This is a genomic window from Proteus sp. FZP2095, assembly GCF_023701425.1.
In the GTDB taxonomy this organism is placed as follows: domain Bacteria; phylum Pseudomonadota; class Gammaproteobacteria; order Enterobacterales; family Enterobacteriaceae; genus Proteus; species Proteus cibarius.
In genome coordinates this window covers 1,441,528-1,672,213 of sequence record NZ_JAMQBJ010000001.1, presented here as the reverse complement: position 1 = coordinate 1,672,213, position 230,686 = coordinate 1,441,528, and the positions used below count along the sequence as shown (strand labels likewise).

At 38.0% G+C, this 230,686-nt stretch carries 204 protein-coding genes, 15 tRNA genes and 2 pseudogenes (1 of these 221 cut by a window edge); 155 read left to right on the top strand and 66 right to left on the bottom strand.

Going from position 1 to position 230,686, the window contains the following annotated elements; translation table 11 throughout:
• The 3 genes from NBG71_RS08125 to NBG71_RS08115 form a co-directional block, all read left to right on the top strand.
• On the top strand, positions 1 to 994 hold the 3' portion of the coding sequence (locus NBG71_RS08125; protein WP_156733757.1) for an NAD+ synthase. The gene continues 623 nt to the left of window position 1, outside the view; only the last 994 of its 1,617 coding nucleotides appear in the window; its start codon lies beyond the left edge, outside the window; it ends in the stop codon at positions 992 to 994.
• A gap of 15 nt (positions 995 to 1,009) precedes the next feature.
• Positions 1,010 to 1,348, top strand: a complete 339-nt coding sequence (gene glnB / locus NBG71_RS08120) for a nitrogen regulatory protein P-II (protein ID WP_075670460.1) — start codon at positions 1,010 to 1,012, stop codon at positions 1,346 to 1,348.
• Between the two features lie 278 nt (positions 1,349 to 1,626).
• Positions 1,627 to 2,274 (top strand): hypothetical protein, encoded by a 648-nt coding sequence (locus NBG71_RS08115; RefSeq protein ID WP_075670462.1) that lies wholly within the window; start codon positions 1,627 to 1,629, stop codon positions 2,272 to 2,274.
• Between the two features lie 89 nt (positions 2,275 to 2,363).
• Here NBG71_RS08115 and hmpA read toward each other — a convergent pair whose 3' ends face one another.
• The gene (hmpA, locus tag NBG71_RS08110; RefSeq protein WP_099659375.1) at positions 2,364 to 3,563 is read right to left on the bottom strand and encodes an NO-inducible flavohemoprotein; all 1,200 of its coding nucleotides are present in this window, start codon (positions 3,561 to 3,563) and stop codon (positions 2,364 to 2,366) included.
• A gap of 366 nt (positions 3,564 to 3,929) precedes the next feature.
• Here hmpA and glyA point away from each other — a divergent pair, with 366 nt between their 5' ends.
• The 4 genes from glyA (at position 3,930) to NBG71_RS08090 (ending at position 8,576) form a co-directional block, all read left to right on the top strand.
• The gene (gene glyA, locus NBG71_RS08105) at positions 3,930 to 5,183 is read left to right on the top strand and encodes a serine hydroxymethyltransferase (protein WP_075670466.1); all 1,254 of its coding nucleotides are present in this window, start codon (positions 3,930 to 3,932) and stop codon (positions 5,181 to 5,183) included.
• Between the two features lie 92 nt (positions 5,184 to 5,275).
• Entirely contained in the window at positions 5,276 to 6,430 is a 1,155-nt protein-coding gene (locus tag NBG71_RS08100; RefSeq protein ID WP_164530599.1) for a 3-phenylpropionate MFS transporter, read from the top strand.
• 168 nt (positions 6,431 to 6,598) lie between these two features.
• Positions 6,599 to 7,867, top strand: a complete 1,269-nt coding sequence (locus tag NBG71_RS08095; protein ID WP_099659377.1) for a M24 family metallopeptidase — start codon at positions 6,599 to 6,601, stop codon at positions 7,865 to 7,867.
• Between the two features lie 37 nt (positions 7,868 to 7,904).
• Entirely contained in the window at positions 7,905 to 8,576 is a 672-nt protein-coding gene (locus NBG71_RS08090; protein WP_250916746.1) for a CerR family C-terminal domain-containing protein, read from the top strand.
• A 64-nt stretch (positions 8,577 to 8,640) separates the two neighbouring features.
• On the opposite strand, the gene suhB is transcribed toward NBG71_RS08090, so the two are convergent.
• On the bottom strand, positions 8,641 to 9,444 hold the full coding sequence (gene suhB, locus NBG71_RS08085) for an inositol-1-monophosphatase (RefSeq protein WP_023581619.1): 804 nt from the start codon (positions 9,442 to 9,444) through the stop codon (positions 8,641 to 8,643).
• Positions 9,445 to 9,568: 124 nt separating this feature from the next.
• On the opposite strand from suhB, the gene trmJ reads away from it, so the two are divergent.
• The 23 genes from trmJ (at position 9,569) to NBG71_RS07970 (ending at position 35,997) form a co-directional block, all read left to right on the top strand.
• Entirely contained in the window at positions 9,569 to 10,297 is a 729-nt protein-coding gene (gene trmJ, locus NBG71_RS08080; RefSeq protein ID WP_075670474.1) for a tRNA (cytosine(32)/uridine(32)-2'-O)-methyltransferase TrmJ, read from the top strand.
• 131 nt (positions 10,298 to 10,428) lie between these two features.
• The gene (iscR, locus tag NBG71_RS08075; protein ID WP_006533450.1) at positions 10,429 to 10,923 is read left to right on the top strand and encodes a Fe-S cluster assembly transcriptional regulator IscR; all 495 of its coding nucleotides are present in this window, start codon (positions 10,429 to 10,431) and stop codon (positions 10,921 to 10,923) included.
• A 68-nt stretch (positions 10,924 to 10,991) separates the two neighbouring features.
• Positions 10,992 to 12,206, top strand: a complete 1,215-nt coding sequence (locus NBG71_RS08070; protein WP_072063243.1) for an IscS subfamily cysteine desulfurase — start codon at positions 10,992 to 10,994, stop codon at positions 12,204 to 12,206.
• 24 nt (positions 12,207 to 12,230) lie between these two features.
• On the top strand, positions 12,231 to 12,617 hold the full coding sequence (iscU, locus tag NBG71_RS08065) for a Fe-S cluster assembly scaffold IscU (RefSeq protein WP_023581622.1): 387 nt from the start codon (positions 12,231 to 12,233) through the stop codon (positions 12,615 to 12,617).
• 89 nt (positions 12,618 to 12,706) lie between these two features.
• On the top strand, positions 12,707 to 13,030 hold the full coding sequence (gene iscA / locus NBG71_RS08060) for an iron-sulfur cluster assembly protein IscA (RefSeq protein WP_006533446.1): 324 nt from the start codon (positions 12,707 to 12,709) through the stop codon (positions 13,028 to 13,030).
• 49 nt (positions 13,031 to 13,079) lie between these two features.
• Positions 13,080 to 13,601, top strand: a complete 522-nt coding sequence (hscB, locus tag NBG71_RS08055; RefSeq protein ID WP_075670476.1) for a co-chaperone HscB — start codon at positions 13,080 to 13,082, stop codon at positions 13,599 to 13,601.
• 11 nt (positions 13,602 to 13,612) lie between these two features.
• Positions 13,613 to 15,463 (top strand): Fe-S protein assembly chaperone HscA, encoded by a 1,851-nt coding sequence (gene hscA / locus NBG71_RS08050; protein ID WP_075670478.1) that lies wholly within the window; start codon positions 13,613 to 13,615, stop codon positions 15,461 to 15,463.
• A 2-nt stretch (positions 15,464 to 15,465) separates the two neighbouring features.
• The gene (gene fdx / locus NBG71_RS08045) at positions 15,466 to 15,801 is read left to right on the top strand and encodes an ISC system 2Fe-2S type ferredoxin (protein ID WP_006533442.1); all 336 of its coding nucleotides are present in this window, start codon (positions 15,466 to 15,468) and stop codon (positions 15,799 to 15,801) included.
• Between the two features lie 15 nt (positions 15,802 to 15,816).
• Positions 15,817 to 16,011 carry a Fe-S cluster assembly protein IscX gene (gene iscX / locus NBG71_RS08040; protein ID WP_006533441.1) on the top strand — a complete coding sequence of 65 codons (195 nt, stop codon included), beginning with the start codon at positions 15,817 to 15,819 and terminating at the stop codon, positions 16,009 to 16,011.
• Between the two features lie 280 nt (positions 16,012 to 16,291).
• Positions 16,292 to 17,587, top strand: a complete 1,296-nt coding sequence (gene pepB, locus NBG71_RS08035; protein ID WP_075670480.1) for an aminopeptidase PepB — start codon at positions 16,292 to 16,294, stop codon at positions 17,585 to 17,587.
• A gap of 27 nt (positions 17,588 to 17,614) precedes the next feature.
• Positions 17,615 to 18,040 (top strand): enhanced serine sensitivity protein SseB C-terminal domain-containing protein, encoded by a 426-nt coding sequence (locus NBG71_RS08030; protein ID WP_075670482.1) that lies wholly within the window; start codon positions 17,615 to 17,617, stop codon positions 18,038 to 18,040.
• A 294-nt stretch (positions 18,041 to 18,334) separates the two neighbouring features.
• Complete coding sequence (locus NBG71_RS08025; protein WP_446030918.1) at positions 18,335 to 23,422, top strand: alpha-2-macroglobulin family protein; 5,088 nt, start codon at positions 18,335 to 18,337, stop codon at positions 23,420 to 23,422.
• Positions 23,423 to 23,470: 48 nt separating this feature from the next.
• The gene (pbpC, locus tag NBG71_RS08020; RefSeq protein WP_159242112.1) at positions 23,471 to 25,792 is read left to right on the top strand and encodes a peptidoglycan glycosyltransferase PbpC; all 2,322 of its coding nucleotides are present in this window, start codon (positions 23,471 to 23,473) and stop codon (positions 25,790 to 25,792) included.
• Positions 25,793 to 26,130: 338 nt separating this feature from the next.
• Positions 26,131 to 26,556 carry a nucleoside-diphosphate kinase gene (gene ndk / locus NBG71_RS08015; protein ID WP_023581630.1) on the top strand — a complete coding sequence of 142 codons (426 nt, stop codon included), beginning with the start codon at positions 26,131 to 26,133 and terminating at the stop codon, positions 26,554 to 26,556.
• A 157-nt stretch (positions 26,557 to 26,713) separates the two neighbouring features.
• A complete protein-coding gene (gene rlmN / locus NBG71_RS08010) occupies positions 26,714 to 27,895 on the top strand; it encodes a dual-specificity RNA methyltransferase RlmN (protein ID WP_023581631.1) in 1,182 nt (393 codons plus the stop codon).
• A gap of 88 nt (positions 27,896 to 27,983) precedes the next feature.
• Positions 27,984 to 28,418 carry a hypothetical protein gene (locus NBG71_RS08005; RefSeq protein WP_075670488.1) on the top strand — a complete coding sequence of 145 codons (435 nt, stop codon included), beginning with the start codon at positions 27,984 to 27,986 and terminating at the stop codon, positions 28,416 to 28,418.
• Positions 28,419 to 28,492: 74 nt separating this feature from the next.
• Entirely contained in the window at positions 28,493 to 29,464 is a 972-nt protein-coding gene (rodZ, locus tag NBG71_RS08000) for a cytoskeleton protein RodZ (RefSeq protein ID WP_075670490.1), read from the top strand.
• 46 nt (positions 29,465 to 29,510) lie between these two features.
• The gene (gene ispG, locus NBG71_RS07995; protein WP_075670492.1) at positions 29,511 to 30,632 is read left to right on the top strand and encodes a flavodoxin-dependent (E)-4-hydroxy-3-methylbut-2-enyl-diphosphate synthase; all 1,122 of its coding nucleotides are present in this window, start codon (positions 29,511 to 29,513) and stop codon (positions 30,630 to 30,632) included.
• Positions 30,633 to 30,754: 122 nt separating this feature from the next.
• Positions 30,755 to 32,038: a histidine--tRNA ligase gene (hisS, locus tag NBG71_RS07990; protein WP_075670494.1), complete on the top strand. Its 1,284-nt coding sequence runs from the start codon at positions 30,755 to 30,757 to the stop codon at positions 32,036 to 32,038.
• Positions 32,039 to 32,048: 10 nt separating this feature from the next.
• The gene (locus NBG71_RS07985; protein WP_223672348.1) at positions 32,049 to 32,669 is read left to right on the top strand and encodes a YfgM family protein; all 621 of its coding nucleotides are present in this window, start codon (positions 32,049 to 32,051) and stop codon (positions 32,667 to 32,669) included.
• Positions 32,670 to 32,683: 14 nt separating this feature from the next.
• Positions 32,684 to 33,856: an outer membrane protein assembly factor BamB gene (gene bamB / locus NBG71_RS07980; RefSeq protein WP_075670498.1), complete on the top strand. Its 1,173-nt coding sequence runs from the start codon at positions 32,684 to 32,686 to the stop codon at positions 33,854 to 33,856.
• Between the two features lie 119 nt (positions 33,857 to 33,975).
• Positions 33,976 to 35,466, top strand: a complete 1,491-nt coding sequence (der, locus tag NBG71_RS07975) for a ribosome biogenesis GTPase Der (protein ID WP_250916745.1) — start codon at positions 33,976 to 33,978, stop codon at positions 35,464 to 35,466.
• A 183-nt stretch (positions 35,467 to 35,649) separates the two neighbouring features.
• Positions 35,650 to 35,997, top strand: a complete 348-nt coding sequence (locus NBG71_RS07970; protein ID WP_223672346.1) for a hypothetical protein — start codon at positions 35,650 to 35,652, stop codon at positions 35,995 to 35,997.
• A gap of 89 nt (positions 35,998 to 36,086) precedes the next feature.
• Here NBG71_RS07970 and hemF read toward each other — a convergent pair whose 3' ends face one another.
• On the bottom strand, positions 36,087 to 36,995 hold the full coding sequence (gene hemF, locus NBG71_RS07965) for an oxygen-dependent coproporphyrinogen oxidase (RefSeq protein WP_250916744.1): 909 nt from the start codon (positions 36,993 to 36,995) through the stop codon (positions 36,087 to 36,089).
• A gap of 133 nt (positions 36,996 to 37,128) precedes the next feature.
• Between hemF and NBG71_RS07960 the strand changes: the two genes are divergently transcribed.
• The 8 genes from NBG71_RS07960 (at position 37,129) to cysM (ending at position 44,650) form a co-directional block, all read left to right on the top strand.
• Positions 37,129 to 37,566 carry a GNAT family acetyltransferase gene (locus tag NBG71_RS07960; RefSeq protein WP_075670504.1) on the top strand — a complete coding sequence of 146 codons (438 nt, stop codon included), beginning with the start codon at positions 37,129 to 37,131 and terminating at the stop codon, positions 37,564 to 37,566.
• Between the two features lie 335 nt (positions 37,567 to 37,901).
• Entirely contained in the window at positions 37,902 to 38,519 is a 618-nt protein-coding gene (locus NBG71_RS07955) for an RpoE-regulated lipoprotein (protein WP_223672344.1), read from the top strand.
• Between the two features lie 120 nt (positions 38,520 to 38,639).
• A complete protein-coding gene (locus NBG71_RS07950) occupies positions 38,640 to 39,536 on the top strand; it encodes a Dyp-type peroxidase (RefSeq protein ID WP_075670506.1) in 897 nt (298 codons plus the stop codon).
• Between the two features lie 237 nt (positions 39,537 to 39,773).
• On the top strand, positions 39,774 to 40,793 hold the full coding sequence (gene cysP, locus NBG71_RS07945; protein WP_109419096.1) for a thiosulfate ABC transporter substrate-binding protein CysP: 1,020 nt from the start codon (positions 39,774 to 39,776) through the stop codon (positions 40,791 to 40,793).
• Complete coding sequence (gene cysT / locus NBG71_RS07940) at positions 40,793 to 41,626, top strand: sulfate/thiosulfate ABC transporter permease CysT (RefSeq protein ID WP_075670510.1); 834 nt, start codon at positions 40,793 to 40,795, stop codon at positions 41,624 to 41,626. Before cysP ends, cysT begins: the two co-directional genes overlap by 1 nt.
• Positions 41,626 to 42,468, top strand: a complete 843-nt coding sequence (gene cysW, locus NBG71_RS07935; protein WP_088495069.1) for a sulfate/thiosulfate ABC transporter permease CysW — start codon at positions 41,626 to 41,628, stop codon at positions 42,466 to 42,468. The genes cysT and cysW overlap by 1 nt, the downstream gene beginning before the upstream one ends.
• Positions 42,469 to 42,498: 30 nt before the next feature.
• Complete coding sequence (gene cysA, locus NBG71_RS07930) at positions 42,499 to 43,587, top strand: sulfate/thiosulfate ABC transporter ATP-binding protein CysA (RefSeq protein ID WP_250916743.1); 1,089 nt, start codon at positions 42,499 to 42,501, stop codon at positions 43,585 to 43,587.
• A 178-nt stretch (positions 43,588 to 43,765) separates the two neighbouring features.
• On the top strand, positions 43,766 to 44,650 hold the full coding sequence (gene cysM, locus NBG71_RS07925) for a cysteine synthase CysM (RefSeq protein WP_075670514.1): 885 nt from the start codon (positions 43,766 to 43,768) through the stop codon (positions 44,648 to 44,650).
• Positions 44,651 to 44,837: 187 nt separating this feature from the next.
• Here cysM and crr read toward each other — a convergent pair whose 3' ends face one another.
• The 4 genes from crr to cysK all read right to left on the bottom strand — a co-directional run bounded on the left by crr (position 44,838) and on the right by cysK (position 48,807).
• Positions 44,838 to 45,347 (bottom strand): PTS glucose transporter subunit IIA, encoded by a 510-nt coding sequence (gene crr, locus NBG71_RS07920; RefSeq protein WP_036935451.1) that lies wholly within the window; start codon positions 45,345 to 45,347, stop codon positions 44,838 to 44,840.
• 49 nt (positions 45,348 to 45,396) lie between these two features.
• Positions 45,397 to 47,124 (bottom strand): phosphoenolpyruvate-protein phosphotransferase PtsI, encoded by a 1,728-nt coding sequence (gene ptsI, locus NBG71_RS07915; RefSeq protein ID WP_075670516.1) that lies wholly within the window; start codon positions 47,122 to 47,124, stop codon positions 45,397 to 45,399.
• A 140-nt stretch (positions 47,125 to 47,264) separates the two neighbouring features.
• A complete protein-coding gene (gene ptsH / locus NBG71_RS07910) occupies positions 47,265 to 47,522 on the bottom strand; it encodes a phosphocarrier protein Hpr (RefSeq protein ID WP_006533407.1) in 258 nt (85 codons plus the stop codon).
• Positions 47,523 to 47,853: 331 nt separating this feature from the next.
• The gene (cysK, locus tag NBG71_RS07905) at positions 47,854 to 48,807 is read right to left on the bottom strand and encodes a cysteine synthase A (protein ID WP_075670518.1); all 954 of its coding nucleotides are present in this window, start codon (positions 48,805 to 48,807) and stop codon (positions 47,854 to 47,856) included.
• A 235-nt stretch (positions 48,808 to 49,042) separates the two neighbouring features.
• Here cysK and NBG71_RS07900 point away from each other — a divergent pair, with 235 nt between their 5' ends.
• Positions 49,043 to 49,573: a hypothetical protein gene (locus NBG71_RS07900; RefSeq protein ID WP_075670520.1), complete on the top strand. Its 531-nt coding sequence runs from the start codon at positions 49,043 to 49,045 to the stop codon at positions 49,571 to 49,573.
• A 113-nt stretch (positions 49,574 to 49,686) separates the two neighbouring features.
• Here the strand turns inward: NBG71_RS07900 and cysZ are convergent, their stop codons facing one another.
• The gene (gene cysZ / locus NBG71_RS07895) at positions 49,687 to 50,457 is read right to left on the bottom strand and encodes a sulfate transporter CysZ (RefSeq protein ID WP_075670522.1); all 771 of its coding nucleotides are present in this window, start codon (positions 50,455 to 50,457) and stop codon (positions 49,687 to 49,689) included.
• 223 nt (positions 50,458 to 50,680) lie between these two features.
• Between cysZ and zipA the strand changes: the two genes are divergently transcribed.
• The 4 genes from zipA to NBG71_RS07875 all read left to right on the top strand — a co-directional run bounded on the left by zipA (position 50,681) and on the right by NBG71_RS07875 (position 55,587).
• Positions 50,681 to 51,709, top strand: a complete 1,029-nt coding sequence (zipA, locus tag NBG71_RS07890; protein WP_156733746.1) for a cell division protein ZipA — start codon at positions 50,681 to 50,683, stop codon at positions 51,707 to 51,709.
• A gap of 55 nt (positions 51,710 to 51,764) precedes the next feature.
• Positions 51,765 to 53,792: an NAD-dependent DNA ligase LigA gene (gene ligA, locus NBG71_RS07885; protein WP_075670526.1), complete on the top strand. Its 2,028-nt coding sequence runs from the start codon at positions 51,765 to 51,767 to the stop codon at positions 53,790 to 53,792.
• A 228-nt stretch (positions 53,793 to 54,020) separates the two neighbouring features.
• Positions 54,021 to 55,205: a NupC/NupG family nucleoside CNT transporter gene (locus NBG71_RS07880; protein ID WP_075670528.1), complete on the top strand. Its 1,185-nt coding sequence runs from the start codon at positions 54,021 to 54,023 to the stop codon at positions 55,203 to 55,205.
• Positions 55,206 to 55,371: 166 nt separating this feature from the next.
• Entirely contained in the window at positions 55,372 to 55,587 is a 216-nt protein-coding gene (locus NBG71_RS07875) for a DUF3820 family protein (RefSeq protein ID WP_023581656.1), read from the top strand.
• 2 nt (positions 55,588 to 55,589) lie between these two features.
• On the opposite strand, the gene NBG71_RS07870 is transcribed toward NBG71_RS07875, so the two are convergent.
• Entirely contained in the window at positions 55,590 to 56,030 is a 441-nt protein-coding gene (locus NBG71_RS07870) for a MarR family winged helix-turn-helix transcriptional regulator (protein WP_075670530.1), read from the bottom strand.
• Between the two features lie 183 nt (positions 56,031 to 56,213).
• Here NBG71_RS07870 and NBG71_RS07865 point away from each other — a divergent pair, with 183 nt between their 5' ends.
• Positions 56,214 to 56,966 carry an SDR family NAD(P)-dependent oxidoreductase gene (locus NBG71_RS07865; protein ID WP_075670694.1) on the top strand — a complete coding sequence of 251 codons (753 nt, stop codon included), beginning with the start codon at positions 56,214 to 56,216 and terminating at the stop codon, positions 56,964 to 56,966.
• A gap of 67 nt (positions 56,967 to 57,033) precedes the next feature.
• Here NBG71_RS07865 and NBG71_RS07860 read toward each other — a convergent pair.
• The 3 genes from NBG71_RS07860 to gltX form a co-directional block, all read right to left on the bottom strand.
• Positions 57,034 to 57,109: transfer RNA gene (locus NBG71_RS07860), tRNA-Ala, on the bottom strand.
• A gap of 27 nt (positions 57,110 to 57,136) precedes the next feature.
• Positions 57,137 to 57,212 (bottom strand) — tRNA-Ala (locus tag NBG71_RS07855).
• A gap of 157 nt (positions 57,213 to 57,369) precedes the next feature.
• Positions 57,370 to 58,788, bottom strand: a complete 1,419-nt coding sequence (gene gltX, locus NBG71_RS07850) for a glutamate--tRNA ligase (RefSeq protein WP_075670532.1) — start codon at positions 58,786 to 58,788, stop codon at positions 57,370 to 57,372.
• 321 nt (positions 58,789 to 59,109) lie between these two features.
• Between gltX and NBG71_RS07845 the strand changes: the two genes are divergently transcribed.
• The 8 genes from NBG71_RS07845 (at position 59,110) to NBG71_RS07810 (ending at position 62,350) form a co-directional block, all read left to right on the top strand.
• Positions 59,110 to 59,185: transfer RNA gene (locus tag NBG71_RS07845), tRNA-Val, on the top strand.
• A 41-nt stretch (positions 59,186 to 59,226) separates the two neighbouring features.
• Positions 59,227 to 59,302: transfer RNA gene (locus tag NBG71_RS07840), tRNA-Val, on the top strand.
• Between the two features lie 43 nt (positions 59,303 to 59,345).
• Positions 59,346 to 59,421, top strand: a tRNA-Val gene (locus NBG71_RS07835).
• Positions 59,422 to 59,462: 41 nt separating this feature from the next.
• Positions 59,463 to 59,538, top strand: a tRNA-Lys gene (locus NBG71_RS07830).
• Between the two features lie 38 nt (positions 59,539 to 59,576).
• Positions 59,577 to 59,652 (top strand) — tRNA-Lys (locus NBG71_RS07825).
• Between the two features lie 40 nt (positions 59,653 to 59,692).
• Positions 59,693 to 59,768, top strand: a tRNA-Lys gene (locus NBG71_RS07820).
• Between the two features lie 14 nt (positions 59,769 to 59,782).
• Positions 59,783 to 59,858 (top strand) — tRNA-Val (locus NBG71_RS07815).
• 2,189 nt (positions 59,859 to 62,047) lie between these two features.
• Positions 62,048 to 62,350: a helix-turn-helix domain-containing protein gene (locus tag NBG71_RS07810; RefSeq protein WP_075670534.1), complete on the top strand. Its 303-nt coding sequence runs from the start codon at positions 62,048 to 62,050 to the stop codon at positions 62,348 to 62,350.
• Between the two features lie 596 nt (positions 62,351 to 62,946).
• Here NBG71_RS07810 and NBG71_RS07805 read toward each other — a convergent pair.
• The 6 genes from NBG71_RS07805 to NBG71_RS07780 form a co-directional block, all read right to left on the bottom strand.
• Complete coding sequence (locus NBG71_RS07805) at positions 62,947 to 63,993, bottom strand: ABC transporter substrate-binding protein (protein ID WP_211838444.1); 1,047 nt, start codon at positions 63,991 to 63,993, stop codon at positions 62,947 to 62,949.
• 12 nt (positions 63,994 to 64,005) lie between these two features.
• Positions 64,006 to 66,147 carry a TonB-dependent receptor gene (locus NBG71_RS07800; protein ID WP_250916742.1) on the bottom strand — a complete coding sequence of 714 codons (2,142 nt, stop codon included), beginning with the start codon at positions 66,145 to 66,147 and terminating at the stop codon, positions 64,006 to 64,008.
• Between the two features lie 270 nt (positions 66,148 to 66,417).
• On the bottom strand, positions 66,418 to 67,197 hold the full coding sequence (gene phsC, locus NBG71_RS07795) for a thiosulfate reductase cytochrome B subunit (protein WP_075670540.1): 780 nt from the start codon (positions 67,195 to 67,197) through the stop codon (positions 66,418 to 66,420).
• Positions 67,194 to 67,772, bottom strand: a complete 579-nt coding sequence (locus NBG71_RS07790; RefSeq protein WP_023581663.1) for a 4Fe-4S dicluster domain-containing protein — start codon at positions 67,770 to 67,772, stop codon at positions 67,194 to 67,196. Before NBG71_RS07790 ends, phsC begins: the two co-directional genes overlap by 4 nt.
• Before the next feature lie 14 nt (positions 67,773 to 67,786).
• The gene (gene phsA / locus NBG71_RS07785) at positions 67,787 to 70,066 is read right to left on the bottom strand and encodes a thiosulfate reductase PhsA (RefSeq protein ID WP_159241928.1); all 2,280 of its coding nucleotides are present in this window, start codon (positions 70,064 to 70,066) and stop codon (positions 67,787 to 67,789) included.
• An 873-nt stretch (positions 70,067 to 70,939) separates the two neighbouring features.
• A complete protein-coding gene (locus tag NBG71_RS07780; protein WP_250916741.1) occupies positions 70,940 to 71,743 on the bottom strand; it encodes a sulfite exporter TauE/SafE family protein in 804 nt (267 codons plus the stop codon).
• 104 nt (positions 71,744 to 71,847) lie between these two features.
• On the opposite strand from NBG71_RS07780, the gene NBG71_RS07775 reads away from it, so the two are divergent.
• The 5 genes from NBG71_RS07775 to NBG71_RS07760 all read left to right on the top strand — a co-directional run bounded on the left by NBG71_RS07775 (position 71,848) and on the right by NBG71_RS07760 (position 75,507).
• The gene (locus NBG71_RS07775; protein ID WP_075670546.1) at positions 71,848 to 72,624 is read left to right on the top strand and encodes an AraC family transcriptional regulator; all 777 of its coding nucleotides are present in this window, start codon (positions 71,848 to 71,850) and stop codon (positions 72,622 to 72,624) included.
• A gap of 195 nt (positions 72,625 to 72,819) precedes the next feature.
• A tRNA-Arg gene (locus NBG71_RS07770) sits at positions 72,820 to 72,891 on the top strand.
• 353 nt (positions 72,892 to 73,244) lie between these two features.
• Positions 73,245 to 73,493, top strand: coding sequence for a phage antirepressor N-terminal domain-containing protein (locus NBG71_RS18850; protein WP_226891915.1), 249 nt, complete (start codon positions 73,245 to 73,247; stop codon positions 73,491 to 73,493).
• Positions 73,494 to 73,511: 18 nt separating this feature from the next.
• On the top strand, positions 73,512 to 75,242 hold the full coding sequence (locus tag NBG71_RS07765) for a colicin E3/pyocin S6 family cytotoxin (RefSeq protein WP_250916740.1): 1,731 nt from the start codon (positions 73,512 to 73,514) through the stop codon (positions 75,240 to 75,242).
• A 10-nt stretch (positions 75,243 to 75,252) separates the two neighbouring features.
• A complete protein-coding gene (locus NBG71_RS07760; protein WP_046335368.1) occupies positions 75,253 to 75,507 on the top strand; it encodes a colicin E3-like toxin immunity protein in 255 nt (84 codons plus the stop codon).
• A 359-nt stretch (positions 75,508 to 75,866) separates the two neighbouring features.
• On the opposite strand, the pseudogene NBG71_RS07755 reads toward NBG71_RS07760, so the two are convergent.
• Positions 75,867 to 76,095, bottom strand: a pseudogene (locus tag NBG71_RS07755) (DNA polymerase III subunit theta).
• Positions 76,096 to 76,417: 322 nt separating this feature from the next.
• Between NBG71_RS07755 and NBG71_RS07750 the strand changes: the two are divergent.
• The 4 genes from NBG71_RS07750 to mlaA all read left to right on the top strand — a co-directional run bounded on the left by NBG71_RS07750 (position 76,418) and on the right by mlaA (position 79,404).
• Positions 76,418 to 76,975, top strand: coding sequence for a fused DSP-PTPase phosphatase/NAD kinase-like protein (locus NBG71_RS07750; RefSeq protein WP_219495191.1), 558 nt, complete (start codon positions 76,418 to 76,420; stop codon positions 76,973 to 76,975).
• A 105-nt stretch (positions 76,976 to 77,080) separates the two neighbouring features.
• Positions 77,081 to 77,263 (top strand): GDCCVxC domain-containing (seleno)protein, encoded by a 183-nt coding sequence (locus NBG71_RS07745; protein ID WP_219495190.1) that lies wholly within the window; start codon positions 77,081 to 77,083, stop codon positions 77,261 to 77,263.
• 296 nt (positions 77,264 to 77,559) lie between these two features.
• Entirely contained in the window at positions 77,560 to 78,456 is an 897-nt protein-coding gene (locus tag NBG71_RS07740) for an AAA family ATPase (protein WP_250916739.1), read from the top strand.
• A 207-nt stretch (positions 78,457 to 78,663) separates the two neighbouring features.
• Positions 78,664 to 79,404, top strand: coding sequence for a phospholipid-binding lipoprotein MlaA (mlaA, locus tag NBG71_RS07735; RefSeq protein WP_075670556.1), 741 nt, complete (start codon positions 78,664 to 78,666; stop codon positions 79,402 to 79,404).
• An 83-nt stretch (positions 79,405 to 79,487) separates the two neighbouring features.
• On the opposite strand, the gene fadL is transcribed toward mlaA, so the two are convergent.
• A complete protein-coding gene (gene fadL, locus NBG71_RS07730) occupies positions 79,488 to 80,849 on the bottom strand; it encodes a long-chain fatty acid transporter FadL (protein WP_250916738.1) in 1,362 nt (453 codons plus the stop codon).
• Between the two features lie 345 nt (positions 80,850 to 81,194).
• Between fadL and NBG71_RS07725 the strand changes: the two genes are divergently transcribed.
• The 4 genes from NBG71_RS07725 (at position 81,195) to sixA (ending at position 86,048) form a co-directional block, all read left to right on the top strand.
• Entirely contained in the window at positions 81,195 to 81,491 is a 297-nt protein-coding gene (locus NBG71_RS07725) for a YfcZ/YiiS family protein (RefSeq protein WP_075670560.1), read from the top strand.
• Positions 81,492 to 81,725: 234 nt separating this feature from the next.
• Positions 81,726 to 83,030 carry an acetyl-CoA C-acyltransferase FadI gene (gene fadI, locus NBG71_RS07720; protein WP_075670562.1) on the top strand — a complete coding sequence of 435 codons (1,305 nt, stop codon included), beginning with the start codon at positions 81,726 to 81,728 and terminating at the stop codon, positions 83,028 to 83,030.
• Positions 83,030 to 85,186 (top strand): fatty acid oxidation complex subunit alpha FadJ, encoded by a 2,157-nt coding sequence (gene fadJ, locus NBG71_RS07715; protein ID WP_156733733.1) that lies wholly within the window; start codon positions 83,030 to 83,032, stop codon positions 85,184 to 85,186. Before fadI ends, fadJ begins: the two co-directional genes overlap by 1 nt.
• A gap of 388 nt (positions 85,187 to 85,574) precedes the next feature.
• Positions 85,575 to 86,048, top strand: a complete 474-nt coding sequence (gene sixA, locus NBG71_RS07710) for a phosphohistidine phosphatase SixA (RefSeq protein WP_250916737.1) — start codon at positions 85,575 to 85,577, stop codon at positions 86,046 to 86,048.
• Positions 86,049 to 86,137: 89 nt separating this feature from the next.
• On the opposite strand, the gene smrB is transcribed toward sixA, so the two are convergent.
• Positions 86,138 to 86,680 carry an endonuclease SmrB gene (smrB, locus tag NBG71_RS07705; protein ID WP_075670570.1) on the bottom strand — a complete coding sequence of 181 codons (543 nt, stop codon included), beginning with the start codon at positions 86,678 to 86,680 and terminating at the stop codon, positions 86,138 to 86,140.
• Between the two features lie 590 nt (positions 86,681 to 87,270).
• Between smrB and prmB the strand changes: the two genes are divergently transcribed.
• From prmB to NBG71_RS07670, 7 genes are all read left to right on the top strand, one after another.
• Positions 87,271 to 88,203: a 50S ribosomal protein L3 N(5)-glutamine methyltransferase gene (gene prmB / locus NBG71_RS07700; RefSeq protein ID WP_075670572.1), complete on the top strand. Its 933-nt coding sequence runs from the start codon at positions 87,271 to 87,273 to the stop codon at positions 88,201 to 88,203.
• An 84-nt stretch (positions 88,204 to 88,287) separates the two neighbouring features.
• A complete protein-coding gene (gene aroC / locus NBG71_RS07695; RefSeq protein WP_075670574.1) occupies positions 88,288 to 89,373 on the top strand; it encodes a chorismate synthase in 1,086 nt (361 codons plus the stop codon).
• A gap of 167 nt (positions 89,374 to 89,540) precedes the next feature.
• The gene (locus NBG71_RS07690; RefSeq protein WP_075670576.1) at positions 89,541 to 90,341 is read left to right on the top strand and encodes a sulfite exporter TauE/SafE family protein; all 801 of its coding nucleotides are present in this window, start codon (positions 89,541 to 89,543) and stop codon (positions 90,339 to 90,341) included.
• 17 nt (positions 90,342 to 90,358) lie between these two features.
• A complete protein-coding gene (locus NBG71_RS07685) occupies positions 90,359 to 90,913 on the top strand; it encodes an elongation factor P hydroxylase (protein ID WP_088495095.1) in 555 nt (184 codons plus the stop codon).
• A gap of 152 nt (positions 90,914 to 91,065) precedes the next feature.
• Positions 91,066 to 91,338 (top strand): YfcL family protein, encoded by a 273-nt coding sequence (locus tag NBG71_RS07680; protein WP_006533359.1) that lies wholly within the window; start codon positions 91,066 to 91,068, stop codon positions 91,336 to 91,338.
• A gap of 327 nt (positions 91,339 to 91,665) precedes the next feature.
• On the top strand, positions 91,666 to 92,562 hold the full coding sequence (locus NBG71_RS07675; RefSeq protein ID WP_075670580.1) for a cupin domain-containing protein: 897 nt from the start codon (positions 91,666 to 91,668) through the stop codon (positions 92,560 to 92,562).
• Between the two features lie 109 nt (positions 92,563 to 92,671).
• Positions 92,672 to 93,220, top strand: a complete 549-nt coding sequence (locus NBG71_RS07670; RefSeq protein WP_075670582.1) for a GNAT family N-acetyltransferase — start codon at positions 92,672 to 92,674, stop codon at positions 93,218 to 93,220.
• Positions 93,221 to 93,308: 88 nt separating this feature from the next.
• Here the strand turns inward: NBG71_RS07670 and mnmC are convergent, their stop codons facing one another.
• Positions 93,309 to 95,357, bottom strand: coding sequence for a bifunctional tRNA (5-methylaminomethyl-2-thiouridine)(34)-methyltransferase MnmC2/FAD-dependent 5-carboxymethylaminomethyl-2-thiouridine(34) oxidoreductase MnmC1 (mnmC, locus tag NBG71_RS07665; protein WP_250916736.1), 2,049 nt, complete (start codon positions 95,355 to 95,357; stop codon positions 93,309 to 93,311).
• Positions 95,358 to 95,562: 205 nt separating this feature from the next.
• On the opposite strand from mnmC, the gene fabB reads away from it, so the two are divergent.
• Positions 95,563 to 96,774, top strand: coding sequence for a beta-ketoacyl-ACP synthase I (gene fabB, locus NBG71_RS07660; protein ID WP_075670586.1), 1,212 nt, complete (start codon positions 95,563 to 95,565; stop codon positions 96,772 to 96,774).
• Between the two features lie 562 nt (positions 96,775 to 97,336).
• Here the strand turns inward: fabB and NBG71_RS07655 are convergent.
• The gene (locus NBG71_RS07655; protein ID WP_250916735.1) at positions 97,337 to 98,257 is read right to left on the bottom strand and encodes a DMT family transporter; all 921 of its coding nucleotides are present in this window, start codon (positions 98,255 to 98,257) and stop codon (positions 97,337 to 97,339) included.
• 121 nt (positions 98,258 to 98,378) lie between these two features.
• On the opposite strand from NBG71_RS07655, the gene NBG71_RS07650 reads away from it, so the two are divergent.
• From NBG71_RS07650 to NBG71_RS07600, 11 genes are all read left to right on the top strand, one after another.
• Positions 98,379 to 99,161 carry an AraC family transcriptional regulator gene (locus NBG71_RS07650; RefSeq protein ID WP_075670590.1) on the top strand — a complete coding sequence of 261 codons (783 nt, stop codon included), beginning with the start codon at positions 98,379 to 98,381 and terminating at the stop codon, positions 99,159 to 99,161.
• 149 nt (positions 99,162 to 99,310) lie between these two features.
• On the top strand, positions 99,311 to 100,438 hold the full coding sequence (gene pdxB / locus NBG71_RS07645; protein WP_250916734.1) for a 4-phosphoerythronate dehydrogenase PdxB: 1,128 nt from the start codon (positions 99,311 to 99,313) through the stop codon (positions 100,436 to 100,438).
• A 45-nt stretch (positions 100,439 to 100,483) separates the two neighbouring features.
• On the top strand, positions 100,484 to 101,494 hold the full coding sequence (locus NBG71_RS07640; protein ID WP_075670594.1) for an aspartate-semialdehyde dehydrogenase: 1,011 nt from the start codon (positions 100,484 to 100,486) through the stop codon (positions 101,492 to 101,494).
• Positions 101,494 to 102,378 carry a tRNA pseudouridine(38-40) synthase TruA gene (gene truA / locus NBG71_RS07635; RefSeq protein WP_075670596.1) on the top strand — a complete coding sequence of 295 codons (885 nt, stop codon included), beginning with the start codon at positions 101,494 to 101,496 and terminating at the stop codon, positions 102,376 to 102,378. Before NBG71_RS07640 ends, truA begins: the two co-directional genes overlap by 1 nt.
• Before the next feature lie 24 nt (positions 102,379 to 102,402).
• The gene (locus tag NBG71_RS07630; protein ID WP_099659398.1) at positions 102,403 to 103,104 is read left to right on the top strand and encodes a DedA family protein; all 702 of its coding nucleotides are present in this window, start codon (positions 102,403 to 102,405) and stop codon (positions 103,102 to 103,104) included.
• Positions 103,105 to 103,273: 169 nt separating this feature from the next.
• The gene (gene accD, locus NBG71_RS07625) at positions 103,274 to 104,242 is read left to right on the top strand and encodes an acetyl-CoA carboxylase, carboxyltransferase subunit beta (protein ID WP_099659399.1); all 969 of its coding nucleotides are present in this window, start codon (positions 103,274 to 103,276) and stop codon (positions 104,240 to 104,242) included.
• Positions 104,235 to 105,533 carry a bifunctional tetrahydrofolate synthase/dihydrofolate synthase gene (gene folC / locus NBG71_RS07620; protein WP_250916733.1) on the top strand — a complete coding sequence of 433 codons (1,299 nt, stop codon included), beginning with the start codon at positions 104,235 to 104,237 and terminating at the stop codon, positions 105,531 to 105,533. Before accD ends, folC begins: the two co-directional genes overlap by 8 nt.
• Complete coding sequence (gene dedD, locus NBG71_RS07615; protein WP_075670604.1) at positions 105,523 to 106,176, top strand: cell division protein DedD; 654 nt, start codon at positions 105,523 to 105,525, stop codon at positions 106,174 to 106,176. Before folC ends, dedD begins: the two co-directional genes overlap by 11 nt.
• A gap of 185 nt (positions 106,177 to 106,361) precedes the next feature.
• Positions 106,362 to 106,853, top strand: a complete 492-nt coding sequence (gene cvpA, locus NBG71_RS07610; RefSeq protein ID WP_023581692.1) for a colicin V production protein — start codon at positions 106,362 to 106,364, stop codon at positions 106,851 to 106,853.
• 30 nt (positions 106,854 to 106,883) lie between these two features.
• Positions 106,884 to 108,401, top strand: a complete 1,518-nt coding sequence (purF, locus tag NBG71_RS07605; protein ID WP_075670606.1) for an amidophosphoribosyltransferase — start codon at positions 106,884 to 106,886, stop codon at positions 108,399 to 108,401.
• A gap of 119 nt (positions 108,402 to 108,520) precedes the next feature.
• Entirely contained in the window at positions 108,521 to 109,102 is a 582-nt protein-coding gene (locus NBG71_RS07600; RefSeq protein WP_109419072.1) for a UbiX family flavin prenyltransferase, read from the top strand.
• 272 nt (positions 109,103 to 109,374) lie between these two features.
• Here NBG71_RS07600 and NBG71_RS07595 read toward each other — a convergent pair whose 3' ends face one another.
• Together NBG71_RS07595 and NBG71_RS07590 are read right to left on the bottom strand one after the other, a co-directional pair.
• Entirely contained in the window at positions 109,375 to 110,280 is a 906-nt protein-coding gene (locus NBG71_RS07595) for a TIGR01777 family oxidoreductase (RefSeq protein ID WP_223672334.1), read from the bottom strand.
• A 63-nt stretch (positions 110,281 to 110,343) separates the two neighbouring features.
• Complete coding sequence (locus NBG71_RS07590) at positions 110,344 to 110,961, bottom strand: glutathione binding-like protein (RefSeq protein ID WP_075670610.1); 618 nt, start codon at positions 110,959 to 110,961, stop codon at positions 110,344 to 110,346.
• A gap of 197 nt (positions 110,962 to 111,158) precedes the next feature.
• On the opposite strand from NBG71_RS07590, the gene yfcD reads away from it, so the two are divergent.
• A complete protein-coding gene (gene yfcD, locus NBG71_RS07585) occupies positions 111,159 to 111,701 on the top strand; it encodes an NUDIX hydrolase YfcD (protein ID WP_072063189.1) in 543 nt (180 codons plus the stop codon).
• Here the strand turns inward: yfcD and NBG71_RS07580 are convergent.
• Entirely contained in the window at positions 111,698 to 112,744 is a 1,047-nt protein-coding gene (locus NBG71_RS07580; protein ID WP_088495111.1) for a LacI family DNA-binding transcriptional regulator, read from the bottom strand. The genes yfcD and NBG71_RS07580 overlap by 4 nt on opposite strands.
• Positions 112,745 to 112,971: 227 nt before the next feature.
• Between NBG71_RS07580 and NBG71_RS07575 the strand changes: the two genes are divergently transcribed.
• From NBG71_RS07575 to alr, 4 genes are all read left to right on the top strand, one after another.
• Positions 112,972 to 113,415, top strand: coding sequence for a PTS sugar transporter subunit IIA (locus NBG71_RS07575; protein WP_250916732.1), 444 nt, complete (start codon positions 112,972 to 112,974; stop codon positions 113,413 to 113,415).
• A gap of 29 nt (positions 113,416 to 113,444) precedes the next feature.
• Positions 113,445 to 113,732 carry a PTS sugar transporter subunit IIB gene (locus NBG71_RS07570; RefSeq protein WP_075670616.1) on the top strand — a complete coding sequence of 96 codons (288 nt, stop codon included), beginning with the start codon at positions 113,445 to 113,447 and terminating at the stop codon, positions 113,730 to 113,732.
• A gap of 10 nt (positions 113,733 to 113,742) precedes the next feature.
• Positions 113,743 to 114,999, top strand: coding sequence for a PTS ascorbate transporter subunit IIC (gene ulaA / locus NBG71_RS07565; RefSeq protein ID WP_075670618.1), 1,257 nt, complete (start codon positions 113,743 to 113,745; stop codon positions 114,997 to 114,999).
• 353 nt (positions 115,000 to 115,352) lie between these two features.
• Entirely contained in the window at positions 115,353 to 116,576 is a 1,224-nt protein-coding gene (gene alr, locus NBG71_RS07560) for an alanine racemase (protein ID WP_156733723.1), read from the top strand.
• Between the two features lie 71 nt (positions 116,577 to 116,647).
• On the opposite strand, the gene NBG71_RS07555 is transcribed toward alr, so the two are convergent.
• The 3 genes from NBG71_RS07555 to ackA form a co-directional block, all read right to left on the bottom strand.
• Complete coding sequence (locus NBG71_RS07555; RefSeq protein WP_072063187.1) at positions 116,648 to 116,791, bottom strand: Hok/Gef family protein; 144 nt, start codon at positions 116,789 to 116,791, stop codon at positions 116,648 to 116,650.
• Between the two features lie 409 nt (positions 116,792 to 117,200).
• Positions 117,201 to 119,345: a phosphate acetyltransferase gene (gene pta / locus NBG71_RS07550; protein WP_156733721.1), complete on the bottom strand. Its 2,145-nt coding sequence runs from the start codon at positions 119,343 to 119,345 to the stop codon at positions 117,201 to 117,203.
• A gap of 77 nt (positions 119,346 to 119,422) precedes the next feature.
• Positions 119,423 to 120,625 (bottom strand): acetate kinase, encoded by a 1,203-nt coding sequence (ackA, locus tag NBG71_RS07545; protein ID WP_006533321.1) that lies wholly within the window; start codon positions 120,623 to 120,625, stop codon positions 119,423 to 119,425.
• 392 nt (positions 120,626 to 121,017) lie between these two features.
• Between ackA and yfbV the strand changes: the two genes are divergently transcribed.
• From yfbV to NBG71_RS07520, 5 genes are all read left to right on the top strand, one after another.
• Positions 121,018 to 121,473 carry a terminus macrodomain insulation protein YfbV gene (yfbV, locus tag NBG71_RS07540; RefSeq protein WP_069367978.1) on the top strand — a complete coding sequence of 152 codons (456 nt, stop codon included), beginning with the start codon at positions 121,018 to 121,020 and terminating at the stop codon, positions 121,471 to 121,473.
• A 138-nt stretch (positions 121,474 to 121,611) separates the two neighbouring features.
• A complete protein-coding gene (locus NBG71_RS07535; protein WP_075670700.1) occupies positions 121,612 to 122,106 on the top strand; it encodes a YfbU family protein in 495 nt (164 codons plus the stop codon).
• Positions 122,107 to 122,146: 40 nt separating this feature from the next.
• Positions 122,147 to 122,809, top strand: coding sequence for a sugar phosphatase (locus NBG71_RS07530; RefSeq protein WP_075670624.1), 663 nt, complete (start codon positions 122,147 to 122,149; stop codon positions 122,807 to 122,809).
• 109 nt (positions 122,810 to 122,918) lie between these two features.
• On the top strand, positions 122,919 to 124,748 hold the full coding sequence (locus NBG71_RS07525) for an SLC13 family permease (RefSeq protein ID WP_075670626.1): 1,830 nt from the start codon (positions 122,919 to 122,921) through the stop codon (positions 124,746 to 124,748).
• Positions 124,749 to 124,933: 185 nt separating this feature from the next.
• Positions 124,934 to 125,365: a hypothetical protein gene (locus NBG71_RS07520; protein ID WP_075670628.1), complete on the top strand. Its 432-nt coding sequence runs from the start codon at positions 124,934 to 124,936 to the stop codon at positions 125,363 to 125,365.
• A 42-nt stretch (positions 125,366 to 125,407) separates the two neighbouring features.
• Here the strand turns inward: NBG71_RS07520 and yfbR are convergent, their stop codons facing one another.
• Positions 125,408 to 125,989, bottom strand: coding sequence for a 5'-deoxynucleotidase (gene yfbR / locus NBG71_RS07515; RefSeq protein ID WP_075670630.1), 582 nt, complete (start codon positions 125,987 to 125,989; stop codon positions 125,408 to 125,410).
• A gap of 136 nt (positions 125,990 to 126,125) precedes the next feature.
• On the bottom strand, positions 126,126 to 127,340 hold the full coding sequence (locus tag NBG71_RS07510; RefSeq protein WP_075670632.1) for a pyridoxal phosphate-dependent aminotransferase: 1,215 nt from the start codon (positions 127,338 to 127,340) through the stop codon (positions 126,126 to 126,128).
• A gap of 861 nt (positions 127,341 to 128,201) precedes the next feature.
• Here NBG71_RS07510 and hexA point away from each other — a divergent pair.
• The 14 genes from hexA to nuoN all read left to right on the top strand — a co-directional run bounded on the left by hexA (position 128,202) and on the right by nuoN (position 144,868).
• Complete coding sequence (gene hexA, locus NBG71_RS07505; protein WP_075670634.1) at positions 128,202 to 129,119, top strand: transcriptional regulator HexA; 918 nt, start codon at positions 128,202 to 128,204, stop codon at positions 129,117 to 129,119.
• A gap of 800 nt (positions 129,120 to 129,919) precedes the next feature.
• Positions 129,920 to 130,372 carry an NADH-quinone oxidoreductase subunit A gene (locus NBG71_RS07500; RefSeq protein ID WP_036912633.1) on the top strand — a complete coding sequence of 151 codons (453 nt, stop codon included), beginning with the start codon at positions 129,920 to 129,922 and terminating at the stop codon, positions 130,370 to 130,372.
• Positions 130,373 to 130,389: 17 nt separating this feature from the next.
• Complete coding sequence (locus NBG71_RS07495) at positions 130,390 to 131,064, top strand: NuoB/complex I 20 kDa subunit family protein (protein WP_004243697.1); 675 nt, start codon at positions 130,390 to 130,392, stop codon at positions 131,062 to 131,064.
• A gap of 76 nt (positions 131,065 to 131,140) precedes the next feature.
• Positions 131,141 to 132,937 carry an NADH-quinone oxidoreductase subunit C/D gene (gene nuoC, locus NBG71_RS07490; protein ID WP_075670636.1) on the top strand — a complete coding sequence of 599 codons (1,797 nt, stop codon included), beginning with the start codon at positions 131,141 to 131,143 and terminating at the stop codon, positions 132,935 to 132,937.
• 2 nt (positions 132,938 to 132,939) lie between these two features.
• The gene (gene nuoE / locus NBG71_RS07485; protein ID WP_006533305.1) at positions 132,940 to 133,485 is read left to right on the top strand and encodes an NADH-quinone oxidoreductase subunit NuoE; all 546 of its coding nucleotides are present in this window, start codon (positions 132,940 to 132,942) and stop codon (positions 133,483 to 133,485) included.
• Positions 133,482 to 134,846, top strand: coding sequence for an NADH-quinone oxidoreductase subunit NuoF (gene nuoF, locus NBG71_RS07480; protein WP_088495125.1), 1,365 nt, complete (start codon positions 133,482 to 133,484; stop codon positions 134,844 to 134,846). The genes nuoE and nuoF overlap by 4 nt, the downstream gene beginning before the upstream one ends.
• A 53-nt stretch (positions 134,847 to 134,899) precedes the next feature.
• On the top strand, positions 134,900 to 137,632 hold the full coding sequence (nuoG, locus tag NBG71_RS07475) for an NADH-quinone oxidoreductase subunit NuoG (RefSeq protein ID WP_075670640.1): 2,733 nt from the start codon (positions 134,900 to 134,902) through the stop codon (positions 137,630 to 137,632).
• The gene (gene nuoH / locus NBG71_RS07470) at positions 137,632 to 138,609 is read left to right on the top strand and encodes an NADH-quinone oxidoreductase subunit NuoH (RefSeq protein ID WP_075670642.1); all 978 of its coding nucleotides are present in this window, start codon (positions 137,632 to 137,634) and stop codon (positions 138,607 to 138,609) included. Before nuoG ends, nuoH begins: the two co-directional genes overlap by 1 nt.
• A 14-nt stretch (positions 138,610 to 138,623) precedes the next feature.
• The gene (nuoI, locus tag NBG71_RS07465; RefSeq protein ID WP_006533299.1) at positions 138,624 to 139,166 is read left to right on the top strand and encodes an NADH-quinone oxidoreductase subunit NuoI; all 543 of its coding nucleotides are present in this window, start codon (positions 138,624 to 138,626) and stop codon (positions 139,164 to 139,166) included.
• Between the two features lie 12 nt (positions 139,167 to 139,178).
• Positions 139,179 to 139,712 (top strand): NADH-quinone oxidoreductase subunit J, encoded by a 534-nt coding sequence (gene nuoJ / locus NBG71_RS07460; protein WP_075670644.1) that lies wholly within the window; start codon positions 139,179 to 139,181, stop codon positions 139,710 to 139,712.
• Positions 139,709 to 140,011, top strand: coding sequence for an NADH-quinone oxidoreductase subunit NuoK (gene nuoK / locus NBG71_RS07455; RefSeq protein ID WP_023581731.1), 303 nt, complete (start codon positions 139,709 to 139,711; stop codon positions 140,009 to 140,011). Before nuoJ ends, nuoK begins: the two co-directional genes overlap by 4 nt.
• The gene (gene nuoL, locus NBG71_RS07450; RefSeq protein WP_191901371.1) at positions 140,008 to 141,843 is read left to right on the top strand and encodes an NADH-quinone oxidoreductase subunit L; all 1,836 of its coding nucleotides are present in this window, start codon (positions 140,008 to 140,010) and stop codon (positions 141,841 to 141,843) included. Before nuoK ends, nuoL begins: the two co-directional genes overlap by 4 nt.
• 19 nt (positions 141,844 to 141,862) lie before the next feature.
• Positions 141,863 to 143,392, top strand: a complete 1,530-nt coding sequence (nuoM, locus tag NBG71_RS07445) for an NADH-quinone oxidoreductase subunit M (RefSeq protein ID WP_099659409.1) — start codon at positions 141,863 to 141,865, stop codon at positions 143,390 to 143,392.
• A gap of 6 nt (positions 143,393 to 143,398) precedes the next feature.
• Positions 143,399 to 144,868 (top strand): NADH-quinone oxidoreductase subunit NuoN, encoded by a 1,470-nt coding sequence (nuoN, locus tag NBG71_RS07440; RefSeq protein WP_075670650.1) that lies wholly within the window; start codon positions 143,399 to 143,401, stop codon positions 144,866 to 144,868.
• Positions 144,869 to 144,929: 61 nt separating this feature from the next.
• Here the strand turns inward: nuoN and NBG71_RS07435 are convergent, their stop codons facing one another.
• Entirely contained in the window at positions 144,930 to 145,976 is a 1,047-nt protein-coding gene (locus NBG71_RS07435) for an alpha-xenorhabdolysin family binary toxin subunit B (RefSeq protein WP_250916731.1), read from the bottom strand.
• Positions 145,977 to 145,991: 15 nt separating this feature from the next.
• Positions 145,992 to 147,206 (bottom strand): alpha-xenorhabdolysin family binary toxin subunit A, encoded by a 1,215-nt coding sequence (locus NBG71_RS07430; RefSeq protein WP_250916730.1) that lies wholly within the window; start codon positions 147,204 to 147,206, stop codon positions 145,992 to 145,994.
• A 212-nt stretch (positions 147,207 to 147,418) separates the two neighbouring features.
• Here NBG71_RS07430 and menF point away from each other — a divergent pair, with 212 nt between their 5' ends.
• The 6 genes from menF to menE all read left to right on the top strand — a co-directional run bounded on the left by menF (position 147,419) and on the right by menE (position 154,797).
• The gene (gene menF / locus NBG71_RS07425; RefSeq protein ID WP_250916729.1) at positions 147,419 to 148,750 is read left to right on the top strand and encodes an isochorismate synthase MenF; all 1,332 of its coding nucleotides are present in this window, start codon (positions 147,419 to 147,421) and stop codon (positions 148,748 to 148,750) included.
• A 351-nt stretch (positions 148,751 to 149,101) separates the two neighbouring features.
• Positions 149,102 to 150,796, top strand: a complete 1,695-nt coding sequence (gene menD, locus NBG71_RS07420; protein WP_159241948.1) for a 2-succinyl-5-enolpyruvyl-6-hydroxy-3-cyclohexene-1-carboxylic-acid synthase — start codon at positions 149,102 to 149,104, stop codon at positions 150,794 to 150,796.
• Positions 150,771 to 151,538: a 2-succinyl-6-hydroxy-2,4-cyclohexadiene-1-carboxylate synthase gene (menH, locus tag NBG71_RS07415; protein ID WP_075670660.1), complete on the top strand. Its 768-nt coding sequence runs from the start codon at positions 150,771 to 150,773 to the stop codon at positions 151,536 to 151,538. Before menD ends, menH begins: the two co-directional genes overlap by 26 nt.
• A 12-nt stretch (positions 151,539 to 151,550) precedes the next feature.
• Positions 151,551 to 152,408, top strand: coding sequence for a 1,4-dihydroxy-2-naphthoyl-CoA synthase (gene menB, locus NBG71_RS07410; RefSeq protein ID WP_075670662.1), 858 nt, complete (start codon positions 151,551 to 151,553; stop codon positions 152,406 to 152,408).
• Complete coding sequence (gene menC, locus NBG71_RS07405; RefSeq protein ID WP_156733714.1) at positions 152,408 to 153,379, top strand: o-succinylbenzoate synthase; 972 nt, start codon at positions 152,408 to 152,410, stop codon at positions 153,377 to 153,379. Before menB ends, menC begins: the two co-directional genes overlap by 1 nt.
• On the top strand, positions 153,367 to 154,797 hold the full coding sequence (gene menE / locus NBG71_RS07400) for an o-succinylbenzoate--CoA ligase (RefSeq protein ID WP_156733713.1): 1,431 nt from the start codon (positions 153,367 to 153,369) through the stop codon (positions 154,795 to 154,797). Before menC ends, menE begins: the two co-directional genes overlap by 13 nt.
• 70 nt (positions 154,798 to 154,867) lie before the next feature.
• On the opposite strand, the gene NBG71_RS07395 is transcribed toward menE, so the two are convergent.
• On the bottom strand, positions 154,868 to 156,322 hold the full coding sequence (locus NBG71_RS07395) for a catalase (RefSeq protein WP_099659414.1): 1,455 nt from the start codon (positions 156,320 to 156,322) through the stop codon (positions 154,868 to 154,870).
• A 284-nt stretch (positions 156,323 to 156,606) separates the two neighbouring features.
• On the opposite strand from NBG71_RS07395, the gene NBG71_RS07390 reads away from it, so the two are divergent.
• On the top strand, positions 156,607 to 157,149 hold the full coding sequence (locus NBG71_RS07390) for a YfaZ family outer membrane protein (RefSeq protein ID WP_075670670.1): 543 nt from the start codon (positions 156,607 to 156,609) through the stop codon (positions 157,147 to 157,149).
• Between the two features lie 92 nt (positions 157,150 to 157,241).
• On the opposite strand, the gene tyrP is transcribed toward NBG71_RS07390, so the two are convergent.
• The 6 genes from tyrP to ubiG form a co-directional block, all read right to left on the bottom strand.
• Positions 157,242 to 158,453: a tyrosine transporter TyrP gene (gene tyrP / locus NBG71_RS07385; RefSeq protein WP_075670672.1), complete on the bottom strand. Its 1,212-nt coding sequence runs from the start codon at positions 158,451 to 158,453 to the stop codon at positions 157,242 to 157,244.
• Between the two features lie 181 nt (positions 158,454 to 158,634).
• Positions 158,635 to 158,868: a YgdI/YgdR family lipoprotein gene (locus NBG71_RS07380; protein WP_036935606.1), complete on the bottom strand. Its 234-nt coding sequence runs from the start codon at positions 158,866 to 158,868 to the stop codon at positions 158,635 to 158,637.
• A 90-nt stretch (positions 158,869 to 158,958) separates the two neighbouring features.
• Positions 158,959 to 159,237: a class I ribonucleotide reductase maintenance protein YfaE gene (yfaE, locus tag NBG71_RS07375; protein WP_075670674.1), complete on the bottom strand. Its 279-nt coding sequence runs from the start codon at positions 159,235 to 159,237 to the stop codon at positions 158,959 to 158,961.
• 25 nt (positions 159,238 to 159,262) lie between these two features.
• The gene (gene nrdB, locus NBG71_RS07370) at positions 159,263 to 160,393 is read right to left on the bottom strand and encodes a class Ia ribonucleoside-diphosphate reductase subunit beta (protein ID WP_075670676.1); all 1,131 of its coding nucleotides are present in this window, start codon (positions 160,391 to 160,393) and stop codon (positions 159,263 to 159,265) included.
• Between the two features lie 11 nt (positions 160,394 to 160,404).
• The gene (nrdA, locus tag NBG71_RS07365) at positions 160,405 to 162,696 is read right to left on the bottom strand and encodes a class 1a ribonucleoside-diphosphate reductase subunit alpha (RefSeq protein ID WP_250916728.1); all 2,292 of its coding nucleotides are present in this window, start codon (positions 162,694 to 162,696) and stop codon (positions 160,405 to 160,407) included.
• Between the two features lie 348 nt (positions 162,697 to 163,044).
• Positions 163,045 to 163,782 (bottom strand): bifunctional 2-polyprenyl-6-hydroxyphenol methylase/3-demethylubiquinol 3-O-methyltransferase UbiG, encoded by a 738-nt coding sequence (gene ubiG, locus NBG71_RS07360; RefSeq protein ID WP_075670682.1) that lies wholly within the window; start codon positions 163,780 to 163,782, stop codon positions 163,045 to 163,047.
• A 172-nt stretch (positions 163,783 to 163,954) separates the two neighbouring features.
• On the opposite strand from ubiG, the gene gyrA reads away from it, so the two are divergent.
• Complete coding sequence (gyrA, locus tag NBG71_RS07355) at positions 163,955 to 166,582, top strand: DNA topoisomerase (ATP-hydrolyzing) subunit A (protein ID WP_099659416.1); 2,628 nt, start codon at positions 163,955 to 163,957, stop codon at positions 166,580 to 166,582.
• Between the two features lie 192 nt (positions 166,583 to 166,774).
• Positions 166,775 to 169,609: a two-component system sensor histidine kinase RcsC gene (gene rcsC / locus NBG71_RS07350; RefSeq protein ID WP_075670686.1), complete on the top strand. Its 2,835-nt coding sequence runs from the start codon at positions 166,775 to 166,777 to the stop codon at positions 169,607 to 169,609.
• A 400-nt stretch (positions 169,610 to 170,009) separates the two neighbouring features.
• On the opposite strand, the gene rcsB is transcribed toward rcsC, so the two are convergent.
• Positions 170,010 to 170,666: a response regulator transcription factor RcsB gene (gene rcsB / locus NBG71_RS07345; RefSeq protein WP_006533269.1), complete on the bottom strand. Its 657-nt coding sequence runs from the start codon at positions 170,664 to 170,666 to the stop codon at positions 170,010 to 170,012.
• 2 nt (positions 170,667 to 170,668) lie between these two features.
• On the bottom strand, positions 170,669 to 173,377 hold the full coding sequence (gene rcsD, locus NBG71_RS07340; RefSeq protein ID WP_075670688.1) for a phosphotransferase RcsD: 2,709 nt from the start codon (positions 173,375 to 173,377) through the stop codon (positions 170,669 to 170,671).
• Between the two features lie 202 nt (positions 173,378 to 173,579).
• Between rcsD and NBG71_RS07335 the strand changes: the two genes are divergently transcribed.
• The 4 genes from NBG71_RS07335 (at position 173,580) to NBG71_RS07320 (ending at position 174,209) form a co-directional block, all read left to right on the top strand.
• Positions 173,580 to 173,667 (top strand) — tRNA-Ser (locus tag NBG71_RS07335).
• A gap of 6 nt (positions 173,668 to 173,673) precedes the next feature.
• Positions 173,674 to 173,749: transfer RNA gene (locus tag NBG71_RS07330), tRNA-Thr, on the top strand.
• A 290-nt stretch (positions 173,750 to 174,039) separates the two neighbouring features.
• Positions 174,040 to 174,127 (top strand) — tRNA-Ser (locus NBG71_RS07325).
• Between the two features lie 6 nt (positions 174,128 to 174,133).
• A tRNA-Thr gene (locus NBG71_RS07320) sits at positions 174,134 to 174,209 on the top strand.
• A 72-nt stretch (positions 174,210 to 174,281) separates the two neighbouring features.
• On the opposite strand, the gene NBG71_RS07315 is transcribed toward NBG71_RS07320, so the two are convergent.
• Positions 174,282 to 174,722, bottom strand: coding sequence for a hypothetical protein (locus NBG71_RS07315; RefSeq protein ID WP_075674219.1), 441 nt, complete (start codon positions 174,720 to 174,722; stop codon positions 174,282 to 174,284).
• A gap of 187 nt (positions 174,723 to 174,909) precedes the next feature.
• Positions 174,910 to 175,647: a LexA family transcriptional regulator gene (locus NBG71_RS07310; RefSeq protein ID WP_075674218.1), complete on the bottom strand. Its 738-nt coding sequence runs from the start codon at positions 175,645 to 175,647 to the stop codon at positions 174,910 to 174,912.
• Between the two features lie 238 nt (positions 175,648 to 175,885).
• On the opposite strand from NBG71_RS07310, the gene NBG71_RS07305 reads away from it, so the two are divergent.
• From NBG71_RS07305 to NBG71_RS07215, 20 genes and pseudogenes are all read left to right on the top strand, one after another.
• Positions 175,886 to 176,701 carry an antitermination protein Q gene (locus NBG71_RS07305; RefSeq protein WP_250916727.1) on the top strand — a complete coding sequence of 272 codons (816 nt, stop codon included), beginning with the start codon at positions 175,886 to 175,888 and terminating at the stop codon, positions 176,699 to 176,701.
• Between the two features lie 363 nt (positions 176,702 to 177,064).
• Positions 177,065 to 177,373, top strand: coding sequence for a phage holin, lambda family (locus tag NBG71_RS07300; protein ID WP_075674216.1), 309 nt, complete (start codon positions 177,065 to 177,067; stop codon positions 177,371 to 177,373).
• Positions 177,366 to 177,770, top strand: a complete 405-nt coding sequence (locus tag NBG71_RS07295) for a structural protein (RefSeq protein ID WP_075674215.1) — start codon at positions 177,366 to 177,368, stop codon at positions 177,768 to 177,770. Before NBG71_RS07300 ends, NBG71_RS07295 begins: the two co-directional genes overlap by 8 nt.
• Complete coding sequence (locus NBG71_RS07290; protein WP_075674214.1) at positions 177,767 to 178,216, top strand: lysis protein; 450 nt, start codon at positions 177,767 to 177,769, stop codon at positions 178,214 to 178,216. The genes NBG71_RS07295 and NBG71_RS07290 overlap by 4 nt, the downstream gene beginning before the upstream one ends.
• A gap of 95 nt (positions 178,217 to 178,311) precedes the next feature.
• On the top strand, positions 178,312 to 178,824 hold the full coding sequence (locus NBG71_RS07285) for a phage gateway protein (RefSeq protein ID WP_164530574.1): 513 nt from the start codon (positions 178,312 to 178,314) through the stop codon (positions 178,822 to 178,824).
• Between the two features lie 8 nt (positions 178,825 to 178,832).
• The gene (locus tag NBG71_RS07280) at positions 178,833 to 180,320 is read left to right on the top strand and encodes a DUF3383 domain-containing protein (RefSeq protein ID WP_075674212.1); all 1,488 of its coding nucleotides are present in this window, start codon (positions 178,833 to 178,835) and stop codon (positions 180,318 to 180,320) included.
• A gap of 10 nt (positions 180,321 to 180,330) precedes the next feature.
• Positions 180,331 to 180,783: a phage tail fiber protein gene (locus NBG71_RS07275; protein ID WP_075674211.1), complete on the top strand. Its 453-nt coding sequence runs from the start codon at positions 180,331 to 180,333 to the stop codon at positions 180,781 to 180,783.
• Between the two features lie 62 nt (positions 180,784 to 180,845).
• Positions 180,846 to 181,304: a hypothetical protein gene (locus NBG71_RS07270; protein WP_075674210.1), complete on the top strand. Its 459-nt coding sequence runs from the start codon at positions 180,846 to 180,848 to the stop codon at positions 181,302 to 181,304.
• 82 nt (positions 181,305 to 181,386) lie between these two features.
• On the top strand, positions 181,387 to 183,690 hold the full coding sequence (locus NBG71_RS07265; protein ID WP_250916726.1) for a phage tail family protein: 2,304 nt from the start codon (positions 181,387 to 181,389) through the stop codon (positions 183,688 to 183,690).
• Positions 183,691 to 183,692: 2 nt separating this feature from the next.
• Complete coding sequence (locus NBG71_RS07260) at positions 183,693 to 184,175, top strand: phage baseplate protein (RefSeq protein ID WP_075674208.1); 483 nt, start codon at positions 183,693 to 183,695, stop codon at positions 184,173 to 184,175.
• 18 nt (positions 184,176 to 184,193) lie between these two features.
• The gene (locus tag NBG71_RS07255; protein ID WP_075674207.1) at positions 184,194 to 184,514 is read left to right on the top strand and encodes a phage baseplate plug family protein; all 321 of its coding nucleotides are present in this window, start codon (positions 184,194 to 184,196) and stop codon (positions 184,512 to 184,514) included.
• Positions 184,483 to 185,295 carry a baseplate hub protein gene (locus NBG71_RS07250; RefSeq protein ID WP_075674206.1) on the top strand — a complete coding sequence of 271 codons (813 nt, stop codon included), beginning with the start codon at positions 184,483 to 184,485 and terminating at the stop codon, positions 185,293 to 185,295. Before NBG71_RS07255 ends, NBG71_RS07250 begins: the two co-directional genes overlap by 32 nt.
• A gap of 2 nt (positions 185,296 to 185,297) precedes the next feature.
• Positions 185,298 to 185,990, top strand: coding sequence for a Gp138 family membrane-puncturing spike protein (locus NBG71_RS07245; protein WP_075674205.1), 693 nt, complete (start codon positions 185,298 to 185,300; stop codon positions 185,988 to 185,990).
• Complete coding sequence (locus NBG71_RS07240) at positions 185,987 to 186,331, top strand: contractile injection system sheath initiator (RefSeq protein WP_075674204.1); 345 nt, start codon at positions 185,987 to 185,989, stop codon at positions 186,329 to 186,331. The genes NBG71_RS07245 and NBG71_RS07240 overlap by 4 nt, the downstream gene beginning before the upstream one ends.
• Positions 186,324 to 187,511: a baseplate J/gp47 family protein gene (locus NBG71_RS07235; RefSeq protein ID WP_075674203.1), complete on the top strand. Its 1,188-nt coding sequence runs from the start codon at positions 186,324 to 186,326 to the stop codon at positions 187,509 to 187,511. The genes NBG71_RS07240 and NBG71_RS07235 overlap by 8 nt, the downstream gene beginning before the upstream one ends.
• Positions 187,508 to 188,164, top strand: coding sequence for a DUF2612 domain-containing protein (locus NBG71_RS07230; protein WP_099660638.1), 657 nt, complete (start codon positions 187,508 to 187,510; stop codon positions 188,162 to 188,164). The genes NBG71_RS07235 and NBG71_RS07230 overlap by 4 nt, the downstream gene beginning before the upstream one ends.
• 5 nt (positions 188,165 to 188,169) lie before the next feature.
• Positions 188,170 to 188,550: pseudogene (locus tag NBG71_RS18845) on the top strand (hypothetical protein); the annotation flags it as partial.
• Positions 188,533 to 189,732, top strand: a complete 1,200-nt coding sequence (locus NBG71_RS07225) for a pyocin knob domain-containing protein (RefSeq protein ID WP_342601562.1) — start codon at positions 188,533 to 188,535, stop codon at positions 189,730 to 189,732. The pseudogene NBG71_RS18845 and the gene NBG71_RS07225, both read left to right, overlap by 18 nt.
• A 13-nt stretch (positions 189,733 to 189,745) precedes the next feature.
• A complete protein-coding gene (locus NBG71_RS07220) occupies positions 189,746 to 190,138 on the top strand; it encodes a tail fiber assembly protein (RefSeq protein ID WP_180273036.1) in 393 nt (130 codons plus the stop codon).
• Between the two features lie 176 nt (positions 190,139 to 190,314).
• A complete protein-coding gene (locus tag NBG71_RS07215) occupies positions 190,315 to 190,731 on the top strand; it encodes a GNAT family N-acetyltransferase (RefSeq protein WP_250916724.1) in 417 nt (138 codons plus the stop codon).
• A gap of 62 nt (positions 190,732 to 190,793) precedes the next feature.
• Here the strand turns inward: NBG71_RS07215 and NBG71_RS07210 are convergent, their stop codons facing one another.
• Together NBG71_RS07210 and NBG71_RS07205 are read right to left on the bottom strand one after the other, a co-directional pair.
• Positions 190,794 to 191,708 (bottom strand): helix-turn-helix domain-containing protein, encoded by a 915-nt coding sequence (locus tag NBG71_RS07210; RefSeq protein ID WP_099660635.1) that lies wholly within the window; start codon positions 191,706 to 191,708, stop codon positions 190,794 to 190,796.
• 376 nt (positions 191,709 to 192,084) lie between these two features.
• Complete coding sequence (locus NBG71_RS07205; protein WP_036912664.1) at positions 192,085 to 192,264, bottom strand: GhoT/OrtT family toxin; 180 nt, start codon at positions 192,262 to 192,264, stop codon at positions 192,085 to 192,087.
• 698 nt (positions 192,265 to 192,962) lie between these two features.
• Between NBG71_RS07205 and NBG71_RS07200 the strand changes: the two genes are divergently transcribed.
• Positions 192,963 to 193,505 (top strand): DUF924 family protein, encoded by a 543-nt coding sequence (locus NBG71_RS07200; protein ID WP_075674189.1) that lies wholly within the window; start codon positions 192,963 to 192,965, stop codon positions 193,503 to 193,505.
• A 74-nt stretch (positions 193,506 to 193,579) separates the two neighbouring features.
• Here NBG71_RS07200 and NBG71_RS07195 read toward each other — a convergent pair whose 3' ends face one another.
• The 4 genes from NBG71_RS07195 to NBG71_RS07180 form a co-directional block, all read right to left on the bottom strand.
• Positions 193,580 to 194,356, bottom strand: a complete 777-nt coding sequence (locus NBG71_RS07195) for a dimethyl sulfoxide reductase anchor subunit family protein (protein WP_075674188.1) — start codon at positions 194,354 to 194,356, stop codon at positions 193,580 to 193,582.
• Between the two features lie 3 nt (positions 194,357 to 194,359).
• Positions 194,360 to 194,977: a DMSO/selenate family reductase complex B subunit gene (locus tag NBG71_RS07190; RefSeq protein ID WP_250916723.1), complete on the bottom strand. Its 618-nt coding sequence runs from the start codon at positions 194,975 to 194,977 to the stop codon at positions 194,360 to 194,362.
• 11 nt (positions 194,978 to 194,988) lie between these two features.
• Positions 194,989 to 197,421 (bottom strand): DMSO/selenate family reductase complex A subunit, encoded by a 2,433-nt coding sequence (locus NBG71_RS07185; RefSeq protein ID WP_075674187.1) that lies wholly within the window; start codon positions 197,419 to 197,421, stop codon positions 194,989 to 194,991.
• A 358-nt stretch (positions 197,422 to 197,779) separates the two neighbouring features.
• A complete protein-coding gene (locus NBG71_RS07180; RefSeq protein ID WP_075674186.1) occupies positions 197,780 to 199,036 on the bottom strand; it encodes a mechanosensitive ion channel family protein in 1,257 nt (418 codons plus the stop codon).
• A 600-nt stretch (positions 199,037 to 199,636) separates the two neighbouring features.
• Here NBG71_RS07180 and NBG71_RS07175 point away from each other — a divergent pair.
• Positions 199,637 to 201,259: a hypothetical protein gene (locus NBG71_RS07175; protein ID WP_075674185.1), complete on the top strand. Its 1,623-nt coding sequence runs from the start codon at positions 199,637 to 199,639 to the stop codon at positions 201,257 to 201,259.
• Positions 201,260 to 201,350: 91 nt separating this feature from the next.
• Here NBG71_RS07175 and NBG71_RS07170 read toward each other — a convergent pair whose 3' ends face one another.
• Positions 201,351 to 201,929, bottom strand: a complete 579-nt coding sequence (locus tag NBG71_RS07170) for an HdeD family acid-resistance protein (RefSeq protein WP_075674184.1) — start codon at positions 201,927 to 201,929, stop codon at positions 201,351 to 201,353.
• Between the two features lie 193 nt (positions 201,930 to 202,122).
• Between NBG71_RS07170 and NBG71_RS07165 the strand changes: the two genes are divergently transcribed.
• Positions 202,123 to 202,977, top strand: coding sequence for a D-amino-acid transaminase (locus NBG71_RS07165; RefSeq protein WP_075674183.1), 855 nt, complete (start codon positions 202,123 to 202,125; stop codon positions 202,975 to 202,977).
• A 94-nt stretch (positions 202,978 to 203,071) separates the two neighbouring features.
• Here the strand turns inward: NBG71_RS07165 and NBG71_RS07160 are convergent, their stop codons facing one another.
• Positions 203,072 to 203,632, bottom strand: coding sequence for a helix-turn-helix domain-containing protein (locus NBG71_RS07160; RefSeq protein WP_159241956.1), 561 nt, complete (start codon positions 203,630 to 203,632; stop codon positions 203,072 to 203,074).
• Positions 203,633 to 203,717: 85 nt separating this feature from the next.
• Between NBG71_RS07160 and NBG71_RS07155 the strand changes: the two genes are divergently transcribed.
• Positions 203,718 to 204,380, top strand: a complete 663-nt coding sequence (locus tag NBG71_RS07155; RefSeq protein ID WP_075674181.1) for an AzlC family ABC transporter permease — start codon at positions 203,718 to 203,720, stop codon at positions 204,378 to 204,380.
• Positions 204,377 to 204,706 carry an AzlD domain-containing protein gene (locus NBG71_RS07150; RefSeq protein WP_083629136.1) on the top strand — a complete coding sequence of 110 codons (330 nt, stop codon included), beginning with the start codon at positions 204,377 to 204,379 and terminating at the stop codon, positions 204,704 to 204,706. Before NBG71_RS07155 ends, NBG71_RS07150 begins: the two co-directional genes overlap by 4 nt.
• Positions 204,707 to 204,788: 82 nt before the next feature.
• Here NBG71_RS07150 and NBG71_RS07145 read toward each other — a convergent pair whose 3' ends face one another.
• The 3 genes from NBG71_RS07145 to NBG71_RS07135 all read right to left on the bottom strand — a co-directional run bounded on the left by NBG71_RS07145 (position 204,789) and on the right by NBG71_RS07135 (position 208,182).
• A complete protein-coding gene (locus tag NBG71_RS07145) occupies positions 204,789 to 206,192 on the bottom strand; it encodes an ATP-binding protein (protein WP_250916722.1) in 1,404 nt (467 codons plus the stop codon).
• Positions 206,193 to 206,858 (bottom strand): response regulator, encoded by a 666-nt coding sequence (locus tag NBG71_RS07140; protein ID WP_075674178.1) that lies wholly within the window; start codon positions 206,856 to 206,858, stop codon positions 206,193 to 206,195.
• 682 nt (positions 206,859 to 207,540) lie between these two features.
• On the bottom strand, positions 207,541 to 208,182 hold the full coding sequence (locus tag NBG71_RS07135) for a hypothetical protein (protein WP_159241958.1): 642 nt from the start codon (positions 208,180 to 208,182) through the stop codon (positions 207,541 to 207,543).
• Between the two features lie 252 nt (positions 208,183 to 208,434).
• On the opposite strand from NBG71_RS07135, the gene NBG71_RS07130 reads away from it, so the two are divergent.
• From NBG71_RS07130 to NBG71_RS07105, 6 genes are all read left to right on the top strand, one after another.
• Complete coding sequence (locus tag NBG71_RS07130; RefSeq protein WP_109420335.1) at positions 208,435 to 208,773, top strand: DUF5713 family protein; 339 nt, start codon at positions 208,435 to 208,437, stop codon at positions 208,771 to 208,773.
• Positions 208,774 to 209,015: 242 nt separating this feature from the next.
• Positions 209,016 to 209,294, top strand: coding sequence for a DUF2798 domain-containing protein (locus tag NBG71_RS07125; protein ID WP_075674363.1), 279 nt, complete (start codon positions 209,016 to 209,018; stop codon positions 209,292 to 209,294).
• Positions 209,295 to 209,466: 172 nt separating this feature from the next.
• A complete protein-coding gene (locus NBG71_RS07120) occupies positions 209,467 to 210,558 on the top strand; it encodes an NADH:flavin oxidoreductase/NADH oxidase (RefSeq protein ID WP_075674362.1) in 1,092 nt (363 codons plus the stop codon).
• 256 nt (positions 210,559 to 210,814) lie between these two features.
• A complete protein-coding gene (locus NBG71_RS07115) occupies positions 210,815 to 211,444 on the top strand; it encodes a CatB-related O-acetyltransferase (RefSeq protein ID WP_099660631.1) in 630 nt (209 codons plus the stop codon).
• Between the two features lie 405 nt (positions 211,445 to 211,849).
• A complete protein-coding gene (locus NBG71_RS07110; protein WP_250916721.1) occupies positions 211,850 to 213,592 on the top strand; it encodes a YadA-like family protein in 1,743 nt (580 codons plus the stop codon).
• Between the two features lie 132 nt (positions 213,593 to 213,724).
• The gene (locus NBG71_RS07105) at positions 213,725 to 214,042 is read left to right on the top strand and encodes a hypothetical protein (protein WP_159364135.1); all 318 of its coding nucleotides are present in this window, start codon (positions 213,725 to 213,727) and stop codon (positions 214,040 to 214,042) included.
• 229 nt (positions 214,043 to 214,271) lie between these two features.
• Here the strand turns inward: NBG71_RS07105 and NBG71_RS07100 are convergent, their stop codons facing one another.
• From NBG71_RS07100 to ttrS, 7 genes are all read right to left on the bottom strand, one after another.
• Positions 214,272 to 214,682: an acyl-CoA thioesterase gene (locus NBG71_RS07100; protein ID WP_023581781.1), complete on the bottom strand. Its 411-nt coding sequence runs from the start codon at positions 214,680 to 214,682 to the stop codon at positions 214,272 to 214,274.
• Positions 214,683 to 214,788: 106 nt separating this feature from the next.
• On the bottom strand, positions 214,789 to 215,568 hold the full coding sequence (locus NBG71_RS07095; protein ID WP_219495180.1) for a PhzF family phenazine biosynthesis protein: 780 nt from the start codon (positions 215,566 to 215,568) through the stop codon (positions 214,789 to 214,791).
• 162 nt (positions 215,569 to 215,730) lie between these two features.
• Positions 215,731 to 217,266, bottom strand: a complete 1,536-nt coding sequence (locus NBG71_RS07090; RefSeq protein ID WP_075673839.1) for a peptide MFS transporter — start codon at positions 217,264 to 217,266, stop codon at positions 215,731 to 215,733.
• 420 nt (positions 217,267 to 217,686) lie between these two features.
• Complete coding sequence (gene mdtG / locus NBG71_RS07085) at positions 217,687 to 218,895, bottom strand: multidrug efflux MFS transporter MdtG (protein WP_099660629.1); 1,209 nt, start codon at positions 218,893 to 218,895, stop codon at positions 217,687 to 217,689.
• Positions 218,896 to 219,167: 272 nt separating this feature from the next.
• Positions 219,168 to 220,109: a Kdo(2)-lipid IV(A) acyltransferase gene (locus tag NBG71_RS07080; protein WP_099660628.1), complete on the bottom strand. Its 942-nt coding sequence runs from the start codon at positions 220,107 to 220,109 to the stop codon at positions 219,168 to 219,170.
• A gap of 74 nt (positions 220,110 to 220,183) precedes the next feature.
• On the bottom strand, positions 220,184 to 220,786 hold the full coding sequence (gene ttrR, locus NBG71_RS07075; protein ID WP_075673842.1) for a tetrathionate respiration response regulator TtrR: 603 nt from the start codon (positions 220,784 to 220,786) through the stop codon (positions 220,184 to 220,186).
• A gap of 10 nt (positions 220,787 to 220,796) precedes the next feature.
• On the bottom strand, positions 220,797 to 222,560 hold the full coding sequence (gene ttrS, locus NBG71_RS07070) for a tetrathionate respiration histidine kinase TtrS (protein WP_159364133.1): 1,764 nt from the start codon (positions 222,558 to 222,560) through the stop codon (positions 220,797 to 220,799).
• A gap of 177 nt (positions 222,561 to 222,737) precedes the next feature.
• Between ttrS and ttrB the strand changes: the two genes are divergently transcribed.
• From ttrB to ttrA, 3 genes are read left to right on the top strand one after another with little or no spacing between them, the layout of a single operon-like run.
• A complete protein-coding gene (gene ttrB, locus NBG71_RS07065) occupies positions 222,738 to 223,481 on the top strand; it encodes a tetrathionate reductase subunit TtrB (protein WP_342601486.1) in 744 nt (247 codons plus the stop codon).
• Positions 223,478 to 224,506 (top strand): tetrathionate reductase subunit TtrC, encoded by a 1,029-nt coding sequence (gene ttrC / locus NBG71_RS07060; RefSeq protein ID WP_250916840.1) that lies wholly within the window; start codon positions 223,478 to 223,480, stop codon positions 224,504 to 224,506. Before ttrB ends, ttrC begins: the two co-directional genes overlap by 4 nt.
• Positions 224,499 to 227,579, top strand: coding sequence for a tetrathionate reductase subunit TtrA (ttrA, locus tag NBG71_RS07055; protein ID WP_250916719.1), 3,081 nt, complete (start codon positions 224,499 to 224,501; stop codon positions 227,577 to 227,579). The genes ttrC and ttrA overlap by 8 nt, the downstream gene beginning before the upstream one ends.
• Positions 227,580 to 227,843: 264 nt before the next feature.
• Here the strand turns inward: ttrA and NBG71_RS07050 are convergent, their stop codons facing one another.
• The 4 genes from NBG71_RS07050 to NBG71_RS07035 form a co-directional block, all read right to left on the bottom strand.
• The gene (locus tag NBG71_RS07050; RefSeq protein ID WP_075673846.1) at positions 227,844 to 228,446 is read right to left on the bottom strand and encodes a response regulator transcription factor; all 603 of its coding nucleotides are present in this window, start codon (positions 228,444 to 228,446) and stop codon (positions 227,844 to 227,846) included.
• A 294-nt stretch (positions 228,447 to 228,740) separates the two neighbouring features.
• On the bottom strand, positions 228,741 to 228,995 hold the full coding sequence (bssS, locus tag NBG71_RS07045) for a biofilm formation regulator BssS (RefSeq protein ID WP_075673847.1): 255 nt from the start codon (positions 228,993 to 228,995) through the stop codon (positions 228,741 to 228,743).
• A 211-nt stretch (positions 228,996 to 229,206) separates the two neighbouring features.
• Complete coding sequence (gene pyrC / locus NBG71_RS07040; protein WP_075673848.1) at positions 229,207 to 230,259, bottom strand: dihydroorotase; 1,053 nt, start codon at positions 230,257 to 230,259, stop codon at positions 229,207 to 229,209.
• Between the two features lie 198 nt (positions 230,260 to 230,457).
• A tRNA-Asn gene (locus NBG71_RS07035) sits at positions 230,458 to 230,533 on the bottom strand.
• Positions 230,534 to 230,686: the final 153 nt, after the last annotated feature.

Sequence of the window (230,686 nt, the reverse complement as noted above, 5' to 3'; positions counted from 1 at the left end):
GTTGGTATTTGATGGCTGCTCAAAAGTATTTGATGAACGGGGTGCTATTACACATCGTTTAGCTGCATTTGATGAACAGACTACTATTGTTGAATTCGACGAATTAAACATTATTCCAATGGCAGATCCTGCTCCGGAACTTTCACCTTTAGCGCAAGTTTATCAAGCATTAGTGCTTGCAACGCGTGATTACGTCACTAAGAACGGTTTTAAAGGGGCAATTCTAGGGTTATCTGGTGGTATTGACTCTGGATTAACCGTTGCTATCGCAGCTGATGCCTTAGGCAAAGAGAGTGTTCAAGCTGTTATGATGCCATTTCGTTATACATCAGAAATGAGTATTCATGACGCTAAAGAACAAGCCGATTTATTAGGTGTTGAGTTTGATACGGTTTCTATTGAACCCATGTTTGATGCTTTTATGGCGCAGCTTGCACCTATGTTTAAAGATACTGCCGCAGATACTACAGAAGAAAATCTACAAGCACGTTGTCGCGCTGTTATTTTAATGGCAATGTCGAATAAACGCCGCCGTTTAGTGTTAACTACAAGCAATAAAAGTGAATCAGCCGTGGGTTATTCCACATTGTATGGTGATATGGCTGGTGGTTTTGATGTACTAAAAGATGTGCCTAAAACATTGGTTTTTGAGCTTTCTAAATATCGTAATACGCTTTCGCCTGCTATTCCTCAGCGTGTTATTGATAGACCGCCATCAGCAGAACTTGCACCGGGACAAACAGATCAAGATAATTTGCCTCCTTATGATATTTTGGATGCGATCCTTGAGGGTTATGTTGAGCAAGATAAATCTGTATCTGATTTAGTTGCGGCTGGATTTGATGAAGCGATAGTCCGTAAAGTGATAAAATTAGTCGATATTAATGAATACAAGCGACGTCAAGCCCCTGTTGGGCCACGTATTACAAGTCGTAATTTTGGTAAAGATCGCAGATACCCAATTACAAGCGGTTTTGGTCGCCACAACTGGTAATAGCAGGATAATACGATGAAAAAAATTGAAGCGATAATTAAGCCGTTTAAATTAGATGATGTAAGAGAAGCACTCGGCGAAGTGGGTATCACGGGAATGACCGTAACAGAAGTGAAAGGCTTTGGTCGCCAAAAAGGGCATACTGAGCTTTACCGCGGTGCTGAATACATGGTCGACTTTTTACCTAAAGTGAAGATTGAAATTATTGTCTCTGATGAAATTGTTGAAACTTGTGTAGATACAATTATGACAACGGCACAAACAGGTAAAATTGGTGATGGTAAGATTTTTGTATTCGATGTGAGTCGTGTTATTCGTATTCGCACTGGCGAACAAGACGAAGAGGCTATTTAGTTAAGTTATTAGTAATTAATTAAACTTAAGCTAAATATTTATATTATTCATTTTTATTAAAGCCCGATATTTTTAATCAAAATATCGGGCTTTTTCTTTTTCTTGCGCATAATTCATTTTTTAATGTTTTGCCTATAATGCTATTTATATCTTATAGAAGTCTATTGAAGATGCTGAGCAATTTATTTTACTGCTTTTTATAAATTTTAAGGCACAAAATGTTATTCAATAACTTTTAAGTAAAGTTATCATCATCGACATTAAAAAATTATTAAGGTATGGGCAAAATAATGTTTAATTATTTATTAAAGCGTCTCGCTTTATTTTTATGTGCAGCAGTGTTAATCGCCATCACTACGGGATTTATTTTTCTTGATATTTTGGTTCTTGATAATGGTATTTCTGAAACGTCAGTAACTGAATTAGGCCAAGAAATCATCGTCGCCATTATTTGCTTATTCTTTTTTATTAAAGCATGTCAAAACAGTGAACAACGGGGAGCGTTCACACTTATTATGGGCTTTTTCTTGTGTATTTTAATTCGTGAGTTAGATGGCGTTTTTGATCAGATAGCACACGGCTCTTGGGTTTGGTTTGCTCTAACGGTGACATTTATTTGTATTGCTATCGCAATTAGAGAAGGCAAGAGAACGTTGAAAGGCTTAATCCACTTTATTACTCATCCTAGCCATGGGATGTTAGTTGCTGGCCTGTTATGTATTTTACTGTTCTCTCGTCTATTTGGAATGGGAATACTTTGGCATAAATTATTGGGTGAAGATTATAACCGCGCCGTTAAAAATATGGTGGAAGAGGGTAGTGAACTATTTGGTTATACGCTCTGTTTAATTAGTGTTATTTGGTACGGTTTTTCTGCTAAAGATCATGTTATTCCTGCTGCGATTGAAAATAAATATCGACCATAAAAAGGCAGTAAAATAACCAAGAAAAGCGCTGATAAATATAACCAGCGCTTTTTTATTCAATTTAAAATTGAACGTTAATGAAGGTATTTTTATTGTAAGTCTTGTGTAATAACAGCATGAGGACCAAAACATTCATAATGAAGTTTTTCACTATTAATACCTAGTTCAATAAGTTGTTTAGCAACAGATTGCATAAAAGGTAATGGACCACAAAAATAGAAATGCATATCAGGAATAGTTAGCCAATCTTCAACTTGTTTTAATGTCATTAAGCCTTCGAATTGATAATCTTTATTTTGTACATCTTCAGTGCGTGGCGTGCGATACCATATCGCTTGTTGATAGTGTGAAAGTTGATTGCCAACTTGATTAACTTCATCTTTAAACGCATGGACACCACCATGCTCAGCCGCATGTAACCAATTAATATTAGCTTGATGAGCTGAAAGTGTGTGCAACATAGACAGCATTGGAGTTAAACCTACACCTGCTGAAATTAAGGTTACCGGTGTTGTTGGTGATATATCTAAATAGAAATCGCCCCCTGGTGCGGCAGCTTGTAAAGTGTCACCTTCTTGAATATGGTCATGAAGAAAATTCGATAAAATACCTTTCTCTTCGCGTTTTACTGCAATGCGATAGGTTTTATTATTTGATGATTGAGTTAATGAATATTGACGTATTTCTTGATTTTCAAGGCGCTCATTACGGATATAAAGGCTTAAATATTGCCCTGCTTGATAAGAAGTAACAGCAAGTCCATCTTCAGGCTCTAATTCAAAACTGGTAATGACATCACTTTGTTTTACTTTATGTTTAACTTTAAAGTTCCGTAATCCTCTCCAACCCCCGTTTGTTTGTTCTTTTTGCTGATAAATTTGTTCTTCACGATTGATAAAGACATCTGCCAATACTTGATAAGCGGCACCCCAAGCATCTAATACTTCTTGCCCAGGATTAAACATCTCATCAATTGTTGCTAATAAATTTTCGCCGACGATGGGATAGTGCTCAGGAAGAATATTTAAACTGGCATGTTTTTGTGCGATTTTCTCAACGGCAGGCAATATGGTGGCTAAATTTTCAATGTTCGCCGCATAAGCGCATATCGCATTAAATAAGGCTTCGCGTTGCGCACCACTGCTTTGATGGCTCATGGTGAAAATATCTTTCAATTCTGGATGGCGAGAGAACATTCGGTCATAAAAGTGGGCGGTTAATGCAGGGCCTGTTTTAGCAATGAGAGGGATGGTCGATTTAATTGTCGCGATAGTTTGTGCATCTAACATAATTGCTCCTGAAAAATTTTCAGTTTATTGTGAATTTTTATAAATTGTATTTAATATGCAACTTATCTCTTTTTGATTATTTTGTAAATCTCTGTTTTTATTTTTTAACAAAAAATCTCAATTCTTAGAGAATGATGCGGGGTGTTTGCAAAATAAGGCGAGATGTGCCTCAAAAAGGGGAATAAGTACAGGATAAAATGAGGTTATTAAAAAGTAATAATGTGCTGTTATAGTTGGATGGCAAACGATTGCGTATTTTTTCATTAGGGGCTATCTCAATGAAGAAAAAGAGTTTACACTGTATGCCATTCTTTCTCCCGCATGGGAGTTTGTCTTTAGTGAAGTTAGCTGAGTCAGGAGATGTGAATGTTAAAACGTGAAATGAATATTGCTGATTACGATCCAGAATTATGGAATGCAATGGAAGGTGAAGTGACTCGTCAAGAAGAGCACATCGAACTTATTGCTTCTGAAAACTATACCAGTCCTCGTGTTATGCAGGCGCAGGGATCTCAGCTGACAAATAAATATGCTGAAGGCTATCCGGGTAAACGTTACTACGGCGGTTGTGAGTATGTGGATGTTGTAGAGCAACTGGCTATCGATCGTGCAAAAGCATTATTTGGTGCAGATTATGCTAACGTACAGCCTCACTCAGGCTCTCAAGCGAATGCCGCTGTTTATATGGCATTGTTAAAACCAGGTGATACCGTTTTAGGTATGAACCTAGCACAAGGCGGTCACTTAACTCATGGTTCACCAGTTAACTTCTCTGGTAAACTGTATAACATCGTACCTTATGGTATTGATGAATCAGGTAAAATTGATTACGAAGACATCGCTGTTCAAGCTAAAAAACATCAACCAAAAATGATCATTGGCGGATTCTCTGCTTATTCTGGTATGGTCGATTGGGCTAAAATGCGCGAAATCGCAGACAGCATTGGAGCATTCTTATTTGTTGATATGGCACACGTTGCGGGTATGGTTGCAGCAGGTGTTTATCCTAACCCTGTTCCTCATGCACATGTTGTTACAACAACGACCCATAAAACCTTAGCAGGTCCACGCGGTGGTCTTATCCTTGCTAAAGGTGGCGATGAAGAGTTTTATAAAAAACTGAACTCTGCTGTATTCCCAGGCTCTCAAGGCGGCCCTTTAATGCATGTTATTGCAGGTAAAGCGGTTGCATTAAAAGAAGCTATGGAGCCAGAATTTAAAGTTTATCAGCAACAAGTTGCTAAAAACTCGAAAGCAATGGTAGAAGTTTTCTTAGATCGCGGTTATAAAGTAGTGTCTGGCGGAACTGAAAACCACCTGTTTTTATTAGATTTAGTTGATAAAGATATTACAGGTAAAGATGCAGATGCTGCACTGGGTCGTGCAAATATCACTGTTAACAAAAACAGCGTACCAAATGATCCTCGTAGCCCATTTGTAACTTCTGGTGTTCGTATCGGTTCTCCAGCGATTACACGTCGTGGTTTTAAAGAAGCGGAAGCTCGTGAATTAGCCGGTTGGATGTGTGATGTCCTTGATAATATCAATGATGAAGCGAACATTGAGAAAGTGAAACAAAAAGTCTTGGATATCTGCGCTAAATTTCCAGTTTACGCATAAGTTTGTAACGATATAATAAAACCCGTTGTACAAGCCCGCTTCGAGAACTTGTTCTTGGCGGGTTTTTTTGCATCTTAAAAATGGGGGATTGGATGGTTATTCCATCAACATTGTGGCTTGCCTTAGATTATTTTACCTATTTCTTTTCATACGGCATCTTTTTACCCTTTTGGTCCATATGGCTAAAAGGAGAGGGGGTCGATCCTGCAATGATAGGTCTGTTATTAGGTGTAGGTTTAACCGCACGTTTTGTTGGTAGCCTAATTTTAACGCCTGCGGTAAAGGATCCGTCAAAACTTATCACTGCATTAAGATTGTTTGCTTTTCTCTCATTACTTTTTACTGTTTCATTTATGATGGGTAGCCATTGGGCATGGTTATTCTTTGTGATGACAGGATTTAACGTTTTCTTTTCACCGATGGTGCCTTTAGGCGATTCTCTAGCTGGAACGTGGCAAAAACAGTTTCCTTTTGACTATGGAAAAATCCGTGTTTGGGGCTCAATTGCTTTTATTATTAGCTCATCATTGCTAGGTGTTTTAATTGATGTTTTTGGGCATCCCATTATTCTTTATGGGTTGATTGCCAGTACTCTTGCTCTATTCCTGACATCTATGCTCCGCCCTAAAGTTATGCCTCAGGGTAAAGTAAAAAAAGCAGAACACAGCAATGTGTCCTTTATGAAACTCATTTCAGATGGACCAGTTTGGCGTTTTCTGCTGTGTGTCTCTTTACTGCAAGGTGCGCACGCTGCTTATTATGGTTTTAGTGCACTTTATTGGGAAAAAGCAGGGTATGACACTGCAACAATCGGCTATCTTTGGTCATTAGGTGTGGTTTCAGAGGTGGTTGTTTTTATGTTGAGCCATCGTTTATTCCGTCGCTGGAGCGCAAGAAATCTACTCTTACTTTCCGCTTTTGCTGGGCTTCTACGTTGGGGATTAATGGGTAGTTTTACCGCATTACCCGCGCTTATTGTTGTTCAAATCTTGCATAGTGGTACGTTTACGGTGTGCCATTTAGCAGCAATGCGCTTTATTAGCGCACGTCAAGAGCACGAAATTATTCGTCTGCAAGCGGTGTATTCGGCTTTGGCGATGGGCGGAAGTATTGCGATCATGACCATTGTCTCTGGTTGGTTGTATGAAAAACTTCCTAATCAAGAGTCGTTGATCTTCTGGTTAATGGCAGCATTAACGATCCCTGCTATGTTTATCAGACCAAGAATACAACCTCAAAATACCTAATTCCTCTATTTTATAAAAATTAAGATCTGTAATGTCCCTTGATATTGCAGATCTTTTTCTTTTTGCCTTTAAAAAGCGCATTTTTTGATCAAGCGAATAATTGACCATTCTAAATATTAGATTTAGATTTAGTTCATTCAAATGAATGAATATAAAAAAGGTATTATTATGAACAATAAATCGGTGATCCCAGCCAGTTTTTCTTTACAAGAAAGAGACAGACGTTGGCAGTTAGCTAGAGATATTATGAAAGATAATCAGTTAGATACATTGATTGTCTATGGCGATAGAGAATCCGCCGCACCAGCGCCATTTTGTATTGACCACTACTTTACAAATGACCGGTTAGGGTCTGTTGTTATTTTTCATGAAGATAAAAAACCATTGATAGTCACTTTTGCACCAATGATGATCGCTGATCATATGCAGGCCAAACTACGTGGTGATTTGCAGTGGATTGATGAAGACAATCTTGTTGTAGGAAAGACAGGGTGTAATATTGCTCAATTACTGAAAGAAATGGGTGTGCAACAAAATGCACATATTGGTGTTATTGGGTTAGAGCCTTATCCTCCATTCTATTTTGATGGTGCAATGCCATTTAATACTCTAAACGGTATTAAGGATGCATTCCCTTATGCGAAATTTAGCTGTGTTTATCGTGATTTCTTTAAACGTGCATCCGTTAAAAGTGAAGAAGAACTGACACATGTAAGATATGCTGCAGCTATTGGTGAAGCAATGAGTGAAGCAATGCGCATCACAACCAGACCAGGGGCGACAGAAGCCGATCTTGCGGCCGCTATTACTGCAACTTGCCTATCCAGAGGTGGGTTTACGGCTGAAATTCTAATGGGATCAGGTTCTGAATATATCGGTTGGGGCCCTCCAGCTTGGCAATATCGCTCACAAGCTCCACGTGAAATTCAAATAGGCGACATTGTGCTATCAGAAATTTTCGCTTTATATGGAATGTATGAAACACAACACCAAGCTGCCGTTGCTGTGGGTAAAATTCATGAGAATTTAGAAAAAGCGGCTTTGGTTGCTCGTGAATGTTATGAAATAGGTGTTGAGCATTTAAAGGCTGGCATTACTTTTGGTGAAGTGGTTGATTTAATGGAAAAACCATTATTACAATCAGGGGGATGGCATGTGCATCCACTTATCCATAGCATCAATCCTTATGGACCTATTGGTTTTGGTACTGCTCCGGGTATCGAATCATTACCATTGGCGAGTCGTTATAAACAAATTGAACGATTACCAAATCCAGGTCGAGAGCTTGTATTACAAGAAGGTATGACGTTTGCGTTTGAGCCTAACTGTGGCTTTGGTCATCACTTATGTAACTTAGGTGGTACGGTTGTAGTTGGTAAAAGTAAAGGGATTGAGTTAAATTCAAACTCAACACAATTAATGCGGGCTGATTTATAAGCCTAATAATAAATATTTAATAAATATTTAATAAATAATGAAAAACACCAGTAAAACCGCAATGAGTACAGAACAGACTCAAGAAAAGTTAGTACAAGAAGGTATTAAGCTTTTTGCACTATACGGAATTAGTGGGTTGAGAACGAGACAACTTGCGCAGGATGCTGGTGTTAATCAATCAGCAATTCCTTATCATTTTGGTGGAAAACTAGGCGTTTATACCGCTGTTATTCAATATATTGCGACAGAATTAGCGTCAGAAATTCATTTTGACCAATTTGATAATAAGCTTCAGTTTTTATTAAAAGAGAATAAGTTAGATCGTGAATTACTTGCTTCTCTGATCCCTTTATTAGTCACGGGATTAACACGCGCTTTATTAGCACCTGAACGTCATTATTACAGTCAGCTGATTTTACGTGAGCAATTGGAACCGACTGAAAATTATGAGTTGATTTATCATAACTTAATTGAGCCTTTTCATTTACGGCTATCTCATCTCATCGAATTAATCGATAAAAAGAGTGATACATTGACTACTACTATTCGTGCTCATGCCGTTATTGGGCAAATACTTGGGTTTGTGATCGCGAGAAAAGCATTTTTATTACGTATTGATAAACAAGAAATGACATCGCAATTATTAGATAAAATAGCCAAAGAAATTAACCAATTATCAGTAAATGCACTATTAACGATAAATCCGTAGGCAATAAAAAAGACCATAATATTATGGTCTTTTTCTCTTATATTTTTTATTCGTATCAACGAAATTAACGTTTTAATGCGTCTGTTAATTCACTACGAATTTCAGCTAATAGTGCTCTGACAACGCGTGGGTTACCTGCAACAATATTACCTGTTTGTAGGTAGCCATGATTACCAGTAAAGTCAGAAACGATAGCACCTGCTTCACGAGCGATTAATTCGCCACCTAAGAAATCCCAAGGTTTTAAGCCAATCTCAAAGAAACCATCAACACGGCCTGCTGCAACATAAGCTAAATCTAATGCAGCTGAACCTGTGCGACGGAAATCAGCACAAGGTACAAACAGTTTGCCTAACATATTCATGTAAGCGGCCGAATGTTGTTTACTTTTGAATGGGAAACCAGTCGCAAGAACAGCACCGTCTAAATCGCGAGCATTAGAGCCACGTAGACGATAACCGTTTAATTGAGCGCCTTGACCACGAACGGCTGAGAATAATTCGTTACGCATAGGATCGTAAACAACAGCAACTTCAGTACGGCCTTTAATGCGTACAGCAATAGAAACAGAGAAGTGTGGAAGACGTTTAATGAAGTTAGTAGTGCCATCAAGTGGATCAATAACCCATTGTATGTCGTGATCTTCACCGAGTAACTCGCCACTTTCTTCCGTAATAATGGTGTGTTTTGGATAAGATTTACGGATGATTTCAATGATTGCTTGTTCTGCGTCACGGTCAACGTTAGTGACAAAATCATTGGTACCTTTCTGATTAGTTTCTACAGATTCAGGATTTTCGTAATTTTTGGCGATTAAATTACCAGCCTTACGTGCGGCACGTATGGCAATATTCAGCATCGGATGCATGGTTATCTTCCACAAGATGTTAAAGAACGGGGATAAAAAACGTGCGAGAGTATAACAGGCATTCGTGTTTCTGGCTACAATTGTGATAAAATAGATGGATCACAAAGCAATTAACAAGAAATCAATGTTAGAAAATATTCGCATCATCCTTGTAGAAACCTCGCATACAGGCAATATGGGCTCTACAGCTCGAGCTATGAAAACTATGGGATTAACCAATCTTTATTTTGTTAATCCAAAAGAAAAACCAGATTCACATTCTATTGCCCTATCAGCAGGTGCAAGTGATGTTATTGGCAATGCACATATTGTTAATAGTATCGATGAAGCGATTGAAGGCTGTGGTTTAGTCATAGGAACAAGTGCCCGTAGTCGTACACTTTCTTGGCCAATGCTTGCACCACGTGAATGTGGTGAACGTTGTGTTATGGAAGCTAAAAATAAACCTGTTGCTGTTATTTTTGGCCGTGAACGTACAGGTTTAACTAATGAAGAATTACAAAAATGTGATTTTCATCTGTATGTTCCGACTAATCCAGAATATGGTTCTTTAAATTTAGCGATGGCTGTTCAGCTTGTTAGTTATGAAATTCGTATGGCAGCACTTGCCCAAGAAGAAAAACAAGAGGAAAATAACCCATCAGAGATTGATTATCCACCAGCAGACGATATAGAACGTTTTTACGTTCACTTAGAGCAGGTGCTTAATGAATCTGGCTTTATTCGTCCTAAACATCCGGGACAAGTGATGAGCCGTTTACGCCGTCTATTTACGCGAGCACGTCCAGAAACACAAGAGCTTCATATCTTACGTGGTATCCTAACGTCAGTTGAGAAATGGGCTAAGAAATAGAGGGCAAAGTTGATTAACTTAAGTCAACTTTTGGCTGAGTATAATACTTGACTAAAACACTCGGATAAATAGTTGACTAAATTACTCGGGAATGACACAATTTGATTATTGTTCACCACGGAGTATTTGTTATGAGACTGACATCAAAAGGGCGTTACGCAGTTACTGCAATGCTTGATGTTGCATTGCATTCACAGCAAGGCCCAGTCCCCCTCGCTGATATTTCAGAGCGTCAAGGGATTTCCCTTTCTTATCTTGAGCAGCTTTTCTCACGTTTGCGCAAAAATGAATTAGTCGCAAGTGTTCGTGGTCCTGGAGGCGGTTATTTATTAGGCCGTGATGCAGGGCAAATTTTTGTTGCTCAAGTTATTTCTGCGGTTGATGAATCTGTCGATGCTACCCGTTGTCAGGGTAACAAAGAAGGTTGTCAAGGTGGCGATCGTTGCCTGACTCATACTTTGTGGCGTGATTTAAGTGATCGTATAACCAGTTTCCTAAGCAGTATCAGCCTTGAAGAGTTAGTAAATAACGAAGAGGTTATGGATGTCGCCGATCGTCAAGACAATGAAAAACGCCATGCTATTAATGGTCGTTTACAAGAAACCATTGTTAATATGCGAGTTTAACGGCGATCTCTAGGTAGGCAAAAACAAAATTATTAAAGAAGATCCGTCGTCTTTGGAGTTAGTGAGCAATGAAATTACCCATTTATCTAGATTATTCAGCAACCACTCCTGTTGATCCACGAGTTGCTGAAAAAATGATGCAATGCCTGACTATTGATGGCATTTTTGGTAACCCAGCCTCTCGTTCACACCGTTTTGGTTGGCAAGCAGAAGAAGCTATTGATATTGCACGTAATCAGATCGCTGATTTAATCGGTGCAGATCCTCGTGAGATCGTATTCACATCAGGCGCAACTGAAGCTGATAACCTCGCACTAAAAGGTGTTGCTAACTTTTACCAGAAAAAAGGTAAGCACATCATCACTTCAAAAACCGAACATAAAGCCATTTTAGACACTTGTCGTCAACTTGAGCGTGAAGGTTTTGAAGTCACTTATTTGGCACCAAAAAGTGATGGTCTGATTGACCTGAAAGAGCTTGAAGAAGCGATGCGTGAAGATACTATTTTAGTTTCTATCATGCATGTAAATAACGAAATTGGTGTTGTACAAGATATTGCTGCTATCGGTGAATTATGCCGTAGCAAAGGTATTATTTACCATGTAGACGCAACACAAAGCGTTGGTAAATTACCGATTGATCTTTCTAAGTTAAAAGTTGATTTACTTTCTCTTTCTGCGCATAAAGTTTACGGCCCTATGGGTATCGGTGCACTTTATGTTCGTCGTAAACCACGTATTCGTTTAGAAGCACAAATGCATGGTGGCGGACATGAGCGTGGTATGCGTTCAGGTACATTAGCCGTTCACCAAATTGTGGGTATGGGCGAAGCTTACCGTATTTTGAAAGAAGAAATGGCTGATGAAACTAAACGCTTAAACGAATTACGTTTACGTTTATGGAATGGCATTAAAGATATCGAAGAAGTTTATATCAACGGTTCTTTAGAACACACTGCGCCAAATATTCTTAATGTGAGCTTCAACTATGTTGAAGGTGAATCATTGATGATGGCACTGAAAGATCTTGCTGTTTCTTCAGGTTCAGCCTGTACCTCAGCAAGTTTAGAACCTTCTTATGTACTGCGTGCGTTAGGTTTAACTGATGAACTTGCACACAGTTCTATTCGCTTCTCTTTGGGTCGTTTCACCACAGAGGAAGAAATAGATTATGCAATTGAACAAATCCACAGTGCAATTGGTCGCTTACGTGATCTTTCTCCACTTTGGGATATGCATAAACAAGGTGTTGATATCAACAGTATCGAATGGTCTCACCATTAATCAGACGTTTTCAGGAGTTAAATCATGGCTTATAGCGATAAAGTAATTGATCATTATGAAAACCCTCGTAATGTGGGATCATTTGATAATAATGACCCTACTGTAGGGAGTGGTATGGTTGGCGCACCTGCTTGTGGTGACGTTATGAAACTGCAAATCAAAGTTGACGATAATGGCGTAATTGAAGATGCGCGTTTTAAAACTTATGGTTGTGGTTCAGCAATTGCATCAAGTTCACTGGTAACAGAATGGATGAAAGGCAAAACATTAGATGAAGCCGAATCTATTAAGAACACAGCAATTGCAGAAGAATTAGAATTACCACCAGTGAAAATTCACTGTTCAATTCTTGCAGAAGATGCAATAAAAGCAGCGATTGCAGACTATAAAAGCAAACGCCAAGGCAAGTAATTGTCTTTTATAATAAAAAAATAAAATATTGGCGGATGCTGAAACTTTTTTTCAGTATCCGCTTTCGTTCTTTATGAGTGAGGTGTGCCATGTCAATTTCCCTTACAGAATCCGCCGCTAATCGTGTTCGCTCTTTCCTATCTAATCGTGGAAAAGGTGAAGGTTTACGTTTAGGCGTAAGAACATCCGGTTGTTCTGGAATGGCTTATGTTCTTGAGTTTGCTGATGTCATCAATGACGAAGATACTGTTTTTGAAGACAAAGGTGTGAAAGTTATCGTTGATGGTAAAAGCATGGTCTATTTAGATGGAACAGAGCTTGATTTCGTCAAAGAAGGATTAAACGAAGGCTTTAAATTTAACAACCCAAATGTATCGAATGAGTGTGGTTGTGGTGAAAGCTTCACTGTGTAATTTGTGTTAAAAACGCAGTATTAACGTTAATTAATCCAAGAGTAGATGTATGGACTATTTCACACTATTAGGCATGCCTAATCGTTTTGATATTGATAAACAGCAACTTGCTACACGTTATCAAGATATGCAGCGTCAATATCACCCAGATCGTTTTGCAGGTCAGTCTGAAAAAGAACAGGCTCAAGCAATCTCGCTTGCTTCAACCATCAATCAGGCTTATCAGACCTTAAAAAATCCACTCTCAAGAGCTGAATACATGCTCTCATTACAGGGTATCGATATTGCTAATGAGCAACAAACGATGCACGATACTGCTTTTTTAATGGAGCAACTCACATTACGTGAAGAGCTGGATAACATCGAACACAGTGCTGAAGCCGAAAGTTTGTTAACCGACTTTTCTGCGCGTTTAGAAAAAATGTACACAGTACGCCATGATGAAATGGTCAAAACGCTAGAGGATCAAACTTGGGATGTTGCTGCAGATAATGTGAGAAAATTGCGTTTTCTCACGAAATTAAAAGAGCAAGTAGAACAACTTGAAGAACGCTTGTTTGATGGTTTTTAAGGGAAATAGTTATGTCATTATTACAAATTAGTGAACCAGGTCAAACGCCTGCACCGCATCAGCGCCGGCTCGCTGCGGGTATTGATTTAGGTACGACACACTCATTAGTTGCCACTGTACGTAGTGGGCAAGCCGAAGCGCTTTCTGACAGCGAAGGTCGCTATTTATTGCCATCTGTCGTGCAGTATCAAGTTGATAATATCAACGTTGGTTGGAATGCTAAAAAAAACGCAGAAAAAGATCCTGCTAACACGATAAGCTCAATTAAAAGAATGGTGGGTCGCTCACTGAGTGATGTGACAAGCCGTTACCCGAATCTTCCTTATCATTTTCATGAAAATGACAATGGGCTACCGCTGATCAAAACAGCGGCAGGTATTGTTGATCCTATTCAAGTCTCTTCTGATATCTTAAAAACATTAGCTGAACGTGCAACGCAATCATTAGGTGGAGAACTTGATGGTGTAGTTGTCACTGTACCTGCTTATTTCGATGATGCTCAACGTCAAGGCACAAAAGAAGCAGCCCGCCGCGCTGGTTTGCATGTTTTACGTTTATTAAACGAACCCACAGCAGCCGCTATTGCTTATGGCCTAGATTCAGGAAAAGAAGGCACCATCGTTGTTTATGACTTAGGTGGTGGTACTTTTGATATCTCCGTTCTTCGTTTAACTAAAGGTGTTTTTGAAGTCTTAGCGACTGGCGGTGATACTGCGTTAGGTGGCGATGACTTTGATATGATGCTGGTAGATTGGATAAGAGAACGTGCCGGTTTTGGACATCAGAAAGACGCTGTATTACAACGTCAATTATTGGATGTTGCATCAGAAACTAAAATTGCACTGAGTGATAACGATGTTGCAGATATCAACATTAATGGATGGAAAGGTGAGATCACTCGTGCTGAGTTTGAATCATTAATTCAATCATTAGTGAAGCGTACATTATTATCTGTTCGCCGCGCATTAAAAGACGCAGATGTCGAAATAGATGAAGTTTTAGAAGTGGTTATGGTTGGTGGTTCAACACGTGTACCATTGGTTCGTCAAATGGTTGGTGATTATTTCAAACGTGAACCTTTAACCTCTATCGATCCAGATAAAGTGGTTGCCATTGGTGCTTCAATCCAAGCTGATATTTTGGTGGGTAATAAACCTGATAGCGAAATGCTATTACTGGATGTTATTCCTCTTTCCCTTGGTCTTGAAACAATGGGGGGATTAGTTGAGAAAGTGATCCCTCGCAATACCACTATTCCTGTTGCTAGAGCACAGGAGTTTACGACATTCAAAGATGGTCAAACTGCAATGAGTGTTCACGTCGTTCAAGGTGAGCGTGAAATGGTGAGCGATTGCCGTTCTCTTGCTCGTTTTACACTGCGTGGAATTCCGCCAATGGCTGCTGGTGGCGCACATATTCGTGTCACATTCCAAGTTGATGCTGATGGCTTACTCAGTGTTAGTGCGATGGAAAAATCAACGGGTGTTGAAGCCTCAGTACAGGTCAAGCCTTCTTATGGTCTTAGTGATACTGAAATCGCTAAGATGATCCAATCTTCGATGGAAAATGCCCAAGAAGATTTACATGCTCGTCGTTTAGCTGAGCAAAAAGTCGAAGCAGCTCGTGTGTTAGAAAGTTTAACCGCAGCATTAGAAGAAGATGCTCATCTGTTAAATGAAGATGAGAAAACGGCTATCGACAAAGTTGTAGATACCTTAATAGAGAGCGTTGAAGGAACAGATCCTGTTGCTATTGAAAACGCGATTAAACTACTGGATAAGCAAACTCAGGATTTTGCAGCGCGTCGTATGGATTCATCTATTCGACAAGCGTTGGCAGGTCATTCTGTGGATGAGATATAACTATGCCTAAAATTGTATTTTTACCCCATAGCACACTGTGCCCTGAAGGTGCTGTTGTTGACGCAACAGAAGGTGAGTCTATTCTAGATGTCGCATTACGCAACGGTATCGAGATTGAACATGCTTGTGAAATGTCTTGTGCATGTACAACTTGTCACTGTGTAGTGCGCGAAGGTTTTGATTCACTCGAAGAGAGCTCTGAACTTGAAGATGACATGTTAGATAAAGCATGGGGTTTAGAGCCAGAAAGCCGCTTAAGCTGCCAAGCAAAAGTGACTGACGAAGATTTAGTTGTTGAGATCCCTAAATATTCGATTAACCACGCAAGAGAGCATTAATTTTAGGAGTAGAACATGAAATGGAGTGACACGCGTGAAATAGGGGAAGCATTATTTGATCTTTATCCTGACACTGATCCTAAAACGGTACGCTTTACTGATATGCATCAGTGGATTTGTGATTTAGAAGATTTTGATGATGATCCACAGAAATCCAATGAAAAAATTCTTGAGGCTATTTTACTTGTTTGGCTTGATGAATTTGAATAATTGACGACATCGTAAATTTAAAAGACTGGCTTATTGCCGGTCTTTTTGCATTATGACCTTTTACATTTTACCTTATCACTGATTTAAAAATAATCATAAAGTTGGTAGTAGAGATATTTTGTTATGCGATCTTCTTCGAGGAATATCATGTAAATACGAAAGATCACTGGATGATAATGGTGACCTCTTGTTTTTTGCAGTAAATTGATCACGCTAAACGCTAAATATCTGGTAGTCTGAATAGGTTAACTGCCACCAGTAATAATAAGTGAGACAATAAATGAATAAACAAATTATGCCTATCATGCTGTCAAATGAACCTGCTGCTGCATGTTGGGGTGAAAAAGCACTAATTAGCACTAGCGAAACCGGCATGACAATCCACTTAACGGAAGAAAACCGTTTAGGCGCTATTCAGCGTGGTGGACGTAAAGTTGATGGTCAAGGCATTCGTAATGTTGCACTTGTTGGCGACGGCTGGGATTTAGAACGTAGTTGGGCTTTCTGGTTAGGTTTCAGAGCACCTAAAGGCGCTCGTTCAATCGAATGGCCACAATTAAATGATGCAGATAAACACGAACTAGAATCACGTATTCGCATTGTTGATTGGGTTAGAGATACTATCAATACACCTGCTGAAGAATTAGGACCAGAACAACTAGCACAACGTACAGTGGATCTTTTCTGTGGTCTTGATAAAGAAGACATTAGCTATAAGATCACCAAAGGTGCTGATCTACGCGATCAAAACTATGCAGGGATCTATACAGTAGGTCGAGGCTCTTCCCGTGATCCTGTCTATTTAGCATTAGATTTCAATCCAACTAAAGATAGCGATGCCCCTGTATTTGCTTGTTTAGTCGGCAAAGGTATTACTTTTGACTCAGGTGGTTATAGCATCAAACCTTCATCATCCATGAACTCAATGAAAGCGGATATGGGGGGGGCAGCAACGTTAGCAGGCGCTTTAGCATTAGCGATTACTCGTGGTTTAAATAAACGTGTGAAGCTACTGCTGTGTATCGCAGATAACATGGTTAGCGGTAATGCCTTTAAATTAGGTGATATTATCCGTTACCGTAATGGTAAATCAGTTGAAATCATGAATACCGATGCTGAAGGTCGTTTAGTTTTAGCGGATGGTTTAATTGATGCAAGCAATATTGCACCAGAATTGATTATCGATGCAGCAACATTAACAGGTGCCGCTAAAGTTGCAGTAGGTAATGATTACCACTCTGTATTGAGCTTTGATGATAAATTAGCTGCAGAGTTACTGACTAGTGCTGAACAAGAAAATGAATTGTTTTGGCGTCTACCATTAGCGGATTTCCATCGTAGCCAATTACCTTCTAGCTTTGCTGATTTAAACAATATCGCTGCACCTTCTCATACAGCGGGGGCAAGTACAGCTGCTGCATTCTTATCGCACTTTGTAACTGACTACAAAAAAGGTTGGGTACATATCGATTGTTCTGCAACGTACAGAAAATCTTCTGTAGAGCAATGGGCAGCAGGCGCTACGGGTTACGGTGTACGTTCTATCGCGAATCTGTTATTAGCAAAAGCAAAATAATAAACGTTATTTGATTTGGAGTTTGTAATGGGTGTATCTGAACAATTTGAGACACAAGAAATTGTTTCTGTTGAAGGTTCTTCTTTAAAGTTAAGTGTTCTAGAGCCACAGCCTGAAAAATTAATAACCGCACTTAGCGAGTTTTTTGGTGAGCATAAACCGATCCGCCGTGCCTTTATTGTTAATGCTCAGGAGCAAGATAATGAAGAGTCGTTTTATCTTATTGGTTTAGAGATAACAGGTGAAGAAGAGGTGATCGCGCAGATACTCCCACAAGCGGCTGAATCAGCTTTTGAATATTTAGAAGAAGGGCAATCTCTAGATTTTTGCTTTGTGGATAAAGATGAAAAAGGTGTAAGTCATTTTATGATCCACCATGTATCACCTTTTTATCAACGTAAACTTGGGGGATTCTTAAGAAAAGGGATCCCGATAGTTAATCTGGATAGTTAATTCAGCCCTCTAAATTTAGGCGATATCTCATCAGATATCGCTTTTTTTTACCTTATAATAGAAAGTTGACTAAATTAGCAAATCGTTTGCATTTCTATATAAGGCTTTGTTTTAGATAAGCTTTGTTTTTAAAGTAAAAATAAGATGGTTTCGTGTTGTAAATTATTTTGTTTTACGCGATAAAAAATAGCTTATCTCGTTATTTTTTATCTTATTAGAATGAAGAAATACATATATTATCTCTGCCTGCATAAAACATCGCATTATTCAGGGGTTGAATTAAAGGAAATGGATATGAACCAAAACCAGTTTAGACAATATACAGAAAAGAGAGGTTATCGTTGGAGCTCTCTTGCTGTTGTATTGGCATCAGCATTAGCTCTTACAGGCTGTGATGATAAAGCGGATGAAAATGTATCATCTACTGATAAGACGCAAAATACACAAGTGACAGAGCAAAAAGATACCGCTCAGAGCACATCAGGCACCGCAACTCAAACAAGCGAAAAACCTGCAGTTACAACAAAAACGAATAACGAAACTGCATTAAAAAGCAAAGAAGTCCGTGATGAGTTGGCAATGCGTTTTGCAGGTAAAGAAGTCACTGTATTAGATGCATCAGAGTTACAACGTGATGGTGCGAGTACTATGGTTGTGACTTTCTCTGTACCGCTTGATCCTGACCAAAAGTTTGATGATGTTATTCATCTTGTTGATACCAAAAAAGGGAAGTTAGAAGGTGCGTGGGAATTATCTGATAACTTAATGGAACTGCGTTTTCGCCATTTACCTCCATCAACGGAATTAAACTTAACGATTGATGAAAAAATCAAAGGTATTAATGAACGTACATTAACGACACCTTTTAGCCAGAAATTAACGACAGAAGAAATTTTCCCATCTGTTGGTTTCACTAGTAAAGGATCGTTACTGCCACTTGAAGCAGCTGAAGGTCTACCGATTATTGCGCTAAATGTGGGGCAAGTTGATGTAAACTTTTTCCGGGTTAAAGATGATCAACTAGCTCAATTCTTAACGCAATGGGAAAGCCGTTCCAATATTAACTATTGGGAATCAGATGAGTTTCTATCCCAAGCTGATTTGGTTTATACCGGTCGTTTTGAATTAAACACAGAAACAAATACCCGTGAAAATGTATTGTTACCGCTAAAATCGATAGATGCCTTGAAAAAAGAAGGTGCCTACATTGCGGTTATGCAACAAGCGGGTAAATACTCATATACAGTGCCAGCAACGGTATTCACATTTAGTGATATCGGGCTGTCAATGCACAGTTATCTTGATACGTTAGATATCTTCACCCAATCACTTAAAAATGGTTCAGCGCTAGATAAAGTAGAAATTCGTCTGCTAGATGAAAAAGGTGGTTTGATTTCTAAAGCGCAAACCGATAGCCAAGGACATGCCACACTTGAGAAGAGTGATAAAGCACGTTTATTAATGGCTATTCGTGATGGGCAAACCAGTATGATTGATTTGCGTAAACCTGCGCTTGATCTTTCTGAGTTTGATATTGGTGGGCCACAAGGTTATAGCAAACAATTTTTTGCTTTTGGTCCCCGTGATCTCTATCGCCCCGGTGAAACATTAATCGTTAATGCATTGCTACGTGACGGTGATGGTAATCCTATTAAAGAGCAACCTGTTAAAGTCGATCTGCTTAAAACCGACGGACAAGTTTCTCGTAGTTTTGTTTGGCAACCAGAGAATGGTCTTTACCAATTAAAATTAGTTATTCCTGCGGATGAAAATACTGGTACACGTACCTTACGTTTTGATGTAGGAGATGGTACTCCTCGTTTCTACGAGTTTCAGGTCGAAGATTTTATGCCAGAACGTATGGCATTAGAAATCACGGGTAAGAAGGGAATTATACTAAGCGGTCATGACGCTTATTTTGACATTAAAGGTCGTTATCTTTATGGCGCACCAGCTGCCGATAATCGCTTACAAGGGCAAGTTTTCTTAAAAGCCTCTCGTGAAGCTGTTAGTAAATTACCGGGCTATGAATTTGGTGCTGTAAAAGATGAAAACTTCAGTCGCTTACTGGATGAGTTTGAACTTAATTTAGACTCTGATGGTGAAGGTGGCGTGAATGTTGATAGCGAACGCTATGAAGAGCTGAAATCACCTATCAATATTATTTTACAAGCTAGCTTACTTGAAGCTGGCGGACGCCCTGTTACTCGTCGCTATCAACAAGCTGTTTGGCCTGCCACTCATCTTGCTGGTATTCGCCCTGTCTTCCCTAAAAAAGAAGTCTATGACTATCGTACGGACAAATATAAATCAGGTTACAGTGTTGATGAAAATTCAATGGCTGAATTTGAAATTGTCTATACAGACCAAGATGGTAAGAAACTACCTGCTAATGATCTTAAAGTGAAATTTATCTATGAACGTCATGATTATTACTGGCGTTGGTCTAGTTCGAATGGTTGGGAATCTGGCTATAACGAAAAAGATCTGCAAATGGATGAGCAAACAATCAAGATTGCAAAAGATGGCACTGCAAAAGTGGCATTCCCTGTTGAATGGGGCTCTTATCGTATCGAAGTTGTCGATCCTAAAACAGAACTAGTCAGTAGCCTACGTTTCTGGGCGGGTTATTCTTGGATGGATAACACTGGTGGAACAGGTGCGGTAAGACCAGACCAAGTTAAGCTTAAACTGGATAAAGAAGGTTATTTACCGGGTGAAAAAGTTAAGTTAAACATTGTTGCACCTCATCCGGGTAAAGGTTATGTATTACTAGAATCAAGTAATGGGCCTTTATGGTGGCAGGAAATTGATGTGCCAGAAAAAGGGCTTGATGTTGAAGTGCCTATTAATAAAGAGTGGGCAAGACACGATCTCTATCTGACTTCTGTTGTCGTAAGACCGGGAGATACATCAAAACAAGCGACAGTAAAACGTGCTGTGGGTATTTTGCATTTACCATTGCAGGATAAAAACCGTCGTATTGATATCTCACTTGACGCACCTGAAAAAATTCGCCCTAACCAAGATTTAAAAATTCGAATTAAAGCGAATCCAGTTGCAGGTCAACCATTACCTGAAAATATTAATGTATTAGTTTCTGCGGTTGATACCGGTGTATTAAACATCACAGAGTATAAAACACCGGATCCTTACGATGCTTTCTTTGGTCGTAAACGTTACAGCATCGACCAATATGATGTTTACGGGCAGTTAATTGAAGGGCAAGGGCGTTTAGCTAATTTGCGCTTTGGTGGTGATGGTGGTGAAGCCGCAGCATTATCTCGTGGTGGTAAAAAACCATTAACTGATGTGCAAATCATTGCTCAACAAACGGCTCCGGTAAAATTAAATGCACAAGGTGAAGGTGAAGTTTCTTTACCTATTCCTGAGTTTAATGGTGAAGTTCGTTTAATGGCACAAGCTTGGACTGCAGATAAATTTGGTAGCCAAGAAGGTAAAGTTGTTATTGCAGCACCGTTAGTCACGCAGCTTTCATTACCTCGCTTTATGGCTGGTGGTGATAATGCACTTTTATCTTTAGATTTAACTAATCTAACAGATGATGCGCAATCTATTACCTTAAATTATACCGCTTCAGGTTTGGTGGGATTAGGTGGCGCTGAAAGCAAAACTGTCTCGCTAACGAAAGGTGAACGTACTCAAATTCAAATTCCAGTAAAAGCGAAACATGGCTTTGGGCAGGGTGAATTCTCACTGTCTATTTATGGTATTAAAGTACCAGGTGAAGAAATTAAACCTTACCACAATACATGGAATATTGGTGTTCGCCCAGCATTCCCAGCAGAAACTATTCACTATGCAAGCACATTGCAAGATGGTGATACTTGGCGTTTACCATCAGAAATTTTAAGTCGCTTTAATAACTCAACGCTTGAAGGTGAATTATTACTGACAAGTCGTCCACCGTTGCAGGTAGCGCGTTATATTAGAGAGCTGTTTGCTTATCCTTATGGTTGCTTAGAACAAACAGTCAGTGGGCTTTATCCTTCACTGTATTCAACAGAAAAAGAGCTGAAACAGTTGGGAATTAAAACGCAAACTGATGCTGATAGAAAAGCAGCTATCGAGAAAGGTATTGCTCATCTACTGACGATGCAAAAATCAGAAGGTGGATTCTCTTTATGGGATCAAGGTGGACGTGAAGAATATTGGTTAACTGCGTATGCAACCGACTTCTTATTCCGAGCATCACAACAAGGTTACTCAGTTCCTGCTGATTCATTAAAACGTGCAAACGATCGTTTATTACGTTATTTACAAGATAAAAACTTAGTTAACTATGAATATGCAGTTAACCAAGATGCAGCGCGATTCTCAGCAAGGGCTTATGCTGCGTTAGTATTAGCAAATCAGCAAAAAGCACCTTTGGGTGAATTACGTCGTCTCTATCTTGAGCGTAATCAAGCAGGAAGTGGCTTAGCTTTAGTTCAGTTAGGTATCGCATTAAAATTAATGGGTGATAGTAGCCGTGCTGAAAGCTTGATTGCTGAAGGTGTGACAACAACACGTAAATATAATTATGGATTGGGTGATTACGGTAGCACCATTCGTGACCAAGCATTAATTATCGCATTGTTAAGTGAAAATAACCTTGAAACACAATCTCGTGATGCAAGTGTAATTGCACTATCTGATAACTTAACAAGCCGTGAATGGTTCTCAACCCAAGAAAGTAACTCGTTATACCTTGCTGGACGTTTCTTTATTAATATGGCGGAACAGCCTTGGGAAGTTGCTGTTAATCGTCAAGTTCCTACAATCAGTAGCGATCGAGCAATCAATGAGACATTAACATCAGCACAATTACAAGAAGGCTTAGAGCTAAATAACCGTGGTGGTGCTGCGATTTATTCTCGCATGAATATCGTGGGTTATCCGAAAGTCGCTCCTGCTCCTTATAGTAATGTATTAAATGTTCATCGTAGTTATTATGATTTGAAGGGAAACCGCGTTCATCCTAATCGCTTACAAAGTGGTGAAATGCTGGTGGTTAAACTGGAAGTTTCTGCTGATAGAGACGTACCTGATGCATTAGTTGTTGATTTATTACCAGCAGGCTTGGAAATCGAAAACCAAAACTTAGCATCAAGTAGTGCAAGCTTAAGTGATAGTGCGGCAGACTTGCAGGAATTTATCGACGATATGGGACAAGCCAATATCAAACATCTCGAATATCGTGATGATAGATTTGTTGCCGCTATCTCTGTTGATAAATATCGCCCAACAACATTGCTCTATTTAGCAAGAGCCGTAACACCGGGTAGCTATCAAGTACCACCACCACAAGTTGAATCTATGTATGTGCCGTACTGGCGTGCAATAGGATCAACAGAAACCAAGATTGACGTTGTTCCTTAAGTCTTGTAGCCCTTTCTTCGGAAAGGGCTTTTTCCTTTGAGTGATTGAATGAAACTAGGATATAAACAGTTTATTGCTGTTATCATTATTTTTTTGCTAGCAATGCCTATTTTAGTCTGGATCGCAGATAAAATTTGGCCCCTCCCTGATCCTGAACCTCAAATTGCGACTATTGTTACAGCGCAAGATGGTACACCTCTTTGGCGTTTTGCAGATAAAGAAGGGGTATGGCGTTATCATGTTAAACTCACTGATGTCTCTCCTGAATATTTAGAAGCCTTAATTACTTATGAAGATCGCTGGTTTTATCAACATCCCGGTGTTAATCCGATGTCGATATTACGCGCAGCATGGCAAGACTTAAGTTCAGGAAGAATTGTGTCAGGCGGAAGTACGCTATCAATGCAAGTGGCTCGTCTTATTGATCCTCACTCTCGTACTTTAGGGGGGAAAATCAAACAGCTTTGGCGCACCTTGCAATTAGAGTGGTATTACTCAAAAGATGAAATTCTGGAGATTTACCTCAATAGAGCACCCTTTGGCGGCACGTTAGAAGGTATTGGTGCGGCAAGCTGGGCTTATTTAGGTAAGTCACCCGCTGATTTATCTGCGGGAGAAGCGACTTTGATGGCGGTATTACCACAAGCGCCAAGCCGTTTACGGCCAGATAGATACCCTGAACGTGCTCAAGCTGCTAGGGATAAAGTATTAGATAGACTGGCAGAATATCAAATATGGCCACAAGAAAAAGTTGATGAAATTAAGGAAGAACAGGTTTTATTAGCACCAAGGCAAACACCACAATTAGCACCATTACTGGCTCGTCGTATGTATAACGAAAAGCGAGAACCTGTTATTACAACAACGATTGATATCAATATTCAACGACAGCTCGAAGATATTGCGAACCAATGGAAGTATCAATTAGCGGATAAAACATCTTTAGCTATCTTAGTTGTTGATCATACAGATATGAGTGTGAAAGGGTATGTCGGCTCTGCTGATTTTAATGATAATTCGCGCTTTGGTCATGTCGATATGATTAGTGCATGGCGCTCACCAGGTTCAACATTAAAGCCATTTATTTATGCACTTGCATTAGATGAAGGACTTATTCACGCAGAATCGCTTTTACAAGATGTTCCTCGTCGATTTGATAATTATCGTCCTGGTAATTTTGACTCTGATTTTAATGGTGCAGTTAGTGCCAGTGAAGCATTAAGTCGTTCTTTGAATCTGCCAGCGGTACAACTTATTGAAGTGTATGGTGCAAAGAAATTTGCAGCAAAATTACGTCATAACCATCTTGAAATGCGCTTTCCTTATGGTTCAGAGCCAAATTTAGCACTGATCTTAGGAGGAACTGCGACGCGAATGGATGAGCTTGTTTCTGCCTTTAGTGCATTAGCAAGGCAAGGAAAAACAGCACCGTTACGTTTTAAACCGGAACAAATAATAGAAGATCGAGTATTGATGTCACCGGGCTCTGCTTGGATTATTAGACGTATCTTAGCCGGAGAAGCCAGACCTCGTCCAGATAGTGCAATTTCGCCTGTTGTCCCTTTGGCTTGGAAGACAGGTACAAGTTATGGATATCGTGATGCATGGTCTATTGGTGTGAATGCACGTTATACCATTGGCGTTTGGGTAGGTAGGCCTGATGGAACACCGGTTGCAGGGCAGTTTGGTTTTGCGACAGCAGTCCCTATTATGAATCAAGTCAATAACTTATTAACAGGCTACTTCTATCAAAATAAACAAAGACCACCAACAGATTTACGCCCTAACAGTGTAACGGCAGCCACTATCTGTTGGCCGACAGGTAAGGCATTACCTAAAGAAGATAGCAACTGTAGAGTCAGTCGTCGAAGTTGGATCTTAGATAACACCATTCCACCAACTTTGTTAAATGATAGCCAAGAAGGTATCTTGGGGATCAACGAAAAAATTTGGTTAGATAATGAAGGCAAACGTACAGGCCCTAATTGCCCTAATGCAGAGTTAAAAGATATCGCCTTGTGGCCGATAGCATTAGAAGCATGGTTGCCAGAAAAAGAGCGCAGAGCAAAACGACTGCCGCCGATTTCTGAAACTTGTCCACCAATTAAAGAAGATATTATTCCTCTGTTTATCTCGGGTATTCGTGCAGGCGATTTATTAAGACCATTACCCGGCGAAACTAATCTTGAAATAACTGTTTCTACGCAAGGTGGAAGTGGTATGCAATGGTGGTTTTTAAATGGTGAGCAAATAGGTAAGACAGGAAACGGGGAAACATTCTCTTATTTATTAGAGAAACGAGGTAAATACCAACTTTCAGTGCTTGATCTAAGTGGTCAAACGGATATGGTTAATTTTATATTTCGTTAAACTAAAACGATAAAATAAACAAGAACTGAGTGATCTTTCACTAAATTAGTTTTTTCGATAAAGAGACTATTTATCGTATTTCATTTCGGTTCTTTTTTATTCTTATTTTCAAGTTTGAACATGGAAACCGTCAAAAATGTGATTAGATCGATAATTTATAACTTTTTTGCCACAGTTTTTTAAAAAAAAAGGAAATTCAATCTGTGCAATTCATTTTTATCCTCCTATAATCGAGCACTATTTTTTGCAGGGAATGCGGTTTTTGATTCGTTTTTCCATGATCTGCGATAAAAGAGATAACAAAAGTTATCATTAATAAAATAATTTAGAGGTAAGACATGGCTATTCAGCGCACATTTTCTATTATCAAACCAAACGCAGTGAAAAAAAATGTTATCGGTGCTATCTATCACCGTTTTGAAAGTGCAGGCTTTAGCATCATTGGTGCTAAAATGTTGCATTTAACGCGCGAACAAGCTGAAGGCTTTTATGAAGAACACAAAGGCCGTCCTTTCTTTGACGGTTTAGTTGAATTTATGACTTCGGGCCCAATCATGGTTCAAGTGTTAGAAGGTGAAAACGCGATCCAACGTCACCGTGATCTAATGGGTGCAACCAATCCAGACAACGCATTAGCGGGCACATTACGTGCTGATTACGCTGATAGCTTTACTGAAAATGCGGTACATGGTTCAGATTCAGAAGCTTCTGCTGCTCGCGAAATTGCATACTTCTTCACTGAAAACGAAGTTTGCGCGCGCTAATTTATTAGCATCTCTACGCGAAAAACAGTACAATGCGACGCCCTGTTTGATAATTAACAGGGCGTTTTTTTATTATTGTTTAATTATACAAATATATAAGTATCCCATTAGCATCAATGCTAATGCAGGCCGCATAGTGTAACAACGAGGCAATGTCATGACCCAATCTACCACCCCAGCGCCAAGCGCTTCTGTCGCTGTTTCTAAAGAAAATACTGTGAATCAAAAAACTAAAATTAATCTGTTAGATTTAAATCGTAAACAGATGCGTGAGCTTTTTGTCTCTATGGGCGAAAAACCTTTCCGTGCTGACCAAATTATGAAGTGGATGTACCACTACTGTTATGACGATTTTGATCAAATGACAGATATCAACAAGGTGTTACGCAATAAATTAAAAGAAATTGCTGAAATTAAAGCACCTGAAGTTTCTGAAGAACAACGTTCAACAGATGGCACGATTAAATGGGCAATTAAAGTTGGCGATCAACAAGTAGAAACTGTGTATATCCCAGAAGATGATCGCGCAACATTATGTGTTTCTTCACAAGTTGGTTGTGCTTTAGAGTGCAAGTTTTGTTCAACTGCACAGCAAGGCTTTAACCGTAACTTGAAAGTGTCTGAAATTATTGGGCAAGTTTGGCGTGCAGCTAAAATTATTGGCTCATTAAAAGAGACAGGCCGTCGTCCTATTACTAACGTTGTTATGATGGGAATGGGTGAGCCATTACTGAATTTAAATAATGTTATTCCAGCACTTGAGATCATGATGGATGATTTCGGTTTTGGTCTATCTAAACGTCGTGTCACTGTTTCTACATCGGGTGTTGTACCTGCATTAGATAAACTAGGTGATGCAGTTGATGTGGCTTTAGCAATTTCATTACATGCACCAACTGATGAAATTCGTGATGAGATCGTTCCAATAAACAAGAAATATAATATTGAAATGTTTCTTGAAGGTGTTCGCCGTTATATTGCTAAATCAAACGCGAACCAAGGGCGAGTGACTATTGAGTACGTCATGCTTGATCATATTAATGACAGCACAGATCAAGCTCATCAATTAGCTGAACTTTTAAAAGACACGCCATGTAAAATTAACTTAATTCCATGGAACCCGTTCCCGGGTGCGCCATACGGACGTAGTTCTAATAGCCGAATTGACCGTTTCTCTAAAGTATTAATGGAATATGGTTTTACGACAATTGTACGTAAAACGCGTGGCGATGATATTGATGCGGCTTGTGGGCAATTAGCAGGTGATGTTATTGACCGTACAAAACGCACACTGAAAAAACGCCAACAAGGTGAACTAATTTCAGTAAAAGCAGTCTGATACAGTTGGATATCTCTTTCTTTGTGAAGTGTATTACACAATTTCAATGTAAAGAGAACAAGGATGAATTTATTTAAGGAATATAACGATGATAAGGATATCATCAGTAATTATAACTATTGGTTTGATGTTATTGACACTCGGTTGTCAATCATCAGCCAATCAAGGGCGTGTTGCAGTGTCTACACGTTTACAATTAGGTGATGCTTACTTAGCTGAAAGACAATATCAAATAGCGCAATATCATTTCCAAAAAGTGTTATCGGTGATGCCAAATCACTCCGATGCAAATTTAGGAATGGCGTTAACATCGCAGTTATTGGGAAATTCTATTCAAGCGTTAGATTATTACAAAATAGCGATGAACTCGAAGCCAGTAAATGTTAATGTATTAAGGCTTTATGGTAATTTCCTTTGTGAACAAAAACTATTAAACAATAATAGTGTGTTAATTGAGGATATACCGCCAGATTATTTGGTCTGTCAGCAAAGTGATAATAAAATATCAAAAAATTCGCGGTGATACGTTAAGGTACTTTGTGCTTTTGCGAGTTCATCAATGTTAAACATCCAATAGCCACAGTGCCTAGATTGCTAATGAATACTGAAAACAAAACCGAAGAAGTGAAATTAACAGCAGGTCAACTTTTACGCCAGGCACGAGAAAAGGTGGGGCTAACACAACAAACTGTTGCTGATCGACTTTGTTTGAAGTTATCGACAGTTCGCGATATTGAAACAGACTCCGTTTCTTCTGATATTGCACCAACATTTTTACGCGGATACATGCGTTCTTACGCTAAGTTAGTTGGCGTTCCTGAACAAGATATCCTTGGTTTTATCGACCAGCAAGCTCCTGTCAAACAAATTAGAATGACAACCACACAAAATTACTCATTAGGCAAACGTCATAAAAAACGTGAAGGTTGGTTGATGAAACTCACATGGGTGATTCTGATTGTTATGGTTGCTTTTGTGGGGGTTTGGTGGTGGCAAGGTCATCAGGCTGATCAACAAGAATTAGTCTCTATGGCTTCTCAAGACATAGGGCAAAATAGTACCCAAGAAAACACCAACACGATAGATTCTCCTTTAGCAACCACCTTAGATAATACGTCAACATCTGAAGGTGATAATTTACAAGTACCTGCGTCGCCATTAGTTGATAATCAGGCGAATAATGTTGCTATATCACCAACGACTGAAACGACGTCACCAGCATCAACAGAAGTGAGAACGGTTCCATTACCCGTCTCACCTCTAACAACATCAACAACTTCTCGTGCAAATTCAGCACAAGAAGCTACCTCATCAGAAGCAACTGCTATTGCGAATCAATTGGTTCTTATGTTTGATGGTGAATGTTGGTTAGAAATTCGTAATGCTCAAAATAAAGTCTTATTTAATGGTATTAAGAAAGCGGGTGATCGTTTGGAATTTGATGGTGAGCAACCTTATAAACTAAAAATAGGCGCCCCTTCTGTTACTCGCTTACAGTTTAATGGTGAATCAGTTGATTTAAGCCGTTTTACTGGAAAAATAGCAAAAATAACAGTACCGAGCGCTTAATCTGACACACATTTGAGCAAGCATGGAAGCATGGGAGAATTAATCAATGCATAAAGAATCACCTATTATTCGTCGCAAATCGACACGAATTTATGTGGGTAATGTACCTATTGGCGATGGGGCTCCTATCGCGGTACAGTCGATGACGAATACACGAACGACAGACGTAGAAGCGACTGTTCGCCAGATAAAATCACTGGAACGTGTTGGGGTTGATATTGTTCGTGTTTCTGTACCAACAATGGATGCTGCGGAAGCATTCAAGTTAATTAAGCAGCAAGTTAATGTACCTTTAGTTGCTGATATTCACTTTGATTACCGTATCGCATTAAAAGTCGCTGAATATGGTGTTGATTGTTTACGCATCAATCCAGGCAATATTGGTAGTGAAGAACGTATTCGCCAAGTTGTTGATTGTGCTCGTCACAACAATATTCCTATTCGTATTGGTGTAAACGGTGGTTCGCTTGAAAAAGATATTCAAGAGAAATACGGCGAGCCGACACCAGAAGCGTTAGTTGAATCAGCCATGCGTCATGTGGATATTCTTGATAGACTGAATTTCGAACAGTTTAAAATCAGTGTAAAAGCTTCTGATGTTTTTCTTGCCGTTGATTCATACCGCTTGTTAGCGAAAAAAATAGATCAACCACTGCACCTTGGGATCACCGAAGCTGGTGGTGCAAGAGCAGGATCGGTTAAATCTGCAATTGGTCTTGGGATCTTATTATCAGAAGGTATCGGCGATACATTAAGGATCTCATTAGCAGCAGATCCGGTTGAAGAAGTTAAAGTGGGTTTTGATATTCTCAAATCCTTACGTATTCGCTCTCGCGGAATTAACTTTATTGCTTGTCCAACGTGTTCACGTCAAGAATTTGATGTCATTGGAACAGTCAATGAATTAGAGCAACGTCTGGAAGATATCATCACACCTATGGATGTTTCTATTATTGGCTGTGTGGTTAATGGACCAGGTGAAGCTGAAGTCTCAACGTTAGGTGTAACGGGCGCTAAAACACGTAGTGGTTTTTATGAAGATGGCGTGAGACAAAAAGAGCGTCTTGATAACGTAAATATGATTGATTTATTAGAAGCGAAAATTCGCGCTAAGGCTTCAATGCTTGATGACAGTATGCGTATAAATATAAATCAATTGGACAAATAACACTCAAAAAACTGGCTCATTAATCAATGAGCCAGTTTTACTATTGATTTCACATTGAATACTGATTGATTTCGCTTCTATAATCAGCCTAACAATCAATTAATAACTATTAGAGAAGAAAAGTGGCACAAAAAATCCAAGCCATTCGTGGTATGAACGACTACCTACCTGCTGACACTCGTGTATGGCAGAAAATTGAAAATACGCTAAAACAAATTTTAGCGGGTTACGGTTTTAGTGAAATCAGAACACCTATCGTAGAGCATACCCCTCTATTTCAGCGAGCAATTGGTGAAGTGACCGATGTTGTTGAAAAAGAAATGTATACTTTTACCGATCGTGGTGAAGATGCCCAAAGCTTGACATTACGCCCAGAAAATACAGCGGGTTGTGTTCGTGCAGGTATTGAGCATGGTTTACTTTATAACCAAGAACAACGTTTATGGTATTTGGGACCAATGTTCCGCTATGAGCGTCCTCAAAAAGGTCGTTATCGTCAATTCCATCAGTTAGGTGCTGAAGTGTTTGGTCTACAAGGCCCAGATATTGATGCGGAATTAATTATGTTAACTGCACGCTGGTGGAAAGCATTAGGTATCGCAGAGCACGTAACATTAGAACTTAACTCTATTGGTTCATTAGAAGCGCGTGCTAATTACCGTGAAGCATTAGTGGCTTTCTTAGAGCAGCATGTTGATAAGTTAGATGAAGACTGCAAACGTCGTATGTATTCTAACCCATTACGCGTTTTAGACTCAAAAAATCCAGAAATTCAGACTTTATTGAATGATGCGCCTGAACTTTTCGATTATCTTGATGACGAATCAAGAGCGCACTTTGATGGTCTTTGTGCACTACTTGACGCTGTTGGTATTACATACCGTGTTAATCAGCGTTTAGTTCGAGGTTTAGATTATTATAACCGTACTGTTTTTGAGTGGGTTACTAGTGCATTAGGTTCGCAAGGAACAGTGTGTGCAGGTGGCCGTTATGATGGTCTTGTGAAGCAACTTGGTGGACATCCAACACCAGCTGTAGGTTTTGCAATGGGTATGGAGCGCATGATCTTATTGGTTCAAGCGGTTAACCCTGAATTTGTAGCAGATACCAATGTGGCTGATGTTTATCTTGCTTCATTTGGCGATAAGAGCCAAAGCGCAGCGTTAATGCTGGCTGAAGAAATTCGTGATCAATTACCAACATTACGTTTAATGACGAATCACGGTAATGGTAACTTTAAAAAGCAGTTAGGACGAGCTGATAAACAAGGCGCTAAAATTGCGCTGATTTTAGGCGAAGACGAAATTAATGCCGGTACTGTTGCAGTGAAAGATTTGCGTTCAGGGGAACAAACAATCGTTGCTCGTAATGAGCTCGCTCAGCAATTGACTCTGTTATTAGGTTAAGGAGAGACTTGTGGAAGTTTATAGCACCGAAAACGAACAAGTTGATGCAATTAAACAGTTCTTTAAAAACTACGGCTTAACTATCGTTTTAGCCGCTGTTATTGGTTTTGGTGGTGTGTTTGGTTGGAAATACTGGCAATCGCATCAAACTAATCGTCTGCAAGAAAGTGCGGGTGCTTTTGCAACTGTCAGTGAGGCACTTGCTAAGCCTACACCTGAAAATATTGCATTAGCTGAAAAATTTGTTACTGATACGAATGATATCTATGGCGCTTTAGCTTCATTAGAGCTTGCCCAAATCGCTATCGATGCTAATGATTTAGTCAACGGTGAACGTCATCTAACTAACGCTGTGGCAAAAGTAAAAAATGACGCATTTGCGGATATGCTTAATCTTCGTTTAGCTCGCGTACAATTAGCATTAAATAAAACAGATGTTGCTTTAGTTTCGTTAGAGCAAGTGAAAGGCAAAGCATGGAATGGAATGAAAAATTATATCCGTGGTGATGTCTTAGCGAAAAAAGGCGATAACGCAGGTGCAGCAACCGCTTATCGTAGCGCATTAACTGATGAAAATGCGGGTGCTATTCGCTCACTGGTTGAACTTAAACTTAATAATTTATCCAATTAAAGGGATCTTCAGACATGCAACTGCGTAAAACTCTCCTGGTTGGTCTACTAGCATCTGCTTTGTTGGCAGGATGTTCTAGTGAACAGGATAATGTGACAATGTCTCCATTGCCTGAGGTGCAGAGCCAATTTACACCTAAAGCCGTTTGGGACAAATCAGTTGGAAATGGTATTGGTAAATACTATTCTCACTTGTCACCAACATGGGATGGGGCAGTTGTTTATGTCGCTGATCGCCATGGTTTAGTTAAAGCATTAGAGGTAGAAACTGGTAAAGAGCTTTGGTCACAAGATCTCTCTATTAAAACAGGTTTTCTTTCATCCAATGAGTCTGCATTACTTTCTGGTGGATTAACCGTTTCAGGTACTCGCGTTTTTGTGGGAACTGAAAAAGCGAAAGTATATGCACTGAACATTGAGGATGGCTCCATTGATTGGGAAACCGATGTTGCTGGTGAAGCCATTTCAAAACCTGTTGTTAGTGATGGTTTAGTACTTATTCATACCAGTAATGGCATGTTGCAAGGACTCGACTTATTAACGGGTGAAATTTCGTGGACTATTAATTTAGATACTCCATCATTATCTCTGCGTGGCGAGTCTGCTCCTGCTGTCGCTTATGGTGCGGCTATCATTGGTGCAGATAATGGTCGCGTCAGTGCCGTTGTTCTTTCTCAAGGACAATTAATTTGGCAACAAAATATTTCACAAATTAAAGGCTCTACTGAAATTAGCCGATTAAATGATGTGGATATCACACCAATCATTGATGAAAATACCGTTTATGCAATGGCGTATAACGGTAATTTAGTTAGCCTTGATATGCGTTCGGGACAAATCCTTTGGAAACGCGATTTAGGCTCAGTGAATGATATGGTGCTGTTAGGTGATAATCTTTACCTTGTTGACCAAAATGACCGAGTTTTATCTGTTCGTAAATCTGATGGTGTGACATTATGGACACAAGAAGATTTATTGCATCGTAATTTAACTGCACCAGCTATTTTTGACGGCTATTTAGTGGTTGGCGATGCAGAAGGTTATCTCCATTGGATTGATACCAACACAGGTAAATTCATTGCACAAAACCAAGTGAACAGTTCAGGTTTGTTAAGTCGCCCTCAAGCGGTACAAGATAAACTGATGATCCAGGCTCGTGACGGTAAGCTTTATCTTTATAGTCGGTAATTAATTGCTGACAAATCTATTTATTTTACGGCTCCTTTAAAGGAGCCGTTTCGTCTTTTTAGTAATTACATGTAAAATACAATCAGGTTCGTGATTGTATTTTTATGAGGCATCAAAAAATGATACCCGTTATTGCCTTAGTAGGGCGCCCTAACGTGGGTAAATCCACGTTATTTAATCGACTAACACGCACAAGAGACGCATTAGTTGCTGATTTTCCAGGCCTCACCCGTGACCGTAAATATGGTCGAGCAGAGTTAGAAGGCGAAGAATTTATTATTATTGATACCGGTGGTATTGATGGTGCTGAAGAGGGTGTTGAAACCCATATGGCATCACAATCGCTACAGGCTATTCAAGAAGCCGACATCGTACTGTTTTTAGTTGATGCACGTACGGGTTTGATGCCAGCAGACCAAGGTATTGCAAAACACCTTCGTGGTGTTGAGAAAAAAACGTATTTAGTTGCGAATAAAACTGACGGTATCGATATTGATACTGCATTAGCTGATTTTTATTCTTTAGGTTTAGGTGAGATCTTCCCTATCGCGGCATCCCATGGTCGTGGTGTTGCTCAATTGATTGAACAAGCACTATTACCAATTACAGGTAAAGTGGTGGAAGAAGAGCTAGAGCTGACAGAAGAAGAAGAGAATGCAGCTTATTGGGCCGCCTTAGAAGCAGAACAAGAAGCACAAGCATTAGAAGAGGAAGAAGATGACTTCGATCCTTCTACATTACCAGTAAAATTAGCGATTGTTGGTCGTCCTAATGTTGGGAAATCAACACTGACAAACCGTATGCTTGGTGAAGATCGTGTGGTTGTTTACGATATGCCGGGTACTACGCGTGACAGTATCTATATCCCAATGGAACGTGATGAGAAAGAATATATCATCATTGATACTGCGGGGGTTCGTAAACGCGGTAAAGTAAAAGAAACAGTAGAAAAGTTCTCTGTTATCAAAACGCTACAAGCTATTGAAGATTCTAACGTTGCATTACTGGTTATTGATGCTCGTGAAGGTATTTCAGATCAGGATCTTTCATTATTAGGTTATATCCTGAATGCTGGTCGTTCATTAGTTATTGCTGTCAATAAATGGGATGGTATGACACAAGACGATCGCGAACAAGTTAAAGCAATGCTTGATCTTAAACTGGGCTTTGTTGATTTTGCGCGAGTTCACTTTATTTCTGCATTACATGGTAGTGGCGTGGGTAATCTTTTTGAATCTATTCAAGAGGCTTATGTCTGTGCAACGCGTCGTGTAGGGACTTCTATGCTGACTCGTATCATGAAGATGGCAGAAGATGATCATCAGCCACCGATTGTCCGTGGACGTCGCGTAAAAATGAAATATGCACACGCTGGTGGTTATAATCCACCAGTTGTGGTTATCCATGGTAATCAGGTAACTGATTTACCAGATAGCTATAAGCGTTATTTGATGAACTATTTTCGCCGTACTCTGCAAGTTATGGGGACGCCGATCCGTATTCAATTTAAAGAGGGTGAAAACCCTTATGCGGATAAGAAAAATAAATTAACCGTTTCTCAAATGCGTAAACGTAAGCGTTTAATGTCACACTTGAAGAAATCGAAATAAGATAATTAAATTTCTTATTTAAATGAAAAGCCACATTTTTATGTGGCTTTTTTATACCTATAATTCAATGGGTTGTTTCAATATCATAGTTATCAGTGGTTTTTTGCATTTCATAGAAACTTAATTTTTCAAGTAATCGTTTAAAATATAATTAATTCCTATTCGTATTAATGAGCTATTACTTTGAAAAAAACAATTATCATTGCATCAATTTTTATGCTTTCTGCTTGTGCAACACCTGAAAAATGGGAAGCAAATACCAGCACACCATCTCCTTTAGATATCGCTAAAAATATGTGTATGCAAGAAGCCAATACGCGATATCCTGCGAGATATGTAGCTTCAAGTCAGCCTTCTTTTGCTCCAATGAAAATAAATGGTAAAGATATTCCAAATTCAGGGGCAGGGACATCTTTTCCTTCAGATGCGAATGAATGGCAGCGTAGGGATTACTTTAATACCTGTATGAGAGGAGAAGGCTGGGAAAATAAAAATAAAGTTACAGGGTTATTGGCTTTTTTGTTTAATTAATTTTAGGAAATGTTTGTCATTAAACTTGTAGTTTTACTTCAGTAAAGCCACATTTATAATGTGGCTTTATCGTTAATGATTTATTTTCTCTACACCCACTCTTTTTGGATCAAAAAGTCACTGTATAACTTTGCTTCTGGAGTATTTGGTTCAGGGGAATAATTATATTCAAAACGGACTAATGGTGGCATAGACATTAAGATTGACTCTGTTCTACCGCCACTTTGCAAACCAAATAATGTACCTCTATCCCACACTAAATTAAATTCAACATAACGACCACGGCGGTAGAGTTGAAATTGGCGTTCACGTTCACTCCAAGGCATTGATTTGCGCTTTTCAACAATAGGTAGATAGGCATCAAGATAACCAAGTCCTACATGTTGGACAAACTCGAAACAGTGGTCAAAATCAGGGGTATTTAAATCATCAAAGAAAAGACCACCTACACCACGAGGTTCATTGCGGTGTTTAATATAAAAGTAATCATCACACCATTTTTTATAACGAGGGTAATAATCTTCACTAAAAGGCGCACAAACTGATTTAGCAACCTTATGCCAATGAATAACGTCCTCTTCAAATCCATAATAAGGGGTTAAGTCAAAACCACCACCAAACCACCATACAGGCTCCTCACCGTCTTTTTCAGCAATAAAAAAACGGACATTGGCATGAGAAGTCGGAATATAAGGATTAAGAGGATGAATAACTAATGAAACACCCATTGCTTGAAAACGGCGTCCCGCCAATTCAGGACGATGTGCCGTGGCAGATTTTGGTAATGTGTCACCATAAACATGTGAAAAATTAACACCAGCCTGCTCAAAAAGAGCACCATTGGTTAAAACGCGTGTACGACCGCCACCTCCTTCTTTTCTTTCCCAGTTATCTTGCTGAAAAGTGGCTTTTTGGTCTATGTTTTCAAGAGAGCGACAAATAGTATCTTGTAGTGATAAGAAAAACTCTTTAACGCGATGAATATCAGGTAAATTCATAATAACCTACAATTTTTATCATATTTATTAAAAATAGAACTCCATATTGTCTATGTTCTCATTTTCAAGTTGATTCATAAACCAAACAAGCGATAATAAATTCAGATTTATATGACCAATAATGGGCAAAACCATGGAAATACGTGTATTTCGCCAAGATGATTTTGAGGCAATTATTACACTTTGGGAGCGTTGCGATTTGATATCTCCTGATAACGATCCTGAAATTGATATTGAAAGAAAATTAAACCACTCACCTGATTTATTTTTGATAGCAGAAGTGGCTGGTGAGATTGTGGGTAGTGTGATGGGAGGCTACGATGGTCATCGTGGCTCTTTATACTATTTAGGCGTTCACCCAGATTTTCGAGGAAGAGGCATTGCGAATGCATTGATCTCTCGATTAGAGAAAAAGCTGATAGCGAAAGGGTGTCCTCAAATTACATTAGTTGTACCAGAAGAAAATGATGCAACAATTTGTATGTTTGAGAAGTTGTTGTATGAAGATCAAAACCAAGAAAGCACAACTTATACTAAGCGATTAATTGTTGATCAGGATTTTGATCTTTAATTGTATTTAAAACCCCTGATTCTCTAGGGGTTATTTCTCTTTCCTTTCTATTTATCTCTTTTTTCCTTGTTTCTATTTTTACGTTTGCATCGCTTATTTTGTGCGTAAAATCTGATATTACCTTTTCTGTGGAACAAAATGTTCTATTAATGGTCGTAACTAGGCTTTCTTTTCATGTGGTTATCTAAGATCAAATCAGTGGATATTTTGTTATGCTGACTTATCGCAACTGTTTTAGCCTGATGATTGAGGTGATACAAAGAGTAAGATAAGGTGTGCTTAATACCTTAGTATCTATTTTTAATGTGTGGCGAAGAAGTTTAACGGAGAAACAAATGATGCCTAAGTTTTGGTTACCCTTGTGTTTAAGCGCAAGTGTTTTGCTATTAAGTGGCTGTTCATCCATGGGAGGAATGTCTTTTTCTGCATTAAATCCGATGAATTGGTTTTCAAATAATACGCTAACTGTTTCTGCCAATGGATTAGGAAATATTACCAACTCGACAAAAATAACAGAAAGTGAAATAAAAAATGAGCTAGGTAGTAGCTTCAATTATCGTGAAGGTATGGAGATGCAAGGTAGTGATACTATTGTTGTCGTCCAAGCTCTCGAAGATAAGAACGTTCAAGTGGCTTTTTATGGCAAAGAGAAAGCCACTGTTGAAAAAATAGAAGTCTTTGATGCTAAAGCAACGACGGATTGGGGTATAACGATGGGTACACCATTTAAAGATATCTATAAAAAAGCATTTGGTGCATGTAGCAAAGGTCCTAAAGATGAAAAACAGAGAACTATTTTATGCCAATCCACAGAAGCTAAATCGGTGAGCTATGTCTTTAGTGGTCAATGGGACGGCCCTGACGGATTAATGCCACCTGATGAAGTTTTATCTAACTGGACATTAACGCAAATTATTTGGCAGAATAAATCGCCTTCACGCTATTCCTTATAAAATAAGGAAGATTTTATAATCAGACTGTCCGATTTTTGTTAAAAGGCAAATCTCCAGGAAAAAATATTCGATATAATTAACATCATTCTAGGTGTTTTGATTATTGATTAGGAAAGCAATATGTCTCATGCACAAAGTGGCATTTTAGTCGCACATAGTAAATTTGGTCTTTTTATCGAAGCAATGGTCGTAGGTGAATTAGAAGCTCTGCGTGAAGGATGCCAGAAATTCATGCAATCATTATCTGATTTACAAAAGCAATTTCCTGATGCATCACTAGGCGCAGTTGTTGCATTTGGCTCTGATCTTTGGAAAAAACTTTCCGATGAAAACAGCGCACCAGAGCTGAAACCTTTTCGCCCTTTAGGCAAAGGTTTAGCGCCTGCAACACAACGTGATCTTCTTATTCATATTCAATCTATGCGTCATGATGTCAATTTCTCATTAGCACAAGCGGCAATTGCAGCTTTTGGTGATGCAATCAAAGTTGAAGAAGAAATTCATGGTTTCCGTTGGATAGAAGAACGTGATTTAAGTGGTTTTATTGATGGTACAGAAAATCCACAAGATGATGAGCGTTATGGTGTTGCACTGATTAATGATGGTGTTGATGCTGGTGGTAGTTATGTTTTAGTTCAACGTTATGAGCACAACCTGAAAAAATGGGCTCGTTTTAGTGAATCAGACCAAGAAAAAATGATCGGTCGTACTAAAAAAGACAGTGTTGAACTTGATGAATCTGAACGTAATGTCACATCTCACGTTTCTCGTGTTGTGATTGAAGAAGATGGTGAAGAGTTAGCCATTTTACGTCACAGCCTACCTTACGGTACTGCAAGCGGTAAACATGGTTTATATTTCTTAGCTTACTGTGGTCGTTTATATAATATCGAACAACAACTATTGAGTATGTTTGGTGAATTAGACGGCAAACATGATGATCTCTTACGCATGAGTAAACCTGTAACAGGAAGTTATTACTTCGCACCTTCCTATGAGGTATTAAAGGCACTGTAATCATTATCTCGTGCTAAATACGTTTTTATTAATGAAATGCCCGCTTTAAATGCGGGCATTTTTGTCTGAATTTTTTTCACGTTAATGACAATCGATGTAAATTTAATTAATTAGCCTGAGTTTTATTCAGTTTTAATAGCTTGTAGTTATATCAAATAACAAAAGTTAACTACACTGTTATAAATAAAGTCGATAGAGTAACCATTAGAATAAAACTTACAATGATGGGTACTTTTGATGAAGAAAAACACAATCAGAACCTTTGCATTACAAGCAACCGCAGCATTGTCTTTGGTTGTTAGTAGTTATGCTGGGGCTGCTCAATTACTTAATAGCTCTTACGATATCGCAAGAGAGTTATTCACACAGTTAAATAGCGATTTTAAAACGCAATGGGATGCTCAACATCCTGATGATAAAGTCACCATAAAACAATCACATGCAGGTTCATCTAAGCAGGCACTTGCAATATTACAAGGTTTACCCGCAGATGTAGTGACCTATAATCAAGTTACAGATGTGCAAATTCTGCATGATAAAGGCAAATTAATTCCTACTGATTGGCAACAACGTCTTCCTAATAATAGCTCGCCTTATTATTCCACTATGGCGTATTTAGTACGCAAAGGAAATCCAAAGAACATTACTTCATGGGAAGATTTAACGCGTGAAGATGTCAAAGTGGTTTTCCCTAATCCTAAAACCTCTGGTAATGGTCGCTACACTTATTTAGCCGCGTGGGGGGCTTTCGAAAAAGCTTATGGTAATGATGAGAAGACGCAGGAAGCGATGAAGAAATTCCTCAAGAATGTTGAGGTATTTGATACAGGAGGACGTGGCGCCACAACCTCGTTTATCGAACGTGGACTTGGAGATGTTTTGATCAGTTTTGAATCGGAAGTTAATAATATTCGTCAACAATATGGCGAAGATGAATATCAAGTTATTGTACCACCTGTTGATATTTTAGCTGAATTTCCTGTCGCTTGGATTGATAAAAATATTCAACGGAATGACACTGAAGCACTGGCAAAAGCCTATCTAAATTATTTATATAGCCCTAGTGCACAAGAGATCATCACGCAATTTAATTATCGCGTAAATGATAAAGCGGTTATGGCGCAAAAATCAGCACAGTTTCCAGCAACGTCATTATTTACGATTGAAGAGGTATTTGGTGACTGGAATAACGTGATGAAAACACATTTCACGACAGATGGCATGCTTGATAAGTTGTTAGCGCAAGGACGTCAATAATGTTTACTACAGCCAGCAAACGGGTATTACCGGGATTTGGATTAAGTTTAGGTGGAACACTGTTTTACACTTGCTTGATCTTACTGTTACCAATGAGTGCGCTGGTTGTACAACTTTCAGATATGAGTTGGTCCCAGTATTGGGCGGTGATAACACACCCCCAAATTGTAGCTGCCTATAAAGTCACATTACTCGCAGCAGGCGTTGCCAGTATTTTTAATGCAATTTTCGGTATGTTGCTTGCGTGGATCATTACTCGTTACCGTTTTCCGGGTAGACAACTGCTTGATGGTTTAATGGATTTACCTTTTGCTTTGCCTACGGCTGTTGCTGGCCTCACGCTTGCGACGCTTTTTTCAACACAAGGCTGGTACGGTTTTGTATTGGATAAATTTGATATCAAAGTTATTAACACATGGATTGGTATCGCTGTTGCGATGGCTTTTACCAGTTTGCCTTTTGTTGTAAGAACTGTTCAGCCAGTTCTTGAAGAATTAGGTCCTGAGTATGAAGAAGCTGCTGAAACGCTAGGGGCAAGTCGTTGGCAGACTTTTCGTAAGGTTGTATTACCTGAGTTATCACCAGCACTAATAGCGGGAACAGCGCTCTCTTTTACGCGTAGTCTTGGTGAGTTTGGCGCTGTTATTTTTATTGCTGGCAATATTGCATGGCAAACAGAAGTTGTTTCCTTGATGATTTTTATTCGATTACAAGAATTTGATTATCCAGCGGCAAGCGCTGTTGCTTCTGTGATTTTACTTGTTTCATTAGTCTTACTGTTTTCAATTAATGGATTGCAAAGCCGATTTGGACAACGGCTGAGGGGGCATTGATGTCAGATATTATGCAACAACGCTCTGTTTATCGTCGTCAAATTGATTGGGTGAAGTGGGGATTAATCCTTACCGGTGTTGTGTTATCCATTTTATTTTTAGTTGTGCCTATTGCGTGGATCTTTATGACCGCGTTTTCAAAAGGTATTGAAATATTTACTGAGAACTTATTGGACAGCGATATGTTACACGCTGTCTGGTTAACCGTACTCATCGCGTTAATTACCGTACCTGTCAATATGTTGTTTGGTGTCAGCATGGCATGGCTCGTCACGCGTTTTCGTTTCCCGGGGCGCCAGCTATTAATGACATTGATTGATATTCCATTTGCAGTGTCTCCAGTGGTTGCTGGATTACTTTATCTGCTTTTTTACGGTAGCAATGGATGGGCAGGGCAGTGGTTATCTCAATTTGATATCCAACTGATGTTCTCATGGCCGGGAATGGTATTAGTTACGGTGTTTGTCACTTGTCCTTTTGTAGTGAGAGAACTGGTACCCGTGATGATGAGCCAAGGAAGTCAAGAAGATGAAGCCGCCGTGTTATTGGGAGCGAGTGGTTGGAAGATGTTTTGGCGAGTGACGTTACCAAATATTCGCTGGGCATTGTTATATGGTGTGGTATTAACCAACGCTAGGGCTATCGGTGAATTTGGTGCAGTTTCTGTGGTGTCTGGTGCTATTCGTGGCGAAACCTATTCCCTGCCGTTACAAGTTGAATTACTGCATCAAGATTACAATACTGTTGGGGCATTTACTGCTGCAGCATTACTCGCAATGATGGCAATTTTCACCTTAATGTTTAAAAGTGCATTGCAATGGCATTTAGCTCGTCAGCAATGACATCATATTTACACAAAGTAGAGGCAAAATATGAGTATTGAAATTAATAGTGTCACAAAATATTTTGATCGCACTGAAGTGTTGCATGATGTCAACCTTGATGTGGCTTCAGGTGAAATGGTGGCGCTGTTAGGGCCTTCAGGATCAGGTAAAACAACGCTTTTGCGTATTATTGCAGGCCTTGAACATCAAACCCAAGGAAGTATTTGTTTTGAGGGGCAAGATGTTAGTCGCTTACATGCTCGAGATCGCAAAGTTGGTTTTGTTTTTCAGCACTATGCGCTGTTTCGCCATATGACTGTATTTGAGAATATCGCTTTTGGTCTAACGGTATTGCCTCGACGAGAGCGTCCTAACAAAGAAGCTATCCATAAAAAAGTGCAACAGTTGTTAGAGATGATCCAATTGCCTCATTTAGCGCAACGTTATCCAGCACAATTATCTGGCGGGCAAAAACAGCGTGTCGCTTTAGCAAGAGCTTTGGCTGTTGAGCCTCAAATCTTATTGCTCGATGAGCCTTTTGGTGCTTTAGATACCAAAGTAAGAACGGAATTACGCCGTTGGTTACGAGAACTCCATGAAGAGCTTAAATTTACCAGTGTCTTTGTTACTCATGATCAACAAGAAGCGATGGAAGTGGCTGATCGTATTGTGATTATGGGGAATGGCAAAATAGAGCAAGTAGGTACACCACAAGAAGTATGGCAATCACCAAAAAGTCGCTTTGTTTTAGAATTTTTAGGTGATGTGAATCATCTACAAGGCGAAATTAATGGTGCTCAATTGCAGATTGGCGGATATCACTTGCCGTTATCAGTGACACCACTTTATCAAGGTTCGGTTGATGTGTTTTTACGTCCTTGGGAAATAGCATTAAGTGTACATGCCAACAGTGTTTGCCGATTGCCTGTTAAGGTTATTGAGGTATCACCAAAAGGGCATTATTGGCAGTTGATTTTACAGCCATTAGGATGGAGTGAAGTACCGATTACTGCGGTTTGGAATGATATTTCTTCGGCGCCAACAAAAGGAAATACCTATTATATGGGAGGTGCTCAAGCCCGTTTATATACGGGGGATACTCCCTTGAATACGGTGTCGTTAGCCTATACCGCTTAATTTTATTATTAATCTATCATTTCATTTCGCAATTTTTCACCCATGCTTATTTTTGGCATGGGTGTTTTAGTTTCTATGAAAATAAAGAGACTTGTCGAATCACGTTAATATTATTGCGTTAATAAGTTAAATGTGATTTCTTCATTAATACAGACAAACAAATGAGCAGGAACTTATTGTGGCAGGGTTAGAACAATTTATTGGTAATACACCATTAGTGAAACTACAACGACTTACACAAGAGGTAGACGCTGAAATCTGGGTTAAGCTTGAAGGCAATAATCCCGCAGGTTCAGTAAAAGACAGAGCTGCATTATCGATGATTGAACAAGCGGAATTACGCGGTGAGATAAAACCGGGTGATACGCTGATTGAAGCAACCAGTGGTAATACAGGTATTGCCTTGGCGATGATTGCAGCGGTAAAAGGTTACCGTTTAAAGCTGTTAATGCCTGAAAATATGAGTAAAGAGCGTCAAGCATCAATGCAAGCTTATGGCGCAGAGTTGATTTTAGTGAGTCGTGAAGTCGGTATGGAAGGTGCACGAGATCTCGCACAACAGATGGAACAACGAGGTGAGGGTAAGGTATTAGACCAATTTAATAACCCAGATAATCCAAGAGCGCATTTTATGTCCACTGGCCCTGAAATTTGGCAACAAACACAAGGTCGTATTACGCATTTTGTTTCGAGTATGGGAACAACGGGGACGATCACCGGTGTGGGTAGTTACTTAAAAACACAATCTGACAACGTGCAAATTATAGGTCTTCAACCTGAGGAAAAAAGTCAGATCCCAGGTATTCGCCGTTGGTCACCGGCTTATTTGCCTGGCATCTTTAAAAAAGAGCTGGTGGATAGTGTGATAGATATGTCACAAACAGAAGCAGAATCCACAATGCGCCTTTTAGCCAGACTAGAGGGTATCTTCTGTGGAGTAAGCTCTGGAGGAGCTGTTGCTGGCGCTCTGCGCGTTGCAAGAGAGAATCCTGGCGCAGTGATTGTTGCGATTGTTTGTGATAGAGGGGATCGTTATTTGTCGACAGGCGTTTACTCGTCATAATTCATGTTGTAGCGTTGTTGACTGCGCTCATTCGCACTAGTCACATACTTTGTCGCCTAGCTACATCTTGAATTATTTAGAGTAATAATATTGTCGAATTATTTAGAGAATTTTTAGTCTTGGTTTTTTGAATATAAAAAAACCGCCACATATGGGTGGCGGTTTAAGTAGAGAACTTCACAGAAGATTATTTTTTAATCTGAATAATAACGGTTTCACCAACAGTAACTGGGCCTGTCATTTTGGTTAAACCTTGGATTTCATCCATATTAGAGATAACAACTGGCGTTAGAACTGATTTTGCTTTTTCTTCTAAAACAGCCAAGTCAAATTCTAAAATAGTATCACCGACTTTTACTTGCTGACCTTCTTCAGCGATACGTTTAAACCCTTCACCTTTCAGTTCAACAGTGTCGATACCGAAGTGGACAAATAACTCGATACCGTTGTCAGACTCAATAGAGAAAGCATGGTTAGTCTCGAAAATTTTACCGATAGTACCATCGACTGGCGCAACAATTTTATTACCAGCAGGTTTGATAGCAATACCGTCACCTACGATTTTTTCAGCGAAAACAACATCAGGAACATCTTCGATATTGACGATTTCACCAGAAAGTGGTGCAACAATATCAATCGTGCCACTGCCTTTCTTTTCCTCTGAAACCAGTGATTTTAATTTATCAAACAGACCCATGAATCTTCTCCTAATTATTGTAGTTGGGACCGGGCTCTGGCTAATGTGATTAGCACAGTGTCTTTTCTTTAGTAAAAGTTTCTACTAAGTCCATCAATTCTTTTGCAGTTGGCTGAGCAAGTGCTTGTTCTGCCAGTGCTTTAGCATCATCGTAATTCGCATTACGGATCACTTTCTTGATGCGAGGAATTGAAATAGCACTCATACTAAACTCATCTAATCCCATGCCGAGAAGGAGCAATGTTGCTCGTTCATCTCCAGCAAGTTCACCACACATTCCAGTCCATTTACCTTCTGCATGTGATGCATCAATCACCTGTTTTATCAGGTTGAGTACTGCAGGTGACATTGGATTATATAGATGAGATATCAGCTCATTTCCACGGTCTACAGCCAGAGTATATTGTGTTAGATCGTTAGTCCCAATACTAAAAAAGTCAACTTCTTTTGCCATATGACGAGCCATTACTGCTGCGGCTGGGGTTTCTACCATCACACCGACTTCAATAGATTCATCAAAAGCTTTATTTTCTTCACGAAGCTGGCTTTTCAGTATTTCAAGTTCTGCTTTCAATGCTCGGATCTCTTCAACAGAGATAATCATTGGAAACATAATGCGTAGTTTACCAAAAGCAGATGCTCTTAAGATAGCACGTAATTGCGAATGAAGGATCTCTTTACGGTCAAGACAAATACGAATTGCACGCCAACCTAAGAATGGATTCTCTTCTTTTGGTAGGTTCATGTAAGGTAAGTCTTTATCACCGCCAATATCCATAGTACGAATAATGACCGCAGGACTTCCAACAGCTTCTGCTACCGCTTTATAGGCTTGGAATTGCTCATCTTCTGTTGGTAAAGAGTCTCTATCCATAAATAAGAATTCGGTACGATACAGACCAACACCTTCAGCACCGTTACGTTCAGCACCAGCAACATCTCGAACTGTACCAATATTAGCGCAAACTTCGACTTGATGCCCATCAAGTGTAATAGCAGGTAAATCTTTGAGTTTTGCTAATTCTTCTTTTTCGTGCAGGTACTCTTCTTTGATAGCTTTTAATGTTTCTAGTTCCTCATCTGATGGATTAATAATGATTTTGTTATTAATCGCATCAAGAACAAGATAATCGTCTTTTTTGATAGTTTCTGTCGCATTAGATGTTCCCACAATCGCTGGAATTTCTAATGAACGAGCCATGATAGAGGTGTGAGAGGTTCTACCGCCCAAGTCAGTGATAAAACCTAATACGTTGTCTAAGCTTAATTGTGCAGTTTCAGAAGGGGTAAGGTCAGTTGCAACTAAAATCACTTTTTCTGAGATAGCGCTTAAATCGATAATTGGCATATCTAAGATATTGCGCATTAAGCGTTTACCAATATCGCGAACGTCGGCAGCACGTTCTTTTAGGTATTCATCGTCTAATGCTTCTAATGCAGTTGCTTGATCTTCAATAACAGATTGAACTGCAGCTTCAGCGGTTTTTTTGTCGCTTTTGATGAGAGTAACAATTTCTTGTTCTAACTCTTCATCTTCTAGCAGCATGATATGACCTTCAAAGATTTCGGCTTTATCCGCACCAAGGTTCTTTTCTGCACGCTCTTTAATGATTTCTAGTTGTTGTGCAGATTTGTTACGGCCGTCTTTAAAGCGTTCGATTTGATTCTCAATCTCATCACTTTGGATCTTACGTTGGCTAATGATGATAGGTTCTTCTTTGAGGAGAAGGGTTTGACCAAAAGCGATACCGGGTGATGCTAAAATTCCTGAAATCATAATTTATCCTACGACTTGCTGGTGATAATCTTAAAAGAATAGGATTGCAAAATACTGTTGTTTTAAAATCATCATTGAGATTATTAACTCCCCTGAATAGTTTCAGGGGAATAAGTACTGTGTTAACGTTTAATCGCGAATTACTCTAATTCCGCCATTAATTTTACTAACGCTTCAACAGCTTGTTTTTCATCTTCGCCTTCAGCAGAGATAGTCACTACAGTACCTTGGGTTAAGCCTAAAGTTTGTAATTTGAAAAGGCTCTTAGCGCTGGCAGATTTACCGCTAGAGATAAGCGTGATATCAGAAGAGAATGTTTTGGCTTCTTTTACAAATTGTGCCGCAGGACGAGTATGTAAGCCGTTTGGTGCTGTAATAGTAACTTCTTGCTGGTACATAGGATTTTTTCCTTTTATAACTCAATTGTTCACATTAAGTCAGGACTTAGTAAGTGTAGATGAATTTGTCCTGCTTTGCGTAGCAATATCAGATAATATTAAGTCGTAAAGCGTCATCTGATAAAAATAGTGTTCAGAAAGATAAAAGAGTTTATTTTTGTCATCTCGGTTATTTTCTGATTAATTTCGACCTTCGAAATAATTAATTGATTAAATACTAAACTCGAAGAAATAAATCACCTGTCTGGATGACAAACTTTGATCTCTACCACAAAAAAAGCACCATTTAGGTGCTTTTTTAATAAATATTTTACAATTGAGATGACGCGATTTAGCTGTCAGAAATGTCAGCAAAAAGTGGGGTGCTTAAATAACGCTCACCTGATGAAGGTAAAATAACTACGATTTCTTTGTTTGCAAATTCTGGTTCTTTTGCGAGTTTTACTGCTGCAGCAATCGCTGCACCAGAAGAAATACCAGCGAGAATACCTTCTTTAGTCATTAGTTCACGAGCGGTATCAAAGGCTTCTTCGTTAGTGATTTGAATAACACGATCCAGTAACGATAAATCTAGGTTTTCAGGAATAAAACCGGCACCAATACCTTGGATTTTATGTGGGCCTGGTTTAATTTCTTCACCTGCTAAGGCTTGTGTAATAACAGGGGAGCCTGTAGGTTCAACCGCAACCATTGTCACCGCTTTACCTTGAGTCTTTTTCAAATAGCGACCAATACCCGTAATTGTACCACCCGTACCGACGCCAGCAATAACAGCAGCTACTTCACCATCTGTATCATTCCAGATCTCTGGGCCTGTGGTTTTTTCATGGATTTCAGGATTAGCTGGGTTGCTAAATTGTTGTAGTAAAAGGTAACGCTTAGGATCGCTCTCGCGAATTTCATTGGCTTTATCAATGGCACCTTTCATGCCTTTAGCGCCTTCAGTCAGCACTAAATTAGCACCCAATGCCTTGAGTAATTTACGACGTTCTACACTCATGGTATCAGGCATGGTCAGTGTTAATTTGTAGCCACGAGCCGCTGCAACGTAAGCAAGAGCAATCCCAGTATTACCACTGGTAGGCTCTACAAGCTCAACGCCTTCTTTGAGAATACCTTTCTTTTCTGCATCCCAAATCATGTTGGCACCGATACGGCATTTTACACTGAAGCTTGGGTTACGAGATTCCACTTTAGCCAGAATGTTACCATTTCCGAAATGCTTTAAGCGAATTAAGGGAGTGTGTCCAATAGTTTGCGAGTTGTCTTCGAAAATCTTGCTCATTTTTATCCTCGGTACATGATTTTTATAAGGTCAGATGAAATTACCATACGCCATCAAGCTAAAGATGGAAATAAGCTTTATGAATATACTTATAACTTTTTCATCTTTTTATTCCAAAAGGTTCTAATCAAGAGTCAGTGAGACGATTCACAAATTAATAAACCAAGAGATGTACAGTATATTGATGGCTGATAATCTATTTTTAACTACATTTATTGCAAATACAGGGGTCATAATGGAAACCATTGAAGAGTTGATTAGCGCACTTGAGCTCGCTGTGCCTGAATTAGATGCGCAAGTTTTACGTGAAAATTTACCCGAGTCTGATGCTCAAGAAGATGTCCTTAATTGGTTATATGAATCACTCTCAGCTCAAGGATTAATGGACTATGTGGAGTGGACAGAATATTTTGGTGATATTCCTGATCTAAAATCGTTAGAGCATATTTCTTTTCCTGAATCACCAAGTGCATTGATTTTATCTCAAGTTGAAAATATTGATTGGGATGAGGTGAGTGTAGACCCTTATATGTTGCCTTATGAATTACCTTATCTTGAATATATTAACCACTTTTTGACAGAGAAAGGGTTACGATTAGTGGATCTCACACCATTTGAAAATGCTTATATTTTCTGTATTCGAGATGATGAAGAGATTATGGAAAAATTAGATGGTGCATTAAATATTTTTGAAATGGGTATTAATGAGCGTGAGCCGATGGATAAGGAAGAAACGAAAGATTATATTCGCTCATTAATTGAGTAATGCACTCAATAACTCAATAAACCAAACTACGATTTAGACAAAAATGATAAAATAAAACCCCGTCTTAATAAAACGGGGTTTTTCTCATTTATCGATAAGTCGTTAAATTAAATCTACCACTGTCCATTTTGTACATGCTGTTTACGATAACGATCGCACCACATTGCGGTTGCTCCACAAATTGCAACCGGCATGATGACTAAATTTAGAATAGGGATCATAGTAAAAATATTAATAACCATACCAAATTGAAGATTATTCCATTTGTCTTGTTTCAGCGAAGATTTCATCGCTGCAAATGAAATTTTATGGTTATCAAATGGGAAGTCATTATATTGGATTGCCATCATCCAAGCACCAAAAGCAAACCATAAAATAGGGGCAACAGTTTGTCCTATAGCAGGAATAAAATAGAGCAATAACAAGACAATAGCACGAGGCAAATAATAAGCTATTTTAGTTAGCTCACGTTTTAAAATACGAGGAACATCCTTCAATATACCTGCAACACCTGTATCTGGTGGTGCTATGCCGGTTATTTGACCTTCTAACTTTTCAGCCAATAATCCATTAAACGGAGAAGCAATAATATTGGCTAAAGTACTAAAGAAATAAGTAAACACCAATAAAATAAAAATAACGGATAATGGCCAGATTAAATAACTCAACCACTGTAGCCAATCCGGGACTTTTTCCATCATCCAATTGACCATGCCACCTATTTGACCATATAACCACCAAAAGGCGCTTCCGAGAATAATAATATTGGCAAGTAGGGGTAAGATAACAAAACGTTTTAGCCCTTTGCGTGTAATTAAACGCCAACCAAGAGCAAAATAATGAAATCCATTTAAATTTTTATTCGTTTCTGTCAAATTTGTCATACTTCCTATTCTCTCCAATGAGGGCAAGCTAGTATCATATAGGGAGATAATCAGCCTTACTAGTCATGAATTGTCTAAAAAATGCGCATAAGAGATTGATGTGTGTATCTTTGTGACAAGAAAATTAAGTATTGGCTTGCACTTATGAGCATTGGCAAATACTCTTAGTAAAAAGTAATATTTGCCAACGTGGCTATTAAACCTCAAGACAACAGAGATAGAAATGATGCAGCAAAATTTGCGTCTGATATTAATCGTTGTTGGTGCGATTTTAATCATAGCTTTGTTATTACACGGCTTATGGATTGGTCGAAAAGAGCGTTCTAAGCTTTTCCGTAATCGCCCAGTAAAACGTCAGAAACAGAATTATCAGTCAGATGAGAACGATGACGAACCACAATATGCTGAGGCTAGTCATCAGACATCAACTTTATCCTCTACTGAAAAGCGGGAGAGTGAGCCACCGATAAAATCGGAGCCTCTACATGAACCTGAAATTTCAGTGGCAGATAGAGATCCATTAATGTCTGAAACCCAAACTAAAGGGAGCTCTCACGATACTTCATTACAGCAAGAGCCTAGTCTTGGTGTTTTTGATGTCATTGAAAAAGAGTCTGTACCAATTGTTAGGGATGAGCCAAAACAAGAACCAGTGGTTAATGTTGCGAGTGAAATAAAATCACACGTTAATACAGTGAGCCCATCTGCGAGTTTTGAGCCGTCAATTTCAGAGACAACGGCTCATGTGACTCCTGTTGAAACTGAGGCTTCACATCATGCTCTGGCTGAAGAACCGATAGCTGAATCTGCTCCACAAGCAACAGAAGCAGAGAAAGAGCTGGTTATTGTTTTAAACGTAAGTGCACATCATGGTCAAATGCTAGATGGTGAAGTATTGATGCAAAGTATCATTCAAGCAGGATTCCAGTTTGGCGAAATGAATATTTTCCATCGTCATCTTAATCCAACAGCGAATGGTCCTGTTTTGTTTAGTTTAGCGAATATGGTGAAACCGGGAACATTTAATATTGATACGATGGCTGAATTAACGACACCAGGTGTATCGATGTTTATGATGGTGCCATCTTATGGTGATGCTAACCAAAACTTTAAGTTGATGTTGCTTACGGCGCAACGTATCGCATCTGATGTAGGTGGTGTTGTGCTGGATGATGAACGTAAACTCTTAACGCCACAAAAAATTGAGCTTTATAAATCTAGGATCCGCAGGACGCTGGATTTAAATCAATAGCTTTTGTCTGTAAAAAGCCCCCGCTTGCGGGGGTTTTTCTTCTTTGGTGATAATCATGAATAAAAACACTCAACAAAAAATTGATAAACTTCGCGTTACTCTACGTCACCATGAATATCTCTATCATGTCATGGACGCACCTGAAATACCTGATGCTGAATACGATCGCTTAATGAATGAGCTAAAAGCATTAGAAGCTGAACACCCTGAATTAATTACTTCTGATTCGCCAACACAGCGGGTCGGCGCCTTACCTCTGACAGCATTTGAGCAAGTGAGACATGAAATTCCGATGCTCTCTTTAGATAATGCTTTTGATGAAACAAGCTATCTAGCTTTTGATAAGCGTTTACGTGATCGTTTAAAAAATAGTGAAGAGATCACTTTCTGTTGTGAATTAAAATTAGATGGATTAGCGGTGAGTTTACTTTATGAAAATGGAGTATTAGTACAAGCTGCAACGCGAGGTGACGGTACAACAGGGGAAAATATCACTGAGAATGTGAGAACAATTAAGGCTATTCCACTACGTTTATATGGCGAAGATATCCCTGCTCGCATTGAAATTCGTGGCGAAGTCTTTATGAATGAAAAAGGCTTTGAATATTTAAACGAGGAAGCGCGACGTACTGGTGGAAAAGTTTTTGCTAACCCTCGTAATGCCGCAGCTGGCTCATTAAGACAGCTCGATCCTCGTATTACAGCAAAACGTCCATTAACCTTTTTCTGTTATGGCGTTGGTGTACTAGAAGGTGGTGAATTACCAACAAGCCACTATGAGCGCCTACAACAATTTAAAAAATGGGGATTACCCGTTAGCGATGCTGTAAAACTTTGCTCAGGTAGCAAAGCAGTCCTTGATTTTTATCACCATGTAGAAGAAATTCGCCCTAATTTAGGTTTTGATATTGATGGTGTTGTTATCAAAGTTGATGATATTGCGCTGCAAGAAGAACTGGGTTTTGTATCAAGAGCACCACGTTGGGCTATTGCTTATAAATTCCAAGCTCAAGAGCAAATGACGATTATCAAAGATGTTGAATTCCAAGTAGGGCGTACTGGTGCGATTACACCTGTCGCACGTTTAGAGCCTGTTCAAGTAGCGGGTGTGGTTGTGAGTAACGCAACGTTACACAATGCTGATGAAATTGAACGCTTAGGGATACGCATTGGCGATACCGTGGTTATTCGCCGAGCTGGTGATGTTATTCCTCAGGTTGTCAGTGTGATTGAAGAAAAACGTCCTGATGATGCTCAAGAAATTATCTTTCCGACACATTGTCCTATTTGTGATTCTGATGTTGAGCGCATTGAAGGTGAAGCTGTTGCACGTTGTACTGGTGGTTTAATTTGTGGCGCGCAACGTAAAGAAGCACTTAAACATTTTGTTTCACGTCGAGCCATGGATGTGGATGGAATGGGTGATAAAATTATCGACCAACTGGTTGAGAAGGAATATGTCAAAACACCTGCTGATCTCTTCCGTTTAGATGAAAAAATCCTGTCTGGTTTAGAGCGAATGGGTGAAAAATCAGCTAAAAAATTGATCACGGCTTTAGATAAGGCTAAATCAACGACATTTGCACGTTTTATTTATGCACTGGGTATTCGAGAAGTTGGTGAAGCAACAGCAAGTGGATTAACAACACATTTCTCAACACTTGATGCATTACGAAATGCAGATGTTGAAGCACTAAAATCCGTTCCTGATGTGGGCGATGTTGTGGCTAAACATGTCGTTAATTTCTTCCAAGAAGAACACAATAGAACGGTTATTGAACAATTGATCAATGATGCCGGTATTACATGGCAAGCGCCTGTTATTGTGACTCATGAAGCAGGTGATAATCCATTTGCGGGCAAAACTGTTGTGTTAACTGGATCACTTTCACAATTAACGCGTGATGAAGCAAAAGACAGATTAGCTGCATTAGGCGCAAAAGTGAGCGGAAGTGTTTCTAAAAAAACAGATATGGTAATTGCAGGTGAAGCTGCTGGCTCTAAGTTAGTGAAAGCTAACGAATTGGGGATAGCCATTATCGATGAAGATGAAATGATACGACTACTTGATCAATCGAAATAATCATTCTACTATTTAATAAATGCTACTGGGAAAACCTTCTCAGTGGCATTTTTACTTAAGCTAAATTTACATTTAATGTTTCTTAAGTAACTTTCAAAGTGTGATCAACCTATCTTATTTAATAAATAGTGTGTATGCGGTTTCATGAGATTGTGACAATAGTCACATCCTAATGTTACGCGTTACATAAAATGCTCTACAAGATTTATTTTTATTTTTGGAGCATGCATGTCCTCTATCATTCACTTCGTTTTAGCACTCGCCGTTATTGGCGCATTAGCATTCGTTGCGAGTAACAATCGCAAAGGGATCCGTTTGCGTTATATCGTGCAGTTATTAGTTATTGAAATCGCATTAGCATGGTTCTTCCTCAACTCTGATGTTGGTGAAGGCTTTGTTCGTGGCTTCGCTGGATTATTTGATCACTTATTAGGTTATGCCGCACAAGGTACTGAATTCGTATTCGGTGGCATGATGAAAGGTGGTTTAGCATTCTTCTTCCTGAATGTCTTATGTCCAATTATCTTTATTTCTGCATTAATTGGTATTCTTCAACATATCAAAGTATTACCTTTCGTGATCCGCATTATCGGTACTGTGCTTTCTAAAGTGAACGGTATGGGGAAACTGGAATCATTCAACGCAGTGAGCTCACTAGTTCTTGGTCAGTCAGAGAACTTTATTGCTTATAAAGATGTATTAAGCAAAATGTCTCAGCGTCGTATGTACACCATGGCTGCAACAGCAATGTCGACAGTATCAATGTCGATTGTTGGTGCATACATGACAATGTTAGATCCAAAATACGTTGTTGCTGCTCTAGTACTGAATATGTTCAGTACTTTTATCGTCCTTTCTGTGATTAACCCATACTCTGTTGAAAATGAAGAAGAGATCCAAATGGGTAATCTGCATGAAGGTCAAAGCTTCTTTGAAATGTTAGGTGAATACATCTTAGCAGGTTTCAAAGTTGCATTAATCGTTGCTGCAATGCTGATTGGTTTCATTGCATTAATCGCTGCTGTGAATGCGATTTTCAGCATGATTTTCGGTATTAGCTTCCAAGATTGCTTAGGTTACGTTTTCTATCCATTAGCATGGGTAATTGGTGTACCAGAGCAAGATGCATTACGTGTTGGTAGTGTGATGGCAACTAAATTAGTATCTAATGAATTTGTTGCAATGGGTAGTTTACAAGATATCGCTGCTGAAATTTCACCGCGCTCTGTAGGTATCTTATCTGTATTCTTAGTTTCATTTGCTAACTTCTCTTCAATCGGGATTGTTGCAGGTGCGATTAAAGGTCTAAACGAAGTACAAGGTAACGTTGTTTCTCGTTTCGGTCTGAAATTACTATTCGGTTCTACATTAGTTAGCTTCTTATCAGCAGCTATCGCAGGTCTGTTTGTTTAATCTTTGAAGATAAAACAGATAGCATGTGAATAAAATAACAATGTAAATAGAGTCACTTGTTAATCAAGTAACAGAAAATCAAGCAGTACCTTCGGGTACTGCTTTTTTTATCTTTAATTTATCCTATAATCGGTTTTATCCCTTCAATGACGACGTGGTAGAGAACATGTTAGAGAAACAGCACCTTATCGATATAGCAAACACACAAATGCCATTTGGCAAGTACAAAGGACGTATGCTGGTTGATTTACCTGAAGAGTATCTATTGTGGTTTGCAAAGAAAGGTGAGTTTCCTGAGGGTAAGCTGGGTCAACTCATGGAGATGACCTTAGCAATTAAAATTGAAGGTTTAGAAGGACTATTAAAACCATTAAAGCGGTGATGTTAATTATTATCCATAGCTGATTTACCAGGTGTTAATGCATTAATGATTTTCTGACTTAATTCAATAAATAATGTTTGCTCTCCAAGCGTTAAGCATTCACTTATTTTCTCAGCATTTTGTTTTCGGCCTAACGCCGCTCTTGCCAGAAAAGCGTGACCCTCATCAGTTAAATGAGTAATAAGCTCACGCTTGTCTTTTTCAGAACGATACTGTGCAATAAATCCTAAGGATTTTAATCCCCGCATAAATTTCGATAAATTCTGTCTTGAAATTGCCAATGAATCACTTAATTGAGAAGGGGTTAAGTCACCTCGTAAGCGCAATAATTCTAAAATATCATATTGGCCCCAAGTGACTTGTTCTGGTGTATAACGAGTTCGTTGCGCGACTAATGTGCATTGTAATAATGACAATGCGTTTTCTAATTTACACTTCTCCATAAATACGCTATCTCATAAATTATGTTAACTAAAGTTAATATTATCAGGTGATTCATTACGAATAAACTTTATATTGATTAACTAAAGTTAATCAAATAAGATGGCGTATAGTTAACTTTGGTTAACTACCTTGTGGTTGCCCGATAAAACTTGATGCAGTTGATAAGAGGTGAAGTTGAAATGATGGACTATTTTAAAGATAAAGTGATTTTAGTCACAGGAGCAAGTACAGGTGTGGGTGAAGGCATTGCACAATTGCTATTCCAACGTGGTGCAACGGTCTTCATTACTGGTCGGCATTTAGAGGAAATAACAAAAACAGCACGTTCTATTGATATAACAGGCAAAAAGGTCATCGCTTTACAGGCGGATATGACCTCATTTTCTCAAGTTGAAAAAATGATTGAAACTATTATCGCTCAAGTTGGAGCATTACATGGCTTAGTTAATAATGCAGGGATCACAGGACCTCATAATACATCTATTGTCGATTATGAGATTGAAGATTGGAAGGCGGTTATTGATACGGACATTAATGGCGTATTTTATGGTATGAAATATGGCATACCTGCAATATTGAAAAGTGGGGGAGGGAGTATTGTGAATCTTTCTTCATCTAATGGCATTGTGGGGATTGCAGGTATTTCAGCATATACAGCAGCTAAACACGCCGTATTAGGGATCACGCGTTCAGCTGCACTTGAGTTTGCAGACAAAGGAATAAGGATCAATGCAATTGGGCCTGGTTATGTCGATACACCAAAAATGCAAATGCTACCCAATGAAGTACGTGAATGGATGGCAAATACACATCCAATGAAACGAATGGCAACCAGAGAGGAAGTCGCTAAAACGGTCGCATTTTTACTTTCAGATGAAAGCAGTTTCTCAACGGGAGCATTTTATGCCATTGATGGGGGTTACACTGCACAATAAAAATAAATAAAGAGGGGGAGTAGAAAACAAAAAATCCCGAAGATTTCTCTTCAGGATCTTAAAATTCTGGTGGAGCTAAACGGGATCGAACCGTTGACCTCTTGCATGCCATGCAAGCGCTCTCCCAACTGAGCTATAACCCCACATATTGGATTGTTCTAGAAGTATATTGGTGGAGCTAAGCGGGATCGAACCGCTGACCTCTTGCATGCCATGCAAGCGCTCTCCCAACTGAGCTATAGCCCCAACATACTGGAACGGGCTTGATAATAGGCAACAAGCACAATACTGTCAATCAGTTAATCTCACATTATTTATTGATTGCTGAAAAAGAGTACAAAAAAAAGATACATTCCCTATTTTAGGAATGTATCTTTCTTAATAAGCAAGATTAACGAGTAAATTAAGCTTGGTTTTCTCTTTCAGTAATAAAGTCTAATGCTTTATTAATGCGCGCAACGCTACGAGTTTTACCAATAGCGTGAACGGTAACATCTAAGCCAGGAGATTGACCTGCGCCTGTTACAGCAACACGTAATGGCATACCAACTTTACCCATACCCACTTCTAATTCATCAGCGGTATCTTGAATTGCTTGGTGAACATTTTCAGCTGTCCACTCTGTAATTGCTGATAATTTATCGCGAACGACTTCTAATGGTTGACGAGCAACTGGACGTAAATGTTTTTTCGCTGCTGTTTCTTCAAAGGTGTCAAAATCAACATAGAAGTAATGGCAACTTTCAGCCATCTCTTTTAATGTTTTGCAACGTTCGCCTAATAATTTGATCAGCTCAACTAATGATGGGCCATTACTGGTATCAATATTTTGTTGTTTAATATGCCAATCCAAATGAACAGCAACTTTCTCTGCTGGCAGTGTATTGATGTAGTGATGGTTTAACCAAAGCAGTTTATCAGTATTAAATGCGCTTGCGGATTTACTAATCGCTTCTAAAGTGAAATGCTCAATCATTTCATCAATAGTAAAGATCTCTTGGTCACCGTGAGACCAGCCTAAACGAACTAAGTAGTTTAATAATGCTTCTGGTAAATAGCCTTCATCACGATATTGCATTACGCTGACCGCGTTATAACGTTTAGAAAGTTTTTTACCATCATCACCTAAAATCATTGATACGTGAGCATATTCAGGCACAGGTGCGCCTAATGCTTTGAGAATATTGATTTGGCGAGGTGTGTTGTTGATGTGATCTTCACCACGAATAACGTGAGTGATTTCCATATCCCAGTCATCAATAACAACACAAAAGTTATAAGTTGGAGAACCATCAGTACGACGAATAATCAGATCGTCAAGCTCTTGGTTACTAAATTCAATTGGACCACGAATTTTGTCATCAAAAATGACAGAACCTTCTTGTGGGTTTAAGAAACGCACAACATGAGGTTCATCAGCGCTGTGATTATGGTTACCACCACGACAACAACCATCGTAACGAGGTTTTTCACCTTTCGCCATTTGATCTTCGCGCAGTTGCTCTAAACGCTCTTTAGTGCAATAGCAACGGTATGCAGTACCCGCAGATAGCATTTGATCAATCACTTGGTTATAGCGATCGAAGCGTTTAGTCTGATAATAAGGACCTTCATCCCAATTCAGATTTAACCAATTCATACCGTCCATGATTGCATCGATGGCTGGCTGTGTAGAACGTTCTAAGTCGGTATCTTCTATACGCAGTACAAATTCGCCCTTATTGTGACGGCTATATAACCAGGAATAAAGTGCGGTACGCGCACCACCAACATGTAGATAGCCAGTAGGACTTGGTGCAAAACGGGTTTTTATTTTACTCATTGGGATTGCCTTTGTACGTCTTACTTATATATAGATAAGTAATCGTGATTATCAAAAAAACGAAATGGTTGCCTTATTTTATCACTGGATGCTAATTCCTCAATGCCATTAAGCTTTTAACAGAGATAAAATTTTTAAATTGATGATTTTTTGTTTGACGAATACTACCTATAGGATTACTTTGGTTAATTGCTGTGTCACTTATGGTGCTAAAAAAAGCATCTTGACTAAAAATAAAACGAACGATCGTTTTCACGATAAAAAACTGATAAAAATCGTTGACTCATAGCGCAGTATCCCTATAATGCACCCCATCACGACGGGCGGTTAGCTCAGTTGGTAGAGCATCTCCCTTACAAGGAGGAGGTCGTTGGTTCGAGCCCAATACCGCCCACCATTATTTTTTCGTTGTGATAAGTTGTATGATTTAGTGTAATTGGGCGGTTAGCTCAGTTGGTAGAGCATCTCCCTTACAAGGAGGAGGTCGTTGGTTCGAGCCCAATACCGCCCACCAATTACATTAAAGCGTGGTAGTGAGAATTTAGTCATCATGAAGTGGGCGGTTAGCTCAGTTGGTAGAGCATCTCCCTTACAAGGAGGAGGTCGTTGGTTCGAGCCCAATACCGCCCACCACTTCATCCGGTTATTTCGCGCAATATCACACAGTTAGGTATGGGTCGTTAGCTCAGTCGGTAGAGCAGTTGACTTTTAATCAATTGGTCGGGCGTTCGAATCGCCCACGACCCACCATTCCTAAAAATACAACATAAAGTAGTGAACATTGTGACGGGTCGTTAGCTCAGTCGGTAGAGCAGTTGACTTTTAATCAATTGGTCGGGCGTTCGAATCGCCCACGACCCACCATTCACAAAGCTACTTACAGATTTACGCAAAATTATTAAATGGGTCGTTAGCTCAGTCGGTAGAGCAGTTGACTTTTAATCAATTGGTCGGGCGTTCGAATCGCCCACGACCCACCATTTAATAATAAAGCGGGCGGTTAGCTCAGTTGGTAGAGCATCTCCCTTACAAGGAGGAGGTCGTTGGTTCGAGCCCAATACCGCCCACCACTTCTTTATATCCTCGTTATCGCTTCTTATTTACTTCCCTAGAGTTTTTCTAAAAGAATTAATAATAGTTATTTGGTTTCTCATACCTGCTATCTGCGTTATTGCTGTTAGTTGCATCCTTTGAGCCTTAATCTTTTTCTCTGTGTGCACTGTTCTATTATGTTGCTCGTTGCTTCACTTATGGCTACATATCCCTATAGACATACTTTACTAGCCCTTTGTATTGGCATCATCTCTTTATCCTTACTTAGCTACTTATTTTGTTCCCTTGGAGCTCTTAGTTTCTAAGACTGTTTTAACTTGTTATTGCATTGTGCTTGTCGTGAAGAGTGCTCATAAGTCATTTTTTTTATTACACTTTTTTACATTCTGTCATGTTTTCATCATTTAAATGGAGCCACTTAAAAAAGAAAAGGTTCTTCTATTGTTAAGTGAATCATTTTTGATGAGGAATTGCGCTCAGTAGAAAATATGTATTTATTTTTGAGCGGGGTTCAAATGTCAATCTGAAAATATTAAAGAAATTACTCTAATTGAAAAAGAAAAACCTACTCCTTTTGGGGGGAGGTATAGGTATTTCCAATTTTTTAATAAAATTAAATAACCTTAGATGCACTGTGATAAATTATTTGCTCATTTCTTATGAGCAATATCTCTCATAAAATGAGCAAGTTAAAACATTTTGAGTCAGCATTGATAAATATGTGGTACTCATTTTTTAAGAAAAAAACAGAAGATTAAAAGATAAAAATTGGGCTTTATAGTTAATCTTTCTTACTTTTTATAAATCATTGGATTGTGCTAGTAATAATAAAGGTTAAATATAATGATGTTTTATCTTCTTTTTTGAAGGTGGGATATAGTAAGAAATCTTGCATAACTATTTGATTTAAAACGAACTAAGTTTAAGATTTGATATTTATCAACCTTTACACCATAATGAGCTGGATAGTAAATGATATAAAGCAAAAAGCACTTGTTTCATCAGTAATTGATTTGTCCTGAAGTGGTTAATTTCATTTTTTACGAAAAATGGAGAAATTTGTGCATTTGGCAGGAATATAAATTATATAAAAATATTAATGTTTATTTTCTCGTAAGAATAACTCTTATATGGAATACGTGTAATTACTTAGGATGTAAAAAGGTTAATTTTTATTTTTTTTAACAAAATTAGATCATGCCAAAGTTGATATTTAACAGTTCATTCCCTTGTGAATTTAACTTAAGATGTAATTATTACTCTATTTTTACAATGTGCCAAATGCGCGTATTTGAGTGAAAAAGAAAGAATAGTATTACATGGTCATAAAAAGAATGGTTTTTATAATAATACGCTTAGCTTTCAAATAACCTACTGATAAAACAAAAATATTTATATTAAGACTTACTTTTTTTCTATTTCATAAAGAAGATTTTTAATCTAATTGAAAATTAAAATAAGTTATTCATTAATAAAAATTCAAAAAAAATGAGTAATTAAATCTATTATTTATTTATTCTAGAGTAATAAAGAATTGTGGATCTTGAAATATATTTAGTTGAAAGAGTAAGGGTTTATGCTTATACAAATTAATTAACAAATGTTTAAAATGTGATTTATATCTATTTTTTTATGTAAGTTATGTAACGTATTGATATGGAAGAGTAATATCGGCTTGTTTGTAAAAAAAACAGATTTCATTGATATTGCTTAAGCTATTTAATAAAAATAAGAAAATCGTTACCTTTATGAGGTTAATTTATTATTTTAAATAAATTAGACTGATATAAGTTGATTTATTTTTGCACAACTCAAATAATAACACCTTAAATTAAGCTTGTACTAGATGATAATTCTAATTAGTGAGTAAAGTTTAAGAAAAAAAAAGTGTGATTTTATAAGTAAAATATTTTAACTGTATGAAAATAAAGGGGATATAGCATTATCCTAGGTATTATCAACTAGTATGAGTAAATCATTGTACTTGCACTGTCTTTTTTTGACTGGTTGAAAGTGTTTAAATGCGTAGTATATTATTTACATATGATAAGTCATGTTATGAATTGTAATATTTCTTATCTACTAAAAATAATATTTTATTAAAACAAAAAGGTGCTCTCGATAATATATAATTTTACATATTATTGCGCAGGAACACACCATTATAAATTAGATATCAATCAAAGTGAAAAGCGAGAACAATATTATGAGTAGCAAGTATCCAGTCGCTTATGCAGTTGGACAAAAAATTAAGTCATTAAGAAAATCTCAAGGTTATACTGTATTTCAGTTAGCAAAAGAGATTGATATTAGTGAACAACAGTTATTTCGTTATGAGCGTGGTGTAAACCGTATTGATATTGATTGCTTAGTTAGAGTACTTGAAGTACTAGGCGTTAATATAGGTAGCTTCTTTGAAGAAGTTACAGGCGGAATGGCTCAAGAATCTGAGCATAATGAACAACATATTCCAGCTCATTTCGATAGCAAGGCTCTTTCTATCTTCTAATAATATTCTTAAATTAAAAAGTAATTAATTTTAGAATAACTAAATTGAATAAGATAATTCTTATATATAGGTGTTTCTGTTTAGCTGATTAATAATAAGAATTTTCTTAATAGATGATATAAAGCCTTTATATGAAATCAATGCCCTTATTAGGGCATTTTACGTTTATAGGGAATGAGAATTTTTATTTTTTATAAGAAAAGAATAATTATATTGCAAATGAACCGAGACTTTCATGCTCGGAGAAATATATTCTTGTATTTATTTGTATGATAAAAAAACAGCTAATTAGTGCTTGTTTAGAATAAGCTATTCATAAAATCACCCCTTATATTACCTACCACGATTTTACCTCTTGATAACATTTTTGAAGCTATTAAACCTATGACCTTATGCGTTTTATACCAATAAATTTAAAAAGAGTGGCGTTTAATATGATAAATGCCCTAAATCCGTTTAGTGAAAAAAATGACATAGGATCAATATTTACGTATTTATCATTAAATGACTATATAGAGAACGAGTGGTAATATCAAAATAGAAGTAGTATGAGTTATTATTGCCTCTTCATCGTAAATATGAAGAGGCGGTAACAATTAGTCTTTGAGAGGTTTAAGAATGTGTTTGAGCTGCTGATCGGTGAGGGTGATATTAAAAAAAGTTTTATAGAATTGTTGAGTCTCTTTAGAGATATTAATATGCTTTGTTTGTTCTGGATATAAAACAGTCGCTAACCATAAAAATTGTAAGGCTTCCTCTGTGGTTTCACGGCACCACCAAAATAGGCCTTTAGGATTTGTGTAAACTCGGCCTTCACGTACGGCAGAGATGGATTGCCATTCAGGTGCATTCTTAATGATTTCAGTATCTCTTGCATACATAGTGACAATGACATCAGGATTGGCATGAATAACTTGTTCTAAGGAAACATCACCAGCTCGGCTTGGCACATTATCAAACCAATGTTCTGCAACGTTAATACCGCCTGCAAGTGTTATCCAATCATGATTTAACGAAGGTGCGCCAGATGTTCTTAATGGCGAACCAAAAGCATGATAGACCTTCATTGGTTTATTAGTGCTTATCTCGCTTACCGCACTTTTTACAAGAGCTTCATTACGCTGAAAGTAAGCTAAATAATCGTTTGCTAATTGGTGACTACTTGAACCTAAAATCTCACCTGTGATCAACGTTCTTTCTAACAATGCATCCATTGAACCTGATTTTAATAATGCAACACTGATCCCTGCATTTTTTAGCGCTGTCATTTGTGCATCAGATAGCTTTCCTGTTGCAAAAAAGATTTGAGGTTGGCTAACAATTAATGTTTCGATATTCAGTGTGTCATTATTCCCTTTACTAGAAATTGAAGCTGTTTTTATAGCGGGAACAATCTCGGTAAAAAAGGGAATAGTTTTGACTAAATCGGTTGTGGAAACAATTTTATCTCCAGCACCAAGCATAGCAAGTATCGCATTTTGAGCATTCCAACTCGTGGCGACTCTTTCGGGTGAGTTAGGAATAGTAATGGTTTGATTTTGATAATATTGAACAACTCGTTGTGCCTGTACATTAAAGGAGATACTGAGAGCCGAAGCTCCCAGTAACGCAATGCACAGGATTTTGAAAAAAACTTTATACATTTCGTTTTCCTCTTAGAGTTCAATGCTTACAGAAGCGGAAACTTGGCGAGGTGTGCCTAAGAAAGCATTTGCTCCCCCAATTGCGCCATTTTGGTTACCAGAGAAAATAGATGCCCAGTAATGCTCATTAGTCACGTTATCTAAATTGAGTCGGAAAGTGGTTTTCTTATCCCAATATTGTGTTTGATAACGCGCACCCAGATCGAGAGTGGTATAGGCTTTTGCCCACATCGTATTGGTGGTATTTGCTGCACGCTTACCTGTGTAGTGAACATTGGCGCTATAGATAACATTAGGCAAAGTAGGGTAATGGTATTCAGCTAATAAATTTGCTTGATATTTTGGTACGCCAACAACGTCTTTATCTTGTGTTTGAGCATTTCCTGTGTTGGTTAAAGTTGGATCTAACCAAGTCATGCTACTAAAAACGAAAAGCTCATCAGTGACTTTTCCGTTAGCGATAAGCTCTAGTCCACGGTTACGTTGTTTACCTTGTTCTTTAAAGATATTGTCGTTACCCACATAGGCAAAAGGACGCTCTAATTGGAAAATAGCTGCATTTAAATTAAGATCGCCAATTTGCGATTTAACCCCCATTTCCCATTGTTCGCTACGATAAGGTTTTAGTACTTCATTTTTGTTGTTGGCAGTGTTTGGTGCTGAATCCCCTTCTTCTAATGAATCTGCATAAGAAACATAAGTCATCACTTCAGGAATAGGTTTAAACATTAATGCGACAGTAGGGCTTAATCCATTTTCGGTGTGATTTCCACCACCAGCACGATAAGACGTTTCTTTGATCCAGTTTTGGCTTAGTGATCCCATTACTGACCATTGAGGATTAAAGGTAACGGTATCACCTAAAGTAAAAGATTGAACTTGTGAGCGACTATTTTTAGTGCGAGCTGCGCCTGTGTAGAAGCCTTCATGAGAAGGATCATCATAACGATGTGGATTATTAATATCTTGAGTTGGTAATGTGAATTTTTGATCATTACCATTTGCGCCATAAATATCCCAACGATAACCGCTAGTGGCGAGAATTAAATCATGAGATAGTGCGCCAGTCATCACATGACCATTAACATTGACAGAATGGCTTAAAATAGTAAAACGACCATAAGTTGTCGGTACTGATAACGTTGGTGTAAATTGCTTACCATCATGACTTAATTGGTTAGAAACAGAACGGAATCCGCGATCAGCCGTTTGATAGCCAATTGCTGCACTGATTTGCCAATCTTCGTTAAAATCATGTTTTAGTCGGCTACTTACTGTTCTGGTATGAAGATCAACGCCAGCAAAAGCTTGACCATAGCCGGCTTTAGTTGGATCTGGCGCATCAGGTAATGCGGTAACTTTGGGTCCATAAGAAAATGCACCAGGGTAACCTATTTTTTTAAACCAATAATCACTAAAATTCACTTCTAACACAGTATCAGACGAGATATTCCAATCAAATGCGGTACTGATTAGCTGGCGACGTGTTTTGCTACCTGCGACGTAACCTTTACCTTCATCATGCATTAGATTAATGCGATAACCAAAAGTGTTGTTATCATCAATAAAACCCCCTAAATCAAGATGGCCTTTAAATTGGTTATCACTGACATAAGTTGCATTAAGTGACGTTAAGCGTTTTAAGGTTGGACGTTTTTGTGTGAAATTAAATTGCCCACTAGGGCTTGCTGGCCCATAAAGTGAACCAGTTAGACCATTAATAATATCTACACGATCAAGCATTTCGATAGGAAAGGCTGTGGTAGAAATAATATTCACGCCATCTAAACGAGAGTTAGCAACAACATTGCCCTGCATTCCACGGTTTTGAGGACGGCCAACATCCATACCGCCACGTGCTTGCATTTGAGAAGAGGCATTATATTTTAAGATATCAGCAACATTGGTAACTTGTTGATTTTCAATCATAGATTGAGTAAAAGTATTTGTTGTATAAGGAGTATCTAACCATTTTTTCTCACCTAATGGCCCCATATCAACTTCACGAGTAACAAATCCCGCACCGGCTTCACTATTATTCACTGGCTGTGCAGTAACGACGATTTTTTCAGCATTTTCAGCAGCTACACTTGCTGATACAGCTAATGTTTGTGCTATAGCACAAGCTATTGTCGAAATAATAAATTTCTTCACGATAGACTCCCTAAATGTATTTTTTAGTTATATAAACCCATCGCTATTAAAAGTTTTATATAACGATACCCGTTGCGAATGTAATGTACATCATTGTATAAGATTGTATATAGCGAGGTGGGCGCCGACTATACACCGAATAACATGTAAATAAAATGATGTATTTGCTAATAATAAAATTATGAAATTGTTTCTGAATTTAGATCAAAAAAATGCCCGCTTAAGCGGGCATTTGAGGAAATGAATCGTAACAGAAGGGATCTTGAGAAATTAATGCTCTGTTTTTTCTGTTACTGAACTATGATCATCATGTTTTTGGTGACGGTGATGACCATCGATCATACTGCGGAATGTTTGAGTAAAAGTGTCACCCAGAGTACATAAGTAGAAGTGCGCACAAATAAACATTAATGCCACGATCCCTAATACTAAGTGTGCTTTTAGCATCCAATAGCCTTCACCAAGTACTTCAGGATATAAACATAATAATCCAGTAACCAATAACAGCGGCACTAAACCAAACATCACTCCTAAGTAAGCGAGTTGTTGAAGAGGGTTAAACTTGTCAGTTTCAGTTGCTGCAAAAGGATGAGGTTCGCCTTTCATTATGCCATAAAGATAAAAGCGAGCTTGTTTGATGCAACGACCAATTAGCCCACTAAATCTTACTTTGTAATGTACACCATTACTGGTTGTTAGATTGATAAGGATAAAACCAATCCAAAATGCAATCAGTACAAAGCCACAGATCTTATGTAATAGCACCATTGAAGTGACATTACCGATAGAGAAGTGCCCTAAAAATCCACTCAATAGTAATAGGATAAACAGTAAAGCATTACCCCAGTGCCAAAAACGAATTGCTTTAGAGTATAAATAAACGCGTTCTTCTTCATAATGACCAGAATGTTTTGGTGCAAGGGCATAGCGTAGTAAGCCATGAATAACTAATACTGCTATCATAGCAACGATTAATAAACCGGCTGCCATTAACCATACAGGCCAATAATCTGGCGTATAATGGAGTTCTGCTCCCCAGATACTAGTCATGCTTTATCTCCCTGATGGATTTCTTTACGACGGAATAAACTTGGTTTTCCGACATTATCTAATTGGTATTGATAAACGGATTTTTGTTTGATCCAAGCCTGAATTTCAGGTGAGTCAATGCGACCAAAAGCAAGCGCATCTGTTGGGCATACCGATACACATGCAGGTAATTCACCTTCAGCTAATCGAGTATCAGAACAGAAGTTACATTTATCTGCGATATGCGTCATTGGGTTGATATAACGAACATGGTAAGGGCAAGCACCAACACAGTAATCGCAGCCGATACACAGCTCTTTTTTCACCTGAACGATACCATTCTCATCAATAAAAGAAGCACCAGTAGGGCAAACAGAAACACAAGGTGCATCTTCACAATGCTGGCAAGAAACACGGAAAAATTGGTAATGTGGATTACCCGCTTCGTCGTCATGAGGGCCTTGAATTTGGACTTGAAGCCGGCTAAATCCTTCAGGAATGTCATTGATGACTTTACACGCAACAGTACAAGCTTGGCAGCCAATACAACGCTTCTCATCATGTAACATGACAAATTGTTTATCATTATTGTTCATTGTTATTTTTTTCCTTAAGCCCGACTAATTCTGACACCTGATGTATGTACATCAGTACCTGATACAGGACTAATTTCATGAGGTAATAAGTTGCCACAGTGAACACCTGTTGTAGTCGCTGCTGTTCTCGCACCTGCTTTTGCACCTGATCCCATATAAACAAATACAGTGTCAGGGCGAATGCCTTCTGTTATCAAAGCATGTGCTTTTTCTTTGCCTATATTGTTTTCCAGAATGATTTCATCACCATGTTTAATTCCATGGTTTTTAGCTGTTTCAGGGTGAAGCCAAACAGGATTTTCCCACATTAATTCAGCTAATAACGGTACATATTGTGTTGCACCATTAGTATGAACGGCGACTTTACCTTGGATAAAATAAAGCTCGTCTTTTTCTTTTAATGGGAAGTTGTGGAAGCGTGGAATGCCGTAGTTTTCTAAACGGCTTTCTAATTCTTCAGAGTAGATTTCAATTAAGCCACTTGGTGATTTAAAGGAAAGGGCTTTTTCCATTGTATTGTTGCTATCAACATGTTTAATTGCATCTGGATATTGCTCAACAAAGGCTTTTACATAAGAAGGTTCGCGTAATAACAGTGGAATACCATAAGAGATATAGCCTTTTTTATGCATCTCTTTATAAAGTTCTTCACTACCATTAACTTGATAAAGCTGTCTTACTCCCATATTTTCCCAAGGGAAACAGGCTTCTAATCCTAATGCTTTACCTAATTCCATCCAAATTAACCAACTTGGTTTAGTATCACCAATCGGTTCGACAACTTGCTGGCGTAATGCATAAGCTGGGTTTAAACCTGAAACATCAGCAACTTCTTCATCACGTTCTAAATAGGTACATTCAGGTAAAAGATAATCGGCATAAGCGGCACTTTCACTTAAATACACATCACAGCTAACAATTAAGTCTAATTTCTGTGCGGCTTTCTCTAGATCAGGACGACAACTCACTGTTTGGAATGGGTTATGACGAGACATAATCCATGCTCGTGTTTGATACGGCACGCCTTCTAATGTTGAATCGATAATTGATTGAACAATACCGCCACCTTTATTGATGTACTTAAATTGAGGAGCTGTTGCATCAATACGTTTTGCGGTAATTTCAGGCATACCTTTAACGCTTGGTTTCGCTAATTCAGGTGCAACATCAATACCTGCTAATTTGTTGTATTTTGTCGCTGCTTTTTTCTGATACATACCGCCTTCACGTTCAATGTTGCCAAGTAACGCATTGAAGGTGAAGATCATTCTACGCATATTAATTTCTTCTTTATTAAAGGTTGCGCGGTGACCTGGCATAATCAGTGCGTGAGGTGCTTTTGCTGCAATCTCACGAGCAATACGAACAATATCTTTAGCTGGAACATCAGAATGTGCTTGAGCCCATTCAGGGGTTGTGTCTTGTAGAACCTCTTTTAATTGTGGGAAACCTATCGTAAATTTCTCAATAAACGCTTTATCGTAGAGATCTTCTTTAATTAAGATATGGCACATTGCCATCAGAACAGGTAAATCTCCACCAGGGCGGATTGCGAACCACTCATCTGCTTTACTTGAAACAACAGACAAACGAGGGTCAAAACTGACGAGTTTTGCGCCACGTTCTTGTGCTGTCATCAGTTCATGAGTTTCGGCGACTTCAATACCTTCATAAAGGTTATGACCAAAAGAGAGAATATATTTAGAATTCGCTAAATCCATCTTAAGATCACCGCCCATCATAACGGATGCTGCGATAGCTTTTCCTGCTGGACAAGTAGATGCGTGTGTAAAGGTGTTTGGAGAGCCAAAAGCGGCCGCCAAATGGAAAAGATGAGAAGAAAGTGAACCTGATTTAGATGAAAAAGAGATACTTTCTGCACCATAATTTTGTTTTATGGCATTCATCTTTTCTGCAATTTCTTTATAAGCTTGTTCCCAGCTTATCACTTCCCACTCACCAGCGCCTCGTGGGCCTTTGTGTTTCATGGGTTTGACAATTCTGTTTGGATCATTAACTAGGCTAACACCACTTCCGCCTCTTGCACAAACTCGGCTACTTTGGTGTTCAGCATTTCTATTTCCTTGGATAAAGACGGTCTTGTTGTTAACAACCTGGGCTTCTATCGGACAACGATAAGAACACATTTCACACAGGCTAGGTGTTAATGTTGACTGACCCTTAAGAGAATCTACAGGATTAAATGCAAGTGCACCTGGTGGTAAACTACTCACGGTACAACCCACACATCCTATCCCCATCCCCTTAATGAAAGAACGACGACTAATACTCATATAACCTCCAGTTTCTTCTTATAGCTAAATATTATATACGGACGGTTAAATAAATATTTGAAGGCGTCTCCATTTTATTAATCCATAAGTGATGAGTTAGTTGTAAATAATAAATAATAGAGAATAAGAAGTTAATAAATATCACTAAATAAATTAACTAAAATAGACAAAATCAAATGATAATTATTTTCTTCTATTGAATGCTATTATAAAAATTTGGGGAAGGAATAGGGGATTTTAAGGGATATGACATTAATGGATAGTTCTTTTAAATTCACAGGCTTATATCATCAATTTGTTTTATTAAAGTGTATTTAAAATATATGATTAATAATAATTAAAGTTTGACAAAAAAGCCTATCGATATATAATTATTTATATATCGAAATGACATTATATTGTAATTAATTTGTTATTTGAAAATCATAATAAATAATACTTTTGATGTTATTTAAATCCAGTTTCTTCTTAAATTATCTTCTTATGAAAAATAGCTAACTTATTATTATGATGATAAATGCAAATAAAATAGAAAAATAAATAGGTGTTTTTTTATACAATAAATATTCATCGAGACGTGATCAGATTGATACTAAAAATGAGACAATTTATAAATTATTGTTCATTATGTTTAAATATTAATTAATGATATTAATCGTTATGGAACTGTGTCGTGATTGTCAAAAAGAGATATTTTTTGTTTTATGTGTCTCAATAGCATTAATGCTAGGTGAAGATGCGTAGGAAAAAGATGAAGTGAAATGTTAAAAAATGGCGACTCTTTTGAATATTCAAAGTCACCATCTTATGTGTAGTCGTTATTGTTTTTTCCGTTATTTGTTGTCTTGGTATTGTCTATATAGAAGAAAGGATTTAAAACAGCATGACAATTAAAACAAGACTCAATAACAGAGGATAAACTCTTGCGTGCCATTTATCAGGAATGCGAGATAAAAAACGTTCAGAGATCTTCAAGCCAACCCAAGTACTACAAATCAGAATAAGTGCAGCTTTTAACCAAATATAACCAATAAAACCTGATTCACTATTTAAAGGTGAGGTAAAAGAAAGGGCGACATAAGTAAATGTTGCCGTGAGAGCTAAAGGTAAGGTTAATGCATTTGCCATTGCTACTGATTGTGCCATGGGTGTTCCTCTACGGCGCAATAAAGGTACTGTCATGACACTTCCACCAACGCCTAAAAAAGCAGCAATAATACCAATCACTGTACCATTAATACTTTCTTTTGCTTTAGTTACTGTTTTTGAGTTGTGAGTCGGAGCCATAAAACCGGGGCGAAAATAACAATCTAAAATAGTGATAAAAAGATAACCAATAAAGATCCATTTGATCCACGTACCTTCAACTGTTAATGCGAGAAGAGCACCTAAGATCCCACCAAAAGCGATACCCATAAACAGAATGGACATGATATTCCAATCAAGCCTTTTGGCTTTATGGTGTTTAATGGTGGTGACTGTCGCAGAAAACAACATAATTAATGCAGAGGTAGCAACTGCGATTTGCATAGCATGTTCAGCAGGTAAGCTGTCTATTCCCCAAAGTGTCAGAATAAGTGTATAGAGTAAGGGAACAGTGACAAAACCACCGCCAAAGCCAAATAACCATGTTGTGATGCCTGAAATTAAACCAAAAGAAATCAGCCAGAGTGTCATTTCAAATCTCCTGTTGAGTCAGGAGATTAACAATATAGAATAAAGTGATGGCTTACCCACGCGATAATGACAAGTTTATACGAATTTAGGACAATTTAAATATTATGCGTAATATCGATATCAACAGTGTGGATGATCTTCCTCGTGATATTTTGGCATTAGGCTCTGATTATCCTTATGACACATTACTTGAAGCTCATCATCATCGGCGTGCGCAATTTTTATATGCCCCTAGTGGGGTAATGAAAGTTAAAACAGAAGATGGTCAATGGATTGTATTGCCTTACAGTGGCGTGTGGATCCCTGCAGAAAAAGTACATCAAGTGCTAATGTTGGGTAGTAGTACTTATAGTCTCTATATTGAGCCTAATAAAATTCCTCGTCATTCAGAATATTGTGAGGTTTTACAAGTTTCCCCTCTGCTTCATCAGTTATTACTTTCTGCCAATGAACTTCCTTTACTTTATGATTTAGGTGGGCGAGATAGCGCATTATTGACTTTGCTTTGTCATGAATTATCCCAAGCTAAGCCATTACCTTATTTTACGCCATTACCGCAACATGCTTTATTAGATGAATTGTGTACTGAATTTATGTCACGACCTAATATTCGCACAACACCAGAAATGTGGGCTGAAAAATTAAATAAGAGTCTACGTACATTTACTCGTCTTTTTCATAAGGAGACAGGACTTTCTTTTCGAGATTGGCGTCAAAAAGCGTGTTTAATGTATGCGTTAACCGCTTTAAAGAAAGGAGATTCAGTCACTGAGGTTGCTTTAGAGCTGGGTTATGAAAATCCGAGCGCTTTTAGTGCAATGTTTAATAAAGAGATGGGATATTCACCGAAATTGTTTTTAAAACGATTGAAAGAGTTTTAATAAAACAGATATATATAAGAGTAAACATAATTAGTGATAATGATATTTATCAGATACTTTTTAAGTCAAATTGCATTGTTCAAAAAAGAAACAAAAAAATTCCTTCCAATATCAGTGCGTTAAAACTTGATTAATAGAGAGTGAGGGGGGTAAAATGTAGCCCGTCCATAAGTCATGCTTTATCTTCCTACGTATGTTCCCTTAGTTAAATGGATATAACAAGCCCCTCCTAAGGGCTAGTTACAGGTTCGATTCCTGTAGGGAACGCTCTGAATCCATTCGTATTAGTTCGCCTTCGTTCGTAAAATCCCACAAAATTCAATATACACAATAATTTCCTTTCCGTTGTGGTTCTTATTAGTTCGTTGGAAAACCTCTATCTTTATTGGATAAATTTTTTCTCCAGCGAGATTTTACCCAAAATGTTAACTGTAAAGCAGACATCATCATTTAAAGCAAAAGATAAACCGTATAAGGGCTCTGGTGGTATCTATTTGTGTCGGTAACACATCAAACATTCAATTTCATGGACAATAAATAATTACTGCGATGGTAGAAAGTATTGTTTATGTAGCAATGAAGTCGATTGTAGAAAATCTTGGTATGAGTTGGTTGATTAAATCAAAAAAATCAATAAAAACAATGATAAATACAACTTTGTTCATATGAATATGGTCGTTATAGATAAAGAATTACGTAATATTTTATGTATGGCATTAAAGAAATTAAATGGTTGGCTGCTCAGGATTAACTCATCTAAGGTGAAAGAAGGTATCCGTAACTATTCCGACTATAGCCGAAATCAGACGATTGTTTTGCAATTATTATTAAATATACTGTGTTTGTATACAGTTATTGTGTGCAGTTGAATATAAAAAGGAATTTATATGAGTGATAATGAAGATAGAGATATTCGGATTGAAATAACCGATGGCGTCAGTAGTCATGATTACTATGATTATGATGAAGATGATAACTCAAATTACACAGATAATGACGATGAAGATCGAGACAGAAACGAAAGAGAAAGAGATATTCAAGATGCCTCTGATATTGATTTAAACCAATATCCTGAAAAGCTAGTAATGGCATCAGCTGGTCTCCCTGCTTTAGGTTTCCTTACCTATCAAGGTGTTCTTAGTTTTACATCAACTCCATTTGTTTCCGCTAATATTAAGAGTGTCTTTTCTAAGTCATTGACAGCGTTGAGAGCTAGTGCATTAGAAGCAATTTCTATTGCTCCAAAACTGGCTAGAGTTACAGGTGTCGGAATTGCAATCGAAGGATTGTGGCCAAGTAGTAATATTATGTCTACTCAAGCTGAAATGGCTCTGCTGGGAAAATACGGTGTTTTAGACAGAGATATTTTTGATAGAAATAAATCTCGTAAAGTTACAACCATGCCTGCTGATATTGTTACTAATCAAATTAGCAACATTGGTAAAAAAACATCATTAAGTATACATACTCAGGTTATGTCTGCTTTAGATAAGAATACTGGAAAGCAACGAACCATTGTATCAACGGGTCAGGCTATTAGTATTCCAATCGTAAAAGCAACAGCAACAAGCACACCTAATGTTTATACCGCTCCTATTATTGCAGGCGCAAAGTCAGTGCGTATTAGCGTTTCTGAAAACAAAGTAGATAAAAATAAACAGGTAGTCATCAACTCTAAGCCTAATGCTAGATATTATATTCCTTCATCTAAATTAAAGACTCATCATGCGATTGTTGATTTTGGCGGAAAGCATGAAGCTCTTTATGTCTCTATTATTGACGTTATTGATATAAATAATGAAAAGCAAATAGTGGAAAAAGAATGGGCTGAATGGTCGACTCTATATCCTTTAGAAGCCGCATTATTAGAACTTGAAGAAGCAAAAAAAAGATTAGCTGATATTGATAAACAATATCAGGCTCAAGTTGCTGTTATTAATAAACTCAAAGCCACGCCAGAAGGTTTGGCGTTAGCCGATCCTGTTAAAAATCCTCTTATTTATAAACAGGACAGCAAGCAATTAAAAATAACAAAACAAGAAGTTAAATTTAATGACAAAGAGTTATTAAAAGCAATTTTGAGTCGGCCTAATGACTATCCTAACATAGTTGTTCAAAAATTAGCTAAAGAGTCTATTAAGGGGCCTCAGTTATTTGCTGTTGCAGCTCTTTTAAGTGCTTTATGTGATTCAATTTTAAAAACCCACGCTCAAATCGAAGATGCAAAGAAAAAACTGGCTCCCATTCTCGAATCACGAAAAAAAGCAGAGGGAAAGAAAAAAGCTGCTGAGGATAAAGTTAAGATTGAGCAGGATAAAAAACGCCAAGGTGTTAGAGAAAAAGGTCATGATTATCACCCAGCACCTAAGACTGAAGAAATTAAAGGATTGGGAGAATTAAAACGAGGGAAAGATAAAACACCGAAACAAGGTGGGGGTGGTACTCGTAAGCGCTGGATTGGGGATAAAGGGCGTAAAATTTATGAATGGGATTATCAACATGGTGAAATTGAAGGTTATCGTGCAAGCGATGGTCAGTATCTTGGCGCGTTTGATCCAAAGACGGGCAATCAGTTGAAACCTGCTGATCCAAAACGTAATATCAAAAAATACTTGTAAGGATAATATTATGGGATTGAAAATTGATTTAACTTGGTTCGATAAAAAGACTGAAAGTTTTATTGGTGAAGAATATTCGGTCGATCTGGGAGATGACGATACGGTTATTGAACAGACTGTTAATCCGACAGAAAACATCATAAATGCAGGTAGCTTCGATGTTATTTCCGCATGGGTTCCTTACCTACAGAAATATATCAAACATAAAATTGAACTAAATAAATACGATTACCAGGTAGCATTTGATTATCGTGATAAGTGGTAATGAACAAACGTATATAATATTTATTCGTATCGTTTTGAAAGCCTCTTAGCGGAGGCTTTTTTGTTCCAAATGACGATCTAGAAAAATCAGTAAGTTAATCAGTCTTAACACACTCACCTTCAATAAAATCCTCTCCGTCATTTTCGTATTTCACCAGGCAACACTCTCCTCGTAAGCCATACCGACTAACTACACAGCGAACACCAGGTGATGAACTTGAGCTTTGGTATTTATTTTGTCTTCACTCGTAACTGGACACTTTCTCTAGCAAACCATCTTTAACCATGCTATCTAATGTTCTGCGGGTAGATTCGAGAATATTTTTCTTATCAAAAGGATCTATTTCTTTAAGCATCGCACTACTCTATTTTCAAATACTGCACTGAATTTCCATCTGGCAACTTCTTACTACTCTCACGATAAAACGCTAACCGTTCATTAAAGTACTCTCGCAAATGTGCCAGTTGTTGTTGTTCAACTTCGGACGCAACGACTGGCATGTTTAGACATTCTATATGCGACACCACTTGTGGCTAAATCGACATTAATCTTGTCTTTTTCTTCTTGAGTTAGATTAGCTAAGTTCATATCGGATCCAGTTAGTTTTTGGAGAGTATAGCGAGGAGGGGGATTAAAAATGAAGGGAGGGTATAAAAGTATCACCTTTCTCACAGGTTCGATCTACAAATTAACTTCACTTTTCTTGATTGGGTAAAATATTTTAAATTCTATAATTTCCACATATAAATCAATATCAACTCCATTGTTTGTGGAGTCTGTAGGGAACGCTATCTATTACCTATTTTGTAAATTTAGAAATTATTCCTAGAGCAGTGTTTATCAATCCACGCTATTATCGCTATTATTTTGCTTCCTCATTCAATAATCAGTAATAAATTTAGGTTTTTATATGGATATAAAATCAATTAATGATATTCGATATTTAAAGTTTTTATTTATTACTTATTTTTTTCTGCTGGTGGGGTGTAATTCTAGGCCTACTGATGTCCTCGTACCTCCTGAAAATTTTTATCAAGCTTCAGAAAAAGTTTATCGTTCAGGGCAACCAACACGCGGTGAAATGAAATGGTTAGAAGCCCAAGGTATCAAGACGATTATTAACTTACGTGAATATCATAGTGATAGTGATGATGTAAAAGGCACGCAACTAGAAACTTTTCACGTAAAAATGAACGCAGGTAGAATTAATGATAAGGACGTCATTGAGGTATTACGTAAAATAAATAGCACGTCTGATCCTGTGTTAGTGCATTGTTGGCATGGCAGTGATCGCACAGGGACTGTTATAGCAATGTATCGGCTAATATTTGAGAATTGGACAAAAGAGCAGGCAATCGCTGAATTAAGAAAAAAAGAATATGGCTATCACGAACTCTTTTTTCCTAATATTGTTCAATACTTAGAAGAAGTTGATATTTCCTCAATAAAACAACAAGTCTTTAATTAACAGGTTGCAGATAAATAAACTATTGATTTAATATGCTATTTAAGAAATGAAAATAGCGTATGCTAAATAATAAAGATGATCTTTATAAATTTATGTGGAAATAAAATGTCAGACAATCAGATTAACTTGATGTCAGAAATCACTTGCCCGTATTGTCATACTCTATTAAACCCCCTTGAAGGCGATTGTTGTGTGTTTTGTTCTTATGGAACAGTACTTTGCCCACCGATTCAAAAAGCAAAATTATCTGGAAAAACATCATGTGGTTGCCAATATGAGAGAAAATAATTATTTATCTATAACAGTTAAATAAAATAATTTTATATTCAAAGGTAAATTAAATATCAATTAATTTATTGGTTTGATTTTAAAAATATATTCTTGTTTAAAAAATAAATTACTGCTAGATTTTATTTAGTCTATTTATAAGGTTTATTTTTATGTCATATTTCACAACCTCTCCAGCAATTATTATTACCATCACTTAGTGGTGGGGATTGGTTGTATTAAGAACCCGCCAGATAAGCGGGTTTTTTTATTTTTAAACTCCTTATCTGGTACAAAGATAAAGATAAGGACAATAAATGTTTACTTCAGAAGAAGTTGATCAACATACCCAATCTCTAACGCAGCTAATTGTAAATGCAGACCAAGCTATTACTGACGAAAATTTTGAGTATCTAATGAGTTTTTATACTGAAAATGGCACGTTAGTGGTTAAAGATGATTTGCATGTTTCTGGTAAGCCTTCACTAAAAAAAGCATTTATGACAATTGCTGGATTTTTTAATCACTCATTACAAGTTTCTCAAGGAAGAGTGAAAGCTATTTTTGGTGAAGATTGTGCACTTGTTTTAGCACAAACACTTTTAAGTGCAAATATGCCAAATGAAGGAAAGTTTAATACAGTAAGAGAAGCCACTTATGTTTTTAAACTTATTAATGACCAATGGCTTTGTGTTATAGATAACTCTTATGGAACTGATTTATTAAAATCATCTTCTGATGCTCGTTTGCATTTTTTCTGTGGAAAAATTGCTTCTGGTAAATCAACGTTAGCAAAATCATTTGCTAAATCGCCCAGAACGGTATTAATCAATGAAGATGAATGGTTATCGCGACTTTATCCAAATCAAATAAAGACAGTAACTGACTATATTGAAAAAAGTGAGTTAGTGAAGGGGGTATTAAGCGAACATATTGCAGTTCTTCTTAATGCTGGAAATACCGTTATTATGGATTTTCCAGCGAATACACCAAAGCAGCGAAAATGGCTAAAATCATTAGCTGATAATACGGGAATGCCTTATTTATTTCATGTTTTGAAAGTAGAAAGTGCTGAGTGTAAAAAACGATTATCTTTACGTAATCAATCAGATGAGAATCCGTTTAAAACCACAGAAGTAGAGTTTGATTTTATTACACAGCATTTTTCGTACCCTGATCCAGAAGAGCGATTAGTGATAAAAGAATATAATTAAATAACATCATAGATTTTTATATTAGCCCATAATATTGGGCTAATATTTTAAATCAGCTCGATAAGATAATCACAAAAACCGAATTATCTTATAAGATCAAAGCCTAATAAAAGTACCACTTATCATGCATTGACAGTATTATGTGTAGAGTTTATGAATATGCGAACTATGATGCTGTCCATCATAAGATAATTAGCGGAGAACATTATGAAGTATCGCCTGTGCGGTGTTGCTCTTTCAGTCGCCTTACTTTCAGGATGTGCAAGTACCCCTAATAATGGGGAGGGGCGCTCTGACCCATTGGAAGGGTTCAACCGCCAGATGTTTGATTTTAACTACTATGTTTTAGACCCCTATATCTTACGCCCTGTTGCGGTTGTTTGGCGTGATTATGTGCCACCACCAGCAAGAAATGGCTTATCTAACTTTTTAGGTAACTTAGAAGAGCCGGCAAGTATGGTAAACAGCGTATTGCGTGGTGACTTTGAGAAGGGGGCAAAACATTTTGGTCGTTTCTGGATTAATACCGTTTTTGGCATGGGTGGCTTAATAGATGTTGCTGGTATGTCTAAAGAAACGATGGAAAAAGAAGTCCCAATGCGATTTGGTAGCACGTTAGGTCATTATGGTATGGATTATGGCCCTTATGTGGTTGTACCGGGCTATGGTAGCTTTACTGTCCGTGAAGAGGGCGGTGACTGGGCTGACTTAACGTATCCTATGCTGAGTTATTTAACATTTTGGATGTCAGCAGGTAAGTGGGCATTAGAGGGCATTGAAACACGGGCACAATTGCTCGACTCTGATGCGATTTTACAAAATTCTTCTGATCCATACTTAATGATGCGCGAAGCTTATTTCCAGCGTAACGACTTCCAAGCAGATGGCACTGTAAAAGAAAATCCTAATGCGAAAGCCATTGAGGATGACTTAGATTCTATCGATTAGTTTATTATCTTTGTTAGCTTGATGAATAAATAAAAAATGGTCTTAAAAAAGACCATTTTTTGTATAAAAAGCACAGTGAAAAATTAGAAACGGTAATTAAAGTTCATACCGTATAACCATGCTTTACCTGATGACTCGAATTCATAGGTAGGTGAAAGTGGTGTTTCAGCCAGTTTCTCTTTGATGGTGACTTTTTTACCGTGCATATACGCTAAGCCAACATCAACAGACATATCTTTGTTAAATGCGTAGGTTGCCCCTGCACTTAACCAGAAACGGTCTTGGTCAGGAATAGAAATTGAACGTTTATCAGCAGGAACAGGGCTGTCATCAAAAGCAATACCAGTACGGAATGTCCAGTTATCATCGTGATAATAGGTTGTACCTAAAGCAACACGCCATGCATCACGGAAGCCTTCTTCTTTCTTGAAGAGTTGCTGACCATCACTCTTACGAGTGGCTCTTAGCTCTTCGAAAGCACTCCAGCTTGTATAAGCGAAGTTATAGTGTACCGCCCATTTTGGTGCAACGCGGTGATAAGCGGCAAATTCCCAAATTTCAGGTAAATTAAGGTCAAGTTTACCTTTAATGGTTTCACCGTTAGTACCAATAATACCCATATCATTAAGTGCAGGCAGTGGTGGTAGATCATTTTGGTATTCACCATCTTTAAATTTCACTTTGACTTTAGAACGGTAAGTGAAACTAATACGGTTACCTTCGTCGAATTCATATAATAAACCGGCGTTCCAACCAAAGCCCCATGCATCACCCTTCAATTGAGCAAAGCGGTCACTTGGCGATAGGCTTGATAAATATTTACCTAATCCTTGATATTGAGGGTTTGAGCTATTTGATAATTTGGAACCTAAAACTTTACCTGCTTCACCCACATGACGAGTAATTTCAGCATCAGCATAAAGGGCATTTAACCCTAAACCAACACTAAATTGATTATTTACTCGATAACCTGCACTTAAGTTTAAGTTCATGGTTTTTAAATCGGTTTTACCACCGATGAGTCCTGCAGGATAATCGCTTGGAAAATCTGTTGCTAAACCAAAGTTTGTGGTACCTGATGCACCAATCGCCCATTTATCATTAATAGGGGCAACAAAGTGGATATTAGGGACTAATGCACTTGGTGCGATATCTTTTGCAGTGGTATCAGTGCCAGTGAGAGGTGATTTACCTTTAACATCAACGCCTGGATTAATAAGGATAGCACCGACAGAGAATTCAGGGCGATCGAACATGGTAAGTGCAGCTGGGTTACGGCTACCTACGCTTGCGTCATCGGCGATAACGCCTTCCCCTGAAAATGCACGCCCTAGTGCTGAAGTAGAATATTCATTTAACTGAAAACCGGCAGCGCCTGCTTGAGAGGAAATTGCTCCTACAATGGCAGCTAGTGCTGTGCGAGTAAACAGGTTTTTACGGTTCATGACCTAAACCCTCATAATTTTTTTAAGTTAGTAACTTCTGATTAGAAGCGCTGGATTTTAGGTGCGGTTGTCGTTATGACAAATCAGACCAGTTGATTAAGTATAAAGTTGATTACCCCAAATGTTGCAAGTATGTTTTGAAAATATTTCCATTTAGATTCAATAATTGAGATTTGGTTAACATATTTTTCACAAAATATGCCAATAAAGATGTTTTTGATTGTTAAGTAAACAGAATAATCAATTATTTTTGTAAAATTGTAATAAAATTTGAGCTAAAGCAGTTTATTTTATTTTTTTGCGATTATGATAGATAATTAACATTTCTTTCGTTGGGAGACTAAAATGGCAGACGCAATTAATCGTTGTAGTGCAGAAGAAACCGCTGCTTGCTGTTGTGTAGATGTGGGTACTATTATTGACAATAAGAATTGCACAGCGTCATATCAGCATGTCTTCGCTGATAAAGCACAAGCGCAAGCAATGTTAGATCAACTTAGTGCAAAAGCACAATCTATCGCTTCAGAGCCTTGCAAAATCGATCAACAATTTGCTGATGTTGATGGTGGTGTTCAACTTACCGCTGATTTTACATTCTCTTGTGAAGCAGAAAACCTAATTTTCCAGTTAGGATTACGTTAATCCTCTGAAATTAATAGATTTAAGGCTGTTGAAATTCGACAGCCTTTTTTATATCTCTCGTTCACCCCATTCTCTTTTCTATCATTATTGTTAAGTTTCAGACATTTAATCGAAATATTGAGCGCTAACTCCCACTTCTCGTAAAATGACGTTTCTGAAAGGTGAAATTTTTGTTAACACTATTGTCAGGTCAGACCTCTTTGGTGTTAGGAAATCATTTTGTCAGGAGCCGTTATGAAGTCATCAACGAACAGTGCTATGAAAGATCGCATCGCCATTATCAGCGGGCTACGCTTACCTTTTGCTAAACAAGCGACTGCGTATCGAGGAGTACCTGCAGTTGAATTAGGGCGTTCAGTGGTTCAAGAATTAGTGACTCGCAATGAAATTCCTCCCGAAATTATTGATCAACTTGTTTTCGGTCAAGTGGTTCAAATGCCAGAGGCACCTAACATTGCCAGAGAAATTGTTCTTGGCGCAGGGTTAAGTGTAAAAACTGATGCTTATAGTGTAACAAGAGCATGTGCAACAAGCTTTCAGGCGATTGCTAATGTTGCTGAAAGCATGATGGCTGGACATGTTTCTGTCGGTATTGCTGGTGGTGCAGACTCTTCTTCAGTTTTGCCTATCGGCGTTAGTAAAAAGCTTGCGGATGTTTTATTAAGCCTTAATAAGGCCAAATCATTAGGTCAGAAATTAAGTTATTTAAGCCAATTACGATTTCGTGATCTCCTTCCTGTGGCACCCGCAGTTGCTGAATATTCAACGGGGTTGCGTATGGGAGATACAGCGGAGCAAATGGCAAAGACTTATCATATTTCCAGAGTTGCTCAAGATGAATTAGCGCATCGTTCTCATCAATTAGCAACGAAAGCATGGGAAATGGGTAAATTAGATGATGAAGTCATGACTGCGTTTTTCCCACCTTACAAAGAAGGTTTTCATCAAGATAACAATATTCGTAAAAATTCAGTTCTTGATTCTTATGCCAAACTCAAACCAGCCTTTGATCGTCGCCATGGTAGTGTCACTGCCGCAAACAGTACGCCATTAACCGATGGCGCAGCCGCTGTATTAATGATGAAAGAATCTGTTGCCAAAAGTCTCGGTTATCAGCCTTTAGGTTATTTGCGTAGTTATGCTTTTACAGCGACAGATGTTTGGAAAGATATGCTATTGGGACCATCATATGCCACACCACTTGCGCTTTCTCGCGCTGGTCTTGCATTGAGTGATTTAACGTTAATTGATATGCATGAAGCTTTTGCTGCACAAACATTAAGCAATTTGACACTATTTGCCAGTGAGCGTTTTGCTAAAGAGCAACTAGGATTATCCAAGGCGATTGGAGAAGTGGATATGGATAAATTTAATGTGCTAGGCGGTTCTATTGCTTATGGGCACCCATTTGCAGCGACTGGCGCAAGAATGGTCACACAGACACTACATGAGCTTAAACGTCGAGGTGGAGGATTTGGGTTAACCACTGCTTGTGCGGCTGGTGGATTAGGTGCAGCGATGATTTTGGAGGTGGAATAATGGAACAACAAACAACACTAGAAAAATCATCTGTTTTTCAATTCTCAGTTCGTAATGACAAAGTAGGCATTATCACTATTGATGTTATTGGTGAAAAAGTAAACACACTAAAAGCAGAGTTTGTACAGCAGTTTCAAGATGTTTTAAAGCAGGCTCAGCAACACTCCGGTGTAAAAGGATTGATTATCACTTCGGGTAAAACAGACAGTTTTATTGCGGGTGCGGATATCTCCATGATTGCGGGTTGTAAAACCAAAGAAGAAGCGAGTGCATTAGCAAAAGCAGGGCAGGATCTTTTTACGCAACTTGAAAATTACCCATTGCCTGTTGTAGCGGCTATCAATGGTGCATGCCTTGGTGGAGGGCTTGAATTAGCCTTAGCCTGTCATGGACGAATTTGTTCTGATAATAATAAAACACGTTTAGGGCTTCCTGAAGTGCAACTTGGATTACTACCAGGCTCTGGCGGAACTCAACGTTTACCTCGTCTTATTGGTGTGACATCTGCGTTAGATATGATTTTAACGGGTAGACAAATTAATGCGAAACGAGCCTTAAAATTAGGCCTTGTAAACGATGTTGTCTCACAAGATATTCTATTAGAAGTTGCAGCTAAATGGATTTTATCAGGTAAAAAAGATCAGAAAAAACATTCGATAATGGATCGCTTTTGGGCAAATACGACTTTAGGTAGAAATATATTGTTTGGGCAAGCAAAAAAACGCACATTAGCCAAGACGAAAGGCCACTATCCAGCTGCAGAGCGTATTCTTCATGTTATTGAACGAGGCCTTGAGAAAGATATTCAAACAGGTTTTAAAGAAGAGGCTAATGCGTTTGGTGAACTAGCGATGACACCCGTTTCATCGGCATTAAGACATCTCTTTTTTGCCTCTACGGCACTTAAAAATGAAACTGGATCATCCGAGAAACCAGATAATTTACACCATATCGGTATTTTAGGTGGTGGATTAATGGGCGGTGGTATTGCTTTTGTGACTGTAACAAAAGGTAATTTACCAGCAAGAATTAAAGATATTAGCGATAAAGGAATTGCTCAGGCGCTTAATTATAGTTGGAAAGCGCTTTCAGCCAAAGTAAGCAAAAAAAGGTTATCTCCACGCGAACGTCAACGTCAAATGGGGCTACTCTCGGGTTCATTGGATTATAGCGGTTTTCATCAATCAAATATTATTGTTGAAGCGGTTTTTGAAGATCTGGCTTTAAAACAGAAAATGGTCGCAGATATCGAAGAAGTAGGAAAAGGTAAAATCATTTTTGCTTCAAATACCTCTTCACTTCCTATTCATAAAATTGCAGAAACAGCAAAATACCCAGAAAAAGTGATCGGGCTTCACTATTTTAGTCCAGTAGAAAAAATGCCTTTGGTTGAAGTTATTCCGCATGAAAATACCGATGAAAAAACGATTGCTACAACTGTAGCTTTTGCGAAAAAGCAGGGCAAGGTTGCAATAGTTGTTGGTGATAAACCAGGATTCTATGTTAACCGTATTCTTGCTCCTTATATCAGTGAAGCATTGACATGCTTAGTACAAGGAGAACCTATTGAGAATATTGATAAAGCACTTGTTCAGTTTGGTTTTCCCGTAGGGCCTATTCAGTTATTGGATGAAGTGGGTATCGATATTGGCACAAAAATAACACCAATATTAGTGAATGCATTTGGTGACAGATTTGCCTCTCCTCCTGCTGTGGATGCCATTATTGCTGATGATAGAAATGGTCGTAAAAATGGACGAGGTTTTTATCTTTATGCAAAACATGCATTACCTTTTTCTTTAAGTAAAAATAAAAAACAGCCTGATCCGGCTATATATCGGTTATTACGAATTAAACCTAAAAGCCAATTATCTTCCTCTGAAATTACGGAGCGTTGTTTATTATTAATGTTAAATGAGGCCGTTCGTTGTTTAGATGAAAATATTATAAAGCAACCACGAGATGGTGATATTGGTGCTGTATTTGGTATCGGTTTTCCTCCTTTTTTTGGTGGTCCATTCCGTTATATGGACAGTATGGGAACAACAAAAGTGGCAGAAAAGCTCAATCAACTTGCCGATAAATACGGAGAAAAATATCGCCCTTGTGAGCGTTTAGTCGAAATGGCTAAACGAAATGAACGTTTTTACGATTAAGGTCATCACTTTACCATTGCTTTTTCCTTTTGTGACACTTGTTTTGATTGAGGCGCTTAGGCGCCTTTTTTCTTGTACTTTTTGCGTCAGATTAATAATTGATGAATTTTTAATGGAAAAAGAGGTCGAAAGTGTTAATGATAGCCAGATATGGCAAAATAGTTATTTGAAAATAAATTTAAAAACGAAATTTTTTAAAATAAAATTCTGAAAATGATGTTGATTTGTAAACCAACGGCATGATCTTAAAAAGATTAATAATGCTATTGCAATTAGGGTATTGAAGATTTTTATATGGGGATATATTGATTTAAACTGAATTAAATTAAGTATCTTAAAACTGTAAATACCAGTAATTACAAAAATAAAATAGGTTTGATAATTTACTATGCAAATTTTTATTATGCGCCACGGAGAAGCGGCTCTTGATGCTGCCAGTGATGCACTAAGACCACTGACTGAGCGTGGAAAAAGTGAATCAATAAAAATGGCTGAATGGATGATAAAGCAAGGACATATAATTGATTATGTTTTAGTCAGCCCTTATTTACGTGCTCAACAGACATTGGATGCAGTAAAAGCAGATTTAGCGCTCCCTAATAAAATAGAAACAGATGATGGACTTATCCCAGGAGGTAATCCTTCACATGTTGCACATTACTTACGTGCCTTGGGTGATATAGGATATAAAAATATTCTTGTTATTTCTCACTTACCTTTAGTGGGTTATGTTGTCGCTGAACTCTGCCCTGCGGTATGTGCTCCTATGTTTTCAACATCAACCATTGCCTGTGTTGATTTTGATTTATCAAAAGGTGCAGGGGAGTTGCTATGGCAAGTATCACCCTCAACATTGAAATAAAAATTTAAATCAACTAACTAAGTAAATAATTAACACCTTATTTCACCCGATAGGTGATTTAAGGGTTAATGCAATAGAATTTTTGAGGTTTAGCGGCGAGCAATATCGTCGTTTTCTACGAGTACTAATAATGCGGCATCACCTCCCCATTCTTTAGGGGCTTGATGAAAAGCAATTACATCAGGGTGTTGTGCTAACCAAAGAGGTGTTTGTTGTTTTAAAATATGTTTGCCATGCCCATGCATAATACAGGCACAATAAACATGCTCTCGTCTACATGCCGCAATCAATGCGCCAATCTCTTGTTTTGCAATTAACTGTGTTAATCCGTGCAAATCTAGAAAAAACTCAGGTACATAATCACCACGACGTAGCTTTTTTAATTCATAAGCATTAGCGCCTTCCCTTAAATAGCGCATTGGGCCTTCTGTGGCTAAGTTAGGCTGAAATTCATCTGAAAAATAATAAGAGGCATCAACTTGCTCTTGTTGCAGACGTTCAGGCGCGTAATGTGTCACTTTTTTACGTTTTGGCGAATGAAGTATTTTATCTTGAGGTAATTTCTTAGTACCTTTTATCATCTCCTGAAACAACTCAATTTCAGAAGGAGGTAATGAAAATTTTTTATTCATTTTTTACGATTCTTCATAGTGTTACTGTCTTTATAAGGCAATAGTACATGAAATAGTGTCAGAGATAAAAAAGTATAGGCCATAAATTTAGCGTAAAAAAAAGCAGGGAATTTACCCTGCCGAAATAGTCACATAGTTAGCAAATATAGGCTAGTTAATAAGTTGCTCTACTTATAATATCTGTGGAACATAAAATATTACTATATCTTCAGGTTTCGATAAAAAACGATAAAAAGATATTTAAATAGTCTTTTAAATTAGTTATTTGCTTTCAAGTGACTGCATATTGAATGAAAAACATCTATAGGCGCATTTTGGTACACAGTTAATTCTTTCATACTCTAAGTATGGTCTAGTTTCATTTTCTTGCTAATGAAAGTTAAATTAAAAGTATAAAACGCTAATCTTTATTTATGAATAGATCATAAATTTTGCTTTTGATTACCTGATTGAAGTTTAAAACCATAATAAGTGTATGGGTATGATCAAGATAATAATAATGTAGTGATGTTTTTTTATGGTTTCCCGCTGATTTATCGCAATCTTCATGGCAAACTACAGACTTTCTATTTCTTCAGAGGACAACAGTTTTGGATATAACACTAAAAGAGGAAGCGGTTGCTGATCTAAGCACGATCCTAGATATGTTACGTTGGGCTATGAGTCAGTTTAATTCATCTGATATTTACTATGGTCATGGCACAGATAACGCGTGGGATGAAGCATTACAGCTGGTATTACCAACCATTGCACTTCCTTTAGATATTCCAGATGCACTGTTATCAACTAAGTTAACAACTTCTGAAAAAATGGAAATTATTACGCTTATCGAAAGCCGTATTGAGCAAAAAATCCCAGTTCCTTATTTAACGCATAGCGCTTGGTTCTGTGGTCACGAATTTTATGTTGATGAGCGTGTTCTTATCCCACGCTCTCCTATTGGTGAATTAATTAATAATCATTTTGATGGTTTAATTCAGCAAGAACCAACTCGTATTCTTGATTTATGTACTGGAAGTGGCTGTATTGCTATTGCTTGTGCTCATGAATTTGAAGATGCTGAAGTTGATGCGGTTGATATTTCTGAAGATGCACTGGAAGTAGCTGAATTTAATATTGAAAACCACGGTTTAGTGCATCGTGTTTATCCAATGCAGTCAGATTTATTTAATGCCATTGTTCCAACACCTTACGATATTATTGTGACAAATCCTCCGTATGTTGATGTTGAAGATATGGGCGATTTACCTGATGAATACCAAGTTGAACCTGAGTTAGCATTAGCTTCAGGTATCGATGGTCTTGATATTACAAGACAAATTTTGCTAAAAGCGCCTGAATATCTGAGTGAAAAAGGTATTTTAGTGTGTGAAGTGGGTAATAGTATGGTTCATTTAATTGAGCAATTCCCTGAGGTTCCATTTACATGGCTTGAGTTTGAAAATGGTGGGCTCGGTGTCTTTATGCTGACTCGTGAACAGCTCATCGAATATTCAGCGTGTTTTTCTACTGATAAACATTGATGTAACAGCAATGAGACGGTAGATTGTTATTTATCACAAATAACATATTGATAACATCACACAGTAAAAGATAGGAATAAAGGGATGGCAGGAAACAGTATCGGACAATTATTCAGAGTCACTACTTTCGGTGAGTCTCATGGTATTGCATTAGGTTGCATTGTTGATGGTGTGCCTCCTGGATTACCTTTAACAGAAGCTGACTTACAAATTGATTTAGATAGACGTAGACCCGGAACATCGCGTTATACCACTCAACGCCGTGAACCTGATCAAGTACGCATTTTGTCAGGTGTATTTAATGGTGTTACAACAGGAACAAGCATTGGTTTATTGATTGAAAACACTGATCAACGCTCCCAAGATTACAGTGAAATCAAAGATGTTTTTCGCCCTGGTCATGCTGATTATACCTACGAGCAAAAATATGGTTTGCGTGATTATCGTGGTGGTGGGCGCTCTTCTGCACGAGAAACTGCAATGCGTGTTGCTGCTGGTGCAATCGCTAAAAAATACCTAAAAGAGAAAATGGGTATTGAAGTAAAAGGCTATCTTTCTCAGCTAGGCCCAATTACTTGTGATCTAGTTGATTGGTCTATCGTTGAAACCAACCCGTTTTTCTGCCCAGATCCTTCTCGTTTAGAAGCACTTGATGAATACATGCGTGCGCTTAAAAAAGAAGGCAATTCGATTGGTGCAAAAGTGACTGTGGTTGCAGAAGGTGTACCAGCCGGATTTGGTGAGCCTGTTTTTGACAGACTAGATGCAGATTTAGCACACGCGTTAATGAGTATTAATGCAGTTAAAGGAATTGAAATTGGTGATGGTTTTGGTGTTGTAACCTTAAAAGGCACTGAAAATAGAGATGAAATCACTAAAAATGGTTTTACTAGCAATCATGCAGGTGGCATTTTAGGTGGGATTAGCAGTGGTCAGCCTATTGTTGCTCATATCGCTTTAAAACCAACATCTAGCATTACTATTGCAGGAAAAACAATTAATCGTGATGGTGAAGAAGTCGATATGATAACCAGAGGTCGTCATGATCCTTGTGTGGGAATTCGCGCTATCCCTATTGCAGAAGCAATGATGGCAATTGTATTGCTCGATCATGCATTGCGCCAACGTGGTCAATGTGGTGATGTTGTACCTCCGCTAATGCAATGGTAATCATTCTACATCAATAACGTGGTCGATAAACTGTTGTAAGTTTGATGTTCGCTTTAAAGGTGTGAGCGCCTAATTTTATTATGCTCAGATCGTGTTGCTGTGGTTTTTTAAAATAATGAGATAAACACAGCAACGCGTCCTTCATTCCTAATAATTCGGATAGATAAATGGATTGGCTCTTTTCAGATGGCATCTACCTTCTTCTCTTCTGTGTTGCTTTAATCGCAGGTTTTATTGATTCAATAGCTGGTGGCGGTGGATTAATCACCATTCCAGCTTTGTTATCTGCGGGGATCCCGCCAGTTCAGGCTCTCGCAACAAATAAATTACAATCAGTAGGTGGCTCGTTCTCGGCTACGCTCTATTTTATACGTCGAAAGGTTATTGATTTAAAAGCGCAGCGATTTGCAATTTTAATGACTTTTATTGGTGCAGTTTCTGGTGCAATGTTAGTGCAGTTTATTAACCCCGAAATTCTTAAACAAGCGCTTCCTATTCTTACCATTGCCATTGGCCTCTATTTCCTTTTTACTCCATCAATAGGTGCTCAAGACAGTAAACAACGCATTGGTTACTATACTTTTGGGGCAATATTAGGCGGCGGTGTCGGTTTTTATGATGGTATTTTTGGACCTGGTACAGGTTCTTTTTTCGCTTTAGGTTATGTCATGTTACTTGGATATAATCTTTCAAAAGCGACTGCTCATGCTAAATTGCTCAACTTCACCTCTAATTTTGGCTCTTTACTGTTTTTTATTATTGGTGGGCAGGTTATTTGGACTATTGGTTTAGTTATGCTTTGTGGGCAATTTATTGGTGCTCGCTTAGGTGCAGGTTTAGTATTAACAAAAGGGCAAAAATTAATAAGACCTATGCTGGTCATTATCTCCTTTTTGATGAGTATCAAACTCATTCATGACAATCATGGCGATACTATTGCACTTTGGTTTTCTGCACTTTTTAATTAGGAATAGATGGTTTTTAAATGTCAGCACATCATTATCAACAGTTAATTGATATCTTTAATCAATGTTTTAGCGAAAGTTTTCAAACTCGTTTAGTTAAAGGGGATGATGAGCCGATTTATTTGCCTGCAAATGAAGAGACGCCTTATCACCAAATCATTTTTGCTCATGGCTTTTATGCCAGTGCTTTACATGAAATATCACATTGGTGTATTGCTGGAGAGGCTCGCCGCCAACAAGTTGATTATGGTTACTGGTATTGTCCAGATGGACGAGATGAAACCACTCAAGGACAGTTTGAAGTTGTAGAAATCAAACCTCAAGCATTAGATTGGTTATTTTGCCAAGCTGCTGGTTATCCTTTCAATGTCAGTTGTGACAATTTAGAAGGTAACTTTGAGCCTGATCGTTATGAGTTCAGAAATAAAGTTAGAGAACAAGTACTCGCTTATTTACGAGATAAAAACACGCCACCTCGTGCACAGCTATTTATTAATGCGTTACATTTGTTTTACAATACCCCAGAGCTAACCGAAGAGATGTTTCCTTATCAGGAAAATCCTTTAGTTAATTAAGGATTGCGAGAATAACTATCGCTTATCCACTGTGAAGGTTTTACCCTATAGGGTGGAGTCTGAAGTAGTAAGGTTGCTAGAACACATGTATTTATGCTCTGTTAATACAGGGTAGATATAAAAATAGCAACATTATATATTGAGGATAAATAATGCTTTCTGAGTATGAAGCGTACTTATTAGATAAAATTGACAGCCGTGTTGAACATGCCACTGATGATGAATTATTTGCAGGTGGATATTTACAAGGCCATATTACACTGGCTATTGCTGAACTTGAGCAAGAAAATAACACACAGTTAGAAGCGTTAAGAGCGCGTGTAGAAGAGAGCATTCAAAAGGCGATAAAAGCAGGTGAGCTTTCACCACCTGACCAAGCGTTAGTTTTATCTACTTGGCATGATTTAGTTAACTCAATTAATTAATCCTGCATGTCTTTTAAGAGAACAACCGGCATAAATCGGTTGTTTTTTCTTTCTTAATATCTTATTAAAATCACAGTCGTTGAGTCATATTTAAGATATTTACTGTTGAATTAGGTTGGTTTTTATACAAAAATTGATCTTTACTATTTATCAATTGTTTTTATTTGATTTTTCAAAGTCGATGTATCTCTCATTGATTAAGCATAATAGTGCTATCTTTTGTAACTCCTTGCCATTTCTGTAAAATTACTTTTAAATGTTTTTTAGGAATGTTTCTCGGGATGCAAATGATTTGCATAGAATATTTATGATAAGGATAACGATACGATGAAAAATTTCTTTAAAATAGGCCTACTGACTAGCGCAATTTTATTTTTATCGGCTTGTGATCAATTTGATTTAGATAATAAAAAAAATAAGTTTTACTACAGTAATCCAAGCGAAAAAGTCATTAGTTTTAGTGTCGATGATAAAGAATATCAGGTTGAACCGGGTAAAAATGGTTATATAACGCTGTCACCTGGTGAGCATAGTTTAAAAGATAGTGCCGGTAATGATGCTCGATTTATGGTTTATGACCAGAATAATGGTGGCATACTAAATCCTGATAATTTTATGTATTACACTCTTTCAGAAGTTTATGCAGTAAAGGGAAAAACAGATCAATTTAAACCTGTCGATTACCCCGTTATTATTAATGGTTATGAATTTGAACTTCCAGTGCGTAGCACTAATGCCACATTAATCGATGGTAATATCTTTCAGTGTACTTATGCCTTAGGCGAGCCATTTCCTAATGAAATCCGCACTCGCAATAAAAATAATAATGGTGGCATAAAAAATAAATGCTTTGATAAACCAGAATTTATTAAATATATTTCAGCGGAATACAACAAAGACTTAGAGCCTTTTACTCAAGAAGATGAATATAACGATTCTGTTAATCTGGATTTAGACTATATGTTACCGACAGCAGAATTTACTGATCCTGATATTCAAGCTGAAGCAGAAGAGCTTGTTTCATTATTAAATCAAGTTCAAGAAAGTGAAGATCCGAAGATCCATAACAGACTAAAAGATAAACTTCATAAGGCGACACTTGCTGTTGTTAGCGCTTATAGTAACCGTGTGGTGAAGGATTCAGTGGAAGACAATATATACTATAATCGTTTTATTATAGAGACTCAGAAGTTTCAATCTTACGGTATATTACCTAAAGATTAACGACTTAAAAAATAAGAAGCTGTTTAAGTATTAACATAAGCCATCCAACAGGATGGCTTTTTAATAAATTAAGCATAAAAGTATAAAAACACCTAAGCTGGAAACAGAGATGACAACAACACAAAACAAAATAAAAAATAACGATATTACGATCCGTCAAACACAAATCGATGATGCCACTACATTGCCTGCTATTGAGCAATCAGCAGGACAGCTCTTTAGTACTTTAGAAGACTTACGTTGGATAAGTGAAAGTGGCGTACAAAGTGTTGAAAAACATTTAGCGTTTATTGATCAGCAAGGGCATTGGGTAGCAGTTAATAGTGATAATGAACCAGTTGGTTTTATCATGACGACTGATTTACCAGAAAGCTTATTTATCCATGAGCTCTCAGTGAGCCAAGATTGGCAAAATAGGGGAATTGGTAAGTTACTTATTCAAAAAGTAAAAGATGAAGCAAAAGTACATAAGTTTGACTCTGTTACGTTGACAACATTTCGCCATGTTCCTTGGAATGCACCGTATTATCAACGTTTAGGTTTTTCTATTTTGTCAGAAAGCGAGATCCCTCATTCTTTGCAAGAAATCTTAGACGATGAAGTGGAAAGAGGGGGTTTTGTAAAAGAAACGCGCTGTGCAATGAAGTTTGAGGTTTAGCTTCTCTTTGGAAATGGTGATCTCGGGTATAATAGTAAGATAATAAAAAAGTAAAAAAATAAGCAACCGAGGTTGGTTGCTTATACATTTATTCCACTTCAATCGGCTTTCCACGCAGTAATGGTCTTACCCAAAAACGATTAGGGTGTAAGGCATTCAACACATTATCTTCAACTGGAAACGGTTCGCCAAATATTTGGCTTGCAAGAATTTCAGCCGATAAAGGTGCCGAACACAATCCACGAGAGCCTAATGCACTGATAATATAAAGTTGATGATAAACAGGGGCTAAAGCTGGCGTTTGTTTTCTACGTTTAAATCTATCTAAATGTGTGTATGCCACTCGTAGTTTTTCAAAATCAGGTACTTCACCTAATAACGGTAAGTGATCGCGTATAGTACAACGAATACCTACTCGAGCTTCATTTCGACTAAAATCAACGTCTTTAACCCAAGAGGCTTTTGCTAAACATTGTGTAAGATGAGCTTGGTTATTTTCTTGCTCTTGCGTTGAGACTGCTAAATCTAATCTATCGCGACGAAAGCTTGCTCCCACACAATGCAAATTATCTTGGTGATCAACAGGAGTGAAATAGCCATCATAACAAAGCACAGTTTTTAGTTTTGATAATGTCTTTGTTGTTGGAATATGGCTAACTTGCCCTCTAACTGCGCTAATAGGTAATTTTTCACTTTGAGTAAAGTCTGTAATTCGATGCCCATTTGCCAAAATAACGCAATCATGTTGTGATTGAAATTGTGTTGTACTTTTTCCATCGTGATGAACAACCTTTAAGTGCCAAGATGCTTCTTGTGCACTTATTTGAGTAACTTGATGATTAAATCGCAATGTTAATCCTAATTGTTCAGCATATTTTAATGTATTGATTGTGAGTTCAGTCGGTGAAAGCCAGCCCGCTTGTGGGTAAAACAAAGCATCATAATTAACGTCTAATCCACTGATATTATTGACTTCGTCTTCATCGAGGTAACACGCTATTTGAGTAAATGGTATGGAGTTATCGATAATTCTCTGTACTTTTTTACGAATTTTTTCGTTATAAATAATTTGAGCAACGCCAGACCATTGATGTGAAAAAGGAATACCTGCTTTACTTAGGTTGTCATAAGTGCGATGAGCAAATAAAAATGCGTTTGTAAAAAATTGTTCTAGTTCATCGGATTTGCCATTAAGTAAAGGATATAACACACCTTGTCGATTACCGGAGGCATTAGTTGCGGGTTGGTTATCTTCACAATACAAGGTGACACTGGCACCTCTTTTTAGGCAGGAAAGCGCGGTTAATGTACTGGCAATGCCACCGCCTATAATTGCAATGTTCTGTGCTTTGGTTGCACTTGGTCTGGCATAGTAAGGGAGAAATTCAGGAGATGGGGGATGTGGAAAAACACCTGTCAGCATCTCTCTTTTTTGGCCAAATCCTTTGATTTTATTTATCTCAAAACCAACACTTTGCAAACCTCGCTTGACAATCCCTGCGGCAGTAAACGTTGCAAATGTACCGTTTTCCCGCATTGAATCAGCCATCGATTGAAAGAGAGTTTCGCTCCACATTTGTGGGTTTTTAGAAGGCGCAAAACCATCTAAGAACCAGGCATCCACTTTATTATGTAGTGCTTGGCGAGTTTGGGGTAACAAGATATTGATATCACCAAACCATAAGTCCAGTGTAATTGCTCCATCAGCAAGAATAATGCGATGGCAACCTGCAATGGCTAATGGCCATTGAGAACAAAGTGCTTGTGAATATTTTTCCAGTTCAGGCCAATGGCAATGTGCAGATTGTAAGTCACTTTTTGTAAGAGGGAATTTCTCGAAACTAACATAATGAAGACGTTTTAAACGAGAGTCAGGGGATGTTTGCCTAAATTGATCGAAAGCTTGCCACAGTGTTAAAAAATTAAGCCCAGTACCAAATCCTGTTTCTGCGATAACACATTCAGAGCGTACATGTGTACCAAAACGTGATGGAAAATAATTTCCATGCAAGAACACATGTCGAGTTTCTTCTAGACCGTCTTGGTTTGAAAAGTAAATATCGCCAAATTGTTCAGAGATAGGTGTACCAAGTTCATTCCAACTTAAAGACGCAGTATTTATCGGGCTATTATTCACGGAACTGCCTGTATTTCTCGAAAAAATTAACTAATATCTTAGCGCCGTTAGGTTGCTTGTGCCAGCCTTAAAGGGGAAAGTGTTTTATTAGCTTATCTGTATTTTTGTAAAAAAGATCCTGATCGGACTTGTTCGGCGTACAACTGTACGCTAAAGTGCTACTCAGAAATCCCGCAGCTACAACTATTATTGTAAAGAGGTATGAATGAAGCGCGCAGTGATCACGGGTCTGGGTATTGTTTCGAGCATTGGTAATAACCAGAAAGAAGTGCTGGATTCTTTAAAAGAAGGTCGTTCCGGGATAACTTTCTCAGAAGAATTTAAAGAGATGGGGCTTCGTAGCCACATTTGGGGCAACGTTAAGCTTGATACTGAAGGTCTTATTGACCGTAAAATCCGCCGTTTTATGAGCGACGCATCGGTTTATGCCTATTTATCTATGCAAGAGGCGATAGCTGATTCAGGTCTGACTGAAGACCAAGTTTCTAATATTCGTTCTGGCTTAGTCGTTGGTTCTGGTGGTGGTTCTCCACGTAACCAAGTCCAAGGTTCTGATGGCATGAGAGCAAAAGGTCTACGTGGCGTAGGCCCTTATATGGTAACTCGTGCAATGGCATCAGGTGTTTCAGCTTGTTTAGCAACACCTTTCAAAATTAAAGGCGTTAACTATTCAATTAGTTCAGCTTGTTCAACATCGGCTCACTGTATTGGTCACGCCGTTGAGCTTATCCAATTAGGCAAACAAGATGTTGTATTTGCTGGTGGTGGTGAAGAGTTAAGTTGGGAAATGACCTGCGAATTTGACGCAATGGGCGCACTCTCAACTAAATATAACGAAACTCCAACCAAAGCTTCTCGTACTTACGATAAAAACCGTGATGGTTTTGTTATCGCAGGTGGTGGCGGTATTGTGGTTGTTGAAGAGCTAGAACACGCATTAGCGCGTGGTGCACATATCTATGGTGAAGTCGTAGGTTATGGCGCAACGTCTGATGGTGCAGACATGGTTGCTCCTTCAGGCGAAGGTGCGGTGCGTTGTATGCAAATGGCGATGCAAGGTGTTGATAAAGTTGATTATATCAATACACACGGTACTTCAACGCCAGTTGGTGATCTAAAAGAGCTTGAAGCTATCACAGAAGTGTTTGGCTCGCATACACCAGCTATCTCAGCAACAAAAGCAATGACTGGTCATTCATTAGGTGCGGCTGGCGTGCATGAAGCAATTTATAGCTTACTGATGTTAGAGCATGGATTTATTGCACCAAGCATCAATATTGAAGAATTAGACGATAAAGCAATGGGTATGAACATCATTACTCAACCAACAGAACAGAAACTGGAGACTGTAATGTCAAATAGCTTTGGTTTTGGTGGTACAAATGCTTCACTAGTCATGAGTAAATATAAAAAATAGTTAGATATACTTATATTTTCTTATTAAAAAAAGCAGGCTTCATTAAAATGGAGTCTGCTTTTTTATTTTAAATTTATTATGCATAATAATTTATTATTCTAATAAAGATATCTTTCGAATAAAAATCATTAAAAAAAGATTATATAAATAACGATTAAAAATACCGTTCCTAATAGTTACTCATTTTATTATTCTAATAAAATAGACTGCTTTTGTTAATTTATTGTTTATATTGAGAAAATTAAATTAGGTTTATTTTATTTCAATCGTTTAATTTAATTTTACCCAAAACCATTAAATGTTTTGTTTTATATAGGGTTAGGATAATGGAAAGGTTGAATAAGACAAAAAGAGCGTAAAAAATTGATCTGGATTATTTTATTACAAATAAATAGGAGCTATTTAATATAAAAGTTGGTAATGTTTGCCACGGATACTTGTATTACTTTATATTTTATACTTTGATTTCTTGTGTCAGTTTTATTTATTAAACCTAACATTATGAATGTGACCGGCTAAGAATTTAGCCGGCATTTTTTATTGTTGTCTTTTTGACATTGACTCACATCTCCTGGCGACAATCTGCTTTTTTCTGAGCAGACTGACGTCGGAAATTCAGTGGCGTTCTGAGTTGTTGCACTAAGAGCACGCCAAGTAACACAATACCACCCCCCACTAAGTGATAACTATGCATTTCTTCACCAAGAAGCGCGATAGCGATCATTGCAGTAAATAATGGCATTAGGTTCATAAAAATAGAGGTCGTATTTGCATCTAATTTCATCACACCTAAAATCCACAAATAAGGTGCAAGAATAGAAGCACCGATACCTGCGAAGACAACTAATCCAATATTATCTTTTGTTAACGCAACACTCTCGGCAAGAAAGAAGTTTGGCAATAATAACAGAACACCAAATCCAATTTGCACATAAAGTGATTGCCAGTTAGGTAGTGTAATTGACCAGCGTTTTGTTAATACGCCATAGAGGGCGTATGACGCCGAAGCAATAAACATCATCAGTTCACCATAACCCAAACCTTGGGAAAGCAACTGAGAAGGTTCGCCACGGCTAATTAGCCAAACTAAGCCACTAATTGAAAGTACTGTGCCTAAAACAATACCTACTGTTGGTACAACACGTAAAACAAAAATACTAATGATAACGGTTAATAATGGGATGAGAGAGTTCAAAATCCCCATAAATGTTGCACTAACATAATGCGCTGCATAATAAGCTAAACTTTGGTACATCACCATCCCCAATGCACCAAGAATAAATAATTTCCACCAATATTGTTTGACGGTTTTACGATGATGCCAAACTGGCATGATCAAAAAAGGAGTCATAATTAAAAAGGCGAGGAACCAACGATAAAAAGAGATTGCAGCAGGATCGATAACAGACGCGGCTGCTTTATTAACGACTGCATTAATGGACCAAATTAGTACCGCTAAAAGCGGAAAAATTGCGTTTTTCATTATTCTCACATCTATTTTTAAACCAGGTCGCTATTGTAAGCCTGTCTGATTAGATATATATAATGAAAACCAGACAAGTGATAGGCCAATAAAGACAACATGACAAGAGAACAACATAAAGATGACAATTGAACAACAAAAAATGCAATGGTTATTGTCTGATCCAGATACGGTTCGATTTCGTGATGAGCAACTATTAGCTGAAACAGAGTTTGTTTATCATCAACATGATTTTGGTCAGCTACTTTATGTAATTTCTGGTGTTATGGATTTAGAAGCTGGGGGACAGCGATTTTTGGCGCCACCAGAGTTTAGTGTATGGATCCCCAAAAATGTAGGGCATGCCAGTTACAATAAAAAAACGCTCTCTTTTAAGGTGCTAGATATCGCGCCAAATTGGTGTGAAGGATTGTTAGATAAACCTTGTTTGATTCAATTGAGTGCTATTTTTTCAACCATATTTTCTGACTTTTTCCATCGTGGTGTGTGTAAACCACAAACAGAAGAAGATTTTCGCTTAGCCCAAGTACTGATTGATCAACTTAAAGCTTCACCAATACATCATACTTATTTACCTTCCTCTAAAGATAAATTACTTGCCCCTATACTTTCTGTGTTAGAGCAAAATCCGGCAGATAACACCTCGTTAGAAGAATGGGCTAAAAAACGTTATACCTCAGAAAGAACACTTTCTCGTCGTTGCCAACAGGAATTAGGTATGTCTTTTAGCGAATGGCGTAAACGCCTACGCTTTTTACATGCAATTTCTTTATTAGAGCAAGGGAAAAGTGTGAATGAAATTGCATTTGATGTGGGATATAGCTCCTCGTCTTCATTTATTGCGATGTTTCAACAGTTTGCTGGCACAACACCAGAACGTTTTCGTCGATTACCCAATTGTTAAGCCTTCTTTTCATATATTTACTTAAAATCTAGGCGGATTTTACTGTCAATAATAGGCTTTGCTGTGAATAAGTGGCAAAATAGACCGCTTAATTTTGTTTTTCGATTGATTGCTTACACACATAAACACCAAATCAGTGAGATAACACCGTGAAAATTCTGGTTGATGAAAATATGCCTTATGCGGAACAACTTTTCCGCCAATTAGGTGAGGTAAAAGCTGTTTCTGGTCGCCCATTACCTACTGATGAGCTTAATGATTCTGATGCCTTAATGGTGAGATCAATTACCAAAGTCAATGAATCCTTATTATCAGGCAAGCCAGTGAAATTTGTTGGAACTGCGACTGCGGGTTTCGACCATGTCGATATTGCATGGTTAGAGCAACAACAAATTGGTTTTTCATCTGCCCCAGGTTGTAATGCTATAGCGGTTGTTGAATACGTATTTTCTGCACTGATGATGCTAGCAGAGCAAGATAGCTTTCAATTAACCGATAAAGTTGTCGGTATTGTTGGTGTGGGAAATGTGGGGGGGCGATTAGCAACACGCCTTCGTGCATTAGGTGTAAATGTTTTACTTTGCGATCCACCAAGAGCGGATAATGGTGATGATGAAGAATTTCACCCATTAGAAACATTGTTAGAAAAAGCAGATATTCTAACCTTCCATACACCTCTCAATAAATCAGGCCCATACAAAACTTATCATTTAATAAATGAGAGCAATCTCGAAAAATTACCTGAAGGACGCATTTTAATTAATGCGAGCCGTGGCGAGGTTATTGATAATCAAGCATTATTGTCTGTACTTAAGAGCGGCAAATCCTTACGCGTTATATTGGATGTTTGGGAGCCAGAGCCAGATCTTTCCATTGATTTATTAAATAAAGTTGATATCGCAACACCGCATATTGCAGGTTATACCTTAGAAGGTAAGGCACGCGGCACAACTCAAGTTTTTGAAGCTTATTGTGATTTTATTGGTCAACCTCAACATGTTGAATTATCAACATTGTTACCTGCGCCTACTATTTCTACCATTTCTGTGCAAGGTGAGTTAACACAAACACTTTTAAAACAACTTATTCATCTTGTTTATGATGTGCGTCGTGATGATGCTCCATTACGAAAAGTGGCAGGAATAAAAGGGGAGTTTGATAAGTTACGCAAATTTTACCCTGTACGCCGTGAGTGGTCTTCACTACACGTTATTTGTGACAATCAAACCACTGTCGACACATTAAATGCAATAGGCTTTAGCGCTACACACAAATAAAGCAAAATATTATTTTAAAAATTTTATGGTATTGGAGGATATCTTATGGGAGAAGGTTGGAATATTGCAGTTGTTGGTGCAACAGGTGCTGTTGGTGAAGCGATTTTAGAACTGCTACAAGAGCGTGAATTTCCCATTGGTGAATTAACAGCAATCGCAAGTGAAGATAGCATTGGGAAATCAGTGCGTGTAAACAGCAAAAGTGTTGCAGTTCAAGGTATTCACAATATCGAATGGGCTGATATTCAATTAGCTTTCTTTGCTGCTCCAGCAGAGATCAGCGCGCAATATGCACAACAAGCGGCTGATGCTGGCTGTATTGTCATTGATTGTAGTGGCATCTTTGCAATGGATTGGGATGTACCATTAGTTGTTCCGGGCGTGAACAGCGCAATGCTTGCGGAATACCGTACTCGTAATATTGTTTCGATTGCAGATAGTATGGTGAGCCAATTATTACGTGCCATTAATCCATTAACAGAATCTGCGGGTTTAACGCGCCTTAGTGTGACAAACTTAATGTCAGTTTCTCGTTTTGGAAAACAAGCCGTAGATGAATTGGCAGGTCAAAGTGCTCGCCTACTTAATGGTATTCCTCCTGAATTAGGTCGTTTTAATAAACAGTTAGCATTTAACATTTTACCTTTAATGGTTGATGACGAAGGCTCTATACAAGAAGAGCGTCGCATGGTTGACCAAATTCGTAAAATTTTACAAGACGAAGGCTTGCCAATATCTGTTACTACACTGCAAGCGCCTGTTTTCTATGGTAATGCACAGTCGGTACAATTAGAAACTTCACGCCCAATGGGTAGTGATGAAGCGCGTGAAACATTACAAGAAAATGAAGATCTTAATATCAGTGATGAAAATGATTTTCCAACTCAAGTCACCGATGCATCAGGTAATGTGAGCTTAAATTTAGGTTGTTTCCGTAATGATTATGGTATGCCAGAAGCTTTACAATTCTGGTCAGTCGCAGATAACGTGCGCTTTGGTGGGGCATTAATGGCTGTCGAAGTAGCAGAGCAATTAATGCAGGAGCAGTTTTACTAATGAATGCGCAAGTGAGTGCTGAAGTAACAGAACAACCTTTGACTGAGTCAGCGGTTACTTCTGAAAGCACAACAATCAAAATTGCTCTAGGCGTTGAATATGATGGTAGTCGTTATTATGGCTGGCAACGCCAAAATGAAGTGCGTAGTGTACAAGAACGGTTAGAAAAAGCACTTTCACAAGTGGCTAATGAACCTGTATCTGTATTTTGTGCGGGAAGAACTGACGCTGGAGTACATGCAACGGGGCAAGTTGTCCATTTTGAAACAACTGCACACCGTAAAGATCCCGCTTGGACAATGGGCGTTAACACTCATTTACCTGCGGATATCGCAATACGTTGGGTAAAAACAGTTTCTGATGATTTTCACGCTCGCTTTAGTGCAACGGCAAGACGTTATCGCTATGTGATTTTTAATCATCGGTATCGTCCTGCTATCTTGTCATCTGGAGTGACACATTTTCATTATCCTTTAGACGCTGAACGTATGCACCAAGCAGCGCAATGTTTACTGGGGGAAAATGATTTTACCTCTTTTAGGGCTGTCCAATGCCAATCGCGAACGCCGTGGCGTAACGTTATGCATGTTAATGTTTCTCGATATGGTGACTATGTTGTTGTGGATATTAAAGCGAATGCTTTTGTTCATCATATGGTGAGAAATATTGTTGGCAGCCTTTTAGAAATAGGGTGTGGCAATCAGGGTATTACTTGGATGGCTGAATTATTAGCCTTAAAAGACAGAACTAAAGCTGCGGCAACAGCTAAAGCGAATGGATTGTATCTGGTTTCTGTGGATTATCCTGATCATTTTGAATTACCAAAACCTGCAATGGGCCCACTATTTTTAGCGGATAGTCCTATTGAGATATCTCAATCATAAAGACACCCAGTTTTCTGAGGATTTATGGAAATATTAACACAATTTGTTGATTTAATTAAATTTCTAATTGATTTCATTTTACATATTGATGCGCATTTAGCTGAGCTTGTTGCACAATATGGCACGTGGGTCTATGCCATTTTGTTTCTGATTGTTTTCTGTGAAACGGGGTTGGTGATAACACCATTTTTACCTGGTGACTCATTGCTATTTGTTGCTGGTGCTTTAGCTTCTTTAGACACCAATGATGTAAATGTCCATATTATTGTTTTACTGTTGCTTTGCGCCGCTATTTTAGGTGATGCTGTTAACTATTCTATTGGGCGACTTTTTGGTGAAAAACTATTTAGTAAGCCGGATTCAAAGATTTTCCGTCGTGAATATTTAGATAAAACCCATGCTTTTTATGAAAAGCATGGTGGTAAAGCGATAATTTTGGCAAGATTCGTGCCGATTATCCGAACTTTTGCGCCATTCGTTGCAGGAATGGGTAAAATGTCATATCGTCATTTTGCCTTTTACAATGTTACTGGGGCAATTGTATGGGTACTGTTATTTACTTATGCAGGATACTTTTTTGGTGACTTAGATATAGTTCAAAAGAACTTAAAATTGCTAATTGTTGCCATTATTGTTATTTCTATTTTACCGGGCGTTATTGAGATCCTACGCCACCGCAGAGCGAGTGCAAAAGCAAAGAAAGAAAGTGATAACAAAGAGGTTTGAGCAGTTATCATAAGTTTTTGCCGTAGAATAGCCATAATAAAGAGATGCGCTGAAATTCAGTAAGCGGTATCATCATAAACTTTGCTAACCACACAGCCAGTGCATTGTGGTTGATACGCTAACAATAATTTTACTGGCGAAGGTCAGATTCAGACGAAAAGGTCCATTAATGAGCTGGATTGAAAAAATTCTAAACAAAAGCACTATCACAAGTTCACGTAAAGCCAATATCCCTGAAGGAGTTTGGACTAAATGTGACAGCTGTGGGCAGGTACTCTATCGCGCAGAATTAGAGCGTAATTTAGAGGTTTGCCCTAAATGTGATCACCATATGCGCATTTCAGCGCGCCGTCGCCTTGAGACTTTCCTTGATACAGGAAGCACAACAGAATTAGGCAGCGAATTAGAGCCTAAAGATATTCTGAAATTCCGCGACTCTAAAAAATACAAAGACAGAATCAGCGCTGCTCAAAAACAGACACAAGAAAAAGATGCATTAATCGTGATGAAAGGAACGCTGAAAAAGATGCCTGTTGTTGCTGCATCCTTTGAATTTGCGTTTATGGGCGGTTCAATGGCTTCTGTTGTAGGTGCACGTTTTGTTCGTGCTGTTGAACAAGCATTAGAAGATAACTGCCCATTAGTTTGCTTTTCAGCAAGTGGCGGCGCGCGTATGCAAGAAGCACTGATGTCATTAATGCAAATGGCAAAAACCAGTGCAGCATTAGCAAAAATGCAAGAGCGTGGTTTACCTTATATTTCAGTAATGACTGACCCTACAATGGGTGGTGTTTCTGCAAGTTTAGCGATGCTAGGTGATATCAACGTTGCTGAACCTAAAGCACTGATTGGTTTTGCAGGCCCTCGCGTTATTGAACAAACAGTACGTGAAAAATTACCTACTGGTTTCCAACGCAGTGAGTTCCTGTTAGAAAAAGGGGCGATCGATATGATTATTCGTCGTCCTGAAATGCGTGATGAGCTGGCTGAATTACTGGCTAAGCTGACTCAGTATGATTTAGTTGAAGATGAAAATGAAGATGAAATCATCGGTGAAGAAATGATTGCTGATGAAATTGAATCTACAGACAACGAGCCAGAAATTAACATCGAAACGAATAAAAAAGAAGATGTCTAATATCATAACTGCTCCTAAAGCCACATCGCCTTTGTCGGTGTGGCTTTCTTATCTTGAACATTTGCACTCTAGCGCCATTGATATGGGGTTAGAACGAGTAGGCAAGGTAGGAAAAATATTAAACGTGTTACGTCCCGCACCTAAGGTAATTACTGTCTCAGGTACCAATGGGAAAGGCACAACCTGCCATATGCTAGAGTCAATCTTGATGGCATCAGGATTGAAAATCGGCGTTTATAGCTCCCCTCATCTTGTCCGTTATACAGAACGTGTTCGTATTCAAGGCAAAGAACTTTCCGAAGATGCTTTTTGTGAAGTTTTTGCAGGAATTGAACAAGCTAGGGGTGATATATCTCTGACCTTTTTTGAATATGGCACTCTGGCTGCGCTGAAGTTATTTCAACAAGCACAACTTGATGTTGTTATTCTTGAAGTAGGATTAGGCGGTCGATTAGATGCGACGAATATCGTTGATGCGGATATTGCTGCTATCACAAGTATTGCACTCGATCATACTGATTGGTTAGGTGCAGATAGAGAGCATATTGGCCACGAGAAAGCCGGTATTTTTCGTGCTAATCACTACGCCGTTGTGGGTGAGCCGGATATGCCTCACTCCATTGCTGAAGTTGCCAATGAAAAACAGGCTAAGCTTTTCCGTCGAGGAACTGATTGGTCTTTTGTTATTGACGGTGATCACTGGCATTGGCGTTGTGCTGATTGTGAATTTGATGCGTTGCCAATCCCTAATATTCCATTAGCCAATGCGGCGACAGCGATGGCAGTTATTCGTTGCTTGCTCAAGTCTGATGATAAAGTCAGCCAAGCAATAACACAGCAAAGCATTGTTGAAGGTATGTCTCACGCACAATTGCCAGGTCGTTTTCAGGTAATTTCTCAATATCCTTTGGTTATCTTTGATGTGGCTCATAATCCTCATGCGGCGGGCTATTTAGCGGAAAAATTATCACAATTACCACAAAAATCTGATACTCAGGTGCGTATTGTTGTTGGTATGCTGGGTGATAAAGATATTGCAGGAACATTAGCGTGCTTAACACCATTGGCTGATAGCTGGTATGTTGCTCCACTTAATGAGTTTCGAGGTGCTTCTGCGGATGTATTAGCTCAACATCTTGAGAAACCAATGGTATTCGATAGTGTTGAAAATGCATGGCAACAAGCAATGTCTGATGCTACTCCTAACGATATTGTTGTGGTTTGTGGTTCATTTCATACTGTCGCGCATGTGATGGAACTTTTGGAAAAGGAGAGTGTGAGTGGCAAGTAAATTTCAAAATCGCTTAGTCGGTGCCGTTGTATTGGTGGCAGTAGGGGTTATTTTTTTGCCTGCACTGCTCGACGGCGATAAGAAATATAACGAAGACCAGTTCGCCTCTATTCCTTTAGTACCTAAACCTGGTGATGAGCAAGAAATAGAATCTATCGCCCCGATAGAGCAAACCTCAGTGCCATCTACTCCGTCAGAAGGTGCGTCTGAAGGTATGCTTTCTGAAGCGGTGACAGGCGTTGAACAACCTACTGTTACAACACCCGAAGCACCTGCTGTTGTACCTGTTACACCATCAGCACAACCACCACAACAACCAACGTCTACACAAGAGCCTCCTGCTGTGGTTACGCCTCCAGTACAACCACCAGCACCACCAGTGCAAGAAACTAAACCACCGAAAGGTGAGGCTTGGGTTGTTCAATTAGGTGCGTTGAAAAATGCGGCGAAGGTAGAAGAAATTATTGCGAAAATGCATTTCTCAGGTTATCCGGTATACACCATACCTGCACGTCCAGTTGCAGGGCAAGTGACTCGAATTTATATCGGCCCTAGTGCATCGAAGTCAGAATTACAGGCGATTTTGCCTCATTTAAAAGAGCTTACGGGCTTACAAGGTGAGGTAAGGGCATATAAGCCTTAATTTTTTCTAAACGAGTCATCAGATGAGTGATGTAACAAAGCGTTAACTTATTGCGGCGATTATGATTTTTCATATCGCCGTAAATTATTTTGAAATTAGCGAAAATTAGCATTACGCAAACGTTTTCGTTTTCTGTTAGAATGCTTCCGTATTAATGCGGAGCATCATTATTGGATAAAGAATTTATGGTCTGGATAGATTACGCCATCATTGCCATTATTGGTTTTTCCGCATTAGTCAGCCTGATCCGTGGCTTTGTTCGTGAAGCATTGTCACTCATCACCTGGGGTTGTGGTTTCTTTGTTGCTAGTCAGTTTTATCCTTATCTTGCCGTCTATTTTACCCGGTTTGAAGATGAGCTGGTTCGTAACGGGATTGCGATAGTTACGTTATTTATTGCGACACTGATTGTCGGTGCTGTTGTGAATTATGTGATTAGCTCTCTTGTTCAACGCACAGGGTTATCAGGTACAGATCGTGTATTGGGGGTCTGTTTCGGGGCTTTAAGAGGCGTGCTGATAGTCTCAGCATTACTTTTTGTTTTAGGTGCATTTACGCCTATGGCAGATAGCGCTGATTGGCAACGTTCTGAGCTTATTCCTCAATTCAACCATATTATTAGGTGGTTCTTTGACTACCTGCAAAATGCGTCAAGTTTCGTGTCGGAGAGAATATAACCTCTCCGTCTGGCTGATGAGGATCTATTCATGTGCGGTATTGTCGGTATCGCTGGAGCTAATCCAGTAAACCAATCAATTTATGATGCGTTAACGGTGTTACAACACCGAGGTCAAGATGCAGCAGGCATTGCAACGATAGACGGTAACAACGGTTTCCGTCTTCGCAAAGCGAACGGACTGGTTAAAGATGTGTTCGAAACCCGTCATATGTTGCGTTTAAAAGGTACTATCGGGATAGGGCATGTCCGTTATCCTACAGCGGGTAGTTCTAGTGCATCAGAAGCGCAGCCTTTTTATGTGAATTCACCTTTTGGTATTACGTTGGCGCACAATGGTAATTTAACCAATGCGCATTTATTACGTCGCCAATTATTTGAAACAGCGCGTCGCCATATCAATACCACCTCTGATTCTGAAATTCTGCTTAATGTATTGGCATATGAATTAGACCGTTTTGACCATTTCCCTCTTGAACCTGATAATATTTTTGCAGCCGTTGCGGCAATGCATAAAAAACTACGCGGTGCTTATGCTTGTGTTGCTTTGATCATCGGTCATGGTTTACTGGCTTTTCGTGATCCCTTTGGTATTCGTCCTTTAGTATTAGGTAAACGTACCTTAGAAGATGGTCGCCATGAATATATGGTCGCATCTGAAAGTGTTGCACTTGATACTTTAGGTTTTGAATTTTTACGTGATGTGGCACCGGGTGAAGCAGTTTATATCACAGAACAAGGACAACTTTTTACGCGCCAATGTGCTGAAAATCCGCAATTAATGCCTTGTTTATTTGAGTATGTTTACTTTGCTCGCCCCGATTCCTTTATCGATAAAATTTCGGTTTATAATGCGCGTTTACGCATGGGGCAGAAATTAGGCGCTAAAATTGCGAAAGAGTGGGATGATTTACACATTGATGTTGTGATCCCAATTCCTGAAACATCTTGTGATATTGCCTTAGAAATTGCACATATTCTCAATAAACCTTATCGCCAAGGTTTTGTAAAAAATCGCTATGTTGGTCGTACTTTTATTATGCCGGGTCAGCAAGAGCGTCGTAAATCGGTTAGACGTAAACTGAATGCAAATCGTGCAGAGTTTCGTGATAAAAATGTTCTGTTGATTGATGACTCGATTGTACGTGGCACAACGTCAGAGCAAATCGTCGAGCTTGCAAGAGAAGCAGGTGCGAAGAAAGTCTATTTTGCATCAGCCGCACCAGAAGTTCGCTTCCCTAATGTGTATGGCATTGATATGCCAAATGCTAATGAGCTTATTGCTCATGGGCGTGAAGTGGATGAAATTCGTAAATTAATTGGTGCTGATGGGCTTATTTTCCAAGATCTCACTGATTTAATTGCCGCAGTACAAGAAGAGAATCCTGATATTAATCAGTTTGAATGTTCTGTGTTTGACGGTGTTTATATTACAAAAGATATTGACCAAGATTACTTGGATTATTTAGAAAATCTACGTCGTGATGATGAACATAAAATTCGTGATCAGAATGAAATAGAAAATTTGGAAATCTATAACGAAGGCTAATTTTTCGATAAGATATCCCTCTTATAAAGCGTCGATGCCAGCGTGTTCTGCATCGACGCTTGTTTTTTGAGGGTTAATCATCATAATGATTAACAAAGGTATATATTCTGAGGATCATAATGAAAAAGCTGATAGTTGGGCTAACCGGCGCCAGTGGTGCAATTTACGGTATACGTTTATTAGAGATACTGAAATCAGTGCCATCAGTTGAAACACATTTAGTCATTAGCCAAGCTGCACGTCGTACTATTTCATTAGAAACCGATTATTCGCTAAAAGATATCCATGCTTTAGCGGATGTGATTTATGACGATCGCGATATTGGCGCCTCTATCTCTTCAGGATCGTTTCGTGTCAATGGAATGGTTATATTACCTTGCTCAATCAAAAGCCTGTCAGGTATTGTTCATAGCTATACAGATACCTTAGTGACTCGTGCTGCGGATGTGGTATTAAAAGAAGGGCGTAAGTTAGTGTTATGTGTGCGTGAAACGCCTCTGCATTTAGGTCATTTGCGATTAATGACACAAGCTTCTGAGTTAGGCGCAGTGATTATGCCTCCTGTTCCAGCCTTCTATTTTCAGCCTAAAACCATCGATGATATTGTCAATCAAACCGTTAATCGTGTACTCGATCAGTTTGAGGTTGATTTACCTGATGATTTGTTTCAACGATGGGAAGGCGATAAGCCTGCTCGCTAAGTATACTCGTCATACTTCAAGTTGTAGCGTTGTTGACGGCGTTCATTCGCACTAGTCACATACTATTGTATGCTCCTAGAGACTCATTTACTTGTCGCCTAGCTACACCTTGAATTATTTAGAGTATTTATACGTCATACTTCAAGTTGTAGCGTTGTTGACGGCGTTCATTCGCACTAGTCACATATTATTGTATGCTCCTAGAGACTCATTTACTTGTCGCCTAGCTACACCTTGAATTATTTAGAGTATCTATTTTGAATAAAAAGAGATTATTTTCCAGTGGTAATAATATCTTTTAATGCCTCTTCTAAATGAGGGTAGCGAAATTCAAAGCCAGCATTAAGTAGTTTTTCAGGAATGGCTTGTTGCCCACCTAACACTAATGTGGCGCTTTCTCCCATCACTAAACGTAATATGCTTTCAGGCACTGTCATTAAGGCTGGGCGATTGAAGGCTTTTCCTAATAGACGAGTAAACTCTTTATTTTGTACAGGCTCAGGCGCTGTTAAGTTAAAAGCGCCTTTAGTATCTTGGTTCTTAAGCAAGAAAATAATCGCATTGACCATATCATCAATATGGATCCACGGCATATATTGTTTCCCACTTCCCAATTTGCCGCCTAACCCTAGCTTAAAGGGTTTGCTCATTTTAGGCAGCGCGCCACCGAGTGTTGAAAGTACAATCCCTGTACGTAACAAGCAAACTCGTGTTAATGGTGTTTGAGCCTCAAGTGCAATACGTTCCCATTTTGCACAAAGCTCATGTGTAAACTCTGGATTTGCTGGTGTTTCTTCAGTGACTCGAGTATCACCTTGATCACCATAAAATCCCACCGCTGAGCCAGAAATAAAAACAGCAGGGGGGGGATCACTGGCTTTAATTAAATCAACCAATTTCTGGGTTAAATGACAACGGCTATTAACGAGTTTCTGTTTTTGAGAAGGTGTCCAACGGTTATCAGCAATAGGCTCTCCAGCAAGATTAATAACGGCATCAAACTCATTAAGATTTTGTTTATCGTTGAGTTGAGTCCAACAGGTGATCTCATTACAAAAATGCGAATAGACTTTTTGAGGTGAACGAGAAAGCACCGTAATATCATTATTAGATAGTGCAAGTTCGCACACTAATGCTTTGCCAATTAATCCTGTACCACCTGTAATAAGTATTTTCATCACCATCCTCCTGATCATCTTGCCTAATAAAGAATAAATATCATCCTGATATATGAATTGCGTTTATTCACCAAAGAGTTTTTTCGCAGCTGGGCGTTGGGTAATGTTGTTTTGCCATTTTTCTACCGCAGGGTAATTTGCCAAATCAATGTTATGATGTTCGTGCCGACGAACCCATGTATATGTGGCGATATCCGCGATGCTGTACTCTTGTCCACCAAGGTAAGGTGATTGCGCTAACCTTTTCTCTAATACGCTATATAAACGCTGTGTTTCTTCAGTATAACGTTTAATCGCATAAGGGACTTTTTCTGTGGCATAACGAGTGAAGTGATGATTTTGCCCCAACATTGGGCCAAATCCACCCACTTGCCAAAACAGCCATTGTAGTTGTGTTGTTTTTTCTCGTAAATTTTGGCTAATCAATTTGCCACTTTTTTCAGCTAGATAGATAAGAATAGCACCTGATTCAAAAATAGAGATAGGTTCACCCCCATCAACCGGTGAGTTATCTACAATAGCGGGAATTTTATTATTGGGTGAAATTGCTAAAAATTCAGGCTTAAATTGATCGCCTTTACTAATATCAATGCGATGTAACTGATAAGGTATGCCTGTTTCTTCAAGAAAAAGCGTTATTTTTTGGCCATTTGGGGTATCTGCATAATATAAGTCAATCATAAAAGCTCCAAAATAAAGTAGGCACTAAATACATAAGATAATCACAGTCTGCCTTCTAACATCATAAAAAGCAAAAAAGCGCAAGATGGATAAAACAAGTCACGTATGATTATTGTAGTGGTGAAAAATAGTGATTTTGGTATATTCAGGATAAAAATTACGATCGTTTAGTATCGGTTAAAAAAGGTTTGTTGAGGATGGAACAAGAAAAGACGGCATTGGTTGAATGGGTTGATATTGTTGATGATAAAAATGAAGTCGTTGCACAAGCAACACGTCAACAAATGCGAGCTGAAAACCTAAGACATAGAGCAACTTATATCGTGGTTCATGATGGAATGGGAAAAATCTTGGCACAGCGAAGAACTGAAACAAAAGATTTTTATCCTGGTTGGTTGGATGCTACTGCGGGTGGTGTAGTTCAACAAGGTGAGAATTTACTTGAAAGTGCACGTCGTGAAGCAGAAGAAGAATTAGGTATTGCTGGAGTCCCTTTTGCTGAGCATGGCCAATTTTATTATGATGATGAAAGTTGTCGTGTATGGGGAAGTCTGTTTAGTTGTGTTTCTCATGGGCCTTTCGCACTGCAAGCAGAAGAAATTGAGGAAGTGTGTTGGTTAACTCCCTCTGAAATTACTGAACGTTGTGATGAATTCACACCGGATTCATTAAAAGCGCTTTCTCTTTGGTTAACGCGTAACAACAGTACACGCCTAGAAAGTAGAGAAACAGTAGATTAAGGGGTACTTTGCCCTAGTTCAAATCGATAAGCATAGTTGATAACGGTATCTTCGAATATAGCGTTATCATCTTCGTCTCTCAAACGTTGTAAAAGTGCTATCAGATGTTTTCCCGCCTCTTTTCCCATTTTGTGATAATCAAAACGAATTGATGTGAGAGAAGGAGATATCTGATCGCTATTTTCAGAGCCTTCTAAACAAGCAATAGCTAGATCTTGTGGGATCTTAATTAATCGACGTTGACACTCAAAAATCATACCTAGCGCAATACTTTCATGACTACAAATAACCGCATCTAGTTCTGGTTGACGCAATAAAATTTCTGTTAATGCTTGTCGCCCGTATGCCATAGAAGCGGGATCGGGCGTGGTGACACTTTGTTCAGCATTTAAATAATTTTTGAGTAATGCTCGTGACCAACCTGTTATTTGCTGGTGGTGCAGGCGTTGCCCTTGTAACGCACCAATATAGCCAATACAACGTTTTCCTTGGGTGACTAAATGGTTTGTTAAATCATATGCGGCTTGCTCATAAGAACAATCGATACTAATTGCTGCCTGCTCATCCGATTGGCTGGCGACACTGACAACAGGCACATTGGCATTACTGATATGTAAAAAATGAGTTGGGCTAAGCTGTGAACCAAAGGCAACCAATGCAGCAGGATTACTTTGCAATAGCATATTGATCACATCGCTAGCTTTATGAGGCTGATGTTCATAACAACCGACTAAAATTTGATACTGATGACGATTGAGTATTTGTTGCAAAGACTGCATAAAATCCGCACTGGCTCTATCTGTAAAAGAGGGCAACAGTACAGCAATAATATGGCTTTGTGCTGAAGCTAAAGCACCTGCTGAAGCATTAGGAATATAGCCAAGCTCTTCTACTGCTTGATTAACTTTTTCTCGTAACTTATCAGAAACTAATTCAGGGGTTCGCAATGCACGAGAAACGGTCATTGAACCGACTCCTGCATGTTTAGCGACATCTTGTAATGTGACGCGACCTGTATTTCGGCGCTTACGTGTTTTGATCATTTGTGATTATGCTTGCTTAGCCTATTTTATTAACCGCAGATCCTACCTGAAATCTTTCTATTATGCTGAAACAATACAGTGTCAATTGTTGGCATTTTCTGCAATTAACATTTCATTAAAATGATAGCGCTATCACAATTACGAATGATCTACCTAGATAGCGCTACCATTAATGATTACTATCCTTAATAACGAAGCTCAAAAAGAGTCTTATTGAGGTTACAAATATGCTTAAAACGTTATTAACACCGGATGTGGTGCAAGTGGTTCCAAACGTTAGCGATTGGCGAGAAGCCGTTAAAGTAGCGTGTCAGCCATTAATTGATAAAGGTTGTATTGAACCTCGTTATATCGATGCAATTTATATATCACACGAAAAAATCGGGCCATATTATGTATTAGGTCCAGGTATTGCGATGCCTCATGCACGTCCTGAGGATGGTGTTAATCAACTTTCTCTTGCATTAACTATTGTTGAGCAAGGTGTTGAGTTTGGTGCTGATGAAAACGATCCTGTGAAATTACTGATTGTTTTGGCTGCAACAGATAACGATAGCCATATTAATGCCATTATGAAATTAGCCGAACTTTTTGATAACGACACTGATATTCAAAAGCTATTTAATGCGAAAAGCAAAGCGGATGTATTAGCCGTTATCAACAACTATTAATGACGATTTAAATTACCAAGGGGAATATCATGAAAATTACTGTTGTGTGTGGAAATGGTTTAGGTAGTAGCTTAATGATGGAAATGAGCATCAAAAGCATCCTAAAAGATCTTGCTGTGAATGCAGAAGTGGATCACGTTGATCTGGGTTCAGCAAAAGGGACACCAAGTGATATCTATGTGGGTACGCGTGATATTGCAGAGCAACTTAATTCACAAGCGGTAAATGGAAAGGTTGTTTCACTGGACAACATGATTGATAAAGTGGCGATGAAAGAGAAGCTTTCTGCCGCATTACGTGAATTAGGCGCGTTATAAGGAGCCTATCATGGACTTTTTCCGCTTTCTAATGAGTGATGTGCTTTCAGAGCCGGCTATTTTAGTGGGTTTGATTGCATTGATTGGCTTAATTGCCCAGAAAAAACCAGTTACAGAATGTATTAAAGGCACCGTGAAAACCATTATGGGTTTTGTGATTTTAGGTGCTGGTGCAGGTCTTGTAATTAACTCACTGGGTGATTTCTCAACGATTTTCCAACATGCATTCGGTATTCAAGGTGTTGTGCCTAATAACGAGGCGATTGTCTCTATTGCACAAAAAAGCTTTGGTAAAGAGATGGCATTAATTATGTTTTTTGCCATGTTGATTAATATCTTAATTGCACGTTTAACGCCGTGGAAATTTATTTTCTTAACTGGTCACCATACATTATTTATGTCAATGATGGTGGCAGTTATTTTGGCAACTGCGGGCTTAGAAGGCACAGTATTAGTTGCGGTTGGTTCATTAGTTGTTGGGATTTCAATGGTATTTTTCCCTGCCATTGCACATCCTTATATGAAAAAAATCACTGGCTCTGACGATGTTGCATTAGGGCACTTCTCAACTATTTCTTATGTTGTTGCGGGCTTTATCGGTAGTAAATTTGGTAATAAAGAGCATTCAACAGAAGAGATGAATGTACCTAAAAGCTTACTATTTTTACGTGATACTCCAGTTGCTATTGCCTTCACTATGGGCATTATCTTTATCATTACATGTTTATTTGCGGGCGATGCTTTTGTTCGAGAAGTCAGTGGTGGTAAAAACTGGTTTATGTTCTCGTTAATGCAATCTATAACCTTTGCAGCAGGTGTTTATATTATTCTGCAAGGTGTGCGTATGGTTATTGCTGAGATCGTTCCTGCATTTAAAGGTATTTCAGATAAGTTAGTCCCTAATGCAAAACCAGCGTTAGATTGCCCAGTTGTATTCCCTTATGCACCCAATGCCGTGTTAGTTGGTTTTTTAAGTAGCTTTGCTGCGGGTGTTATTGGCATGTTTGTTCTGTATGCCTTAGATTGGACAGTAATAATTCCGGGTGTAGTTCCTCACTTCTTTGTGGGTGCAACAGCTGGGGTATTTGGTAATGCAACCGGTGGACGTCGTGGTGCGATTTTAGGCGCATTCGTTCAAGGCTTATTAATCACGTTCTTACCTGTGTTCCTATTACCAGTACTTGGTGATATCGGTATTGCTAACACTACATTTAGTGATGCAGACTTCGGTGTTATCGGTATTCTGTTAGGTATTATTGTCCGTTGATAGTAGTTGTTTATTGAATTTTAATAGATGCCCGACTTTTTAATCAGTCGGGCATTTTTTTGGTAGAAATAATGCACTTAAATTTCTTTTATATATTCAATATATTATGATTAGAGTGCTCCCCGTATGCACGGGGATAGACTGGCGTTTCCTACAGAGATCACACCTATAAATTTCTTTCCCTTTTCTATTCATTTTCGTCATTGGCTGATACATATATCATTTTGAATTAATATGTTTATTTTATGAATAATAATGCTATTATCCTGAGTGAATATTCACGATGTGTATATTTTCGTACCTAATTAATTATAAAAATAGGTTTAACATCACAATCACTAAGGAAAAAGAAGATGTTTTTTGGTATTCGATATCTTGCGTTGTTACCACTTTTTGTTATCACTGCTTGCCAACAACCGCTTAATCACAATCCACCAGCGACTCAAACTGCTCAGGTTCAACCTGCAATTGTGAATAACTCATGGATTGAAATTTCACGTAGTGCACTTGATTTTAATGTGAAAAAAGTACAATCACTTTTAGGTGATAAATCCTCACTTTGTGCTGTTTTAAAAGGCGATGCATATGGACATGATTTATCATTAGTTGCACCTGTTATGATTGAAAATAATGTGCAATGTATTGGTGTAACGAATAACCAAGAGCTAAAAGAAGTTCGTGATCTAGGATTTCAAGGTCGTTTAATGCGTGTACGTAATGCCACTGAGCAAGAAATGGCTCAGGCGACAAGCTATAACGTGGAAGAATTGATTGGTAACTTAGATATGGCTAAGAAATTAGATGCCATTGCTAAACAACAAAATAAAGTAATCCCTATTCATCTTGCCTTAAACTCAGGTGGAATGTCTCGTAATGGATTAGAAGTTAATAACAATGCGGGGCTCGAAGAGGCGAAGCAAATTACTCAATTAGCTAACCTTAAAGTGGTTGGCATTATGTCTCATTATCCTGAAGAAGATGCAGATAAAGTAAGAGAAGATCTCGCTCGTTTTAAACAGCAATCACAAAAGGTATTGGATGTTACTGGGCTAAATCGTAAAGACGTTACTCTGCATATGGCAAATACTTTTGCCACAATTACCGTACCTGAATCATGGCTGGATATGGTGCGTGTAGGTGGGATTTTTTATGGAGATACCATTGCAAGTACCGATTACAAACGTGTTATGACTTTTAAATCCAATATTGCCTCAATCAATTATTATCCTAAAGGCAATACTGTTGGTTATGATCGCACTTACACACTAAAACGTGACTCAGTGTTAGCTAATATTCCTGTCGGTTATGCAGATGGTTATCGTCGAGTCTTTAGTAATGCAGGGCATGCTTTAATTGGTGGCCAACGTGTGCCTGTTTTAGGTAAAACATCAATGAATACAGTGATTGTTGATATTACCGATCTTAAAAATATCAAATCAGGAGATGAAGTCGTGTTCTTTGGTAAGCAAGGTAATGCAGAGATCACTGCTGAAGAGGTTGAAGATATTAGTGGTGCATTATTTACAGAGATGTCGATTTTGTGGGGTGCGACCAACCAGCGTGTGCTAGTGGATTAAAGTAGGGTGCTTGTGATCACCAATCTCAACAACTTTTGAGAGAAATTGTGGGGGAATTTACCCCCACAAAACTATTTATCGCAAGATAAAATAGCTTGAACTACGGTGTCGCCACTACTGATATTAAAAGAACATAATCTTTCATGTTTCAGTAAAGCAAAACACAAAACTGTAATACATACAGTAATCAGCCCTAATAGGGCAAGCTTAGTCACTTCTCTTGACACTCCTTTATAAAGGAGACAGAATCAAGTTGTCTGGTTTGAGACAGCCTCGGATTTTAGTAAATTAAAATTCGGGGCTTTCGTCTTTTTGGCTCCTGCAAATGCTTGAACCAAAATGATCCAAGCACTCACCAGCATACTAACAGAAATTCACCTCATTCCTATCTTTTTCTGAATAATAAAGATATCGATAATCAAGTAAAATCAATACGTTAATTGTTTTTGTATCGGGTGTTTATATGTGTGATTTTATTTGACACTCTTTTATAAAGGAGACAGAATCAAGTTGTTTGGTTTTGAGACTGCCTCGGATTTTAGTCAAATAAGAAATCTGTAGAATAAAAAACGCCAGATGATTGATTTCATCTGGCGTTTTTTTATTTGAAGCGAACTTCAATAATTATGCGTTTTCTTGTTGGCTTGCTTGAATCGCTGTTAACGCAACGGTGTAGACGATATCGTCTACTAATGCACCACGAGAAAGGTCATTCACTGGTTTACGCATACCTTGTAACATTGGTCCAATTGAAACCAAGTCAGCTGAACGTTGTACCGCTTTATAAGTGGTATTACCAGTGTTCAGATCAGGGAAGATAAACACAGTCGCTTTACCTGCAACTGGTGAGTTTGGTGCTTTAGATTTAGCAACATCAGCCATAACAGCCGCATCGTATTGTAAAGGACCATCAATCATCAGATCAGGGCGTTTTTCTTGTGCTAAACGTGTTGCTTCACGAACTTTCTCTACATCGCTACCTGCACCAGAGTTACCAGTAGAATAAGAGATCATCGCAACACGTGGGTCGATACCGAATGCAATTGCAGAGTCTGCAGATTGGATTGCGATTTCAGCCAGCTGTTCTGCTGTTGGATCTGGGTTAATTGCACAGTCGCCATAAACATAAACTTGTTCTGGTAACAGCATAAAGAACACAGAAGACACTAATGAGCTACCTGGTGCAGTTTTGATTAACTGTAGTGGTGGGCGAATAGTGTTAGCAGTTGTATGAACAGCACCAGAAACTAGGCCGTCTACTTCACCTTTTTCCAGCATTAATGTGCCAAGAACAACGTTATCTTCTAACTGTTCACGAGCAACAACTTCTGTCATACCTTTATTTTTGCGCAGTTCAACTAAGCGAGGTACATAGATTTCACGTACTTCTTTAGGATTGACTAACTCAATGCCTGTACCTAATTCAACACCTTGTGCGGTTGCTACACGACGAATTTCTTCAGGATCGCCTAACAGTACGCAAGTTGCGATACCACGATCAGCACAAATAGCAGCCGCTTTAACTGTACGTGGTTCATCACCTTCTGGTAAAACGATACGTTTTTTCGCTTTACGTGCTAATTCTGTTAATTGATAACGGAATGCTGGTGGTGATAAACGGTTAGGGCGTTCAGAGTTAGCGGTCAGTGAATCAATCCATTGTGTATTGATATGTTGAGCAACGTAGTTCTGAATTTTTTCAATACGTTCATGGTCATCAGCAGGAACTTCTAAGCTAAAGCTTTGCAGATTTAAAGAGGTCTGCCAAGTGTTCGCATTAACCATAAAGATTGGTAAGCCAGTTTCGAATGCACGTTCACAAAGTTGTTTGATTGGTGCATCGATTTGGTAGCCACCTGTTAGTAGAATTGCACCAATTTCCACGCCATTCATTGCTGCAAGGCACGCTGAAACTAATACATCTGGGCGATCCGCTGAAGTCACTAAAAGTGAACCTGGACGGAAATGCTCTAACATGTGTGGAATACTACGGGCACAGAAAGTCACAGATTTAATACGACGGGTTTCAATATCGCCTTTATTGACGATAGTCGCATTTAAGTGTTTTGCCATATCTGTTGCACGAGTGGCGATTAAATCGAAGTTCCAAGGAATGCAACCCAGTAAAGGCAGTGGGCTATTTTTTTCAATGGTTTTTAAATCGACATTAGAGATAATTGCTTTACTTGAATCATCAAAGATTTCAGATAAGTCAGGGCGAGTACGGCCTTGATCATCAACAGGTGCATTTAGTTTGTTAACAATAACGCCTGTAATGTTTTGGTTTTTTACACCGCCAAATTCAGCACGCGCAAATTCGATACGCTCTTTTAGCTGTTCAACAGTGTTGTTACCTAATGCAGTAACGAAAACAATTTCAGCACCTAATGTTTTTGCAATTTCATAGTTTAATGATTGTGCAAAAGGATGCTTACGCATAGGTACCAGACCTTCGATGAGAATAACTTCTGCATCAGCGGTGTTTTCATGGTATCTAGCAACAATTTCTTCCATCAGAACATCTTTTTGGTTTGAGCTGAGTAGAGACTCAACATAATCCATGTTTAAAGGTTCTGATGATTGAATAGTGGAGTGAGAGCGGATAATCGCAGTTGTCTGATCTAAAGCGCCTTTTACACGAGGTTGTGCAATTGGCTTGAACACGCTAAGGCGAACGCCTTTTTGTTCCATAGAACGGATAACACCCAAGCTGACGCTGGTTAAACCCACGCGTGTATCAGTTGGGACTAGCATAATTGTACGGGACACGGAAACCTCTTTAAATATCGGTTGCTCGTTATGTAAAACAGTACTGCCAGCATGACACTGGCAGTACATCAAAGAACTTAAGCGGTCAGGCGACTTGCGTCCTGAGCGATAACTAACTCTTCGTTAGTTGGGATAACAACAGCAAGACGGCTGTTATCAGTAGTGATAGTGCCTGATTTACCGAAACGTGCATCTAAGTTACGTTGATGATCCACTTCAAAACCTAACAGAGCCAGTTTTTTCAGAGATAATTCACGTACCATTGCTGCGTTTTCACCGATGCCACCAGTAAAGATAATAGCATCTAAACGACCTTCCATCAGTGCACAGTAAGAACCGATGTATTTGGCTAAACGATGGCAGTAAACGTCCATTGCACGTTTAGCATCTGCTTTAGTGTCGTAGTTATCTTCAACATAACGGCAGTCACTAGTGACTTCTGTTAAACCTAACAGACCAGATTCTTTAGTCAGCAGTTTGTTGATGTCTTCAACGCTCATACCTAAAGTGTCGTGTAAATGGAACACGATAGCAGGATCGATATCACCACTACGAGTTCCCATTACTAAACCTTCTAATGGAGTCAGACCCATAGAAGTATCAACACATTTACCGTTAACAACAGCAGAAACAGAACCACCATTACCTAAGTGGCAAGTGATTACGTTCAGTTCATCAACAGGTTTGTTTAACATTTTAGCGGCTTCACGAGAAACGTAGAAATGGCTAGTTCCGTGAGCACCGTAACGACGGATGCTGTGATCTTTATATAAGCTGTATGGTAGTGCATACAGATAAGCTTCTTCTGGCATTGTTTGGTGGAATGCAGTGTCAAATACTGCAACCATTTTCTCAATTAAATGAGGGAATGCTTTACGCGCTTCTTCAATACCAATAAGGTGAGCTGGGTTATGTAGTGGAGCAAATGGAATAGCAGCTTCAATACCTTTGATAACTTCGTCAGTGATCACGACAGATTTAGTGAATTTTTCACCACCGTGAACAATACGGTGACCAATAGAAGCAATTTGTGCAGACAATTCTGGTTTTTCAGCCAGGATAGTGTTTACGATAAAGTTTAATGCTTCACTATGAGCAGCACCTGCGCCTAACGCAGCTTCATGTTTTTGGCCATCCATTTTCCACTTCAGGCGGGCTTCAGGAAGGTTGAAGCATTCAGCCAAACCTGACAGGAATTCTTCACCATTTTCTGGGTTGATAATTGCAAATTTAAGAGAAGAACTACCGCAGTTCAGTACCAGCACCAGCTTACTTGACATGGAATTACCTATTTATCTTGTTGTCGTAGTGTCTTTTATATTATAAAGACGGTGGTTAATAAAACGTCAATCATAAAAGCCTATCGCATTACTATGATGACATTAATGACGCGCATCATGCTTAAAGTAAAAAACTTGATGCTAATTATAGTTGCCAATCATTAATTGGACGATTTTTATTCACCCATTAGCTTTTCGCGTTAAAATCGGCGAAAAGGGTTGAAAATCACGCCGGCAAACAAAATATAGCGCTTTATTGCCACAAACCTTTAGAATGGGCACAGGATACAGAGTAAAGGCAACAAAGACAAAATATACTTAATTCTACTAAAAGATTTTTATTCTTTATAGGTATTTTTTAAAAGTTACAGAAGAAATTGATTGAGGTCATTATGAGCGAACCGACAGTGACTCCTCCAGGCTTTTTTAAGAAGCTTCGTTTGGGGAACGAGTATTTAAAAACCTGGCCGGTTGAAAAGCAGTTAGCGCCTGTTTTCCCTGAAAATCGTATTGTCAAAGCCACACGCTTTGGTATTCGCTATATGCCACCTATCGCCATTTTTACAATGACATGGCAAATCGCATTAGGCGGTAATTTGGGACCTGCAATTACGACCGCGCTTTTTGCTTGTAGCTTGCCAATGCAAGGATTATGGTGGTTGGGTAAACGTGCAGCTACGCCACTTCCTGCTACGTTATTACGTTGGTTTTATGAAATTCGTGAGAAATTTGAAGAAGCAGGCATCGCTTTAGCCCCTGTTGAGCAAACACCGACTTACCTTTCTTTAGCCCATTTATTAAAGCGTGCTTTTAAGCAACTTGATCGCTCTTTTCTTGATGATGTGTAGAACATTTGTTCTACCTTCTTCGTTTGTCTGATTGTTATCTGAATTACCCCATTGAGATCAAAAAATGCGTTGTTAGCGCTACTCAATACTTTTGATTAATGTCATGCTCTCCTCAATAATTTCTTTGGAGAATTAATGATGGAAATGACACACGCACAACGCTTGATCCTCTCTAATCAATATAAAATGATGACTATGATGGATCCTGATAACGCTGAACGTTATCGTCGCTATCAGACAATTATTGAACGTGGGTATGGATTACAATTACGTGAACTTGACCGTGACTTCGATGAAATGTCAGAAGAGACCTGCCGTACCATTATTAACGTCATGGAAATGTACCATGCATTGCAAGTTTCCCGTGATAACTTAAAAGAACAAGAGATGCCTGATGCTCGTCGTGTCGCATTTATAGGCTTTGATGCGGCGACAGAATCCCGCTATCTTAGCTATGTGCGCTTTATGGTGAATACAGAAGGGCGTTACACGCATTTCGATAGTGGCAGTCATGGTTTTAACTCTCAAACTCCAATGTGGGAGAAATACCAAAGAATGCTTAACGTTTGGTTAGCGTGTCCTCGCCAATATCACCTTAGCTCCGTTGAAATTCAACAAATACTTAATGCGTAATTATTAGCGCATCACTGTAAGGTAAAGGTAGGCATAAAATATGGCAATCACATGTAAAGGTTTTCTGTTTGATCTTGATGGAACATTAGTTGATTCATTACCGGTTGTTGAGCATTGTTGGGCGCTATTTGGTGAGCGCGTAGGTGTATCAACACAAGAGATTAATGACTACATCCACGGAAAACCTGCCATTGAGTCGATTCGCCATTTTATGCCTAATGCAACCGAACAAGAGATAACTGAAACTTTCCGTTGGTTAGAAAAATTAGAATCAACACAAACTGAAGGGTTAGCACCGCTTCCGGGTGCTATTGAACTGATTAATCGCCTTAATGACTTAAATATTCCTTGGGCGATTGTTACATCAGGCACTGTTCCTATTGCCTCAACACGCCAATCTGTCACGGGTATTCCTGAACCTAAACACTGGGTTACAGCGGAATGTATTAGTAGAGGTAAGCCTAATCCTGAACCTTATCTTTTGGGTGCCAAGAAATTGGGTTTATTACCACAAGATTGTGTGGTTTTTGAAGACGCAGCAGCGGGTATTTACTCTGGTTTAGATGCAGGATGCCAAGTCGTTGCTGTTCATGCACCTCTATCCCTTCCTCGCCGTAATGAGATTCATTTAATTATTGATTCTTTAAATGATATTCAAATCGAGAAGCAAGCTGAAAAAGTGATAATAACGCACAAAAGATAGTTTTTTCTTTGATCATACTAGAAGACTTATTGATGTAAAAATGGTCTACTTATCAATGTAGTGAATTGATGTCTTAACCTGTTTTCACTTATTGCTGATCGAGGCCATTTTGAATAGCGAATTATTATGGGTTTTAAGCCTGCTATTGATAGCTATTGTCCTTTTTACGACCAACAAAATCCGCATGGATGTGGTCGCTTTACTTGTCATCATCGCATTCGTTCTTAGCGGTACACTTACATTAAATGAAGCCACAGTAGGATTTAGTGATCCTAACGTATTACTTATTGCGGCCCTTTTTGTTATTGGCGAAGGGTTAGTGAGAACAGGTGTGGCTTATCAAATGGGTGACTGGCTTGTACGTGTCGCGGGTAGCAGTGAAGTTAAAATGCTTGTGCTATTAATGATATGCGTTGCAAGTCTAGGTGCTTTCATGAGCTCAACAGGAGTGGTAGCTATCTTTATTCCTGTTGTGCTGAGCGTTGCTGCTCGCATGAAAACATCACCAGGTCGTTTAATGATGCCGCTAGGTTTTGCGGGTCTTATCAGTGGATTAATGACCTTAGTGGCGACACCGCCTAATATGGTTGTTAACAGTGAATTAGTCAGAGAAGGATTGCCAAGTTTTCAATTTTTCTCCATTACACCTATTGGTATTGCCGTCTTATTCGCAGGCATTTTATATATGCTGGTGGTACGTCGGTGGCTAGGAAACAACGATAATGGTAAGCAAAAAGAGGCTTATCGTCGAACTTTCCGTGATCTTATTCGTGATTATCAATTAGCAGGACGTGCTCGTCGTTTAGCCATTCGTAAAGGTTCTCCGCTAATAGGCCATTCACTTGATGAATTACACTTACGTTCTCGTTATGGTGCAAACGTTGTCGGGATCGAACGCTGGAGGCGGTTTCGGCGTGTTATGGTTAGCGCAACCGGTGGTACTGAATTAAGAGAACGTGATGTTTTATTAGTTGATATGTCAGCCAGTGATGTCGATTTGCGTGAGTTTTGTCGTGAACAGATGTTAGAGCCAATGGTGCTACGAGGTGAATACTTTTCTGAACAATCTCGTGATGTAGGACTTGCTGAAGTATCAATGAATCCTGATTCTGAATTATTAGGTAAATCATTAAGAGAAATTAAATTTCGTACTCGTTATGGCTTAAATGTCGTTGCGATCCGTCGCGAAGGAAGCGCCTTACCGGGTAAAATAGTCGATGAGCCATTACGCCTTGGCGATGTGTTATTGGTGATTGGTGATTGGAAACTTATTCGCGTTTTATCAACTAAACCGCGTAATTTTATCGTATTAAATCTGGCTGCTGAAATTGAAACGGTTGCTCCTGCTTCATCTCAAGCACCTCACGCATTATTTTCGTTAGCATTAATGGTGGCATTAATGGTAACGAATGAAGTCCCTAATTTTATTGCGGCACTTATTGCTTGTTTATTGATGGGTAAATTCCGCTGTATTGATATGGAAAGTGCTTATCGTTCTATTCATTGGCCAAGTATTATTTTAATTGTCGGTATGATGCCTTTTGCTGCCGCATTGCAAAAAACAGGCGGTATCGAGCTTATTGTAAATGGCTTAATGGATGTTGCAGGTAGTGCCGGTCCTCAAGTGATGTTGGTATGTTTATTTATACTTTGCGCATCAATCGGGTTGTTTATCTCGAATACGGCAACCGCAGTATTAATGGCACCAATTGCTATTGCGGCTGCAAACCAAATGAATGTTTCACCATTACCATTTGCAATGGTGATTGGTGTCGCGGCTTCCGCAGCATTTATGACACCTGTTTCATCTCCGGTTAATACGCTTATCCTTGAACCTGGTGGTTATAAGTTTGCAGACTTTATTAAGATTGGGGTGCCATTTACCATTATTGTGATGTTTATTAGCGTATTCTTGATCCCGCTATTATTCCCATTCTAATTATCAATATTTTTGTTTTGCTGAAACGTTGTTTATTAATTAATAAACAGCGTTTTTTATTTATTGGTCGGTGGTTTTTTATTTGATGCATAATTTGTATCTATATGTGTGTGTTTTTTGACATAGATTATTAAGAGAAGAGCATAATATCTTATATAAAAATAAATGTATTCGGAGTTAATAAAATGAATGAGTTAAACAATATTCAACCTACAAGTGTTAATGTGCAATATGTTAATGAAATAAAAAGTGAAACTAAACAATACAGTTTTTTATCCAAGGTTATATCATCAGTTAGAAATTCTATAAAAGAGTTTTTAGGTTTAAATAAAATTAAAGAAAGTTTAGTAAGTAAAAATACTAATGATAATGGTGGTATAAGAATGTATGGAGAAGACTGTGATAAAAATACATATTTTATAAAAAATGATAATAAGTTTAATATGAATGAAGTCAAATTATTTGGAGATAGTCGTGAATCTATATCCAATGATAGCGATAATATATATCATTATTCGAATAATAGCACATTGGATTTTTTAAAGGAGGCTATTATATTGAAAAGTGTTGATAAAAAAATCGATAAGGTTAATAACTCATTTTTATCTTTTAGATAGAAATAGAAATAGCCCATTATATTTATAATGGGCTATTTCTATTTACTCACTAATTTCATCAAGCGATAAACTAAAGCCGGGTACAAATACCTTCATAAAATAGTCCATCTCTGGGCTATGTCTTTCGGCTAACGTTTTTTCTAAGCGATTTTTGGCTAAATTAAATTCACTATTACCTGCGGCAAGTTCTTCAAGGCATTTTAAATAAGCACATAAACTATCAGCTTGTTTGACAATAAAGGTTTCTTCCTCACTATGTAATTGCTCATCAATAAGAGGGCGAAAATCGTCTTGTAATTCTTCTGGTAACATTTCAATTAATTTTTGCTGGGCATATTTTTCTATTTTTTTATATTCATGAGCAATTTGTGGATTATGGTACTTAATCGGTGTCGGCATATCACCGGTGATCACTTCACTGGCATCATGATACATCGCTTGTAATGCAATACGTTCAGCATTGACATTACCACCAAATTTACGATTTTTAATCACCGCTAGGGCATGGGCGACAAAAGCGACTTGTAAACTGTGTTCAGAAACATTTTCTTGGCGGATATTACGCATTAAAGGCCAACGAGTAATGAGTTTTAAGCGAGAAAGGTGGGCAAAAAAGTAACTCATAATATCTCCCAATTGCGTGATTGAAGGCATTATTGTGAGTGGATAACAGGTAGATGTAAACGTTAATAGAAAAGAAAATAAAAAAACGCAATATAACTGGTTGTTATACTGCGTTTTATTTTATATGCAGGTAATCTTATTGATGATAACCGACAATAAAGCGACCGAATTTTTGAATTGCCATATCTAAATCGTCTTCACGCGGAAGAGTAACGATACGGAAATGGTCTGGGTATGGCCAGTTAAAGGCTGTACCTTGTACCAGTAATACTTTCTCTTGGAGTAATAAATCGAGGATCATTTTTTGATCATCTTTAATACTGTAACGGTTAAGATCTATTTTAGGGAACATATACAATGCTCCCATAGGTTTAACACAAGAAACGCCCGGAATTTGATTAATTAGTTCCCAAGCACGGTTGCGTTGCTCATATAAACGACCACCCGGCAGAATAAATTCACTAATACTTTGATAGCCACCTAATGCTGTTTGGATGGCATGTTGCATAGGAACGTTAGCGCATAAACGCATAGACGCTAACATATTCAAGCCTTCAATATAGCTTTTAGCGTGTTTTTTGGGGCCGTTTAACACCATCCAACCTTGACGGAAGCCTGCAACGCGGTAGGTTTTTGATAAACCATTAAATGTTACGGTTAATAAATCGGGTGCCATGGCAGCAATAGAATGGTGCTCGGCATCGTCATACAGAATTTTATCGTAGATTTCGTCAGCAAAAATAATTAGGTTATGTTGACGTGCTATTTCAACAATTTCCATCAGAATGTCTTTGCTATATACCGCACCTGTCGGATTATTTGGGTTGATAATAACAATACCGCGGGTATTTTTTGTGATTTTACTGCGGATATCATCTAAATCAGGGAACCAGCCTTGTTGCTCATCACACATATAGTGAACAGCATTTCCTCCTGAAAGAGAAACGGCGGCTGTCCACAATGGATAATCAGGCGCAGGTACAAGCATTTCATCGCCATTATTTAATAAAGCTTGCATCGCTTGTACGATTAACTCAGAAACACCATTACCAATATAAATGTCTTCAACAGTGATATCACGCATATCACGGGCTTGATAATGCTGCATGATAGCTTTACGCGCAGAAAACAGTCCTTTGGAGTCACTATAACCTTGAGAGCTTGGTAGATTGCGGATCACATCTACTAAGATTTCATCAGGTGCTTCAAAGCCAAAAGGTGCCGGGTTACCAATATTGAGTTTTAAAACTTTATTACCTTCTTCTTCCAGACGTTTTGCTTCTTGCAAAACCGGACCTCTAATGTCGTAACAGACATGTTCGAGTTTGTTTGATTTTTTAATCTGATTCATAGCGCGTTTACCTAATAGGGTCTGACTCGTATCTTTTATTGTGATTATGGCGACTTAGCGACATTTATCGCCGATTGCTATTCATATAGAAAGATACAAATGAAAAGGCTGTCCCAGCAAATAACTGTTCTATCACTCTACTCTTACGTTACAAACTTTTGAAGATGCTAGGTAATTTTTGGTGTAAAAGGTCAGTTTATTCTTAGAATGTTATTTTGATGACTGATTGTATTGCTTATGATGGATTTATGTTTCATATTTTGAATTAAAACTAGATTATTACTCTATTGAAAAGGGGCTTTTTAGTGTGGTGATCAGAAATAAGTTGATGTGATGGATAGGTAGATGAAATGTTGCATAATCAATTATTGAATAATTTTATCGGATTTGTATTATCTGACTTAATATATTAAATTTTCAAATAATATGGTTAAATCTACTTTATTCTATAGCAATCAATTAGTTTAAGTATAAATTAAATTTAAATCTTAAATTTAATTTATAGGGGAAGATACTTAAACCTGAATGCATAGTTAAGATAATTTAAATTATTTTCAAAATGTTAAAATTTATGAATGAGAAAGCAATATAGTATGATCTACGTCTAACTTGTGATGACGGTATACAGTTCTTTCTTGTGAATGCTTGAAATGATAATAAAATTTAATTTGTTACAAAAAGATGCAATTCCTTTCTATCTAGGAGGTGTAAACGATAAGAAACAAATGTAAAGTATTCGGTATGTCTTTGCTCTCCTTTTCAGAGTAGAGTACTGTCTGAATCGGAAGTCTTTTTTAGACTTTTGATATAAAACACCAGGTATATGTAATTTAAAAATCAAAAATAAGTGAAGAATAAACAATGATTAATGCAAATCGTCCGATAATGAATCTCGACCTCGATCTGCTTAGAACGTTTGTAGCTGTAGCAGATTTGAACACTTTTGCAGCAGCCGCTGCTGCTGTATGTCGAACCCAATCTGCTGTGAGTCAGCAGATGCAACGTTTAGAGCAATTGGTGGGTAGAGAGCTTTTCGCCCGTCATGGTCGTAATAAACTTTTAACAGAGCATGGTCTACAACTGTTAGGTTATGCGCGTCAAATTCTGCGTGCAAATGATGATGCAACAGCATCATTAACATATAGCGATGCAGAAGGGGAGCTACGTATTGGTGCTTCTGATGACTCTGTTGATACTTTATTACCGTTTTTACTAAATCGTATCGCGTCAGTGTATCCTCGTTTAGCTGTTGATGTACGTATTAAGCGTTCTCAATATATTGAGACAATGCTAGATAATCATGAAATTGATTTAGCATTAACAACAGCACGTATTGGTCATCACCCACGTACAGCGTTACGTACTGCACCAGTGTTATGGCATTGTGCGCCAGACTTCCAATTACAAATGAATGAGCCGATTCCTTTAGTTGTAATGGATGAAACGAACCCATTCCGTCAATTAGCGATAAACACACTAGATGATGCTGGAATTCAATGGCGTATTGCTTATGAAGCGGCTTCTTTATCTGCTGTTCGTGCTGCGGTTAATGCAGAGGTGGGTATTACTGCTCGTCCACTTGAAATGCAGAATGCCGATTTACGTATTTTAGGTGAAAGCGAAGGATTACCTCGTTTACCTGAGACACAATATTGGTTATATCGTAATTCTGATGAACAAAATGAAGCGGTGTTAACAGTATTCAATGCGATTGAAAACAAGAAAACACCTTATACCGTCACTGCACCTGAAGATATTAGCTCTACTGAACTTGAATAATCACATTAATAATTGTGTGAATTTTTTAGCGTTAAAACACAAAAAATTAAAGATTAAAAAAGAGTCAAATAAAGCTGGATAGTGATGAATAGTGATAAACGGGAATAGATGCAATAAAGTGCATTTATTTCCGTTTTTTTATTTCTTTTTTTGAAATAGTAACACTATGTTAATAATTATGTTGTTTTATGTATTTATCTTTGTAACATTTCATTGCATAACTACCTTAACTGCTTGTTAAAAAAATGTTTACCTTCCCCCTTGGTTAATCACTTGTAGGATTTGTTAACAAATAAAAAGATTGTCTAGGTTTTAAGAGAATAAAAAAGTAAATCTAAGCGGATATTTGACCTCCTCCACAATATTAGAAAGTTAATTTGTTAAAATTTGGATAAATTTTAAACTGATTAGGTGTTTTTTCGACTATTTTGTGAGTTTGATCAAAAAAATAAGGCACATTTGCCTGTGTTGAATCAGGTTTTTCCTGAGATACTGGTGTAGTAAAATCGAATTATCAGTTAGACTAAGCGTGTTAGCATAAAGCTTGTCGGTTTACTGACACGTTTTAGCATTGAGCTGTAATTGAGTGTTAAAATTGAGTGTTAAAGTTGTTAAATCGCGATAGAAAACTGAGTGATTTGTCGCAAAGTTTTCTAAAAAAGAATAAAGGTATAAATAGACTGTTATTATTTCTTTAATTAGCAAGTCTGTTTAATTCGCCTTTTTTTTCGTAATTAGAAATGTGGTGTAAACCGCCGGATAAGAATTGGTTAATTGACACCACCTTTGATGAGTAAGCAATGAGTATGTCTACAACCACCGAAGTTATCGCCCATCATTGGGCATTTGCTGTCTTCCTCATAGGCGCATTGGGGTTATGTTCGCTCATGTTGTTGGGTGCCCGCTATTTAGGCGGGCGCGCACAGGCAAGGGCAAAGCATGTTCCTTATGAATCTGGTCTTGATTCTGTTGGCAGCGCTCGTCTGCGCATGTCAGCTAAATTCTATTTAGTTGCCATGTTTTTCGTTATTTTCGATGTTGAAGCACTGTTTCTTTATGCCTGGGCTGTTTCCGTTCGTGAAGTTGGCTGGTTAGGCTTTATTGAAGCATCAGTCTTCATCGCTATTTTATTAGCTGGATTATTCTACTTGGTTCGTATAGGCGCATTAGATTGGACGCCTGTTCGCTCTCGTCGTGAAACTGCGAGTAAAAGCCATGTTCGATTAACCAGCGGCAAACATCCGCAGCAGTAATAAGCGAGGCATTAGAAATGGATTATACGCTCACCCGCATAGATCCGAACGGTGAGAATGACCGTTATCCCCTGCAATCACAGGAAATTGTCAGTGACCCGTTAGATGCTCACGTTCATCGCAGCGTGTATATGGGAAAACTGGAACATGCGTTGCATGACGTTGTGAACTGGGGACGGAAAAACTCTTTATGGCCATATAACTTTGGTCTTTCCTGTTGTTACGTTGAAATGGTGACGTCATTTACGGCTGTGCATGACGTGGCTCGTTTTGGTTCAGAAGTATTACGTGCATCCCCTCGTCAAGCTGACTTTATGGTGGTTGCGGGTACTTGCTTTACTAAGATGGCACCCGTTATTCAACGTTTATATGATCAGATGTTAGAGCCTAAATGGGTTATCTCTATGGGGGCATGTGCAAACTCTGGTGGTATGTACGACATCTACTCAGTAGTGCAAGGTGTTGATAAGTTCATTCCAGTTGATGTGTATATTCCTGGATGTCCACCACGCCCTGAAGCTTACATGCAAGCACTGATGTTATTACAAGAGTCCATTGGTAAAGAACGTCGCCCATTATCATGGGTTGTCGGCGACCAAGGTGTTTACCGTGCCAATATGCAATCAGAACGAGAAAGAAAACACGGTGAACGTATCGCAGTGAAAAATCTGCGTACTCCTGACGAAATTTAAAGGCTTTTGCCTAAGACGTAACCAGAGCAATGTGTTGCGATCATAGTAACCCTGATCAAAGTTGTGGTGAATAGAAATGACCGATCAGATAGCGCAAAAAGGCGCTCGGCCAGCGTGGGAAACGACCGATCATATTGATGATCAGGTGGTTAATGAACTGCGTCAGAAATTTGGGCCAGATGCGTTTACGTTCCAGCCTACTCGTACTGGTATGCCAGTTGTTTGGGTAAAGCGGGAACAACTTATTGAGGTAATGCTATACCTCAAATCTTTACCAAAACCTTATGTCATGCTGTTTGATATGCATGGTTTTGATGAGCGTCTTCGTACGCATCGTCAAGGCTTGCCAGCAGCAGACTTTTCCGTTTTCTATCATCTGATATCAATCGATCGTAATAAAGATATTATGTTGAAAGTCGCATTAAGTGAAAATGATCTTAATGTTCCGACTATCACATCTATCTTTCCTAACTCGAATTGGTATGAGCGTGAAGTCTGGGATATGTTTGGGATTGTCTTTAATGGGCATCCAAATTTACGTCGTATTATGATGCTTCCTGATTGGGAAGGTCATCCACTGCGTAAAGATTATCCAGCTCGTGCGACAGAGTTCGATCCTTATGTGCTGACAAAGCAGAAACAGGATCTGGAAATGGAATCGCTGACATTTAAACCTGAAGAGTGGGGGATGAAACGCGGAACTGAGAATGAGGACTTTATGTTCTTAAACCTCGGTCCTAACCATCCATCCTCTCACGGTGCATTCCGTATTATTCTTCAGCTTGATGGCGAAGAGATCGTCGACTGTGTGCCTGACGTAGGCTATCACCACCGTGGTGCTGAAAAAATGGGTGAGCGCCAATCTTGGCATAGCTATATTCCATACACAGACCGAATCGAATATCTCGGCGGATGCGTTAACGAAATGCCTTATGTACTTGCAGTGGAAAAACTTGCCGGTATTGAAGTGCCTGAACGCGTTAAAGTCATTCGTGTCATGCTGTCAGAGCTATTCCGTATTAATAGCCACTTACTGTATATCAGTACCTTTATCCAAGACGTTGGTGCAATGACACCGGTGTTCTTTGCCTTTACTGACCGTCAGAAAGTTTACAACATCGTTGAAGCGATTACTGGATTCCGTATGCACCCAGCATGGTTCCGTATCGGTGGTGTTGCTCATGACTTACCACGTGGTTGGGAACGCTTATTACGTGAATTCTTAGATTGGATGCCAAAACGTCTAGATTCTTACGTAAAAGCAGCACTGCAAAACAGTATCTTGAAGGGTCGTACTATTGGTGTTGCCTCATATAATGCTAAAGAAGCATTAGATTGGGGTGTGACAGGTGCTGGTCTTCGTGCAACAGGTGTTGAATTTGACGTCCGTAAATGGCGTCCATATTCAGGTTATGAAAACTTTGAATTTGAAATCCCTGTTGCAAGTAATGGTGACTGTTATGACCGCGTAATGCTGAAAGTAGAAGAGCTACGCCAAAGCTTACGTATTCTGGAACAGTGCTATAAAAATATGCCAGAAGGGCCATTTAAAGCAGACCATCCACTGACAACGCCTCCACCAAAAGAGCGTACATTACAGCATATCGAAACCATGATTAACCACTTCTTACAGGTTTCATGGGGCCCTGTTATGCCTGCTAATGAATCATTCCAGATGGTTGAAGCCACTAAAGGGATCAACAGCTATTACTTAACCAGTGATGGTAGCACAATGAGCTATCGTACACGTATTCGTACGCCAAGCTTTGCTCACTTGCAACAAATCCCAGCGGTTATCCGCGGTAGTCTGGTTTCTGACTTGATTGTGTATCTGGGAAGTATTGATTTTGTAATGTCGGATGTGGATCGTTAATCATGCAAAATGAATTAAACCAAAAAGATGATGCAGTGCAGATCGAAATCGTTGATGTTACGCATTCAAAGAAAGCAACGTTTGTTTTAACTGAAGAAGAACGTGCTGAAATTGAACAAGAAAAACATCACTATGAAGATCCGCGTGCTGCCTCTATTGAAGCACTGAAAATTGTGCAAAAGAACCGCGGTTGGGTTGAAGACGGCGCAATTTATGCAATTGCGGATGTTCTTGGGATCCCTGCAAGCGATGTTGAAGGCGTTGCTACGTTCTATAGCCAAATTTTCCGTCAACCCGTTGGCCGTCACATTATTCGTTTTTGTGACAGCGTGGTTTGTCATATTACAGGTTATCAAGGCATTCAGGCAGCGATTGAAAAGCATCTTAATATCATTCCTGGTCAAACTACACCAGATGGTCGCTTTACGTTACTGCCAACCTGCTGTTTAGGTAATTGTGATAAAGGTCCTACCATGATGGTAGATGACGATACTCACAGCTTTGTTAAACCTGAAGAGATTGAAACGTTACTGGAGCAGTATCCATGACAGCAATTTCAGGAGCAAAACCGATTATTCGTAGCGCAGAAACGCACCCGCTAACGTGGCGCTTACGTGATGATCGTCAGCCTGTATGGCTGGATGAATACCGTGCTACAAACGGTTATAAAGCGGCAGAAAAAGCATTAAAAGGTATGTCACCGACGGAAGTGACCACTGAAGTTAAAGATGCTGGTCTAAAAGGTCGTGGTGGTGCTGGATTCTCAACAGGCTTGAAATGGAGCCTGATGCCAAAAGATGAAAGCATGAATATCCGTTACATCCTTTGTAACGCAGATGAAATGGAGCCGGGTACTTATAAAGACCGCCTCTTAATGGAAGAACTTCCACATCTGTTAATTGAAGGGATGATTATCGGCGCCCACGCACTAAAAGCTTACCGTGGTTATATTTTCCTTCGTGGTGAATATATCGAAGCGGCTAAGAATTTACGCCATGCCATCGAGGAAGCAAAAGCAGCAGGCTTTCTTGGTAAAAACATCTTTGGTTCCGGGATTGATTTTGAGCTATTTGTTCACACTGGTGCAGGTCGTTACATCTGTGGTGAAGAAACAGCATTAATCAACTCATTAGAAGGTCGTCGTGCTAACCCGCGCTCTAAACCGCCATTCCCTGCAACATCAGGGGCATGGGGTAAACCAACTTGTGTCAATAACGTTGAAACATTGTGTAACGTGCCTGCGATTATTGAACACGGCAAAGATTGGTATATCGGTTTAAGTGAAGGCAAAAGCCCAGATGCAGGTACTAAATTAATGGGATTCTCGGGTCGCGTGAAATTTCCGGGCTTATGGGAATTACCATTTGGTACAACAGCGCGTGAGATCCTTGAAGATTACGCAGGCGGTATGCGTGATGGTCTTAAGCTGAAAGCATGGCAACCGGGGGGCGCAGGTACTGACTTCTTAACGGAAGATCATCTCGATCTCCCAATGGATTTTGGCACGATTGCAAAAGCAGGTAGCCGTTTAGGTACAGCACTTGCGATGGCGGTAGATAATGAAATCAATATGGTTTCATTAACCCGTAATTTAGAAGAGTTCTTTGCTCGTGAATCTTGTGGCTGGTGTACACCTTGTCGTGATGGCTTGCCATGGAGTGTCGAAATCTTACGTGCGATAGAAAACGGTAAAGGTCGCCCTGGTGATATCGAAACACTTGAGCATTTATGTCGTTCTTTAAGTCCGGGACACACATTCTGTGCTCACGCACCGGGTGCAGTAGAACCTTTACAAAGCGCCATTAAATATTTCCGTGAAGAATTTGAGGCTGGCATTATTCAAGAAGATTATACCAATGCCAATTTGATCAGAGGTATTCAGCCTAACTTGCTGAAAAGCCGCTGGTAATTTTTCACGACACATTCTAGGTTTAACGCCTGCTGTGCAGGCCTTTGGGAAGCATGCTGACTATGGCTACGATTCATGTAGACGGCAAAGAATATGAAGTTAACGGGGCTGATAACCTGTTAGAAGCCTGTCTTAATTTAGGCTTAGATATTCCTTATTTTTGCTGGCACCCAGCGCTGGGAAGCGTTGGCGCTTGCCGCCAGTGTGCGGTGAAGCAGTATCAAAATGCTGAGGATACCCGCGGTCGTTTAGTGATGTCTTGTATGACACCGGCGACTGATGGCACGTTTATCTCTATTGACGACGAAGAAGCGAAGAAATTTCGTGAAAGCGTTGTTGAATGGTATATGACAAACCATCCTCATGACTGTCCAGTTTGTGAAGAAGGCGGTAACTGTCACCTTCAAGATATGACGGTAATGACAGGTCATACTATGCGTCGTTATCGCTTTACGAAGCGTACACATAGAAACCAAGATCTGGGACCGTTTATTTCTCATGAAATGAACCGTTGTATTGCTTGTTACCGCTGTGTTCGTTACTACAAAGACTATGCCGATGGTACTGATCTGGGCGTCTTTGGTGCACATAACAACGTATTCTTTGGACGCGTTGAAGATGGCACATTAGAGAGCGAATTCTCGGGTAACTTGGTTGAAATTTGTCCGACAGGTGTGTTCACTGATAAAACTCACTCATCACGTTATAACCGTAAGTGGGATATGCAGTTTGCACCAAGCATTTGCCAAGGTTGTAGCATGGGTTGTAACACCAGCCCAGGTGAACGCTATGGTGAATTGCGTCGTATTGAAAACCGTTATAACGGGACTGTAAACCGCTATTTCCTTTGTGACCGTGGTCGCTTTGGCTATGGCTATGTGAATTTAGCAAGCAGACCTCGTCAGCCTAAAAAACGTTTAGGTAGTAACTGGTTAGAAATTAACGCTGTTCAAGCAACTCAAGCCGCTGCGGATATGCTGAAGAAAAGTCAGCGTATCGTGGGTATTGGTTCTCCGCGTGCAAGCATTGAAAGTAACTTTGCATTACGTGAAGTTGTTGGTGCTGAAAACTTCTATAGCGGTATCTCTGCATCAGAGCAGAAACGACTGACTTTAATGTTAGATATTTTACAAAAAGGTGGCGTTCATACCCCATCTCTGCGTGAAATTGAAGATTACGATGCTGTTTTAGTGTTAGGTGAAGATTTAACACAAACCGGTGCTCGTATGGCATTGTCTGTACGTCAAGCAGTGAAAGGTAAAGCACGTGAAATGGCAGCAGCTCAAAAAGTAGCTGACTGGCAAATTGCTGCGATTATGAATATCGGGCAACGTGCGAAATATCCGCTGTTTGTCACTCATGTTGATGAAACTCGCCTTGATGATGTTGCTGCATGGAGTTACCGCGCACCGGTTGTTGATCAAGCGCGTTTAGGTTTTGCGATTGCCAATAACATTAACGGTGAAGCACCCGCAGTTGATGGCATTGATGAAGCGTTGAATAAACATATCGAGATGATTGTTCAAGCACTTTCTCAAGCGAAGAAACCATTAATTATCAGTGGTAGTCATGCAGGTAGCGAAGACGTTATCAAAGCAGCTGCTAACATTGCGTTTGCATTAAAAGCAAAAGGTAATGAAGTGGGGCTTTCTTTCGTTGCTGATGATGCAAACAGCATGGGGCTTGCCATGATGAATGCACAACCACTTGATGATGCATTAAAAATGATGCGTAGTGGTCAAGTTAACACCGTTGTGGTAATGGAAAACGATTTATATCGCCATTACGATGCAGACGTGATTGATGATGCGATTGCGAAAGTTGATAACGTTATTGTTATCGACCACCAGCAAACAGACATTATGGCGAAAGCACATATTGTTCTCCCAGCTTCTTCATTCGCTGAAAGCGATGGAACAATGGTGAGTCAAGAGGGCAGAGCACAACGCTACTTCCAAGTTTTCGAACCTTCTTTCTATAACAAAGAAGTGGTGATGCATGAAAGCTGGCGTTGGTTGAGTGCGGTTGATTCACAATGGCATGAAAGAACGTTGGATTGGACACAGTTGGACAGTGTTATCGAGCATTGTGCAACCAGCCTTCCTCAGTTTGCAGGCATTGTTGATGCTGCTCCGAATGCCTCATTCCGTATTCGTGGACAGAAATTGGCTCGTGAACCGCATCGTTATAGCGGTCGTACTTCTATGTTGGCAAATGTGTCTGTTCATGAACAGCGTCAACCAAAAGATATCGACACTCCATTTGCGTTTTCAATGGAAGGTAATAACAGCCCAACAGCACCTCGTCAGCAAATTCCATTTGCATGGGCTCCGGGTTGGAACTCACCTCAAGCATGGAATAAATTCCAAGCAGAAGTGGGTGGCAGCTTACGCTTTGGCGATCCGGGTGTGCGCTTAATCGAATGTGGTGATAATACACTTGGCTATTTCACTGATATTCCTGCGCCATTTAATGCACAGAAAAATCAATGGACTGTCGCACCTTGCTACCGTTTATTTGGTAGTGAAGAGTTATCACAACGCGCTGAAGTTATCCAATCTCGTATGGAAACGGCTTATTTAACATTGAGTGAATCTGATGCACAGGCATTAGCATTAACTCAAGGTCAGCAAGCGATGTTTACTTACGAAGGCCGTGAATTCACCTTACCTGTGAAAATCAGTGCTCACCTGACTCAAGGTCAAATTGGCTTGCCGTTAGGTATGGCAGGTATTTCTCCATCGCTGGTAGGTGTATCGGTTCGTCAACTGCGGGGTATTGCATAATGAGCTGGTTATCTCCTGAAGTTACAGAGATTTTACTCACTGTTTTAAAAGCCGTCGTGATCTTGCTTGTTGTGGTCACTTGTGGTGCTTTTATGAGTATGGGGGAACGCCGTTTACTGGGCTTATTCCAAAACCGTTATGGGCCTAACCGTGTAGGTTATGCAGGTTCAGCACAGTTAATTGCGGATATGATCAAAATGTTCTTTAAAGAGGACTGGATCCCTAAATTTGCTGATCGCTTTATCTTCACCATTGCGCCAGTGATTGCGTTTTCATCTTTACTGCTGTCATTTGCAATTGTACCTGTTAGCTCAACATGGGTTGTTGCTGACTTAAACATTGGTATTTTGTTCTTCTTGATGGTTGCAGGTATTGCGGTGTATGCCGTGTTATTTGCAGGTTGGTCAAGTAATAACAAATATTCACTGTTAGGTGCAATGCGTGCATCAGCACAAACTGTAAGTTATGAGGTGTTCTTAGGGCTCTCAATCTTAGGTGTTGTTGCACAAGCGGGCTCTTTTAACCTGACTGACATCGTAAACTCACAAGCAAATATGTGGAATATCATCCCACAATTCTTTGGCTTTATTACGTTTGCAATAGCCGGAGTTGCTGTTTGTCACCGTCATCCATTTGACCAACCAGAAGCAGAGCAAGAGCTAGCTGATGGTTATCACATTGAATATTCCGGTATGAAATTCGGTTTATTCTTTGTTGGTGAATATATTGGGATCGTTGCGGTATCGGGTCTTATCGTGACGTTATTCTTTGGTGGTTGGCAAGGTCCTTTCTTACCGTCATTCGTTTGGTTTGCACTGAAAACAGGATTCTTCATGATGATGTTTATTCTTATTCGTGCATCGTTACCGCGTCCGCGTTACGACCAAGTGATGTCTTTCGGTTGGAAAATTTGCTTACCGTTAACGCTTATTAATCTGCTGGTAACTGCTGCAGTGATACTTTACAACGCTCAATAAGGGGTGATTGAACCATGACTTTAAAAGAGTTATTGACTGGTTTCGGCACCCAGGTACGAAGCATTTGGATGATTGGCTTACATGCCTTCGCCAAACGTGAAACACAGATGTACCCGGAAGAACCTGTCAATGTTGCACCACGTTATCGTGGACGTATTGTGTTGACGCGTGATCCCGATGGTGAAGAGCGCTGTGTTGCTTGTAACTTGTGTGCAGCAGTTTGTCCAGTTGGCTGTATTTCATTACAGAAAGCAGAACATGAAGATGGCCGTTGGTATCCGGAGTTTTTCCGTATCAACTTTTCTCGTTGTATCTTCTGCGGTTTATGTGAAGAAGCTTGCCCAACAACGGCACTGCAATTAACGCCTGATTTCGAAATGGGTGAGTTTAAGCGTCAGGATCTGGTTTATGAAAAAGACGATCTGTTAATTTCTGGGCCCGGCAAATATCCTGAATATAACTTTTACCGTAAAACAGGTATGGCGATTAACGGCAAAGACAAAGGTGATGCGGATGATGAAGCTAAACCTATCGATGTCAAAAGCCTGTTACCGTAAGGAGCGATATTCATGGAATTTGCATTTTACATCGCGGGGCTGATTGCCATCCTTGCAACATTGAGAGTTATCACTCATACCAATCCAGTACACGCACTGCTGTACTTAGTGATTTCATTGATTGCGCTCTCTGTGGTTTTCTTCTCGTTAGGTGCCTATTTTGCTGGTGCATTAGAAATCATCGTTTACGCTGGCGCCATTATGGTGTTGTTCGTTTTCGTGGTGATGATGCTCAATTTAGGTAAATCCGTCGTTGATCAAGAGAAAAAATGGCTACAACCGAAGTTTTGGATTGGTCCTGCACTTTTATCTCTGATGCTATTAGTCGTGCTTATTTATGCAATTAGTAGTGTCACTCACGGCGAAATTGCTGGAGAAGTAATTGGCGCGAAAGAGGTCGGTATTAGCTTATTTGGACCTTATATTCTGGCTGTTGAGTTAGCATCTGTTCTTCTGTTGTCTGGACTAATAGTTGCTTATCACATTGGTCGTGATCAGAGCCATGACGATCTCGTCGAAAACGAAAACGCAGGGGAGCAAAAATGATACCTCTTCAACATGGTTTGATCTTGGCTGCGGTACTGTTTGTGTTAGGTTTTACCTGCTTAGTACTTCGCCGCAACCTGTTGTTTATGTTGATCGGACTAGAAATTATGATTAATGCGGCTGCGCTGGCATTTGTTGTTGGTGGTAGCTTTTGGGGCCAAACGGATGGTCAGATAATGTATATTCTGGCAATCAGCTTGGCAGCGGCAGAGGCAAGTATTGGTCTGGCATTGTTATTACAGCTTCATAGACATCGCCAAAATATCAATATTGATACAGTCAGTGAGATGCGCGGATGAATATACTCTATTTAACCATTCTGCTACCACTGCTGGGATTCTTATTGCTCGCTTTCTCACGTGGTCGTTGGTCTGAAAACGTATCAGCATGGATTGGTACAGGTTCTGTGGGTTTATCTGCTCTTGTCGCACTTTGGGCAGGTATGGATTTCTTTGCTAACGGGCAAGAAACCTATGTTCTGACTTTATGGAACTGGATGTCAGCAGGAAATTTTAATATTCCATTTACGCTGGTTCTTGATGGTCTTTCATTAACAATGCTGGGTGTTATCACTGGTGTTGGCTTCCTTATTCATATGTATGCATCTTGGTATATGCGTGGCGAAGAAGGGTATTCTCGTTTCTTTGCTTATACCAACTTATTTATCGCAAGTATGGTCGTCTTAGTACTGGCTGATAATATGATGCTGATGTATATGGGTTGGGAAGGGGTTGGTTTATGTAGTTATCTGTTAATTGGTTTCTATTATAGCAATCCGGCTAATGGCGCAGCTGCGATGAAAGCGTTTATCGTAACGCGTATCGGTGATGTGTTCTTAGCTATCGGTATGTTTATCCTGTTTGACCAATTAGGTACATTGAGCTTCCGTGAAATGGCAGCACTTGCTCCTGAGCAATTAGCCGTGGGGTCAAGCGTCATTAACTGGGCAATGTTGATGGTATTAGGCGGTGCAGTAGGTAAATCAGCACAGCTTCCATTACAAACTTGGTTAGCCGATGCAATGGCAGGTCCAACACCAGTATCTGCATTAATTCACGCCGCAACCATGGTCACGGCGGGTGTGTACTTAGTCGCACGTAGCAATGCACTATTCTTAATGGCACCAGAAGTACTGGAATTGGTCGGAATTATCGGTGCAGTCACATTAGTGTTAGCGGGCTTTGCAGCTTTAGTACAAACAGATATCAAACGTATTCTTGCTTATTCAACCATGAGCCAAATTGGTTATATGTTCTTGGCTTTAGGCGCTCAAGCATGGGATGCGGCAATTTTCCACTTAATGACTCACGCTTTCTTTAAAGCATTACTGTTCTTATCAGCAGGCTCGGTGATTATCGCCTGCCACCACGAACAGAATATCTTTAAGATGGGCGGGTTACGTAAGAAGATCCCATTTGTTTATGCCTGTTTCCTTATTGGTGGTGGCGCATTAGCGGCATTACCACTGTTAACAGCTGGGTTCTTCAGTAAAGATGAAATCTTATGGGGTGCGTATTCAAACGGGCATTTTAACTTAATGCTTGCAGGTTTAGTTGGTGCGTTATTTACATCACTTTATACCTTCCGTTTGATTTTCATCGTATTCCATGGTGAAACCAAAACCGAAGCACACCAAGTTAAAGGGTTTACTCATACTTTCCCATTAGCGGTATTAGCACTGTTATCCACATTTATCGGTGCGTTAATAACTCAACCGCTAGGTGCTGTTTTCCCTGAAGGAAATGCATCGCACGATGGTAAATATGTATTAGAAGTTCTTTCTGGTGTGGTAGCGATAGTAGGCGTTGCCATTGCAGCATGGTTATACCTGAAACAGCGTCAATGTGTTTCTAAGGTTGCCAATACTCGTACGGGTCGTTTCTTCTCAACATGGTGGTTCCATGCTTGGGGATTCGATGCGCTGTATGAAGTGCTGTTTGTCAAACCTTATAAAGGGGCGGCGTGGCTTATCCAAAATGATCCTGTTAACCAATTCTTTAATCTATTCGGTAGTCTGCTTAAAGGCACCAATAAAGGATTAAGTTTCAGTGAAAATGGATTAGCGCGTTGGTATGCGGCTTCTCTCGGTTTAGGTGCAGTGCTGGTCATCGCTCTGCTGCTTCTGGTTTAATTAAGGGACACATTGCGCCATGTTATTACCCTGGCTAATACTTATTCCCTTCATCGGTGGCCTGCTAAGTTGGCAGGCTGAACGAATCGGCTCGCAAGTCCCTCGCTGGGTTGCGTTGCTGACGATGGGATTAACACTCGTTATTTCTGTGCAACTTTGGTTGCAGGGCGATTATCAACTACTTAGTGCTGATGGAGCGCCACGCTGGACAGAGTATTACTTTGTGCCGTGGATCCCTGCTTTAGGGATTAATATCCAATTTGCACTTGATGGTATGTCATTGCTGATGACGGTATTAACCGCGATTTTAGGTATCTTAGCGGTACTTTCATCGTGGAGTGAAAATCAGCCATCACAAGGTGCTTTCCATTTTAATCTGCTGTGGATCTTAGCAGGTGTGATGGGGGTATTTTTAGCAACTGACCTGTTCTTATTCTTCTTCTTTTGGGAAATGATGTTGATCCCAATGTATTTCCTGATTTCTTTATGGGGACACAAAGGAAGTAGCGATAAAAAACATGTTAGTGCGGCAACAAAATTCTTTATCTATACACAGGCAAGTGGCCTGTTAATGTTGCTGGCCATTATCGGTCTTGCGGTGGCTTTCTACCGCGAAACAGGTATTTGGACGTTTAACTACGATACCTTATTACAAGCACATACTGTTTTAAGCTCTGAACTACAATTTATCCTGATGTTAGGTTTCTTTGCTGCATTTGCAGTGAAAATGCCAATTGTTCCTGTACATGGTTGGTTAGCGGATGCTCACGCAGAAGCACCAACAGCAGGCTCTGTTGACTTATCAGGTATTTTGCTAAAAACAGCGGCTTACGGTCTATTACGTTTTAACTTACCGCTCTTCCCAGAAGCGTCAGCGTTATTAGCTCCTGTGGCGATGTGGTTAGGTTTAATTACCGTATTCTATGCAGCATTACTGGCATTTCGTCAGACAGATATTAAACGTCTTGCGGCTTACAGTAGTATTTCTCACATGGGCTTTATCGTGATTGCGATTTATGCCGGCTCTGTATTGGCTTACCAAGGTGCGATTATTCAAATGATCACTAATGGTTTGTCAGCAGCAGGTCTGTTTATCATGTGTGGCATGCTGTATGAGCGTTTAGGTACGCGTGATATGAACCAAATGGGTGGATTGTGGAAAAGCATCCGCTTCTTACCGGCGTTTTCATTGTTCTTTGCGGTTGCCTCTTTAGGTATGCCGGGAACAGGTAACTTCGTCGGTGAGTTTATGATCCTGTTTGGTACTTATGGCAACTTTAAGCTGATCACGATTATTTCGGTCTTTGGTTTAGTCTTTGCATCTGTTTACGCACTGTGGATGATGCAACAGGCTTACTACGGTTCACCGAAAACAGCTGAGAGAACCTATAAAGGGTTGGATCTGAGAGAATTCTTTATCCTGATCACATTGGTTGTTTTACTGGTTATTTTGGGCTTCTTCCCACAACCAGTATTAGACACATCCATATCAGCGATGGAAAATCTCCAGACTTGGTATTCCGCTTCTATTTCAACAGTAAGGCCGTAATTCGCCATGACAATAACTCCTGAACAATTGATCGCAATGCTACCGCTATTAATCGTCGGATTGACGGTGGTGGTTGTGATGCTGTCCATTGCGTGGCGACGCGATCATTTCATCATTGCCACTTTGACAGCAACGGGTTTCATTATTGCGTTAGGATCACTCTATTACGTTAATGCATTAGGCGTAGTGGACGTTACCACGCTTTATCATGTTGATGGATACTCTAGCTTCTTTACTGCACTAGTGATCCTTTCTGGTATTGGCACTATCGCTTTTGCTTATCCATGGTTAGAAGGCTATCAAGATAACAAAGAAGAGTTTTACTTGCTGATTGCGATTGCGGTCATTGGGGGGATTTTACTCTCATCTGCTCACCACTTCGCATCGATGTTTATTGGTATTGAATTACTGACATTACCGCTGTTTGGTCTTATTGGTTATGCATTCCAACAACGCCCTTCTTTGGAAGCAGGCATTAAATATATGTTGCTTTCAGCAGCAGCATCTTCTTTCTTACTGTTTGGTATGGCACTTCTCTATGCAGAAGCAGGAAACCTCTCCTTTACCGCGATGGGACAGAGTTTAAGTGATAGCAATATCCATAAACCATTAGTGCTCGCAGGTTTAGGTATGATGTTAGTGGGAATTGGCTTTAAATTATCTTTATTCCCATTCCAACTGTGGACGCCCGATGTTTACCAAGGCGCACCAGCACCAACAGGTGCGTTCTTAGCAACGGCAAGTAAGATTGGTATTTTTGCTGTTGTTATGCGTTTATTCCTTGAAGCACCCGCTGCGGATAGTGAAACCTTACGAATGATCTTAGGTTTTATGGCAATTGCCTCTATCTTATTTGGTAACATCATGGCGTTAACGCAAAAGAGCGTAAAGCGCTTACTGGGTTACTCTTCAGTATCGCACCTTGGTTATCTGCTAGTGGCATTAATTGTATTGCAATACAGCCCTGTATTAGCACAAGAAACAGCTGAAATTTATTTAGCGGGTTACTTGTTTGCAAGCTTAGGGGCGTTTGGTGCTATTGCAGTAGCTTCAAGTCCTTATCGTGAAAGCGAAATGGATTCACTGGAAGATTACCGCGGATTATTCTGGCGTCGTCCTGTGGTTGCTGTGGTGATGTCGCTGATGATGTTATCACTAGCAGGTGTACCAATTACATTAGGCTTCATTGGTAAACTGTATGTCATCATTGCAGGTATCAGCTCAAGCTTATGGTGGTTAACAGGTATGGTTGTGTTAGGTAGTGCGATTGGCTTATTCTACTACCTACGTGCTGCGGCTATTGTCTTCTTGCGCAAACCAGACAATGACAATACGCCAGCTATTTCAACAACATCACAAAATATGGCAACATTTGTTGCATTAATCTGTGCAATTGTTGTTATTGCATTAGGTGTATGGCCACAACCACTTATTGAATTAACTAATTTTGCGATTATTGCTCCAGTAGTAAATTAATCGATATTATTAGATACTAAGATAGTAAAACGGCTCTTTATTAAAGAGCCGTTTTTTTTAGTTATTCCTGAGGATTTTTTATCTTTTCGACTTCTTCATAATATAAAGAGAAACCATCTAAGAATGAAAAAATAGGAATGATAATATCTTTATTTAATAACTGATTATTTTTTAGTGTGAGTATTAGCAAAATAACGTCTCTCCAGTATTCAGATAAAAACTCTAATTGTTTAATTAAGATATGAAGAAAGTAATCAATATCTACGAGTTTATAATGGTGCTTTAAGTTTAAAAGTGTATTTTGCTGCTCTTTTTTTAACTGATGAATTTTTTTCATCTGCATCAGATAAAGTGTAGTAAGTTGATGTCGAGTTTCAACTATTTTATTATAAGAAAAACCATAATCTAATGTAGAGAACAAATTATTTAGTATTTTCACCAAGGAAGATAAAATGTTTTTTTCTTGTGTTTCAATATTAAGTTTATTAATTTCTGAGGGTTGGGGTATTGAGTTTTTAAAAAGATCAAAAAAGTTTTTTCTATGCAAAATATCTTCACTTTCACGTATAATATCAAGTTCTTCTTTGGTCTCCTCAGATTGATGCTCTAAAGTAATAATTTCATCCGTAATTTTTTTTATATTATTTTCCTTATCATAAATAAGAGGTGTTATCTTATTGGTGATAAATTTATTTTTTAACTCTTTAATTTCAAATGAAAGATATTGGTTGTGTTGGTTAATCGCATTTACTGTTTCATCTATCTCACTAAAAAGTATATTAAATATTTCATTTCTTTCTTCTTCTAATTTACTTTTTAATTTATCGTTAATTGTTCCTGTCTGTATTTCAGTATCAATTTCATTAATCGTTTTTAAGAGATTGTTAAATGAAAATTGTCTTAGCCTATTTTTTATATTGAGAGAGAAATAAATAATGTTTTCCATATTTTTATTATTTTTTTCTAGAAGTTTTGTTGTTTCTTCTTCTAGTGCGTGACTCATATAGCATTTACTACTGCTTAAATAAAGAATATTTCTGTATGCATGAAATAATTTACTGTGTTCAAAGGGGGCGTTTAATTTAATGGGATTCTTATGATTGTTCATAACAATATCCTTTTGTTAGCTATTTGATGAATAAAATGTAGAAAGTGCATTATCAAAAGAGATCAAAATCTCTTTTGAGTAGCCAATAACCATGTACCAAGGTGTGATGATTTTCTCAAGATAAATACTAAACTTTATCAACTCTAACGCATTGTTAATTTTATTAAAATTAGTAATTGAAGCTTCAATTTCTGTTAATATAGCTTGCCATACATATTCAATATGCTCTAGAGCCATATTTGTATCTTCAATAAACTGTTCAATTTCTGATAATTCAATATAAAGTGTATTTAAATGCAAAGATAAACCAGCGTAAACATCAATCTCAATATTGATCTTTTTTACTTGTTCAATAAGCTCATTTTTCTTTTTACGTATTACTTCAGCTTTTGCACCAAATATTCCGCCCGTAATAATAACGCCAATAATACCTAGGGCAAGCCCTGTAAAAGCAAGGCCAACATAGTGTTTATATTCGTCTTTTAATCGTGATATTTCCTCTATTAATAAATCTCGTTCTTCTATAAGAGAATTATTATTATCAGTATAAAACTCATTGATATATCGTTTTTTATTCAAAATATCATGATAGATAGAAGAGTGGGAAATATTTTTACTATCTTTTCCACCTATTATTTTACTTCTAAATGTCGATAAGCTGTCTTTTATTTTAATAGTCTTTTTACATTCATTTTCAATATCTTCTTTCATACTTTCTAAAATATGAATTAGTTGTGTTGCAACTTCTTTATCTTGTGATTTATATTGAATATTTTCTAATTCTTGTTCAGAAAAGTCATTAATAACAGAGGATATTTTTGCTAATAAAGGCATTTGTTTAATAAATGCAATAATATTTTCACCTGTAGACGTAATTTCTCTGCCAATTATTTCTAAATCAATTGCTTGTTGTTTAATAGCATACTCTATTTTATTCCAATCAAAAGCGTGCTCTCGTATTTGGATAAAAAGAGAGAGAATATTATCAGGTGAAAGTTGTGGTACATTAATTTCATTGTAATGAATGAATTTGATGACATCATCTATTTTGTAAGGAAGAGAAAGTGCTTTATTAATATAAGATTTTATTTTTATTAGATCATGAGAAGTCACTATACCAGGTAATCGTCCGTCCTCAATATCTATACCTAATATTAATCCCAATGCAACCTTTGGAATATCGGATGTCTCAATAATTTTATCGATGTGTTTAAAGGTGGTTGTATCCATATAACCTCACTTATGTATAATAATTTTCTATCTTTACCACTTTATCTAATGAAGATTTGTGGGTTATTTCAGAAGGGCGAGTTAATGCATCTACTTTGTAACATAAAAAATACAAAACTTTGATAAATGACAAAGGTTATAATTAATCAGCCCTTTGATAATTTGTATAGAGACGTATAATCACCTTTTTAATTTTGTTGCGGGTATTGGTAGTGGAAAAGATTAATCCTGTGTTTTCGACACTGCACGAAAAAGTTAAAAATATAAATCTGACAGCACAAGGCAATCTTTTACATTTAAAAGTCACCTTGCCAGCAGATGTATCATTTTCGTTACTTTCATGGCTTGCTGCGCAGTCGTGTTATCCCCAATTTTATTGGCAACATCGTGATGAAAATGAAGAAGTCGCTGCTTGTGGGCAATTGTGTTGTTTCAATAATATTCAAGATGCACGCCAATTTTTATCTGCACATCAATCTGAGCATAATATTGATGATGTCCGAATTTGGGGCTTAAATGCGTGGGATACCATTATTCCCGGCCGCATTGATAAAATAAAAGGCGATGATGCCTACCTTTTTTTGCCTCGCATTGAGATTAGACGCCACCAGCAACAGCTTTCTGTTCATCTAAATATGTTGGATGAAGATGATAAGCAAAATACATTAGATTTTCTGCAAACATTAAATCAAGCTGTAGAAATTGAACCGCTTTCTGTTTCTGTTACTCATGTTAATCACTCTTTAACGCAAGAGCAGTGGACTCACTATCTCAATATTGCCTTGGATGAAATTAGCCAAGGTTTATTTGAAAAAGTTGTCCCTGCAAGAGCGACATGTTTAACGCTAGATAACCCGCTGAAAGCGATCCAATTTATGAAAGCGAGCCGTGATGTTAATCATCATTGCTATCACTATATGCTGGCATTTTCACCTTCAGATGCATTTATGGGATCAACCCCAGAAAGATTATATAAGCGTGATGAATTGATGCTTTATACTGAAGCGTTAGCGGGTACAGTCGCGAGTTCTGATAACGAGCAACAAGCCACTGAATTTGCAGATTGGTTGATGAATGATAAGAAGAATCAACATGAAAATCTGGTTGTGGTTGATGATATTTGCCAACGATTACAAGGTGGTGTCGACGGTATTGATGTTTCACCTGCAGATGTTATCCGGTTGCGTAAAGTGCAGCATCTTCGTCGCTATATACATGGTAAATTAATTGATTCTGATGATATCGATTGCTTAAAGCGATTACAGCCAACCGCAGCCGTATGTGGCTTACCAAGAAGTGTCGCGCGTGCATTTATTCGTAAGCATGAACCTTTTGAACGCCGTTGGTATGCGGGCTCTGCGGGATATTTATCTCTCCCCCATGCAGAATTTGCGGTTAGTTTACGTTGTGGTGAGTTGCACGATGATGCATTGACTTTATACGCTGGTGCAGGAGTCGTTGCAGGATCTGATCCTCAGCAAGAGTGGACTGAAATCGAAAATAAAGCGGCAGGTTTACGAACGTTGCTGGAAAAAGAGAGTTAATTTCTTACAGATAATCTCAGTTTGAATAAATAATATCAGCGTAATAATCAAAATTTGATGAGTAGTTTTTTAAAGTCAGTTATTTAGTGCTACTCTTCAAATAACCACTGCTAATTGTTAACTAATTGATGCTATCCTTTAGAACACTAACGCTATTTATTCCTATTCTTAACGATAAAAAAGAGCTCATTGAAAATAGAGTGGATGATTAGCCTAAATAATGCACTCTTTGAGTGTTTTCTTTAACGATTTATTTAACGAAAACTTCTGTTCATTGAACTAGGCTAAGGAAAAGTATTTAGGAACAGATATTATAATAGCAATTGCAGGTTTTCGTTGTTGGGATGATCAATGTCTAATAGTTCGTTTAATCGCCAATGGGCTAAAGTTATACTCGAAACTTTGACTCGTCATGGCTTACGCCATATCTGTATTGCCCCCGGATCTCGTTCGACCCCTTTAACACTTGCGGCGGCAGCCAATCAAAAATTAGTTTGCCATACGCATTTTGATGAGCGTGGCCTTGGTCATTTAGCTTTGGGACTCGCAAAAGCAACTAAAGAGCCTGTCGCTGTGATCGTGACATCGGGAACAGCTGTTGCCAATTTATATCCTGCGTTGATTGAAGCTGGATTAACGGGTGAGCGTGTTGTCTTTTTAACCGCGGATAGACCCCCTGAATTAATTGATTGTGGTGCAAACCAAGCTATTCGCCAGCAAGGTATTTTTGCAACGCATCCTTCACAGACACTCTCGTTACCAAGACCAACAGCAGATATTTCTGCAAGCTGGTTAGTTTCAACCCTTGATAATGCCATGAATACATTGGTTCATGGTGCATTACACGTCAATTGCCCTTTTGCAGAACCTTTATATGGTGATGATGTTGAAACATCGACTCCATGGACTGAAGCTTTAGGGGATTGGTGGCAAAGTGATAAACCGTGGCTACAAGAAACACTTTTTACCTCTGTCACTATGCATCCTCAGTGGAATACATTGCGTCAGAAAAAAGGTGTGGTTATTGCAGGACGTATTCGCCCAGAAGAGGGGGTTGAAGTCGCAAAATGGGCTTCACAATTAGGTTGGCCTTTATTGGGTGATGTATTATCACAAACTGGGCAACCGTTACCTTGTGCCGATTTATGGTTGAATAATCCACAGATAAAATCAGAATTAAATAAAGCTGAAATCGTTATTCAATTTGGTTCAAGTTTAACAGGCAAACGCTTATTACAATGGCAAGTAGGATGTTCGCCAAAAACGTATTGGATTATTGATCCTATTCCGGGACGCTTAGATCCTGGTCATCATCAAGGTGAGAAATTTACATTACCACCGATGCAGTGGTTAACGACACATCCTGCGGTTGATAATTCACCGTGGACAGATGCATTAACTAATATAGCCAAACAAACCTATCAAAAAGTCAGTGAAATAACTGATTATTTTGGTGAAGCACAGGTTGCGCACCAATTAGATAAATTACTTCCTAATGATGGGCAGTTATTTGTTGGCAATAGTCTGATAGTGCGATTAATCGATGCATTTGCTCAGCTACCTCAAGGTTATCCTGTGATGAGCAATCGAGGTGCGAGTGGTATTGATGGCTTAATTTCAACATCTGCGGGTGTTCATCGAGCAACAGAAAAGCCAACATTAACAATATTGGGTGATTTATCTGCACTGTATGATTTAAATAGTCTAGCGTTGCATCAACAAGTTTATGCGCCTAATGTTATTATCGTAGTGAATAATAACGGTGGGCAAATATTTTCAATGCTACCCACGCCAGAGGCAGAGCGAGAGCGCTTTTACTGTATGCCTCACTCATTAAATTTCAAACATGCAGCCGCAATGTTTGGCTTGCAATATGTATCACCAACAAGTTGGGATGCATTGTTAACGACTGTTCAGGCGTGCTGGACAGGGGCGCCAACAACGACATTAATTGAATTAATTGTTGATGATACTGATGGTGCAAAAACATTAAATCAGCTGGTAAAACAGGTAACATCTCATGACTTTAGCATGTCAGCGATATAATACCCATAATGAAGGGCCTTGGTTAGTTTGGTTACATGGGCTATTAGGTGAAGGTTGTGAATGGGAGCCTGTGATCCAGGCTTGCCATGAATATCCATCACTTGTGATTGATTTGCCTCGTCATGGTGGTTCTGCATCTATCAGCGCGAAAGATTTTGTTGAAGTTAGTGCATTGCTAACAGACACACTTAAAGAGCAAGGTATTGACCATTATTGGTTAATTGGCTACTCGTTAGGTGGCAGAATTTCTATGTATCATGCGTGTTTTGGTGATACTACAGGATTAATGGGATTGATTGTAGAAGGCGGAAATCCAGGGTTATATGAGGCAACGGAAAGACAAAGTCGCCTTGCACATGATAAACGCTGGGCTGAACGTTTTCGTAATGAACCTCTCAGCGACGTATTAACACAGTGGTATCAGCAACCGGTATTTGCCGATTTAAGCGATGATAAACGCCAGTTACTCGTTGAAAAACGTTGCCGTAATGCGGGTTCTTGTATTGCTGAAAGTTTAGAAACACTTTCTTTAGGCAATCAGCCTTGGCTTGTTACTGAATTACAGCAACTCACTTTGCCATTTATTTGGCTTTGTGGCGAAAAAGATAATAAATTTCAATCTATTGCGCAGCAATATTCGCTGCCATTAACGACTATCCCGCATGCTGGTCATAATGCCCATCAGGCACAGCCTGTTGCTTATGCTGCGGTGATAAATCATGTTTTATCCCTCTTTGGTTAAAGGAACCTAATTATGCTTTACCCGAGCGAAGAAAAATTATATGCACCGATTGAATGGCAGGATTGCTCTGAAGGTTTTGAAGATATCCTCTATCATAAATCAGTCGATGGCATTGCAAAAATTACGATTAACCGCCCGCAAGTGCGTAATGCTTTCCGTCCTTTGACTGTGAAAGAGATGATCCAAGCATTAGCTGATGCACGTTATGATGACACAATTGGTACTATCATTTTAACGGGTGCTGGTGAAAAAGCATTCTGTGCAGGTGGCGACCAAAAAATTCGTGGCGACTACGGCGGATATCGCGATGATAGCGGCACTCATCACCTGAACGTGCTAGATTTCCAACGCCAAATCCGTACTTGTCCGAAACCTGTTGTCGCAATGGTTGCAGGCTATTCTATCGGTGGTGGTCATGTGCTACATATGATGTGTGACTTAACTATCGCGGCTGAAAACGCTATTTTTGGTCAAACTGGCCCTAAAGTGGGTTCTTTTGATGGTGGCTGGGGTGCTTCTTATATGGCTCGCATTGTTGGTCAAAAGAAAGCACGCGAAATTTGGTTCTTATGCCGTCAATATGATGCAAAAGAAGCATTAGAAATGGGCTTGGTTAACACCGTTGTTCCTTACGCAGATCTTGAAAAAGAAACTGTACGCTGGTGTCGTGAAATGCTGGAAAATAGCCCAATGGCATTACGTTGCCTGAAAGCAGCATTAAATGCAGATTGTGATGGTCAAGCTGGTCTTCAAGAATTAGCGGGTAATGCAACTATGCTGTTCTATATGACTGATGAAGGTCAAGAAGGTCGCAACGCCTTTAACGAAAAACGTCAACCTGATTTCACTCGATTTAAACGTAACCCATAATGCGAAACGCCAAACTCTATTCATTCAGCCTACCTGTAGATGCAGGCGTTGTTCTGCGCTATCAAAGGCTAAAAACGCGTGATGGTTTTCTTGTCTGTTTAGAGCAAAATGGCAAACAAGGATGGGGTGAAATTTCACCTCTTCCTGAGTTTAGCCGTGAAACTTTAGAACAAGCACAAGAAGCTACACAATCTTGGTTAACAACTTGGTGTGCGGGTGAAAACCCTGTTCATAGTGAACTGCCAAGTGTGGCTTTTGGTATTAGCTGTGCATTAGCAGAGCTTGAAGGCACATTGCCACAAGACGCGAATTATCGAGCTGCGCCTTTATGTAATGGCGATCCTGATGATTTGATTTTAAGCCTTAATGATATGGAAGGTGAAAAAGTCGCTAAAATCAAGGTTGGCTTATATGAAGCAGTGCGTGATGGGATCGTTGTTAACCTGTTATTAGAAGCTATCCCTGACTTAAAACTAAGACTTGATGCCAATCGAAGCTGGACACCAGCAAAAGCAGAAGGTTTTGCAAAGTATGTTAATCCGCAATGGCGTGACCGTATTGCGTTTTTAGAAGAGCCTTGCAAAACACCTGAAGAGTCACTGGCTTTTGCTCAAGCAACTGGTATTAACATCGCTTGGGATGAAACGGTGCGTGATGATGGTTTTGAAGTAAAACTACAACCTGGTGTGACAACGATTGTTATTAAACCTACGTTAGTGGGAAGTCTTGAACGTTGTCAAATGCTTGTTAAACAAGCACATGCGTTGGGGTTAGATGCTATTATCAGTTCAAGCATTGAAAGTAGTTTCGGACTCACTCAATTAGCAAGAATTGCACAATGGTTAACACCTAATAGCATTCCGGGACTCGATACTGTTGATTTGATTAAACAACAACTTATTCGTCCTTGGCCAAATGTGGACATTCCGCTTATCTCTCTTGAACAGCTAGAGACAGTATGGCAACAGTAGTTCCATTTAAACAATGGCCGTGGCATCACTGGGCACAATTAACCCCAAATGAAACGGCCATCATTTCAGGCAGTCTACCTATTACATGGCAGCAACTAAGTTGCCATATAAATCAGTTAGCTAATAATTTTGCTAAACAAGGTGTTGATACACAAAGCACTGTGCTGTTGCGTGGAAAAAATCACATCAATCTTGTTTTCGCATTGCTCGCTGTTTTTCAATGTGGTGCAAAGGTTTTACCTTTAAATCCACAGCTTCCAAAATCTTTACTTGATGAATTATTGCCTCACTTAGGTATTGATTTTTATGCTGATTTGAGTGAAATATCGCTAGATTTAAATGCAACATTGCTTGATCTTAGTGGTATTGAACTAGATAACACGTCACGTCAATATAAAGCTCAAACAGTAAATGATGTTTTATGGGAGCCATCTCGTATGGCAACACTTATTTTGACATCAGGCTCGTCAGGTTTACCTAAAGCTGCGGTACACACTTTTGATGCACATCTTTGCAGTGCAATGGGTGTTTTATCATTAATGTCTTTGGAAAAAGGGGATAGTTGGTTACTTTCTTTGCCTCTATTTCATGTTTCAGGACAAGGTATACTTTGGCGCTGGTTATTACGCGGAGCAACGCTGGTGGTGCGTGAAATGCATCCTTTTGTAGATGCTTTGCAAGGTTGTACCCATGCCTCTTTAGTTCCCACACAGCTATGGCGCTTCTTACAAAATAGAGCGCAACAAGATAATCAACAACCTATTACCCTAAAATCTGTTTTATTAGGGGGAGCAATGATCCCGATTGAGCTAACACAAGAAGCTGAACATTGGGGTATTCAATGCTGGTGTGGTTACGGCATGACAGAAATGGCATCGACTGTTTGTGCCAAGCGTGCAGATGATAAAGCGGGAGTAGGGCTTCCACTAAAAGGTAAAAGTGTTAGGTTAGTGAATGATGAGCTCCAGATAATGTCTGACAGCGTCGCATTAGGTTATTGGTTTGATGGTCAATTAAAACCACTATCGCTTACGGCTGATGGTTGGTATTCAACGCGAGATAAAGGTTGTTTTAGTGCAGAAGAATGGTGTGTTTTAGGCCGTTTGGACAATCTTTTTTTCAGTGCTGGCGAAGGGATCCAACCAGAAGATATTGAAAAAATTCTTAATACACACCCAAGTGTTAGCCAATCTTTTGTTGTCCCTATCGATGATGCTGAATTTGGACAACGTCCAGTTGCAGTTGTTGATGCTGATATTGAAATCATCAATCAATTACCACAGTGGTATCACTCTCGATTAGCCGGATTTCAAAGACCAGTTGCTTGTTTACAACTTCCTGAAAGCCTTAAAAATGGGGGGATAAAAATTTCCCGTAAACAAGTACAACAATGGGTGAAAGGGCAATTGTTGAAGTGATATTAACGAAAGGCGCCCGAAGGCGCCTTATTATTTTGCCGAGTTGCTCACAGGGCTTCTTATTATACGGTTATTTAGCGTCTTTTTTTGCTAATGCTTTCATTGCTTTTTCAACACCAGCACCATATTCAGGATGAACTTTCTTAAATAGGGCAATCTGACGTTTTTGTGTATCTTTACTTGCCTGTATTAATTCACCTGCAATACGAGCAAACATACGTTGATGCTCTTCATCACTCAGTAATTCATACAGTGCGCGAGGTTGGCTGAAATAATCTTCATCTTCACGATGGTTCCAGTGATCTGCAGCACCTTCAATTGATAATGGTGGCTCTTTAAAATTAGGCTGTTCTTGGAACATACCACCATTATTTGGTTCATAAGTAATACCGCTACCACTATTACCATCAACACGCATTGCACCATCACGATGATAATTATGGAATGGGCATTGTGGCGCATTCACAGGGATTTGATGATGATTAACACCTAAACGATAACGGTGAGCATCACCATAAGAGAATAGGCGACCTTGTAACATCTTATCTGGGGAGAAACCAATACCCGGAACAATGTTGGCAGGGCTAAATGCTGCTTGCTCTACATCAGAAAAATAGTTTTCAGGGTTACGGTTTAGCTCGAAATAGCCCACATCAATTAATGGATAATCAGCATGAGGCCAAACTTTAGTTAAATCGAAAGGATTATAAGGGACTTTTGATGCTTCTTTTTCTGGCATCACTTGAATTTGTAAATTCCAACGAGGGAAATCACCGCGTTCAATCGCATCAAATAAATCACGCTGTGAGCTTTCTCTATCTTTACCAACCAGCATTTCAGCTTCATCATCCATCAAGTTTTTAATACCTTGTTGGCAACGGAAGTGAAATTTAACCCAGAAACGCTCATTATCTTTATTAATAAAGCTATAAGTATGGCTACCAAAACCGTGAATAAAACGATAGCTTTGTGGTAAACCACGATCGCTCATATCAATAGTTAATTGGTGTAACGCTTCTGGTAAATGAGAGAAGAAATCCCATTTGTATGCCATATTGCGTAGGTTGGTTTTAGGATCACGTTTTACAACGTGGTTTAAGTCTGGGAATTTCAGGGCATCGCGAAGGTAGAAAACAGGGGTGTTATTACCCACCATATCCCAATTACCTTCTTCAGTATAAAATTTTAACGCAAAGCCACGAATATCGCGTTCGGCGTCTGCGGCACCTCTTTCACCTGCAACGGTTGAAAAGCGAGCAAACATTTCTGTTTTTTTACCCACTTTAGAGAAAATTTTAGCGCGAGTATATTTCGTAATATCGTGAGTGACTTTAAATGTACCAAAAGCACCAGAGCCTTTTGCGTGCATACGTCTTTCTGGAATAACTTCACGATCAAAGTGAGCTAGTTTTTCTAAAAACCAGACATCTTGAAGTAACATCGGACCACGAGGGCCCGCAGTCATTGAGTTATTATTGTCTACAACAGGTGCGCCTGACGCCGTTGTTAGCTTTTTCTTTTCCATCACATATCTCCAGTTTATGAAATAGTAAACGTTCTAAAAAAATAGCATGTGTGAATAAAACGAAGCGAACAGCCTTATATTTATTATGGTTAATATTGACTGTAATTCCACTTTAGCAATATTGAACTCATTAATAAAACCAATTAGACCAATAATATTGATAGACGTAACTTATTTACATAGATTGAAAATTCTACAGATTATCTTTCAATTTTGAGTCAAGTTGTTTAATAAATTTGTTGTATAATTATATGTTAGGACAATTATTTGCTGGAGTAATAACAATGAAAAAATATTTATTGGTCGGTGCGATAAGTGCGCTGTTTGTGGCTGGAAATGCCAATGCAGTATCAATGAATATTCAAGCAGGAAAACATTATACTGATGTTCGTGCTGGTTTAGGTGATCCTAATGCGGGTCTTTCTTTTAATGGTAACTGGGCTCGTAGTGATCATGATGGTCAAGTAGGAAGCTTAGGTGCAAAATTTGCGTTACCTTTAGGGCCTTTTTCAGCAAGTGTTGGTGGTAAAGCACTCTATTTAGCACCCAAAAATGGTGATGACGGTGCTGCTTTAGCAGGTGGTGTAGGCCTTAACTGGGATGTCTTGCCTTCTTTAAATCTGTATGGTGAGGCTTATGCATCTCCTGAAGGATTAACCTCTGGTAGCAAATCTTATTATGAAGCTGATGTGGGTGCACAGTTAACGGTATTTAAACCACTGCATGTTAATGCAGGTTATCGCGTGATTGAAATCGAAAACTCACATAATAGAAGTAATAATAAATTAGCTGATGGTTTCTATGTAGGTGCGGGTTTAAGTTTCTAATCTAGGCGCTATATCTGAATCAAAAAAAGCAGGTGTTTAAAATCAGCACCTGCTTTTTTGTTGTCTATAAGAAAGCTATATAAGAAAGGGAGTTAGCCAACTTGAGGTAATAAACCAAAAGTGATGGCGACTTGAATACCAATAACCACTAGGCCACAAGTAAATACAATACCTAATGCACCTTTCCCACCTTTAACTTTGTATTTATCAGTACCATTTTGTTCTTGTCTGACTTTCCATACTAATAAAGCCGGCAGAAGTAACGCTAAAATTGATAGTGCGATAGCAGCATAAGCTAATGCTTGCACAAAGTTAGGGAAATAAAGCGCACAAACCAAAGGTGGAACAAAGGTTAATAGGCTTGATTGCATGCGCCCCGTAGCGCGATTGCTGCGCTTAAAGAGGTCTGCAAGATAATCAAATAGTCCTAATGCAACACCAAGGAATGAAGTAGCCAACGCCAACGCAGCAAATAGGTTCACTGCAATATTCACGCGAGGTGTAGCAACAACATCACGAATAGCTGTCAGTAAGCCATTTAATCCAGATTGCTGCGCCATAATTCCCATAAAAGTATTTGTTGGGATGGCACCTAATGTGGCAATTTGCCATAAGATATAAGCAACAAGCGGGATAGCACTCCCAACAACAAAGATAATACGTAACTTTTTAATGTCGCCGTTCATGTAACTTACGATGCTCGGTACGCTACCGTGGAAACCGAATGAAGTAAAAATAACAGGAATAGCAGCAAGAATAAGCCCTTGAGCGACTGGCATTGACGTTAAATTGACGCTTTCAACATGGGGTAACATCACAACCAGCATAAAGATTAAGAAGAAAACTTTTGCTGTAAATAGTAGCCGATTAATCATATCAACTGATGTGGTACCAATTCCTACTACAGCCCCGCCAATCACTGTAAAGATAATAATACCTTGAGTGACAGAAAGCTCATGACCAATCCAAGATGAAAGAGTAGCCGAAAGTAATTCACCTGCACCACTAATATAAGCGGTCGTTAACGCATACATTAATAGCAACAGTGCAAGACCAGTGATAACTTGACCACCTACACCGAGATAGCGTTTTGCGATAGAGCCGAGACCTGTATGAGGATCGTTGTATTGATAAACTTCCACCAGCAGTAATGCGGTATAGCTCATCAATAACCATAAGCCAACAAGCAATAGCATCATTGTGCTAAAGCCAATACCCACGGCAGCCAGTGGCATTGCCAGCATACCTGCCCCAATTGTTGTTCCTGCAACAATAAAAACACTGCCTATAGTGCGATTCTTCACAAGATCCTCTGTTCACTAGACTACTTTATTTATTTAAAAAGCAGAGTATAAGAATGGTAAATTTCTGTCAAATTTTAATTACGTGTGGTGTAACGAATAATTTACAAAAAAGATTTTGTGAATAAAAAAACGCCAATCATAAATATGAATTGGCGCTTTAAGAGAAGGGTTTATAAGAGCGTTAGTCGTCAAGCTCTACCATTCGTCTTATTTGATCACGATTAATCTGTTTAATCTGTCCGGTTTCTGAATCTTTGTAGGTAATTAATCCAGTTGCTTCATCTTCTTGGGGTTTATCTGTCGTTAAAATTGTTTCCCCATTTACTGTTTCTATTTTTTGTGGGCTTGAACAGCCTGCAACAAGCAGAATTGATGTAGAAATAGCAATGACTGAGAAAATAGACTTTAATTTCATAATGCTTTTCCTTTTTTTATCGTGTTAACTTAACCTTAGTCAAAGTTGAACAAGAGTGTTAGAAAAAAGCTCAAATTAAGATAATTCAAATTATTCAGAGTAAATTTCTATTTCGATATCACTGATGGGATGACAGCTACAAGGTAAGATTTCATCAGGTTGGATAAATGCTAAAGGTTCATTGCGATAACAAACTTTGCCTTTCACTAGGCGCAGACGACAAGAGCCGCAATAGCCTTCGCGACATTGGTATTCAACTTGGACCTTTCCATGCTCTAATGCATCAAGCAAAGAGGGATGGGTGTCAGTATGAAATTCTAAAGGTTTTGAAAGACCCTGCTGATGCAGGGTCACTTTATGAGATGCCATAACGTATCGGTGTTATTTCTCAGTATTACAGTTCAAAGTTACTTAAATCATCAGTATCAACTTGTGAATCGATTTGACCCACTAGGTAAGAACTGACTTCAACTTCTTGAGGTGCCACTTGAACGTTGTCAGACACTAACCATGCGTTGATCCATGGAATAGGGTTAGAGCGCGCTTTAAATGGTAATTTAAGACCCACTGCTTGCATGCGAATATTAGTAATATATTCAACATATTGGCAAAGGATATCTTTATTTAAACCAATCATCGAGCCTTCAGAGAATAGGTATTCAGCCCACTCTTTTTCTTGCTCTGCGGCTTCAACGAACAGGTCATAACACTCTTGCTCACATTCCGCTGCAATTTCTGCCATTTCAGGATCATCTTGACCTGAACGCAGTAAATTCAGCATGTGCTGTGTACCTGTTAAGTGTAGCGCTTCGTCACGAGCAATTAGTCGAATGATCTTCGCGTTACCTTCCATCAGTTCACGTTCAGCAAAGGCAAATGAACAGGCAAAGCTAACATAGAAGCGGATTGCTTCTAGTGCGTTTACACTCATTAAACACAGATAAAGCTGTTTCTTTAACTTACGTAACGTGACGTGAACCGTTTTACCTTTAACTTGATGGTCACCTTCACCATACATGTGATAAAGATTTGTCAGCTTGATTAACTCGTCATAGTAAGAAGAAATATCACGTGCACGTTTTAAAATTTCTTCATTTTCAACGATATCATCAAACACAACGGACGGATCGTTAACAATATTACGAATAATATGTGTATAAGAGCGCGAGTGAATGGTTTCGGAGAATGACCATGTTTCAACCCATGTCTCTAACTCTGGGATCGAGATCAAAGGTAAGAATGCCACGTTAGGGCTTCTGCCTTGAATCGAATCCAACAGCGTTTGATATTTTAAGTTGCTAATAAAAATATGTTTTTCATGATCAGGTAATGCATTGTAGTCAATACGATCACGAGAAACGTCCACTTCTTCTGGACGCCAGAAGAAGGAGAGCTGTTTTTCAATTAGCTTTTCAAAAATAGGATATTTTTGCTGATCATAACGCGCTACGTTAACAGGTTGCCCAAAAAACATGGGCTCCTGAAGTTGATCATTTTTAACTTGTGAAAAAGTAGTATAAGACATAGCTTCCTCAATTAAATTTTACACGCGCCGCCTTCACAATCTGTATCTTCAGTCTCAACGACTTCTTCCAGATCACCCTGTACATCATCTGCACCGTCACGGGTATTGTGATAATAAAGTGTTTTCACACCGTATTTGTAAGCGAGCAGCAAATCTTTCAGCAGTTGGTTCATTGGAACCTTACCGCTAGGGAAACGAGTAGGATCGTAGTTAGTGTTCGCTGAAATGGCTTGGTCAACGAATTTCTGCATGATGCCCACTAACTGCAAGTAACCTTCAATACTTGGCATTTGCCATAGTAATTCATAAGCGCCTTTCAAACGCTCATACTCAGGAACCACTTGACGTAAAATACCGTCTTTAGAGGCTTTAATACTGATATAACCACGCGGTGGTTCGATACCATTTGTTGCATTCGAAATCTGTGAAGATGTTTCTGATGGCATCAGTGCAGACAGTGTTGAGTTACGTAAACCGTGCTCTTTAATGTCTTTGCGTAAACTTTCCCAATCGTAATGTAGAGGTTCTTTTGTCAGTACATCTAATGATTTTTTGTAGGTATCAATAGGTAAAATACCGTCAGCGTAAGTGGTTTCATTAAACCATGGGCATGCGCCTTGTTCTTTCGCTAATTCATTAGATGCTTTTAATAAATAGTATTGAATTGCTTCAAACGCACGGTGGGTTAAGTTATTTGCACTACCATCAGAGTAGCGGACACCGTGTTTTGCTAAATAATAAGCAAAGTTAATAACACCAATACCTAAGGTACGACGACCCATTGCACCTTGTTTTGCCGCTAAGATTGGATAATCTTGGTAATCTAACAGCGCGTCTAAAGAACGAACGGCTAAACGAGCAAGTTCTTCTAACTCATCAAGATTTTCAATTGCGCCTAAGTTAAATGCAGATAATGTACACAGTGCGATTTCACCATTAGGATCTTTAATATCATTTAATGGTTTAGTTGGCAGTGCAATTTCTAAGCATAAATTTGATTGGCGAATTGGTGCAACAACCGGATCAAATGGGCTATGTGTATTACAGTGGTCAACGTTCTGAATATAAATACGGCCAGTTGATGCACGCTCTTGCATCATTAATGAGAATAACTCAACCGCTTTAACTTGTTTTTGGCGGATGCTCTTATCTTTCTCATATTGCACATATAAACGTTCAAATTCATCTTGATCAGCAAAGAATGCATCGTATAGACCTGGGACGTCAGAAGGGCTAAATAAAGTAATATCTTGACCTTTGATTAAACGTTCATACATTAATTTATTTAATTGAACGCCGTAATCTAAATGACGAACACGGTTATCATCAACACCACGGTTATTTTTCAGTACCAGCAGGCTTTCAACTTCTAAATGCCATAATGGGTAGAACAAGGTTGCGGCACCACCACGAACACCACCTTGCGAACAAGATTTTACCGCAGTCTGGAAGTGTTTATAGAAAGGAATACAACCTGTGTGGAATGCTTCCCCATTACGGATAGCACTACCTAATGCACGAATACGACCGGCATTAATACCAATACCTGCACGTTGAGAAACATATTTCACAATGGCACTTGATGTCGCATTGATAGAATCAAGGCTGTCGTCACACTCAATTAATACACAAGAGCTAAATTGACGAGTTGGTGTTCTTACACCCGCCATGATTGGCGTTGGTAATGAGATTTTAAAGGTTGAAATCGCATTATAGAAACGTTCGATATAGTCCATACGTGTTGCTTGTGGATAACGAGAGAACAAGCAAGCCGCAACTAAAACATATAAAAACTGTGCGCTCTCGTAAATTTCACCTGTAATACGGTTTTGAACGAAGTATTTACCTTCTAATTGTTTAACCGCAGCGTAGGAGAAGTTCATATCACGTTGATGAACAATAAAGTTATTCATCTGTTCAAACTCTTCTTGTGTGTAATCTTCAAGAAGATGGCGATCATATTTGCCTAAATCGACTAATTTTTTAACGTGATCATACAGTGTTGGTGGCTCAAATTGGCCATACGCTTTTTTACGTAAATTAAATACGGCAAGACGGGCAGCGAGGTACTGATAATCAGGCGTTTCACCAGAGATTAAGTCTGCAGCAGCTTTTATCAGCGTTTCATGGATATCAGCAGTTTTGATACCATCATAAAACTGAATCTGAGAACGTAATTCAACTTGAGATACAGAGACATTTTCTAGACCTTCTGCGGCCCAGGTGATAACACGGTGAATTTTGTCTAAGTCAATGCGTTCTTTATGACCATCACGTTTTGTAACGAGCAGGCTGTGATTCATGAGCGATGCACCTTTCTTGCATTAGTGTTACCTGAAATTTTATACCGCAAAAAAACGCTCCCGATGACAATCTGTGTCAAGGAGTCTTGTGGTGTGAAATTTAAGGAAACACAATATATAGGGGTTGGTTCAAATGGTGATAACAAGATAAAGGTAATTGAGCGATTGATCAAGTGTACAAATCTGATTGTTTCTGTGGATAAATAGGGGATAAATTTTTTAACAACTGCCTGTACCCTGCATAAATACAGGCAGTAAGAAACACAAATTCAAGTGACAACGATGTAAAGTCAATTTTAAAAAATGTGATCGTTTGATGTTTTATTAAACCAAATTAAACTTTCAGTTTCACAAATTCGAGTTATGTGTCGATTGTGTGTGCACCATATAGTTCACATCGACATTTGGCGCTAATCGGAATTTGTCAGTGATTGGGTTATAATGTAAACCAATCATATTTTTGCTACGCAAATCGGTTTCATCAACCCAACTAAGTAATTCTGATGGGCGAATAAACTTATTAGCATCATGTGTGCCCTTAGGTACCATATTCAGAATATACTCCGCACCTACCACCAGCATCAGCCACGCTTTTTTATTACGATTGATGGTTGAGAAGAAAACATGTCCACCAGGTTTTACCAGTTTTGCACAGGCTCTTACAACAGATGAAGGGTCAGGAACGTGCTCTAACATCTCCATACAGGTAACGACGTCGTAAGTTTGTGGGTTTTCATTCGCGTGGTTTTCAACCGTATCTTGAATGTATGTGACCGGAATACCCGATTCTAGCGAGTGCAAACGTGCAACTTGTAATGGCTCTGTACCCATATCAAGACCAGTTACTTCAGCTCCAACACACGCCATACTTTCAGACAAAATACCGCCACCGCAACCAACATCTAGGACTTTTTTTCCGAATAGGCCGTCCGCGCGTTCTTGAATATAGTTGAGTCTTAGCGGGTTGATGCGGTGTAATGGCTTAAATTCACCTTCAAGATCCCACCAGCGTGATGCGACGCTTTCAAACTTGTCGATTTCATGCTGATCCACGTTAGCATGTAAAGAGGTTGTTTTATCATTCATCAGAAAGTATTACTCCTATTTTCGTATTGCCATGATTCTACCAACGTTAGACGGTGAAATCGAAGAGAATAGCGAAAGGATCATTAATTTAGTTGTTTCCTTTTTCCAAAAATTGGCGATTTGTGGTATAGTTCTAAACCTTTGAATCCGTAGTATGAGGGACAGTGGCTCCATGAGCGACATTGCCAGAGAAATCACACCAGTTAATATCGAAGAAGAGCTGAAAAGCTCATATTTGGATTATGCGATGTCTGTTATTGTAGGACGCGCATTACCCGATGTTCGAGACGGACTGAAGCCAGTACACCGCCGAGTGCTTTTCGCGATGAATGTACTAGGAAACGATTGGAATAAACCTTATAAAAAATCAGCCCGTGTTGTTGGGGATGTTATCGGTAAATATCACCCGCACGGTGACATTGCTGTTTATGAAACGATTGTTCGTTTAGCACAGCCTTTTTCTATGCGTTACATGTTGGTTGACGGGCAGGGTAACTTCGGGTCAGTTGATGGTGACTCGGCGGCTGCGATGCGTTATACCGAAGTTCGTATGGCGAAAATCGCCCATGAACTGCTGGCGGATTTGGAAAAAGAAACGGTTGATTTTGTTCCTAACTATGATGGAACAGAACATATTCCGGCAGTAATGCCAACCCGTATTCCAAACTTGTTAGTCAATGGTTCTTCAGGGATTGCGGTGGGGATGGCAACAAACATTCCTCCACATAACCTAGGCGAAGTTATCGACGGCTGTCTTGCTTATGTTGATAACGAAGACATCACGATTGAAGAGTTGATGGAACATATTACGGGGCCTGATTTCCCGACTGCCGCTATTATTAATGGTCGCAGAGGAATTCTAGATGCTTACCGTACTGGTCGCGGAAAAATTTATATCCGTGCTCAGGCTGACATCGAAACTGATGAGAAAACAGGTCGCGAAACTATTATCGTGACAGAAATTCCTTATCAGGTGAATAAAGCTCGTTTAATTGAAAAAATTGCAGAGCTTGTTAAAGATAAGCGTATTGAAGGTATTAGCGGATTACGTGACGAGTCTGATAAAGACGGTATGCGTATTGTCGTTGAAATCAAACGTGATGCTGTGGGTGAAGTGGTATTAAATCACTTATTCTCACAAACGCAAATGCAGGTTTCTTTCGGTATTAATATGGTTGCACTTCACCAAGGACAGCCAAAATTATTGAATCTAAAAGAAATTATCTCTGCCTTTATTCGTCACCGTCGTGAAGTTGTTACTCGTCGTACTATTTACGAATTACGCAAAGCGCGTGACCGTGCTCATATCTTAGAAGCACTGGCTGTTGCATTGGCGAACATTGACCCAGTTATTGAAATGATCCGTCAAGCACCAAATCCAGCAGAAGCAAAAGCGGCATTAATTGCACAACCTTGGGATTTAGGTAGCGTTTCTACCATGTTAGAGCGTGCTGGCGATAGCAATGTTGCTCGTCCTGAATGGTTAGAGCCACAATATGGTGTGCACGACGGTAAATACTATCTAACAGAGCAACAAGCTCAAGCTATTTTGGATCTGCGTTTGCAGAAACTGACCGGTCTTGAACATGAAAAATTGTTAGATGAATATCGTGAGTTATTACTCCAAATTGCTGAGCTATTGCATATCTTAAGAAGCCCAGAACGTCTGATGGAAGTCATTCGTGAAGAGCTAAATGCGATTAAAGATCAGTATAACGATCCTCGTCGCACTGAGATCACTGAAAATACGGCTGATATTAATATTGAAGACTTGATCAATGAAGAAAATGTTGTTGTGACACTTTCTCACCAAGGCTACGTTAAATATCAACCACTTACCGATTACGAAGCACAGCGTCGTGGTGGTAAAGGTAAATCAGCAGCAAGAATTAAAGAAGAAGACTTTATTGATCGTCTATTGGTGGCTAACACCCATGACACGATTTTATGCTTCTCAAGCCGTGGTCGTCTCTACTGGATGAAAGTTTACCAGTTACCAGAAGCAAGTCGCGGTGCTCGTGGTCGTCCAATTATCAACTTATTACCTCTTGAGCAAAATGAACGTATTACCGCTATTTTGCCTGTAAGAGAGTATGAAGAAGGTAAGTTTGTCTTTATGGCAACGGCAAGTGGAACCGTGAAGAAAACGCCTCTACAAGATTTCAGCCGTCCTCGTAGTGCAGGTATCATTGCCGTTAACTTAAATGAAGGCGATGAGTTAATCGGTGTTGATTTAACCGATAGCACAAACGAAGTTATGTTGTTCTCTGCGGAAGGTAAAGTGGTTCGTTTTGCGGAAGATTGTGTTCGCCCAATGGGGCGTACTGCGACAGGTGTCCGTGGTATGAAACTGAGTGATGACGATAAAGTTGTTTCACTCATCATCCCTCGTGGTGAAGGTGATATCTTAACTGTAACTGAAAATGGTTATGGTAAACGTACCGCCCAAAGCGAATACCCAACGAAGAATCGTGCAACACAAGGCGTTATCTCTATTAAAGTGAGTGAGCGTAACGGTAAAGTTGTTGGTGCAATTCAAGTTGAAGAAACTGACCAGATTATGATGATCACCAATGCGGGTACATTAGTTCGTACACGAGTTTCTGAAGTCAGCATTGTTGGACGTAATACACAAGGTGTTACCTTAATTCGTACAACAGAAGATGAGTTGGTCGTTGGTTTGCAACGTGTTGAAGATGAAGATGATGCATTAGATGACGATGAAGTTAATGAAGTTATTAGCGAAGAGTCATCAGAAGCACCTGATTCAAATTTGGCAGATGATGCGGACGAAGAATAATATTTATCATTATTGTGATGTATAAATAAAAGAAAGCAGGCATAATTGCCTGCTTTTTTTATGTGGTAGGATCAGTTCATCATCAGAAAAAATTATCCTGATGATAAAGATCATATCATTCAGACATTCAGTAACTTCTGCTAGAATAGAATAAGTTTCTTGTGCGGTAGGAATATTGATTAGGGTGGTTGTTTGAGATATCTCTCGTCCTTTAAAACATCGTTAAAGATTTCCCGCTACCTTTTTCGCATATTAGGTATCATGTTGTGGGCGATGGGTGCATTGCTAACCATGTTTTACCTCATCAATATCTTCAATGATACAAAGTCTGATATTCGGCAAGAGTATAGTAATAACTACACTAATCTCCTTGGTTTCTTTAGACAAACTTCCGGCACCATCCGTGATCTACAATACCTCGCAGAACGTCACCAAGAACAAATTAACTTAAATCCAAACATGAAAAACTCATTATTTTATGAAGGGCCATTCTCACTTCATAAACTTAATGACACCGCAGATTGTGAATTATTTAAAGGACAAACAAACAACTATTTCCGCTCCTTTAACAGTATTTTATATTATTGGAAAGATAACACTCCGGCATTACAAGGGATAAATCAAGTCTTTATGGTTGGCTCCCATAGCATGTGTATGATTAACTTCCCATTGCGCGCATCCCCTGTTGATACTGAAATGTTGAAAAAAATGGTTTACGAAAATACACGTAACTATGTTAATCAACGTGCACAAGGTAAAGAAACTAACCAATATTGGATAGTGCCAGATGCAAAAGGGGATAGTGGCATTTTATATGTTATGTCGCCAGTTTATGCCTCAGGTAAATTCATTGGTCTGATTGGTATTGAAAGGGCTATTCGTCTTGAATATTTTTCTCCTGCCAAAGATAGAGTGATTTCAATTCATCTTCTTAATAGCAGAAATACTACGGTTTTAAGCTATCCAGCAGAAAACAACTATCATACCGTTAAACAGGCTCCTGATGTTAGCGCCCCTTATTTTGGCTTTGATGAAGACTTTAGTGATTTAGTTGCTAAGCGTAAATTATTACCATCATCTTTTAGTGTGGTGTATTCATTACCACTCAAGCAAATTTTAAATGAATTTAAATTCACGATTTTTAATGCGCTGATTTTAAATATTATCTCAGCTATTATGATTTTTATTTTCGTCTGGATCTTTGAGAGAAAAATATTCTCTCCAGCCGAAAATAATGCCTCTCGTCTAGAAGAACACGAACAGTTTAACCATAAGATTGTGGCATCAGCGCCGGTCGGGATCAGTATTCTTAGAATACGTGATGGTATGATCATCTTAAGTAACGAGCTAGCACATAACTATTTTCGTTTGCTTAGTCATAGCGATAAACAAAATATCCTTTCTATTATTGCTGAGAAAAGTAGCAATATGGTCGATGTAGTGACCAATAATCGTAATCATTTGCAAATAAGCTTTGTTAACTCACGTTATCAAAATGAGGATGTGGCTATCTGTGTTTTAGTGGATATTAGTGCACGGGTTAAAATGGAGCGCTCACTACAAAATATGGCGACAGCTGCGGAGCAAGCTAACCAAGCTAAATCGATGTTTTTGGCAACAGTCAGTCACGAATTACGGACACCACTTTATGGAATTATTGGTAATCTAGAATTATTGCAGTCGCTTACACAAAATGATGATACTTCTCGATTACTAAAGACGATGGATAACTCCTCATCGCTATTGCTAAAAATTATCAGCGATATCCTCGATTTCTCGAAAATTGAATCTAAACAGTTAAAAATTGATATTAAGCCATTTAATTGTCGCCAAGTGCTCTCTTTTGTTATTTCTAACTATTTACCTTTGATTGCGAAAAAAGACTTGGCTATTTATTGTTTTATTGAACCTGATGTACCAAAAATTGTAAATAGCGATCCTGTTCGTGTACAACAAGTTATTTCTAATTTATTGAATAACAGTATTAAATTTACTACAACTGGATGTATTACCTTACATCTTTATAAAGATGATTATTATCTCTATTTTGATATTCACGATACAGGGAGAGGCATTAGCGATAAAGCATTGCATGAACTGTTCGAGCCATTCTTCCAAGTATCTCAAAATACAGAAAGTGCATCTGAGGGAACTGGATTAGGTTTGGCCATTTGTGAAAAACTGATCAACTTAATGGATGGGGATATCAGTGTTGTTTCCCAAGAAAATATTGGTAGCCGTTTTACGGTTCGTATACCTCTTTATGGTGCTCTAGAAGGAATTGAATCGTCTTCTAAACAGAATATTTATAAAGAAAGTAATGTTCGTTGTTTTATAGACATTAAAAATCTTTATTTGGAAGGCTTTATTGGTCGATACCTTCGTTACTTCGGTTTGAGCTGTGAATTACTAACTGAAGAAGTGGTGATATCTTCAAACGATTTTATTATTACGGACTACGACCTACCAAGAAAAGATAACTGCCAATTTATTAGGATCAATGAGCATTACTTTGAGCCATCGAAGAAAATAGCTGAAAACGTATGGGTATGCAGTACTTATAAACTAAATGAACTAACAAAAATAATACTGCAACTACCACAAAATAAAGTTGAAGCAAATTGTGTGGAGATGGTGGAGCAAGCTACAGATTGTAGCTTACAAACTTTAACTATCCTTATTGTCGATGATCATCCAATAAACCGCTTATTGTTGACCGATCAACTGAAAAAAATTGGTTTTAATACAGCAACAGCAGAAGATGGTTGTGATGCATTAACGTATTTAGCTAAGAATCATGTTGATATCGTTCTGACGGATGTCAATATGCCGAATATGAATGGCTATCAGTTGGCAACACATATACGAGAAATGGGCAGTGATATGCCTGTAATAGGGGTAACGGCGAATGCGATTGCCGAAGAGAAGCAACGCTGTATTGATGCCGGAATGAATGATTGTGTATCCAAACCTGTTTCACTTTCTATTTTAAGAGAAGTGTTGGTGAAGCATATTCCTAAAAAATAATTCTAGAGTGTGAATGATAAAATGAATAAATAAAGACTAATTTATTAGTCTTTATTTATTTTCAAGCCCAAATAAGGCGAAAAATGATGCATTTAAAAAGCCTTTTGATAGATAAGATAAAACAAAGCAGAGCCATAACAAGATAAATTGCTTAAAAAGTAGGGTAATAAAGCCTCTACAATGCTCTGTGAGCACTGAAATTAATAAGGGTATGAAGAAGAAATAGAAGGATAAATCATACAGCTTAGAAGCGCTTGTGAACAAGGAGAATATTACAAGGGAAAGAAAGAGGTAATCTCAAAAGGAGAGAGGGAGAAAGTAAAGGCTAAAAAGCAGAGAAGCTCCCCAAAGGGTTGAGCTTCCTGATTTTATCGGTGCGACTAAGGTAACTACAGTGAAATTAATCTGGGCCGTTAATTTCCTTATCAATAGTCACTGATGATAAGTAATTAAGTAATGCGATATCGTTATCGACACCCAATTTCATCATGGCTGATTTTTTCTGACTACTAATCGTTTTAATACTACGATTCAGTTTTTTCGCGATTTCAGTTACAAGGAAACCTTCAGCAAATAATCTCAGTACTTCACTCTCTTTTGGTGATAAGCGTTTATCGCCATAACCATTCGCATTGACTTTTTCAAGTAGCTTCGCAACACTTTCAGGCATAAATTTCTTGCCTTTTTGCAGTGCAGCCAATGCTTTTGGCAGATCTGTCGGAGCACCTTGCTTAAGTACAATACCTTCAATTTCAAGATCAAGGACTGCGCTCAAAATAGCTGGGTTGTTATTCATTGTTAGTACGATAATCGACAAATTAGGATAATGTCTTTTAATGTACTTAATGAGTGTAATACCATCACCATACTTATCGCCAGGCATAGACAAGTCAGTAATTAAAGCATCTACATTTAACTTAGGTAAGTTATTGATAAGTGAAGTTGAATCTTCAAATTCACCAACAACATTGACCCATTCAATTTGTTCTAAAGATTTACGAATACCGAATAAAACGATTGGGTGATCATCGGCAATAATAATATTAAGGTTATTCATGTTTAATTGTTACCTTGCTGCAGCAACTGTTGAATCCATTTATCCAGTTGAGTGATACGTTCTTTGATCTCTAATTCATTATGATTTTTTATGTCATGCTCTAAATATTCACAGCTTTCTCTGAGATATTCTAAATCTAACATGGCAAAAACCCCTTTTAGACGATGAGCTGTCTGGGCTAGAGAATGAAAGTCTTTATTTGTTGCTTCTAAGTGTAGTTTTTCAACATCAATAGGAACAGTACTGATAAATAGTTCCTTATAATCACTACCATTCAACTTCTTCCTATAATTATTAAGAATTACTTCGTATTTATCAAGGTTATTATTTTCATCCCAAATACTCTCTTTAGTTGTATCTAGGGGAAATGACTCATTTTCTTCAATTAAATAAGTAATAGCCTCTATTAAAGGATCACCGAAGTTATAGTTACACTTTATTAAATCTTTCGATATTTTTTCAAATCCAACAATAGAGCTCATTAATAATATTGTTGGAGATTCAGGATTATCATTCGGCGTATCCCTAAGTATGATATCGTATTCAGGATAAAGATTCTCTCTATTTTTATCAAAGTATGTAGCGCCATATTTATCAAGCTGTTGGCAGATGATTTTTTCTATTTCAGGGTTTTTTATGGCAAGTTTTGCGTTTATTCCCTCTAATAATACGTTAAAAGTTCGTTCTTCCGTATCTATATGCTGGTATGGGAGTACAATTCGGAAATGAGAACCAATACTTTCTTGACTCTTAATAGTTAATTCTCCCTGTATTTTATTACACAGCAAATGACATAAATAAAAAATGATGCCTGAGTTAGAATAATATTTGTCTCCCATTGCTTGACCTAAGAATGGGTATTTTATATTAGCAATGTCTTGAGGTGTAAGCCCGCTCCCACTGTCAATAATATCAATAAGTATTTCTTCTTTATCTTTATTTTGAACTAAATTCAGATTAACCGTTATCTTTCCATAATTAGTCGTACTAATGGCATAATTAATCAATGATAAAATAATCTTACTTAAAGCAGGGCCATCGTTAATTAAAAGTAAGCCTGGTCTTATGTTATTGTGGAAATAAAGTGTTAGGCCTTTTCTTATCATAAAAGGTGATGCTGTTATCAGAATAGATTCAACTAATGTTGAGAGTTCAAATTCATCCTTATGAACTTTCCATTCTTGATTTTCTAACTTATTAATTAATGTAATATTTTCTATCCACTCAGAAATGTAATTTGTTTTCTCTAATAATAAGCTAAGCAATTGTTGATGAGTATCTTCGGGCAATAACTCTTTGAATTGATAAACCATCTCATTTATATCTTTAATAGGGCGCATCAATTCTAATGACATATTAGATAAAATCTTACGTCGTGCGATGGTGTTTTTCTCATATTCTTGCTGTGCAAGTTGTAATTTTTTATTGATTAATGCTTCGTTATCTTTATTCAGAAATATGAATAATGATGTATTGTCAATATTGTTGTTATTACTGGTTCTTATTTCATAAATTTCGTTGTTGATAGCCGTTTGGATTAAGCCATTATGCTCAACTGCCATTTGGCGGATCTTAGATAAATCGATATGAGGCAGTAATTTTTCCGCATGACTATTACTAATAATCTTATGGTTAGAGGAAAAATTATAGACTAATAATCCTATCGGGAGATTTGAAATGATATCGTTTGTCATCTCTTCTTTGATCCGTAGGTTACGAGTCATAGAGATATAAGGGAAAACGTACTTATTTCGAATATAGATATGGCCAAATATGGAAATAGAAATAAATACCAGAAGGCTGATTAATAACCAAATATTTTTGTAGGTGATCTCTTTTATAATCGATTTCAACGGGTATTCATAAGAGAGTGAATAGGGGATCCCTGCAATAGGTTGAGAAAAAATCAGTGAAGAGCCGTCTGTTGATACTTCAATGCTATTTTTGTCGTAAACAGATTGTTGACCTGTTGGAAGTAGTCTTAAGTAGTGTGGAGACAATTCTGAAGGCAAGAAATTATTGATAGGCAAATCAAACGCCACTACGCTGGTTAACTGACCTGGAACATTAAACATAATGCGATAAGTGTAGTAATAGATGTTTTCTGTAGACATTTTCCTAATAGGAGAAAGACTCTCTTTTTCATCTAATGCCGTTGATTGCATCAATAACTCAGACCGTTTGTTTTCAGCCGTTAATGTTAAATAGCTTTCTTTGTAACGGATCTCTGGCTTAAGCACAGAATGAGTCGTAATTAAGATAAGATCATTCCCTTTACCATTTAGATAATAAAGCGAACTGTAGTCATTACGCACTCCCCAAAGAATTTCGAGTGAGTTTGCAAATCGTTGTGCTAACTGAAAGGTTTGCTCATTGGGTTTGCCGAATATAATGGAATCTACGGTTTGATCTCTGCCTTCAAGCCAAAATACATCAGAACGTAATCTTATTGGATTAAGTCGTAATACAGGGAACGTCGAGGTATCGGTTATTTTATTTGATAGCTGAAAAAGCTGATTAGAGTGGTAACGGTAATCTTCAACTTGTCGAGCAAATTTGTGAGTCGTATTGTTGATAGCATTTTTTTTACTATCTAGCCAAGTGTCAAAATAACTGTAAGCGTATAGAAAAAGTGATATGACCATAAAAAGAAGAAACAGGGCATATAGACGAGTTAGTGTATTTGGCTTGAGTTGGTTCAATGTACGCATTCAGTTTGCGAGCCTTTAAGAGACAATGTAATTAAAAATAGAAAATTGAATAAACAATCACCATTATTCAGTCATTATATTAACAGGTTATCAATTTAAAAGGGATATTCGGATGAACTTTGAGCAAACAAACAAAAAAATCCAATTTTTTTACAATCGGAGCTAGACAGCGGGGTCAGAGATAGGCATAATTCCGCGCTATGGAAGGATGGCCGAGTGGCTGAAGGCAGCGGTCTTGAAAACCGCCGATGGGAAACCATCCTAGAGTTCGAATCTCTATCCTTCCGCCAGAATTAGCCGGCTTAGCTCAGTTGGTAGAGCAACTGACTTGTAATCAGTAGGTCACCAGTTCGACTCCGGTAGCCGGCACCATATAAGAACCCGTTATCTCTTAAGAGATAGCGGGTTTTTTCTTATCTATCATTCTATTTTTCACTTTCCCTCTTATTTATTTTTATTTAATTCCTTTTGGATTACTCCATTTATCTCTCGATATCACTGTGATTTTTTATCTATAGTTATCAAAAATTAACCATTATATTAGTGAGTTAGCATTTTTTAAGCAAAAAGCGTTTGAAGATTGAGCAAACAGATAAAAAAGTCATTTTTTTTACAATCAGGACTAGACAGCGGGGCCAGAGATAGGCATAATTCCGCGCTATGGAAGGATGGCCGAGTGGCTGAAGGCAGCGGTCTTGAAAACCGCCGATGGGAAACCATCCTAGAGTTCGAATCTCTATCCTTCCGCCAGAATTAGCCGGCTTAGCTCAGTTGGTAGAGCAACTGACTTGTAATCAGTAGGTCACCAGTTCGACTCCGGTAGCCGGCACCATATAAGAACCCGTTATCTCGCAAGAGATAGCGGGTTTTTTCTTTGATAAATTTAAATTTTGATTAACTCATGTCATTTGCTAATTGACATCACTTCCCAGTACTTAGTTGTTTCATTTTGGATATAAACAAAGAATTTGCTGTTGATGATAAATATAGCAATGCTTCGGTTAAAGCCTTTAACGAAGCTAAACGTATTTGTAGAGGTTAATTTTCCACTATCTTGTATTAAGAAAAGCTCAAAATATTTGTTTTCTGTTGAAATGCAACATAAATACTGTTTACCTGTGACTGCATCATAAGCAATGCTCATATAATCATAATAATATGCAAAAGTACCACTATCAGCTAAAGGGTCACGGATCAGTTTGCCTGATGGGTGAACTGTTCTTGTCATATATTCTTTATCCTTACTCATGGAAAGTAAGTAAGTATTACCATCAGCATTAAATGAAATATTGGTAGGATAAAATTTATTCTCAGTATCTGAGTCAGTTACTATAAGTTTAGTCATTTTAGTTCTCCTATTGAATGAAGTTTTATTTTTTACTTTTTTTATGGTTTTTAAAATAATAAAATTCAATAGGAACTTTATAAGAAAAATATTGTTTAACAAGTTGATTTTTTTGAATAATAATATTATGGTTCAATGTTATAAAAATATTAGACCATAATATTATAAAGCCACTTTTTATAATAAACTACCAACCCATCACGGACCAATTAAATACTCGGCCCAAAATTTTTACTTCTTCTAATGTAGAACGCTCATCTGGGTAATCAATAGTGTTATAGCTACGGATGATTATGGTGTTATTGGGAAGTCGATGTAAAATTTTGACTCTCAAAAGATCACCTTGTTGAATAGCATAAATACCGCCATCAACAATTTTTGTATGTCCTGTACTGATAGTGACAATTGAACCATCAGGGATAACAGGGGACATACTGTCACCATGAACTTTAAAAGCAACGGCATCACTAGGTTGAACGCCATAGCGATTAAATGTAGAACGAGAAAATCTCAATAACTCCACCTTCTGATTATCTGTGGTACAACTTCCGAAACCGGCAGCTAATTCAATAGTAGTATAGAAGGGGATCTCAACTTCATCTCGTTCTATCGGTGTATTATTATCCCAATCATCAACAGGTGTCATTTCATTGACTGAAACACCATCGTTTCTTTTTGCTCCTCGCCCATATTCTAACCATTCTGCTCGAACATCGAGCCATTGACTTAATGCTAAAATATTCGTTGGATCGGGAATTGATTCGCTATTTAGCCATTTCCACACTGCTGGAGCACTGACTTTTATACCTTGTTCAGCAAGTGCATCTGTAATTCTTTTACCTAACCCACGACCAGCAATCCCTGAATCTAAACAAGCTTCTTGAAGCCTTTTTGTGAACTCCGTTTTATTATCGATTTTAACCATTAGTTAATTTCCTTTGCTGCTTGACGTCACCTTGGTTAAAATATAGCATTAACTATTAGTTAATAAAAGTGCAAAAAGCACAAGAAATTAACTAAATAAACCAAAACAAGAGTGGTAAGTAAAAATCACGTTGAGATAACGCCGTAAAATGCGGGTGATTTAGATGCATAAATGCCATGCCTTGTCGTGGTACATGGATGACCAATGAGTAGTGATAGGAAATCAACAGGAGCATTAAATGAGACTAGCAGACTTACCTAAATATTTTTCACCAAAAAGCATTGTATTAAGTGATGTAAGAACTGTTAAAGCGGTAGATTCACTCTCAGTAACCGATGTAATGACATCAATTAGCCTAGCAACGCGAAAAGGACGCATGGGAATAGAATTGTTTTTAGCTAAACATAGTATTAGTAACCCAAGCGAAGCGATAGAAAGCCTTTACCAATATGCATTAACCCAAGCTTATCAATATAAAGCGATTGATAAACTAACTGAAAACGATAAAGCTAAAGTTTTGCAGGTCATTGCTAATTATGCTTTTCAAGATTACGCAAGAAGTGCTGCAAGTAAGAAAGCGTGTCCTGATTGTAGTAACGGATTTATTGAGGTTGAAGTTTTTACCACTAAAAGCTACACCTCAAAATCGGTTAAAGAGCTTGAGCAAAATCTCAAAGATGATCTTAAAGTTAAACCAATAAATAAGACTTCTTACCGTGAAGTGAGAGAGATAACTCGAGTTATTTGCCCTACATGTAAGGGAAAAGCCGAAATTCGTTTGGCATGTCGTTGTCATGGACGTGGTCAAGTTTTAGATAAAAAAGAGAGTCAAAAACAGAGTATGCCTGTTTTCAAACCTTGTAATCAATGTTTAGGACGTGGATATCCTCGTCTAAAATTCAGCGAAGTATTAGAACAAGTACAAACGGTAGTGAGTGTTTCTAAAACTGTTGCCTACAGTAATTATAAGCCGTTATTTGAACTTTTAGTTGAAGAATGCTTTAAAGAAGAGTCCTTGTCAGAAAAAATTCTTCAAGAAGTAACTTTTAAGTAATAATTTTCTATATTTATTTCTAATTGTAGAAATTAGTTATTGACCTTCAGGAAAAAAAAGCATACTATATCCCCACAGTGAGAGATTTGTATCTAAAGACCTCACAACAGAATATAAAGAGCCTCACTTCGGTGGGGTTTTTTTGTTTCTCGATTTTCTTAACTAATATAAATTAATGATATCTGTTAAATTTTATCTTCAATTAAAGACCACAATGTGGTCTTTTTTTATATTCTCCATTTATCTAATTAGATAAATAAAACATAAAGATACTCATATTAAAACAGTGCTTAAATTTAAGTGCTGTAGATGAGTATATGATTTATTACAGTTCCTCCTATTGGAGGTAAGCCATGAGAAACAATGAAAGAAAATCCAGATCTATGGGAACAGGTATTTATTGTTCTTTCTTCAATGAAAGAGCAAGGAATATCAGCCTCTCTAGCTGGAGGAATGGCTATTCTTCGAGGTTTATATAACGGCGGAGGATGGAAAAAAACCTCTATAGATGGGCTGATGTGTGCAATGTTTGCTTGGTTCGTAAAAGACATCTTAATTTTATTTAATATTAATCATGAGTTTGCTTACTTAGCCAGTGTATTTATTGGCTATGTTGGAGTGGATTCCGTGAGTAAACTCCTTAAAGGGAGAGCAGGAGTTAAAAATGGCTAAAATAGCACGAGGTGAGCGTAATCATAATCCGGGTAATATCCGGCATGGTTCGAAATGGCAGGGATTATCCGTTGAGCAAACAGATAAAGATTTTTGTCAATTTATTTCACCTGAATATGGTATACGAGCTATCTACAAATTATTACAAACTTACCAAAAAAAATATGGTTTAAATACCATTAGAACGATTATTAATCGTTATGCTCCACCTAACGAAAATAATACAGCAGGCTATATTAGCCGAGCATCAAAAGAAATTGGTATTGATGCTAACAACCCAATTAATACACAATTAAAAAATATCACCATTCCTTTAGCAGTTGCTATTGTCAATATTGAACTTGGCTATCAACCTTATTCAGAGAAAGTTTTTGAAGATGCCTGGTTGATGCTATGAATTATTTATCAAAAATAATGCTAATAGCGATTTTATGCTTAGGAATAGTATTACTTTGGTTAATTGATAAAAACAAATCTTTGCAACAGGAATACGACAATATTAATCAATCTCTTATTCAGCAGATTGCAGAAAATAAAGATTATCAATTAAGAATAAATCGGCTTAATCAACTTGATAATCGACATTTACAGGAACTTGTTCATGCAAGAAAAGAAATTGATCAGCTGCGTGATATTAGTAAGCGTGCTCCTGAGCGGGTGTATATCAAAGCAGAGTGCCCTAAAGCCTCAGCCACTCCCACCACCAGCTTGGTTAATGCAAACTCCGCCAGACCTACTGACACCGCTATCCGAAATTATTGGATACTCAGAGAACGAATTGCTCAGTCAGAACAGATCATTTTAGGTTTACAAGATTATATTCGCCAAGAATGTATTAATTAAAAATCCATTTAAGTAATTTATAATAAATAAAATATTTATAAACAAAATGGATTAAATATTTTTAAAGAAAAGGAGAGTTATATTAAGGAGGTGAAATGAAAGATAATGATATTAATATTGCCATTCGTGAACAACTATTAAAACAATTCAAATCAGCAGATATTAATGTTGATGTTATTGCTGGTTTTCAGCCAGAAAAAATACAAGATAATAATATTATTATGTTTTTCCCTATAAAGGAGGTTGGCCAAGGTTGGCAAAAAAGAAATTATAATATTCAGGGTAATAATGCAAATCATAAAGAGCAACAACTGTTTGAATTAACACTTCAGGTACAAGGTTTTATTAAACAACATTCAAATTTAACAGCAGGTGATTTAGTTAGAATGACTCGAATGATTATTAATTCGCTGTCTTTTGTTGAATCAATGAGAAAAGTGGGAATAGGGATACAACGAGCGAGCGAAATTAGACGATCGCCAATAATAAATGCTGGAAATAGCTATGAGCATAATCCTTCATTTGATTTTAATATCACATTTTCCAGCACTTTATCTTTAGACACTGCTGCTACAAATTTACTTATTTCTAATCTATATCGTATTTAAGGATAAATATGTCTATTAAACAAACTCGCTATATTGATATTGCGAGCGCGGTTGTTGGTGCATCGGCTGCACCTATGCGCAAACTTACAGCTCGTATTTTCTCAACAAATCCTAAAATTCCAGCGGGGAAAGTGCTTGAATTTGCCAGTGGGCAAGTGGATGAGTTGCTTGGCGCAGGATCACTAGAAGCTAAATTCGCTCGTCAATATTTTAGTTATGTTAGTCCTGCGCCTATTAGCAAACCTAAAGAGCTACAAATTGCTTCTTTTGAACCTGTAGGTCGGGCACCGACATTATTTGGTACACCAGCAGCAACACTTGATAAATTAAAGCAAATTGAAGAAGGGACACTGAGTTTAACTATTGGTGATGTATCCAAAAATATTACGGGTATTTCACTGACTGAGATTGAGTCTTACGCAGATGTTGCTTCTCTTATTCAAGCAAAACTAAACGCTGAAAGTGAGCCTCAATTTGCAAGTTGCTACGTTACTTTTAATGCGCTTGATGGTGCTTTCTTGATGAGTGGTGGTGTACAAGAAAAAGCGACGATCACTATGGAACATTCGCCTTTAGCTGATGCTATGGGATTAAGTGACGGAGAGGCATCTGAAGGTAATGTTGCACAAACAGCTCTTCAAGCATTTATCGCTGCCGAAGCGATTTCTGATTCATTTGGTAGTGCGACATTCTTAACCGAGCTTTCGGTAGAGCAAAGTGTTGAGCTCGCAGAGTACATTGCAGGTGAAAATGTAAAATATCAGCTCTATTTGTCAGTTCCAGATAAACAAGCTGAAATTTACAGTAAAGCATTAATTGGTACGGCATCAACAGGCTTAAATTTAAAAACAGATGACGGCTTTTTTGTTCAAGCTCTACCTATGGCAATTATGGCGGCAACAGATTTTGATCGCACAAACGCGACTACTAACTATATGTATCGCCAATTTGGTATCACTTTCCCATCTCAAGTTAAGACAGATATTGCAGCTGATCGATTAGATAAATTACGCGTGAACTACTACGGTGAAACGGCTGTTACTGGTACTGATATTAGTTTCTATCAACGTGGTTTTTTATGTGGAAATGCCTCTAATCCATTAGATATGAGTGTTCATACTAATGAGCAATGGCTAAAAGCCTATATTGCACAGCAGTGGTTGAGTTTATTACTTTCAACTCGCGGGATCCCCGCTAATAAAGATGGAGAAGCAAGAGCCATGATGGTTATTGCCGGCGCTGTCACGAAAGCATTAAACAATGGCACTATTCTTACCAGTAAAATGCTGACTGAAGTACAAAAAATCGCAATTACAGATGCAGCAGGTGATGATTTAGCGTGGCACGATGTACAAAACAAAGGTTATTGGTACAACGCTGAAATCGTTGAAGAAACAGGTCCTTCAAATTTACCAGAATACACTATGAAATATGTATTAATTTATGGTAAAGGCGATTGGGTTCGTAAAGTTGAAGGCTCACATAATTTAGTTTAAGGAACAAACAATGAACGATATTTCAGCAACAGGTTTGAGTTTAATTATTCAGGCAAGTAACACATTTCCTGCAGGTATTCCTATTACCACATTTTCGGATGAGGGTGATCCATTAGATTTACCGGCTGTCGATATTACAGCAACCGCAGTAGATATTAATGGTAATTTAGTGAGTTGGTCGGCACCTACACCTCAAACTGTGACAATCAACGTATTAGCAGGTAGCGAAGAAGATGAAAACTTGGCTATTTTGCTTGATGCAAATACAGCAAGACGAGGACGTCGTCATGCAAGCGATATTATTACACTAGTGGCTTCTTATGGTGATGGTTCTATTACCACTGCTCGTAATGGCAGAATTACTAATGGTAGCCGTGGTAATTCAATATCAAACAATGCTCGCCTTAAATCTAAGCAATACACCTTTATTTTCCAAGACTTTGATCGTGTCAGAGCACGTTAATTTTTAGCGTTATTCATTTAATGTAATGGCGACTTCGGTCGCCTTTTTTATGGAATTTAATTATGTTAATTAAACCAAAAGAGATCACTGTTATTGATAGTGATCGTGAAGAACACACTTTTATTATTAGCCGATTACCTGCAACGATTGGACGAGAAATTCTTGCTAAATACCCTTTATCAAATGCACCCAAAATTGGTGATTATGAAGTTAGCAAAGAAGCCATGTTAAAAATGATGGCTTATGTTGCAATCGAAAAAGAAGGGCAAGAAATTTATCTAAAAACCAGCACATTAATTGATAATCATGTGCCCGATGGAGAAGCTTTGATCCGTCTTGAGCTCGAAATGTTGAAGTACAATACCAGTTTTTTCGGCAAAGACGGGAGCCAAAATTTCCTACAATACCTTCTAGGCAAGTTCAGCGGTTCTCTCCCGTCGATTATAAAAACGCTGATGGCTTCTTTGCAGTCATCATCTCCGCGGGTTTCGCCTCCTTCACAGAACTCAAAACAACCATAGATCTAGAAGAAGCCTTTGATCTGTGGGAGATCGCGATTACTAATCGTTATAACGAGGCGCTTGCCGCGTCAAAGGAGAGATAATGTCTCTATTACAGGTATTTTCTCAGGTACTGATGTTGGAGGCTGAAGTATCTGATAGTGCATTAGCAAATATCAGAAAATCGGCAGATGAAATCCTTGTTGAGATGAAAAATATTGAGCAGGGTGTTTCAGACGGTATCACTAGTTTCTATAATTTTGTTCAAGAAATTCATCTCAATCTTGGTGAATTATCCGAAGATCATGACATAAGTATTTCATTTAATAGTGATGAAATTACAAGTGCTTCTGTAATCGTTGAAAATTCAATTCAAAGCATTGTTAAAAGCGCGCTAATGGGAACGCAAGAGTTTGATAAATTCTTGCAAGAAATCTTAGTGGGTATGTTGGGCTTATCACTTGATGAACCAATAAATATTGATCTTAATATTAGTGAAACTCAAGATAAAATTAATTCAGTAACACAAAGTATTGATTTTCTAAAAAGTTCTATGTCGGTATTAGATTATCAAAGAGGATTGGTTAATAACAATGGTGTGGCTGAAGCCCATATTTTAGCAAGTCTCAATGCTGAATATGATGCAATGGAGGATCAACTATCCTCATTGAATAATGAATTGGGATCTTTAACTGAAGCCGAGAAGAAAAATAAAGAAAGTAAAATTGCTATTGATGCGCTCATTAAGCAATTAGGCGCCGATTACGATACTTTTATTGGCACAATGCAAACACAAGGCATTAAGGCTGCGGTCGAAGAAGCTAAAGCTCAACGTCGATTAGGTGAGAGTGTTGATGAAACAGGTAAGAGCTATCAAAAAACCGTAGAGAAAATGAAGGATTATGTTCTTAACGCTATGGGGGTTAAGGATATTACGGGAGCTTTACAAAAGGTTTTCACTGCTTCATTAGATCGTGCCAAAGAAATAGAGTCATTAGATAAACTAAGTAAGAAGATAGGTATCGCGGCTATCGATATCGATGCTTTTTCCGGTGCTATGGCTGAAATGGGAGGAACAAAAGAAGCCGCTCAAGCCGATTTAACTGCAATGGCAAATGCATTTACTGATACAGAAGATCCTATCGAACAACTATTAAAAACAGCAGACAAAGTCAAAGGAATGAGCTTTGAAGGAGCCCAAAAAGAGCTGGAAAAATTGGGTGTTGTGGATGAAAAAACCATTGAATTAATGATGAAAGGCCGGGAAGAATTAGAGCGCACAATGGGGGTGCAAAAACAATTCTCTGGCATTAATGATGAAAGTATCGAAAGTTCTATTCAACTTAATGCAGTAATGAATAAGTTTGATCAATTAGCAGCACAATTAAAAAACAACTTTTTGGAGATAATCATTCCTGTTCTTGCAAAAGGAATAACGTGGTTTGATAAATTAGTTAGTTTCTGTATTGAGAATAAAGATTTTGTTATCGGTTTTTTTTCCGCGATTGGTAGCGCTGTTGCTATTTATTATCTGCCCGCGATGATATCTGCGGCAGTTGCTACACTTGCTACAGCACTTCCTATATTAGCTATTGCAGCGGTTATTGGTCTCTTAGCGACGGCATTTAAACTCGTCTATGACGATATTATGAATTTTATTAGTGGTAATGATTCAATGATAGGCAGCATTTTGGATCAATACCCAGTGCTTAAAGACGCAATAATGGTTGTATGGGAAGCTTGGCAAACTTTTGTTCAATCTTTAAAGATTGCTTCAAAGGTTCTTGCGGAACAATTTATTGCTGCTTGGAATTATATATCTGACGCATTTAACCAATTTGTTATAGCGCTTAATGCGGGCATTAATAATATTATCGAGTGGGGGCAATCGATAATTAGTGTCTTTATTTTTGTCTCTGATGCAGTGGTTAGTGTATTTAGTTGGATGTGGGAATATATAGAGAAAATATTAGGTTGGGTTAATGAGGGGATTGATTCCATAAAGGGGATTTGGCAATCAGCAAAAAGCTTTTTGGGAATGGAAGATGACGAGAAAGAGGTCACTGTTGTTCAAAAAGTAGAGCGAAAATTATCTGATGAAGGTAGTCTCAATTATACCCTGCCACAGTCAAATCCAACGATGCGATATTATAATCCAATACAAGATGTAAATGCGTTAAATAATGGATTAACACTATCTTCAACAAATAGTTTAAACCCAATGACTAGCCAAATGATCAGTAACCAATCAAGCATTAAAAATGAAAATAATGTTCAAATTGGTGAAATCAGAGTTGAAACACAAGCCACTGATGGCGTTGCTGTTGCTAAAGTTCTTGATGAGACATTGAAAAATAAAGCCTCTAAAGAAATATCAGAGCATTATTCTAGCGGAGGGAAGGCTTAACTATGATAACGGAAGTTAGAATTTTTGATTTAGAGTCATTCACAACGTTATTTGATAGCGTTAATCCGATGAAAGTTTCAATTACTGATAGTCATCAAGTCATTAAATTTGCGGTTGAAAATGGCGAAAATCGTAGCGACCACGTCATTATTAATCCTATTAATATAGGTGTCGAGTTACTATTAACGGGTGATATTGCGGATCGTTATTCTATTATAAAGCAGCTTTATGACGAACATACATTAGTGGGAATTCAAACTAGAGTCAGAACCTATCAACCAATGTTGTTAGAAAGTTTGACTCACGATGAAGATCCCCAAAAAGTGAATGCCATCGAATTAAAACTTAAATTTACAGAATGGAAAACAATAGAGCCCGAATATAATAAAAAATCCTCTAAATCGACCAAAAAACCAAAACAAACCTCAACAGTTAATCGTGGTAATGTCAAAAGTAAAAAATCAACACAAGCAGGAAAAAAATAAAAATAGGAGATAGATAAAATGCAAGTTATTCCATTACAAGCTATTCCTAATCAGCGATTTTCTATCGAAATAGCCGGTGTTGATTGGACATTTACGCTAAAAGTCGCTAATCAAACAATGTTTTTTGATATTGAGCGAGATGGTGAAGTGCTTATTACAGGTATTCGCTTAGTTGCTAATACACCTATTATCCCTTATCGATATTTAAACCAGGGGATTAATTTAATGTTTCTAACAGAAAATGATGCTTTACCGTGGTATGAGGAATTTACAAAAACACAATCATTAGTGTATTGGAGTAATGAAGATGGATCTTCGGCGAATAAGGGTGGGGATTGAGGTCGGTGAAAGGCTTCAATGGTATGAAGGATTGCGTATATCAGCAGGAGGAAAGAAATATGCAAATCCATTACAAAACGAATGTAAAATCGCTATTACAGGGCTTAATACCGAAACAAGAGATTATTTGCTGACGGAAACAAGTCCTTATAATAAAAATAAGCAAGTTCGACGACTTTATTTAGAAGTTGGTCGAATTAACTCTGGGCTATTCTCACTTTTTATTGGCGATATTGTCAGTGCAGAAATAGACTCTCCTCCGGATGTCACCGTAACGTTATCTGCAAAAACTAGCCACCATTGTTCTGGAAAAATTATTTCTTCTAGTGGTGGCGCAATTCAAAAATTGAGTGAAATCGCGTTAACCATTGCTAATGATTGTGGCGTGAAATTGGATTTTCAGGCAACCGATAAGAATATTGCTAATTGGTATTATTGTGGCTCTGCATTACATCAAATAGAGCGTTTACAAGAGTCGGGAAATGTTAAAGCTTTTATTGATGATGATACGTTATTTGTAAAAGATGATGATAAAGCATTAAAAAGCCGATTTCGTATTTTGAATATGAATTCAGGCATGATTGGAATTCCCAAAGCCACTGAGAGTGGCTTAACGGTGAGTTATCTTATCGATAGCACATCTGAACTAGGCGGAATGCTTCGCCTCGATAGCAAATTAAATACCTCACTAAATGGTGACTACATTATTGAGCAACTTGAATTTAAAGTTGCTTCACATGATGCAGATTTCACTTATACCGCAACGTGTAAACGAGCTTAATTATGAGTAAACCCAATAATGATATTGCCAGTGTTGGTTCACTGGCAGGGGCTTTTTCGTCTGCATTTCGCCATTTAATGATGAATACAGATGATATGTTACCCGCAACCGTCATTAATTATGATGAGCAAACTAATCGAGCCATGATCAAACCTTTGGTCATGATGTTGACTACGGATGATGAAAAAATCTCTCGGGCACCGGTTGCTAATATTCCCGTGTTTCGATTTGGTGGTGGCGGTTTTTTTATTAGAGCGCCAATTAAACCGGGTGACTTTGGCTGGCTAAAGGCGAGTGATCGCGATATTAGCCTTATTTTTCAACGTGGTGGTTTGGAAGATCAACCCAATACAACACGATTACATTCGTTTAGTGATGCTATGTTTTTTCCTGATACGATCAAAGGATGGGCGATTGATGGGGAGAATATTGATGCCTTGGTTATTCAGTCAATGGATGGTTCAGTCTGTTTCTCTCTTCATAACGATAAAGTTGTATTAGAAGCCCCAAAATATGAAATCAATGCACCTGAAACGATATTTACTGGCAATGTGACGGTTAATGGTAATTACGCCGTAAATGGTAATAGTGATTCACAAGGTGGAGTGATGCGCCATAACGGAAAGGATATCGGCTCAACACATACTCATAGTGGAGTGCAATCAGGGAAAGATAATACAGGGAGTCCAATATGAGGACATTTTCAATAAATCAGCAGAATGATTTTGCGATAGGTGCTGATGGTAACCTTCAAATTTGCGACAACGATGAAGCTGTAAAAAACGTTTGTCAGCATTTTATTAAAGCTGTACGTGGTGAAATGCTACATAAAAAAGATAAAGGAATTCCTTATTGGTCAGCAACGTTTAGTCGACAAGTAGATATACCTTTATTTGAAATGGCATTTCGACAACGTATTGCAGAAATAGAGGAAGTTGTTGCTATCACTTATTTCCATGCTTTTCTAGAAGAGGGGACATTGAAATATCAGGCAGATATACGCACGATATATGGAGGATTTACATTGAATGGCTGACTATCGTTATATTAATAATAAAGGGGTGATTGTTCCAGACACATCGACGTTACGAAATAATGTCGAAGATGAATTTCGCGCTGTATTTGGTCAATCTATTAATTTATCGCCAGAAACCCCACAAGGGGTATTGGCAACTATGGAAATTGAAAATAGAGATGCCATTGTTCGTAATAATGCTGAGCTCGCAAATCAAATAAATCCCGATATTGCTGGTGGTGTTTTTCTCGATGCAATTTGGGCGTTAATGGGCGGAGAGCGTATTAATGCCACACATTCCTATTTAAGTGACGTCGAGTTTACTGGTATCCCCGGTACTATTATTCCTAAAGGCTCTCAGGCTCTCACAATAACAGGTGCTACCTTTGAAACGTTATCACCATTAATTATCGCTAATAACGGGAAAATTAAAGGCGATATGCGAGCCAAAGAATATGGTCCTATTGCTTGTGGCGTTGGGCAATTAAATAAAGTGGCAAGTTCTGTCTTAGGATGGGAAAAAGTAAATAACTTAACCCATGCTGTTGTTGGTCGCCATGCTGAGTCAGATATAAAGGCAAGGCGTCGGCGTAAACAAACATTAGCTAAAAATACAGTTAGTGTTGCAGAAGCAATTACCTCTTCGTTATATGAATTAGAGGGAGTTAATTCTCTTTCTTTTCGTGAAAATTTTAATGATAAAGCGTTAGTTGTCGATGGTATCTCATTATTACCTCACAGCATTTATGTGTGTGTGGAAGGTGGAGATAGCCATGAAATTGCTAAATCATTATTAAGAACAAAAACAATAGGCGCTGCATTTAATGGTGATATTGAAATAAATGTAATAGAGCCAGCAAGTGGGCAAGAATATCCTATTAAGTTTTCACGTCCGAAAGAAGTGCCTGTGTTTTGCCGTGTTTCTGTAAAAAAATCCAATATTGATGCGCAAACCATTATTCCTAATGCGCTAGAGAAATGGGTTCAGGGCGAAATAGATGGAGATAATGGGTTGGTGGTTGGGCGAGAAATTTCTCCTTTTGAAATTTCAGCAGCGGTTAATGCGGTTGAGCCTCATTTATTTGTCACTAAAGTGGAACTTTCAACAGATGGAAAAAATTGGAATGTTGCATTAATTCCTATCAAACTTAATCAAATTGCCCGATTACCAAAAGGGGCAGTACAAGTGGTGATCGTATGAATATTCAAGAATTTGATTTTCATTCTGATCTACTAAAAGCAATCCTCTGGCAATATGAAAACGCAGATAAATTAAAAGCATTAGCACATTTAAAAGCTATTTACTTTAATCAATCTACGGTTACTTTTTGGCAAAACTGGTATCGAGATATCTTTAATATTGATACAGCTAACGATTTTGGTTTATCAGTATGGTCACGTATTTTAGATGTACCTTTAGGCATCGATATTCCTCCTAGTGATAAAAACAAAATAGGTTTTGGTTTTGGTAAAAAGAAAACCAATTTTAAAGCAAATTTTCGACGAAATGCTGATTACACTTTATCGCTGACTTTAGATCAAAAAAGAATGCTGGTGAGAATGCGTTATTTCAATCTCACTCAAAGTCCTACCGTAACCAATATTAATGAATTTCTTAAACGTTTTTTCTGGCGTGAGGATAGCAAGGTTTTTGTGCTCGATCCTTTTGATATGACGTATATGTATTACGTTTTTAATTTTAATCCAGATGAACGTTTACGCCTTTTATTAGAAAACTTCGATTTAATGCCTCGCCCTTCAGGTGTAGGTGTCAAATATCGCATCATAACCAAAAAAGCTTTTGGTTATGGTCAATATCGTAAAAACTTTCTGAAGAGTAATTTCGGAGAATAATCCCTATGACTAAAATATTTAAAACCCCCTTTGCAACACAAGGGGATAAAACAGTTGTACCTGTTGAAATACAATCTGATGGTTCTGTGTCTTATACACAAGGTTATGGTTATGATTATGAACGTGACCAAGTGACTGATCCGGCTGCAAAAGATATTGAACGTGAAAAAATGAATAGTTTATTTCACGATATCACCGAGTCTATTGGTGAAATGCAATTGCAGGGTTTTGCTAAGTGGTCGGAAGCGGGGAAACCTTACCCTATTCGTAGTGTGGTTTATCATAAAAATAAAGTTTGGCAGTCTAAAATTGAAAATAATAATGTTGAGCCAGTCGCAGGTAATGCATGGATTGAATTAAAAGCTGATATTAATGCAAATGATGTAGGTGCTTATTCTAAAGGTGATGCAGATAAACGTTTTCAACCTGTAGGTAAATATCAAGCTGAAGGCTATGGTTATTCAAAAGCAGAATCTGATACCAAATATCAACCTAAAGGGAATTATGCCCCAGCTGGAAATTATGCTAACAAAGGGGAAAGCTATACCAAAGTAGAATCGGATGGTAAATATCAGCCAAAAGGAAGTTATCAGCCTGCGGGAAATTATGCGACTAAAGGCGAAAGCTATACTAAAACAGAATCTGATAGTAAATATCAGGGGAAAGGGAATTACCAAGCAGCGGGTTATAGTTACTCAAAATCTGAAGCGGATAATAAATATCAAGCTAAAGGTAGTTATGTTGCCATAACGCGTAAAGTTAATGATAAGCCATTGAGTGGTGATGTGACAGTAACATCGCAAGATATTTTTAATGGTCAAGCTATCTCAATTGGCGCGAATCAAAATTTAAATAACTATAAAACAGCGGGTATTTATTTTCAGCCTGCCAATGCGAATGCAACGGCAAATTTAAATTACCCAGAAGCGATGGCGGGGACATTAATTGTTTTAAAAAATGCAGGCATTACCCAGCTTTATTATGTTTATAACACTAGCCGTATTTATTCTCGTAGCCAGTATGATAAAGGTAATTTTACACCTTGGGCTAAAGAGTTTAATAGTCAAAATAAACCGACAGCAGCTGATGTGGGGGCTTATTCCAAGGGTGAATCAGATGGTAAATATCAACCGAAAGGGAATTATTTAGCATCAGGTTATAGTTATTCAAAAGGCGAATCAGATGGAAAATATCAGCCAAAAGGAAGCTATTTAACATCGGGTTATAGCTATTCCAAAGGTGAGTCTGATAGTAAATATCAACCAAAAGGGAATTTTGGTTCTAGAAATACAGCAAGTAAAGCTGATAGTGGTTGGTGGAAATGTAATGATACAGGTATTATTTATCAATGGGGAAACACTGGCGCTATACCTAGAGATGGTGGTAAGGTTATAATTTTTCCATTATCTTTTCCAAATAAGTGTACTTCTGTAGTTTCTGTTTCCAGTAAATTAAATCGCGACCAATATAATAATGGTGTTTCTATTATAAACTTAACAAAATCTAATTTTACTGTAGTGCACCAATCTTATGAAAATAGCTACCATTGGTTTGCAATTGGATATTAACAGAGGAGCTTTTATGTATTATTCTGCATCAAAAAATGGATTTTTTGATGAAACGATTCATAAGGATATTCCTGATGATGTTAAAAAAATTTCTTATGAATATTATATTGAGCTTTTTTCTTCCCAAGGTATTAATAAAAAAATTCAAGCAGATAAGAATGGGTATCCAGTATTGGCTGAATTGAGAGATGATGAGGATTTGGTTTCATTTGCTAATGGAAATAAGAGGCGAAATTTAAGTTGGGTTACTAATGAATTGAGATTATTAGATTATTCAATAGAGCTGAAAATTATTACCGCGGATGAAAGAATAAGGAGAAATAAATTGATGAAATATTTTATAGAGTTATCTAAGATAAATATTAATGATGGTGAAAATATAGAATGGCCAGAAAAACCAGATTAAGTCTATATTATTCATCTTAGTTTTTATATAACTAGCTCACTAATCTTATAGTGGTTGTGAGCTATGAAAAAATTCTAAACTATATCAATTCTAGTTATATATTTTTCTGCAAAAAGTAATCCGATAATATAAACTTAACCTTCTAAATATTAGAAGCTGTTTAACAAAAAAATACCATGAAAATCACCTCCGCCACATACCACCATCTTTCTGCGCTTATTGAGTTAGATACTTATGCTCAACAGGATGCTTCGCGTATTGAAGAAATTAAAGCTTGGCTATCTAGCCAAGCTGTTTATCTTCTTGAAGTGGATGCGCAGATTGTGGGTTATGGTGTTATTCATCATCACTTTTTTAATCAGCCCTTTATTAAACTTGTGATGATAGATAAGAAGTATCGCCAAAAAGGCTATGGAAAACGCTTGATTACTTATTTTCAAGAGAATACGCAAGGAGATAAGCTATTTACATCAACCAATAAATCTAATCATGCAATGCGAAATATGCTCATTCAGTTAGGGTTTATTGAAAGTGGTTGTATTGAAAACCTTGATGAAAATGATCCTGAAATGATTTATTGTTTTATTAAGTAAAAAGAACTTCTTATAGCGTATTAAATAAAAAACCATCTAGAAATAGATGGTTTTAAACAAAACTATTTTATCTTATTTTTATCGTTAAGCTCAATTTCGATAGGAATATAGTAATTCACATCTTTCACTAAAGGAATTGGTTTATAAGCTAGGCTAGAAACTGGATATTCCTCTTTAAAAATATATTCCTCAATATCGGGCGACCCCTTCTTTCTGGGTATATTTAACTTTCTAAGTAAAATACCATAAATATTATAGATAATATCTTTATACTCTAATGTGAGTAATTTTTCAGGGATCGTGAATTTAAGATATTTAGCATTCTCGATATGCGCTTTATGCAAAAATTGTGCATTATACACTTCAGGTTTATTTTCCATCATAGTTGCATATTTTATCGTTAATTCATTATTTTTCTTAGATAAAATATTATGTAAAGCATAAATTCGCTCATGTTTGTAGAGCGCATTTTGAAAAAATACCTTCCAATACTCTTCTCGTGATTTTTCTGTATTAAAATTCCAATCAATTGCATTGGCTTTATAGGTGTGATCTATTCCCGTTAAAGAGAGAGAATCAATAGTGACGATTTCGATATCTAAATTAAAACCACTAAATTTTCTTAACGGTAATGTAAAGCCATGAGCCTGCCAATTCTCTTTTCTACGATAATTATAGGGCGTCATATTAAACAGCTTTTTAAACGCTCTTGAGAAAGTTTGTTGCGAGTCAAAACGATATTTTAACGCAATATCAAGTAGTGGCGTTCTTTGTAAGCGTAATTCAACAGCGGCACAAGAAAGTCGCCTAGCTCGAATATAAGACGCTAATGTTAATCCTGTTTGCTCTTTAAACATGCGTTGAAGATGCCATTTGGAATATCCTGATTTTTGTGAAACATTCTCAAGTTTTAGATCTTTCTCTAAATTTTCTTCAATCCAATAGATAATATCTGTAATGACATTTTCACTAAACATATTCTAGCTCTAATTAAAAATTATTATTGGTGATGGTAAATAATATGCGTATTCGACCAATTTACATAAGATACTGTAATGAAATTAAGCTTGATTGTAAATTTATAAAAATATTTACTCGAATATTATGTTTAAAAATGGCACTCTATTTTCGATAAAGTGACTATTAAATATAACGTATTGACATTGCTTGTTAATATTGTAATTTCTTGAATGAAATAACGAGCAATTAGATATTCTTTTTTAGATAAAATCTAAGCTAAAAGTGTTATTTTTAAAAAGTAGCTAATATATTTATTTAAGAGTAGAAAAGAAAATAGTTATTATTCTAATTTAATAGAATATAACTACTGTTATTAAGTTTAAATTAAAAAAATTAACTAAAAATAGAGAAGATAAGTGCCATAGGAAAGCTAAGAGGCCAAGTTAAGGCAATTAATAATGCGCTTAAAAGGCGCATGGCAAGACTAGGATCTTTGGTTAAAAAGAAAGTAATAATAAACGATATTACAGCTCCAATAAGGTAGCTTATTCCAATAATAGAGATAGCAGACATAACAGATCATTCAGTAAATAGACTGCAACAATTGTACTCCAAAATTGTTAAAGAAACAGAGGAATAGGGCAAACTTTTCAATAAATGTCATTACTAATGTGCAAATTTTAAACATTCATCTCACTTTTGATCTCTGGTTTCTTTTGGGTGTAATCACACAAGATAATAACAAGGTTAAAGCAGAAAAATTAAAAGTTGAAATGTAGTGCATTGATTTAATTGTTTATTTATAACAATCTTTATTGTCATAACATGATGTTTTTAAAAAATAAAATAAGACGGTATCGATCTTTTTTAGTGGTTTCACTATAAAAATTAAAATTTTTAAATGCTGATTTTTAAGGCAGGATAGAGATACAGAGATAAATTTGATGCTTGTAAAATGTGCAGGCTAGTTAAATTGCATCATAATATCGACAGAATGTAACAAATGGAATGAATACCATTTTATACATATTTGTAAATAAATTGGCTTATGGATGGCGCGACTTAATGGATTTAAGCGTTAGCTAGGAAGCATTTTAAATCCCCTTTAAAGATTAAAGAGGGGATTTATTTTTATGTCCTTTTCGGATAGGGATCAATAGCTGTTGCTATATTAAAATGGTAACTTACCAAAGTAGTAACTCGCCAATGACGTTTATTTTGATGAAAATAAACGCTATTTTGATTAATAAACAACTAGCGTGGTAGTTTTTATGATCCCTTATCAATCAACTTTGACGTTTTGGTTTGAAGAATGCACACCAGAGCAATGGTTTAAAAAAGATACTCAGTTTGATAAAGAAATTAGCCGTAGATTTGGTGAATTATGTTTAAGTGCAAGTCGTGGTGAACTAGCATCGTGGAGAGAAACGATAGAAGGGCGCTTAGCTGAGATTATTATTCTTGATCAGTTCTCGCGTAATATTTGGCGTGATACGCCAAAAGCCTTTGCCCAAGATAATATGGCATTAATCTTAGCGCAAGAAGCTATCCGGTTACCTGAATACCTGACATTAGCACCAGTTAAACGTAAGTTTATGATAATGCCATTTATGCATTCAGAATCACCTAAAATTCATCAAGATGCGGTTATATTGTTTTCTCAGATTGATGATGAAAATACTTATCAATATGAACTAAGACACAAAGAAATTATTGATAAATATGGTCGTTATCCTCATCGTAATGCCATCTTAGGTCGAACATCTACGCCAGAAGAATTAGATTTTTTACAGCAACCTGGCTCTTCATTCTAAAAAAAATGCATACCTTTTCGGGTATGCATTTTTGTCTCTTTTCTATGGACGATTAATCAGCCATAAAATTAAGATTACATAGTAATATGCCATAAGTTATAAAAGGCGATACGGCCTGATAACTCAGCAATAATGACCGCAGCCGCGCAAGTTGCTAGCGTCATTTTTGATGCTTGCGCTTTTACTGCAGTAAATCCTACGATAACCACACCTAATGCTAATACAGCTAACTGGAATCCCCAAAATAGAGATTGATCAGCGCTAAGTTCAGGGCCTGTAAAGCCAAGGAAGCTAACATAACCAGAACGAGTCGCAAAAGTAATAATGGCACCGATAATAAAGGATAATGCGCCTAAACGTCTTGCACCTGTAGCCATTGCTAATACACCACCGCCAACTAACAGCGTCATCCAAAATTGCAATGTGGTGTAGTCTGTATTCCAGTTAGCAATTGTAGGAATATGATAGACTTGTGGAATTGACCAAACAAATGCTAGACCGAAAACAACAGTAAGTAGGTTACAAATTTCACGTAAACCCTTCCATTTTTTCATAATAGTGAGTGCAACAGTTGCAAAAGCAAAACCTGTAAACACACCACTTAAGAAGGCTTCGTTACTCATTGGAGAACGACCAACGCCTAATAACATATTGAAAAAACGCAGTGGCTGACCAACGTGTAATCCACCAATACCTAAACCAACTAACATTAAAATCAAGGCTAAAATATTAGCATTACGCAGTTGGTTTTCATCAATTTGACCTAATTTTTTACTGATATAAGCAATAAGAAACAGGCCTGCTGCTGACGAACCTAAAACAGTAAAAAAGACTAGAGGAAGTTCATGCATGGTTTATACCTCCGCCGCATTTTGAACTGAGCCGGTTTTATCACCAGAAGGTTTAGCTTCTTTGTGTGCTTTGATCACGATATTTGGATTGGTCAAACTAGGATCAGGCATTGGCGCGATACCACATTCAGTACCGTGTTTTGCTCTGATCACTTCAATATCATCAAAATCAAGCGCACGTTGAGGACAAGACTCAACACAAACCGGTTTCATGCCTTGTGCTACACGTTCGTAGCAACCATCACACTTAGACATGAGTTTTTTCTTCTCATCGAATTGTGGCGCACCATAAGGGCAACGTAATTCGCAATAACGGCAACCAACACAAATATCTTGGTTAACAACCACTAAACCATCTTCTTCACGTTTATGCATAGCGCCAGTTGGACAACCTGCAACGCAAGTAGGATTTGAACAGTGGTTACAAGAAATGGATAAATAATAACTATAGATATTTTGTGTCCAGATCCCGTCTTGTTTTGCCCAGCTACCACCACCGTATTCGTAAACACGACGGAATTTAGGGCCTAAATTTAAATCTTTTTCATCCTTGCAACTGACTTGACATGTTTTACAGCCAGTGCATTTAGTGGAGTCAAAATAAAAACCATATTGCTTCATGAGTTAACTCCTTATGCACGTTTCACTTCAACAAGGTTTGTATGTTGTGGATTTCCTTTAGCAAACGGCGATGGGTGCCAGCTTGTTAATGTATTAATACATCCACCTGTATCTACACCTGTTGTATCAAGTGAACGCCATGCACCTTGCGGTACTGCAATCACACCAGGTAATACACGATCTGTAACTTTGACGAGAATATTCAAACGACCACGGGCATTATAAATTTCAGCGATATCGCCAGATTTTAATCCGCGTTCAGCCGCATCAATTGGGTTTAGCCAGAATTGATGAGGAATAGCTTCACGTAACATAGCAACGTTATAGTAACTTGAGTGAACGTGGCCTTTATCGTGGAAACCAGTCATTTGCAGAGGGAATTTCTCTTTAAGCTTAACGTTTTCAACGCCTTCTTCATTCTTACAATATTCTGGAATTGCAGGGATACGATCGCCTTCTGGTAACACCCAGCCATCAGTATCTTGCATTAGTTTTTCAGAATAAATTTCAATCTTACCTGACGCTGTTTTTAGTGGATTAGCGATAGGATCTTGACGGAATGCTTCGAGTGCAACGTATTGATTACGGTTAGGTAATTTACGATCGATAATTCCTACATCATTAGTTTCTGCAAATGTAGGCAGCGCTGGGTTTTTCTCACGCATTTGGTTATAGCAATATTCAATCCACTCTTCGTAAGTACGTCCTTCAGTGAATTGTTCTTTGGTACCCATCTTTTCTGCAATGTCAGTTAAGACATCATAGCAAGGGCGGTTTTCCCAAAGTGGTTTAATCGCATTTTGTAAACGGACAACATAGTGGTAAGCGCCACTGGCGTAAGAGTTATTGATAAGATCGTTTGTCTCAACTGTTGTCACATCTGGCAGTAAAATATCAGCGTATTTTGCAGATGGTGTCATGTGGTTATCCCACACTAAAATAAACTCACATTTTGATTCATCTTGCAGTAAATCATGTGTTTTATTCAAGTCAGCGTGTTGGTTACCAATCACGTTACTGGAATAACACCACATAAATTTAATGCCAGTATCAAGTTTATCTTTATTTCTAACACCAGCATTTTTACTGGTTAACTCTTCACCACGTGCAATTGCTTCAGACCACATAAAAGTTGGGATCAGCGTTTTTACTGGGTTAGGAAGTGCAAAGCTTGCAACAGGGTAAGCGACGTTACCGCCCCAACAACCAGTATTTGTACCAGGGCGACCGATATGACCTGACATTAATGGTAGCATCATAATCGCACGACATGCTTGCTCACCATTTGAAGTACGCTGGATGCCCCAACCTTGAGAAATCCATGCTGCTCTTGCACCGCCAATTTCACGCGCTAATTGGATGATACGTGCAACAGAAATACCAGTTAATTTACTTGCCCACTCAGGTGTTTTTGCAATGCCATCAGGGCCATTACCTAAAATGTAATCTTTATAAGAGCCATTTTCAGGTGCTGATGCAGGTAATGTTTGTTTATCCCAACCGACACAATATTCACGTAAGAAATCTTCATCGGTGATACCTTCTTGGATCATCACATAGCCTAATGCAGCCACTAATGCAGCATCAGTACCTGGATAAATTGGGATCCATTCGGCACCTAATGTTGTCACACTGTCGGTACGACGAGGGTCGATGATGATAACTTTACTTTTGCTCTTATCTAACGCATTTAACGTTTCATAGAACTGACCACCACCAGACATACGTGTTTCAGCCAAGTTATGACCAAACATCACCACTAAGTCTGAATTCTCAATTTCTGTTAACAGTGATTCCAGCATATCGCCATAAACATAAGGCACAATACCAGTTAATTGAGAGTATGAATAAGTACCATAGTCACTTAAAAAACCACCGACAGTACTTAATAAACGTTTACATGCAGTTCTACCGTGTAAGTTTGCACCAGTAGAGCCTGTACCATATTGGTAATAAATGGACTCATTACCATATTTTTCAATGGTATATTTTAATTTTTCCGCGATGATTGAAGTCGCTTCATCCCAAGAAATACGTTCAAATTTACCTTCACCACGCTTACCAACACGTTTCATTGGGTATTTTAAACGATCTGGGTTATATGTTTTCCAACGTACAGAACGACCACGAAGACACGGACGAATTTGGTGAAGACCAAATGTTGAATCATCATACATAGTTTCATTAGAAATACGGCGAATCACACCATCTTTCACATGAACTTTTAATGGACAACGGCTACCACAGTTCACTAGACATGCACTGTACTTGATAGTTTCAGAAGTCTCATCAGGACGAATACCCTGGGGAGTTTGAGCATTAGCAGCGAATGGTAATGAAACCGTTCCTGCAACAGCAGCAGCTCCAGAAATAACTGCTGCAGACTGAATGAATCCACGCCGACTCATTTCAGTCATAGAAGTATTATTTTTAATTTTTGACATTGACATTACCCTAACATTTTTCACAACAAGTAAAGTTGTATATATATGTTAAGTTATAACCCTTCTACCTATAATGATTTATATCAATATAAAAAATGTTAATAACGTTATATAAAAAAATAATTATTAAACAAATGGTTACAATTTCTGATTAATACCACTTTAGTGGTAAATAAAATATCAAATAAATAGGAATTAACAATCGAACGATATATAAAATATAACATATCGATTTTTGCTAATATATAGAAAAACAAGATTGTTAACATGATAACAAAATAAAAGATATAAAAATATTTGTTAATAAGAAAAGTAAAAAAGAAGAATAATTCTCCTTTTTTACTTAATACAAAATGATTTATTGCGGATTATTTTCAGCAGGAAATCTGAGTGCTCTTACATCATTTCCAGTTGGAGATTGGTGAACTCTTAAGCCAAATTGAGGCAAAATAGCAAAGATATGATCAAATATATCTGATTGAATAGCCTCGTATTGAACCCAAACGGTGGTGTTAGTGAAAGCATAAATTTCAATGGGAAGCCCATCTGAGGTGGGTGCTAATTGTCTTACCATAATCGTCATTTGCTTATGTACGTTAGGATGGTTTTTTAAATAAGCTTCAACATACGCACGGAAGGTTCCAATATTGGTCATGCCACGCTGGTTTAATGGCGTTTGACATTCATTGCCCAAAGTTGCATTGAATTGATTAATTTCGCTTTCCTTATTTTTGATATAAGGTGCTAATAAGTGAGCTTTTTCTAGATCATCAAGTTGTTTTTTATCTAAAAAATGGATGCTATTAATATCAAGAGCAAGACTTCGTTTAATACGACGTCCACCTGATTTTGTCATTGCTTGCCAATTTTTAAAGGAATCTGAAATCAGAGAATAAGTTGGAATAGTGGTGACAGTATTATCCCAATTACGCACCTTAACGGTCGTTAAACTAATATCAATAACGGCGCCATCAGCACCATATTTAGGCATCTCTAGCCAATCACCAAGGCTTATCATATTGTTTGCAGACAGTTGAATACCGGCAACTAATCCCATAATAGGATCTTTAAACACCAACATTAATACAGCCGTCATGGCACCTAAACCACTAAGTAAAATAAGTGGTGATTTGCCAATAAGTAGGGAAATAATCATTATCCCAATTAGCACAGAGGCGGCGAGTTTTAAGCTTTGAAAAATACCTTTTAATGGTAATCGGCCAAATGAGGATGAATTTCTCATGATCTGCATACAGAGATCCATAATAGAGAAAAGCATCAACAAGCCGAAAATTAAACACCATGCTTGAGCGCTGGTGGTGAGAATTTCTTGTGTTTTACCTGATCCCATCCACACCAGCGCTTGGATATTAACAACAACACCTTGGATTAAAAAAGCAAAACGACTAAATAGTTTATTTATTTCTAGAGAAAGTTGCCATTTCTGATCGTACTGAGTTATTGCTTTGGAAATTTTAGGTAAGACTAACTTGTGCAAAATAAAATGGAGAATGATTGCGACAAGAAAAATAATGGCTAAAACGAGTAGGAGAGAAGCGATTTGGGCATACTCCTCATTGAATTGACGTATCCATGTAAGCAGTTGCTGCTGCATAAAATATCCTCATAGTTAATGTGAGCTATATATTAAGAGTACAGAAAAGAGAGCTTAGTTCAAGAAGGTGAATTTTTTGTTACGAAAAATACGAGGGTACACGAGGTAATGAATAAACGTAAAGAGAGGAGTAAAAGCCAGAAATAGTCTTTTGTGCGATGAGGGTGCTACTTCTGGCTTTATACTGTATTTTATTTTTAAATCAAATAATTACAGTAAACGAGTTGATGATAATTGTACAACAACTTGGTGCAGGTGAGTAATAAAAGAAGTCATTGATTTCATATTAAGTATCCTATTAATAAAATGTGATTCACGTCACAAATATTTTCTGATATTGATTTTAATCACATTTCCATAACAGTCAATAGCTTTATACAAAAATATTTTAAAATTTAAATTATTTTTTATGTTAAAGGCATTTTTTAGCGATCAATTTGAGATAATTTTATTAGGATCGATTTTTATCTTATTGTTTATTAGGTATTTATTTCTTCCATCTGACAACAATACTTAGTTGACTTTTTTCTATTGTGATTTTCACTCAAAATTTTTGCTTTAAGCTAAAAATGGAATCGGAAAAAGAAAGGAAATCACTCAATGAATATCGAAACAAAAGAAGAACGCCTGCAAAAAATTATACAAGGTGAGAAGGACATTCTGGCCTTTCAGCCCCCTATTTATAATGCACAATCACAAGTTGTCGTTGATGCCGATGTGAAAGTTGAATTTAATCAGATCAAATCATCACCCGATGAAGCTGATAACGAAGTTAAAATGAATAGAGTCATCAAATATGAGGTTGTTGTAACGGGGATTAATCTGCGTTTAGCCGAATGGCGTACAAGCCCTAAAGGGATTTTAATTTTACCTAATAATAAAGATGTCTACATTACGATAGTGGATAATAATAAAACAGAGATCTCTTTAACGGGAAATCGTAATGGTGTGGCGTCATTGCAATTGATATTAAAAGATGAAGATGATGAAAGCATTGTGTATTACGCAACGCCGATTCAAATTCGAGTTACGCCTCCAAAGCCTAATCCTAACACTGATTGCGCTGTGACTAATTGTGAAAAGTTTGATGATTTACTGACAATACGTTCGGAATCGATGCAATGGCCAAGCAAATGGGCAAGTGTACCTAAAAATTTTGTTGTACATTTACAGGATAAAGAAGGTGAAGATGTTTCAAATAAAGAGGTAAAGCTCGTTTACGATACGGATAATAGTAGCTTAGAGGTTGAACCAGAAATTTATAATTCCGATGGTGAAAAAATTAATATAGGAAAAACTAATAAGTACGGTATCGCAAATTTTAAAGTGAAAATTAAGAAGAGTGAACCTAAGCAAATTGCTGTTTTTCATGCTGAATCTGAAAATAGCGAAGAGCCGGATAAACCTCTTAAATCAAGAGATTACTATGTTGAAATGACAACCGAAAAATTACCATCGCCAAAAGTTCCGGCAACGTTAAATGGTATTTTAAGCTATCACAGCGAAAATTATTGTGTGAATGCAAACCTAATTTTAGGACGCGATATTAGCGAAAGCACACAGGTTGGTTTTTATTTTAATGACCAATTAAAAATGTTGCCTTGTACTGACAAGTCAGCTGTTTCGGTAAGGCTGGAAAATCAAGCGTTAACTAATGGTATTCATTATATCTCTTTCTTTACGGTTGATATCTTTGATAATATTTGTTTCTCCCGACGTGAACGTATTATTGTCGATAATTCTTTAACGGGGGAGTGTGGTAAACAAATTAAAAATATTGCACCTAAACCTTGTATTAGTGTCACTATTCCACAAATTTGTGATCGCTATTTTAATTCTGTGAATATTAGGCTCGTACCTTCTTTATGTTTACAGATTAAAAACCGCGTTGCCAAAATGAATATTCAAAAAATGGTTATCATTTTTAATGGTTACTCTAAGGTCAATAGTAGTGAAAGAACGTTGGTGTATCGTTCTACACTTGAAATTTATGCTGATGATCCTCGTTTAGGCAATTTCTTACAGGATACCACGCCGAATAATGAGCCTATTAATGTGGTTGAAGTACTAGAACCTGCGTTAGAAAGTATTTTGGCAGATGCGTTGCCAAATATTGAAGTAGGGCAATTAGGTATTCAAGTCATGGTCTTTGAAAATACAGGTAATTGCTACCTTTGCGGGGAGAATATGTATACGGTATCTCTGCGCTTACCTTGTGCTTGATGCCTCTGTTTCGTTTTCCATAAATTAAGAGCCACTTATGTGGCTCTTAGTCTATATAAAATGGATGAGATTATTATTACTGAATAATCAATTAATGGGTCATTCTTTTTATTGCACTGGTTATCGATAATATTGTGATAGAACTTAAAATGAGTTGTATACCAATCAATGCCATAACTAATGCCACTGAGGTTTCAGGGCCGAAAGCAAGCAAGAAATAGGCAATTACTAAATCTAAAAATCCCACCAAGATATTAAACCAGCCATAAAAATTATCTTTGATCTGTTTAAAACCTATATTTAGGCGCAGTATTCCTGCAAAAATAAATAAAAAACCGATAAAAAAGGCGAGGCTAAGCATACCTTTTAGTGGGTCGGTGACAAAAATATAGCCAAGCAGGAGATAAATAAAACCCGCCAATAATGTGATCAACATTGACCAACCAGAAGAGACTTGAGCATTAAAACCACCAATAATGCTGGATATTGCGCAGGCAAAAAATACAACACCGAGTAATATACTGATAACAATGCCAGAAGAAAGTGGGTTAATAATACAGATAAAACCTGCAATGAAACCCAATGTGGCAATAACAGTCATTAAAGTACATTGTTTTTTAACCAGTTTCTCTGTTAGCTGGGATAAATTATTTTTATTAATATCTAACATAGCCACCTCTTATCCTTATATTTGGTACATAAGTTAAATTATAGCAATTTCTGCTTATATAACATGGCTTAGTTACATAAAACTATAATTAAAAAGAGGTAGTGATGTGGAAGATCGTCTTTAAAATAGAAAGTTGAAAGAGTAAGGTAGTGGATTAAGATAAATTGTTAATAAAATTTATAACGGAGGTAAAATGTCTGATATCGTGTATTTAGACAGTCACTTTGTACCTAAAGAGCAGGCTAAAATATCTGTTTTTGACCGTGGTTTTTTATTTGCAGATGCCGTTTATGAAGTCACTGCCGTTATTGATGGTCAGCTTATTGACTTTAATGGGCATTTTCAACGCTTACAGCGTTCATGCAAAGAATTAGCGCTATCGCTTTCTATTACCAAAGAGCAGCTAATTGATGTTCATCATCAACTTATCGAAAAAAATAACCTTCATGAAGGGCTTATTTATTTACAAATAACACGAGGCACTGATTCCTCTCGTTTTTTTGATTTTCCGGCTTCATCTGTTCCTTCTACAATAGTTGCTTTTGTTCAGCACTCCACAGTCATTAACCATCCCAATGCAAAAAAAGGTATTTCGGTAGTGAGTGTTGAAGATATTCGCTGGCAACGTTGTGATATTAAAACAGTGGCATTATTAGCGGCATGTTTAGCAAAACACCATGCACATCAACAAGGTGCTGATGATGCTATTTTAATTAAAGATGGTTATATAACAGAAGGGAGTTCAAGTAACTTCTTTATTGTTAATCACGATAATGAAATTATTACACGGCCATTGAGTCAGAATATTTTACCCGGTATTACCCGCCAAGCGATTATTCAGTTAGCACAAGAAGAAGGGCTTAAAATAACAGAACGCCTATTTACGCTTGATGAAGCTAAAAAAGCAAAAGAAGCTTTTATTAGTTCAGCAACCACATTTATTTGGCCAGTTGTTTCAATCGATAATGAAGATATAAATCAGGGAAAAGTTGGGCATTTATCTCAACGTCTACGAGAGATCTACATTGATAAAGCACTTAAGAAGTAATTGAATAAGCAGATATTCTTTATCAAATTTATCGCACTGCTTTTTGGATATCGATGGCAGTATAGCAGTGCGGTAAATTCATAATTTTACTATGTTAATTATGATGTTCAATAATCATGACTGCGGTTGTGTCAGGTTCTAAAGCTCGTAATACATGAGTAACATCACCAGGGTAGCAAATATAATCACCAGATTGTAATTCTTGCTGATCATCTAAAGTGCCCACCATTGCACTGCCACTGATAATAATAATATGTTCAGTGACATTCTTACTGTGGGGATCTGAAACTCTATCTTTTCCCGGTTGTGCAATTACCGTGTATATATCGCGTTTTGCACCTATTGGACAGGATGAAAGTAAAAAAGCATGGTAATAGGCTTTTTCTGCGCTAATTTTAAAGCCATCGCCTTTACGTATTACCTTCACTTCAGGCTGTGGCGCTGAAATAAGTTGAGAGAAAGGGATGTTTAATGCAACACAAATTGCCCAAAGTGTTTCAATACTTGGATTTCCTTGTCCTGCTTCTAATTGAGATAATGTTGATTTTGCAACACCGGCTCGTCTTGCTATTTCAGCAAGTGAAAGGCCCGCTTTTTTTCTTTCTCTAGCCAGTGCTTGAGAAATAATTTCAATAGGCGCACAAGGCGATGACATCATAGATTCCTTCAAAAATCATCTTGCAAAAAAATAAGTCGTTCAACATAATGAACGAATGGTTCGATAAAAAATACTACATTCTATGAAAATTAACAGTCGTCTTGATAATAACGTACTTAGAGATATTGTGCTTGTTTCATTAGCAGATGGTATCGTCGGTATCTCTTATGGTGCATTAGCACATACCCAAGGCTTTGATTTTTGGGTACCGTTGGTGTTATCCATTTTTGTTTTAGCGGGGGCTTCCGAATTTCTTTTTATTGGCGTTGTGGCGATGGGAGGAAGTGCAATATATGCCGCTCTTGCTGGATTAATGGTCAATGCACGACATATTCCTTTTAGTATGGCCGTAAAAGATTTACCGGGGAAAGGGCTTAAATCATTATTAGGTTTTCATATATTAAATGATGAAAGTGTTGTATTTGGTTTATCTCAACGTACTGCTGAACAAAATAAATTAGCATTTTGGGCCTGTGGGTTGGGTATTTTACTTGTTTGGCCTTTAGGAACCATGCTTGGTGTTTACTTAGGATCATTTATTGTAGATATAAAGATGTTAGGGCTAGATGCGATGTTTCCAGCCATCATCCTCGCATTAAGTTTACCGGCATTAAAAAATAAACTAACACGCCATGCAGCAATAATAGGAAGCATTATTGCACTTGCAACCACATTATTCCTCCCTGTTGGGATCCCCGTTTTATTATCGCTATTAGGCGTATTGTTTGTGATAAGGAAAATATAATGTCCACGGCATCTATTATTACAGGAATTATTATTCTTGCTGTTGGTACATACGCCATGCGTCTTTCCGGCATATTACTCAACAATAAAGCGGGTGTATCAGAGAGAGTTAAAGAGCTCCTCTCATTGTCGGCGATTGTTATTCTGTTTTCAGTGGCGATGACATCGACATTTTTTGATGGTGACCAACTTGCTGATATCTCAAAAGTTATTGGTGTGGGTGTGGCAGGCGTTCTTACTTGGCAGAAAAAGCCTTTTATTATGATTGTACTGAGTGCCGCAATAGTGACAGCAGGTTTACGTTGGTTAATTAATCTTTGGGGATAATCCCCCTTTAGGTCATCACTGTAATAAAATAAAAAGGAGGTACAATATCCTCCTTTATTATGGAATATCGGTTATCTATCTATTAATCGCTGTCTGATGATTTAGCCTCTAAAGGCAGAACAATAATAAAACCAATACCTTTATTATTTAGCCCTTCAGTCACAAGTAACGATGCTTGAATTTTATTAGCGAGATTTTGTGCAATAGATAGACCTAATCCACTCCCTGTTTCGTTGGAGCCAGGAACGCGGTAAAAACGTGAAAATAGAACATTGATATGTTCTTTTGCGACACCAGGGCCATCATCACGCACGATAACATGGATCCCTTCCGCATATCGATTCTCAATAGTTACCTCAACTTGGCTACCTTTGGGGCAATATTTGATGGCATTATCAAGCAGATTATTAAATATAGAGAGCAAAGCCTGTTTATCAGTTTTAATCGTTAAAGCGTGGCCTTCATTGAGTGATAGCTCAATATTTTTAGTAATTGCATAAGGAACACGTTGTGCTATTGCATTTCCAATGACGTTATAGATATCAAGAGATTCTATTTTTAATGGAAAATCGTCAGATTCTAATCGCGCCAAATCAATTAATTGATGAGAAAGAGCCGCCGCTCTATCAAGAGATTGTTTCATATCATCAATAATTTCTTCACGCTCTTTTTGATCATCGACTAAAGAGAGCAGGTGTAATTGAGCAATAACAGCGGCTATTGGTGTTCTCAATTCATGGGCAGCATCTGCCATAAATTGTTTTTCACGAATATTGGCCGCGTCAATTCTAGCCATTAATTGGTTTAATTCTTTAAAGATAGGGCGTATTTCTTTAAATTGCTGGCCTACATTTATCGGCGTTAAATTACGAGGTTTACGATTAGAGATAAGCTCTGCAGCTTGTCTTAGAGGCCGTAAACTAAAATAAGCGGTAATTAAGATTGCAAAAATAACAGTCGCAAGAATAAATAGGAAAGGAACAAAGGTGCCTTCAACAGGGTTACCAATAACATGGCCTCTATCTTCAACCGACTCACCAATAAAGACTTTTATTTTGTGTTTATCACCCCAACTAAAAGAGAGGATCCACTTTTCACCCGCCACAGATACTCTTTCTGATGCTAATGAAAGAACTCTTGTAGGGATTGGTAGCTCAGGGCGGTTAGTATAAATCAGGGTATTATTTGCATCTAAGGCAATAATCCACGGCAGATATTGTAATTCATCATCCTCACCATTGAGCATGGCGTCGATATACATACCTTGTAAGTTATGAGCGACTTCTTTAAGGACTTCAGGCTGATCAGCAACAATTTCTAAGGTATTAGCAAAACCCTCAGCAATAATTTCTTGTTGTTGATTATAAACTTTTTCGAACTCAGCAAGATAATCAAATTGTATCCAAGCTAACCAAACGCCCCAAAGCATAACTATGGAGATAATCTGAAGGACAATGGTGTAAATAAAGAAGGAGCAGATCTTCATTTAATTAGCTTCTTTTTTTAATAAATAACCTACGCCACGAACCGTGATAATGCGCTCTTTGCCTATTTTTCTTCGTAAATTATGCATATGCACTTCAAGGGAATTACTTTCGATTTTATCGTCTAAACCAAATAAACGCTGTTCTAACTCTGATTTACGTACCACATTGTCAGAATTACGCATTAATTCATATAATAGTTGGTATTCTTTACCTGATAACAAAAGCAGTTCGTTATTTAAAGTGACTTGATGGTTTGCTGGATTAAGTTGTAAATCACCAATGGACCATATTTGTGAAGAAAAACCAGCCATTCTACGACTAACCGCTTTTACGCGAGAAATAAGTTCAGGCATAGCAAAAGGCTTTGGTAAAAAGTCATCTGCACCTGAATCTAATGTTTGTACTAAATTATCAATTTGAGTGCGAGCAGTTAAAATGATAATTGGAATTTTCTCACCACTTTTTCTAAGTGCAATCAGTTCGTCTTGCCCATCACCATCAGGTAGACCTAAATCTAATAACATTAAATCAAAAGGGCGCTGGCTTAATTGAACACGAGCATCTGCAAGTAATCTGACCCAACATGGTTGAAAACCTGCAATTTCAAGCCCGCGACAAAGCGCTTTACCAAGTTGTAAGTCGTCTTCAACTAATAAAATATTCATAATAATACCTACCTAAAATCGTCTTAAGAAAGTATAAGAGCCAAATAAAAATTGAGCAATATAATAAAATGTAAAGCAAGGTTTGATTAATGAACTCTTAATGTAAGATAAATTTTTATTTAATATGTTTTACTAAAAATAAATGACTAGAGTTTTTAGGAGTAGATTGAGATAAATATACTATTTATTTCATTTTTATCGTGTTAAGGCATTTAATGTTAATTTTAAAGATTTTTTTTAGATAGAATTAGCGTAATTAACCTAATGTGAATAATAAATATCTCACATTATTATGCTAAGATAACTTAAATACTTTATTTGAGATGTTTTAGATTTAAAAATGAAGTCTATTAAAAATTAATGTTTAATAAATAAGTTTTTATGTTTAAAATAATATAAATATAGAATATTGATTTTATTGAATAATATAGCTATTAAATTGATGCCTTATTCTTTTATTGAAAATAAATAACTATTTTAATATACCCCTGTTGTGCAACATTTTTATCAGATTTAAATTATTTACTCTATTCATCTATACTCTTGCAGTAAAACTTAACTACTGGAAAGGAATTAAATTTTCAATAAAAGGAATTTATATGAAATTAGATGGTGTTATTTAGTATAAATTAAATCATTCTGTGTCAGAAATGCTCCCAACCCTCTGGGAGCATTTCACATATCACTTGCAAAGTGAGTTATCCCACAACATTAAGTTAAATGGTAAATTTAACGGTTTCACCAATTCATTTGTGGTAGTTTGAAGCTCTGCTTTTGCTTGAGCTAGTCGTTGTTTATCTATATCAGGAATAAAGCCATCTTTTGCTGGTAAATCATCTAATGTGTACTCTTCCACTAAAACGCCATTAGCCCAACGTTGAAATAGCCAATAACTTTCTGGCATCAAAGTATATTTTGTACCGTCAATAATTGTTGTTTTATCTTCCTGATAACGAACAGGAATAAGCTGGTTTGCAACATTATCCCAAATCCAACCTTTGTATGTTCCATCTTCTAATCGATTTATCGACCAATGCATATCATCAGGATGATAAAAATACAGCTCAGTTAATACAACGTAAGATGTATTTTTTGTTGATAAAGAAGCTTGAATAAGGCCATTAGTAAAATAAGAAATATAAAGCGTTTTATTATCAATATTCAGTTCAATACTGCAAGTATTCCAATGTGTTATTGTTAAACCTTCTTTAGCTGGTTTTTCTGGAATGGAAATCACCGCATCTGTTACATCATCTTCTGCTGGTGGGTAGTAATGACCTGTAATATATTCACCATTATTGCCATAGAAGTGCCAGGTCGCCAATGGTGAGCTTTTAAAAAATTTATTAATAGTCAAAAAAGAGAGCAGTGCAATAGTCAAAAAAAGAAATATAAATTGTATTTTTTTAGCCATTTTAATTAATTGCCTATTTTCCGTTTGCTGGACAGAATTCTATAAATTCGGATAAATAAAAGCGAGACATTTAATTAAGAAACGTAATATACTTTTCCGTAATTGAGATAATAAGTATACTTTAATGACCTTAAGATAAATACTTAGATAAGGATGTTTGTAATGATTAAAAATAAAGTACTAGCAGAGCATTATTTTTTAAAAGAAATGGACAATGATAATTATTATCCAACACATCTTGTGAAGAAAGGACAAGAGTTATTAAAAGCACTTTGTTTAAAAATAGAAGCAACTTCACCTAAAAATTTGGCAGAGCTTTATATTCTTACGCAAGAAACAACAGACCAATTTAATGAGTTAGCTGAAGAGTTTTATGAGGAAAATAGCGAGATCGAAACAGTAGCAAGAGAGTGTATTGCTGAAGATTTTGGCGTCATTGCTGATGAATATGGCTTTGAAGATGCTGATATAGAAGAATTAATTGCAACACGAGATTGGTAGAAATAAGATGAGAAAACTATTTTGTGTTTTCTCATCTAGATGAGCTTTAATTTTATCAATGACCATCTAAATGATAATGAGAATAATTTAGTTGACAAAGAAATATTTATTAATAAACTAGCACCCAGTTTAGTCAACAAAGACTCGTAAGCGTTTACGTTAATCAACGCATATAACATTTTTAGCCTGTTGTATTGGCAGTTATGTGCTGTTGTACAATCGTATTATTGGAGTCTTTATCTATGTCTTTTCAGGACAAAAATTACTTTTTAGGTATTCCTAAACTTCCTACTCGAGCAATGATTTTTCTTGTTCCCTTTTTCCTTTCTTTTATTATGTCAGGTATTGTTTCGTTTATTAGTACCGTCAAATCGTTAGGAATGGGAATGTATGTAATCTCCCCATGGTTAACTTCTTGGGGGATCTCTTGGATGATTGCTTTTCCAACGGTTTTATTTGTCTTACCAATCGCAAGACGCTTTTCACTATTATTGGTGAAACCTGCCAAATCTAATGATTAATCAACAAAGAGATCCGCATCAATTGCGGATTTCTTTGTTTTTCACAATGTGAAGTAAAACATCGCCTAAATGAATAAGATCCGATAGCCTTAAACCTGTATATTTAAATGGTATATCTAAAAGCGAAGACATTTTCTTTGCATAAATTCTTATTGATAGCAGGAGGCTTTAAATGAGTTTGTTGTTCTCCCCTAAAAAATTAGGCCCCCATCAGTTAGATAACCGTATTATTGTTGCACCTATGTGCCAATATTCAGCACAAGAAGGTTACCCAACCGCATGGCACACTATGCATTACGGGCAACTAGCACTATCTGGTGCTTCGTTAGTGATTGTTGAAGCAACAGCGGTTGAGCCTAGAGGTCGTATTAGCTATAAAGATTTAGGTATTTGGTCTGACCAACATGGTAATGAACTAAAAAAGCTAGTTGATAATATTAAACTGTATTCATCTGCAAAAGTCGGTATACAGATTGCACATGCCGGACGTAAAGCATCGACTGATTTACCTTGGAATGGCGGAGCATCATTAGCGCCAGATTCTCCTAATGGATGGCAAAAAGTTGCACCTTCAGAAATCCCTTTTGGAAAGAATCATCAACCTCATGCGTTGGCTGTCGATGAAATTGACGAAATAAAACAAGCTTTTGTTGATGCTGCTAAAAGGGCTGAATCAGCAGGATTTGACGTTATTGAGATCCACGGTGCTCATGGATATTTATTGCACGAATTCCTATCTCCACTATCTAATCACAGAACGGATCAATACGGTGGTGATTTTAATAATCGTAGTCGGTTATTAGTGGATGTCTTTGTTGCAGTGAAAAATGCAGTTTCTGATAATGTTTGTGTTGGCGTCAGGATTTCCGCAACAGATTGGGTTGAAGCTGGTTGGGACTTAGAAAGTACGATTGCTTTAACTCAGCATCTTGAAGAGTTAGGTTGTCATTATATTCATGTTTCTTCTGGTGGATTATCAGAAAAGCAAGAAATTAAGCTAGGCCCTAATTACCAAGTACCATTTGCTCAAGCAATTTATAATGAAACACAACTGCCTGTTATTACAGTTGGCCTTATTACTGAGCCAGAACAAGCAGAAGCTATTTTACTTACAGAGCAAGCTGATTTTATCGCTTTAGGCAGAGGTATTCTTTATGATCCTCGTTGGCCTTGGCATGCAGCAGAAAAACTCAAACAAACCATAAAAGTAGCACCTCAATATTTACGTTGTGCGCCTCATGGTAGCAAAGACTTTTTTAAATAATATTATCAAGCTACGGGAAATAACCAATCGTTATTAAGGTTATCCGTAGCTTTTTCTTTGATAATCTTTATTATGGTGCAGATAAACTGCAAGTATAAGCGCATTGCGTTGGAAAAGTTGGCCGTAAAGCAAGATGAAAAAAAATCCCTTATTACTTCAACCAAGGATTGCTTAAGACGATGTGTTTTGAATGCGAACACATCATCAGAGAATTAAGCATTCTTTGATGACTCATTAATTTATAGCGAGTCATATTATGAAAAATAAACATTGGTCGCGTGTAGAATATCTGCACGAAACAGTTAAAAATAAAAACATTATCATCAAAGGACAACACAGTTATTACAGTGATTGTTGGGATGATGGTTTTGAAACTTCAGTTGTACGTTATCTATATGGTGACGAGATTAGCCTGCAATGGGAACCATTGTGGGAAATTGATAAATTATATATTGGCGATTATGTCTGTATTGGTGCGCAAGCGGTGATATTAATGGGTGGCAATCATACTCACCGAATGGATTGGTTTTCTCTTTATCCTTTTATGGATAAGATTGAGGAAGCCTATATTGGCAAAGGTGATACCTATATTCATGATGGCGCATGGATAGGAATGCGTGCAATGATAATGCCAGGTGTGACAATTGGTGAAGGTGCTATTGTTGCGGCTAATAGCGTTGTTTCCAAAAATGTTGAACCTTATAGCATTGTAGGAGGAACACCCGCACAACATCTTAAATATCGATTTGAGCCTAAAGTTATTGAGCAACTATTATCTTTAAAGATTTACCAATGGTCAGAAAAGAAATTTGAAGCGCTCAGACCTCTTTTATGCCAATCATCAATTGATAAATTATTAATTGCAGAAGCACAGTTTATTGAATAATACTAACCCCCCTAAGCGGTAATAAGCCTAGGGGTTTTACTTAGTGTTTCTTTTAATATATTTTAAAAATAGTATTTATATTTATAGAGTAGCATTTCCTTTTATTTGATCATTATCTCAAAAGTAAAAATATTTTATTTTTATAGATGGTTAATGATTTTATTTTTTAAAATTTATTTTTGATTTTTATTTTTTATCTATTTTCTTTAGTTGTTGATTATCATTTAAATATAAATCAAATCACAATGTTTATTTATAATAAAGTTAATTATATGACATTGTTATTATTTTTAATTAATAGAGTTTCAATTTATCATTAGTTTATTTTATAAGATATCTAATGTGTAAAAAATAAAATACATATTATTCTATATGTGACTTTATTAATTATGGAGTGATGTGGGTATGATTAAAAATAAATATTTTCAGGTAAAGCTGTTAGTGATTTCATTATTATCATCACCTTTATCTTATGCAAATAATACAACCTTATTGGGTGGAAATAGTAAAGCAGACGGTAATGAATCTACGGCTGTTGGATATAATACGTGGGCGCATTCTGATCAATCAACGGCAATCGGTGCTAATGCAGGTGCTGAAGGTGAAAATGCAACTGCAATAGGACATAGAAGTACGGCAATTGGTGATAATGCGATGTCATTGGGAAGTGGTGCAATGGCAATTGGTGAGGGTTCTCTTTCTATAGGTTCTCAGGCTTATAGTGAAAATAAAGACTCAATTAGTATAGGGAAAGGAGTAATAAATAATGCTGAGAATGGTGTTATTTTAGGTAGTAGTAGTCGCCTTTCTGATAACGCAGAGAATTCAGTGATTATTGGTAGTAAGTCTTCAGGATCAGCAAGTAATGCGATTATATTAGGTGATAATAGCAGTAATAATCGTAATAATACATTATCAATCGGTAGTGATAAAAACCAGAGGCAAATTATTAATGTTGCAGCAGGTACGGAAAATACAGATGCCGTCAATATTTCTCAATTAAAAAAAGAAAAAGATAATATTCTTATTGAGGCTGATAAGCGCATTAATGATAATAATACCACTATTTATAATAAAATTGAGCAAGAGAAAAATACGATTGTTGAAGCAACAACAAAACAAATAAATGAAAATAATGAGATAATACAAGGAGATATCATAAAGGCAAATGAAGCAGTCTTAAAAGAGAGCGAGCTTAAAGCAAAAACATTCGCAGAAAATGCAGAAAAAAACTCAAATCAATATACTGATAGTAAAATCAATGAGTATCAGACTAATACTGTTAATTATATCAATGAAGTTAAAAGTGAAATGTATCTTTATAATGAAGAAAAATTATCTGATCTAAAAGTAGATACTGAAAATTATACAAATAAAAAAGCAGATGAAATAAAAAAAGGTGCGGAAAGTTATACTGATAATAAAATAAATAATATGAAGGAAGTAATAGAGAAGAGCACAAATAATAGGATCAATGAGTCTGAAAAAAATATTAAAGAATACACTGACTTTAAAGTCAACGAACACGATAAGAAAATAGTTGAACACGTTAACAATATTAAGGATGAAGTTACCTTTTCAACAGAGCGAAGGGTTAACGCATCAGAAAAAAATGCCAATAGTTATACCGATATTGAGATTAGTAAAATAGCATCGGGTATAGAAGGACTTATTGGAAAAAATAATGAGAAATTAACCAAAGAACATCAAAGCTATGTTACTCAAAAAGGAAATGAGTATATAAATGTGACCAATACGATAATTAATGAAAGAGATGAATCGCTGAAGGAATATATTGAAAAATCAAAACATGACTCTATCTCTATTGCAAATGAATATACCAATAATAAATTTAAGAATATCTTTATTGATAATGATATTGCACTTAAGAATATGGATAATAAAATCGATAAAGCAGATAAAAGAGCAAGTGCCGGGATTGCTTCTGTCGCGGCGATGGCTAATATTCCTTACGTAACCAATCACACGTTTAGTTTAGGTGTTGGAGTGGGTAATTATCGCGATGCTAATGCATTTGCAACGGGTGCTCAGTATCAAATAACAGAAAGCGCCATTATTCGTGTTTCAGCTTCATGGAATACAGAAGATCGCGGTGTTGTAGGCGGGGGCGTTTCTTATGGCTGGTAAAGCATTTTTGTATTGTGCTGAGTAAGATAAAAAGTAGAGATAAGGTTGTTACTTTTTTATCATTCTGCTGGCTTTTATGCCTTTGATTTGAATAATAAAGGTAACAGCCTTTGTTTTCTATGTGAGTAAAATATGATTTATCTTCATTCAGGTGGTGGTGCTTTTGAAAAACAAGCAAGAGTTAATCAAGTTGCAACGGAAAAAGCACAAGAAATTGCTAAAAATAAGATAAAACAAGTGGTGCAATTTAGATCACTGGCAGAATTTCCTGTTGATCTTGAAAAGATTGGGGCGATATTACTGATTGAACCTACCATTGAATTAGCGCTTGAAGTAGGGCGACAGTATTCACAATCAACGGATATTGTTATTGCTGAAAGTGCAACAGCAGGAAGGAAATTGACCGTTTGTCAGATTGAATTTGAAGTAACAAAAATCTGTGTTTTCTGATTTTTGGATTTATTCAGTTATCCACATTAACTGTGGATAACTCTTGTTTTACATGTTAGTAATCTTATTATTTATTGATTTTATTGGATATTTTATATTGCTTGAAAAGCATCCATTTAAATTAATGATCTTAATACTTTATTATTATTCAAAATAATAAAGAACATAATAAAATAATGTCATTTTTAATTAATAGAGATAAAAAGTATGACAAATCTCTCTATAGATACTATTTATCGAATAATGGCGTTGGTTTTCCGTCATGATCAACCGCAACAAAATTAAATTGACCATGGATTACTTCTTCACGGCCTTCTGCGTACATATCTTCAAGAAAAATAGAAACATTTACCGTTAAACTTGTGCGTCCAACACGAATAACTTCACCGACTAATTCAATAATCGTACCCGATGGAATAGGGTGATTAAAATTTATTTTTTCAGTAGAAACCGTCACTAGACGTTTACGGCTAAAGCGGGTAGCGGTGATAAATGAAACTTCGTCCATCCAAGCTAGTGCTGTGCCACCAAAGAGTGTTGAGTGGTGATTGGTGGTGGTAGGGAATATGACTTTAGAAACACGGGTGACTGAATTTTTAATTTTATCTTGTAGTTCAGGGGATAAGTCAGAGATGGACATAACAATAAAGCCTTTTTCTTTAATACTGTAGGGAGATATTCCCCACAGTATAAAATAGAGTAAATTGAAAGCAAAGTAGATGAATGATTGATTATGCCGTCTGTAACTAAAAGGTTATTTCGCCAGTTAAAAAGAGTGCAGCATCACCTGTCAGTAAAACGCGATTATCTCTTAACACACAGTTAATATTTCCACCTCGTTTTGAAACTTGTCTTGCTTGTAACTGTGTTTTATTGAGTTTATTAGCCCAAATTGGCGCTAATATGCAATGTGATGTACCCGTAACAGGATCTTCATTCACGCCTTTTACGGGGGCGAAGAAGCGAGAAATAAAATCAAAAGGAGCATGACCTTTAGCTGTGATAATAACGCCAGGCAAAGGTAACTGTGTGATTTGAATGAAGTCAGGTTGGTAGTTAGTGACTGTTTCTGGATCAGATAAAAAGCAAACATAACGATCATGCGCTTGCCAAACTTCATCGATTTGTAATGCTAATTTTTCTTCAAGGGCTGATTTTATATCGTTATTTAATGTTGCAGGTATAGCTGGGAAATTCAGTGTAAAAAGAGAGTTTTGGCAAGAAACTGTGAGTTCACCTGAAAGAGACTGGAATTTAAAGAGATCATGAGGGGAATGTTTTATGGTTTTTAGTACAAAAGCAGTGGCTAATGTTGCGTGTCCACAAAGAGGAACTTCAATTTTAGGTGTAAACCAACGAATATGGTCACCAACTAAAAAAGCGGTTTCAGGTAAATTAATCTCACTAGCAAGTGTAATTAAGGTGTCATCAGGCAACCATTCTTCTAACAAAACGACAGCTGCGGGGTTTCCTGCAAAAGGCATAGAGGAAAAAGCATTAACATAATAAATAGGAAGAACAGTCATTCCATTACCTTAGTGATAAACTATCAATAAATAGAAGGTAATGAGATTAAGTGTTTTAAATATTGGGTGCAATACTTAAAAACAGCATCTAAGTTGTAAGATATAAAAGCAAAAAGCCATGCCTAAGTAATTAGACATGGCTTTAATAATTAACGCATTAGATTAAGCTTGTGCTTTCTCTTTACTATCTGCGCTTTGTAAAAGCTTACGAACCGGAATAATCAGTGCAGCAAGAACAACGGCACAAATAACCAGAGCGATAGAAACATGAGAGAAGAAATCAGGCATGACATCGAGTTTATCTGGACGAATATTTCCACCCATTAAACCAGCTGCTAAATTTCCTAATGCGCTTGCACAGAACCATAATCCCATAACCTGCCCACGCATTTTAGCTGGCGCTAAAATAGTCATTGTGGCAAGTCCAATTGGGCTTAAGCATAATTCGCCTAATGTCAGCAATAAGATACTGCCAATTAACCAAAGTGGTGAAACACCTTGTCCTGTTGCAATAACGCTTTCAGATGCAAACATCATGACGGTAAAGCCACCCGCTGCAAATAAGATACCAATTACAAACTTACTCATACTGCTTAAATTCATATTCTTACGTGCCATCATTGGCCATAACCAGCTAAATACTGGTGCAAGAATAATAATAAACAGAGCGTTAACAGACTGGAACCAAACCGCAGGGATCTCAAATCCCATAAAGTTTAAGTCAGTATAGTCGTTAGCAAATAAGTTAAATGATGTCGGTTTTTGTTCGAATGCAGACCAGAAAAGGGCTGCTGAAACCAATAAGAGGAAACAAACAAATAAGCGAGAGCGATCACTACTACTTAATCCAGCAAATAGGAATAAATAGATAAAATAGGCGATAACACTACCGGAAATCACATAGACCATAAAGTTAGCCACAACAACTGGGTTAAAAGGAATAACGCCAGAAATAATAAGGCCAACAATTGCCATAAGAACAACAGATAACGCTAAAATCCATTGACCGACATTACGACGAACAACGGTTGGGCGATCCCAACTTGAATCTAAACCGACTTCGCTATCAAAGCGACGCATAGTAGGTACTGCGTAAAAGCGGAAAATCAGTAACGCAACAAGCATACCAATCCCACCAATACCAAAGCCCCAATGCCAGCCATAATCACGCACTAAGAAACCTGTGATGAGTGGTGCAATAAATGAGCCCATATTGATACCCATATAAAATAAGGAGAATCCACCATCACGGCGAGTATCATCCCTTTTATATAAGGTTCCTACCATCACAGTTACGCAGGTTTTAAATAGCCCCGTACCCAATACAATCAGTAATAAACCGATAAAGAACAGGTCTTGTGACCAAAATGCGGAAAGTGCGATGGATAGGTGCCCTAAAGCGATAAAGATAGAGCCATACCATACAGCTAGGCGTTGACCTAACCAGTTATCAGCGAGCCAACCTCCTGGCAGTGATGTTAAATAAACACCGCCTGCGAAAATACCCACAATAGCAGATGCCTGCTCTCTGGGGATTTCCATGCCACCCTCATAAACGGTTGCCGCCATAAATAGGATTAATAATGGGCGAATACCATAGAAAGAAAAGCGTTCCCACATTTCGGTGAAGAAAAGGGAGCTTAATGGATATGGGTGGCCAAAGAAAGTTCGGCTAGATTTTGAGTGAGTAGATTGCATCTTAAATTCCCAAAAAAAACCTCTACAGGTCGTTTGCAAGTAAAAAGAACAAAATAGCAGTAAGTGGAGAAACAGAATTATTTCATTCTGTTATCAGTATCCACCACATTTAATTAATATATTTTTAACATACTTTTGTCAGAATTCAGCGACTAAAAGTATATTTAATACTTTATAAACCATTTTTTGGTGCAAAAGTCGATAAAAATCTCATTTTGCAATAGTTAACCTTGCAATTTTTTGAAAAAAGAGGACAAGAAAATTTTAGAGGTCTTAACAAATGGGGGGTGAGAATATTCTTAATAAACAATAAATTACAAAAAATAGAATAAAAGAAGTAACAATTGAGCCTTTAAATGTAAAAGTATAATTTTTTGAAGAAAAAAAACTATTAACTGATCTTATTTGTGGATTTTTTGACTACTTTTCTTGTGGCCTTCTAAAGCTTAACCAAGAGTAAATTAAATTAAAAAAGACAACGGCTGCGGTGAAATAAAAAACAGCTCTAAATCCATAGCTTGCAGCAACAAAAGCCCCCATTAACGGCCCTGTAACATTTCCAACATCTCTTAGTGCTTGGTTATAGCTGAAAATTCGACCAGCAATAGCAGGGGTGATGTTGTAGAGGATAAGTGTTTGTACCGCAGGTAACATAGCAGCGTTGACTGCGCCAAGTAAAAAACGTAGCGCACCTAGCTCCCAATAATTACTGACCAGCGCCATTGGAATTAACATAAAAATAGAGAGCCCTAGGGTAAAGATAAGCACTTTATCCGGACCAATTCGGTCACCTAATTTACCAAAACGAGGGGCACTAATAAGTGCTGCAATACCGGGTACAGAGGCGATAACACCACTGATAAAGGCAAGATTGTTGACTGAACCCGTTAATTCACGGATATAAAGCGTCAAAATAGGTGTAACTGACCCCGTTGCTACTTGAATTATCATTGTGGTGAAAAACAGACACACAACGAGCCTTTTGTTTTTAAGGGATGAAAATACTTGTTTTGTGGTTAGTGCGTCTTTTTTAGAAACAGGCGTGAAGTTCTCACTGACGAAAAAGAGGGTGACTAAAAAGCAAATAAATAAAACGGCTGAAGTAATAAAGAAGACGGGGCGTAAACCATAGAGATCAGCAAGCATACCACCAATTAAAGGGCCTATTAATGCACCACTTACAGCACCTGTTGAAAGTGTACCTAATGCCCAGCCGCTTTTTTTAACGGGTACTTGAGTGGCAATTAACGCATTTGCATTCGGAACAAAGCCACCTAATATACCGAGCAAGGCTCTCAGTATTAATAATTGCCATATATTTTGTGCAAATCCAATTAATACCATCACAATCGCCATACCAAGGGCTGAACGCAATAGCATTAATTTTCGACCTTTTCTATCTGATAATTTTCCCCAAAAAGGCGCAGCGATAGCAGAAAAAAGGAAGGTAATACTAAATGCAACGCCTGTCCAAAGATTAAGCTCTTCGTGATCGGTTATACCCAGTTCCTCTACATAGAGAGGGAGAAAAGGCATGATCAGACTAAAACCGGCGCCAGTTAGAAAACAGCCAAACCAGACAATATAGAGATTACGTTTCCAAGAATTATTTCGGGGCTTGAGATCCATGTTACTCCTTTAGCCGAGAACGAGAGAGTAAACCAAGAAAATAGGCTGAAAATAACCGTAGCGATGTTGAGCGTGGCAACAACGAGTCGGTTTTCTTATTTTATGATGAATAAGAATATAGCCATGATACAGAATAAGTGCGATAGGTCTTGCTCTTATAATGTGTTTTGCAGGAGTTTACAGCTTGTGCTGTTATTGATTTTATTATCGTTATTGCAGTATATCGTGATATTACAAAGTGGCTGCTTTGGAATAAAACAGCCACTTTGCGATTAGTGTACTTTCTTTATTTCGTTATATAAAGAAGCGTCACCTTCTGGGCGAGTTTTAAAGCGACGATGCAACCACATATATTGGTCTGGCGCGCGTAAAATCTCTTGTTCAACCACTTTATTCATTGCTTTAGCGGCATTTTCCTCATTATCAACAGGAAAATCAGCAACAGGTGGTGAGATAATTAACTCATAACCTTTACCTTCAGGTAAGCGTTTGGGCGTAAATGGAATTAATGCGGGTTTGCTGGTTCTTGCCAGAATATAAGTCCCCGTTGTTGTTGCCGCTTTATCAACAGCGAACAAAGGTACAAAAACGCTTTTACGTGGACCATAATCATGGTCTGGTGCATACCAAACAATTTCACCTGCTTTTAAACTGCGGATCATGCCTTTGACATCTTTTCTGTCGATCATAAATTTATTAGAACGTAATCGACCCCATGTTTGTAGCCAGTCCATAACGGGATTATCGTTAGGGCGATAAACACCAACTCCAGGGGTATAGATACCAAAAATTCGAGCACCCAGTTCAAGTGTTAGAAAATGGATGCCAATGAGCAAAATGCCTTGTCCTTTTTCTTGAATCATTGAGACATTTTCAAGTCCACTGACTTTAAACCAACGTTTGACTCGCCATTCAGGCCAAAACCACGCCATGCCAGTTTCGAATAATCCCATACCAACAGATTCAAAATTTTTATTAACTAAGGCTTCTCGCTGACTTTTGGGCATCTGTGGAAAACAGAGCTCAAGATTACGTTCCGCTATTTGGACGCGTTTTTTTAAAAAAACTTTTGAAAAACGGCCTAGGCGTGTCCCTAGCCAATAAATGACAGGATAAGGAAGGAGAACCAGAATATAGAGTAATCCAATCCCGAACCAAGTTAGCCAATATTTAGGCTGTAAAAATGATTTTTTAAATGGAGGTGACTTTATCATAAGCCTATCTATTTACTATTTTTCCAATGAATATCTTATATTGTGACATTTTTTAGCTCAGATAAGAAATTTTGTCATAAATTAGGTGAAATTATTTCGATGCCTTGTAATGCAGTCACCAATTCAGCAATATTTTTAGCTGCCATTTTATCCATCACTTTTGCTCGATGAACTTCGACGGTTCTTATTGAAACACAAGCAACTTCTGCTATTTCTCTGTTCATTAATCCTTGAATAACATAATAAGCAATGTCTTTTTCTCTAGGGGTTAATGATGCATAACGGCGGCGAATATCGTGTGCGGTAAAACGCGTATTAGTTTCAAGAAATGCGGCATCTAATGCAGATAACAATGCATTACTATCAACGGGTTTTTGTAGAAAGTCGATAGCCCCTTTTTTGATCTCTTCAACTGCCATAGGAATATCGCCATGACCAGTCAAAAAAATCACAGAAAGTGTACTGTGCTTATCAATTAAATGCTGGTGGACTTGCCTGCCATCGGGTTTTGGCATTCTCATATCTAACAAGACAACACCTTGTTGATAGAGATTAACATTGTTGATAAAGAACTCGCTATCATTCCAAACATGGGCTGAATAACCTAAGCTTTCTAATAAAAACTGACAAGCATCAGTGACAGCAAGATCATCATCAACAAGATGAATTGTTGGCATTTTTTCTCCGTTATTTATTTTTGTTAGGGAAAATCAGTGTAATTTTTATTCCAACTTTATTTTGTTCATTCTTTTGGTTTTCAATATGAATATCAGCACCTTGAGAAAGTAATAAACGTTGGCAAATCACCAAACCTAATCCAAGTCCTTCCATTTTTGTTGTTTGGAATGGGGAAAAGGGGTGTTCAAGTTGGCTATGGCTCATTCCACCCGCATCATCTTCAATGACAATAAGTAACCTATCAGGGGCCTTATGGGTGCTAATCTTTAGTACTTTAGCGCCAGCTTGGAGACTATTGGTGATTAAATTGGATAAAATTTGCTCTAATAAAGTTTCGGGTAAACACAGGGTATCATGTTCATCAATATGAGTGATCAATGAAACCTGTGGGTATTTATCTTCTACGCGTAAGAGCTTCCAGATATGTTGAATACACTGCGCAATATTTTGATGAGAAAGCAACATCGTATCACTGTTAGGTGTTTGTTTTCCAACCCATAAACGTAGATTTCTAATGATATCAGCACCGCGCTGTGCCTGCTTATCTATTTGTTGCAATGCTGGGAGCAATGGGTGCGATTCATTCTCTTTTTTAAGGCGAATAACACTCCCTTGTGCATAGCTTTTAATCGCAGAAAGTGGCTGATTAAGCTCATGAGCAAACCCGGATGCCATTTCTCCCAATATATTTAAGCGCTGAGCGTGTTCTAACTCTTCCTTTTGCTGTCTTAATCGATTGTGAGCTTGTTCCAGTTGACGACTACGACGCCTAACTAAATAGCTGACCCACACTTGGTTTAGGATGAGAAAAAGAATGGCTGCTAATGAAAGACCAATAATAAATTGGTGCTGAATAGCCCAACTTTTCGCATCTTGCCAAAGCTGCCTTTGTCGAGGATGTTGGTTGACTTCTCTTAATAGATTTTCAACTTGAGTATGTGAAGCCGGCGCTCCCCATTTCATCGGTTTACTGTCATCGGTAAGTAAAACGCGAGTGACCTTATCAACAAGCTCATCAGGAACGGTATCTAGCGCTGCAAATGACCAATTAGGGTAGAGCGGTGTACTGGTTAAACAAGGGGTATTGGTTTGATAGGAAATCACGGGGCGGTAATCACTTTTACGAATAAGCCCTTCATGATCCATATTTTCCAGTAAGCAAACAGGAATAATTGCTGCGTTAATATCTTCATCACGTAAGAGATAAAGTAAAGCGTCGGCTGGAAAACCCGTGAAACGTAATGTGAAATCTTTATCAGGATCAATACCTTCTTCTCGTAGTGCTTTGTAACCTAGAAGATAGCCACCAAAGGCATCTGGTGCGATGGCGCCAACGCGTTTTCCGATTAATTCATGGGCGGAAGTAATTGGACTATCGTTACGGACGAGAATTAGGCTGCCAATGACATTTCGTGTTGTGTTATCAGGCTCATAGCCGGAACGTAAAGAAAGCAACCAACGTAATGGAAATGCATTATCTAATTGAACAAATTGCGCAGGATTTGTCAGTAAGAAATCAACATTTTTCTTTGCAACTGCTAATTTCATCTCTTCCAGATTTAACGGTACTAATACAAAGTTTTCTGATGGAAATTGTTCATTTAAGGTGTCAACAAGTGGATGCCAGTGTCTTTGCGTTGATGCATCACCACGTAATGCTAAAACACCGATTGTCCACTCTTTTGCAGAGGCTTGTAGAGGAAGTATAAAAAAGAGCAGTAATAACCCGATACTTACTGCGTTTCTTATCCCAATTGTCTGTTTTATCGTCATAAATATCTAATGTTAAATATTGTCTTGGATCAAGTTCGCACTTGGTATGTGGTAAACCACAATAGGTGTCGTCTTCAGTAATTTTTACAATGCATTTATAACAAAACACATACTTTTTAATTTCTATTTCCTTCACTCATAGTGAGATTGTGTTATTGAGTGATGCTGGAGACAAATATGGATCTTGGAAAACGAAAATTTCTACAACAATTAGGGGTCCTTACTGCTGGTGCTTCACTGGTTCCTTTAGCTGAAGCCGGCATTAAATTATCACCTGAGCGTCGTGAGGGCTCGGAAGATAAACGCTACGGAATGCTGATTGATTTACGCCGTTGTGTAGGATGCCAGTCCTGTACAGTAAGCTGTAATATTGAGAATCAGACTCCACAAGGACAATTTAGGACGACAGTAAACCAATATCAGGTTGCTATCAAGGGGCAAGAGGGGATAACCAACGTCTTACTGCCTAGATTGTGTAACCACTGTGATGAACCACCTTGTGTGCCAGTTTGCCCTGTTCAAGCAACTTTCCAACGTAAAAACGGTATTGTCGTTGTTGATAATGAACGTTGTGTTGGCTGTGCTTATTGTGTTCAAGCATGTCCTTACGATGCTCGTTTTATTAATCACTCAACACAAACAGCAGATAAATGTACTTTCTGCGCACATCGCCTCGAAGTTGGATTACTGCCAGCGTGCGTTGAATCTTGTGTCGGCGGTGCTCGTATTATCGGCGATATGAAAGATCCTAATAGTACTATCAGCAAAATGCTGCGTACTCATGAAAAAGAGCTAAAAGTATTAAAGCCAGAAAGCGGTACCTTGCCACAAGTTTTCTATCTCGGCCTCGATGATGCATTTGTACAACCGTTAGCAGGTCAAGGACAACCCGCATTATGGCAGCAGGAGGTTCACTCATGATCCCGCAAGTTTCTCAAATTCAAGAAGTCATCGCGATCCCTCAAGAATATTTTTGGTTACCTTGGGCTGTGCAATATTTCTTTTTCATTGGTATTGCTTGTAGTGCAACGCTTTATGCGTGTTGGCAGTGCTGGAAAGGCAGTGCAGGTAATCAACGTTTAGAAGCGGTTGCTGTATTTATTGCAGTAACAGCTGGTATTACGGCACCTCTCGCGTTAACAGCAGATTTACACCAAACAGCTCGTGTGTGGCATTTCTATGCTTATCCAACACCGTGGTCATGGATGGCATGGGGTTCACTGTTATTACCGTTATTCTCAGCGTTTAGTATGCTCTACTTTGCAGCGATGGTTGTTCGCTTAGTGTGGAAGCGTGAATACAAATTAACGCGTTGGGTTGCATTAGCTTGCTCATTAACTGCGATTGGTTTGTTGTTATATACAGGTCGTGAAGCATCTATCTTAAAAGCAAGACCGGTGTTGTATACCTATTGGTTACCAATATTGCTGTTCTTTAGTGCAATGCAAGTGTTACCAACATTACTGGCATTAGGCACTCGTCGTGAACCAGTACATCAGTGTGAATTAGCGATGTGGTTTGTAAGTTCACTGATGTTACTAGCTGTATGTACGGGCTTTTGGGTTGCTGGCGATACGATTTCAGGCCAAGCAATTAGAGAACAATTAGCAATGGGAAGTCTTGGTTGGTGGAGTGCCATGGGGGTTATCACGCTATGGGTTATCTCTGTCGCGATGGGTCTTTTGATGGCAAAACAAGCTCGTTCGGTTGCATTTATTACCATCATGGCATTTGTATCAATGGGACTTGCGTGGGTATTACGCTGGTTGATGTTGATGGGTGCTCAATACATTCCAAAATATAACATAATTACAAACCCTTATGAGTTTACGCTAGGTAATGATGGACTGATGGCAATTGTCGGTACATTTGGATTGTGGATAGCGTTAACCATTTTATTTAGAGAAAGTATTCGTTGGGTTGTCAGGAGAGTGCAGCATGGCTAAGTTTACAAGACGTCAATGGCTTAAAGGTGGGTTAGTTATCGGTGGTATTGCCGCATTTGCTGCCAGCTACCGTGATGTTGCTAAACGTGCCATAGATGGTTTAGTTGATGGCACATCAGGCAAAGTGACACTTGATAGGATCAACGGAAATTCTTTATTACCTGAAGGTAAAGTTGTAAAAGACGCAAAATGGCAAGCAAATACAGATCAATCTGTTTGCATGACACAATGTTTTGGTTGCTGGACACAATGTGGCGTCCGTGCTCGTGTTGATAGAGCAAACAATAAAGTTTTACGTATTGCAGGTAACCCTTATCACCCACTTTCTCATGATCACCACTTTGGCTATAACATGCCAATTAAAGAAGCATTTGAAAAAATGGGTGGTGAAAGTGGTTTAGAAAACCGTTCTACAGCTTGTGCTCGTGGTGCAACCATGATGGAAAGCTTAGACAGCCCAACTCGTATTCTTGAACCGATGAAACGTGTGGGGAAACGCGGTGAAGGTAAATGGAAACGCATCAGTTTTGAGCAGTTGATCCAAGAAATTGTAGAAGGTGGCGATCTCTTTGGTGAAGGTCATGTTGATGGTTTACGTGCCATCCGTGATTTAGATACTTTAATTGATCCAAAGCAACCGACTTTAGGCCCTAAAGCTAACCAATTATTAATGACAAATGCGGGTGATGATGGACGTGATACGTTTATTCGTCGCTTTGCTCAAAACTCATTTGGTAGTAAAAACTTTGGTGCCCATGGCTCTTATTGTGGATTAGCGTACCGAGCTGGCTCTGGTGCGTTAATGAATGATTTAGATAAAAACGCCCACGTTAAACCTGACTGGGATTATGTTGAATTCGCGCTGTTTTTAGGAACATCGCCGGCACAATCAGGTAACCCATTTAAGCGTCAAGGTCGCCAATTAGCTAATGCTCGTATTCGTGATTCGTTCAATTATGTGGTTGTTGCACCTGCATTACCGTTAACAACGACATTGGCTAACGATCATGGACATTGGGTTCCTGTTCAACCGGGAACAGATGCAGCTTTAGTGATGGGGATGATCCGCTGGATCATTGAAAACAATCGCTACAATGCGGAATATCTGTCAGTACCAAGTGAAGCTTCAATGAAAAATGTAGGTGAGAAGAGCTGGACAAATGCGACTCACCTTGTGATCAGTGATGAAAAACATCCTCTATCAGGGCAAATGCTGACAACAGCACATTTTAATGATGTTGCAGAAGGTGAAGAGCAAACTTTAGTTTTATCACTTGAGGGAGAATTAGTTCCATCTACTCAAGTTGATAAAGCACAATTGTTTGCTACGCATACTGTGACATTAAAAACGGGTGCTACTGTTACAGTTAAATCAAGTTTCCAATTACTTGATGAAGCTGCTAAACGTATGACACTGGCGGAATATAGTGAGCGTTGTAAGGTACCAGAAACAACAATTGTTGCATTAGGACGTGAATTTACGGCATATGGTCGAAAAGCTGCGGTTATCTCTCATGGTGGCATGATGGGAGGTAATGGTTTCTATACAGCGTGGAGTGTGACCATGCTTAATGCGCTAATAGGTAACTTAAACCTTAAAGGTGGGGTATCTGTTGGTGGTGGTAAGTTTAATGGTGCAACTGACGGCCCATGTTACAAAATGGATAGCTTTAAAGGTAAAGTTAAACCAAAAGGCATGGTGTTATCACGCAGTAAAGCAGCCTATGAAAAATCTGATGAGTACCGTGAGCGTGTAGAGAAAGGAGAATCTCCATATCCTGCAAAAGCACCTTGGTATCCGTTTGCTGCTGGACAATTAACTGAGCAACTAGGCTCTGCATTAGCTGGTTATCCTTATCCATTGAAAGCATGGATAACGAATATGACCAACCCTATTTATGGGATTGCAGGTATTCGCCAAGTGATGGAAGAGCGTCTGAAGGATCCTAAGCATCTGCCTTTAATTATTGGTATTGATGCCTTTATGAATGAAACTACAGCGCTGGCCGATTATATTGTTCCTGATACGCATAACTTCGAAAGCTGGGGTTTTAGTGCGCCTTGGTCTGGTGTTCAAACTAAAGCAAGTACAGCGCGTTGGCCGATTATCGAACCTCGTGTTGCAAAAACAGCCGATGGTCAACCAATTTCAATGGAAACATTCTGTATTGCGGTAGCAAAAGCTTTAGATTTACCTGGCTTTGGTGAGAAAGCAATTGAAGATATGGATGGTAACTTTTATCCAATCAATAGTGCAGAAGACTACTATTTACGTGTTGCAGCCAATATGGCATTTATGGGTGAGAAACCTGTTGCACCAGCAACCAATGAAGATATTTTATTGAGTGGTGTAGACCGTATTTTACCGGCGATAACGTCAACGTTAAAAAATGAAGAAGTCCTTCAAGTTGCGTACATCTATACACGAGGTGGTCGTTTTGCACCTTATGAGAAAGCATGGAATGGTGATGAAACTGGACCACAGTGGAAAAAACCATTGCAGATTTGGAATGAAGACGTTGCGAAAAACCATCACGCAATAACCGGTGAACGTTATAGTGGCTGCCCGACTTATTATCCACCGCGTTTATCAGATGGTAGTGATATTCATCAGCACTATCCTGAAGAGCAATGGCCATTAAAATTAATGTCCTTTAAATCTCATGTGGTAAGTAGTTCAACAGGCATGATCCAACGTTTAAGAATGGTGAAACCGAGCAACTTAGTCGCAATTAATCCTCAAGATGGTAAAAAATGGGGTGTTAATCATGGTGATAAAGTTCGCATTGTTACACCGGGTGGGCAAGTTGAAGCTGAGATTAGTTTACTCGATGGCGTGATGCCGGGTGTTTTAGCGATTGAGCATGGATATGGGCATCAAGAGTTAGGCTCTCGTCAGCATTACTTAGACGAACAACCATTACCTATGGATAAAGGTATTGGCAATGGTATCAATCTTAATGATTTAGGCTTTGCTGATCCAACACGTCAAATTACTAATACGTGGTTAGATTGGGTATCTGGTGCATCTGTTCGCCAAGGCTTACCTGCTAAAATTGAGCGTATAGCTTAATTATCAATTTGGTATTTTAAATAAGCACTTCACTCTTTATTAAATCAAGAGTGAAGTGCTCGCACAAAAAATTAGTTTTACTTTATCTGCGATAAGATAGAACTAGATCAGTTTAATTATTTTAATATCACATGTACCCTACATACATAATATTATAATAAATTTAAGGTGGCCAACACGCATATTAGCCACCTCAATTACAGTGAGTAATAATGGGAATTGGACTCCTTTTTTCTTCTGTTTTTTGATTTAAATATAATAAGATTATTTCTCGTATATATATTTTAAAATGTTATATATGAAAAATAATTCAATTCGATTTTTCACATTAATTTTTTCGGTAATATGTCTTTTGTGTGAATATACGGTGCTACTACTAATGGACAGTTTTTTAGCAATTTGATGATTAGGTATTTCATTCATCCAATAATTAATAATTTTTTGTTCTTGTAAACTGAAAATAGAACATAATGAATGTTTATAAGTTGGAAAGAAAACTTGGCAACGAGAAGTGAATAAAGATGTCTTTTCAAGCACCCAAGGAAGTATCTTCTTAGGGAGAATAAAACAGTTATTTGTCAATGCGATAGGTCTTTCTTTGTCTGGGTAGTTTGCATCAATATAAAGATAAAGGCGACAACTTCTTGTTGAAATGAAAAAAAACTGCAAATGTGGGCAATGTGCTATTTCTCGACAATACCTTGTAAGATCAATAAATATAATATCTGGCATTGAGTGATTAATATAATTATTTGCTTCTTGTATAGATGAGATGTCAATTATTTCATGTCTTACATTTTTCTTCGAAAAATAATGTTTTATACCATTACGAGTAAAAAAACATTCATCAATAATTAATACTTTCACAAATAACTTCCTTGTTTGTAGCCGTTTTAATTTATTAAAATAAAGATAACCTCATTTTATGTCAATTCGGCTTATATGTTCTTTTTTTGAAGATATATCGAATAAAAAGATTATGATTGTATTTCCATTAAATGTAATTTAATTCATTATATAACTAATTGTTTTTATATCGTAAGAGTTGGTTCATATATGGATATAACCAATATATGATGATGGGTTATAGAGAGGCTAAAATGAGAACAGGAGTACCAAGTACTCCTGCTTTGCGTTCGCTATCTTTTCTAGATCTTTTTATTAGTGCTTGGTGTTGTCTGAAACAGAATCTTCAGATGATTCAATTTTATCAATACCTGCTTGAAGAATGTGAATCAACTGTCTAGCTATGTCTGTTGTGAGCCAAAGTGTCTTATCTACAACTGCGTTTTCTGGATGATGTTCGTTTTCAGGAAGATAATGTAAACGCAACATCATGGCATCGTAGATGTCAACGGTACTAATGTCCCAGCCTACAACAGGATGTGTCTGAATAACTTCATTTTTTCTACTCATAATACCTCCTAATCATACAACCGGTTTTGACTAAGAGAGAAGCTCCCACACAAAGTGGTTACTTTTCAGTATACGAGATTTATCGTGATTAAAAAGATAAATTTTTGTTATAACAAAAAAATGTGTGCTGGCTCTGATAAAAGAGTAATGCACCATTAACAGTCGAACAAATGTTATATGGTGCATTTTAGATAAATATCAAGGGGAAGAATTAATCGACAGTGATATCCCAATGAATATTTTCATTTGCTAAGAAAGGAATAAGCGCTTCATTACCACAAAGGATTTGCGCTGGTGCCTCAACCGTTTTTTCAGTTAATGTGATTGTTCCTTCATTAACAGGTAAACCATAAAAACGAGGGCCATTTAAAGAGCAAAAAGCTTCAAAGTTTTGTAATGCATTGAGTTCTTTAAATACGGTTGCGTAAGCTGCCAGTGCGGTTGGTGCATTAAATACTCCTGCACAACCACAAGATGATTCTTTACGGTGTTGTAAGTGAGGTGCAGAATCTGTACCTAAGAAAAAGCGAGAGTTTCCTGATGCAACAGCTTCTCTTAGTGCTTCTTGGTGAACGTTGCGTTTAAGAATAGGTAAGCAATATAGATGAGGTTTAACTCCACCAACCAACATATGATTACGGTTAAACATCAAATGTTGCGGAGTGATGGTGGCTCCAAGAAATTCGTTTCCTTCTAACACATACTGAGCTGCTTCTTTAGTTGTAATGTGTTCAAAAACAATTTTTAGCTCAGGAAATTGCTTGCGTACAGGAGACATAACTCCATCAATAAAACGTGCTTCTCTATCAAAAATATCAATATTTGAAGCGGTTACTTCGCCGTGGATCAGCAATGGCATACCGATTTTTTCCATCACACTTAAGATAGGGTAAATCTTTGTGATATCTGATACGCCATGACTGGAGTTGGTTGTTGCATTTGCAGGATAAAGTTTACAAGCAGTAAAAACACCTTGTAAGAAACCTTGTTCGACTTCTGAAGGCAGTGTGCTATCTGTTAAATAGCAAGTCATTAACGGTTCGAAGTTATCTCCCGTAGGAATAGCCGCTGTGATGCGATCACGATAAGTGCGAGCAGCTTCAATCGTTGTAACAGGTGGAACAAGGTTTGGCATGACAATAGCTCTGCCAAAATAGCGACTGGTATAAGGAACAACAGTTTTTAGCATGTCATCATCACGAAAGTGAACATGCCAATCATCAGGACGGCGAATAGTGAGGGTGATAGGTTGTGCAGTGGTCATATACCGGCTCCGTGTGTCTTAGGAAAATCGAAAGATCAAGGATTGGATTGGACTAGATAGTCAAGCCGGAAATGAATGCTAATACGAAAACGATTAAATAGCTACTATTTAATCGCATTTTTTTATTATGTTTTTGGAATTATGTAAGGTAAAACAGAGAATAAAATCAAAAGGTTACGAGGGTGACACAAATAGAAATGGCTCCTCCAACTGGACTCGAACCAGTGACATACGGATTAACAGTCCGCCGTTCTACCGACTGAACTATGGAGGAACATCATTAAGTGGCGTGTATCATATAGTGAGTGATTTGATATGTCAAAGGGCAATCGACGATATTTGTTTAAGTGCGTAGATAAACAACATATTGTGTGTTTCTAAAACTGATAATCTAATAATGGGGAGGTAAGCATTTTTTAATGGTTAT

Bases quoted from the DNA above. Each gene is read 5' to 3' on its own strand.
- glnB (WP_075670460.1), top strand. From the start codon at position 1,010: ATGAAAAAAATTGAAGCGATAATTAAGCCGTTTAAATTAGATGATGTA.
- NBG71_RS08115 (WP_075670462.1), top strand. From the start codon at position 1,627: ATGGGCAAAATAATGTTTAATTATTTATTAAAGCGTCTCGCTTTATTT.
- hmpA (WP_099659375.1), bottom strand. From the start codon at position 3,563: ATGTTAGATGCACAAACTATCGCGACAATTAAATCGACCATCCCTCTC.
- glyA (WP_075670466.1), top strand. From the start codon at position 3,930: ATGTTAAAACGTGAAATGAATATTGCTGATTACGATCCAGAATTATGG.
- NBG71_RS08100 (WP_164530599.1), top strand. From the start codon at position 5,276: ATGGTTATTCCATCAACATTGTGGCTTGCCTTAGATTATTTTACCTAT.
- NBG71_RS08095 (WP_099659377.1), top strand. From the start codon at position 6,599: ATGAACAATAAATCGGTGATCCCAGCCAGTTTTTCTTTACAAGAAAGA.
- NBG71_RS08090 (WP_250916746.1), top strand. From the start codon at position 7,905: ATGAAAAACACCAGTAAAACCGCAATGAGTACAGAACAGACTCAAGAA.
- suhB (WP_023581619.1), bottom strand. From the start codon at position 9,444: ATGCATCCGATGCTGAATATTGCCATACGTGCCGCACGTAAGGCTGGT.
- trmJ (WP_075670474.1), top strand. From the start codon at position 9,569: ATGTTAGAAAATATTCGCATCATCCTTGTAGAAACCTCGCATACAGGC.
- iscR (WP_006533450.1), top strand. From the start codon at position 10,429: ATGAGACTGACATCAAAAGGGCGTTACGCAGTTACTGCAATGCTTGAT.
- NBG71_RS08070 (WP_072063243.1), top strand. From the start codon at position 10,992: ATGAAATTACCCATTTATCTAGATTATTCAGCAACCACTCCTGTTGAT.
- iscU (WP_023581622.1), top strand. From the start codon at position 12,231: ATGGCTTATAGCGATAAAGTAATTGATCATTATGAAAACCCTCGTAAT.
- iscA (WP_006533446.1), top strand. From the start codon at position 12,707: ATGTCAATTTCCCTTACAGAATCCGCCGCTAATCGTGTTCGCTCTTTC.
- hscB (WP_075670476.1), top strand. From the start codon at position 13,080: ATGGACTATTTCACACTATTAGGCATGCCTAATCGTTTTGATATTGAT.
- hscA (WP_075670478.1), top strand. From the start codon at position 13,613: ATGTCATTATTACAAATTAGTGAACCAGGTCAAACGCCTGCACCGCAT.
- fdx (WP_006533442.1), top strand. From the start codon at position 15,466: ATGCCTAAAATTGTATTTTTACCCCATAGCACACTGTGCCCTGAAGGT.
- iscX (WP_006533441.1), top strand. From the start codon at position 15,817: ATGAAATGGAGTGACACGCGTGAAATAGGGGAAGCATTATTTGATCTT.
- pepB (WP_075670480.1), top strand. From the start codon at position 16,292: ATGAATAAACAAATTATGCCTATCATGCTGTCAAATGAACCTGCTGCT.
- NBG71_RS08030 (WP_075670482.1), top strand. From the start codon at position 17,615: ATGGGTGTATCTGAACAATTTGAGACACAAGAAATTGTTTCTGTTGAA.
- NBG71_RS08025 (WP_446030918.1), top strand. From the start codon at position 18,335: ATGAACCAAAACCAGTTTAGACAATATACAGAAAAGAGAGGTTATCGT.
- pbpC (WP_159242112.1), top strand. From the start codon at position 23,471: ATGAAACTAGGATATAAACAGTTTATTGCTGTTATCATTATTTTTTTG.
- ndk (WP_023581630.1), top strand. From the start codon at position 26,131: ATGGCTATTCAGCGCACATTTTCTATTATCAAACCAAACGCAGTGAAA.
- rlmN (WP_023581631.1), top strand. From the start codon at position 26,714: ATGACCCAATCTACCACCCCAGCGCCAAGCGCTTCTGTCGCTGTTTCT.
- NBG71_RS08005 (WP_075670488.1), top strand. From the start codon at position 27,984: ATGATAAGGATATCATCAGTAATTATAACTATTGGTTTGATGTTATTG.
- rodZ (WP_075670490.1), top strand. From the start codon at position 28,493: ATGAATACTGAAAACAAAACCGAAGAAGTGAAATTAACAGCAGGTCAA.
- ispG (WP_075670492.1), top strand. From the start codon at position 29,511: ATGCATAAAGAATCACCTATTATTCGTCGCAAATCGACACGAATTTAT.
- bamB (WP_075670498.1), top strand. From the start codon at position 32,684: ATGCAACTGCGTAAAACTCTCCTGGTTGGTCTACTAGCATCTGCTTTG.
- der (WP_250916745.1), top strand. From the start codon at position 33,976: ATGATACCCGTTATTGCCTTAGTAGGGCGCCCTAACGTGGGTAAATCC.
- hemF (WP_250916744.1), bottom strand. From the start codon at position 36,995: ATGAATTTACCTGATATTCATCGCGTTAAAGAGTTTTTCTTATCACTA.
- NBG71_RS07960 (WP_075670504.1), top strand. From the start codon at position 37,129: ATGGAAATACGTGTATTTCGCCAAGATGATTTTGAGGCAATTATTACA.
- NBG71_RS07955 (WP_223672344.1), top strand. From the start codon at position 37,902: ATGATGCCTAAGTTTTGGTTACCCTTGTGTTTAAGCGCAAGTGTTTTG.
- NBG71_RS07950 (WP_075670506.1), top strand. From the start codon at position 38,640: ATGTCTCATGCACAAAGTGGCATTTTAGTCGCACATAGTAAATTTGGT.
- cysP (WP_109419096.1), top strand. From the start codon at position 39,774: ATGAAGAAAAACACAATCAGAACCTTTGCATTACAAGCAACCGCAGCA.
- cysT (WP_075670510.1), top strand. From the start codon at position 40,793: ATGTTTACTACAGCCAGCAAACGGGTATTACCGGGATTTGGATTAAGT.
- cysW (WP_088495069.1), top strand. From the start codon at position 41,626: ATGTCAGATATTATGCAACAACGCTCTGTTTATCGTCGTCAAATTGAT.
- cysA (WP_250916743.1), top strand. From the start codon at position 42,499: ATGAGTATTGAAATTAATAGTGTCACAAAATATTTTGATCGCACTGAA.
- crr (WP_036935451.1), bottom strand. From the start codon at position 45,347: ATGGGTCTGTTTGATAAATTAAAATCACTGGTTTCAGAGGAAAAGAAA.
- ptsI (WP_075670516.1), bottom strand. From the start codon at position 47,124: ATGATTTCAGGAATTTTAGCATCACCCGGTATCGCTTTTGGTCAAACC.
- ptsH (WP_006533407.1), bottom strand. From the start codon at position 47,522: ATGTACCAGCAAGAAGTTACTATTACAGCACCAAACGGCTTACATACT.
- cysK (WP_075670518.1), bottom strand. From the start codon at position 48,807: ATGAGCAAGATTTTCGAAGACAACTCGCAAACTATTGGACACACTCCC.
- NBG71_RS07900 (WP_075670520.1), top strand. From the start codon at position 49,043: ATGGAAACCATTGAAGAGTTGATTAGCGCACTTGAGCTCGCTGTGCCT.
- cysZ (WP_075670522.1), bottom strand. From the start codon at position 50,457: ATGACAAATTTGACAGAAACGAATAAAAATTTAAATGGATTTCATTAT.
- zipA (WP_156733746.1), top strand. From the start codon at position 50,681: ATGATGCAGCAAAATTTGCGTCTGATATTAATCGTTGTTGGTGCGATT.
- ligA (WP_075670526.1), top strand. From the start codon at position 51,765: ATGAATAAAAACACTCAACAAAAAATTGATAAACTTCGCGTTACTCTA.
- NBG71_RS07880 (WP_075670528.1), top strand. From the start codon at position 54,021: ATGTCCTCTATCATTCACTTCGTTTTAGCACTCGCCGTTATTGGCGCA.
- NBG71_RS07875 (WP_023581656.1), top strand. From the start codon at position 55,372: ATGTTAGAGAAACAGCACCTTATCGATATAGCAAACACACAAATGCCA.
- NBG71_RS07870 (WP_075670530.1), bottom strand. From the start codon at position 56,030: ATGGAGAAGTGTAAATTAGAAAACGCATTGTCATTATTACAATGCACA.
- NBG71_RS07865 (WP_075670694.1), top strand. From the start codon at position 56,214: ATGGACTATTTTAAAGATAAAGTGATTTTAGTCACAGGAGCAAGTACA.
- gltX (WP_075670532.1), bottom strand. From the start codon at position 58,788: ATGAGTAAAATAAAAACCCGTTTTGCACCAAGTCCTACTGGCTATCTA.
- NBG71_RS07810 (WP_075670534.1), top strand. From the start codon at position 62,048: ATGAGTAGCAAGTATCCAGTCGCTTATGCAGTTGGACAAAAAATTAAG.
- NBG71_RS07805 (WP_211838444.1), bottom strand. From the start codon at position 63,993: ATGTATAAAGTTTTTTTCAAAATCCTGTGCATTGCGTTACTGGGAGCT.
- phsC (WP_075670540.1), bottom strand. From the start codon at position 67,197: ATGACTAGTATCTGGGGAGCAGAACTCCATTATACGCCAGATTATTGG.
- NBG71_RS07790 (WP_023581663.1), bottom strand. From the start codon at position 67,772: ATGAACAATAATGATAAACAATTTGTCATGTTACATGATGAGAAGCGT.
- phsA (WP_159241928.1), bottom strand. From the start codon at position 70,066: ATGAGTATTAGTCGTCGTTCTTTCATTAAGGGGATGGGGATAGGATGT.
- NBG71_RS07780 (WP_250916741.1), bottom strand. From the start codon at position 71,743: ATGACACTCTGGCTGATTTCTTTTGGTTTAATTTCAGGCATCACAACA.
- NBG71_RS07775 (WP_075670546.1), top strand. From the start codon at position 71,848: ATGCGTAATATCGATATCAACAGTGTGGATGATCTTCCTCGTGATATT.
- NBG71_RS07765 (WP_250916740.1), top strand. From the start codon at position 73,512: ATGAGTGATAATGAAGATAGAGATATTCGGATTGAAATAACCGATGGC.
- NBG71_RS07760 (WP_046335368.1), top strand. From the start codon at position 75,253: ATGGGATTGAAAATTGATTTAACTTGGTTCGATAAAAAGACTGAAAGT.
- NBG71_RS07750 (WP_219495191.1), top strand. From the start codon at position 76,418: ATGGATATAAAATCAATTAATGATATTCGATATTTAAAGTTTTTATTT.
- NBG71_RS07745 (WP_219495190.1), top strand. From the start codon at position 77,081: ATGTCAGACAATCAGATTAACTTGATGTCAGAAATCACTTGCCCGTAT.
- NBG71_RS07740 (WP_250916739.1), top strand. From the start codon at position 77,560: ATGTTTACTTCAGAAGAAGTTGATCAACATACCCAATCTCTAACGCAG.
- mlaA (WP_075670556.1), top strand. From the start codon at position 78,664: ATGAAGTATCGCCTGTGCGGTGTTGCTCTTTCAGTCGCCTTACTTTCA.
- fadL (WP_250916738.1), bottom strand. From the start codon at position 80,849: ATGAACCGTAAAAACCTGTTTACTCGCACAGCACTAGCTGCCATTGTA.
- NBG71_RS07725 (WP_075670560.1), top strand. From the start codon at position 81,195: ATGGCAGACGCAATTAATCGTTGTAGTGCAGAAGAAACCGCTGCTTGC.
- fadI (WP_075670562.1), top strand. From the start codon at position 81,726: ATGAAGTCATCAACGAACAGTGCTATGAAAGATCGCATCGCCATTATC.
- fadJ (WP_156733733.1), top strand. From the start codon at position 83,030: ATGGAACAACAAACAACACTAGAAAAATCATCTGTTTTTCAATTCTCA.
- sixA (WP_250916737.1), top strand. From the start codon at position 85,575: ATGCAAATTTTTATTATGCGCCACGGAGAAGCGGCTCTTGATGCTGCC.
- smrB (WP_075670570.1), bottom strand. From the start codon at position 86,680: ATGAATAAAAAATTTTCATTACCTCCTTCTGAAATTGAGTTGTTTCAG.
- aroC (WP_075670574.1), top strand. From the start codon at position 88,288: ATGGCAGGAAACAGTATCGGACAATTATTCAGAGTCACTACTTTCGGT.
- NBG71_RS07690 (WP_075670576.1), top strand. From the start codon at position 89,541: ATGGATTGGCTCTTTTCAGATGGCATCTACCTTCTTCTCTTCTGTGTT.
- NBG71_RS07685 (WP_088495095.1), top strand. From the start codon at position 90,359: ATGTCAGCACATCATTATCAACAGTTAATTGATATCTTTAATCAATGT.
- NBG71_RS07680 (WP_006533359.1), top strand. From the start codon at position 91,066: ATGCTTTCTGAGTATGAAGCGTACTTATTAGATAAAATTGACAGCCGT.
- NBG71_RS07675 (WP_075670580.1), top strand. From the start codon at position 91,666: ATGAAAAATTTCTTTAAAATAGGCCTACTGACTAGCGCAATTTTATTT.
- NBG71_RS07670 (WP_075670582.1), top strand. From the start codon at position 92,672: ATGACAACAACACAAAACAAAATAAAAAATAACGATATTACGATCCGT.
- fabB (WP_075670586.1), top strand. From the start codon at position 95,563: ATGAAGCGCGCAGTGATCACGGGTCTGGGTATTGTTTCGAGCATTGGT.
- NBG71_RS07655 (WP_250916735.1), bottom strand. From the start codon at position 98,257: ATGAAAAACGCAATTTTTCCGCTTTTAGCGGTACTAATTTGGTCCATT.
- NBG71_RS07650 (WP_075670590.1), top strand. From the start codon at position 98,379: ATGACAATTGAACAACAAAAAATGCAATGGTTATTGTCTGATCCAGAT.
- NBG71_RS07640 (WP_075670594.1), top strand. From the start codon at position 100,484: ATGGGAGAAGGTTGGAATATTGCAGTTGTTGGTGCAACAGGTGCTGTT.
- truA (WP_075670596.1), top strand. From the start codon at position 101,494: ATGAATGCGCAAGTGAGTGCTGAAGTAACAGAACAACCTTTGACTGAG.
- NBG71_RS07630 (WP_099659398.1), top strand. From the start codon at position 102,403: ATGGAAATATTAACACAATTTGTTGATTTAATTAAATTTCTAATTGAT.
- accD (WP_099659399.1), top strand. From the start codon at position 103,274: ATGAGCTGGATTGAAAAAATTCTAAACAAAAGCACTATCACAAGTTCA.
- folC (WP_250916733.1), top strand. From the start codon at position 104,235: ATGTCTAATATCATAACTGCTCCTAAAGCCACATCGCCTTTGTCGGTG.
- cvpA (WP_023581692.1), top strand. From the start codon at position 106,362: ATGGTCTGGATAGATTACGCCATCATTGCCATTATTGGTTTTTCCGCA.
- purF (WP_075670606.1), top strand. From the start codon at position 106,884: ATGTGCGGTATTGTCGGTATCGCTGGAGCTAATCCAGTAAACCAATCA.
- NBG71_RS07600 (WP_109419072.1), top strand. From the start codon at position 108,521: ATGAAAAAGCTGATAGTTGGGCTAACCGGCGCCAGTGGTGCAATTTAC.
- NBG71_RS07595 (WP_223672334.1), bottom strand. From the start codon at position 110,280: ATGAAAATACTTATTACAGGTGGTACAGGATTAATTGGCAAAGCATTA.
- NBG71_RS07590 (WP_075670610.1), bottom strand. From the start codon at position 110,961: ATGATTGACTTATATTATGCAGATACCCCAAATGGCCAAAAAATAACG.
- yfcD (WP_072063189.1), top strand. From the start codon at position 111,159: ATGGAACAAGAAAAGACGGCATTGGTTGAATGGGTTGATATTGTTGAT.
- NBG71_RS07580 (WP_088495111.1), bottom strand. From the start codon at position 112,744: ATGATCAAAACACGTAAGCGCCGAAATACAGGTCGCGTCACATTACAA.
- NBG71_RS07575 (WP_250916732.1), top strand. From the start codon at position 112,972: ATGCTTAAAACGTTATTAACACCGGATGTGGTGCAAGTGGTTCCAAAC.
- NBG71_RS07570 (WP_075670616.1), top strand. From the start codon at position 113,445: ATGAAAATTACTGTTGTGTGTGGAAATGGTTTAGGTAGTAGCTTAATG.
- ulaA (WP_075670618.1), top strand. From the start codon at position 113,743: ATGGACTTTTTCCGCTTTCTAATGAGTGATGTGCTTTCAGAGCCGGCT.
- alr (WP_156733723.1), top strand. From the start codon at position 115,353: ATGTTTTTTGGTATTCGATATCTTGCGTTGTTACCACTTTTTGTTATC.
- ackA (WP_006533321.1), bottom strand. From the start codon at position 120,625: ATGTCAAGTAAGCTGGTGCTGGTACTGAACTGCGGTAGTTCTTCTCTT.
- yfbV (WP_069367978.1), top strand. From the start codon at position 121,018: ATGAGCGAACCGACAGTGACTCCTCCAGGCTTTTTTAAGAAGCTTCGT.
- NBG71_RS07535 (WP_075670700.1), top strand. From the start codon at position 121,612: ATGGAAATGACACACGCACAACGCTTGATCCTCTCTAATCAATATAAA.
- NBG71_RS07530 (WP_075670624.1), top strand. From the start codon at position 122,147: ATGGCAATCACATGTAAAGGTTTTCTGTTTGATCTTGATGGAACATTA.
- NBG71_RS07520 (WP_075670628.1), top strand. From the start codon at position 124,934: ATGAATGAGTTAAACAATATTCAACCTACAAGTGTTAATGTGCAATAT.
- yfbR (WP_075670630.1), bottom strand. From the start codon at position 125,989: ATGAGTTACTTTTTTGCCCACCTTTCTCGCTTAAAACTCATTACTCGT.
- NBG71_RS07510 (WP_075670632.1), bottom strand. From the start codon at position 127,340: ATGAATCAGATTAAAAAATCAAACAAACTCGAACATGTCTGTTACGAC.
- hexA (WP_075670634.1), top strand. From the start codon at position 128,202: ATGATTAATGCAAATCGTCCGATAATGAATCTCGACCTCGATCTGCTT.
- NBG71_RS07500 (WP_036912633.1), top strand. From the start codon at position 129,920: ATGAGTATGTCTACAACCACCGAAGTTATCGCCCATCATTGGGCATTT.
- NBG71_RS07495 (WP_004243697.1), top strand. From the start codon at position 130,390: ATGGATTATACGCTCACCCGCATAGATCCGAACGGTGAGAATGACCGT.
- nuoC (WP_075670636.1), top strand. From the start codon at position 131,141: ATGACCGATCAGATAGCGCAAAAAGGCGCTCGGCCAGCGTGGGAAACG.
- nuoE (WP_006533305.1), top strand. From the start codon at position 132,940: ATGCAAAATGAATTAAACCAAAAAGATGATGCAGTGCAGATCGAAATC.
- nuoF (WP_088495125.1), top strand. From the start codon at position 133,482: ATGACAGCAATTTCAGGAGCAAAACCGATTATTCGTAGCGCAGAAACG.
- nuoG (WP_075670640.1), top strand. From the start codon at position 134,900: ATGCTGACTATGGCTACGATTCATGTAGACGGCAAAGAATATGAAGTT.
- nuoH (WP_075670642.1), top strand. From the start codon at position 137,632: ATGAGCTGGTTATCTCCTGAAGTTACAGAGATTTTACTCACTGTTTTA.
- nuoI (WP_006533299.1), top strand. From the start codon at position 138,624: ATGACTTTAAAAGAGTTATTGACTGGTTTCGGCACCCAGGTACGAAGC.
- nuoJ (WP_075670644.1), top strand. From the start codon at position 139,179: ATGGAATTTGCATTTTACATCGCGGGGCTGATTGCCATCCTTGCAACA.
- nuoK (WP_023581731.1), top strand. From the start codon at position 139,709: ATGATACCTCTTCAACATGGTTTGATCTTGGCTGCGGTACTGTTTGTG.
- nuoL (WP_191901371.1), top strand. From the start codon at position 140,008: ATGAATATACTCTATTTAACCATTCTGCTACCACTGCTGGGATTCTTA.
- nuoM (WP_099659409.1), top strand. From the start codon at position 141,863: ATGTTATTACCCTGGCTAATACTTATTCCCTTCATCGGTGGCCTGCTA.
- nuoN (WP_075670650.1), top strand. From the start codon at position 143,399: ATGACAATAACTCCTGAACAATTGATCGCAATGCTACCGCTATTAATC.
- NBG71_RS07435 (WP_250916731.1), bottom strand. From the start codon at position 145,976: ATGAACAATCATAAGAATCCCATTAAATTAAACGCCCCCTTTGAACAC.
- NBG71_RS07430 (WP_250916730.1), bottom strand. From the start codon at position 147,206: ATGGATACAACCACCTTTAAACACATCGATAAAATTATTGAGACATCC.
- menD (WP_159241948.1), top strand. From the start codon at position 149,102: ATGTCTAATAGTTCGTTTAATCGCCAATGGGCTAAAGTTATACTCGAA.
- menH (WP_075670660.1), top strand. From the start codon at position 150,771: ATGACTTTAGCATGTCAGCGATATAATACCCATAATGAAGGGCCTTGG.
- menB (WP_075670662.1), top strand. From the start codon at position 151,551: ATGCTTTACCCGAGCGAAGAAAAATTATATGCACCGATTGAATGGCAG.
- menC (WP_156733714.1), top strand. From the start codon at position 152,408: ATGCGAAACGCCAAACTCTATTCATTCAGCCTACCTGTAGATGCAGGC.
- menE (WP_156733713.1), top strand. From the start codon at position 153,367: ATGGCAACAGTAGTTCCATTTAAACAATGGCCGTGGCATCACTGGGCA.
- NBG71_RS07395 (WP_099659414.1), bottom strand. From the start codon at position 156,322: ATGGAAAAGAAAAAGCTAACAACGGCGTCAGGCGCACCTGTTGTAGAC.
- NBG71_RS07390 (WP_075670670.1), top strand. From the start codon at position 156,607: ATGAAAAAATATTTATTGGTCGGTGCGATAAGTGCGCTGTTTGTGGCT.
- NBG71_RS07380 (WP_036935606.1), bottom strand. From the start codon at position 158,868: ATGAAATTAAAGTCTATTTTCTCAGTCATTGCTATTTCTACATCAATT.
- yfaE (WP_075670674.1), bottom strand. From the start codon at position 159,237: ATGGCATCTCATAAAGTGACCCTGCATCAGCAGGGTCTTTCAAAACCT.
- nrdB (WP_075670676.1), bottom strand. From the start codon at position 160,393: ATGTCTTATACTACTTTTTCACAAGTTAAAAATGATCAACTTCAGGAG.
- nrdA (WP_250916728.1), bottom strand. From the start codon at position 162,696: ATGAATCACAGCCTGCTCGTTACAAAACGTGATGGTCATAAAGAACGC.
- ubiG (WP_075670682.1), bottom strand. From the start codon at position 163,782: ATGAATGATAAAACAACCTCTTTACATGCTAACGTGGATCAGCATGAA.
- gyrA (WP_099659416.1), top strand. From the start codon at position 163,955: ATGAGCGACATTGCCAGAGAAATCACACCAGTTAATATCGAAGAAGAG.
- rcsB (WP_006533269.1), bottom strand. From the start codon at position 170,666: ATGAATAACCTTAATATTATTATTGCCGATGATCACCCAATCGTTTTA.
- rcsD (WP_075670688.1), bottom strand. From the start codon at position 173,377: ATGCGTACATTGAACCAACTCAAGCCAAATACACTAACTCGTCTATAT.
- NBG71_RS07315 (WP_075674219.1), bottom strand. From the start codon at position 174,722: ATGACTAAACTTATAGTAACTGACTCAGATACTGAGAATAAATTTTAT.
- NBG71_RS07310 (WP_075674218.1), bottom strand. From the start codon at position 175,647: ATGGTTAAAATCGATAATAAAACGGAGTTCACAAAAAGGCTTCAAGAA.
- NBG71_RS07305 (WP_250916727.1), top strand. From the start codon at position 175,886: ATGAGACTAGCAGACTTACCTAAATATTTTTCACCAAAAAGCATTGTA.
- NBG71_RS07300 (WP_075674216.1), top strand. From the start codon at position 177,065: ATGAAAGAAAATCCAGATCTATGGGAACAGGTATTTATTGTTCTTTCT.
- NBG71_RS07295 (WP_075674215.1), top strand. From the start codon at position 177,366: ATGGCTAAAATAGCACGAGGTGAGCGTAATCATAATCCGGGTAATATC.
- NBG71_RS07290 (WP_075674214.1), top strand. From the start codon at position 177,767: ATGAATTATTTATCAAAAATAATGCTAATAGCGATTTTATGCTTAGGA.
- NBG71_RS07285 (WP_164530574.1), top strand. From the start codon at position 178,312: ATGAAAGATAATGATATTAATATTGCCATTCGTGAACAACTATTAAAA.
- NBG71_RS07280 (WP_075674212.1), top strand. From the start codon at position 178,833: ATGTCTATTAAACAAACTCGCTATATTGATATTGCGAGCGCGGTTGTT.
- NBG71_RS07275 (WP_075674211.1), top strand. From the start codon at position 180,331: ATGAACGATATTTCAGCAACAGGTTTGAGTTTAATTATTCAGGCAAGT.
- NBG71_RS07270 (WP_075674210.1), top strand. From the start codon at position 180,846: ATGTTAATTAAACCAAAAGAGATCACTGTTATTGATAGTGATCGTGAA.
- NBG71_RS07265 (WP_250916726.1), top strand. From the start codon at position 181,387: ATGTCTCTATTACAGGTATTTTCTCAGGTACTGATGTTGGAGGCTGAA.
- NBG71_RS07260 (WP_075674208.1), top strand. From the start codon at position 183,693: ATGATAACGGAAGTTAGAATTTTTGATTTAGAGTCATTCACAACGTTA.
- NBG71_RS07255 (WP_075674207.1), top strand. From the start codon at position 184,194: ATGCAAGTTATTCCATTACAAGCTATTCCTAATCAGCGATTTTCTATC.
- NBG71_RS07250 (WP_075674206.1), top strand. From the start codon at position 184,483: ATGGATCTTCGGCGAATAAGGGTGGGGATTGAGGTCGGTGAAAGGCTT.
- NBG71_RS07245 (WP_075674205.1), top strand. From the start codon at position 185,298: ATGAGTAAACCCAATAATGATATTGCCAGTGTTGGTTCACTGGCAGGG.
- NBG71_RS07240 (WP_075674204.1), top strand. From the start codon at position 185,987: ATGAGGACATTTTCAATAAATCAGCAGAATGATTTTGCGATAGGTGCT.
- NBG71_RS07235 (WP_075674203.1), top strand. From the start codon at position 186,324: ATGGCTGACTATCGTTATATTAATAATAAAGGGGTGATTGTTCCAGAC.
- NBG71_RS07230 (WP_099660638.1), top strand. From the start codon at position 187,508: ATGAATATTCAAGAATTTGATTTTCATTCTGATCTACTAAAAGCAATC.
- NBG71_RS07220 (WP_180273036.1), top strand. From the start codon at position 189,746: ATGTATTATTCTGCATCAAAAAATGGATTTTTTGATGAAACGATTCAT.
- NBG71_RS07215 (WP_250916724.1), top strand. From the start codon at position 190,315: ATGAAAATCACCTCCGCCACATACCACCATCTTTCTGCGCTTATTGAG.
- NBG71_RS07210 (WP_099660635.1), bottom strand. From the start codon at position 191,708: ATGTTTAGTGAAAATGTCATTACAGATATTATCTATTGGATTGAAGAA.
- NBG71_RS07205 (WP_036912664.1), bottom strand. From the start codon at position 192,264: ATGTCTGCTATCTCTATTATTGGAATAAGCTACCTTATTGGAGCTGTA.
- NBG71_RS07200 (WP_075674189.1), top strand. From the start codon at position 192,963: ATGATCCCTTATCAATCAACTTTGACGTTTTGGTTTGAAGAATGCACA.
- NBG71_RS07195 (WP_075674188.1), bottom strand. From the start codon at position 194,356: ATGCATGAACTTCCTCTAGTCTTTTTTACTGTTTTAGGTTCGTCAGCA.
- NBG71_RS07190 (WP_250916723.1), bottom strand. From the start codon at position 194,977: ATGAAGCAATATGGTTTTTATTTTGACTCCACTAAATGCACTGGCTGT.
- NBG71_RS07185 (WP_075674187.1), bottom strand. From the start codon at position 197,421: ATGTCAAAAATTAAAAATAATACTTCTATGACTGAAATGAGTCGGCGT.
- NBG71_RS07180 (WP_075674186.1), bottom strand. From the start codon at position 199,036: ATGCAGCAGCAACTGCTTACATGGATACGTCAATTCAATGAGGAGTAT.
- NBG71_RS07175 (WP_075674185.1), top strand. From the start codon at position 199,637: ATGAATATCGAAACAAAAGAAGAACGCCTGCAAAAAATTATACAAGGT.
- NBG71_RS07170 (WP_075674184.1), bottom strand. From the start codon at position 201,929: ATGTTAGATATTAATAAAAATAATTTATCCCAGCTAACAGAGAAACTG.
- NBG71_RS07165 (WP_075674183.1), top strand. From the start codon at position 202,123: ATGTCTGATATCGTGTATTTAGACAGTCACTTTGTACCTAAAGAGCAG.
- NBG71_RS07160 (WP_159241956.1), bottom strand. From the start codon at position 203,632: ATGTCATCGCCTTGTGCGCCTATTGAAATTATTTCTCAAGCACTGGCT.
- NBG71_RS07155 (WP_075674181.1), top strand. From the start codon at position 203,718: ATGAAAATTAACAGTCGTCTTGATAATAACGTACTTAGAGATATTGTG.
- NBG71_RS07145 (WP_250916722.1), bottom strand. From the start codon at position 206,192: ATGAAGATCTGCTCCTTCTTTATTTACACCATTGTCCTTCAGATTATC.
- NBG71_RS07140 (WP_075674178.1), bottom strand. From the start codon at position 206,858: ATGAATATTTTATTAGTTGAAGACGACTTACAACTTGGTAAAGCGCTT.
- NBG71_RS07130 (WP_109420335.1), top strand. From the start codon at position 208,435: ATGATTAAAAATAAAGTACTAGCAGAGCATTATTTTTTAAAAGAAATG.
- NBG71_RS07125 (WP_075674363.1), top strand. From the start codon at position 209,016: ATGTCTTTTCAGGACAAAAATTACTTTTTAGGTATTCCTAAACTTCCT.
- NBG71_RS07120 (WP_075674362.1), top strand. From the start codon at position 209,467: ATGAGTTTGTTGTTCTCCCCTAAAAAATTAGGCCCCCATCAGTTAGAT.
- NBG71_RS07115 (WP_099660631.1), top strand. From the start codon at position 210,815: ATGAAAAATAAACATTGGTCGCGTGTAGAATATCTGCACGAAACAGTT.
- NBG71_RS07110 (WP_250916721.1), top strand. From the start codon at position 211,850: ATGATTAAAAATAAATATTTTCAGGTAAAGCTGTTAGTGATTTCATTA.
- NBG71_RS07105 (WP_159364135.1), top strand. From the start codon at position 213,725: ATGATTTATCTTCATTCAGGTGGTGGTGCTTTTGAAAAACAAGCAAGA.
- NBG71_RS07100 (WP_023581781.1), bottom strand. From the start codon at position 214,682: ATGTCCATCTCTGACTTATCCCCTGAACTACAAGATAAAATTAAAAAT.
- NBG71_RS07095 (WP_219495180.1), bottom strand. From the start codon at position 215,568: ATGACTGTTCTTCCTATTTATTATGTTAATGCTTTTTCCTCTATGCCT.
- NBG71_RS07090 (WP_075673839.1), bottom strand. From the start codon at position 217,266: ATGCAATCTACTCACTCAAAATCTAGCCGAACTTTCTTTGGCCACCCA.
- mdtG (WP_099660629.1), bottom strand. From the start codon at position 218,895: ATGGATCTCAAGCCCCGAAATAATTCTTGGAAACGTAATCTCTATATT.
- NBG71_RS07080 (WP_099660628.1), bottom strand. From the start codon at position 220,109: ATGATAAAGTCACCTCCATTTAAAAAATCATTTTTACAGCCTAAATAT.
- ttrR (WP_075673842.1), bottom strand. From the start codon at position 220,786: ATGCCAACAATTCATCTTGTTGATGATGATCTTGCTGTCACTGATGCT.
- ttrS (WP_159364133.1), bottom strand. From the start codon at position 222,560: ATGACGATAAAACAGACAATTGGGATAAGAAACGCAGTAAGTATCGGG.
- ttrB (WP_342601486.1), top strand. From the start codon at position 222,738: ATGGATCTTGGAAAACGAAAATTTCTACAACAATTAGGGGTCCTTACT.
- ttrC (WP_250916840.1), top strand. From the start codon at position 223,478: ATGATCCCGCAAGTTTCTCAAATTCAAGAAGTCATCGCGATCCCTCAA.
- ttrA (WP_250916719.1), top strand. From the start codon at position 224,499: ATGGCTAAGTTTACAAGACGTCAATGGCTTAAAGGTGGGTTAGTTATC.
- bssS (WP_075673847.1), bottom strand. From the start codon at position 228,995: ATGAGTAGAAAAAATGAAGTTATTCAGACACATCCTGTTGTAGGCTGG.
- pyrC (WP_075673848.1), bottom strand. From the start codon at position 230,259: ATGACCACTGCACAACCTATCACCCTCACTATTCGCCGTCCTGATGAT.